At 35.2% G+C, this 230686-nt stretch carries 261 protein-coding genes, 3 tRNA genes, 1 other RNA gene, 8 pseudogenes, 1 riboswitch and 1 other annotated feature (2 of these 275 cut by a window edge); of the genes and pseudogenes, 92 read left to right on the top strand and 181 right to left on the bottom strand.

Annotated features, from left to right (window positions below; translation table 11 throughout):
* The 32 genes and pseudogenes from truB to NQ499_RS07505 form a co-directional block, all read left to right on the top strand.
* On the top strand, positions 1-675 hold the 3' portion of the coding sequence (truB, locus tag NQ499_RS07655; RefSeq protein WP_006504359.1) for a tRNA pseudouridine(55) synthase TruB. Its footprint begins 159 nt before the window's first position; 675 of the gene's 834 nt are visible here — the last part of the coding sequence; its start codon lies beyond the left edge, outside the window; its stop codon occupies positions 673-675.
* Positions 675-1604: a riboflavin biosynthesis protein RibF gene (gene ribF / locus NQ499_RS07650; protein WP_006504358.1), complete on the top strand. Its 930-nt coding sequence runs from the start codon at positions 675-677 to the stop codon at positions 1602-1604. Before truB ends, ribF begins: the two co-directional genes overlap by 1 nt.
* Before the next feature lie 83 nt (positions 1605-1687).
* On the top strand, positions 1688-1954 hold the full coding sequence (gene rpsO / locus NQ499_RS07645; protein ID WP_006504357.1) for a 30S ribosomal protein S15: 267 nt from the start codon (positions 1688-1690) through the stop codon (positions 1952-1954).
* 101 nt (positions 1955-2055) lie between these two features.
* On the top strand, positions 2056-4194 hold the full coding sequence (gene pnp, locus NQ499_RS07640) for a polyribonucleotide nucleotidyltransferase (protein ID WP_006504356.1): 2139 nt from the start codon (positions 2056-2058) through the stop codon (positions 4192-4194).
* The gene (locus tag NQ499_RS07635) at positions 4194-4757 is read left to right on the top strand and encodes a Maf family protein (protein ID WP_006504355.1); all 564 of its coding nucleotides are present in this window, start codon (positions 4194-4196) and stop codon (positions 4755-4757) included. The genes pnp and NQ499_RS07635 overlap by 1 nt, the downstream gene beginning before the upstream one ends.
* Before the next feature lie 103 nt (positions 4758-4860).
* The gene (locus tag NQ499_RS07630; RefSeq protein WP_006504354.1) at positions 4861-5979 is read left to right on the top strand and encodes a 6-phosphofructokinase; all 1119 of its coding nucleotides are present in this window, start codon (positions 4861-4863) and stop codon (positions 5977-5979) included.
* 87 nt (positions 5980-6066) lie between these two features.
* Positions 6067-6990 carry a hypothetical protein gene (locus NQ499_RS07625; RefSeq protein ID WP_040389537.1) on the top strand — a complete coding sequence of 308 codons (924 nt, stop codon included), beginning with the start codon at positions 6067-6069 and terminating at the stop codon, positions 6988-6990.
* 64 nt (positions 6991-7054) lie between these two features.
* Positions 7055-8335 carry a trigger factor gene (gene tig / locus NQ499_RS07620; protein WP_006504352.1) on the top strand — a complete coding sequence of 427 codons (1281 nt, stop codon included), beginning with the start codon at positions 7055-7057 and terminating at the stop codon, positions 8333-8335.
* Between the two features lie 44 nt (positions 8336-8379).
* The gene (gene lon / locus NQ499_RS07615; RefSeq protein WP_006504351.1) at positions 8380-10704 is read left to right on the top strand and encodes an endopeptidase La; all 2325 of its coding nucleotides are present in this window, start codon (positions 8380-8382) and stop codon (positions 10702-10704) included.
* 1 nt (position 10705) lies between these two features.
* Complete coding sequence (gene yihA, locus NQ499_RS07610; protein ID WP_006504350.1) at positions 10706-11299, top strand: ribosome biogenesis GTP-binding protein YihA/YsxC; 594 nt, start codon at positions 10706-10708, stop codon at positions 11297-11299.
* A 75-nt stretch (positions 11300-11374) separates the two neighbouring features.
* On the top strand, positions 11375-11677 hold the full coding sequence (locus NQ499_RS07605) for a PTS sugar transporter subunit IIB (protein ID WP_040389536.1): 303 nt from the start codon (positions 11375-11377) through the stop codon (positions 11675-11677).
* A 36-nt stretch (positions 11678-11713) separates the two neighbouring features.
* Positions 11714-11915: a binding site (T-box leader), on the top strand.
* A gap of 32 nt (positions 11916-11947) precedes the next feature.
* Positions 11948-12583: a hypothetical protein gene (locus NQ499_RS07600; protein ID WP_006504348.1), complete on the top strand. Its 636-nt coding sequence runs from the start codon at positions 11948-11950 to the stop codon at positions 12581-12583.
* The gene (locus NQ499_RS07595) at positions 12561-15185 is read left to right on the top strand and encodes a valine--tRNA ligase (RefSeq protein ID WP_006504347.1); all 2625 of its coding nucleotides are present in this window, start codon (positions 12561-12563) and stop codon (positions 15183-15185) included. The genes NQ499_RS07600 and NQ499_RS07595 overlap by 23 nt, the downstream gene beginning before the upstream one ends.
* A gap of 88 nt (positions 15186-15273) precedes the next feature.
* Positions 15274-15426 carry a hypothetical protein gene (locus NQ499_RS07590; protein WP_006504346.1) on the top strand — a complete coding sequence of 51 codons (153 nt, stop codon included), beginning with the start codon at positions 15274-15276 and terminating at the stop codon, positions 15424-15426.
* Between the two features lie 66 nt (positions 15427-15492).
* Positions 15493-15654 (top strand): hypothetical protein, encoded by a 162-nt coding sequence (locus NQ499_RS07585; protein WP_202898352.1) that lies wholly within the window; start codon positions 15493-15495, stop codon positions 15652-15654.
* A 47-nt stretch (positions 15655-15701) separates the two neighbouring features.
* Complete coding sequence (locus tag NQ499_RS07580; RefSeq protein WP_006504344.1) at positions 15702-16139, top strand: transposase; 438 nt, start codon at positions 15702-15704, stop codon at positions 16137-16139.
* 183 nt (positions 16140-16322) lie between these two features.
* Positions 16323-16866 (top strand): annotated as a pseudogene (locus tag NQ499_RS07575) (recombinase family protein).
* On the top strand, positions 16805-17425 hold the full coding sequence (locus NQ499_RS07570) for an RNA-guided endonuclease InsQ/TnpB family protein (RefSeq protein WP_202898355.1): 621 nt from the start codon (positions 16805-16807) through the stop codon (positions 17423-17425). The pseudogene NQ499_RS07575 and the gene NQ499_RS07570 overlap by 62 nt, the downstream one beginning before the upstream one ends.
* A 76-nt stretch (positions 17426-17501) precedes the next feature.
* Positions 17502-17771: pseudogene (locus NQ499_RS13690) on the top strand (transposase); the annotation flags it as partial.
* Between the two features lie 237 nt (positions 17772-18008).
* On the top strand, positions 18009-18689 hold the full coding sequence (gene radC, locus NQ499_RS07565; protein WP_006504341.1) for a RadC family protein: 681 nt from the start codon (positions 18009-18011) through the stop codon (positions 18687-18689).
* 60 nt (positions 18690-18749) lie between these two features.
* A complete protein-coding gene (mreC, locus tag NQ499_RS07560; protein WP_259848811.1) occupies positions 18750-19601 on the top strand; it encodes a rod shape-determining protein MreC in 852 nt (283 codons plus the stop codon).
* A 1-nt stretch (position 19602) separates the two neighbouring features.
* Positions 19603-20142 carry a rod shape-determining protein MreD gene (locus tag NQ499_RS07555; RefSeq protein WP_006504339.1) on the top strand — a complete coding sequence of 180 codons (540 nt, stop codon included), beginning with the start codon at positions 19603-19605 and terminating at the stop codon, positions 20140-20142.
* A gap of 165 nt (positions 20143-20307) precedes the next feature.
* The gene (rpsB, locus tag NQ499_RS07550; protein WP_006504338.1) at positions 20308-21147 is read left to right on the top strand and encodes a 30S ribosomal protein S2; all 840 of its coding nucleotides are present in this window, start codon (positions 20308-20310) and stop codon (positions 21145-21147) included.
* A 58-nt stretch (positions 21148-21205) separates the two neighbouring features.
* Positions 21206-22102 carry a translation elongation factor Ts gene (gene tsf / locus NQ499_RS07545; protein WP_040389534.1) on the top strand — a complete coding sequence of 299 codons (897 nt, stop codon included), beginning with the start codon at positions 21206-21208 and terminating at the stop codon, positions 22100-22102.
* A 134-nt stretch (positions 22103-22236) separates the two neighbouring features.
* The gene (locus NQ499_RS07540; RefSeq protein ID WP_006504336.1) at positions 22237-23568 is read left to right on the top strand and encodes a uracil-xanthine permease family protein; all 1332 of its coding nucleotides are present in this window, start codon (positions 22237-22239) and stop codon (positions 23566-23568) included.
* 135 nt (positions 23569-23703) lie between these two features.
* Entirely contained in the window at positions 23704-24420 is a 717-nt protein-coding gene (gene pyrH, locus NQ499_RS07535; protein ID WP_006504335.1) for a UMP kinase, read from the top strand.
* Positions 24421-24422: 2 nt separating this feature from the next.
* Positions 24423-24968, top strand: a complete 546-nt coding sequence (gene frr, locus NQ499_RS07530; RefSeq protein ID WP_006504334.1) for a ribosome recycling factor — start codon at positions 24423-24425, stop codon at positions 24966-24968.
* Between the two features lie 93 nt (positions 24969-25061).
* Positions 25062-25805 carry an isoprenyl transferase gene (locus NQ499_RS07525; RefSeq protein ID WP_006504333.1) on the top strand — a complete coding sequence of 248 codons (744 nt, stop codon included), beginning with the start codon at positions 25062-25064 and terminating at the stop codon, positions 25803-25805.
* Complete coding sequence (locus tag NQ499_RS07520) at positions 25802-26575, top strand: phosphatidate cytidylyltransferase (protein WP_006504332.1); 774 nt, start codon at positions 25802-25804, stop codon at positions 26573-26575. Before NQ499_RS07525 ends, NQ499_RS07520 begins: the two co-directional genes overlap by 4 nt.
* Positions 26576-26590: 15 nt before the next feature.
* The gene (locus tag NQ499_RS07515) at positions 26591-27739 is read left to right on the top strand and encodes a 1-deoxy-D-xylulose-5-phosphate reductoisomerase (protein ID WP_006504331.1); all 1149 of its coding nucleotides are present in this window, start codon (positions 26591-26593) and stop codon (positions 27737-27739) included.
* A 1-nt stretch (position 27740) separates the two neighbouring features.
* Entirely contained in the window at positions 27741-28832 is a 1092-nt protein-coding gene (locus NQ499_RS07510; protein ID WP_259848470.1) for a M50 family metallopeptidase, read from the top strand.
* A gap of 33 nt (positions 28833-28865) precedes the next feature.
* Complete coding sequence (locus NQ499_RS07505) at positions 28866-33200, top strand: PolC-type DNA polymerase III (RefSeq protein WP_006504328.1); 4335 nt, start codon at positions 28866-28868, stop codon at positions 33198-33200.
* Between the two features lie 318 nt (positions 33201-33518).
* Here the strand turns inward: NQ499_RS07505 and NQ499_RS13755 are convergent.
* Positions 33519-34790, bottom strand: a pseudogene (locus NQ499_RS13755) (transposase).
* Positions 34791-35086: 296 nt separating this feature from the next.
* Here NQ499_RS13755 and NQ499_RS07490 point away from each other — a divergent pair.
* The 40 genes from NQ499_RS07490 to NQ499_RS07295 all read left to right on the top strand — a co-directional run bounded on the left by NQ499_RS07490 (position 35087) and on the right by NQ499_RS07295 (position 66995).
* Positions 35087-35548 carry a ribosome maturation factor RimP gene (locus NQ499_RS07490; protein ID WP_006506695.1) on the top strand — a complete coding sequence of 154 codons (462 nt, stop codon included), beginning with the start codon at positions 35087-35089 and terminating at the stop codon, positions 35546-35548.
* A gap of 12 nt (positions 35549-35560) precedes the next feature.
* Entirely contained in the window at positions 35561-36868 is a 1308-nt protein-coding gene (gene nusA / locus NQ499_RS07485; protein ID WP_006506694.1) for a transcription termination factor NusA, read from the top strand.
* 12 nt (positions 36869-36880) lie between these two features.
* Positions 36881-37135: an RNase P modulator RnpM gene (rnpM, locus tag NQ499_RS07480; RefSeq protein ID WP_006506693.1), complete on the top strand. Its 255-nt coding sequence runs from the start codon at positions 36881-36883 to the stop codon at positions 37133-37135.
* Positions 37125-37427 carry a L7Ae/L30e/S12e/Gadd45 family ribosomal protein gene (locus NQ499_RS07475; protein WP_006506692.1) on the top strand — a complete coding sequence of 101 codons (303 nt, stop codon included), beginning with the start codon at positions 37125-37127 and terminating at the stop codon, positions 37425-37427. Before rnpM ends, NQ499_RS07475 begins: the two co-directional genes overlap by 11 nt.
* Before the next feature lie 3 nt (positions 37428-37430).
* Positions 37431-39275, top strand: coding sequence for a translation initiation factor IF-2 (gene infB / locus NQ499_RS07470; RefSeq protein WP_006506691.1), 1845 nt, complete (start codon positions 37431-37433; stop codon positions 39273-39275).
* A 3-nt stretch (positions 39276-39278) separates the two neighbouring features.
* A complete protein-coding gene (rbfA, locus tag NQ499_RS07465) occupies positions 39279-39608 on the top strand; it encodes a 30S ribosome-binding factor RbfA (RefSeq protein ID WP_006506690.1) in 330 nt (109 codons plus the stop codon).
* 122 nt (positions 39609-39730) lie between these two features.
* The gene (gene nagA, locus NQ499_RS07460; RefSeq protein WP_040390141.1) at positions 39731-40870 is read left to right on the top strand and encodes an N-acetylglucosamine-6-phosphate deacetylase; all 1140 of its coding nucleotides are present in this window, start codon (positions 39731-39733) and stop codon (positions 40868-40870) included.
* Positions 40871-40872: 2 nt separating this feature from the next.
* Positions 40873-41751, top strand: a complete 879-nt coding sequence (locus NQ499_RS07455) for an aldose 1-epimerase family protein (RefSeq protein ID WP_006506688.1) — start codon at positions 40873-40875, stop codon at positions 41749-41751.
* Positions 41752-41841: 90 nt separating this feature from the next.
* Positions 41842-42333, top strand: coding sequence for a hypothetical protein (locus tag NQ499_RS07450; RefSeq protein ID WP_006506687.1), 492 nt, complete (start codon positions 41842-41844; stop codon positions 42331-42333).
* Positions 42323-43018 carry a pseudouridine synthase gene (locus NQ499_RS07445; protein WP_006506686.1) on the top strand — a complete coding sequence of 232 codons (696 nt, stop codon included), beginning with the start codon at positions 42323-42325 and terminating at the stop codon, positions 43016-43018. Before NQ499_RS07450 ends, NQ499_RS07445 begins: the two co-directional genes overlap by 11 nt.
* Positions 43019-43054: 36 nt before the next feature.
* A complete protein-coding gene (gene trmB, locus NQ499_RS07440; RefSeq protein WP_006506685.1) occupies positions 43055-43708 on the top strand; it encodes a tRNA (guanosine(46)-N7)-methyltransferase TrmB in 654 nt (217 codons plus the stop codon).
* Entirely contained in the window at positions 43701-44018 is a 318-nt protein-coding gene (locus NQ499_RS07435; protein ID WP_006506684.1) for a thioredoxin family protein, read from the top strand. Before trmB ends, NQ499_RS07435 begins: the two co-directional genes overlap by 8 nt.
* 21 nt (positions 44019-44039) lie before the next feature.
* Positions 44040-44687, top strand: coding sequence for a hypothetical protein (locus NQ499_RS07430; protein ID WP_006506683.1), 648 nt, complete (start codon positions 44040-44042; stop codon positions 44685-44687).
* Positions 44687-45010 carry a holo-ACP synthase gene (acpS, locus tag NQ499_RS07425; RefSeq protein ID WP_006506682.1) on the top strand — a complete coding sequence of 108 codons (324 nt, stop codon included), beginning with the start codon at positions 44687-44689 and terminating at the stop codon, positions 45008-45010. The genes NQ499_RS07430 and acpS overlap by 1 nt, the downstream gene beginning before the upstream one ends.
* Positions 45011-45072: 62 nt before the next feature.
* The gene (locus NQ499_RS07420; RefSeq protein WP_006506681.1) at positions 45073-45426 is read left to right on the top strand and encodes a single-stranded DNA-binding protein; all 354 of its coding nucleotides are present in this window, start codon (positions 45073-45075) and stop codon (positions 45424-45426) included.
* Positions 45427-45438: 12 nt separating this feature from the next.
* The gene (gene lepA, locus NQ499_RS07415; protein ID WP_006506680.1) at positions 45439-47244 is read left to right on the top strand and encodes a translation elongation factor 4; all 1806 of its coding nucleotides are present in this window, start codon (positions 45439-45441) and stop codon (positions 47242-47244) included.
* Positions 47245-47354: 110 nt separating this feature from the next.
* On the top strand, positions 47355-49427 hold the full coding sequence (locus NQ499_RS07410; RefSeq protein WP_006506679.1) for a peptidoglycan D,D-transpeptidase FtsI family protein: 2073 nt from the start codon (positions 47355-47357) through the stop codon (positions 49425-49427).
* 68 nt (positions 49428-49495) lie between these two features.
* Entirely contained in the window at positions 49496-49645 is a 150-nt protein-coding gene (gene rpmG / locus NQ499_RS07405) for a 50S ribosomal protein L33 (RefSeq protein WP_006506678.1), read from the top strand.
* A gap of 35 nt (positions 49646-49680) precedes the next feature.
* Positions 49681-50292: an MBL fold metallo-hydrolase gene (locus NQ499_RS07400; protein WP_006506677.1), complete on the top strand. Its 612-nt coding sequence runs from the start codon at positions 49681-49683 to the stop codon at positions 50290-50292.
* Between the two features lie 233 nt (positions 50293-50525).
* Positions 50526-51392, top strand: a complete 867-nt coding sequence (locus NQ499_RS13685) for a peptidylprolyl isomerase (protein WP_040390140.1) — start codon at positions 50526-50528, stop codon at positions 51390-51392.
* Positions 51393-51467: 75 nt separating this feature from the next.
* On the top strand, positions 51468-52457 hold the full coding sequence (locus NQ499_RS07390; protein WP_006506675.1) for an ATPase, T2SS/T4P/T4SS family: 990 nt from the start codon (positions 51468-51470) through the stop codon (positions 52455-52457).
* Positions 52447-53445, top strand: a complete 999-nt coding sequence (locus NQ499_RS07385) for a type II secretion system F family protein (RefSeq protein WP_006506674.1) — start codon at positions 52447-52449, stop codon at positions 53443-53445. Before NQ499_RS07390 ends, NQ499_RS07385 begins: the two co-directional genes overlap by 11 nt.
* 8 nt (positions 53446-53453) lie before the next feature.
* The gene (gene comGC, locus NQ499_RS07380; protein ID WP_006506673.1) at positions 53454-53759 is read left to right on the top strand and encodes a competence type IV pilus major pilin ComGC; all 306 of its coding nucleotides are present in this window, start codon (positions 53454-53456) and stop codon (positions 53757-53759) included.
* Positions 53752-54144: a competence type IV pilus minor pilin ComGD gene (comGD, locus tag NQ499_RS07375; RefSeq protein WP_006506672.1), complete on the top strand. Its 393-nt coding sequence runs from the start codon at positions 53752-53754 to the stop codon at positions 54142-54144. The genes comGC and comGD overlap by 8 nt, the downstream gene beginning before the upstream one ends.
* On the top strand, positions 54134-54349 hold the full coding sequence (locus NQ499_RS07370; protein ID WP_006506671.1) for a hypothetical protein: 216 nt from the start codon (positions 54134-54136) through the stop codon (positions 54347-54349). Before comGD ends, NQ499_RS07370 begins: the two co-directional genes overlap by 11 nt.
* 80 nt (positions 54350-54429) lie before the next feature.
* Positions 54430-54741, top strand: a complete 312-nt coding sequence (locus NQ499_RS07365; protein WP_040390139.1) for a competence type IV pilus minor pilin ComGF — start codon at positions 54430-54432, stop codon at positions 54739-54741.
* Positions 54728-55096, top strand: coding sequence for a hypothetical protein (locus tag NQ499_RS07360; RefSeq protein WP_006506669.1), 369 nt, complete (start codon positions 54728-54730; stop codon positions 55094-55096). The genes NQ499_RS07365 and NQ499_RS07360 overlap by 14 nt, the downstream gene beginning before the upstream one ends.
* 71 nt (positions 55097-55167) lie before the next feature.
* The gene (efp, locus tag NQ499_RS07355) at positions 55168-55725 is read left to right on the top strand and encodes an elongation factor P (protein ID WP_006506668.1); all 558 of its coding nucleotides are present in this window, start codon (positions 55168-55170) and stop codon (positions 55723-55725) included.
* A 94-nt stretch (positions 55726-55819) separates the two neighbouring features.
* Positions 55820-56164, top strand: coding sequence for an Asp23/Gls24 family envelope stress response protein (locus NQ499_RS07350; protein WP_006506667.1), 345 nt, complete (start codon positions 55820-55822; stop codon positions 56162-56164).
* 111 nt (positions 56165-56275) lie between these two features.
* Positions 56276-56680, top strand: a complete 405-nt coding sequence (nusB, locus tag NQ499_RS07345) for a transcription antitermination factor NusB (RefSeq protein WP_055234356.1) — start codon at positions 56276-56278, stop codon at positions 56678-56680.
* On the top strand, positions 56680-58002 hold the full coding sequence (gene xseA / locus NQ499_RS07340; RefSeq protein WP_006506664.1) for an exodeoxyribonuclease VII large subunit: 1323 nt from the start codon (positions 56680-56682) through the stop codon (positions 58000-58002). Before nusB ends, xseA begins: the two co-directional genes overlap by 1 nt.
* 9 nt (positions 58003-58011) lie before the next feature.
* A complete protein-coding gene (gene xseB, locus NQ499_RS07335; protein WP_040390138.1) occupies positions 58012-58233 on the top strand; it encodes an exodeoxyribonuclease VII small subunit in 222 nt (73 codons plus the stop codon).
* Positions 58226-59074: a polyprenyl synthetase family protein gene (locus NQ499_RS07330; RefSeq protein ID WP_040390137.1), complete on the top strand. Its 849-nt coding sequence runs from the start codon at positions 58226-58228 to the stop codon at positions 59072-59074. Before xseB ends, NQ499_RS07330 begins: the two co-directional genes overlap by 8 nt.
* Positions 59075-60946: a 1-deoxy-D-xylulose-5-phosphate synthase gene (gene dxs, locus NQ499_RS07325; RefSeq protein WP_006506661.1), complete on the top strand. Its 1872-nt coding sequence runs from the start codon at positions 59075-59077 to the stop codon at positions 60944-60946.
* Positions 60927-61736 (top strand): TlyA family RNA methyltransferase, encoded by an 810-nt coding sequence (locus NQ499_RS07320; RefSeq protein ID WP_006506660.1) that lies wholly within the window; start codon positions 60927-60929, stop codon positions 61734-61736. Before dxs ends, NQ499_RS07320 begins: the two co-directional genes overlap by 20 nt.
* Positions 61737-61742: 6 nt before the next feature.
* The gene (recN, locus tag NQ499_RS07315) at positions 61743-63386 is read left to right on the top strand and encodes a DNA repair protein RecN (RefSeq protein WP_006506659.1); all 1644 of its coding nucleotides are present in this window, start codon (positions 61743-61745) and stop codon (positions 63384-63386) included.
* A gap of 38 nt (positions 63387-63424) precedes the next feature.
* The gene (locus tag NQ499_RS07310; RefSeq protein WP_040390136.1) at positions 63425-64615 is read left to right on the top strand and encodes a DNA polymerase IV; all 1191 of its coding nucleotides are present in this window, start codon (positions 63425-63427) and stop codon (positions 64613-64615) included.
* A gap of 34 nt (positions 64616-64649) precedes the next feature.
* A complete protein-coding gene (locus NQ499_RS07305) occupies positions 64650-65543 on the top strand; it encodes a tyrosine-type recombinase/integrase (protein ID WP_006506657.1) in 894 nt (297 codons plus the stop codon).
* Positions 65536-66735, top strand: coding sequence for a phosphopentomutase (locus NQ499_RS07300; RefSeq protein WP_040390135.1), 1200 nt, complete (start codon positions 65536-65538; stop codon positions 66733-66735). The genes NQ499_RS07305 and NQ499_RS07300 overlap by 8 nt, the downstream gene beginning before the upstream one ends.
* Positions 66735-66995 carry a hypothetical protein gene (locus NQ499_RS07295; protein WP_006506655.1) on the top strand — a complete coding sequence of 87 codons (261 nt, stop codon included), beginning with the start codon at positions 66735-66737 and terminating at the stop codon, positions 66993-66995. The genes NQ499_RS07300 and NQ499_RS07295 overlap by 1 nt, the downstream gene beginning before the upstream one ends.
* An 84-nt stretch (positions 66996-67079) precedes the next feature.
* Here the strand turns inward: NQ499_RS07295 and NQ499_RS07290 are convergent, their stop codons facing one another.
* The 8 genes from NQ499_RS07290 to NQ499_RS07255 all read right to left on the bottom strand — a co-directional run bounded on the left by NQ499_RS07290 (position 67080) and on the right by NQ499_RS07255 (position 75140).
* Positions 67080-67538 carry a DUF6465 family protein gene (locus tag NQ499_RS07290; protein ID WP_006506654.1) on the bottom strand — a complete coding sequence of 153 codons (459 nt, stop codon included), beginning with the start codon at positions 67536-67538 and terminating at the stop codon, positions 67080-67082.
* A gap of 164 nt (positions 67539-67702) precedes the next feature.
* On the bottom strand, positions 67703-68458 hold the full coding sequence (locus NQ499_RS07285; RefSeq protein WP_259848467.1) for an FxLYD domain-containing protein: 756 nt from the start codon (positions 68456-68458) through the stop codon (positions 67703-67705).
* Positions 68459-68603: 145 nt separating this feature from the next.
* Positions 68604-70025: an amidophosphoribosyltransferase gene (gene purF, locus NQ499_RS07280; protein WP_040390142.1), complete on the bottom strand. Its 1422-nt coding sequence runs from the start codon at positions 70023-70025 to the stop codon at positions 68604-68606.
* Positions 70026-70038: 13 nt separating this feature from the next.
* Positions 70039-71748 carry a GNAT family N-acetyltransferase gene (locus NQ499_RS07275; RefSeq protein ID WP_040390134.1) on the bottom strand — a complete coding sequence of 570 codons (1710 nt, stop codon included), beginning with the start codon at positions 71746-71748 and terminating at the stop codon, positions 70039-70041.
* Between the two features lies 1 nt (position 71749).
* Entirely contained in the window at positions 71750-72973 is a 1224-nt protein-coding gene (locus NQ499_RS07270) for an ATP-binding protein (RefSeq protein ID WP_006506649.1), read from the bottom strand.
* A gap of 18 nt (positions 72974-72991) precedes the next feature.
* A complete protein-coding gene (locus NQ499_RS07265; protein ID WP_006506648.1) occupies positions 72992-74356 on the bottom strand; it encodes a PFL family protein in 1365 nt (454 codons plus the stop codon).
* Between the two features lie 12 nt (positions 74357-74368).
* Entirely contained in the window at positions 74369-74641 is a 273-nt protein-coding gene (locus NQ499_RS07260; RefSeq protein WP_040390133.1) for an ACT domain-containing protein, read from the bottom strand.
* A gap of 181 nt (positions 74642-74822) precedes the next feature.
* Positions 74823-75140, bottom strand: coding sequence for a PTS sugar transporter subunit IIB (locus NQ499_RS07255; protein WP_006506646.1), 318 nt, complete (start codon positions 75138-75140; stop codon positions 74823-74825).
* 151 nt (positions 75141-75291) lie between these two features.
* Here NQ499_RS07255 and NQ499_RS07250 point away from each other — a divergent pair, with 151 nt between their 5' ends.
* A complete protein-coding gene (locus tag NQ499_RS07250; protein WP_006506645.1) occupies positions 75292-75831 on the top strand; it encodes a YfcE family phosphodiesterase in 540 nt (179 codons plus the stop codon).
* A 30-nt stretch (positions 75832-75861) separates the two neighbouring features.
* On the opposite strand, the gene NQ499_RS07245 is transcribed toward NQ499_RS07250, so the two are convergent.
* The 10 genes from NQ499_RS07245 to parE form a co-directional block, all read right to left on the bottom strand.
* Positions 75862-76188: a helix-turn-helix domain-containing protein gene (locus NQ499_RS07245; RefSeq protein WP_006506644.1), complete on the bottom strand. Its 327-nt coding sequence runs from the start codon at positions 76186-76188 to the stop codon at positions 75862-75864.
* 99 nt (positions 76189-76287) lie between these two features.
* The gene (locus NQ499_RS07240) at positions 76288-78597 is read right to left on the bottom strand and encodes a U32 family peptidase (protein ID WP_006506643.1); all 2310 of its coding nucleotides are present in this window, start codon (positions 78595-78597) and stop codon (positions 76288-76290) included.
* 1 nt (position 78598) lies between these two features.
* Positions 78599-79291: a 5'-methylthioadenosine/adenosylhomocysteine nucleosidase gene (locus tag NQ499_RS07235; RefSeq protein WP_006506642.1), complete on the bottom strand. Its 693-nt coding sequence runs from the start codon at positions 79289-79291 to the stop codon at positions 78599-78601.
* A 1-nt stretch (position 79292) separates the two neighbouring features.
* Positions 79293-80006, bottom strand: a complete 714-nt coding sequence (locus tag NQ499_RS07230) for a class I SAM-dependent DNA methyltransferase (protein ID WP_006506641.1) — start codon at positions 80004-80006, stop codon at positions 79293-79295.
* Positions 80006-80350, bottom strand: a complete 345-nt coding sequence (gene rsfS, locus NQ499_RS07225) for a ribosome silencing factor (protein ID WP_006506640.1) — start codon at positions 80348-80350, stop codon at positions 80006-80008. Before rsfS ends, NQ499_RS07230 begins: the two co-directional genes overlap by 1 nt.
* Positions 80343-81443, bottom strand: a complete 1101-nt coding sequence (locus tag NQ499_RS07220) for a nicotinate-nucleotide adenylyltransferase (RefSeq protein ID WP_006506639.1) — start codon at positions 81441-81443, stop codon at positions 80343-80345. Before NQ499_RS07220 ends, rsfS begins: the two co-directional genes overlap by 8 nt.
* A complete protein-coding gene (gene yhbY, locus NQ499_RS07215; RefSeq protein ID WP_006506638.1) occupies positions 81443-81727 on the bottom strand; it encodes a ribosome assembly RNA-binding protein YhbY in 285 nt (94 codons plus the stop codon). The genes NQ499_RS07220 and yhbY overlap by 1 nt, the downstream gene beginning before the upstream one ends.
* An 11-nt stretch (positions 81728-81738) precedes the next feature.
* On the bottom strand, positions 81739-82827 hold the full coding sequence (gene yqeH / locus NQ499_RS07210) for a ribosome biogenesis GTPase YqeH (protein ID WP_006506637.1): 1089 nt from the start codon (positions 82825-82827) through the stop codon (positions 81739-81741).
* Positions 82828-82898: 71 nt separating this feature from the next.
* Positions 82899-85448 carry a DNA topoisomerase IV subunit A gene (gene parC / locus NQ499_RS07205; protein WP_006506636.1) on the bottom strand — a complete coding sequence of 850 codons (2550 nt, stop codon included), beginning with the start codon at positions 85446-85448 and terminating at the stop codon, positions 82899-82901.
* 10 nt (positions 85449-85458) lie between these two features.
* Positions 85459-87390, bottom strand: a complete 1932-nt coding sequence (gene parE / locus NQ499_RS07200) for a DNA topoisomerase IV subunit B (protein ID WP_081455851.1) — start codon at positions 87388-87390, stop codon at positions 85459-85461.
* Between the two features lie 104 nt (positions 87391-87494).
* On the opposite strand from parE, the gene plsY reads away from it, so the two are divergent.
* The gene (plsY, locus tag NQ499_RS07195) at positions 87495-88103 is read left to right on the top strand and encodes a glycerol-3-phosphate 1-O-acyltransferase PlsY (protein ID WP_006506634.1); all 609 of its coding nucleotides are present in this window, start codon (positions 87495-87497) and stop codon (positions 88101-88103) included.
* A gap of 13 nt (positions 88104-88116) precedes the next feature.
* Here the strand turns inward: plsY and NQ499_RS07190 are convergent, their stop codons facing one another.
* The 10 genes from NQ499_RS07190 to NQ499_RS07145 form a co-directional block, all read right to left on the bottom strand.
* Positions 88117-88749: a histidine phosphatase family protein gene (locus tag NQ499_RS07190; protein WP_006506633.1), complete on the bottom strand. Its 633-nt coding sequence runs from the start codon at positions 88747-88749 to the stop codon at positions 88117-88119.
* Between the two features lie 27 nt (positions 88750-88776).
* Positions 88777-88980 (bottom strand): YneF family protein, encoded by a 204-nt coding sequence (locus NQ499_RS07185; protein WP_006506632.1) that lies wholly within the window; start codon positions 88978-88980, stop codon positions 88777-88779.
* Positions 88981-89104: 124 nt separating this feature from the next.
* Positions 89105-91075, bottom strand: coding sequence for a transketolase (tkt, locus tag NQ499_RS07180; protein WP_040390131.1), 1971 nt, complete (start codon positions 91073-91075; stop codon positions 89105-89107).
* A gap of 108 nt (positions 91076-91183) precedes the next feature.
* Entirely contained in the window at positions 91184-91411 is a 228-nt protein-coding gene (locus NQ499_RS07175) for a DUF896 domain-containing protein (protein WP_006506630.1), read from the bottom strand.
* 30 nt (positions 91412-91441) lie between these two features.
* A non-coding RNA gene (gene ssrS / locus NQ499_RS07170) (6S RNA) lies at positions 91442-91599 on the bottom strand.
* Positions 91600-91633: 34 nt separating this feature from the next.
* Positions 91634-92926 (bottom strand): EF-P 5-aminopentanol modification-associated protein YfmH, encoded by a 1293-nt coding sequence (gene yfmH, locus NQ499_RS07165; RefSeq protein WP_006506629.1) that lies wholly within the window; start codon positions 92924-92926, stop codon positions 91634-91636.
* Positions 92898-94190 carry an EF-P 5-aminopentanol modification-associated protein YfmF gene (gene yfmF / locus NQ499_RS07160; RefSeq protein WP_006506628.1) on the bottom strand — a complete coding sequence of 431 codons (1293 nt, stop codon included), beginning with the start codon at positions 94188-94190 and terminating at the stop codon, positions 92898-92900. The genes yfmH and yfmF overlap by 29 nt, the downstream gene beginning before the upstream one ends.
* Before the next feature lie 86 nt (positions 94191-94276).
* On the bottom strand, positions 94277-95239 hold the full coding sequence (locus NQ499_RS07155) for an ABC transporter permease (RefSeq protein ID WP_006506627.1): 963 nt from the start codon (positions 95237-95239) through the stop codon (positions 94277-94279).
* On the bottom strand, positions 95236-96354 hold the full coding sequence (locus NQ499_RS07150) for an ABC transporter permease (protein ID WP_006506626.1): 1119 nt from the start codon (positions 96352-96354) through the stop codon (positions 95236-95238). The genes NQ499_RS07155 and NQ499_RS07150 overlap by 4 nt, the downstream gene beginning before the upstream one ends.
* Positions 96344-97879: an ABC transporter ATP-binding protein gene (locus tag NQ499_RS07145; RefSeq protein ID WP_040390130.1), complete on the bottom strand. Its 1536-nt coding sequence runs from the start codon at positions 97877-97879 to the stop codon at positions 96344-96346. The genes NQ499_RS07150 and NQ499_RS07145 overlap by 11 nt, the downstream gene beginning before the upstream one ends.
* A gap of 273 nt (positions 97880-98152) precedes the next feature.
* Between NQ499_RS07145 and NQ499_RS07140 the strand changes: the two genes are divergently transcribed.
* Positions 98153-98356, top strand: coding sequence for a hypothetical protein (locus NQ499_RS07140; RefSeq protein ID WP_006506624.1), 204 nt, complete (start codon positions 98153-98155; stop codon positions 98354-98356).
* A gap of 18 nt (positions 98357-98374) precedes the next feature.
* Here the strand turns inward: NQ499_RS07140 and NQ499_RS07135 are convergent, their stop codons facing one another.
* The 9 genes from NQ499_RS07135 to NQ499_RS07095 all read right to left on the bottom strand — a co-directional run bounded on the left by NQ499_RS07135 (position 98375) and on the right by NQ499_RS07095 (position 107192).
* Positions 98375-98608 (bottom strand): hypothetical protein, encoded by a 234-nt coding sequence (locus NQ499_RS07135; protein WP_006506623.1) that lies wholly within the window; start codon positions 98606-98608, stop codon positions 98375-98377.
* A 228-nt stretch (positions 98609-98836) separates the two neighbouring features.
* Positions 98837-99094, bottom strand: a complete 258-nt coding sequence (locus tag NQ499_RS07130; protein ID WP_006506621.1) for a hypothetical protein — start codon at positions 99092-99094, stop codon at positions 98837-98839.
* Positions 99095-99709: 615 nt separating this feature from the next.
* The gene (locus tag NQ499_RS07125) at positions 99710-99865 is read right to left on the bottom strand and encodes a hypothetical protein (RefSeq protein WP_259848466.1); all 156 of its coding nucleotides are present in this window, start codon (positions 99863-99865) and stop codon (positions 99710-99712) included.
* A gap of 70 nt (positions 99866-99935) precedes the next feature.
* Positions 99936-100910, bottom strand: a complete 975-nt coding sequence (locus tag NQ499_RS07120; RefSeq protein ID WP_259848465.1) for an IS1595 family transposase — start codon at positions 100908-100910, stop codon at positions 99936-99938.
* A gap of 358 nt (positions 100911-101268) precedes the next feature.
* Positions 101269-101484, bottom strand: a complete 216-nt coding sequence (locus tag NQ499_RS07115; RefSeq protein ID WP_006505275.1) for a hypothetical protein — start codon at positions 101482-101484, stop codon at positions 101269-101271.
* A 105-nt stretch (positions 101485-101589) separates the two neighbouring features.
* A complete protein-coding gene (locus NQ499_RS07110; RefSeq protein WP_006505274.1) occupies positions 101590-101889 on the bottom strand; it encodes a hypothetical protein in 300 nt (99 codons plus the stop codon).
* Positions 101890-102031: 142 nt separating this feature from the next.
* Positions 102032-103123 carry a BMP family lipoprotein gene (locus NQ499_RS07105; protein WP_006505273.1) on the bottom strand — a complete coding sequence of 364 codons (1092 nt, stop codon included), beginning with the start codon at positions 103121-103123 and terminating at the stop codon, positions 102032-102034.
* A 96-nt stretch (positions 103124-103219) separates the two neighbouring features.
* Entirely contained in the window at positions 103220-105448 is a 2229-nt protein-coding gene (locus NQ499_RS07100; protein WP_040389768.1) for an FtsK/SpoIIIE family DNA translocase, read from the bottom strand.
* Positions 105449-105494: 46 nt separating this feature from the next.
* Positions 105495-107192, bottom strand: coding sequence for a ribonuclease J (locus NQ499_RS07095; RefSeq protein ID WP_006505271.1), 1698 nt, complete (start codon positions 107190-107192; stop codon positions 105495-105497).
* A gap of 102 nt (positions 107193-107294) precedes the next feature.
* On the opposite strand from NQ499_RS07095, the gene NQ499_RS07090 reads away from it, so the two are divergent.
* Complete coding sequence (locus NQ499_RS07090; protein WP_040389767.1) at positions 107295-107795, top strand: hypothetical protein; 501 nt, start codon at positions 107295-107297, stop codon at positions 107793-107795.
* On the opposite strand, the gene NQ499_RS07085 is transcribed toward NQ499_RS07090, so the two are convergent.
* From NQ499_RS07085 to NQ499_RS07075, 3 genes are all read right to left on the bottom strand, one after another.
* Complete coding sequence (locus tag NQ499_RS07085) at positions 107788-108045, bottom strand: hypothetical protein (RefSeq protein ID WP_006505269.1); 258 nt, start codon at positions 108043-108045, stop codon at positions 107788-107790. The genes NQ499_RS07090 and NQ499_RS07085 overlap by 8 nt on opposite strands.
* A gap of 5 nt (positions 108046-108050) precedes the next feature.
* A complete protein-coding gene (locus NQ499_RS07080) occupies positions 108051-108545 on the bottom strand; it encodes a hypothetical protein (RefSeq protein WP_040389766.1) in 495 nt (164 codons plus the stop codon).
* A gap of 159 nt (positions 108546-108704) precedes the next feature.
* A tRNA-Arg gene (locus NQ499_RS07075) sits at positions 108705-108781 on the bottom strand.
* Between the two features lie 245 nt (positions 108782-109026).
* Here NQ499_RS07075 and NQ499_RS07070 point away from each other — a divergent pair.
* Entirely contained in the window at positions 109027-110163 is a 1137-nt protein-coding gene (locus NQ499_RS07070) for an IS30 family transposase (protein ID WP_215657699.1), read from the top strand.
* A 92-nt stretch (positions 110164-110255) separates the two neighbouring features.
* Here the strand turns inward: NQ499_RS07070 and NQ499_RS07065 are convergent, their stop codons facing one another.
* The 5 genes from NQ499_RS07065 to NQ499_RS07045 are packed head-to-tail and all read right to left on the bottom strand — an operon-like array spanning position 110256 to position 115285.
* Complete coding sequence (locus NQ499_RS07065; RefSeq protein WP_040389635.1) at positions 110256-111089, bottom strand: histidinol-phosphatase HisJ family protein; 834 nt, start codon at positions 111087-111089, stop codon at positions 110256-110258.
* Between the two features lie 54 nt (positions 111090-111143).
* Positions 111144-112847 carry an amino acid ABC transporter ATP-binding/permease protein gene (locus NQ499_RS07060; RefSeq protein ID WP_006504788.1) on the bottom strand — a complete coding sequence of 568 codons (1704 nt, stop codon included), beginning with the start codon at positions 112845-112847 and terminating at the stop codon, positions 111144-111146.
* Entirely contained in the window at positions 112847-114586 is a 1740-nt protein-coding gene (locus NQ499_RS07055; protein ID WP_040389636.1) for an ABC transporter ATP-binding protein/permease, read from the bottom strand. The genes NQ499_RS07060 and NQ499_RS07055 overlap by 1 nt, the downstream gene beginning before the upstream one ends.
* A complete protein-coding gene (locus tag NQ499_RS07050; RefSeq protein WP_006504790.1) occupies positions 114583-114918 on the bottom strand; it encodes a nitrous oxide-stimulated promoter family protein in 336 nt (111 codons plus the stop codon). Before NQ499_RS07050 ends, NQ499_RS07055 begins: the two co-directional genes overlap by 4 nt.
* Positions 114902-115285, bottom strand: coding sequence for a YbaN family protein (locus tag NQ499_RS07045; protein WP_202898366.1), 384 nt, complete (start codon positions 115283-115285; stop codon positions 114902-114904). Before NQ499_RS07045 ends, NQ499_RS07050 begins: the two co-directional genes overlap by 17 nt.
* Before the next feature lie 162 nt (positions 115286-115447).
* Between NQ499_RS07045 and NQ499_RS07040 the strand changes: the two genes are divergently transcribed.
* Positions 115448-115524 (top strand) — tRNA-Arg (locus tag NQ499_RS07040).
* Between the two features lie 147 nt (positions 115525-115671).
* Positions 115672-115748 (top strand) — tRNA-Arg (locus NQ499_RS07035).
* Between the two features lie 126 nt (positions 115749-115874).
* Here the strand turns inward: NQ499_RS07035 and NQ499_RS07030 are convergent.
* The 8 genes from NQ499_RS07030 to NQ499_RS06995 form a co-directional block, all read right to left on the bottom strand.
* The gene (locus tag NQ499_RS07030; RefSeq protein ID WP_006504792.1) at positions 115875-116612 is read right to left on the bottom strand and encodes an amino acid ABC transporter ATP-binding protein; all 738 of its coding nucleotides are present in this window, start codon (positions 116610-116612) and stop codon (positions 115875-115877) included.
* Positions 116613-116623: 11 nt separating this feature from the next.
* Positions 116624-117352: an amino acid ABC transporter permease gene (locus tag NQ499_RS07025; RefSeq protein ID WP_006504793.1), complete on the bottom strand. Its 729-nt coding sequence runs from the start codon at positions 117350-117352 to the stop codon at positions 116624-116626.
* 8 nt (positions 117353-117360) lie between these two features.
* Entirely contained in the window at positions 117361-118176 is an 816-nt protein-coding gene (locus NQ499_RS07020; RefSeq protein ID WP_040389638.1) for a transporter substrate-binding domain-containing protein, read from the bottom strand.
* 60 nt (positions 118177-118236) lie between these two features.
* Positions 118237-118403, bottom strand: a riboswitch (Lysine riboswitch).
* A 68-nt stretch (positions 118404-118471) separates the two neighbouring features.
* Positions 118472-118939: a metallophosphoesterase family protein gene (locus NQ499_RS07015; RefSeq protein ID WP_006504796.1), complete on the bottom strand. Its 468-nt coding sequence runs from the start codon at positions 118937-118939 to the stop codon at positions 118472-118474.
* A complete protein-coding gene (locus NQ499_RS07010) occupies positions 118936-120087 on the bottom strand; it encodes a D-alanyl-D-alanine carboxypeptidase family protein (protein WP_006504797.1) in 1152 nt (383 codons plus the stop codon). The genes NQ499_RS07015 and NQ499_RS07010 overlap by 4 nt, the downstream gene beginning before the upstream one ends.
* A 55-nt stretch (positions 120088-120142) precedes the next feature.
* The gene (uvrC, locus tag NQ499_RS07005; protein ID WP_006504798.1) at positions 120143-121912 is read right to left on the bottom strand and encodes an excinuclease ABC subunit UvrC; all 1770 of its coding nucleotides are present in this window, start codon (positions 121910-121912) and stop codon (positions 120143-120145) included.
* Positions 121905-124205, bottom strand: a complete 2301-nt coding sequence (locus NQ499_RS07000) for an endonuclease MutS2 (RefSeq protein WP_040389639.1) — start codon at positions 124203-124205, stop codon at positions 121905-121907. Before NQ499_RS07000 ends, uvrC begins: the two co-directional genes overlap by 8 nt.
* A 1-nt stretch (position 124206) precedes the next feature.
* On the bottom strand, positions 124207-124995 hold the full coding sequence (locus NQ499_RS06995; RefSeq protein WP_006504800.1) for a CvpA family protein: 789 nt from the start codon (positions 124993-124995) through the stop codon (positions 124207-124209).
* A 102-nt stretch (positions 124996-125097) separates the two neighbouring features.
* On the opposite strand from NQ499_RS06995, the gene NQ499_RS06990 reads away from it, so the two are divergent.
* On the top strand, positions 125098-126018 hold the full coding sequence (locus NQ499_RS06990) for a ribonuclease HIII (protein WP_006504801.1): 921 nt from the start codon (positions 125098-125100) through the stop codon (positions 126016-126018).
* A gap of 26 nt (positions 126019-126044) precedes the next feature.
* On the opposite strand, the gene NQ499_RS06985 is transcribed toward NQ499_RS06990, so the two are convergent.
* From NQ499_RS06985 to NQ499_RS06645, 69 genes are all read right to left on the bottom strand, one after another.
* A complete protein-coding gene (locus tag NQ499_RS06985) occupies positions 126045-126524 on the bottom strand; it encodes a deoxycytidylate deaminase (RefSeq protein WP_006504802.1) in 480 nt (159 codons plus the stop codon).
* Entirely contained in the window at positions 126517-127437 is a 921-nt protein-coding gene (locus tag NQ499_RS06980) for an RluA family pseudouridine synthase (RefSeq protein WP_006504803.1), read from the bottom strand. Before NQ499_RS06980 ends, NQ499_RS06985 begins: the two co-directional genes overlap by 8 nt.
* Entirely contained in the window at positions 127407-127913 is a 507-nt protein-coding gene (gene lspA / locus NQ499_RS06975) for a signal peptidase II (RefSeq protein ID WP_259848464.1), read from the bottom strand. The genes NQ499_RS06980 and lspA overlap by 31 nt, the downstream gene beginning before the upstream one ends.
* 71 nt (positions 127914-127984) lie before the next feature.
* Positions 127985-128659: a PAQR family membrane homeostasis protein TrhA gene (gene trhA, locus NQ499_RS06970; RefSeq protein WP_040389641.1), complete on the bottom strand. Its 675-nt coding sequence runs from the start codon at positions 128657-128659 to the stop codon at positions 127985-127987.
* A 76-nt stretch (positions 128660-128735) separates the two neighbouring features.
* Positions 128736-129467 carry a metallophosphoesterase family protein gene (locus NQ499_RS06965; RefSeq protein WP_040389642.1) on the bottom strand — a complete coding sequence of 244 codons (732 nt, stop codon included), beginning with the start codon at positions 129465-129467 and terminating at the stop codon, positions 128736-128738.
* A 55-nt stretch (positions 129468-129522) separates the two neighbouring features.
* On the bottom strand, positions 129523-130056 hold the full coding sequence (locus tag NQ499_RS06960; RefSeq protein ID WP_006504807.1) for a transcription repressor NadR: 534 nt from the start codon (positions 130054-130056) through the stop codon (positions 129523-129525).
* Positions 130057-132096, bottom strand: coding sequence for an L-aspartate oxidase (locus tag NQ499_RS06955; protein WP_006504808.1), 2040 nt, complete (start codon positions 132094-132096; stop codon positions 130057-130059). It lies immediately after the preceding gene.
* A gap of 13 nt (positions 132097-132109) precedes the next feature.
* Complete coding sequence (gene nadA / locus NQ499_RS06950) at positions 132110-133015, bottom strand: quinolinate synthase NadA (protein ID WP_040389643.1); 906 nt, start codon at positions 133013-133015, stop codon at positions 132110-132112.
* Between the two features lie 246 nt (positions 133016-133261).
* Complete coding sequence (locus NQ499_RS06945) at positions 133262-134533, bottom strand: ADP-ribosylglycohydrolase family protein (RefSeq protein ID WP_006504810.1); 1272 nt, start codon at positions 134531-134533, stop codon at positions 133262-133264.
* 116 nt (positions 134534-134649) lie between these two features.
* Positions 134650-135654 (bottom strand): macro domain-containing protein, encoded by a 1005-nt coding sequence (locus NQ499_RS06940; RefSeq protein ID WP_006504811.1) that lies wholly within the window; start codon positions 135652-135654, stop codon positions 134650-134652.
* A complete protein-coding gene (locus NQ499_RS06935; RefSeq protein ID WP_006504812.1) occupies positions 135644-136354 on the bottom strand; it encodes a transglutaminase-like domain-containing protein in 711 nt (236 codons plus the stop codon). Before NQ499_RS06935 ends, NQ499_RS06940 begins: the two co-directional genes overlap by 11 nt.
* 61 nt (positions 136355-136415) lie before the next feature.
* Positions 136416-139319 carry a TOTE conflict system archaeo-eukaryotic primase domain-containing protein gene (locus NQ499_RS06930; RefSeq protein ID WP_006504813.1) on the bottom strand — a complete coding sequence of 968 codons (2904 nt, stop codon included), beginning with the start codon at positions 139317-139319 and terminating at the stop codon, positions 136416-136418.
* Positions 139320-139376: 57 nt separating this feature from the next.
* Positions 139377-139913, bottom strand: coding sequence for an LOG family protein (locus NQ499_RS06925; protein ID WP_006504814.1), 537 nt, complete (start codon positions 139911-139913; stop codon positions 139377-139379).
* A gap of 87 nt (positions 139914-140000) precedes the next feature.
* Positions 140001-141026 carry a YeiH family protein gene (locus tag NQ499_RS06920; RefSeq protein ID WP_006504815.1) on the bottom strand — a complete coding sequence of 342 codons (1026 nt, stop codon included), beginning with the start codon at positions 141024-141026 and terminating at the stop codon, positions 140001-140003.
* 352 nt (positions 141027-141378) lie between these two features.
* Complete coding sequence (locus tag NQ499_RS06915; protein ID WP_259848463.1) at positions 141379-142173, bottom strand: N-acetylmuramoyl-L-alanine amidase; 795 nt, start codon at positions 142171-142173, stop codon at positions 141379-141381.
* Between the two features lie 4 nt (positions 142174-142177).
* Entirely contained in the window at positions 142178-142471 is a 294-nt protein-coding gene (locus tag NQ499_RS06910) for a hypothetical protein (RefSeq protein ID WP_259848462.1), read from the bottom strand.
* A 2-nt stretch (positions 142472-142473) separates the two neighbouring features.
* Positions 142474-142809 carry a hypothetical protein gene (locus NQ499_RS06905; RefSeq protein WP_006506321.1) on the bottom strand — a complete coding sequence of 112 codons (336 nt, stop codon included), beginning with the start codon at positions 142807-142809 and terminating at the stop codon, positions 142474-142476.
* Complete coding sequence (locus NQ499_RS06900; protein ID WP_006506322.1) at positions 142810-143061, bottom strand: hypothetical protein; 252 nt, start codon at positions 143059-143061, stop codon at positions 142810-142812.
* Entirely contained in the window at positions 143058-143519 is a 462-nt protein-coding gene (locus NQ499_RS06895; RefSeq protein WP_238319884.1) for a hypothetical protein, read from the bottom strand. The genes NQ499_RS06900 and NQ499_RS06895 overlap by 4 nt, the downstream gene beginning before the upstream one ends.
* Before the next feature lie 193 nt (positions 143520-143712).
* The gene (locus NQ499_RS06890; protein WP_006506324.1) at positions 143713-144372 is read right to left on the bottom strand and encodes a hypothetical protein; all 660 of its coding nucleotides are present in this window, start codon (positions 144370-144372) and stop codon (positions 143713-143715) included.
* A 2-nt stretch (positions 144373-144374) separates the two neighbouring features.
* On the bottom strand, positions 144375-144833 hold the full coding sequence (locus NQ499_RS06885) for a phage holin family protein (protein ID WP_006506325.1): 459 nt from the start codon (positions 144831-144833) through the stop codon (positions 144375-144377).
* Positions 144834-144849: 16 nt separating this feature from the next.
* Entirely contained in the window at positions 144850-145998 is a 1149-nt protein-coding gene (locus NQ499_RS06880; protein ID WP_006506326.1) for an SGNH/GDSL hydrolase family protein, read from the bottom strand.
* 10 nt (positions 145999-146008) lie between these two features.
* Positions 146009-146596 (bottom strand): hypothetical protein, encoded by a 588-nt coding sequence (locus tag NQ499_RS06875; protein ID WP_006506327.1) that lies wholly within the window; start codon positions 146594-146596, stop codon positions 146009-146011.
* Between the two features lies 1 nt (position 146597).
* Positions 146598-146903, bottom strand: coding sequence for a hypothetical protein (locus NQ499_RS06870; protein ID WP_006506328.1), 306 nt, complete (start codon positions 146901-146903; stop codon positions 146598-146600).
* Position 146904: 1 nt separating this feature from the next.
* Positions 146905-147204, bottom strand: coding sequence for a hypothetical protein (locus NQ499_RS06865; RefSeq protein WP_006506329.1), 300 nt, complete (start codon positions 147202-147204; stop codon positions 146905-146907).
* Between the two features lie 9 nt (positions 147205-147213).
* Entirely contained in the window at positions 147214-148098 is an 885-nt protein-coding gene (locus NQ499_RS06860) for a hypothetical protein (protein ID WP_040390051.1), read from the bottom strand.
* 1 nt (position 148099) lies between these two features.
* Positions 148100-149146, bottom strand: coding sequence for a siphovirus ReqiPepy6 Gp37-like family protein (locus NQ499_RS06855; protein ID WP_006506331.1), 1047 nt, complete (start codon positions 149144-149146; stop codon positions 148100-148102).
* 3 nt (positions 149147-149149) lie between these two features.
* Positions 149150-150028 (bottom strand): phage tail family protein, encoded by an 879-nt coding sequence (locus NQ499_RS06850; RefSeq protein ID WP_006506332.1) that lies wholly within the window; start codon positions 150026-150028, stop codon positions 149150-149152.
* A 1-nt stretch (position 150029) separates the two neighbouring features.
* Positions 150030-152033 (bottom strand): phage tail protein, encoded by a 2004-nt coding sequence (locus NQ499_RS06845; RefSeq protein ID WP_006506333.1) that lies wholly within the window; start codon positions 152031-152033, stop codon positions 150030-150032.
* Positions 152034-152366 carry a DUF5361 domain-containing protein gene (locus NQ499_RS06840; protein ID WP_202898486.1) on the bottom strand — a complete coding sequence of 111 codons (333 nt, stop codon included), beginning with the start codon at positions 152364-152366 and terminating at the stop codon, positions 152034-152036.
* A 47-nt stretch (positions 152367-152413) separates the two neighbouring features.
* Positions 152414-152698, bottom strand: a complete 285-nt coding sequence (locus NQ499_RS06835) for a hypothetical protein (protein ID WP_006506335.1) — start codon at positions 152696-152698, stop codon at positions 152414-152416.
* A gap of 3 nt (positions 152699-152701) precedes the next feature.
* Complete coding sequence (locus tag NQ499_RS06830) at positions 152702-153268, bottom strand: phage tail tube protein (protein ID WP_006506336.1); 567 nt, start codon at positions 153266-153268, stop codon at positions 152702-152704.
* Between the two features lie 18 nt (positions 153269-153286).
* The gene (locus tag NQ499_RS06825; RefSeq protein WP_006506337.1) at positions 153287-153622 is read right to left on the bottom strand and encodes a hypothetical protein; all 336 of its coding nucleotides are present in this window, start codon (positions 153620-153622) and stop codon (positions 153287-153289) included.
* Positions 153623-153624: 2 nt separating this feature from the next.
* On the bottom strand, positions 153625-153879 hold the full coding sequence (locus tag NQ499_RS06820; protein ID WP_006506338.1) for a hypothetical protein: 255 nt from the start codon (positions 153877-153879) through the stop codon (positions 153625-153627).
* Positions 153872-154207, bottom strand: coding sequence for a hypothetical protein (locus tag NQ499_RS06815; RefSeq protein ID WP_006506339.1), 336 nt, complete (start codon positions 154205-154207; stop codon positions 153872-153874). The genes NQ499_RS06820 and NQ499_RS06815 overlap by 8 nt, the downstream gene beginning before the upstream one ends.
* Entirely contained in the window at positions 154197-154595 is a 399-nt protein-coding gene (locus NQ499_RS06810) for a Gp19/Gp15/Gp42 family protein (protein ID WP_006506340.1), read from the bottom strand. The genes NQ499_RS06815 and NQ499_RS06810 overlap by 11 nt, the downstream gene beginning before the upstream one ends.
* Positions 154596-154607: 12 nt before the next feature.
* Positions 154608-155429 carry a phage major capsid protein gene (locus NQ499_RS06805; RefSeq protein ID WP_006506341.1) on the bottom strand — a complete coding sequence of 274 codons (822 nt, stop codon included), beginning with the start codon at positions 155427-155429 and terminating at the stop codon, positions 154608-154610.
* Between the two features lie 21 nt (positions 155430-155450).
* Entirely contained in the window at positions 155451-155912 is a 462-nt protein-coding gene (locus tag NQ499_RS06800) for a capsid assembly scaffolding protein Gp46 family protein (protein WP_006506342.1), read from the bottom strand.
* Positions 155913-155950: 38 nt separating this feature from the next.
* Positions 155951-157390 (bottom strand): terminase large subunit, encoded by a 1440-nt coding sequence (locus NQ499_RS06795; RefSeq protein ID WP_006506343.1) that lies wholly within the window; start codon positions 157388-157390, stop codon positions 155951-155953.
* Between the two features lie 221 nt (positions 157391-157611).
* Complete coding sequence (locus NQ499_RS06790) at positions 157612-157845, bottom strand: hypothetical protein (RefSeq protein WP_040390052.1); 234 nt, start codon at positions 157843-157845, stop codon at positions 157612-157614.
* A 13-nt stretch (positions 157846-157858) separates the two neighbouring features.
* Positions 157859-158818: a hypothetical protein gene (locus NQ499_RS06785; protein WP_050772177.1), complete on the bottom strand. Its 960-nt coding sequence runs from the start codon at positions 158816-158818 to the stop codon at positions 157859-157861.
* Positions 158808-160112, bottom strand: coding sequence for a phage portal protein (locus NQ499_RS06780; RefSeq protein WP_006506346.1), 1305 nt, complete (start codon positions 160110-160112; stop codon positions 158808-158810). Before NQ499_RS06780 ends, NQ499_RS06785 begins: the two co-directional genes overlap by 11 nt.
* Before the next feature lie 185 nt (positions 160113-160297).
* A complete protein-coding gene (locus NQ499_RS06775) occupies positions 160298-160645 on the bottom strand; it encodes an HNH endonuclease (protein WP_006506347.1) in 348 nt (115 codons plus the stop codon).
* Complete coding sequence (locus NQ499_RS06770; protein WP_006506348.1) at positions 160638-160853, bottom strand: hypothetical protein; 216 nt, start codon at positions 160851-160853, stop codon at positions 160638-160640. The genes NQ499_RS06775 and NQ499_RS06770 overlap by 8 nt, the downstream gene beginning before the upstream one ends.
* A 146-nt stretch (positions 160854-160999) precedes the next feature.
* The gene (locus tag NQ499_RS06765; protein ID WP_006506349.1) at positions 161000-161362 is read right to left on the bottom strand and encodes a DUF1492 domain-containing protein; all 363 of its coding nucleotides are present in this window, start codon (positions 161360-161362) and stop codon (positions 161000-161002) included.
* An 18-nt stretch (positions 161363-161380) separates the two neighbouring features.
* Positions 161381-161854 (bottom strand): hypothetical protein, encoded by a 474-nt coding sequence (locus NQ499_RS06760; RefSeq protein ID WP_040390053.1) that lies wholly within the window; start codon positions 161852-161854, stop codon positions 161381-161383.
* A gap of 193 nt (positions 161855-162047) precedes the next feature.
* A complete protein-coding gene (locus NQ499_RS06755) occupies positions 162048-162314 on the bottom strand; it encodes a hypothetical protein (protein ID WP_006506352.1) in 267 nt (88 codons plus the stop codon).
* The gene (locus tag NQ499_RS06750) at positions 162314-162745 is read right to left on the bottom strand and encodes a hypothetical protein (protein WP_006506353.1); all 432 of its coding nucleotides are present in this window, start codon (positions 162743-162745) and stop codon (positions 162314-162316) included. The genes NQ499_RS06755 and NQ499_RS06750 overlap by 1 nt, the downstream gene beginning before the upstream one ends.
* Positions 162724-163074, bottom strand: a complete 351-nt coding sequence (locus NQ499_RS06745) for a hypothetical protein (RefSeq protein ID WP_006506354.1) — start codon at positions 163072-163074, stop codon at positions 162724-162726. The genes NQ499_RS06750 and NQ499_RS06745 overlap by 22 nt, the downstream gene beginning before the upstream one ends.
* On the bottom strand, positions 163071-163328 hold the full coding sequence (locus tag NQ499_RS06740) for a hypothetical protein (protein WP_006506355.1): 258 nt from the start codon (positions 163326-163328) through the stop codon (positions 163071-163073). The genes NQ499_RS06745 and NQ499_RS06740 overlap by 4 nt, the downstream gene beginning before the upstream one ends.
* A complete protein-coding gene (locus NQ499_RS06735; RefSeq protein WP_006506356.1) occupies positions 163321-163476 on the bottom strand; it encodes a hypothetical protein in 156 nt (51 codons plus the stop codon). Before NQ499_RS06735 ends, NQ499_RS06740 begins: the two co-directional genes overlap by 8 nt.
* A 6-nt stretch (positions 163477-163482) precedes the next feature.
* Positions 163483-163833 (bottom strand): hypothetical protein, encoded by a 351-nt coding sequence (locus NQ499_RS06730; RefSeq protein ID WP_040390062.1) that lies wholly within the window; start codon positions 163831-163833, stop codon positions 163483-163485.
* Between the two features lie 14 nt (positions 163834-163847).
* Entirely contained in the window at positions 163848-164912 is a 1065-nt protein-coding gene (locus NQ499_RS06725; RefSeq protein ID WP_006506358.1) for a tyrosine-type recombinase/integrase, read from the bottom strand.
* On the bottom strand, positions 164887-165525 hold the full coding sequence (locus NQ499_RS06720) for an N-6 DNA methylase (RefSeq protein WP_006506359.1): 639 nt from the start codon (positions 165523-165525) through the stop codon (positions 164887-164889). The genes NQ499_RS06725 and NQ499_RS06720 overlap by 26 nt, the downstream gene beginning before the upstream one ends.
* A gap of 16 nt (positions 165526-165541) precedes the next feature.
* The gene (locus NQ499_RS06715) at positions 165542-166216 is read right to left on the bottom strand and encodes an HNH endonuclease (RefSeq protein ID WP_006506360.1); all 675 of its coding nucleotides are present in this window, start codon (positions 166214-166216) and stop codon (positions 165542-165544) included.
* Positions 166213-166455 carry a hypothetical protein gene (locus NQ499_RS06710; RefSeq protein ID WP_006506361.1) on the bottom strand — a complete coding sequence of 81 codons (243 nt, stop codon included), beginning with the start codon at positions 166453-166455 and terminating at the stop codon, positions 166213-166215. The genes NQ499_RS06715 and NQ499_RS06710 overlap by 4 nt, the downstream gene beginning before the upstream one ends.
* 13 nt (positions 166456-166468) lie before the next feature.
* Positions 166469-166744, bottom strand: coding sequence for a hypothetical protein (locus NQ499_RS06705; protein WP_006506362.1), 276 nt, complete (start codon positions 166742-166744; stop codon positions 166469-166471).
* A 341-nt stretch (positions 166745-167085) separates the two neighbouring features.
* Positions 167086-167208: a hypothetical protein gene (locus NQ499_RS06700; RefSeq protein ID WP_259848460.1), complete on the bottom strand. Its 123-nt coding sequence runs from the start codon at positions 167206-167208 to the stop codon at positions 167086-167088.
* A gap of 108 nt (positions 167209-167316) precedes the next feature.
* A complete protein-coding gene (locus NQ499_RS06695; protein ID WP_006506364.1) occupies positions 167317-167616 on the bottom strand; it encodes a MarR family transcriptional regulator in 300 nt (99 codons plus the stop codon).
* Positions 167613-167852, bottom strand: coding sequence for a hypothetical protein (locus tag NQ499_RS06690; RefSeq protein WP_006506365.1), 240 nt, complete (start codon positions 167850-167852; stop codon positions 167613-167615). The genes NQ499_RS06695 and NQ499_RS06690 overlap by 4 nt, the downstream gene beginning before the upstream one ends.
* Positions 167849-168631, bottom strand: a complete 783-nt coding sequence (locus NQ499_RS06685; RefSeq protein WP_040390054.1) for a hypothetical protein — start codon at positions 168629-168631, stop codon at positions 167849-167851. Before NQ499_RS06685 ends, NQ499_RS06690 begins: the two co-directional genes overlap by 4 nt.
* 277 nt (positions 168632-168908) lie before the next feature.
* Positions 168909-169754: a tyrosine-type recombinase/integrase gene (locus tag NQ499_RS06680; protein ID WP_006506367.1), complete on the bottom strand. Its 846-nt coding sequence runs from the start codon at positions 169752-169754 to the stop codon at positions 168909-168911.
* A gap of 27 nt (positions 169755-169781) precedes the next feature.
* Entirely contained in the window at positions 169782-169949 is a 168-nt protein-coding gene (locus NQ499_RS06675; RefSeq protein WP_006506368.1) for a hypothetical protein, read from the bottom strand.
* Between the two features lie 3 nt (positions 169950-169952).
* Positions 169953-170105, bottom strand: coding sequence for a hypothetical protein (locus NQ499_RS06670; protein WP_006506369.1), 153 nt, complete (start codon positions 170103-170105; stop codon positions 169953-169955).
* On the bottom strand, positions 170102-170377 hold the full coding sequence (locus tag NQ499_RS06665; RefSeq protein ID WP_006506370.1) for a hypothetical protein: 276 nt from the start codon (positions 170375-170377) through the stop codon (positions 170102-170104). The genes NQ499_RS06670 and NQ499_RS06665 overlap by 4 nt, the downstream gene beginning before the upstream one ends.
* Positions 170377-170979 (bottom strand): hypothetical protein, encoded by a 603-nt coding sequence (locus NQ499_RS06660; protein ID WP_006506371.1) that lies wholly within the window; start codon positions 170977-170979, stop codon positions 170377-170379. The genes NQ499_RS06665 and NQ499_RS06660 overlap by 1 nt, the downstream gene beginning before the upstream one ends.
* Before the next feature lie 304 nt (positions 170980-171283).
* Positions 171284-171514, bottom strand: a complete 231-nt coding sequence (locus NQ499_RS06655; RefSeq protein ID WP_006506373.1) for a hypothetical protein — start codon at positions 171512-171514, stop codon at positions 171284-171286.
* Positions 171515-171698: 184 nt separating this feature from the next.
* A complete protein-coding gene (locus NQ499_RS06650; RefSeq protein ID WP_006506374.1) occupies positions 171699-171902 on the bottom strand; it encodes a MerR family transcriptional regulator in 204 nt (67 codons plus the stop codon).
* Between the two features lie 195 nt (positions 171903-172097).
* Positions 172098-172313: a hypothetical protein gene (locus NQ499_RS06645; protein ID WP_040390055.1), complete on the bottom strand. Its 216-nt coding sequence runs from the start codon at positions 172311-172313 to the stop codon at positions 172098-172100.
* Positions 172314-172457: 144 nt separating this feature from the next.
* Between NQ499_RS06645 and NQ499_RS06640 the strand changes: the two genes are divergently transcribed.
* From NQ499_RS06640 to NQ499_RS06625, 5 genes and pseudogenes are all read left to right on the top strand, one after another.
* Entirely contained in the window at positions 172458-172721 is a 264-nt protein-coding gene (locus tag NQ499_RS06640) for a helix-turn-helix domain-containing protein (protein WP_040390056.1), read from the top strand.
* Positions 172722-172762: 41 nt separating this feature from the next.
* On the top strand, positions 172763-173230 hold the full coding sequence (locus tag NQ499_RS06635; RefSeq protein WP_006506377.1) for a hypothetical protein: 468 nt from the start codon (positions 172763-172765) through the stop codon (positions 173228-173230).
* Positions 173231-173354: 124 nt separating this feature from the next.
* Positions 173355-174482 (top strand): tyrosine-type recombinase/integrase, encoded by a 1128-nt coding sequence (locus NQ499_RS06630; protein WP_040390057.1) that lies wholly within the window; start codon positions 173355-173357, stop codon positions 174480-174482.
* Positions 174483-174745: 263 nt separating this feature from the next.
* Positions 174746-174901 (top strand): annotated as a pseudogene (locus NQ499_RS13680) (LysR family transcriptional regulator); the annotation flags it as partial.
* A gap of 33 nt (positions 174902-174934) precedes the next feature.
* Entirely contained in the window at positions 174935-175618 is a 684-nt protein-coding gene (locus tag NQ499_RS06625) for a LysR substrate-binding domain-containing protein (protein WP_006506379.1), read from the top strand.
* A gap of 63 nt (positions 175619-175681) precedes the next feature.
* Here the strand turns inward: NQ499_RS06625 and NQ499_RS06620 are convergent, their stop codons facing one another.
* The 22 genes and pseudogenes from NQ499_RS06620 to iadA all read right to left on the bottom strand — a co-directional run bounded on the left by NQ499_RS06620 (position 175682) and on the right by iadA (position 190517).
* Positions 175682-176401 (bottom strand): macro domain-containing protein, encoded by a 720-nt coding sequence (locus NQ499_RS06620; protein ID WP_006506380.1) that lies wholly within the window; start codon positions 176399-176401, stop codon positions 175682-175684.
* A 39-nt stretch (positions 176402-176440) separates the two neighbouring features.
* The gene (locus NQ499_RS06615) at positions 176441-176647 is read right to left on the bottom strand and encodes a hypothetical protein (protein ID WP_006506381.1); all 207 of its coding nucleotides are present in this window, start codon (positions 176645-176647) and stop codon (positions 176441-176443) included.
* Between the two features lie 36 nt (positions 176648-176683).
* Positions 176684-177334 (bottom strand): annotated as a pseudogene (locus NQ499_RS06610) (SIMPL domain-containing protein).
* A 59-nt stretch (positions 177335-177393) separates the two neighbouring features.
* Positions 177394-177861 carry a flavodoxin gene (locus NQ499_RS06605; RefSeq protein WP_006506383.1) on the bottom strand — a complete coding sequence of 156 codons (468 nt, stop codon included), beginning with the start codon at positions 177859-177861 and terminating at the stop codon, positions 177394-177396.
* Between the two features lie 60 nt (positions 177862-177921).
* On the bottom strand, positions 177922-178089 hold the full coding sequence (locus NQ499_RS06600) for a nitrilase-related carbon-nitrogen hydrolase (RefSeq protein WP_259848794.1): 168 nt from the start codon (positions 178087-178089) through the stop codon (positions 177922-177924).
* A 19-nt stretch (positions 178090-178108) separates the two neighbouring features.
* A complete protein-coding gene (locus NQ499_RS06595; RefSeq protein ID WP_006506385.1) occupies positions 178109-178471 on the bottom strand; it encodes an alpha/beta hydrolase family protein in 363 nt (120 codons plus the stop codon).
* Positions 178472-178478: 7 nt separating this feature from the next.
* Positions 178479-179273, bottom strand: a complete 795-nt coding sequence (locus tag NQ499_RS06590) for a class I SAM-dependent methyltransferase (RefSeq protein ID WP_006506386.1) — start codon at positions 179271-179273, stop codon at positions 178479-178481.
* Positions 179270-180808, bottom strand: a complete 1539-nt coding sequence (locus NQ499_RS06585) for a methyltransferase domain-containing protein (protein WP_006506387.1) — start codon at positions 180806-180808, stop codon at positions 179270-179272. The genes NQ499_RS06590 and NQ499_RS06585 overlap by 4 nt, the downstream gene beginning before the upstream one ends.
* A gap of 250 nt (positions 180809-181058) precedes the next feature.
* The gene (locus NQ499_RS06580) at positions 181059-181202 is read right to left on the bottom strand and encodes a hypothetical protein (RefSeq protein WP_155812848.1); all 144 of its coding nucleotides are present in this window, start codon (positions 181200-181202) and stop codon (positions 181059-181061) included.
* A gap of 10 nt (positions 181203-181212) precedes the next feature.
* Positions 181213-181470: a hypothetical protein gene (locus tag NQ499_RS06575; protein WP_202898487.1), complete on the bottom strand. Its 258-nt coding sequence runs from the start codon at positions 181468-181470 to the stop codon at positions 181213-181215.
* Between the two features lie 61 nt (positions 181471-181531).
* A complete protein-coding gene (locus NQ499_RS06570; protein WP_040389582.1) occupies positions 181532-182578 on the bottom strand; it encodes an IS1/IS1595 family N-terminal zinc-binding domain-containing protein in 1047 nt (348 codons plus the stop codon).
* Between the two features lie 131 nt (positions 182579-182709).
* Complete coding sequence (locus NQ499_RS06565; RefSeq protein ID WP_259848790.1) at positions 182710-182979, bottom strand: flavodoxin family protein; 270 nt, start codon at positions 182977-182979, stop codon at positions 182710-182712.
* 57 nt (positions 182980-183036) lie between these two features.
* Positions 183037-183351: a hypothetical protein gene (locus NQ499_RS06560; RefSeq protein ID WP_006506281.1), complete on the bottom strand. Its 315-nt coding sequence runs from the start codon at positions 183349-183351 to the stop codon at positions 183037-183039.
* A 21-nt stretch (positions 183352-183372) separates the two neighbouring features.
* Positions 183373-183591, bottom strand: a complete 219-nt coding sequence (locus tag NQ499_RS06555) for a hypothetical protein (protein ID WP_040390038.1) — start codon at positions 183589-183591, stop codon at positions 183373-183375.
* A gap of 10 nt (positions 183592-183601) precedes the next feature.
* Positions 183602-184000 carry an arsenate reductase/protein-tyrosine-phosphatase family protein gene (locus NQ499_RS06550; protein WP_006506279.1) on the bottom strand — a complete coding sequence of 133 codons (399 nt, stop codon included), beginning with the start codon at positions 183998-184000 and terminating at the stop codon, positions 183602-183604.
* Positions 183993-184547: a DUF5714 domain-containing protein gene (locus tag NQ499_RS06545; RefSeq protein ID WP_006506278.1), complete on the bottom strand. Its 555-nt coding sequence runs from the start codon at positions 184545-184547 to the stop codon at positions 183993-183995. The genes NQ499_RS06550 and NQ499_RS06545 overlap by 8 nt, the downstream gene beginning before the upstream one ends.
* A 67-nt stretch (positions 184548-184614) precedes the next feature.
* Positions 184615-185937, bottom strand: coding sequence for an MATE family efflux transporter (locus NQ499_RS06540; protein ID WP_040390037.1), 1323 nt, complete (start codon positions 185935-185937; stop codon positions 184615-184617).
* 121 nt (positions 185938-186058) lie between these two features.
* On the bottom strand, positions 186059-186703 hold the full coding sequence (locus NQ499_RS06535; RefSeq protein ID WP_006506276.1) for a cupin domain-containing protein: 645 nt from the start codon (positions 186701-186703) through the stop codon (positions 186059-186061).
* Complete coding sequence (locus NQ499_RS06530; RefSeq protein WP_006506275.1) at positions 186696-187340, bottom strand: GyrI-like domain-containing protein; 645 nt, start codon at positions 187338-187340, stop codon at positions 186696-186698. The genes NQ499_RS06535 and NQ499_RS06530 overlap by 8 nt, the downstream gene beginning before the upstream one ends.
* Positions 187341-187355: 15 nt before the next feature.
* A complete protein-coding gene (locus NQ499_RS06525; RefSeq protein ID WP_006506274.1) occupies positions 187356-188258 on the bottom strand; it encodes an alpha/beta fold hydrolase in 903 nt (300 codons plus the stop codon).
* A gap of 77 nt (positions 188259-188335) precedes the next feature.
* Positions 188336-189040, bottom strand: a complete 705-nt coding sequence (locus NQ499_RS06520; RefSeq protein WP_155812840.1) for a TraX family protein — start codon at positions 189038-189040, stop codon at positions 188336-188338.
* Positions 189041-189452: 412 nt separating this feature from the next.
* The gene (gene iadA, locus NQ499_RS06515; protein WP_259848785.1) at positions 189453-190517 is read right to left on the bottom strand and encodes a beta-aspartyl-peptidase; all 1065 of its coding nucleotides are present in this window, start codon (positions 190515-190517) and stop codon (positions 189453-189455) included.
* 318 nt (positions 190518-190835) lie between these two features.
* Between iadA and NQ499_RS06510 the strand changes: the two genes are divergently transcribed.
* Positions 190836-192086 (top strand): IS110 family RNA-guided transposase, encoded by a 1251-nt coding sequence (locus NQ499_RS06510; protein ID WP_259848552.1) that lies wholly within the window; start codon positions 190836-190838, stop codon positions 192084-192086.
* A 334-nt stretch (positions 192087-192420) separates the two neighbouring features.
* Here the strand turns inward: NQ499_RS06510 and NQ499_RS06505 are convergent, their stop codons facing one another.
* Together NQ499_RS06505 and NQ499_RS06500 are read right to left on the bottom strand one after the other, a co-directional pair.
* The gene (locus NQ499_RS06505) at positions 192421-192927 is read right to left on the bottom strand and encodes a GNAT family N-acetyltransferase (protein WP_259848784.1); all 507 of its coding nucleotides are present in this window, start codon (positions 192925-192927) and stop codon (positions 192421-192423) included.
* Positions 192928-193500: 573 nt separating this feature from the next.
* The gene (locus NQ499_RS06500; protein WP_006507190.1) at positions 193501-193827 is read right to left on the bottom strand and encodes a winged helix-turn-helix transcriptional regulator; all 327 of its coding nucleotides are present in this window, start codon (positions 193825-193827) and stop codon (positions 193501-193503) included.
* Between the two features lie 145 nt (positions 193828-193972).
* On the opposite strand from NQ499_RS06500, the gene NQ499_RS06495 reads away from it, so the two are divergent.
* Positions 193973-194326 carry a cupin domain-containing protein gene (locus tag NQ499_RS06495; RefSeq protein ID WP_040390282.1) on the top strand — a complete coding sequence of 118 codons (354 nt, stop codon included), beginning with the start codon at positions 193973-193975 and terminating at the stop codon, positions 194324-194326.
* Between the two features lie 721 nt (positions 194327-195047).
* On the opposite strand, the gene NQ499_RS06490 is transcribed toward NQ499_RS06495, so the two are convergent.
* The 8 genes and pseudogenes from NQ499_RS06490 to NQ499_RS13750 form a co-directional block, all read right to left on the bottom strand.
* Complete coding sequence (locus NQ499_RS06490; protein WP_006507194.1) at positions 195048-195323, bottom strand: hypothetical protein; 276 nt, start codon at positions 195321-195323, stop codon at positions 195048-195050.
* A 10-nt stretch (positions 195324-195333) separates the two neighbouring features.
* Positions 195334-196212, bottom strand: a complete 879-nt coding sequence (locus tag NQ499_RS06485; RefSeq protein ID WP_006507195.1) for a hypothetical protein — start codon at positions 196210-196212, stop codon at positions 195334-195336.
* Positions 196213-196620: 408 nt separating this feature from the next.
* Entirely contained in the window at positions 196621-196818 is a 198-nt protein-coding gene (locus NQ499_RS06480; protein ID WP_050772231.1) for a hypothetical protein, read from the bottom strand.
* A pseudogene (locus tag NQ499_RS13675) lies at positions 196819-196863 on the bottom strand (hypothetical protein); the annotation flags it as partial. It lies immediately after the preceding gene.
* Positions 196864-197359: 496 nt separating this feature from the next.
* On the bottom strand, positions 197360-197527 hold the full coding sequence (locus NQ499_RS06475) for a hypothetical protein (protein WP_006507198.1): 168 nt from the start codon (positions 197525-197527) through the stop codon (positions 197360-197362).
* A 465-nt stretch (positions 197528-197992) separates the two neighbouring features.
* Positions 197993-198232 carry a hypothetical protein gene (locus NQ499_RS06470; RefSeq protein ID WP_050772232.1) on the bottom strand — a complete coding sequence of 80 codons (240 nt, stop codon included), beginning with the start codon at positions 198230-198232 and terminating at the stop codon, positions 197993-197995.
* A gap of 290 nt (positions 198233-198522) precedes the next feature.
* On the bottom strand, positions 198523-199206 hold the full coding sequence (locus NQ499_RS06465; RefSeq protein WP_006507200.1) for a hypothetical protein: 684 nt from the start codon (positions 199204-199206) through the stop codon (positions 198523-198525).
* Positions 199207-199941: 735 nt separating this feature from the next.
* Positions 199942-201212: pseudogene (locus tag NQ499_RS13750) on the bottom strand (transposase).
* A gap of 316 nt (positions 201213-201528) precedes the next feature.
* Between NQ499_RS13750 and NQ499_RS06445 the strand changes: the two are divergent.
* Positions 201529-203025: a DUF1846 domain-containing protein gene (locus NQ499_RS06445; RefSeq protein ID WP_006506475.1), complete on the top strand. Its 1497-nt coding sequence runs from the start codon at positions 201529-201531 to the stop codon at positions 203023-203025.
* A 332-nt stretch (positions 203026-203357) separates the two neighbouring features.
* On the opposite strand, the gene NQ499_RS06440 is transcribed toward NQ499_RS06445, so the two are convergent.
* Positions 203358-203609 carry a winged helix-turn-helix transcriptional regulator gene (locus tag NQ499_RS06440; RefSeq protein WP_006506477.1) on the bottom strand — a complete coding sequence of 84 codons (252 nt, stop codon included), beginning with the start codon at positions 203607-203609 and terminating at the stop codon, positions 203358-203360.
* Positions 203610-203829: 220 nt separating this feature from the next.
* On the opposite strand from NQ499_RS06440, the gene NQ499_RS06435 reads away from it, so the two are divergent.
* The gene (locus NQ499_RS06435) at positions 203830-204105 is read left to right on the top strand and encodes a cupin domain-containing protein (RefSeq protein WP_238319889.1); all 276 of its coding nucleotides are present in this window, start codon (positions 203830-203832) and stop codon (positions 204103-204105) included.
* 440 nt (positions 204106-204545) lie between these two features.
* Here NQ499_RS06435 and NQ499_RS06430 read toward each other — a convergent pair whose 3' ends face one another.
* Genes NQ499_RS06430 through NQ499_RS06420 form a run of 3 tightly spaced genes read right to left on the bottom strand, consistent with a single transcriptional unit; the run spans position 204546 to position 206419 of the window.
* A complete protein-coding gene (locus NQ499_RS06430) occupies positions 204546-205169 on the bottom strand; it encodes a hypothetical protein (RefSeq protein ID WP_006506479.1) in 624 nt (207 codons plus the stop codon).
* A gap of 18 nt (positions 205170-205187) precedes the next feature.
* On the bottom strand, positions 205188-205400 hold the full coding sequence (locus tag NQ499_RS06425; RefSeq protein ID WP_006506480.1) for a hypothetical protein: 213 nt from the start codon (positions 205398-205400) through the stop codon (positions 205188-205190).
* Positions 205397-206419, bottom strand: coding sequence for a hypothetical protein (locus NQ499_RS06420; RefSeq protein ID WP_050772181.1), 1023 nt, complete (start codon positions 206417-206419; stop codon positions 205397-205399). The genes NQ499_RS06425 and NQ499_RS06420 overlap by 4 nt, the downstream gene beginning before the upstream one ends.
* Before the next feature lie 479 nt (positions 206420-206898).
* Between NQ499_RS06420 and NQ499_RS13745 the strand changes: the two are divergent.
* Together NQ499_RS13745 and NQ499_RS13740 are read left to right on the top strand one after the other, a co-directional pair.
* Positions 206899-207792: pseudogene (locus NQ499_RS13745) on the top strand (recombinase family protein); the annotation flags it as partial.
* Between the two features lie 33 nt (positions 207793-207825).
* A complete protein-coding gene (locus NQ499_RS13740) occupies positions 207826-208413 on the top strand; it encodes a recombinase zinc beta ribbon domain-containing protein (protein ID WP_259848770.1) in 588 nt (195 codons plus the stop codon).
* 145 nt (positions 208414-208558) lie between these two features.
* Here NQ499_RS13740 and NQ499_RS06405 read toward each other — a convergent pair whose 3' ends face one another.
* The 11 genes from NQ499_RS06405 to NQ499_RS06355 form a co-directional block, all read right to left on the bottom strand.
* A complete protein-coding gene (locus tag NQ499_RS06405) occupies positions 208559-210160 on the bottom strand; it encodes a hypothetical protein (protein ID WP_006506484.1) in 1602 nt (533 codons plus the stop codon).
* A gap of 272 nt (positions 210161-210432) precedes the next feature.
* Positions 210433-212109 (bottom strand): recombinase family protein, encoded by a 1677-nt coding sequence (locus NQ499_RS06400; RefSeq protein WP_006506485.1) that lies wholly within the window; start codon positions 212107-212109, stop codon positions 210433-210435.
* 51 nt (positions 212110-212160) lie between these two features.
* A complete protein-coding gene (locus tag NQ499_RS06395; protein ID WP_006506486.1) occupies positions 212161-212313 on the bottom strand; it encodes a hypothetical protein in 153 nt (50 codons plus the stop codon).
* A gap of 97 nt (positions 212314-212410) precedes the next feature.
* On the bottom strand, positions 212411-212782 hold the full coding sequence (locus tag NQ499_RS06390) for a type II toxin-antitoxin system PemK/MazF family toxin (RefSeq protein WP_006506488.1): 372 nt from the start codon (positions 212780-212782) through the stop codon (positions 212411-212413).
* Positions 212783-213344: 562 nt separating this feature from the next.
* Positions 213345-213773 carry an RNA polymerase sigma factor gene (locus NQ499_RS06385; RefSeq protein ID WP_006506489.1) on the bottom strand — a complete coding sequence of 143 codons (429 nt, stop codon included), beginning with the start codon at positions 213771-213773 and terminating at the stop codon, positions 213345-213347.
* Positions 213774-214204: 431 nt separating this feature from the next.
* Entirely contained in the window at positions 214205-214579 is a 375-nt protein-coding gene (locus tag NQ499_RS06380) for a hypothetical protein (RefSeq protein ID WP_006506490.1), read from the bottom strand.
* 8 nt (positions 214580-214587) lie between these two features.
* Positions 214588-215814, bottom strand: a complete 1227-nt coding sequence (locus tag NQ499_RS06375; RefSeq protein ID WP_006506491.1) for an ABC transporter permease — start codon at positions 215812-215814, stop codon at positions 214588-214590.
* A 2-nt stretch (positions 215815-215816) separates the two neighbouring features.
* Positions 215817-216701 (bottom strand): ABC transporter ATP-binding protein, encoded by an 885-nt coding sequence (locus tag NQ499_RS06370; RefSeq protein WP_006506492.1) that lies wholly within the window; start codon positions 216699-216701, stop codon positions 215817-215819.
* 109 nt (positions 216702-216810) lie between these two features.
* Positions 216811-218226, bottom strand: coding sequence for a sensor histidine kinase (locus tag NQ499_RS06365; RefSeq protein ID WP_006506493.1), 1416 nt, complete (start codon positions 218224-218226; stop codon positions 216811-216813).
* Positions 218216-218920 (bottom strand): response regulator transcription factor, encoded by a 705-nt coding sequence (locus NQ499_RS06360; RefSeq protein ID WP_006506494.1) that lies wholly within the window; start codon positions 218918-218920, stop codon positions 218216-218218. The genes NQ499_RS06365 and NQ499_RS06360 overlap by 11 nt, the downstream gene beginning before the upstream one ends.
* Entirely contained in the window at positions 218913-219125 is a 213-nt protein-coding gene (locus NQ499_RS06355) for a helix-turn-helix domain-containing protein (protein WP_006506495.1), read from the bottom strand. The genes NQ499_RS06360 and NQ499_RS06355 overlap by 8 nt, the downstream gene beginning before the upstream one ends.
* A 189-nt stretch (positions 219126-219314) precedes the next feature.
* Between NQ499_RS06355 and NQ499_RS06350 the strand changes: the two genes are divergently transcribed.
* Positions 219315-219674: a helix-turn-helix transcriptional regulator gene (locus NQ499_RS06350; RefSeq protein ID WP_006506496.1), complete on the top strand. Its 360-nt coding sequence runs from the start codon at positions 219315-219317 to the stop codon at positions 219672-219674.
* A 29-nt stretch (positions 219675-219703) separates the two neighbouring features.
* Here NQ499_RS06350 and NQ499_RS06345 read toward each other — a convergent pair whose 3' ends face one another.
* From NQ499_RS06345 to NQ499_RS06295, 11 genes are all read right to left on the bottom strand, one after another.
* The gene (locus NQ499_RS06345; protein ID WP_006506497.1) at positions 219704-221467 is read right to left on the bottom strand and encodes a lysozyme family protein; all 1764 of its coding nucleotides are present in this window, start codon (positions 221465-221467) and stop codon (positions 219704-219706) included.
* A 35-nt stretch (positions 221468-221502) separates the two neighbouring features.
* Positions 221503-222273 (bottom strand): class B sortase, encoded by a 771-nt coding sequence (gene srtB, locus NQ499_RS06340; RefSeq protein ID WP_040390110.1) that lies wholly within the window; start codon positions 222271-222273, stop codon positions 221503-221505.
* A gap of 14 nt (positions 222274-222287) precedes the next feature.
* On the bottom strand, positions 222288-222692 hold the full coding sequence (locus NQ499_RS06335) for a DUF6075 family protein (RefSeq protein ID WP_006506499.1): 405 nt from the start codon (positions 222690-222692) through the stop codon (positions 222288-222290).
* Positions 222693-222708: 16 nt separating this feature from the next.
* A complete protein-coding gene (locus tag NQ499_RS06330; protein WP_006506500.1) occupies positions 222709-225042 on the bottom strand; it encodes a VirB4-like conjugal transfer ATPase, CD1110 family in 2334 nt (777 codons plus the stop codon).
* Positions 225026-225478, bottom strand: coding sequence for a PrgI family protein (locus NQ499_RS06325; protein WP_040390092.1), 453 nt, complete (start codon positions 225476-225478; stop codon positions 225026-225028). Before NQ499_RS06325 ends, NQ499_RS06330 begins: the two co-directional genes overlap by 17 nt.
* Before the next feature lie 15 nt (positions 225479-225493).
* Complete coding sequence (locus tag NQ499_RS06320; protein WP_006506502.1) at positions 225494-226330, bottom strand: hypothetical protein; 837 nt, start codon at positions 226328-226330, stop codon at positions 225494-225496.
* Positions 226331-226425: 95 nt separating this feature from the next.
* Entirely contained in the window at positions 226426-226788 is a 363-nt protein-coding gene (locus NQ499_RS06315; protein ID WP_006506503.1) for a hypothetical protein, read from the bottom strand.
* A gap of 13 nt (positions 226789-226801) precedes the next feature.
* Complete coding sequence (locus NQ499_RS06310) at positions 226802-228595, bottom strand: VirD4-like conjugal transfer protein, CD1115 family (RefSeq protein WP_006506504.1); 1794 nt, start codon at positions 228593-228595, stop codon at positions 226802-226804.
* Positions 228596-228794: 199 nt separating this feature from the next.
* Positions 228795-229658 (bottom strand): hypothetical protein, encoded by an 864-nt coding sequence (locus NQ499_RS06305; RefSeq protein ID WP_006506505.1) that lies wholly within the window; start codon positions 229656-229658, stop codon positions 228795-228797.
* Positions 229659-229663: 5 nt separating this feature from the next.
* Positions 229664-230476, bottom strand: coding sequence for a PcfB family protein (locus NQ499_RS06300; protein ID WP_040390093.1), 813 nt, complete (start codon positions 230474-230476; stop codon positions 229664-229666).
* On the bottom strand, positions 230418-230686 hold the 3' portion of the coding sequence (locus NQ499_RS06295; protein WP_006506507.1) for a relaxase/mobilization nuclease domain-containing protein. 1144 nt of this gene lie beyond the right edge of the window; 269 of the gene's 1413 nt are visible here — the last part of the coding sequence; its start codon lies beyond the right edge, outside the window; the stop codon is at positions 230418-230420. The genes NQ499_RS06300 and NQ499_RS06295 overlap by 59 nt, the downstream gene beginning before the upstream one ends.

Here is a 230686-nt window from a genome sequence, read left to right as displayed (position 1 = left end):
AAAGCAATGCAGTTTTTAATGAGTGAAGAAAAAGAATATCGTGCGACCCTTAAACTTGGCAGTGCGACAGATACATATGACTCTGAGGGTAAGGTTCTAGAAACTAAGCCTTTTACTGGTTATGATCATCTAGATGAAGTACTATCTTCTTTTAAAGGAGATTCTATGCAGAAGCCTCCGATGTATTCAGCTATTAAAATTAATGGTAAGAAGCTCTATGAATATGCCAGAGAAGGTATAGAAGTAGAAGTTCCAGAAAGACCAATAGCTATTTATAAACTTGATTTAGTCAATGCACATGATGATGAAATAACTATAGATGTTAAGTGCTCTAAAGGAACATATATCCGTTCTTTATGTGTAGATATTGGGAAGGCCTTAGGCTATCCTGCCCATATGACGGCATTAGTAAGAAATCAGTCAGGGCATTTCACTATTGATCAGGCAGTGACATTAGAAGAACTTGAAGAAAACAATGGACCAGTGATTCCGTTAGAAGAAGTATTCTCTTATTATGATTCTATTGTCGCAGATGAAAGAATTGTCATGACTGGTCAGAAAATCAAGAGTGACATAGATCATAATGTAGCTGTTTATTCAAAGGAAGGTAAGTTACTTGCAATATATGGCCCAGATGGTAAAGGCGCTTTAAAGAGCTTGAGGGGGCTTTTCTAATGAAGGTCATAAAAATGGAAGAGGCGAATTTAAAAGAACCTCTTTCTCTTGCAATTGGCTTTTTTGATGGTTTACATCTTGGTCATATGTCTTTGATTAATGAAGTATTGAAATATAAAGGAGAAACAAAAACAGCTGTCATGAGCTTTGATGTGCATCCTTTATGTGTCTTAAAGGGTGAAAAGAGACAATCAATTATCACTCTAGAAGAGAAAAAAGAACTTCTAGAAAAAATGGGGATTGATTATCTCCTTGTTATTCATTTTACTAAGGAAGTAGCAGCATTAAGTCCACAGGCATTTATTGATGAATATTTAAATAAGCTTCCTTTGAAAAGACTTGTATGTGGTTATGATTTCCATTTTGGTGATCATAACAGCGGTAATATAGAAGATCTGAAAAAACAGTCATTTGATCTTATTGTGAAAGATGCTGTTATGTATAATGAAACGGAAAAAGTATCCTCAACTCTTATTAAGAAACTGATGGATCAGGGAATGATTGCAGAAGTCAATACTTTGCTTGATAGACCTTATCAAGTAAAGGGAACAGTCATTCATGGTAAACAAAGAGGACGCTTGATTGGGTTTCCTACATTGAATATTGATTATGGTATGAAATACTTACCTAAAAGAGGGGTATATGGCACAATTGTAGAAATCAATCATCGTTATTATATAGGCATGGCGAATATTGGTATGAATCCTACATTCAATGATATTAGTCGTCTTTCCTTAGAAGTCAACGTCTTTGATTTTAATGAAGATGTGTATGGTAAAGAAGTAGAGGTTACTTTTTATTTATATAAGCGTGAAGAAACTGTTTTTAATGGATTAGAAGGACTAAAAACACAATTAACAGAAGATAAGAAATACTTAAGTCAAGTCATGAAAAAGTATTTGACTTTATATCAAAATAGTGTAAAATAAGCCTTGCAACAATGTCTAGGATATTTGTACCTCTTACATCTAGCTTGGATATTGCGAAGAATATAATTTAGGAGGAAAACATAATGTTAACTAAAGAAGAAAAAGCTAAGATCATGGCTGAATATGGTCGCGTAGAAAAGGATACTGGTTCTCCAGAAGTTCAGATCGCATTATTAACTGCTGATATCAACAAGTTAAACGGTCACTTCAAACAGCATCCAAAGGATAATCATTCTAACAGAGGTCTTTTAAAGAAGATCGGTAAGAGAAGAGACTTATTAAAGTATCTTAAGAGTGAAGATCTTGACAGATATACAGCTTTAACTGATAAGTTAGGATTAAGAAGATAAGAAACAAAAGCCCTATGGGGCTTTTTTTCATGTCTCTATCAAATAATTGTTTGTGTAATAGTTGATTTATGATATAATTTTTAGGAATATGAGGTGAATTTATGGCAAAACAAATTTTTAGTATGGATTTCTATGGTAAGAAAATCCAGGTTGAAGTCGGTGAAATGGCTAAACAGGCAAACGGCTCTTGTTTAGTAAGATATGATGATACAGTCGTTCTTTCTACAGCATGTGCTGGGAAAGAACCAAAAGATGTAGATTTCTTCCCATTAACAGTAACTTATGAAGAAAAACTATATTCTGTAGGTAAGATTCCAGGTGGATTCTTAAAACGTGAAGGCCGTCCAAGTGAACATGGTACATTAACTGCAAGAATGATTGACAGACCTATTCGTCCATTATTCGCAGATGGTTTCAGAAATGAAGTACAGGTTGTTAATACTGTACTATCAGTTGATCAGGAAGCAACTCCAGAAATGGCAGCAATGCTTGGTGCATCAATTGCATTATGTATTTCTGATATTCCATTCAATGGTCCAATTGCAGGTGTTAACGTAGGTTTAATTGATGGTGAATTTACTGTCAACGCAGGACCTGAAGATATGGCTAGAAGTGAAATCAATCTTGAAGTAGCAGGTACAAAGGATGCTATTAACATGGTTGAAGCTGATGCAAAAGAAGTTGACGAAGAAACAATGTTAAATGCATTGATGTTCGGTCATGAAAAGATTAAGGAATTAATCGCTTTCCAGGAACAGATTGTAGAAGCTGTTGGTAAGGAAAAGATTGATGTTCCACTATTCGCATTAGATGAAAACATTGTGTCTAGCGTAGAAGCAATGGCTAAGGAAGAAATGATCAAAGCCATTTCTATTCCTGGTAAGCTTGAAAGATATGCTGCTATTGATGAATTAGATGCTAAGGTTGTAGAATCTTTTGAAGAAAAAGAATATGCAACTGTTGAAGAACACGATAAGACTATTAAACAGGTTAAGATGGTTCTTGGTGATCTTGAAAAAGAAGAAGTAAGACGTCTTATTACTGAAGAAAAAGTAAGACCTGATGGTCGTAAAGTAGATGAAGTACGTCCACTAGACGCACAGGTAGATTTATTACCACGTGTACATGGTTCTGCTATGTTCACTCGTGGTGAAACTCAGGTATTATCTGCCTGCACACTTGGTGCATTAGGTGAAGTACAGAAGATTGATGGTCTTGGAATGGAAGATCAGAAACGTTTCATGCATCACTATAACTTCCCACCATATTGTGTAGGTGAAACAGGAAGAATGGGTTCTCCAGGTAGAAGAGAAATTGGTCATGGTGCTTTAGGTGAAAGAGCCTTAAGACAGGTTATTCCTTCTGAAACAGAATTCCCATATACAATCAGAGTTGTTGCTGAAGTATTAGAATCTAACGGTTCTTCTTCACAGGCTTCTATTTGTGCATCAACTATGGCTTTAATGGCTGCTGGTGTTCCAATTAGTAATCCAGTGGCTGGTGTCGCTATGGGTCTTGTTAAAAAAGGCGAAAACTATACAATCTTAACTGATATCCAGGGTATGGAAGACCATCTTGGTGATATGGACTTCAAGGTTGCAGGTACAAAGAACGGTATCTGTGCATTACAGATGGATATCAAGATTGATGGTATTACTAAAGAAATCCTACAGGAAGCATTAGCTCAGGCAAAGGTTGCAAGAGGACAGATCATGGACTGCATGATGTCAGCAATTAGTGAACCTAGAGATCACTTAAGCCCATATGCTCCTAAGGTTGCTATGATGAAGATTGAACCTGAACAGATTAAAGATGTAATCGGTAAGGGTGGAGATATGATCAATAAGATTATTGCAGAAAGTGATAATGTTAAGATTGATATTGATGATGAAGGTAACGTTACTATCTATCATTACTCTCAGGAAGCTATTGACCATGCAATGGGTATGATCAAGGATTTAACTAGAAAAGTTGAAGTAGGCGAAATCTTCGATGGTAAGGCTGTAAGAGTTGAAGAAAAGTATGCATTTATTGAATTATTCCCTGGTACAAATGGATTCTTACATGTAAAAGATGTTGCTTGGGATAGAACAAATAAAGTCAGCGATGTAATCAAGCTTGGCGATACAGTAAAGGTTAAAGTAACTCAGATTACTGATAAGGGTGTAAATGTTTCTAGAAAAGCATTATTACCAAAACCAATCGTTAAACATGATGCACCTGCTGAGGAAAAGAAATAATGAAAGTTATTCTTGCAAGTACTTCTCCTAGACGAAAAGAACTGCTTGAAAGAGAAGGCATTGATTTTATTATCGATGCCTCTTCTATTACTGAATATCTTGATTCTTCTCTAGAAATAGAAGAAAGACTTAAGAAACTCGCATATGATAAAGGTATTTCTATTCATGAGAAATATCCTGATGATGTTGTAATCAGTGCGGATACAACAATCTATCATAATGGAAAGATTATTGGTAAAGCTCACAGTGCTCATGAAGCAAGAGAAATTCTTAAATCATTAAGTAATGATACACATAGTGTGTTTACATCAGTGGCTGTGTTCTATAAAGATCAGGTTTGTACATTTGTAGATGAAACAAAAGTTACATTTAAGAATATCAGTGATATGATTGATGATTATCTTTCTATTGATGAATGGAAGGGTAAAGCTGGCGCTTATGCGATTCAGGGTGTTGCAGGAAAATTCATTGAAGAAGTGCAGGGAGATATTGATAATGTCATTGGGCTCCCAGTAAAGCATGTAATAGAAGTCATTGAAACAATGAACGAGAAGCCATTATAGGCTTCTTTTTTTATACTTGCATGTAAGCGCTTCATATTTATATTGAAAACGCTAACAGTTTAATTTATAATAGAGAGTGGGATTTACATAAGGAGGAAATATCATGAATTCAAAAGTTAAAAAAATTGCGCTATTATCTGGCGGAGGAGATTGTCCAGGCTTAAATGCGGTAATCAGAACAATCACTAAGATTGCGATTGAAAAATATAATTGGGAAGTTATTGGCTTTGTATATGGTTATCGTGGATTATATAATAATAATTATGTAGAATTAACAGTAGACAAGGTAGAGGATATATATAAGGAAGGCGGAACTATTCTTTATAGTTCTAATAAGGATAACCTATTCGATTATCTTGTAGATGATGGAAATGGTGGAAAAGTAAGAAAAGACGTCAGTGATGTAGGTGTAGAAAATCTTAAGAAAGATGGTGTTGATGTATTAGTTGTATTAGGTGGCGATGGTACATTGACAAGTGCTAGAGATTTCAGTAGAAAAGGTGTCAATGTCATTGGTGTACCAAAGACTATGGATAATGATTTAACTTCTACAGATTTAACATATGGTTTCATCAGTGCGATGAGTGTTGGTACTGAATTCATAGATCGTCTTCAGACAACTGCAAAATCACATCATCGTGTTATCTGCTGTGAATTAATGGGAAGAGAAGCAGGATGGATTTCATTATATGCAGGTCTTGCGGGTAACGCAGGTGTTGTATTGATTCCTGAAATTCCATTTACTATTGAAAACATTGCGAAAGCAGTTAAGAAACGTGATGAAGCAGGTCTTCCATATACTGTTATTGCGGTGGCTGAAGGAGCTAAGTATGCAGATGGTACAAAATCAATTGGTAAGATTGTAGAAGATTCACCAGATCCAATTCGCTATTCTGGACTTGCTGCAAAGGTGGCTGATGATCTAGAAAAGGTCATTCCTAATCATGAAGTACGTTCTGTCAATCCGGGTCATATCATCCGTGGTGGTGATATTGATGCATATGATAGAATTCTATCTATCAGATTTGGTAATAAGGCATGTGCTATGATTGATGAGGGTTTATTTGGAAATGTTGTATCATTAAAGGGTGGCAACATGGAATATACTTCACTTGAAGAAGTAATCGGTGATGCGAAATTTGGTAAGCAGAAGCTTGTTGATCCTAATGGAGATCTTGTTCAGGCTGCTAAGGCTATGGGCGTATCATTTGGTGACGAATAATAAGACAAGAACCTTACATTTTGTAAGGTTTTTTAGTTGTTGACAGATAGTCTAATTTTGATAAAATGGAAACTCAAGGAGGCAAAAATGATAGAAGAACTTATTGAAGAAGGCCAGTATCAAGTCGCATTAAGTCGTTTGACAGATATGGATGACGAGATGACTAGATATTATCGTCTTGTATGCTTGAATGCATTAGAAGATTATCAAAGATGTATGCAGGAAGGGGCCGTTGCAAAAATGCAGGCCAATAACACTTATTATGAAGTGACTGCTTTATATTTAAATGCTTTAAAAGAACTTGAAGAATATGAACAGGCAATTAATATTCTTATTGAAGAATTATCAATGCCTTATATCCCTCAGCAGTATGAAAACTTATTCAATGCAGTTTATGATGAAATTATTCTTATGAAGCAGGAAAAGAATTACCAGCTAGAAAACAAGAGTACCATTATGTCTGCACAGGAAATTGGTCGTCTGCTTGATAGAGATGAAGTGAATGATGATTTAATTTATATGGCACTTGATCAATTACAGCAGTTAAATATCCGTATGATCATGCCCGAAGTAGGAAGATTCTTAGAAAATCCTCATAAGTCATCTTTTGCGAAGACACTTATTATGGAAATTCTGATTGATCAGCGGGTTGATGAAGAATTCACTGTTGTAAAAGGTGATGAAACATATTATTTTAATGGCTCTTATAGTCCTTTGGTATTAGAAAGAGAATGTTACACATTGATTGGTAAATCTCTTTCAAGAGTATTAGAAGATGATAATCCTACGCTTCTCTCACAATGTCTCGATTATTTGGAATATTATCTTTATACTCTCTATCCTAAAGATATTATGCCAGAAGACTGTGACCTAGTTGCAGCAACTATACATTATTATGTTGCGACTTTACAGAATATGCCAGTCGATCCATCTGATATAGAAATTGATTACAATTGCGATTTATCAGATGTGGAAAAAGAAATATTAGCACTCGAACAATTAGAGTGTTAAATTGTTGCATTGCATGAATCTTTCATGTATAATAGCAATTGCAAATAGTAAAGGAGATTAAGAAATGAATACAGAAGTTAAAAAACTTGAGAAATCAATGGTTGAAATCAAAGCCGTTTTCGATACAGAAGAATGGGCAGCAGCTCAGGAAAAGGCTTTAAATAAGTTAGCTGGTTCAGTTAAGTTAGATGGTTTCAGAAAGGGACATGCTCCAAAGAATTTAATCAAAGCTAAGATTGGTGCTAAGGCATTAAGAGAACAGGCTGTTGAAGAAATCTTAAGCGAAAACTATGCTAAGATCTTCGTTGACAACAATGTAACTCCAGTTGCTCAGCCAACTGCAAACGTTGTTAAGTCTACTGAAACTGAATTAGAAGTAACTTTCACTTGTCCAGTTAAACCTGAATTCGAATTAGGTGAATACAAAGGATTAGAAGTTAAGAAGACTCAGGTAAGAGTAACTAAGAAAGATGTTGAAGAAAGATTAAATGACTACCAGAAGCAGTTCGCTGAATTAGTAGTTAAAGAAGAAGGAACAGTTGAAGAAGGCGATACAGCTGTTATCGATTATGAAGGTTTCAAAGATGGTGTTGCTTTTGAAGGCGGAAAAGCAGAAAACTATTCACTTGAAATCGGTTCTCACTCATTCATCCCTGGATTTGAAGAAGGTCTAGTTGGTATGACTGCTGGTGAAGAAAAAGAAATCAACTTAACTTTCCCTAAAGAATATCATGCAGCTGATTTAGCAGGTGCTGAAGTAGTATTCAAGGTTAAAGTTCATGAAATCAAAGCAAAGGTTTTACCTGAAATTGATGATGAATTAGCAAAAGATGTTAACATCGAAGGTGTTGAAACATTAGAACAGTTACAGGAAAAGATCAAAGATCAGATCAGAACTATGAAGAAGGCTGAAGCTGAAAACAAGTTCAATGAAGAAGTAATTAAGGCTGTTGTTGCTAACAATACAATCGATGTACCAGATGCAATGGTTGATAGCGAAGTTATGAACATCATTAACGAAATCAACCAGAACTTATCTCAGCAGGGATTAAACATTGAATTATACACTAAGATGACTGGTAAGACAATGGATGATATCAAGGCTGATGTTAAGGATCAGGCTGAAGAAAGAGTTAAGTTAAACTTAATCCTTGATAAGATCGTTAAGGCTGAAAACATTGAAGTGACTGATGCAGAAATGGAAGATGAAATGAAAGAAATCGCTACATACTACAACATGCCACTTGAAGAAGTTAAGAAGGTTCTTGGTGGTCAGGAACATGTATTAAAGGGTGATTTAACTCACAGAAAGGCTCTTCAGTTAATTAAAGATAATGTGAAATAAGACGCCTACGCGTCTTATTTTTTCTAAGAAAGGAGAAATAGGTTATGGAAAATTTAAATGTGACAGTTGATCTTCCTGTTATTTGTACGCGCGGTATGCTTGTATTTCCAGGACATGAATTGTCTTTAGATGTAGGACGTACATTTTCCTTAAATGCAATGGATCTATCTGTTAGTCAGCATGATTCTAATATTGTATTAGTGTCACAGATCCATCCTTTAGAAGAAGAAATCAATTTTGACATGGTTTACCACCATGCCACACTTTGTAAAATTACAAAACGTATTAAAAAAGATAATCATGGTACTATCAAGCTTACTGTAGTAGGTGAAAAGCGTGTTGAATTAGAATCACTTTATACTGAAGGTGAATGCTATTATGCAAAGGTACGCTATTTAGAAGATATCCATGGTGATCAAAATGAAGAAATTGCTTTAGTACGTAGAATTACTGAACAAATGCAATCGATGAATGGGGCAAGTCAGCTATTACCTAGAGAATTGATTTCAAATATTACTAACGGCTTATCAGCAAGTGAACTTGCTGATACTATCGGTCATTATATTAACTCTGAACTTGTTGAAAGAGAAAAGATTCTTGCCGAGCCTGATGTAAATAAGCGTCTTTTATTAGTTCTTGCATGTATGCAGAAAGAAAAGGCAATAAATGAAATTGAAAATTCTATCAATAATCGTGTAAAGAAGAGTATTGATGAAAACCAGAAAGAATTCTATTTAAGAGAAAAGCTTAAAGCGATTAAAGAAGAATTAGGTGATACACCTAATGGTATGGATGAAGTTGAGAGATTCCGTTCTATGATCAAAGATAATCCTTATCCACAGAATGTTAAAGATAAGTTGACTGAAGAGTTAGCACGTTATGAAATGATGCCTTCTACTTCACCTGAAGCCAATGTTGTTCGTACATATCTTGATTGGATGACTAAACTTCCTTGGTTTGAAATGACTGAAGATAATCAGGATATAACTAAGGTAGAACAGATCCTTGATGAAGACCATTTTGGTTTAAAGAAACCTAAAGAAAGAATTGTAGAACAACTTGCTGTAAAACAGATGACCCAGTCTTTAAAGGCACCTATTATCTGTTTAGTAGGCCCACCAGGTGTTGGTAAGACTTCTATTTCTAAATCTATTGCACGTGCATTAGATCGTAAATTTGTGAAGATTTCTTTAGGTGGTGTTACTGATGAATCAGAAATCAGAGGACATCGTAGAACTTATTTAGGTTCAATGCCAGGTAGAATTATTCAGGGTATGAAAAAAGCTGGTGTCATGAATCCTGTCTTCTTACTTGATGAAATTGATAAGATGGCAAGTGATTATAAGGGTGATCCTACAAGTGCGATGCTTGAAGTATTAGACCCTGAACAGAATTCTATGTTCTCAGATAACTATATTGAAGAACCATATGATTTATCACAGGTTTTATTTATTGCGACTGCAAATGATTTAGGAGGTATTCCTGAACCGTTACGTGATAGATTAGAAATCATTGAATTATCTTCATATACTGAACAAGAAAAACAGATGATTGCGAAAGATCATTTGATTAAGAAAGAACTCAAGAATCATGGCTTAACTGATGAACAGTTAACTATTACTGATGAAGCTATCATGTATATAATTAGACACTATACACGTGAAGCGGGTGTCCGTCAGTTAGAAAGATTGATTGCGGCTATCTGTAGAAAATCAGTATTAAAGATTCTTAAAAAGACAACGGATCATGTTGTTGTAGAAGTTGAAGATTTAGAAGAATTATTAGGTAAAGCACCATTTGATCATACAAAGAAACAGCCAAAGCCTCAGGTAGGTGTTGTGACTGGTTTAGCATGGACTCAGTTTGGTGGCGATATTCTTCCAATTGAAGTAAATCACTTTAAAGGTAGCGGTAAATTTATCGTGACTGGTCAGCTGGGTGATGTTATGAAGGAATCTGCATCAATTGCATTAGACTATCTTAAGGCCCATGCTGATAAGTATAGCTTGAAGGATATTGATTTTGATAAGCAGGATATTCATATTCATGTACCTGAAGGTGCAGTGAAGAAGGATGGACCAAGTGCTGGTGTCACTTTAACAACGGCTATTTATTCAGCCTTTACACAAAAACCTGTACGCGATGATGTCGCAATGACAGGTGAAGTGACATTAACTGGTAATGTATTACCAATTGGTGGCTTAAAAGAAAAATCAATTTCCGCTCATCGTTCTGGTATTCATACAATCATTATTCCTAAGGATAATGCTAAGGATATTGACGATATTCCAGAATCAGTAAGAAAAGATTTAACTATTATCACAGCAGATCATATTGATACTGTTTTAGAAAATGCATTGGTAAAGTAGTATGTATACGATTAAAAAAGCCGAATTCATGTTATGTGCAGCCTGGACAAGTCAGTGGCCGGATGAATCATTACCTGAAGTAGTCATGGCTGGACGTTCAAATGTAGGAAAGTCAAGTTTTATTAATACAGTAACCAATGTACAGGGGCTTGCGAAAGTGAGTTCAACTCCTGGTAAGACGCGTACTCTTAATTTCTTCAATATTAATGATGAATTAAGACTTGTCGATGTGCCAGGATATGGCTATGCGAAAGTGCCAAAGAAGATGTTAGAGCAGTTCTCAGAAATGATTGACAATTACTTACGTAATAGAAAGAATCTTAAAGCGATGATTCTTATTGTGGATTATCGTCATAAACCAAAAGATGATGATGTGACAATGTATGACTATGCGAAGCATTTTGCTATTCCAGTTATTGTTGTCGCAACGAAAGAAGATAAGCTTAAACGTAATGAACTTGTCAAGAATGAGAAGCTTATTAAAGAAACATTGGATTTTGATCCGAATGACCACTTTGTACGTTTTTCTAGTTTAAAGAAAAAAGGCGTCAGAGAAGTCTGGGATTGTATCTTAGAACTATGCGAAGAGAGATGATAAATCTCTCTTTTTTTCTTTCTTCACAAATGCCTTATTTTAGTATATAATGTGTCGCAAGAAGGGAGTTTTTTGATGATTAAGATTTTATTATGCTGTGCATCAGGGATGAGTACAAGCTTGCTTGTAGAAAAGATGAAAAGAGCAGCAGCTAAAAAGAGCGTAGAAGCTGAAATCTGGGCAGTGAATGCTGAAAATACAGATTTAAAGGATGTAGAGGCTGATATTATATTTCTAGGCCCACAGGTTCGCTATGCAAAGGATGAAATTCAGGAAACTGTTGGTTCTATTCCAGTTTATATGATTGGTATGAAGGACTACGGTATGATGAATGGTGAATCAGTACTTGAACAGGCTTTAGAATATCTAGGTAAATAAGTTCATTGACTTTGGACTATGCCTTTGGTAGAATAATAGCAAGCGTTGAAGAGGAGGAGTACAGTTATTCTTCTTAAAGAGACCTCTTGGTTGGTGTGAAAGAGGAGAGTGAAGACTGGAAGGTAGCCTTGGAGCATATTTGGTGAATGAAGTAGCCAGATACGTAATACTGCGTTAAAGTAAAGAGACATACAGAGTATGTGAAATAAGGTGGTACCACGATACAGTCGTCCTTATGCACATGCTCTTTTTTATTTTTAAGGAGGAACTATGGAATACAGAACACCGATATTAGTGGTTTTTACTCTATTTATATTAACACTAGGTTATTTCTATTATAAAAAGAGAAGATCCATTAAAGAGAAACAGATGGAGGAAGCGTTACGTTTTGCAGACTTTAAAGAAGAAAACAAGCATTTTACATCGGAAAAGTTTGATGCCTGCAGTGATCAAGATTTAGTGAATCTCATTGTTGCACGCATTGGAGATTTAGAAGACGAAGACGAAAACTTCCTAGATAAGTTAAATATGGAAGAAAGAACTGTCTATGGTATCAGTCAGTTAAATGAGTGTGTAAGTACTACTAAAACAATTCGTTCTTTTTTTGAAACACCTGCTTATTCAGTATATGCGGATGAATTAGAAACTTATTTCAATAATTTACGTGAACCACAGATTGCTGAATTAGTAAAGAGTGCAAAGAGATTAAATGAAATCATGGAAAATGGTGAAGAAGACGAAGATATGGGTGATTATTCTTCTTATAATTTCTCAGATTTCACGCATGAATATATCACTATGATTGCAGGTACAGATTTCATGCCTAAACTAACTAAATATATTAGAGAACATAAAGAATCATTTATCGAGGGGGATGAACAGAATGAAGAAAGAGTTACCGACTAAATATGACCATTTAGCTGTAGAAAAAGGTAAATATCAGCAGTGGTTAGACAAGGAATATTTTAAAGCTGGAGATTTAACAAAGAAGCCTTATAGTATTGTTATTCCTCCACCAAATGTAACTGGTAAATTACATTTAGGTCATGCTTGGGATACAACTATGCAGGATATGATTATCCGTTATAAGAGAATGCAGGGTTATGACGCATTATGGTTACCAGGTATGGACCATGCTGGACTTGCAACTCAGGCTAAGGTAGAAGCAAGACTTAGAGAACAGGGTATTTCTCGTTATGATCTAGGAAGAGAAAAGCTTGTTGATAAGATCTGGGAATGGAAAGAAGAATATGCAGATATCATTCGTGCACAGTGGGCTAAATTAGGATTATCACTTGATTATTCAAAGGAAAGATTTACTTTTGATGAAGGTTTATCAGATGCTGTTAGAGAAGTATTTGTTAGATTATATGAAAAGGGATTAATCTACCAGGGTGAAAAGATCATCAACTGGGACCCAGTACAAAGAACTGCATTATCAAATATCGAAGTATATCACGAAGATATTGAAGGTCATATGTATTACTTTAATTATCATATCGTTGGCTCAGATGATATTTTAGTGATTGCCACTACACGTCCAGAAACAATGTTTGCTGACCAGGCAATTTTTGTTCATCCTGATGACGAAAGATATAAGAAATATGTTGGAATGAAGGCTATTAACCCTGCCAACGGTGATGAGTTACCAATCATGGCTGATAGTTATATTGATCTTGATTTTGGTACGGCTGTTATGAAATGTACACCAGCACATGACCCAAATGACTTCCAGCTTGCTAAGAAGTATAATCTTCCAATGCCTAAGTGTATGAATGAAGATGGTACTATGAATGATTTAGCTGGCAAATATAAAGGGATGGACCGTTTTGAATGCCGTGAAGCTTTATTAAAGGATTTTGAAGAAGCTGGTGTTGTTGATCATATTGAAACTATTGTCCATTCAGTCGGTCATTCAGAACGTTCTCATGCGATTGTAGAACCTTACTTATCTAAGCAGTGGTTTGTAAAGATGAAGCCATTAGCTGAAAATGCACTAAAGAATCAGGAAACAGATGATAGAGTGGATTTCGTACCAGAAAGATTTGAAAAGACATTCTCTAACTGGATGAATAACATTGAAGACTGGTGTATTTCACGTCAGGTATGGTGGGGACATCGTATTCCTGCATGGTACAATAATGAAACAGGTGAGTTATATGTAGGAAGAGAAGCACCTGAAGATATTGAAAATTGGACTCAGGATGAAGATGTTCTTGATACATGGTTCTCAAGTGCTTTATGGCCATTCTCAACTATGGGCTGGCCTAATACAGAAGATCCAATGTTTAAGAGATACTTCCCAACTGATACATTAGTAACAGGTTATGACATTATCTTCTTCTGGGTAAGTCGTATGATGTTCCAGTCTATTGAATTTACTGGTAGAAGACCTTTCAAGAATGTTTTAATTCATGGCTTAATTAGAGATGAACAGGGTCGTAAGATGTCTAAGTCTTTAGGCAATGGTGTTGACCCAATGGATGTTATTGATGAATATGGAGCTGATTCATTAAGATGGTTCTTATTAAATAACTCTTCACCAGGAGCTGATATGCGTTATGTACCAGCTAAATTAAAATCTACTTGGAACTTCATTAATAAGATCTGGAACAGTGCACGTTATGTATTGATGAACATTGATGAAGATCAGCAGTTAGAAGAATTAGATTATGCAACACTTAACTTAGCCGATAAGTGGATCTTAAATAGATTAAATGAAGTAATTAGAAATGTTGATGAAAACATGGATAAATTTGAATTTATTAATGTTGGAACTGAATTATATCGATTTATCTGGGATGATTTCTGCTCATGGTATATCGAATTATCTAAACTTCATTTAACTGGTGATGATGAAGTTGCTAAGAAATCTGCATTAAATACATTAGTATATGTGTTAAATACTATTGTTAGATTATTACATCCAATCATGCCATTCGTAACTGAAGAAATCTATCAGGCTATTCCACATAACGAAGAATCTATCGTTATTTCTAAGTGGCCAGAAGTAAATCCAGAATACGATAATGATACAATTAATGATCAGTTTGCTTACTTAATTGATATTATCAAGGGTGTAAGAGAAATCAGACATACTTATGTAATCAAGAACAGCATTGAAGTAGATTATACAATTACTACTAAGCAGGATGATCTTGAAGCATTATTAAAGGAAATTGCACCTTATGTCAGCAAATTAGTCAATGCAACTTGTGTTGGATATAATGTACCAACTAGCAAGAATAATGCAACTGAAGTTATCAAGGGTGGTAATACACTTAATATTGACTTAGGTCAGTATATTGATATGGAAGCAGAAAAAGCAAAGGTTGAAAAGGAAATCAAGAAGCTTGAAGGTGAAATCAAGCGTGGTGAAGGTATGTTATCTAATCCTAATTTCACATCTAAAGCACCTGCTGCAAAAGTTGAAGCAGAAAAAGCAAAACTTGAAGATTATCGTTCTAAATATGCTGCAGCAAAAGAAAAACTTGCAAAGATGAATTAATTAAAATCCCCATTTATTTGGGGATTTTTTTAGTAATTGTTGATTTTATCAAGTATAGATAAAGTAGAGGGAGCAGAGAGGAGTAAATATGTACGAGTTATCTAGAGAAAAACAAGAGCAAATCAATGGTGGAAGTGCATTGACTTATATAGTATATGCACTTTTAGGTATTGCAGGAGTTAAGCTATTAAGAGCATCACGTGGGTATCTTAGATTTGGTCGTATAATTATGATGAAATAAAAAAATTTTGAGTAAATTGGTGATATATAGCGTATAGATATAATGAGGGAGCAGAAAGGAGTAAATATGTACGAGTTATCCGTAGAAAGACAGGAGCAGATCAGTGGTGGAAGTGCGTTAACTTATATAGTATATGCACTTCTAGGTATTGCAGGATTAAAATTGCTTAGATCAGCTAAAGGTCGTCTCAGATTAGGTCGTCTTATTACATTAGAATGGGGAAATTAGGAAGAGAAGGGTGCGAATTGCACCCTTATTTGTAAGGAAGGTGAAATATGTTGAATACATTTATGAGAGAAGATAGTTCAATACAGTATCATTGTAATGAATTAAGGGTTAGACTAGATTTAAATAAATTTGCATTTACAATTAATGGGGCAATCGCGCAAAGAACGGATAAAATAGAAAAAATTAAGTATTTAGAAAGACGCTTGATTAAAGAAAAAATTAGTCTTTCAAGAAAGGAAGAAAATTCAAATAACAGTAAAAAGAATCAAGCAAAGATACAAAAGATCCTCAATAAGATTGATAATATCTACTCTGATTATATTAATAAGTGTATATGGGAAATAGTGAAAAGATGCCCAAGATGTGTTGTAGTAGAGGAATTGAAGACAGCTAATAATACAACTATATCTAGAAAGAATGTTGAATTCAAAAAGAAACTAAAGGTAAAATGTAGAGTCTATGGAATTATGCTGAGATTGCAGTAAAGAAGTTCATATTTATAGCTTATATGATATATTAATCAGTTGAGTGCAACGTGTTTAGTAATCCAGAAGAAATTGTTAATCACTTAGGGAGGAGAAAAATATAAGTGTTCGAATATATTGACCATTGTGATTGAATGTGTTCAAATTCTTCTCAAAGAAGAGCGTTAAAAAAACACATCAAATATCACAAATTATAAACCAAAAGATTTTGCTGAACTTTTAGGCGTATCTGATAAGATATTATAACGTTGAGATAGAGAAGGAACTTTAAAGGCAAACTGAACTCCAGCTAATAGGCGTTATTCCACATATGATCAGTATTTACTAAATTAAGTTGTATTTTTTAAGACATTTTTGTAATGCAAGAGGAATTATTGTAGACCAGTGTATTGAAGATTATGGAAAGGGTATTAATTAAAACCGTAAAAAGTGGAACGAATTATTAGATGAAGTCATGGAACAAAAAATCAAAAAACATAATAGAAATCCAAAAAGATAGATTTATCAGGTTTGGTTATGTCTGTTTTAAAAAAAATCTGTAAGAAGTTTAATACAACCATAGTGGTAGTAAACAATGAAGAACTTGTGCAGGATATTGTGTCAATACTTCATATGTTCTCCTGCAGACTGTATGGGCTTCTTAATTATAGAAAGGGATGAGAAAATTGCTGAAGAGCTTCAAGACGGAAATAAATCCGACAGAAGAGCAGAAAGTCAAAATTCGTAAAACAATAGGTACTTGCAGATTTATCTATAACTTCTACCTTGCTCATAATAAGGAGCTTCATGAAAGTGGCAAAAAGTATATGAGCAGCAGCCAGTTTAGAGTATGGCTTAACAATGAGTATCTTCCGAGCCATCCAGAATATTCCTGGATCAAGGAATCTTATTCTAAATCGGTAACACAAGCAGTAAATAACGCACAGATCGCACTTAAAAGATTCTTGAATCATGAAAGCGGCTTTCCAAATTTTAAAAAGAAAGGCAGATCTGATGTGAAAATGTATTTTGTAAGGAATAACGCAAAAGATTGCCTTTGCGAAAGACACAGAATCAAGATTCCGTCACTTGGTTGGGTCCGTATCAAAGAGAAAGGATATATTCCCACAACAAAGGATGGATACGTAATTAAAAGCGGTCATGTCTCAATAAAAGCTGACAGATACTATGTATCAGTTCTTATAGAAATCCCAGATAGAAGGACAGCCAATAATTCCAGTAAAGGAATTGGCATTGACCTTGGAATAAAGGATTTTGTGAGTGCCTCTAATGGAAAAAACTTATAAGAACATCCATAATTCTGCAGAATTAAAGAAACTTGAAAAAAAGCTTATTTGAGAACAGAGAAGTCTTTCTCGAAAGTATGAAAATCTAAAGAAAGGAGAGTCCACCCAAAAAAAGAAATATACAAAATCAAGGCTTAAGATACAGAAGCTTCATCATAAAATCGACAATATCCGTACTGATTACATCAATAAGATAATTGCAGAGATAGTGAAAACCAAGCCATCTTATATAACGATTGAAGATTTAAACGTATCAGGAATGATGAAGAACAAACATCTTTCAATAGCAGTTGCTTCGCAGAATTTTCAAATGTTACTATGGTTATATCGAAAACAGAGATTTTAATGCTGCTACTCATCCGAGAGATGCTAAAACTTACGAAGTTGCATAAACAAACGCAAACGTAGGTATGTACCGAAGGCTATTTTGGAAATTTACAACTATGGAGTATACAAGAACCTGTGAGTCGATATGATTTCGGTCAATCCAAAGTATACGTGATGACATAGTAAGTAATGTTCATGAGAAATTACATTATCTCGATGTGAGTATATTTAATCATATTTTGAGTGGCAGGTATTTATGATCAAGGGACTTGAACAGTCTTCTCAGCCTAGAGAAAAAGCACTCTTGAATGGTATAGAATCATTGACCGATGAAGAACTTCTTGCATTATTATTAAGAACTGGCAACAAAGAGCAGTCGGTTTTAGATTTATCTTCTACAATACTAAGAGAAATACATGGTATGAATGGGTTTCATACTATTACGTTTGCGAAATTATTATCTTTTAAAGGAATTAATAAAGCCAAGGCCATAGGAATTATGGCAGCATTAGAATTCTCTAAGAGAATTAATATTCATACAAATATAAATGAAGTGTATGATAATCCTACAAAAGTCTTTTATCACTTAGAAACGAAGATGTCTCATTTATCACAGGAACATTTTTTGATTATGATTTTAGATAATCATAATCGTTTAATTGCTGAAAAAACATTATTTATCGGTAGTGTCAATATGTCCATAGTATCGGCAAGAGAAATTTTTAGAGAAGCTCTCGCTTTTAATGGTGTCAGTATCATCTGTGTTCATAATCATCCATCAGGTGATGCGCATCCGTCAAGTGAGGATATTAGTATGACACAGAAGCTAGTAGATTTAGGAAAGATGATGAATGTGGATATTGTAGACCATATCATAATAGGTAGAAATCAATATTATAGCTTTAAGGCAGAGAAGGTCTATTCTTCAATCTTATAACTGTTTTTCCTTATGATTGCATTTTTCAAAAAGAGATATTATAATGTATTCACCGAGGTGATGTCATTGTATAAAAAGAAGAAAAACAAGCATACAAGAAGAATGATTATCATTACTATAGTATTGATTATTACATCTGTTTATGCTCTTGTTTCAGGTATTACTGAACTACCATTTTCAAGTGTATTTCAGGATACAGTTGCGAATGCTGAATATTATATTATTAAGGCACCAGTAAAATATGTAAAGAATGTCTTTGCTGAGTATCATGATCTAAAACTTGTTTATCGTGAAAATAAGAAATTAAAGCGTTCACTTGACAATTATGCAAGTGAGCTTGCGATGAATGAAGTATTATCAAATGAATTGTCAGAAATAAAGAAAATTACAAATATTGAATCTTTACCTACTGACTATAAAGTAAAATATACAACAATTATTGAAAGAGATGCTGAATCATGGAGTAACCAAGTGAAGATTGATATGGGAACTAATTCTAAGATCAAGAAAGGCATGGCTGTTATTACGTCTAAAGGAATGATTGGAACAGTTACTAAAGTAGGCACTATTTCTTCTACTGTGACATTGCTTTGTTCAGAAAATAACAGTGTTCAGCTTCCAGTGATGATTGTGGATGGCAATAATACCTATTATGGTTTATTAAATGGCTATAATGTAAAATCTGGAACTTATAAAATCTCTTTATTATCTACAGTGGATAAGATTCAAAAGGGATTAAATGTAACTACTAGTGGGTTGGGAGGAAAAGGAAAGTCTCCTAGAGGTATCTTAGTAGGCAAAGTGGTAGGATTTAATGCTGGCAATGATGCGAGTGGTAAATATGTTACTGTTAAGCCATCTGTTAACTATGATACATTAAACTATGTAGCAGTTGTGCAGAGGGTTAATTAATATGAAGAATAATCAGATCATCAAGAATTTCCTGATTATGTTTGTATGTTATTTGATTGATAGTGTGATTAATTTCTTTATTCCAACTAATATCAATCGTTCTGGTTTTACATTTGTTCCCTGTATTGGGCTGTTGATGTTTTCATTATTAACTGTTACGATTCATGATAAATCTGAAAGATTTTTCTTTGGAGCAGCATGCGGTCTTTATTATAGTGTATGTTACTCAAATTCATTAATGGTCTATATTCTTATTTATTGTGCTATTACTTTTGTAAGAACATATATTTATAGAAATGACAACATTACATGCTTTGAATCAGTAGTATATGCAGGTCTTATCATTACGTTTAAGGAATTTGTAATATATTGGTTGATGCTTATTTCGCGTTCAACTTATATTGGTATCATTCAGTTTACAACAATGAGATTTATTCCTACATTAGTTATGAATCTCATATTTGCGCCAATAGTATATCTTGTATATAAACAATTTGATATCCATATTGAACCAAATGATTTTGACTTGAAAGATATTTAAGAGAAGAATTCAATTTCTTCTCTTTTTTTATTGTATTTCATTAAATTTTATGGTAATATGTCATGGTGTTTGAAATACACACACTATGGATTCATGGTTCGAGTGCCTAATAGGTGAGCTATGTTAGAAATAGTGGAGGAAAAAACAAAAAGGAGGAAATTACACATGCCAGTAATTTCAATGAAAAAATTATTAGAAGTTGGTGTTCATTTTGGACATCAGACAAAGAGATGGAACCCAAAAATGGCTCCATACATCTTTACATCAAGAAATGGAATCTATATCATTGACTTAAAGAAGTCTTCAGACAAATTAGATGAAGCTTATCAGGCAATGAAAGAAATCGCTGAAAAGGGCGGTAAGGTTTTATTTGTTGGTACTAAGAAGCAGGCTCAGGAAGCTGTTCAGACTGAAGCTGAAAGATCAGGTTCTTATTTCGTAAATTCTAGATGGTTAGGTGGAACTTTAACAAACTTCAAGACTATCCAGAAGAGAATCAAGAGACTTATTGAACTTGAAAAGATGGAAGAAGACGGAAGCTTAGAACAGTATACTAAGAAAGAAGCAGTTCTTCTTATGAAAGAAAAGGCTAAGTTAGAAAGAAACCTTGGCGGTATCAAAGAAATGAAGAAGTTACCAAACGCTTTATTCGTTGTTGATCCAAAGGTTGAACACAATGCTGTAGCTGAAGCTAAGATTTTAGGTATCCCAGTATTTGGTATCGTTGATACTAACTGTGATCCTGATGAAGTAGATCATGTTATCCCTGCAAACGATGATGCAATCAGAGCTGTTAAGTTAATCGTTGCTGCTATGGCTGATGCTATCTGCGAAGCTAAGGGTGAACCTACTACTGTAGCATTCGTTAAAGACGAAGAAGAAAAAGAAGTAACAATGAACGATGCTGTTGCAAGCGTTGAAGAAAATAAAAACAACAGAGGACCAAGATATAAGAACGGTCCTAGAAGAAATAAAGCTCCAAGAACTGACAAGACTGAAGCATAATCAAAAGGAGAAAGCATTATGCTTTCTCCTTTTTAATAAAAATACGGAGGAAAAACAAATGGCAATTAGTGCAAAATTAGTAAAAGAATTACGTGAAAAAACTGGTGCAGGTATGATGGACTGTAAAAAGGCTTTAGATGCAACTAACGGTAACATCGAAGAAGCTTTTGACTGGTTAAGAGAAAAAGGTATCGCAAAGGCAGCTAAGAAGGCTGATAGAATTGCAGCTGAAGGTTTATCTGCATTTGTAATTGATGGTAATAAGGCAGCTTTAGTAGAAGTTAACTCAGAAACTGACTTCGTAGCTAAGAATGCTGAATTCCAGGAATTAGTAAACAATGTTGCAAAGACTATCGTTACAAATGAACCAGCTGATTTAGATGCAGCTTTAAAGATTGAATTAGATGGTAAAGACCTTGCTACTGCAATTGCTGAAAAATCAGGTAAGATTGGTGAAAAATTATCTTTAAGAAGATTTGTTGTTATGACTAAGGCTGATAACGAAGTATTCGGTGCTTACTCTCATATGGGTGGTAAGATTACTGCTTTAGTTAAAATTGCTGATAGCGATGAAGAAAAGGCTAGAGATGTTGCTATGCATGTAGCTGCAAGTGCTCCTCAGTTCATTGATAGATCAGCTATCCCAGCAGAACATATTGCTAAGGAAACTGAAGTATTAAAGAAACAGGCTTTAGAAGAAAATGCTAAGTCAGCTAAACCTAAACCAGAAAACATCGTAGAAAAGATGATCGCTGGACGTTTAAATAAAGAATTAAAAGCTATCTGCTTAGTTGACCAGGAATTCGTTAAGAACCCTGATTTAACAGTTGCTCAGTTCTTAGGAAACGGTAAGATTGTTGAAATGGCTAGATTCATGGTTGGTGAAGGTATGGAACACAAAGAAGAAGACTTCGCCGCTGAAGTAGCTGCTCAGATGGCTGCTGCTAAAAAATAATTATGAGTTTTAGAAGAAGTACAATATGTACTTCTTTTTTTTACTATTTTATTATAATGATAAATCCATTGCATATTAGAGATTTACGTGTTATTATCTGAATTGTATTTTTTGTATACAAACGAGGAGGAAATATGAGTAAAGATCAAACTAGTATGTCTGAAGAACTTTTCAAAATTGATGGAAAGCCTTCTACATCACAAGCTTTACCTTTAGCACTTCAGCACGTTGTGGCAATGGTTGTCGGATGTGTTGCACCTGCTATTATTATTTCAGGAGTTGCTGGACTTTCAGCAAGTGATTCAGTTATTCTGATTCAGGCTGCATTAACTATGTCTGCAATCTCTACATTATTTCAGGTTTTTCCACTATTAAGAGGAAAGAAGTTTTCTATTGGATCAGGTTTACCTGTTATTATGGGAATTAGTTTTGCTTATTTGCCTACTATGCAGGCTATTGCTGGTGAATTTGATATTGCCACTATCTTAGGTGCACAGATTGCTGGTGGTATTGTTGCGGTTATTGTAGGTATATTTGTAAAAAAGATTAGAAAGTTCTTCCCACCACTTATTACTGGTACAGTTGTATTCTCAATCGGGTTATCATTGTATCCTACAGCTATTAATTATATGGCTGGTGGTGCGGCTTCTAAGTCTTATGGTTCTTGGCAGAACTGGCTTATTGCGTTTATAACATTAGCTGTTGTTACTTTCTTGAACCATTATGGTAAGGGAATTTTCAAACTTGCATCTATCTTAATTGGTATTATTGTTGGCTATATTATTGCTTTATGCTTTCATATGGTGGATTTCTCAGCTGTTGCAAATGCATCTTGGTTTGCTTTACCACAATTTATGCATTTTGGTGTTAAATTTAATCCAGCAGCCTGTATTGCTATAGGAGTATTATTCGCTATTAACTCTATTCAGGCTATTGGTGATTTCTCTGCGACTACTACAGGTGGTATGGACCGTATGCCTACAGATGAAGAATTAAATGGTGGTATTGTTGCTTATGGTTTAACTAATATCTTCTGTGCTTTATTTGGTGGGTTACCAACTGCTACTTATAGTCAGAACGTTGGTATCGTTGGTTCTACAAAAGTTGTTTCTAAGAAGGTATTTGGACTTGCTGCAGGTATTATTTTAATTGCTGGCCTTATTCCTAAGTTCTCATCACTTCTAACTACAATCCCTTATTGTGTACTTGGTGGTGCGACTGTATCTGTATTCGCTTCTATTGCAATGACAGGTATTAAACTTATTGCATCTCATCCTATGGATTTCAGAAACACAACAGTTGTTGGGTTAGCTGTTGCTTTAGGTATGGGTGTTACTCAAGCGAATGCAGCACTTGCTACATTCCCATCTTGGGTTACAACTATCTTTGGTAAATCTCCAGTTGTACTTGCGACTATTACTGCAATTATATTAAATTTAATCTTACCAAAGAATAGTAATTCATAGATATAAATGACTTCCTGAACATTTGAACAGGAAGTTTTTTTCTTAAAGAGTATTTTTTGTCTCATTAGTTCACTGTTGACTATAAACTTAATTCTATTTATAATTAATTTGTAGATTTTACAGAAGGAGATCCATATGAATTATAAAAGAGTTTTATTAAAAATAAGTGGTGAAGCTTTGGCTGGTGATCAGGGCTTTGGCATTAATCCTATTGTAGTTAAAGATATCGCAGAACAGATCAAGGATGCAAAAGATCTTGGTGTTGAAATTGCGATTGTTTGTGGTGGCGGTAATATCTGGAGAGGTAAGACTGGTGCTGATATGGGTATGGAAAGAGCAAGCGCTGATTACATGGGTATGCTTGCAACTGTTATGAATGGTCTTGCATTACAGAATGCTTTAGAATCAATTGGTCTTGAAACACGTGTTATGACTGCAATTGATATGAAGGAAGTTGCTGAACCATATATCAGAAGAAGAGCTGTACGTCATCTTGAAAAAGGTCGTATTGTTATTTTCTCAGCTGGAACTGGTAGCCCATATTTCACAACTGATACTACAGCTGCATTAAGAGCTGCTGAAATTCATGCAGATGTTATCTTGATGGCTAAGAATGGTGTAGATGGTGTTTATTCAGCTGACCCTAAGTTAGATCCAAATGCTGTTAAGTTTGACAAGTTAACTTATTTAGATGTTCTTAATAAAGATTTAAAGATCATGGATCAGACAGCTATTACTTTATGTAAAGACAATAACATTGATTTAAGTGTATTTAATATGCAGAAAGAAGGAAATATTGCGCTTGCATGTAAACAGGAAGTAGCTGGCACAATTATTTCAAAGGGAGAATAATAATGGTAGAATTAGTACTTGAAGAAGCAAAAGAAAAGATGGAGAAATCTGTAGAAGCTTTCTCTAATGAATTAGTTAATATTAGAACTGGACGTGCTAACCCAAGCATGCTTGATAGAGTTATGGTTGAATATTATGGTTCACCAACTCCTTTAAATCAGGTAGCAGGTATCTCAGTTGTAGAAGGTCGTCAGTTAGTAATCAAGCCTTATGATAAGAATTCTATGAAGGATATTGAACATGGTATTTATCAGGCTGATTTAGGTTTAACTCCACAGAACGATGGAACTGTAATTCGTATCGTTATTCCACCTCTAACTGAAGAAAGAAGAAAAGAAATGGTTAAGCAGGTGAATAAACTTGCTGAAGAAGCTAAGGTTGCTTTAAGAAATATCAGAAGAAATGCAAATACTGATGTTGAAAAAACTGGCGAAACTGAAGATGAAGTAAAAGCAGGTAAGGAAGATGTTCAGGATTTAACAAATGAATTTGTTAAGAAGATTGACCAGATTGCTAAAGAAAAGGAAAAGGATTTAATGACAGTTTAATGCCATTTAAAGGAGGATTCATAAAGTCCTCCTTTTTTGATTGTTTGAAAATGTAGTGCACTATGCTATAATACGGTTTATGAGGTGATTATAATGCTTTTTAAAAGAAAAGAAAAATATACATTAGATATGGATCGCATCCCGGCACATATCGCATTTATTATGGATGGAAATGGAAGATGGGCTAAAAAGAGAAAAATGCCTAGAACATATGGCCATCATGAAGGAACTAAAACAATAAGAAATCTTGCTTTAGAAGCGAATAACTTAGGTGTAAAAGCCATGACTGTTTATGCTTTTTCGACTGAAAACTTCAAGAGAGAACAGAGTGAAGTAGATTATATCTTTAAGTTGCCTAAAGAATTCTTCTCTCTTTATTTTCAGGAATTAATGGATAATAATGTTCGTATTATGACAATAGGTCATTTAGAACTAGCTCCAAAGGAAACGCAGGATATTATTAATGATGCAATCACAAAGACTAAAGATAATACAGGATTAAAACTTGTCTTTGCATTCATCTATGGTGGTCGTGATGAAATTGTTGAAGCTACGAAAGCAATTTGCGAAGAATATAAAGAAGGAAAAGTGAGCCTGGATAATATTACAGAAGATTATTTTGAGTCACATCTAATGACTAAAGAATTACCACCTGTTGATTTAATGATTCGTTCAAGTGGTGAGTGTCGTTTATCTAACTTCTTATTATGGCAGCTTAGTTATGCTGAATTTATTTTTGATGAAGCATACTGGCCTGATTTTAATGCGGAAAAATTACATGAATGCATCTGGAAGTATCAGAACAGAGATCGTCGTTATGGAGGCGTAAAAAAATGAAACAAAGAATCATAACAGCGATTGTTTTAGTTGCACTTTTTTTACCATGCGTTATTGTAAGTGGTATACCTTTTAAAATTCTCATGGCTTTTATTGGAGTAATGGCCACATATGAATTACTATCTATTACAAAAGAACCTAAACCTCATTTTTATTTATATATTGTATTAGGTGCTTATATTTTAGGATCATTATTCTTTTCAAAAGGATTACTTGTTTCTAATATGTTTATTGTAATCTATATGGTTGTATTATTAACTTGTGGAATTTTTGATGCAGGTATGCCTTTTTTAAGAATTTCCTATTATTTCACAAGTGCTACTTTAGTTGCCCTTGGTCTTCATGCTATTTATTATTTTAGAACAGCTCTTGATCTAAGATATGTCATCTTCTTAGCACTTGCAACTCTTGGAGCTGATACATTTGCTTATTTTGTTGGTCGTGCGATTGGTAAACATAAATTAAATCCACGTCTTTCACCTAAGAAAACTATTGAGGGTTCTATTGGTGGTATTGTATGTGGTGGATTATTAGCTCTTGCTTATGCTTATTTTGTACATATTCCTTACCCATTGACTCATCTTGCTTTAATGAGCTTTGTGCTTGCAACAACTGGACAGATTGGCGATTTAACATTCAGCTCTATCAAGAGAACTTTCGAAGTAAAAGACTATTCTCAGATTTTCCCTGGTCATGGTGGGGTATTGGATCGTTTTGATTCAATTATCTTTAACTCCATGATTCTAGGATTTCTACTTACATTACTCTAATTTAGGAGGCAGTTTATGAAAAATATTACAGTACTTGGTGTTACAGGTTCTATTGGAACACAGACAATAGATGTTGTATTGGGACATCCAGATGAATTCAAGATTGTGGCCATGTCAGCGGGTCATAATATCAAGAAATTAGAAGAAATCATGAGTCAGCTTCCTGTCGCACATATCTGCGTACTAGAACAGGCAGATTATGATTATCTAACTGAAAAATATCCAGATCGTCATTTCTATCTAGGACAGGAAGGATTAATTCAAATCAGCACATTAGAAGAAACTGAAATCGTTCTTAATGCGATTGTTGGATTTGCTGGACTATTACCAACTATTGAGGCAATTAAGGCGAGTAAAGATATAGCACTTGCTAACAAAGAAACTTTAGTTGTTGCAGGTCATATTATTATTCCTCTTGCAAAAGAATACAATATTCAATTATTACCAGTAGATAGTGAACATAGTGCTATTTTCCAGTCAATGCATGGAGAATACCCAAGAGAGATTTCTAAAATTCTTTTAACATGCAGTGGTGGAAGTTTTAGAGATAAGTCTTTAAATGAACTGAAAGATGCGACTGTTGAACAAGCTTTAAATCATCCTAACTGGAGCATGGGTGCTAAAATTACCATTGATAGTGCGACTTTAGTTAATAAAGGATTAGAAGTCATGGAAGCGAAATGGCTTTTTGATGTAGATTATGATGATATTGAAGTTTTAATTCATCCTGAAAGTGTGGTTCATTCTATGATTGAATGTACAGATACAGCTGTGATTGGTCAGTTAGGTACGCCAGATATGCGTCTACCTATTCAATATGCACTGACATATCCTCATAGAATACCTTTAATGAATAGTAAAAGACTTTCTTTGTCAGATATAGGAACACTTCATTTTTATAAACCTGATACTGAAAGATTTAAAGCATTACCTCTTGCCTATCGTGCAGGAAGAGCGGGTGGAAGTATGCCTTGTGTATTCAATGGTGCCAATGAAGAAGCCAATCAGTTATTCCGCGATGGAAAGATTAAGTTCTTAGAAATTGTAGATTTGATTGAAGATGCAATGAATGCACATAATGTTGTAGAAAATCCAACTCTTGATGAATTAATTAAGATAGATGCAGATGCAAGAGCTTTTGTAAGAAAGAGGGTAGGTTTATAAGATGCAGACTTTAATTGATATACTCGTATTCCTGCTTATTCTTACAGGAATTATTGTAATACATGAATTAGGACACTTTATTACAGCTAAATTCTTTAAGGTTTATTGTGGTGCATTTAGTATTGGGATGGGTCCAAAAATTTTTGGTAAAAAAGGAAAAGAAACAGAATTTCAGATTCGTGCTTTGCCAGTAGGTGGATTTGTATCCATGGCAGGAGAAGCAGATCAAGAAGATAATGAAGAATTTAAGGATTTTCCATTAGATCGTACATTAAAGGGCAAGAAGACTTATCAGAAGATTATTATTATGCTTGCAGGTGTCTTCATGAACTTTATGCTTGCGCTTGTTATCATGTTATCTGCAAACCTTACAGGCGGACAGATCAACGTAAATCACTGTGAAGTAGGTTCACTTGTAGAAAATGGTTCTGCAACGAAGTATGGCTTTAAAAAAGGTGATGTCATCACTAATATAGAATGTAAACAGACAGGTGTTTCTTATGCAGTGGCAAGTTATGAAGACCTTCATAATGATATGACTAAGAAGGCATTAAAGATAGAATCTAAAAATGCGACATTGGATATTACTGTTAGACGAGGTAGAGATAGTATCGTTATTAAAACTGTAACACCTTATAATGAAGAACAAGGACGCTATGTGCTTGGCTTCATGCAGGTAACTCGAAGAATGAGTGTGACTGAAGCATTAAGTTATACATCTAAACAATTATGTGAGATGTCTACTGCAATTTTCAGTGCGCTTGGACAGCTTGTAGTTAACTTTGCAGCTACTATTAAGCAGCTATCTGGTCCAGTTGGTATTTATAAAGTGACTTCACAAGTGAGAGAATCTGGTTCAATTACGACACTTCTTTATCTAGTGGCTATGTTATCTGTGAATATTGGTATCTTAAATCTATTGCCTATTCCAGGTTTAGATGGATATCAGGCCATTCTTTCACTTATTGAAGGTATTATTCATAGGGAAGTTCCTGGGAAAGTGAAATATGCATTGCAGGTGCTTGGTTTTGCACTTGTATTCGGTCTCATGATTGCAGTAACTTATCAGGATCTGCTGCGATTATTCCAGTAAAGGAACTTCGGTTCCTTTTTTAAAGGTGATTTTATGAACAAATTAAGTATTTTATTACAACAATTACATATAGAAATGAATCAGGCTTTTTCTCATGCTGATATTACAAGAGTTGTAGTCCATAATGATAGCCGTTATACCTTTTATATTAGTTCACCTGAATTAATGCCCCTTAGTAATGTGAAGGCTTTAAAAGAAGCCCAGCACTTATTTCCTTATCCATGTGAATTTCTATTTGAAACAACATTAAATCATTTTAAAAAGGAAGATGTAATTGAATATAGTGAGTATATTATGCATTCACTACTAGGAAATGTACCAGAAATGCAGGGGATGACTAAAGAAGATTTAGATTTAAAGGGTGATGTTTTAACTTTGCATACTGTTAATCATATTCAATGTGATTCAATTAAGACACAGCTTCCTGAAATGCGTTCTTTACTATCAGGATTTGGTATTGATATTGATCTAAGAGCTGAGGTAGATAAAGACAATCATGACTATCAGCAGACGATTGCAAAGATGGAAGAAAACAAAGGGGTGCATATTGATTCAAGTGCTTTAGAAAAATACAATGAAGCAATGAATGAAGCACCTGCACCTTCATATTCTAAGCCAGCAGGTAACTATAAACGTTATAAGAAAGAATATGTAATGACTCAGATCAGTCAGTTAGATAACACCATGCGTGAAGTGACTGTACAGGGGTATTGTTTCCAGGAAGAGACAACACAGGTGAAAAGCGGTAAACACATCCAGACACTTCTTGTGACTGACTATTCTGATAGTATTATGATTAAGAGATTTGAAAATAAGAATCGTAATACACTAGAAGAAATGCAGCAATTGAAAAAAGGTGATAAATGGATTCGTGCTAAAGGTACTTTTGAATATGATAGCTTTGCACGAGAACAGGTTATTATTGCGACTGAGATAGAAATTATTCCAGCTCCTAAAGCACGCATGGATAAAGCAGAGAAGAAGCGTGTAGAACTTCATTGTCATTCTAATATGTCTACCATGGATGGTATCGCAAGTGTTGGCTCTTATATAAAAAGAGCCAGTGAATGGGGTATGAAAGCTATTGCTGTTACTGATCATGGTAATGTACAATCATTCCCTGATGCCCAGGCGGCTGCAGGAGATAAATTAAAGATGATCTATGGCATTGAAATGAATATGATTGATACACATTTTGATTGTGTATTCAACGCAAATGGTTTAAAGCTCAATGATTTGACTTATGTTTCTTTCGACTTAGAAACTACAGGTTTATCTCAGATTGATGACTATATTACTGAAATAGGTGCTGTTAAGATAAAGAATGGTTTAGAGGTAGGAAGATTACAGACATTTATTAAATCTCCTAAACCTATTTCTAAGAAGATTACAGAACTAACATCTATTACTAATGAAGATATTAGAAATGCTCCTACAATTGAAGAGTTCATGCCTCGTTTGATGGAGTTCTTTGGAGATGATCTATTAATTGCACATAATGGACGTTTTGATATTGGTATGCTTGATAAAGCTTTGGAACGTATGGGAAAAAGTCCTATTAGTAATCCTTGGATTGATACATTACCTCTTTCTAGACGTTTGATTCCATTACAGCGTTCTTATCGACTAGGTGCTGTCTGTCGTTTTTATCATATTCCTTATGATACAGAAGCAGCCCATCGTGCGGACTATGATGCTGAAGTATTAAGCCATTCTTTTAATGTCATGCTTCAGGATTTGATTAAAAAGGGATTTAAAACAATAGATGAAGTCAATGATATAGAAATTGAAGAAAGCTATAAACATGCTTTCCCTTATCATATGTGTGTTCTTGCGAAGACACCAGAGGGATTAAAAAACATGTTTAGACTTGTTTCTATTGCGAATACAAAGTATTTCCATCAATGTGATCGTATTCCAAGAAGTGAACTTGAATTTTATCGTGAGGGACTTCTTTTTGGTAGTGGCTGTGTCAATTCAAAAGTATTTGAAATAGCTTCTACAAGAGATGAAGAAGAATTAAGAGAAGAAATTAAATTCTATGATTATATTGAAATACAGCCTTTAGAAGATGCTATGTATCTTGTCGATCGTGGTAAATATGAATCCATTGATGATATAGAAAGAATATATAAGCGTATTATCAAAATTGCGAAGGAAGAAAAGAAACTTATCTGTGCAACAGGTGATGTTCACTTTCTAGATAAGAGAGATAAGGTCTACCGTGAAGTCTTCATTACTAACTCCAAGATTCAGATTAATGGTAAGCCTCATCCGCTTCTTGTGAGAAATAATCCACGTGCTTTAACACCAGATGTTTACTTAAGAACGACAGATGAAATGTTGGAATGCTTCCCTTATTTAAGTGATGAAGAAACATATGAATATGTTGTCACGAATACTAATAAGGTTGCTGATATGATTGGTGACGATATTATTGTCACTAAAGAAGGACTATATCCTCCTTCTATTGAGAATGTAGATGTGAAGTTAAGAGAATTATGTCATAAGAATGCACATGCAACTTATGGTGAAGTCTTACCTGAAATTGTGTCAGCAAGACTTGAAAAAGAGTTGTCCAATATCATCAAGCACGGATTCGCCGTTATTTATTTTATCGCTTCAGAACTTGTAAGAGTATCTAATGAAGCAGGTTACCTTGTAGGGTCTCGAGGTTCTGTAGGGTCATCATTCGTTGCCACTATGGCGGGAATTTCAGAAGTTAATCCATTGGCGCCTCATTATATCTGTCCACATTGTAAACATAATGAATTCTTAGATGAAGGTGTTATTTCAGATGGTTATGATTTACCTGATAAGAACTGCCCAGTATGTGGACATAAGATGAAGGGTGAAGGACATAACATTCCATTCGAAACATTCTTAGGATTCAATGCCGATAAGGTTCCAGATATTGACTTAAACTTCTCTGGTGAGTATCAGCCTAAGGCGCATGCCTATACAAAGACAATTTTTGGTGAAGACCATGTCTTTAGAGCAGGTACTATCTCTACTGTTGCAGAAAAGACAGCCTATGGATATGCCAAGGCATATGCGGAGAATTTAGGTTTAGAAGATAATATTCGTAGTGCTGAGTTACAAAGATTAGCCAATGGATGTACAGGTGTTAAACGTACAACTGGTCAGCATCCGGGTGGTATTATCGTTATTCCAAATGATATGGAAGTATTTGACTTTACACCTTATCAGTATCCAGCAGATGATGTGAATGCGGAATGGCGTACAACTCACTTCGATTTCCATAAGATTCATGATAACGTATTAAAATTTGATATCTTGGGACATGTCGATCCAACTGTTATTCGTATGCTTCAGGATATGACAGGTGTAGATCCAAAGTCTATTCCTACAAATGATCAAAAGGTTATGAGCTTATTTAATAGTTCCAAAGCATTGGGCTGTGATTTATCATTCCTTAACTGTAAGACAGGTGCCTTAGGATTACCAGAGTTTGGTACGAAGTTTGTTCGTGGCATGCTTGAACAGACGCACCCAACTTGCTTTAATGAACTTGTCATCATTTCAGGCTTGTCTCATGGAACCGATGTTTATCTAGGTAATGCAGAAACATTAATCAAGTCTGGAACTTGTACATTACAAGAAGTTATTGGATGTCGTGATGATATTATGGTGTATTTAATAGAAAAAGGACTTCCTAACAAGGATGCCTTTGATATCATGGAATGTGTACGTAAAGGAAAATCACCAAAAGTATTCCCTCAAAAGGGTTATGTTGAATTAATGAAGAAGCATAATGTGCCACAGTGGTATATTGATTCATGCTTGAAAATCAAGTACATGTTCCCTAAAGCCCATGCCGTTGCTTATGTATTAAGTGCCATACGTGTGGCATGGTGGAAATTGTATTATCCAAGAGAATATTATGCTGTTTATTTTACAACACGATGTGATTTCTATGATATCGAAACATTGATTGCAGGAAAAGAAGCTGTTTTTGATAAATATCAGGAATGTTTGAAATTAAAGGCAGAACATAAAGCATCTAACAAAGAAGAAGGCTTGATTACTGTCTTTGAAGTTGCACTAGAAATGTTTGAAAGAGGATTGAAGTTCAGCAAGATTTCTCTTGAACAATCTGATTCAAGAAAGTTTATTTGTAATCCTGATGATCCGACTGCTATTATTCCTCCATTTACATCTATTGATGGACTAGGGGATGCAGTAGGAGATTCAGTTGTAGAAGCAAGAAAAGAGAGACCTTTCACTTCTATTGAAGATATTAAAAAGAGAACACGTCTTTCAGGAACGCATATTGAGACATTACAGAAGATGGGTGTTTTAAATGGTTTTTCTGAAAGTGATCAGTTAACAATCTTTGATCTATAATTTTTTTACGTGTTGCTAAAGTGAAAAGTTAAATTCCACTTTAAAACAGAACGAAACAAATGTGGAATTTACTCGTTCAGGATAATGTTTTCATAAGAATATCGGATATTAAGTCTGATATTCTTTTTGTTTTAGAAATGGAAATTAGTCATACGTATATAAGAAGTGTGACTTTAATCACAGAAATCATTGTATTTTAAGGCACAATAAAGCTATGGAATTTCGTTCATTTTTTTCGGGTGTAAGACTAAATTCCACTTTAACTGCATGTGCTATTGTCAGTCTGCATCTCATGTTTCATACATTCTCCGAATGATTTTAGTTATCTTCTTTTAATAAATATGGTTTTAAAATTATTTCATCATTTTCTATTTTCTTGATTCCAAATTCTATGAATTTCTTATATAAATCTGGACTTAGGAACTCCATCATCTCCAGCGGTGACTTTCCTTTTAGGTTCTCCTTTGGCTGGGAATTGATGTGGGATGCCATGAGGTTAGCCTTCTCCTGTGAATCAAAACCGAGATCCTTGAGATCTGCTTCTTTAGGGCATATGTAACGTATCTCTTTGTGGTTGTTCTCAAGACTTCCTTTCTGGCATGATTGCATAGGATCACAGTAAAAGACATGAGTCCTCATGCTGCCATCATTGTCCTTTTCTAGTCCATCTGCATCTGAGAATTCAGTACCTCTATCTGTCTTGATGACCTCCACTTCCTTTACAAAAAGGTTTTTTCCTAATATTGATTCAAGAAGGGCTACGCCTTCAACCATAGCCTTTGCAGTCTTCTCTTCATGGTATATAATGAACATGAAAGAGTAAGACAGGAACTTAAAAGTCTGCATGAAGGACCGCTTTGCCCATTGTAGACGGTATCCATCTCGACAATACTAACGTTGTCATGATCGTCAGTATATGAGATGAAATCCTTATAGGTGCGGCCTATCAGGAACTTTCTGTCTTCTCTTTTTTATATTTGACAGAATCCTTCTTTGATATTCTTCTTGTCTTGACTCTTAAGTCAATATCAAGCAGGCCGAACTGTCTAAATACGCCAGATTCTATGTAATTGTATAATGTCTTTTCAGAAATATTCAGTTCAGGATGAGAAGTGATGATCGATATGGTGAATGACCCTTCTTAACAAGAGGGACAATGACATCAGCTAAAGCCTTAAGTTCGCTGTATGTCATGTTTATTCCTTCTCTTGATTCAATGAGATCAGCCATATATTCCTTATTGGCGAGATCTGCAGAATATGTGAACTTGTCAAATCTACAGTGCTGGAATTTAGGACACCCGTTGCAGGCATAGGGAGATCTGTCTCTTCGCTTGCATTTAAAAACTACCAAATCAGCACAATCCTTACATACATGATGATGCTTGCATCTGTCCTTGTTGGCACATGCAGGATCAAAACTGCAGTAATGTGAATGTTTTCTATGTGCCTTTATTTCTTTGCCTATAGTTGATTTATCCTTCCCAAGAGTTGCAGCGATAGAAGCCTTGGTAGCACCATTTTCTATCCCTCTCTCAATGATTTGTCTTTCTGAAAGAGTAAGATGTAAATTCTTATTTGATTTAGCCATGATAATCAGCCTTTCATGAAATAGAGAAACAGACATCACGGTAATTATATACCTGAAGGAGAAAATTCAACTATTGAAGGTGTAAAAGTAAATTCAACTGTAAGAGTAAAATCAACTGGAAAGATGTGAAAGACTAAACGCAACTTTGACCCGCCTAAAGTGGAATTTAACTTTTCACTTTAGATTTTTTACGTGTTTTTCAACATTATTTGACTTATACATTTAACTGTGCTATACTCGATTTAGCAAAAGACGAGAGGGGAGACCCTCTCGTTATTTATTGAATAGGAGGTTCTATGCTAGAGAAAATTAAAGAAGGCTTATTGCCTATTATTGCTTCATTTGAATGTCATCTTGATTCAATGGAATATGTAAAGGAAAAAGGAGAATGGTATTTACGTGTTTTCATTGAAAAGAATGATGGAAATCTGGACATGGATACTTGTGTTGCAGTCAGTGAAGCTGTAAGTGAAAAGTTAGACGAACTTGATTTGATCAAGGACGAGTATTATCTTGAAGTATCTTCTCCAGGAATTGAAAAGCCATTAAAAACTTTTGAGCAGGTTGAAGCTCATGTTGGCTCATATGTTCACATTGATTTGAAGAATCCACAGAATGGAATTGATTCTCTAGAAGGAACATTGGCCTCTATTGATGGCAAAGAATTATTGATCCAGTATATGGTAAAAGCTGTAAGAAAGAAAATGACTATAAATTATGATGATATTAAATTCATCAGACTCGCTGTAAAGTTCTAGGAGGTAAAAAACGTGGCGAAAAAGGAAAAAGGTTACAAATCAGCTCTTGAAAATCTTATCGAAGATAAAGGGCTTGATAGCGCTATTGTAATTGAAGCATTGACTGAAGCACTTGCTAAGTCATATAAGAAAAACTATTGTGGTACAGAATCAATCGTTGATTGTAGAATCGATGGTGATGGACAGATTAGAATTTTTATCACTCATCATGTTGTAGATGATGTAAATGATGAAGATTATGAATATTCTATTGAAGAAGCACAGGAAATTGATCCTAAGTATCAGGTTGGAGATGAAGTTGTTGAAGAAGCGGATATTTCTGAATTTGGTCGTTTAGCTGCTATTCAGACAAAACAGTTGTTAAGACAGAAAATCAGAGAAGCCGAAAAAGAAGCGTTATACAACGAATATATCAATAAGCTTGATGAAATCATCAATGGTACTGTTGATCGTGTAGAAGAAAGATTTGCGATTATCAACATTGGTAAGACAGGTGCACTCCTTTCATCTAAAGATCAGATTCCTGGTGAAACTTTAGTTGAAGGTGAACATGTCAAGGTTTATGTGAGTGAAGTAGAACGAACTACAAAGGGTACTCATATTAGTGTATCTCGTACTCATGAAGGATTAGTTAAACGTTTATTTGAAATGGAAGTACCTGAAATTTTCGAAGGAACTGTAGAAATCAAATCAGTTTCGAGAGAAGCAGGTGAACGTTCTAAGATTGCGGTTTATACAGCAAATCCTGATATTGATCCTATTGGTGCATGCGTTGGTCCTAAGGGAAATCGTGTCAGAAATGTTGTTGAAGAATTAAATGGTGAAATGATTGATATTATTGAATGGTCTGATGATCCAGTTACATTTATTTCACATGCTCTTTCTCCAGCTAAGGTTGAAAGAGTAAAGTTAAATCATGCGAAGAACTCTGCTTTAGTTGTTGTACCTGATGATCAGTTATCTTTAGCAATCGGTAAGCGTGGTCAGAACGCAAGACTTGCAGTTAAGTTAACTAACTGGAAGATTGATATCAAGTCAGTATCTGAAATCTTAGAAGAGGGTATTGATTTAGATGCGCCTGAAGTAGATATGGAACTTCTTGAAAAGATGAAGAAATCTATGGAAGAACATGAAGCGGATGAAGAAAAAGAAACTATTACTTTAACTCTTGATGAGGATAAAGTAGAGGATAAGGTAGAAGAAGACTTAGGTGATGATGAATCATTTGATGATGACGATGATTTTGATGAACCAGATCATGATCCTAAATATGATGAAGATATTGATTATGATCAGTATGATGAATATTATAAAGACTAGAGGTGAACTTTTATGAAGAAAGTGCCTTTAAGAAAATGTGTGGCAACTGGTGAGCAGCTGCCTAAGAAAGAACTTATTCGTATTGTTAGAAATAAAGAAGGAGAAGTTTCTGTAGATCCAACAGGTAAGAAAAACGGCCGTGGCGCTTATTTAAAGCGTTCTTTAGATGCTATTGAACTAGCAAAAAAGAAAAAGATTTTAAATAGAGTGCTTGAGGCTGAGATCCCTGAAGAAATCTATGAGGAACTAAAGACTTATGCTCAATAAGCAGGTTGCCTCTTTATTAGGTCTTGCAATGCGTGCAAGAAAACTTGCAACTGGCGAGAGTGCTTTAAAGTCTATTCAGTCAGATAAAGCACATCTTGTCCTCATTGCGAGTGATGCAAGTGACAATACGAAGAAGAAATATATTGATAAGTGTACATATTATCAAGTAGATTATTATATTGCTGGCACAAGTGAAGAGTTATCTAATTCTGTTGGTAAAGTCAATAGAATGGCGATTGCGGTCCTTGATGCTGGTTTTGCGAAAAGTATGAAATCGAAGTTAGGAGGGTAATTTATGGCAAAAAAGAAGAAAAACATAAAAAACAAGGGGAATAACAAAAAGAAGATGATCTCAAACTTTCCTAGCAAGAAAGAAGAAAAGGCCATTGTTGATGGTGTAGTTGAATATGAAGAAGGCATCACTGTTGATGAACTTTCTCAGAAAATCGGACAGACACCAGCAAATGTTATCAAGGTTTTATTCATGTTAGGTACAATGGTAACAATCAATTCATCATTAGATGATGAACAGGTTGCACTTATTTGTATGGAATATGGTCTTGAATGTAAAAAGGTTGTTCCTGTAAGTGAAGTTAATTTTGAAGATTTAGAAGTTGTTGATGATCCTAAGGATCTTGAGCCAAGACCTCCAGTTATCACTATTATGGGTCACGTTGACCATGGTAAAACAACACTACTTGACCACATTAGAAAGTCAAGAGTTGCTGAAGGTGAATTTGGTGGTATTACACAGCATATCGGTGCTTACCAGGTGTCAGTTAAGGGTAAGAAGATTACTTTCCTTGATACTCCAGGCCATGAAGCGTTTACTGCTATGCGTGCACGTGGTGCAATGATTACTGATATTGTTATTATTGTAGTTGCTGCAGATGATGGTGTGATGCCTCAGACTAGAGAAGCAGTGGACCATGCTCTTGCAGCTGGTGTTCCTATTATTGTTGCTGTTAACAAGATTGATAAACCAGGTGCTGACCCTCAGCGTATTATGACAGAAGTTTCTGAACTTGGATTAATGCCTGAAGAATGGGGTGGAGATGTTCCTTACGTTAATATTTCAGCTAAACAGGGTACTGGTATTGATGAATTATTAGAAACTGTTACAGTTGTAGCTGAACTTGCTGAATTAAAAGCAAATCCAAAGCGTATGGCTTATGGTAGTGTTATTGAAGGTCGTCTAGATAAAGGTAGAGGTCCAGTTGCGACTTTATTAATTCAGAATGGTACTTTAAGAAGTGGTAACCCAATTGTAGTTGGTGCAACTTATGGTCGTGTTAGACAGTTAGTTGATGATCGTGGACGTGAAATCAAAGCGGCAGGTCCTGCTACTCCAGTAGAAATTACTGGTTTAAATGATGTGCCTGAAGCAGGTGACAAGTTCATGGTATTTGAAACTGAAAGAGAAGCAAGACATGTTGGTGAAGAACGTGCTCAGAAGAAGATTGAAGAAGAAAGAAATTCTACTTCAGCTATGAGTCTTGATGATTTATTCTCTCAGATGAAATCTGGTGAAGTTGTTGACTTAAATATTATTGTTAAGGCTGACGTAAATGGTACTGCAGAAGCAGTTAAGAGTTCATTAGAAAAGATTGATGTAGAAGGTGCTAGAGTAAATGTTATCCGTTCTACTGTTGGTGCTATTTCTGAATCAGATATCCTTCTAGCTAGTGCATCAAAGGCTATTATTTATGGTTTCAATGTTAGACCAGATGCTAATGTTCGTCGTAAAGCAGATGAAGAAGGTGTAGAAATTCGTTTACATCAGGTTATCTATAAGATGGTTGAAGAAATTGAAGCAGCTATGAAAGGTATGCTTGCTCCTGAGATGGAAGAAGTTGTTACTGGCCAGGCAGAAATTAGACATATTTATAAGGTTTCTAAGGTTGGTAATATTGCTGGATGTTATGTAACAGATGGTTCTATTAAGAGAGATTGTGGTATCAGATTGATTCGTGAAGGTATTATTGTATATGAAGGTAAACTTGCTTCATTAAAGCGTTTCAAGGATGATGCGAAGGAAGTTAATCAGGGCTATGAATGTGGTCTTACAATTGAAAACTATAACGATATCAAAGAAGGCGATATTGTCGAAGGATACGTTATGCAGGAAGTTGAAGGTTAATTTATGGCTTCATTAAAAATTGATAAAATGAATCATTATATCATGAAGGAATTATCATTAATTCTTCGTGATGAAGTAAAAGATCCAGCTTTACGTATGTGTACTGTCACTTCAGTAAGCTGCTCTAATGATATGTCAGTGGCTAAGGTTTATGTGACATTCATGAAGAACCAGGGTAAAGGTTTACAGGCATTAGATAGATGTAAAGGTTTTATTCGTTCACAGCTTGCAAGAAGATTAAAAATCAGAAAATGTCCTGAACTTATTTTCAAGGTAGATGAATCTCTTGAATATGGTAATCGTATTGAAGAATTGATCAAGAATTTACACTAAGATTGAGCCTCTTTAAGAGGTTCTTTTTTTATACTGAAATATAATAATATATACTCATAAAAATCTGTATAATTTCAATATATGATAAAACTGTGCTATAATATGTGAAGGAGGATTTCTATATGAAAAACGTAATTATAAATGGTAAAGTGATTTTAGAAAATTCTATAAAAGAATTAAATGTATTTTTTGAAGACGGAAAGATTACGGAGGTAAGTGATCGTACACCTACTGATGAAAATGTGATTGATGCAGAAGGTTTATACGTAGCACCGGGTATGATTGATGTTCATACTCATGGACGTAATGGTAGTGATACAATGTATGCTACTTTCAAGGATTTAAACAATATTTCTGTTTCAGAACTTAAGACAGGTGTTACAAGCTTCCTGCCTACAACTATGACTATGCCAGCAGAGGATATCAAAAAGGCTATTGCGGCAGGATATGATAATAAGGATAAGGTAGAAGGTGCTAAAATTTTAGGTATGCACCTAGAAGGTCCTTTCTTTAGTGTGAAATATAAAGGCGCACAGCCAGAAGAGTGTATGATTGCTCCTACAGTAGAAAATTATTTATCTTTTGCAGGTGAACATCCTGATTTTATTAAAAAGATTTCTTTAGCACCTGAAATTGATGGCGCTCTTGATTTGATTAAATATTTAAGAGAGCAGAATGTTGTTGTTTCTATGGGACATACTGATGCGACTTATGAAGAAGCAGTAAAAGCTATTGAAGCTGGGGCCACTTCAGGAACACATACATATAATGCGATGACTCCATTAAAACATAGAGAGCCAGGGGTTGTCGGTGCTGTTATGCTTCATGATGAAGTATATGCTGAATTAATTCTTGATGGTATTCATGTTTCATTCCCAGCTGCTAAAATTCTTTCAAAAATGAAGGGTGCAGATAAATTGATTCTTGTTACTGATTCATTAGAAGCTGCAATGCTTCCAGATGGAACTTATGAATTAGGTAATCAGAAAGTATATGTAAAAGATGGTCAAGCACGCTTAAAGTCAGGAAATCTTGCTGGTTCTACAGCAAATTTAAATCAGTGTGTAAGAAATGCATATAAACATCTTGATTTACCATTATATGAAGCTGTAGGATATGCAACAAAGAATGCAGCAGATCATTTAGGACTTAATGATTATGGACGTATTAAAGAAGGATGCGTTGCTGATATGATCTTTATTGATGATGATATCAATATTCATAGAGTTATCTTAAATGGTGAAACTAAAATTGGAGGATAGTTATGGTTACAATTAAAAATGAATATTTAGAAGCACAGTTTGACCCTAAAGGAGCTGAAATTTCAAAAATTATAGGCATGCAAGATGGCATCAACTATATGTGGAAGCAGGATCCTTGTTTATGGGGACATAGTGCACCTGTTCTATTTCCAATTGTTGGAGCGTTAAAGAATGGAACTTGTCGTATTGATGGTAAAGAATATCATATGAATCAGCATGGCTTCTCTAGAAACACAGAATATGAAGTTTATGAACATGATGAAACACATGTTGTTTTCCATTTATCTTCTAGTGATGAAATTAAGAAGATGTATCCTTATGAGTTTGATTTATATGTGACTTATACTTTAGTAGATAATAAGCTTAAAGCGGAATTTAGAGTAGAGAACCATAATGAAGAAGTTATCTATTTCCAGATTGGTGGACATCCAGCTTTTGCATGTCCGTTTATTGAAGGTGAGGATGCAAATGATTATTACATTGAATTTGAACAGCCAGAAACAGTGGAACAGAAAGTAATTGATGTAGCAAGAAAAGGTATGTCTCATGAAACAAGACCATTATTTGATCATGAACGTCATTTCTTTGTACGTCAAGCAATGTTTAATAATGATGCTGTTGTTGTCCCTCATTTTAAATCTCATTATGTATCTCTAAAATCTCTTACAAATAATAAGAGCTTGAATTTCTATATGAAGGGATTTGACCATTTAGGATTATGGACAAGTTCTCATGTAGGTGGCTTACTTGCAATTGAACCATGGGTTGGACATACAGATTATGTTGATTTTGATGGAGAATTCAAGGATAAAGAAAGTGCTGTAGAATTAAAGAAGGATGAAAAATTCACTTGCGAATTTGCAGTTGAAATATTCCAGTAAGAAGGCAAAAAATTGCCTTCTTTTTTTTATTTATTGTTTACGGAATATAGATGAGAATGTTATAATTTTTTAACGATAGGAGGTATTGCAATGAAAAAGTTGTTATTGGTTATACTATGTTTGTTTATGACAGCATGTGGAACAAAGACAAAAGATTCTGATATTTCAGATGATGTATTAAAAAAATACAAAGAAGATTTGTTGTATACCAAAAAAACTAAGAAAATTGATAATTGTTCTGATAAAATGAATATAAAATTGTATTATACAGAAATTGATGAAGGCTATCGCTATGAAATGCTTATAGATGAGCCAAAACAGAAAATGTATAATATTAAAGCTATTTCATATAGTCCATCATGTTTAGATGATTATCAGCCGACTATTGGCTATTTTGATAAGGAAACATATTCTATGATTCCTGGAATTGTTGATAAAAAGAAGAATATTTATAAAGGTATTACTTTATCAGGAAGAGTGAGGAAAAAAGAAACGCTAAAAGTTTTAGTCGAATTTGATACAAAAAAATCTCAGTCTGGTGAGTCATATAGTTATTGTTTTGAGGTGAAAAATGAGAATTGATAAATTACTAGCTCATTGTGGATATGGGTCAAGAAAAGATGTTAAGCAGCTTTTAAAAGATGGTTTGGTTACTTCAAATGGTAAAAAAATAAGATCATCAGGTGCACATGTAGATCCTGAAAAGGATGAAATCTATGTGGGTGATGAAAAAATCAATTATTCTAAGTATGTTTATTATATGCTTAATAAGCCGGATGGCTATGTAAGTGCGACAGAAGATAATGTTTATCCTACAGTTATTGATTTGATTAAAGAATATCATCCGGGATTGTTTCCAGTAGGAAGATTAGATGTAGACACTGAAGGTCTGTTATTAATTACTAATGATGGACAGCTGGCACATCGTCTTCTTTCTCCTAGAACACATGTCCCTAAGACTTATTATGTCAAGGTCAAAGGCAGACTTGGAATAGGAGATATTAATGCATTTACTAAAGGTATTCCTTTAGAAGATTTTACATGTATGCCATCCTATTTAAAAATCATCAAGAGTGATGAAATAAGTGAGTGTGAAGTTACTATTTATGAAGGTAAGTTTCATCAGGTTAAAAGAATGTTTCAGGCATGCGGTAAAGAAGTTGTCTATTTGAAACGTATTAGCATGGGTGAATTGAAATTAGATGAGAACTTAAAACTAGGTCATTACAGACCACTTACAGATGAGGAAATTAATAGCATACTATAACGTTTTATGATATAATAACATTGATGTGGAGGTTTTATGAGATTAAGAAATAATCCTGATGCCATGCCTTTTTTAGAAGAGCAGGCAGATTTAGTTTTTATTAATCCACGTGATCACTTAGGTAAGTGGCACGAGGTGTTTGGAAATAACAATCCTATTGCAATTGAAATTGGAATGGGGAAAGGTGATTTCATTATCGAAAATGCGAGACGAAATCCAGATATCAACTATATTGGTATTGAAAAATATTCTACAGTTTTAACTATTGCAGTTAAGAAATATCTTGAAATGGAGGCTTTGCCAAATCTCCGTTTTATGAAGGAAGATGCTGCCGTACTTGGTGAAGTGTTTGCGGAAAATGAAATTGATACAGTTTATTTGAATTTCAGTGATCCTTGGCCTAAAAAGAGACATTCAAAGAGAAGATTAACTTATGCTTCATTCCTTGATGTCTATAAGAATATTCTTAAGGAAAAAGGACATTTAATCTTTAAGACAGATAATCGTCCGTTCTTTGAATATTCACTTGTTTCTATGAATAATTATGGTGTTTGTTTTCATGATGTATGTTTAGATCTTCATCATAGTGAAGGATATGAAGACAACGTGATGACTGAGTATGAAAAGAAATTCTCACCATTTGGGCCAATCTATAGAATTGATATTGATTTTGGAGAAATGAATGGATAAACTCATCAAACTGCATTCTTTAAAGGAATTTGAAGAAGCTATCCAAAATAGAAGTATTATCGTATTTTCTACAGATTGGTGTCCTGATTGTCTTTATATGAAAACCTATATAGAACATATTGTTGAAAACAATTCAGCATTTCGATTCTATTATATAAATCGTGATGATATGCTTGATTTATGTATTGAATTAAAAATCTTAGGCATTCCTTCTTTTGTTGCATATGACAAGGGTGAGGAATTAGGACGATTTGTATCGAAATTAAGAAAGACAGAGGAGGAAGTTCAGTCTTTTATTGATTCAATTTAAAAAAGAAAGTGTGGGTTGAATATGAAAATTACAGATTGGTTTATGGGCAAGGATATGGATCTTGATGATACTGTAAAGAAAGAGGAACCACCTCATGTGGATCCTGTGATTGAACAGCGTCGTAAAGAAAAATTCAGTGAGCCTATGATTTATAGCGAAGAAAAGAAAGTCGAAGAAAAGAAAGTAGAAGAAAAGGCGCCCGTTGTTAAGAAAACAGCAGAACCTAAGAAGCCAAAAAAGCAAGAATATGTCATGAGTCAGATCATCTCTCCAATGAACGGAGTGCAGGAATCTAACAATCCTGCACCACAAAAAAAGCCATTAATTAAGAAAAAAATAAAAAGACGTGAGGATGATGTGGTACCTGTACTAAGTCCTTTTTATGGTGCTCAGGGAATTGAAGAAGAAAAACCTGTAGTGAAAAAGGCAAAGAAAGTAGAAAAGACAGTCAAGAAGGAAAGCGGTGAAGTCATTGATTCTGTGGAAAACCGCTTGAAGAATTTATCTACTTTGACACTTGAATCACAAGAAAACCTCAAAATTGTTGAAGAGAGAACAGGTAAGTTCAAACATGACATGGAGAATGAAGACTCTTTGATTGATGAAATCAATGATGATATGAGCTATGATGAACTCATGAATCTTTATGAAAAGAAGTTTGAAGATTAATGGGAATTGGTGTTGATATTGTTGAGCTTTCTCGTTTAGATGTTGATAATGAACGTTTTGTACGTCATATTTTAGCAGATGCAGAATATGAAATATTTCAATCATTTCCAACTGAAAAACGTAAGAGAGAATATCTCGGTGGTCGCTTTGCGGCAAAGGAAGCTTATTTAAAAGCCAACCATCTAGGCATCGGTGGTATTTCATTTCATGATATTGTCATTTTGAATCATGAAGACGGAAGTCCTTATCTGAATGATGAGGATGCAGACATTTCTATTGCACATGATGGTGGCATTGCTATCGCTTTTGTATATAAGAAATAATTTTATTTAACCCGTATTCACCTTCTTCTTAAAACAAGTCTTTTGGAGGAGGTGATTTTTATATGTATAATCATGTATTTCTAGTGGGCAGAATTGCTCAGATGCCTGATTATGAAATTATCAATAATTATCGAAAGGATGCTTTGATCCACCTTCAGGTGTATCGTCCTTTTGATGAAATAAAAGGATGTAGGGATTATGATCTGATTCCTATTATCTTATGGAAAGGTTTAGCGGAAATGATTAATGATACTTGTCATGCTGGCAGTGTCATTGCAATAAGAGGAAGACTGAGTAATCTTGAAGATAAGCCCAAATATAAAGGGTATCGTGTCATGACTGTACGTGCAGAGTCTTTCGAACTTCTTGATGAGAAGCTCAAAGAACTTCAAAAACCGCTGACTATTGAGAAATAAGGAGGTTTATTTATGGTTGATCAGTCACTTATTAGAAACTTTTCAATTATTGCACATATTGACCATGGTAAGAGTACTCTTGCCGATAGAATTTTACAATTAACTGGTACTGTAGCAGATCGTGATATGAAAGATCAGCTGCTTGACGATATGGAACTTGAAAGAGAGCGTGGTATTACAATTAAGTTAAATGCCGTCTCTTTAACATATAAAGCAAAAGATGGAAAAACTTATCTTTTACATCTTATAGATACACCGGGCCATGTTGACTTTTCTTATGAAGTCTCACGTTCACTTGCGGCTTGTGAAGGCGCTATTTTAGTAGTAGATGCCGCTCAGGGTGTTGAAGCGCAGACTCTTGCAAATGTTTATCTTGCATTAGATAACAATTTGGAAATTCTTCCTGTTATTAATAAAATAGATCTACCTAGCGCTGATCCAGATAGAGTTGCTGCAGAAGTGGAAGAATTAATTGGTCTTCCGGCAGATGATGCACCTCGTATTTCAGCTAAGACAGGTTTAAATGTTGAAGCGGTATTAGAGGAAATTGTTAATAAAGTACCAGCACCTAGTGGTGATATTAATGCACCGACTCAAGCTTTAATCTTTGATTCTTTCTATGATGCTTATAGAGGCGTTATTATTCTTGTTTGTGTCAAGGAAGGTAAGATCAGAGTAGGTGATCATATTCATTTTATGGCGAGCAACGCAGATTATGAAGTTGTGGAATGTGGTGTTCATACACCTCGTGAAGTGAAGAAAGATGAGTTAGTAACAGGTGAAGTAGGATGGATTGCTGCAAGCATTAAGTCTATTTCGGATGTTCATGTTGGTGATACAGTTACAACTCTTGAAAATAAAGCAACCGAGCCATTACCAGGTTATCGTCGTATGAATCCGATGGTTTATTGTGGTCTTTATCCAATTGACAATGCGAAATATAAAGATTTGCGTGAAGCACTTGAAAAGATTGCATTAAGTGACTCTTCACTTGTTTATGAACCTGAAACATCTCAGGCTTTAGGATTTGGTTTCCGTTGTGGATTCCTTGGCTTATTACATATGGATGTTATAGAAGAAAGACTAGAAAGAGAATTTGGCCTTGATCTGATTGCAACAGCACCATCTGTAATCTATAACGTTTATTTAAGTGATGGTTCTATGATTGAAATAGATAACCCAGCTTTACTGCCAGATCCAACAACAATTACACGTATAGAAGAACCTTATGTACGTGCTGCAATTATGACACCTGATGAATTTATTGGGCCTATTATGGAATTATGTCAGAATAAGCGTGGAGAATATGTAGATATTGAATATCTTGATGATACAAGAAGAAATGTTATTTACTATATTCCTCTATCAGAAATTGTTTATGATTTCTTTGATAAATTAAAATCATGTACACGTGGTTATGCATCATTTGACTATGAGTTACATGGTTATCGTACAAGTAACTTAACTAAGATGGATATTCTCTTAAATGGAGAAGTAGTTGATGCGTTATCTTCTATTGTTCATAAGGATTTTGCATATGATCGTGGAAGAATCATCTGTGAGAAGTTAAAGACTATCATTCCAAGACAACAGTTCGAAATTCCTGTTCAGGCCGCTATTCAGGGACGTGTTATCGCACGTACTAATATTAAGGCAATTAGAAAGAATGTCCTTGCAAAGTGTTATGGTGGGGATATTTCACGTAAGAAGAAGCTTCTTGAAAAACAGAAAGAAGGTAAAAAGCGTATGAAGGCTGTGGGAAGTGTTGAAATTCCACAGGAGGCATTCATGGCTATTTTATCTGTGGATGATGAATAGGCAGAATGATTTCTGCCTTTCTTTATTTTTTCACACATTTGATTTTCTCTAATTAATTGAAATGATAGGAATATACATATATAATATGAGAGAAAAAAGGTGGGATTTGATTGTTTAGTAATAGACCGATAAAGTTTATAGGGCGAAAAGAAGCCCAGGAACAGCAGCGTAATCAGCTAGATAATGTAGTGGCACGTCGTTTTTATATTATTATTGGCGTTGTTATTGTGATAGCAACAATATTTGCATTGAGATTGTTCTATATGCAGATTAATAAGTCTGATTTCTATTCAGCTAAGCTGGAACAATACAGCACAAATACATTTGAAGTGGATGCATTACGTGGTGAAATAGTTGATAGAAATTATAATAAGCTTGTTTATAACGAAAATGTTGTATGTGCAACTTATTATGCGGTTAGAGGAATTAAGGATGATGAAATTAAATCTATGGTTAATTTTATCACTAAGAATTGTAATGTTGATATTTCAAGTGTAACTGAAAGAGAGAAAAAAGATTACCTTCTTATGAAGGATAAGAAATTTGCAAAATCTCTCGTTACAGAATCTGAAAAGAAGGCTCTTGCTGCAAATGATGATGGAGATACGGAGTATTATAATTTACAGTTAAAAAGAATTACAAAGAAAATATTGGAAAAACATTTAACTGATGATGATGTCCGTTATTATAAACTCTATTATACAATCAAGAATTGTAAGAGTGGTTCTGCAGTACTTCTTGAGAATATCAGTTATCAGGAAGCAAGTATCATTGGTGAAAATAATGATTTATTAAGAGGTATTCAGGTAACAAGTGACTGGAAGCGTGCTTATACAGATGAGTCTATGCTAAAGAGTACACTTGGTAAAGTTACTACAAAGAAACAGGGGCTTCCTGCAACTTTAAAAGATGAACTTCTTGCGTTAGATTATAGTAATGACTCACGTGTTGGTACGTCTGGATTAGAAAGACAATATGAAGATATTCTTAGTGGGAATAAGTCAGTTATGACTTTGAACTATATGAGTGATGGTACACCTATTGTCAAAACAAAGAAACAAGGTAGCAGTGGTGAAAACATTCAGTTAACCCTTGACTGGGATATTCAGACACAATTGACTCAGATGGTTGAGCAATGTCTTTATAGTCATACATCTGAAAGATATCAGCAGCATATTTATTGTGTTATGATGGAGCCTAAGACAGGTGATGTGATTGCCTTGGTTGGTAAGGAATTTAATAAAGAGAAGACACCTTATGAAATGAAAGATGCGACTTATCTAGCTTATACGGGTGCATATCGTATTGGTTCTACTATGAAGGGGGCTGTTATTTATGCCTGCTTCAAGAATAACATTATTAAAGCGAACCATTATGAAACTGATACTTCTGAAGGTTTGAAGATTGCTGGTACAAAAGCAAAGCATTCTTGGAACAAGAGTGGTTTCGGTAATATTAATGAAGTACAGGCGCTGGCTTATTCTTCAAACATTTATATGATGAAGATTATTATCAAACTTGCTGGTGGTCATTATCAGTACGATCGACCAATTCATATCAATAAGAATGCATTTACTAAATTAAGAAATGCCGCGGGTGAATTAGGATTAGGTGTCAAGACGGGTATTGATTTACCTTATGAGGCGGCAACTGGACCTCGTGAGGAAGAAGATACAGCAGGTAAGCTTCTTGACTTCTCAATTGGTCAGTATGATACGTATACACCATTACAACTTGCTGTATATGCTTCTACATTGGCTAATAAAGGTGTTAAAGTACAGCCTCATCTTTATAAGAGTTCGTATAAGACAGATACGTCCGGTGAAATTGTAACTCTTAATACGCATAAGAAGAAGGTTGTGGATGATGTATCTGAAGGTAATGAAGATGCGTTTAATCAGATTCAGGCTGGTATGAAAGCCGTAGTTACTTATGGTACTGCTGCAGGTTCATTTTCTGGATTCCCATATGATATTTCTGGTAAATCAGGTACTGCCGAAGACTATACACATACAGGTAATATCGACCATCCTAACCATTTGTTTATTGCTTATGGTCCAAGTAAAGATCCACAGGTTGTTGTAGCTGTTCTAGAAGAGAGATTAAAGGGTTCTAATGATGCGCCTACTATCGCAAAAAAAGCGTTTAGTCTCTATTTTGAAAAATATGGCTATAATAATTAAAAAATTACTAGTAATTTATAAATTTATATGATAATATATTGAAGCAAACTTATTTGGAGGTGTAATTCATGAGAGATAATATTATCTTAAAGTGTACAGAATGTGGTGAAGAAAACTATATCAACACAAAGAATAAAAAGAGTCATCCTGAAAGGGTTGAATTTAAAAAGTATTGTCCAAGATGTAACAAGAAAACTGTTCATAAGGAAAAGAAATAAGCCTCAAGGCTTATTTTTTTTATAGGAGGATTTATATGATTAAAAGATTAGTAGTAGGTCCTTTACAGGAGAATTGTTATATAGTGAGTTGTGGTCATACCTGTGTGATTATTGATCCAGGAGATGAAGCAAATCATATTATGCAGGAAATAGAGAATGATCATTTAGAGGTAAAAGGCATTCTTGTGACACATGGTCATTTTGATCATATTGGTGCTGTGAATGAACTAAAAGCATATTATCATACAGATGTATATGCCACGAAAGATACTAAAGATATGATGCTTAACTGGGATGAAAATCTCTCAGTTATGATTGGTGGGGAAAAGTATATTGTAGAAGATGTACAAATCATTGATGATACAATTATACTTGAAGGCATGAACTTCAAAGTTTATGAGACGCCAGGTCATGCAAAAGGAAGCTGTCTTTATTATTATGAACAGGAAAATGCATTATTTACTGGTGATACATTATTTAGAGGCGGCTGTGGAAGAATTGATTTTCCTACAGGAAGTCAGTCGGCTATGATTCAGTCTTTAAGTAAAATAAAACAATTTACATTTGATGCTGATGTCTATCCAGGACATGGTCCACAATCCAAAATTTCTTTAGAAAAGAAAAATAACCCGTATTTATCCTTTTGAGTAAAAAAAGTTGCTGTTTAGTGCAAAAATCTAAAGATATATAATTTTAGGTATATAATGGCAATGAAGTGGATTTTAACACTTATATTTGGTTTTTCCCTTATGTATGGGAGTTATACATTCTCATTATCCATTTCAATCCGTCCTCTAACCCCTGAATAGAGGACTTTTTTTATTTTTTATGTATGAAAATAATGCGCTTTCAATTATAATGAGAAATGGAGGTTTATGAAATGAAAAAGATAATACGTTTAATACTTGCCTTAGCTATAGGTTCTACACTTATAGGATGTTCTTCTAAGCCTGGAGGAACGATTGACTTGACAAGTAATATCAAAGTAACAATCAAAGGCTATAATGGTAAGGGAGAGGTTTATGTCGATAATAATACAAAGTATGGTAAAACCAATTCTAATATTAGAGATTTTGTAAGCAATGTAGAATATACATTAGAAAACGGTGAAAATGGTGCACTCTCTAATGGTGATGAAATTACTATTAATGCTAGATATTCTAAATCACAGGCTAAAGATCTAGGGCTTACTATTAAGAATCCTACTAAGAAGGTCAAGGTATCTGGGTTAAAAGATTTATTAACAGGTTATTATGATTGTGAAATCAAGATTAAAAATTATGGTTCAATTAAATTAAAGCTTGATGCGAATACAGCACCTATTACCGTAAGCAATTTTGTCGGACTTGCCAATGATGGTTTCTATAATGGCTTAACATTCCATCGTATTATTAAAGGATTTATGATTCAGGGTGGAGATCCTAATGGAGATGGAACTGGAGGTTCTAAAGATACTATTAAGGGTGAATTTTCTAGTAATGGTGTAGATAATCCTTTGAAGCATACAAGAGGCGTTATTTCAATGGCAAGAAGTCAGTCCAATGATAGTGCCAGCAGTCAATTCTTCATTATGCATGAAGATGCACCTTCATTAGATGGTGAATATGCAGCATTTGGATGTGCTTATTCAGGAATGGAGATTGTTGATAAGATCTGTAATGATGTAAAGACAGAAGACAGCAATGGAACAGTACTAAAAAAGAATCAGCCAGTTATCGAAAGTATTATATGTACAAAGGTTCAGTAAATTTTACTGAATCTTTTTTTAGTTCTATGAGAAAAATGGTTTTGTATCTTGTATGTAATAGTAGGAGGTTATTTTATGGATGAACTATTTGAAACTATTTTTTTCAAAGCACTTAAAGCAGATTCTACAGACATCCATTTCAAATTGACGGACCATTTGAGTATTCAATTTAGAGTGTTTGGAGAGTTACAACATTATCAGGATTATGAAAGTGCAGTAGGTGCTAAGATCATGAACTATCTGAAATATAAGTCTTTCATTAATGTGAATTATAAAATGGTTCCTCAGACAGGTGCTTTTCACTACTACATCAATGAACATATTTATTTCCTTCGTGTTTCTTATTTACCTGGAATGGATTTTGAAAGTATAGTCATAAGAATATTAAATAATCATGAGAATATCACTATTAATGAGATATCAGAGATTGATGACTTTACTTTCTTTCTTAATGAAATCTGTTATCAAAAGGCAGGTCTCTTTTTGGTGGCAGGTGCTACAGGTTCAGGTAAATCAACCACTTTATATGCCATACTTGATAAGATTATTGAAATGGGAGGAAGAAATGTTGTTACGTTAGAGGATCCAATAGAAATAGTGAAGGAACATTGTTTGCAAATAGAAATGAATGAAAGCTTAGGTATTGATTATTATAATTCATTGAAACAGATTTTAAGACATGATCCAGATGTAATCATGATCGGTGAAATTAGAGACGAAAAGACCGCAAAACTTGCGATTACATGTGCTTTAACAGGGCATCTGGTATTATCTACTATTCATGCCAGTAACTCATTGCTGGTAATAAAGAGAATGTTGAATTTAGGGATTAATGAAACGGATTTAGAGGACGTATTGATTGGTGTAGTTACACAACGCATTAAATATGATAGAAGGAATAGAAGAGTTATCATACTTCCTGAAATAATGAATAAGATACAGATCAAACAATATTTTGTAGATCATACAGTTAATTATCCATCATTTAAAGACAATGCTTTAATGCTTATTAAAGAAAAGCACTGTGATCAGTATTTGTTTAAGGATGAGTTGAATGGACAATGATCTTTTATTTCTTGAAAACTTATCTAATCTTCTCGAACAAGGTTATGGGATAGAAGAAACATTACTTATCTGTAAAGATATTAATGATCATCCAAGCATTGATACAATATTGCAGAAAATATATGATGGAGAGAATTTGACTGATGCATTGCTGGATCCTCATCTTCCACCTTTATTCATTGAGTTTTTTACTTTCTTTTCTATGCGTTCCACCATTTCCGATGCGATTAAGAATAGCTTAAAAATATATAATGAAATATATTCAATGAAAAAGAAATTAGTTGCCCAGATGACATATCCTCTTATTTTGATTGTATTTTTACTCTTTTTCTCTTTGTTTGCAACTTTTATTCTCTTTCCTAAAGTTACTACTTTGTTCAGTTCATTTGGGATGAATCCATCTTTAAGCTTCACTCTTTTATTCTTTATTATTCGCCTAATTCCTATTTTGATTATTGGTTTATTATCTGCATTAATTATATCCGGTGTTTATTTTCTTATCTCTTTAAAGAAAAAGAAGTTCTGGATAATTGAACGTTATCTGAAAGTACCTTTCTTAAAGAAGTATATTCAGAAATATTTCACATTTAAGTTCTGCCTCTATTTCAACGAGTTGCTAGAAGATCATATTGATTCTAATACTATTATTACAATGTTGAATGAGAGTATGAGTCAAAGTGATATTAAGATTGTACTTTATGAAATCTATATTCGTTTAAAAGAAGGTGAGCAGCTAGAAAATATTATAGATGGTTTTCCTTATTTCGATCATCTCTTTGTCTCTATGTATAAGATGTTTTTAAAGAATCCTGATCAAATAGGATCAATGAGAGGGTATTTAGATATTTCTCAAGAACAGATTACATATGCTGTTAATAAGTTTACAAAGTTTTTTGTCCCAATTGTTTATGGTTTTGTCGCATTTTTCGTCATCACAATATATATCGCAGTTATTATTCCGATGATGAATGTTATTGGAGATATTTAGGAGGTTCTATGAAAAATAATAAAGCAGGCTTTACTCTTATAGAGATGATATTTTGTATTTCTGTTATTCTAGTTATCTTATTACTCGTTATTCCTAATGTAACAAGTAAGAACGATGTTGTGAAAGGAAAGGGATGTGAAGCACAGGTAGAAGTTGTTAATTCACAAATTATCTTGTATCAGATTGAACATGATGAACTGCCTACCAGCATTTCTCAATTAACATCTGGTTCAAATCCTTATCTCACTAAAAAACAAGCAACATGTCCTAATGGAAAATCAATTTATATATCAAATGGACAGGCATATGTATAGAAAGGGATTTACAGTTATAGAAATGTTGTTTGTTTTATCTATTACTATCTTTTTGTCCTTGTTATGTATGACACCTCATACACGTACGATTAAAGAAGAGGAAGAAATAGCGCTTATTAAAGCGATGTTTGATGAAGCAAGGGCGATGGCTATAGTGGAAAAAGATACAGTAAAGGTGTCTGTATCTAATCATAGAGTAGACTTGATTGGTAAGGAAAATAAGACATTAAATTTAGAGCAAGGGTATACTTTTCTTACGAATCATACATTTACTTTTAATGATCATGGTCATATTAAGATTGCAAAAACTCTTGTATTAAAAACACCACATCATACCAAGAAATTTGTTTTTCAGTTAGGAAGTGGAGCATATCATGTTGCATAATCAAAAGGGAAATACACTTATTGAATCACTGTTTGCCTTATCCATTTATTTGATGGTTGTTGTTTATTTTGTAGGATCTTGGGCTGTTTTAAATAAAGCACAGCTGCAATTTAAACATAATCAGGATTATTGTAATCAACAAGAACTTAAGATTGCAGAAGAAGGAGATGATATCCAATCAAAACTCAAAAGGGCTTTACGCTAATTGAAATGCTGTTTTCTTTATCTATTTGTCTGCTGATTGTGATGAATGTCCCTTCTCTTGTGCGCTTGTTAAGAGTGCCTGTGGTCAATAACAATCAGGATATTGCAGTAGGTGCGAAACAACTTGCAGATTATCTTCTTGTATCTAAAATCAAGACATATAGTGAAGATATTGGCTATTATGATGATAAGGGTGAAGAAAATACAATCATTTTTGAAAAAAGAAGACTGGTGAAGACACCTGGCTATGAAATCCTTATTACCGATATAGATGATGTACTATTTTTTGAGAAGGATGCCTATATGTATATGACAGTTACAAGAAAAAACCAGAAATATACATATATGATTTGTGATTTGTATAGAAAGCAGGAAACTTATGTCGAAGAATAGAGGAAGTGTATTGCAGGTAGTATTAGTCATTTTTCTCATAGTATTTACTAGTCTCTTTAGCTATTGCACGCTGATGACAAGACAATATGAATTAACACGTTATCAAAAAATGATGAATCAGCAGAGGCGTATAGAAATATTGTTAAGGCGTTATTGGCGTTCTACTATTGATCAGGATATTTTATTAGGGGATACTTTTGAAATGGAAGATAGTGTAATTAGTTATAATGTAGATGATGATGGAACTGACTATATTATTGATTGTGAGATCACAACGAAGTCATATCATTATACAATGCAGGCAAAAATAAATATGGATAGTTTAGATATGCATGCGTGTACATATGGGCATTAATGCAAGGATACTTTACTTTATAGAGGAATTTTGCTATAATGATGTCCGATTAGAAAGGATGAAGTAAAGTTATGATTAATGCAACTGAATTAAGACCAGGAGTAACATTTGAATATGATGGTAATCTATATGTTTGTTTAGATTATAGCCACAACAAGACAGCACGTGCTGCAGCTAACATTCGTGTTAAAATGAAGAACATGAGAACAGGAACTACTACTGAAATGACATTTGGTAGTAATGCAAAGGTAAAGAAGGCTCAGGTAGAAAAGAGCAAGATGCAGTATTTATATGACAATGGTGGTATGTTAGTATTTATGGATAATGAAACATATGACCAGGTTGAAATTCCTGCAGATCGTTTGGAATGGGAAATCAATTTCATGAAACCTTCTGATAATGTAGAAGTAACAAGCTATGAAGGTGAAATCCTTGGTGTTGCTTTACCAGTCAATGTACCATTTAAGGTTATTGAAACTGAAGCAGCAGTTAAAGGTGATACTGCAACAGGTGCAACTAAGTTTGCTACTATTGAAACAGGTTATCAGATTAAAGTGCCTCTATTTATTGAAGAAGGCGAAGTTGTTGTTGTTAATACAGTTGAAGGAAAATATACAGGAAGAGCATAATCTCTTCCTTTTTTAATTGGTGTTATTATATCAACACTTGTAATTATCCCTGTTTTCTTATAGAATATAAGGTAAAGAAAGAAGAGGTAATTTTATGGCACGTAATGAATATTATACATATAAGGGAAGCCCAATTAATGGCGATATTATGATGAGTGTTCAGGTTTTTGATATTATTACTAAGCAGGTTGCTGCTGAAGATAAGGATATTAAGCTTGATACTTCAAAAGGTTTTTCTGTTACAGGTACAAAGAATCTTGTGAACTGCACTATTAAAGATAATGAAGTTTATATCACAGTTCATGTTCGTATTAAATATGGTACAAACATTACAGCCAAGACAAAAGAATTACAGAAGAAGATTGCTTCTGGAATTAAAGAAATGGCTGCTGTAACAGTTAAGAGTGTTGATGTTGTAGTAGAAGCTATTGATTTCTAAAAGCAAGTCTGACTTGCTTTTATTTTTTTTGAATAGGCAAAGAGATGTAAAATCTTTTATAAAAAGAGTCGATGTGTTAAAATAAGTGAGTATTATGGAGGTCCTTTAAAAATGGAAAAAACAATTAGACAAATCGCTAGAGAAAAAGCAGTAATTGCAGTATACCAATGGTTAACAGTTGATGCATCTAAAGAAGAACTTAAAGAATATGTTCATGCTGATGAAGCATTAATTGAAGGTAGATCAGCAGAACAGTTCTGTTACTGGTTGATTGATACAGTTATGGAAAACAAAGGTTCTTATGAAGCTTTATTAAATACTAAATTAAAAAAAGGATGGTCTTTTGAACGTTTAAATAAGATGGAACAGGCTATTCTTCTTGTGGCAACATGTGAGTTACTAGAATCAGAATTAGACAAGAGCATTGTTATTAATGAAGCTGTTATCAATGCAAAACAGTATTGTGATGAAGATTCTTATAAATTCATTAATGGTGTTTTAACTGCAATTGAATAATGGAACGACAATACGTAAGCGTACATGCTTTAAATCGCTATATTAAAGCAAAACTAGATAATGACATGCAGCTTCAGACTGTATATATTCGTGGCGAGATATCTAATTATCGTCCACATCCTTCAGGTCATATGTACTTTACTCTAAAGGATGATCAAACGGAATCATCAATTAGTGCAATTATGTTTGCGTCACAGGCACGTTATTTAAAGTTTAGATTAAAAGATGGAATGAAGGTATTTATTACAGCGCAAGTTTCTGTATTTGAAAGAGCAGGAAGATATCAGCTTTATGTCAGAAGTATGCAGGAAGATGGCTTAGGTAATCTCTATCTTCGTTTTAATGAGTTAAAGCAGGCCTTGGAAAGAGAAGGCCTCTTTAATGCTATACATAAGAAAGAAATTCCATCTATGCCTGAACGTCTGGCTATTCTTTCAGCTAAACAAGGAGCTGCTTTGCAGGATGTGTTACGTACACTTCATCAGCGTTATCCTTTAGTGGCAAGAGATATTTATCCAGTTCCTGTTCAAGGAAGAGATGCTTATCAGGTGATTGTTGATACATTAAAAAAAGTGGATGAGATGGGCTACTCTACAATTCTTCTTGTAAGAGGTGGCGGTTCTATTGAAGATTTATGGAACTTTAATGAAGAGGCTTTGGCACGTTGCATTTATGATTTGAAGACACCTATTATTACTGGTGTAGGACATGAAACAGATTATACGCTGGTAGATTATGTCAGTGATTTACGTGCACCTACTCCTACAGCCGCGGCAGTAGCTGCAGTTCCTTCACAAAAAGATCTGTTGAATCATCTTGAGAATAAAATAGTTAGATTATCAAGTGTGATGAGAAAAACTATTTATCTAGAAAGACAGAAATTAGAAAAGTATCAGCATTCTTATGTTTTTACTGATCCTTCTAGAATATTCGAAACGAAGTTCATGAAATTAGATAATATTCAATTAAAACTAAACAACTTTAAAATCAGAATTAAACAGCAATCTCGTTACGAAATGCACAAAAAACTAATTCAACTCAATACGTTGATAAAACAGAAACAATTGATTGAGAGAAAAAGTATTAGTAATAACCAAGAGTTACTGGAATCTCAGTTTATAAATTATTTAAAAAATAAAAAGACTTCTTTTATTTATTCAGTTGAAAAACTTGATTTACTTAGTCCTCTAAAAACAATGCAGAGAGGTTATATTATCTCTAAAAAAGATGATCATATCATTAAAAGTGTAAAAGAATTATCACATAATGAAACAGTCACACTTGTTTATGTGGATGGTGAAAAAGAAGCAATAGTGAAGTAGGTGATATTGATGGCAGAAAAGACATATGAAGAAGCAATGACACGTCTTGATGAGATCATTGATTTATTAGAAAACAATGAAGCATCTTTAGATGAAAGCCTTGACCTTTACAAGGAAGGTGTGTCACTTGCTGCTTTTTGTGATCAGAAGTTAAAAGATGTTGATCAGGAAGTAACTAAAATATTTGAGGAAAATCAATTAAAAGATTATCTAGGTGATGATGATGAATAATATTATTGAAGAAGTAAATGCGAGATTAAAAGAAATCTTATCTTCATATCGTCCAGGATTAGTAAAGGAAGCCATGACATATTCTGTGATGGCAGGTGGTAAAAGATTAAGACCTCTTTTATTTATTCAGACATTACGTGCATATAGTGTCGATTATCATAAATATCTTGATATTGCATGTGCTATTGAAATGATTCATACATATTCTTTGATTCATGATGATCTTCCTGGAATGGACAACGATGATTTAAGACGTGGGAAACCAACATGTCACAAACAATTTGATGAAGCAACTGCGATTTTAGCAGGTGATGCCTTATTAAATGAATCAATGAATGTGATTATAAGAATGGATCTTGATGATGCACTTAAAGTGGAAGTACTACGTTATTTATATAATGCTTCTGGACTAGGTGGTATGATTTACGGTCAGCAGCAGGATATGTATTTTGAAACACATACAGCAACACTTGATGAATTACAGGCTATCCATCACGATAAGACAGGTGCACTTATTTCAGTCCCTATGAAGATTGCAGGATTAATTGCAAAAAAAGAAGATGCTGATAAGTTAGAAAACATCGGCTTTAAACTAGGTCTTGCATTTCAGATTCAGGATGATATTTTAGATGTAACAAGTACAACTGAAACATTAGGTAAGAAAGTAGGCAGTGATATTGCAAATCATAAGTCTACATATGTATCATTGATTGGTTTAGAAACATCTCAAAAACGTGTAGAAGAATTATTTGAAGAATGTTTGGCTGATGTTTATGGTTTACAACTTAATCATGGATTGATGATTGAATTATTCCAGATTATTATGAAAAGAGTGAATTAAATGGAAATTAAAAAGATTGAGAATCCTCGATTCTTGAAACAATTGAATATTGACGAACTAAATCAGTTATCACAGGATATAAGGGATTTTCTAATCGAAAATATTTCTAAAACGGGAGGTCACTTTTCCAGTAATTTAGGTATAGTAGAACTTACTGTTGCCCTTCATTATGTATTTGATTCGCCAAAGGATAAATTCCTTTTTGATGTGGGACATCAGGCTTATGTTCATAAAATCTTGACTGGTCGTGCACCTATGTTTAATAAACTAAAGAAATATGGTGGAATGTGTGGCTTCCAGAATCGTCATGAAAGCATTTATGATCCTTGGGAAGCAGGACATTCTTCTACTTCTATATCTGGTGCGACAGGTTTAGCTATTGCGCGTGATCTTAAAAAAGAAAACTTTGAAGTAATTAGTATTATTGGAGATGCTGCATTAATGAGTGGTGAATCTCTAGAAGCCTTGAATTTTCTTGGTGGAATTGATACTAAGGTCATTGTTATATTGAACGATAACAATATGTCTATTTCTCGCAATGTAGGAGGTTTATCAAACTTCTTATCCGATGTAAGAATGTCATATAAGTATAATCAGGCAAAAAGTAATTATACTGAAATACTTTCACAAACTGCTTTTGGGCAGAAAATATTTGATGTGACAAAGCGAGTAAAAGATAAAGTAAAAAGAAAAATCTTACTGGATACACCATTTTCTCAGTTTGATTTAGATTATATAGGTCCTGTTGATGGGCATAATATAGAAGAGTTGATACGTGCTTTAGAAACAGTAAAGAACTTAGATCATAGTGTTGTCCTCCATGTTCTAACAAAGAAGGGAAAAGGCTATGAGCCTGCAGAAAAGGATCGCTCAGGTGTTTATCACAGTGTTGGAGCTTTTGATATAGTTAAAGGTATTCAGCCTGTATTAGATAAAGAAAAACATTCATGGAGTCAAGCGGTGAGTGATCATGTAGAATACTTGATGAATAAGCATGATGATATATGTGTAATTACTCCAGCCATGATTACAGGCAGCTGTTTACAGAAAATCTTTAAAAATTATCCAGATCGTTCATTCGATGTTGGTATTGCGGAAGAACATGCAATGACTCTTGCAGCAGGTCTTTCTCAGGGAAAAGAATTCCCATTCTTAAGTGTTTATTCTTCTTTTTTTCAGCGTGCATATGATCAGCTTAATCATGATATTGCTAGAATGAATCTTCCATGTCTTATTGGTATTGATCGTGCAGGCTTAGTAGGTGGAGATGGTGCAACACATCATGGTGTTTTTGATATTGGTCTTATTGCACCTATTCCAGGTGTTATTATTATGTCACCTAAAGATGAAGAAGAAGCACAAAAAATGATTAATACAGCATATCAGAATAAAGATCATCCATATGTGATACGTTATTCAAAAAACAAAGTTATCGATACACATCAACATACTGATGAGACTATAAAAGTAGGTCAATGGGAAATTATTAAAGAAATGGAAGATGCGGCTATAAATGTTGTTACTTATGGTGATAATGTACTAGCTGTTTTAAAGATGGCTGAGACGGATCATCTTCCTATTAATATTATTAATGCAAGATTCATCAAACCAATAGATAAAGATATGTTGGAAAGAATGAGTGATAAACCAATTATTGTTTATGAAACTGATCTTATGAATGGTTCTTTAGGCAGTATTATGAGTTTATATTATGAAAAAAATCATGTTAATGTTGATATGTCATTTATTGGTATTGATGATCATTATGTCACTTTTGGAGATAACGAGTCCTTATATAAACAGGAACATATTTCGTTGAATGATTTGAAAAATAAAATTGAGGAAATAGAACATGAAAAAAGAAAGAATTGATATTTTATGTGTCCAGCAGGGCTTATTTGAGTCTAGAAATCAGGCACAAAGAGCTATTATGGCAGGCATTGTAAGAGATGAAAATGATTATATTGATAAACCAGGAACAAAGATTCCGGTTGATACAAAACTTTTTGTTAAGGGTGAAAAGTTAAGATATGTATCTCGTGGTGGTTTAAAGCTTGAAAAAGCCATTGATCTTTATCATTTAGATCTTACAGATGTCATTATGATTGATATTGGATCTTCTACGGGCGGTTTTACAGATTGTGCCTTACAGCATGGTGCTCAAAAGGTTTATGCAGTTGATGTAGGAACGAATCAGTTAGTATGGAAACTTCGTAATGATGAACGTGTAGAAGTAATGGAGCAGTATAATTTCCGTTATGCACAGTTAGAAGATTTCAAATATGGTATGCCTACATTTGCCTCTATTGATGTTTCTTTTATTTCTTTAAGACATATGTTCAATGCATTAAAGAACGTCATTGCACCCGATGGTGTGATTGTTTCTTTAATCAAGCCTCAGTTTGAAGCGGGAAAAGATGATGTTGGAAAACATGGTATTGTAAAGGATTCCAAGGTCCATAAAAGAGTCATTAAAGAAGTTATCGGCTATGCAAATGATAATGGTTTTTCTTTAAAAGGATTGACATTCTCTCCAATAACTGGAGGGGAAGGTAATATTGAATTCCTTGGCTATTTTGTGAACGACCATCAAGAAAATAGCGATTATTGTATTGATGATGTTGTCACAGAAGCACATAAACACTTTAATGAAAGCAGGTGATTTTAAATGTTGAAAAGTCTTTTTATCTCTTCTTTTGTCATTATTGATCAAACACAAGTAGACTTTGAAGAAGGCATGACAGCCTTGACTGGGGAAACAGGTGCAGGTAAATCTATTATTATCAATGCACTTGAACAGCTATGTGGTGCAAGAGCATCTTCTTCACTTGTAAGAAAAGGTGCTAAGAAAGCAGTTATTGAAGGTGTGTTTGATATGAATGATCATATTGGTCTCATCTTGGATAAACTCAATATAGAAGCTGATGATGATTTAATTATTACAAAAGAAATAATGGATAATGGACGTTCAACAATTAAAATCAATTATCGTACTGTTACAAACAGTGCTTTAAAGCAGATTGCGCCCTGCTTATTAGATATTCATTCTCAATATCAGACGCAGGAAATCTTTAATGTAAAAAATCATTTAAAGATATTGCAGTCATTTATGAATCATCAGGATGATGCACTTTTGTCTGAATATCAAAAACATTACTTTGAATATAAGAAAATATCACAGAAAATCAAGAAACTTGAACAGGAAGATTTAAGTGATGAAAGAATAGAATATTATCAGAAGCAATATGATGAATTAAAAGATTTTGAGTACACAGATGAAATCATTGATAGTCTTGAAGATGAACTCACGATGATGAAGAATTATGAATCTATGCATGGCTATATGACTGCTTTTAATGAAGCCATGTCAGAGCGTCAGGGTGCATTAAGTCGAATTAATGATGCATTAAGTGCTCTTGGTCATATGAGTGATAATGAAACATTTTCTTCATTATACGATGAATTCTATAATGAATATTATAGTATGCAGGATATTGTAGATCGTATTGAAACAGCATTTGATTCAATTGATTTTGATGAGTATCGCTTTAATGAATTACAGGAAGAACTATTCACAATTCATCGTCTACAAAGAAAATATGGCTATTCATGTGATGATATCTATCAGGCTCAGACAGATTTAAAAGAAAAGCTAGATGCCTCACTTAATCGTGAAGATGTTCTTGCAGATTTGAATAATCAGAAAGAGCATGCTTATCAGGACGCTTATATGATTGCGGAAAAGCTGACTGCATTAAGAAATGAACAGGGAATTATATTTGTTGATGCATTAGAAAAAGAATTACAGGATCTGTATTTACCAAATGCAAAGTTAAAGGTGGATATTCAAGAATGCGACCTTAATGATGTGGGAAAAGACGATATTACATTTGTGGTTTCTATGAATAAAGGACAGGTATTTACGCCATTAAATGAAACTGCAAGTGGTGGTGAAATATCTCGTTTAATGCTTGCAATTAAGACAATTACAATGTCTAAGACAGATATCAATACTCTTGTATTTGATGAAATTGATACTGGAGTAAGCGGTAAAGTTGCGGATGCGATTGGTCAGAAAATGCATTCTATAGCCTTAAACAATCAGGTATTATGTATCACTCATTTACCACAGGTGGCTATTCATGCTGATTATCATTATGCAATCAAGAAACAAACACAGGATGAAGAGACTTATTCATCACTTGCAGTATTAAATGAAGATGAAAGAATAGAAGAAATTGCAAAGATGCTTTCAGGAGATGTGATTACTCCAGAAGCAATTGAAAATGCTAAAAGGCTATTACAAGGATGAGCATATAACTTATATGCTCTTTTTTCAGGAGGATGAGTATGCGTATTATATTTCATATTGATATGAATGCTTTTTATGCCAATTGTGAAATTTCACAGCATCCAGAATTAAGAGGAAAGCCTATTGTCATATGTCATAATTCTAAAAGAAGTGTTGTATCTACTGCTTCTTATGAAGCAAGACAATTTGGTATTAGTTCTGCGATGCCTTTATTTATGGCTAAAGAGAAATGTTCTGATTTAATTGTGGTAGAACCGCATTTTAATCTTTATCATGAACTATCTCAGAAATTTTTTGATATTGTTTATACTTACAGTAAAAAAGTCGAGATAGCGAGTATTGATGAATGCTATGTAGATATGAGTGATTATTTTACAGTGACGCATGCACAGCCTTATGTTGTCGCCAAGGAAATTCAGGATAGGATTTTATCTACCTTATCTCTTCCTTGCTCTATTGGTATTTCTCCTAATAAGTTTCTTTCTAAAATGGCTTCTGATATGAAGAAACCTTTAGGAATTACTATTATCACCCAAAAGAATCTTAAAGAAGTTCTTTGGCCTGTTAAAGTAGGGGATATGTATGGCATTGGAAAAAAGACAGCACCCAAACTAGAAGAAGCAGGAATCAAGACAATTGGAGATATTGCCAATTACGATAATTATCAGACTATAAGACAATTTTTAGGAAAGAATACATTAATTTATTACAATCGTGCAAATGGCAGGGATCTTTCACCTGTTATTTATGAAGATACTGATATGAAATCAATTGGGCACTCTACAACTTTTGAGAGTGATATAAGTGATGAAGACAGTTTAAAAGAAGAATTTAAAAAAGTATGTTTAACGGTTTCTGAGCGTGTTTCAAAGCATGATATGTATTCTAATTGTATTGTAATCACATTAAAATACACGCGTTTTCACAGTGTGACAAGACAGATGCTGGTACAGGATTATATTAATGATTATGAAAAGATATATAGTTATGTCATGATGCTTTTTACTAAGCATTACACTCATGAACCATTAAGACTCATCGGTGTAACATTGAATAATGTGAAAAGAAAAGATTCTATTATTCAGCAGATGAATATATTTGATACAAAGAATAATAAGACAGATCCTATTGATAGTCTTATTGAAAATATTAATAAAATGACAAGTGCACATCTAATCAAGGCCAAAGACTATCGTCCAGATAGTAAGCGTCATGATGGAAACAGTTAAGAAAAGTTGTTATAATAGACGAGAGGTGTAGCACGTGCAAGAATATGATTTAAAAGATTTTAAAAGCTATTTATTATTTGAGAGAGGCTTGAGTGAGAATACTGTACAGGGCTATATAAGGGATATAAAAGCTTTTTATGAATATATTGATTATGATATAAAAAAGTTTGATTTGTCTCATATAGACGCTTATTTCTGTGAATTAAAGGATGATGGATATAAGGTTACTTCTATAAGAAGAAAAATCGTTTCTTTAAGGCAGTACAATGAGTTTTTATCTAGGACAAGAGGTATGCAGGATATCATGACGCAATATGATCTGCCAAAAACAGATAAAAAACTTCCTAAGGTATTAAGTCTAGAAGAAATCATCAAAGTTATTAAGAGTATCGATGATAGTAATCCAGCAGGCAAAAGAAATAAGGCAATGATGCTTCTTCTTATTAATACAGGTATGAGAATAAGCGAACTAGTGCATCTGGAAATTAATGATATCAATCACTCTGTTTCTAATGTTAGTGTCGTAGGAAAAGGGAACAAAGAACGATTAATTCCATTAGATGAAGAAACATGTTCTTATGTCTATAGCTATATGCAAAATGACCGTTCTTTCTTTAATAAAAAGAATAATCAGTGGCTTTTTATGATGAATGATGGTCGTCGTATGACAAGAGAAAATTTCTATAACATTCTCCAAAAACTTGTAATAGGAGCAGGGGTGAGAGATCATTTTACACCACATATGTTGAGACATACATTTGCGACTACTTTGTTGGAAAATCATTGTGATTTAAGATCTATCCAGGTAATGCTTGGACATCAGGATATTTCTACAACAACAATATATACACATGTTACACATAGGCAGATACTGGATGACTATAATAAATATCATCCAGGCAATGCAAGGAGGAAAAAAGATGAGTAAGGAATTGTACAAAAGAATATTTGTGATTGTATGTGATTCAATGGGTATTGGAAATGCTGAAGATGCTGCTTTATTCGGTGATGAAGGCGCTAATACAATTGGTCATATTTGTGAAGCAAAAAACGGTCTGAATATTATTAATATGGAAGGATTAGGTTTAGGTAACTTAGGTGATTTTAAAGGTATTCATCCAATTTCTCATCCTCTAGGTACAACTGCTACACTAAAGGAAGTATCTAACGGTAAGGATACGATGACAGGACATTGGGAAATGATGGGTCTTAAAGTCACTCAGCCTTTTAAAACATTTACAGATACTGGCTTCCCAGAAGAGTTTATCAAAATTTTTGAAGAAAAGACAGGCAGAAAATGCTTAGGAAACTATGCTGAAAGTGGTACTAAAATTTTAGATGATCTTGGAGAAAAGCAGTTAGAAACAGGAGACTGGATTGTTTATACATCAGCTGATTCTGTATTCCAGATTGCAGCCAATGAAGAAATTATTCCATTAGAAGAATTATACGATGCTTGTCATATTGCAAGAGAACTACTCATGGATGAAAGATGGAAAGTTGGACGTGTTATAGCAAGACCTTTTGTTGGACGTAAAAAAGGTGAATTTAAACGTACACCTAATAGACATGACTATGCATTAAAGCCATTTGGAAAAACAGTACTTAATAGTTTAAAGGATGCAGGACTTGATGTTGTAGGTGTTGGTAAGATTCCTGATATCTTCGTAAATGAAGGTATTACTGAAGGCATTCATACAGTATCTAATAAAGACGGTATGGAAAAAACAATTGAACTTGCAGAAAAAGAACATCATGGACTTATCTTTGTGAATCTTGTAGACTTTGATGCCGTTTATGGACATCGTAGAAATGCGATTGGCTATGGAGATGCTATTGAAGAATTCGATGCGCAATTATCTGATTTAATGGCTGCAGTCAATGATGATGATTTAATCATGATTACAGCAGATCATGGTAATGATCCTACATGGAAAGGAACTGATCATACAAGAGAACATGTTCCACTACTTATTTACAGCAAGTCACTTCATAACCCAAAAAATCTTGGATTATTAGAAAGCTATGCTGTGATTGGTGCTACTATTGCTGATAACTTTAATGTAGAAAATCCTGGTATTGGAAAATCTTTACTAAAAGAACTTGAAAGGGATGCTTAATGGAAAACCAGAAGAAAGTAATCATTGTATCTCTTGCAGCAAGCCTGATGGCTGTCATACTTTATGTATTTGGTATGACACTAGCGAAAGGGAACATAATTATTGAAACTATATATTTGGTAATGGCATCTTTGCTAGTCATTTGTGCAGCTGTATCATTATTCAATAATTACAAAAAATATAAGAGGGTAGTATTTATTTATCTGATAATTGTAAATATATTATTAGAAGCACTATTTATAGGTAAACTGCTCATATAGAAAAGAAGCTTTATTGCTTCTTTTTTTAATAGAGGAGGGGAGTCATTAAAAAACTCCCCTTCCAATAAAAAGGGGAGCCATTTATTAAATATATAAAGGTTCTTCGTTTTTGATAGTTTCCTTATCTTTGGTCTTTGCGATATAGAACACTTCACTTGTTTCAGCTTTATAATAGATATCCAAAGTTAAAATAGAAGTCTTTTTATAACCAGCGTCTACAAGATGGTTTACAACCATATCCTCAATCTCAGTTAAAGATACATCGTGGTAGTTATATTGCACCTGAATATTCATTTTGACAGGCTTATAAGTAGTTTTAGCCTTAGTAGTTTTCTTTGGCGCTGTCTCTTTTTTTACTGCAGTTGTTTTCTTAACTGTGGCTTTTTTAGGCCCAGATGCCTTTGCTGTAGTCTTTTTAACTGTAGTTTTTTTAGGTTCAGCAGCTTTCACTGTAGTAGTCTTTTTAGCTGTAGTTTCTTTCTTCGCTTCAGCAGCAGTCTGAGTAGTTGTTTTCTTAGTTGCTGCAGTTGTAGTTTTTTTCATAATGGAGATCCTCCTTTGATACTCTAATTATTTAATATTATTATAGCACACTCAATTTACAATTCAAATGTAACAGATATAACTAAAAAATTACATAATATATATTATGCGAAGTAATATACATAAGAAAAAAACTCCCAATGAAGGGAGTTTTAATTATGGTTTTAGTAATCATATGATACATCATGAACTGTGATTTTCGCAAAGTTACAATCTGTAGAAAATTCAAACTTATGCTTAGTGCCTGTATCCCAATTATCTGTATATGCACTTTGTGTTTCTAGAACCACGCCATTTTCATCTTCTAAATTAAGGTTAAAATAAAAATAATCAAATGATAAATCTGTGGTATTTTCCATGATCATAGAATATGTATGATAAGTTTCACCTTCATACTCATCTGGTTCTTTCTTAAAATCAGCTTTATCCATAAAGTCTCTTATGGCTAAAGAGTCATTTCCATCATCTAACAGTTCATTAAAATTCTTATTTTGAGATTTTTTATCAAACTCTATTTTTTTTATTTCATTTAGATGAACTAATGCTTCACATCTATCATCATAAATAACATTAATATATTCTGATTCCCACTTATCGTAGTTAGAATCTATATATTTTGTATTGTTTTTTGTGTCATACAAAGTTTCTATATATTCTTTAGCATACTTTTCAATATTTTTATTTTTAAATTTCTTATTTTTGTATTTACTAATACAATCTAATTCAGCTTTTACATAACCATTGAAATCTTCGGTAGTGTAGTCATCATCATTTAAGTCTGATAATTTCCATCGATTGATTAATCCTTGTTTTAAGTCTTCATAAAATGCATCATCTACTGATAGATTGCTTTTACTTGTACAAGCGCACATAGATAAAACTAATAATAGCGATAAAACCCCTCTTAATATTTTTTTCATACTTTTATTTCCTCCCTCAAAAGTACTAAATCATTATAACATAGATATTAAATATTCACAAAATGTTTACGAAAATTGCATTGCTTTATGTAACAAAAGGAGTTCAGAATTAACCTGAACCCCTTTTGTTAAACAGTTAAATGATTTATTTTTCGTCTTTATTAGCACGATCAATAGAATCATAAAGCTTAGTGATATAATTACCACTAAAGCAAGACATGCATAAATCACAGTTTCCATCCATATCATGCTTAACAGATTTCTTTAATCCTTCCATTGAAATAAATGCTAAAGAATCAGCTTCAATGAATTGACATAGTTCTTCTACATTCATACGATGTGAGATTAATTCTTCCAAAGTAGAAATATCTACACCGTAGAAACATGGGAACTTAATAGCTGGAGAAGCAATTCTTACATGCACTTCTGTAGCTCCTGCTTCTTTTAATAATTTTACAATACGCTTAGAAGTTGTACCTCTTACGATTGAGTCATCAATCATGATAACTCTCTTACCTTTAACGATTGAAGAAACAGCTGAAAGCTTCATTCTTACACCACGTTCACGCATTTCCTGTGTTGGCTGAATAAATGTTCTACCTACATATTTATTCTTGATGAGCCCCATTTCATAAGGAATACCAGATGCTTCAGAGTAACCAATAGCAGCTGAAATAGAACTATCAGGTACACCAATTACTAAATCTGCTTCAACGGGTGCTTCTTCAAATAAAGTCTTACCACAAGTCTTACGTGCTGTATGAACATTAATACCATCTAGATTACTATCAGGTCTAGAGAAGTAAATATATTCCATTGCACATAGCTTATTGCAGATAGGTAAAGTTTCAGTATACTTCTTAGATTTAATAATACCATCTTTAACACGGATAATTTCACCTGGTTCTACATCTCTTACAAACTCTGCTCCAGCAATATCTAAAGCACATGTTTCAGATGAGAACATATAACCTCCACTTGGAAGTCTACCCATAGATAATGGTCTTAAACCATATCTATCTCTTGCAACATATAGAGCATCCTCTACAAGAATAACAAATGCGAATGCTCCATCAATTTTTTCTAATGATTTACAGATACGATCTACAAAACGTCCTGTTTCTCTCTTAATTAAATGACCAAGAACCTCTGTATCACTTGTTGAATTAAAGATTGATCCGTTTTCTTCAAGTTCCTTCTTTAATGAGTTAGCATTTACAATATTACCATTATGGGCAATACCCATCATACCATCGAGAGTACGGAATAAGAATGGCTGAACATTCATGATTCCTCCCCCACCTGCAGTTGAATAGCGGACATGTCCAATAGCTGCATTACCAGATAATTTTTTTATCTTTTCTTTATCGAATACTTCACTTACTAAGCCTTCACCCTTATGGATGTTTAGCTTTTTTTTGTTATTGCGGACAACAATACCTGCAGCCTCCTGTCCACGATGTTGTAAAGAATGTAGACCATAATATGTTAATTGAGCAGCATTGTCATCTCCCCATATAGCAACCACTCCACACTCTTCATGTAATTCATCATGATTCTTGATCATAATAGCCTCCTGTTTAATAGATTTCATTGATATAGCGCTTCTCAAGAGGTATATCATCCTCCTGATTACACATCATTGTGATCATATCTGTTTTTTCACCATGAATAGACGCCATGCAATCTGTTTCGATGCGAATGTCTTTATAGAAATAAACAGAAATCGTTTTGAGGATGTCATCTAAATATTCTTTATTGTATATAAATTCTGAAATATAGACAAACTTCCCCCTATCATTATAAATCATATATCCCTGTTGTCCATACTCATTTTTAAATGTTAGGATTGAATCGTTAAATGCAGCACATCTTTTTCTTAAATAGTTGTTGAAATAGTCTTCATCACGTATTAAATAATGGCTAAAATCTCTCACATAGAGATTATATGCATCATAGAGATGATTTATATCCTGTGATAGGCATATTCTACTAGGAAGCGCATATTTTGCTTTGTCAAGTTTATAAAGAATATGTCTATGTGATTCTTTAAAGCCAAAAGGCACATAGATTTCAGGATGATAAGCTTGAAGATAAATACGCTTGCCTTTATAAACTTCTAAAACATGATTCATTAATAATTTCATGAATCCCTGTCCTTCATAATCTCTTCTAGTAGACACACCTAGAATAAAATAGCTGTCTTCGTAATCTTTCACCTTAAAAGGAACAATTTGTAAGGCGGAAACGATTTGATTCTTGAAGCGGACTACATAAGTGTTTTCTATCTTAAATCGATATTTGAAATAAAATTCAGTAGAGATTTCATCTTCATCTTCAAAGCGGTCCATCCAGATTTCTTTAATGTCTTCTATGTCTTCATCATTCGCCTGATCAACAATGGCATCATTGATGTAGATACGGCTTTTTTCAACCATTTTACAAGGATGCATGCGTTCCTTAGAGATACGAAGATTTTCTATCCCCATATCTTCTTCTCTATTCACATATTTAAAATCAGCACATTCATGTTCTAAAAATTCTTTTCTTAAAGTGACATAAAGTCCTCTGATTGTTTTATCTGCCTTTTCAATATGAATTTGTATTGTTTCATGTTTTAAAGGAGAGCCGATCATAAATGCTTTTAATTCATCATTGATGAATATGCCACCAATCTTAATTGGCAGCTGATCCTGCGTAGAGAGAAGATACATAATACCATACACTTCAGAGGTTAAAGATTCACTTTGTTCATTTTCTCCCCTTTCCCATTTGAGAAGATCAGTAAAAATCATTGGCATATCCTCATCTGCATTAAGCGTACGGTATTCATAATCAGGATATTGTGAGATGAAGTTATGATAGTTATTTCTCATTTTCTGCATCTTTTTACCCGATAAAGTAATTAATTTCTCTTTATCATAGACATAATCATCTAAATCTCTTGTATGCTCATAAACAAACTTTCCAGGGCATACCTTTTTTAATTTCTCTACAAAAGAAGGAACTGCACAATCAATCATAAAAGGAAATTGATGTTCTTTTGCATAGTCAATCATATATTCAATAGCTTCTTTGTAGTATTCATGAGACGCAAAAGGCATCGCAAAAAAGCGATGACCTTTATAGTTATGAAGCATGATGCAGAAGTGGTCATGAATTTCATATTCAATATGATATTCATGATTCCACATCATCATTGTAACAAAATTTGAGTTATAACCTTCGTAATCTGCTTTATCTAGAAAAGGTAATATAATATTTAAATCAGATAATTTTAAGGGTTTCATCTTATTTTCCAAGCATCATATGTATAAATTGTTTAGCTACACGCCCAGAATAGCCTCCGTTTCTTAATTCCCATTCCATAGCTAAACGATGGAGTTCGTCATGATCAATATTTAGGTGATACTGATCTGCAAGTCCATCCACTATATCAAGATAGTGCTGCTTATCTGGATGAACATAAAGAATCTGAACACCAAAACGGGCAACAAGTGATAACTTTTCCTGTTTTGCATCGTTCACATTGATTTCAGAATCATCTCTTTCACTCCAAGTTTCCTTGATCAGATGTCTACGGTTACTTGTAGCGTAAATAAGTACATTATCAGGCTTTTTCTCTAATCCACCTTCAATCACTGCTTTTAGGTACTTATATTCTGTTTCATATTCTTCAAAAGAGAGATCATCCATAAAGATAATGAACTTATAGTTACGATTCTGTAATTCTCCAATGATTTCTGGAAGATGAATGAATTGATGCTTATACACTTCAACCATTCTTAAACCATCTTTATAATAACGATTTAAAATAGCTTTAATACTTGATGATTTGCCAGTTCCATTATCACCATATAATAAGACATTGTTTGCTTTCTTACCTTTGATGAATGCTTCTGTATTTGCAATTAAACGATCTTTTTGACGTTCATAACCAATGAGCTGTTCAAGTGTGTTATCTTCTATATGATTAATAGAAACGATATTTCCATCTACATATCTAAAAGCCTTATTTAAACCGTATTTACCAACACCATACTTGTGATAATGATTATAGAGGATGTTATAAAAATCTTCAACTGATGTGCTTTTTGCAAGATTAATTTGTAATTTGCTAAAGACTTCATAAATCTCTTTGTTGATAATTGGTTTAGAGTGAGAGAAGTGGAAAAAGATTTCTCTGTTTAATCCTTCTAAATCATCAAATGATGAATGAAAAAGATCATAGAAATAAGTAAGATCTCTCATAACAAGTGCCTTTAATGTATCATTCACGTCTGCTTCGCGTTCTAATGAGAGTGAAAATGCATTTTCATGCATAGCAAGCAAATGTGTAAGAAGACTCTGCATGAGGTTATCATGAAGATCATATTTTTCAGCCACCTGTAGGAATTTTGCAATAAAATCATGTTCAATAACTTTGTTATCGAGCTGGTCAACATTCTTTAAAAGGAAAAGTGCATCTTCATCATCAGTAAGCTGATAATATACTGTTAAATCACTTAAATACACGGATAAAACCTTCTTTCATTAGTTTTTGAAACTATGGATAGGTGCTGGAATACGTCCACCACGATTCACGAATTCATCACATGAGAATGAATTAACTGGCATGATTGGAGCATAACCTAATAATCCACCGAATTCAACTGTATCTCCTACATCCTTACCAATAACTGGAATAAGTCTAACAGCAGTTGTTTTCTGGTTGATCATACCGATAGCCATTTCATCTGCAATAATACCAGAGATTGTTTCAGCTTTTGTTTCACCAGGAATTGCAATCATATCAAGACCTACAGAACATACACAAGTCATTGCTTCTAGCTTTTCTAAAGTTAAAGATCCTGCATTGACTGCATCAATCATCCCCTGGTCTTCACTCACTGGAATAAAGGCACCTGAAAGGCCACCTACATAAGAAGATGCCATAACGCCACCCTTCTTAACCTGGTCATTTAAGATTGCAAGTGCAGCAGTTGTACCTGGAGCCCCTACTCTTTCAAGACCCATGCTCTGTAAGCAGTCTGCGATTGAGTCACCAATAGCTGGTGTAGGTGCTAAAGATAAGTCAATAATACCAAATGGAATACCTAATGCTTCAGAAGCTTCTAAAGCAACTAACTGACCAACACGAGTGATCTTAAATGCTGTTTTCTTGATGATTTCGCAAAGTTCACCAAAGTCTTTACCCTTCGCATTTTTAATCGCTTTATGCATAACACCAGGTCCACTAACACCAACATTAATAATAGCATCAGTTTCACTTATACCATGGAAGGCACCAGCCATAAATGGGTTATCATCTGGGGCATTACAGAAAATAACAAGCTTAGCACAACCTATAGATTCAATATCTTTAGTTGCATATGCTGTTTTTTTCACAATCTGTCCAAGTAATGCGACAGCATCCATATTAATACCTGTCTTAGTAGAACCAACATTAACACTTGAACATACAAATTCAGTTTCCTTCATAGCTTGTGGAATAGACTCAATAAGCATACGTTCTGCCTTGGTCATACCCTTAGAAACAATAGCAGTGTAACCACCAATGAAGTTGATACCAAGTTCTTTGGCACATTTATCCAATGTCTTGGCAATTTGTACATAGTCTTCTGGCTTCTTGCAGGCTGAAGATCCGATTGTTGCAATAGGCGTAACAGAGATACGCTTATTCACAATAGGAATACCATATTTCTTTTCAATAGACTGTCCTACTGGTACAAGATTTCTTGCAGTAGACATGATTTTGTTGTAAATATTGTCACAAAGAACATCTAATGAAGAATCAATACATTCAAATAAGCTAATACCGATTGTAATTGTTCTTACATCAAGATTTTCCTGTTCAATCATTTTGTTTGTTTCAATAACTTCGAATTGATTAATCATCTCCACATCTCCTTATAATCTATGCATCATATTAAAAATTTCTTCATGCTGAATTTTAATATCAACCCCAATTTCCTGACCTAAAGCAGCAAGTTCATCTGATAAGTCATTAAAAGCTTTAGTAGAAGCATCATGATTAACAATCATCATCATATTGAAATAGCCTTGTACAATAGTCTGAGAGATGTCTAAAATATTCACATCATTTTCAGCAAGATAAGTACATACCTTTGCAATAATACCTACCTGGTCCTTTCCCACTACAGTAATAATCCCTTTTTTCACAGTCGAATCCTCCGATTTCATAAATTTTTAAACATTATAGCAAAACTAAGTAAAAAGATAAATAAAAAGTGTAAAAAATATGCTTAGACTAAATAATAGCCTATAAAAGTAATTTTAACTGTACATAATATTTTGAAATAAAAAAAGAGAAGGAATATCTCCCTCTCTTTGTGTGTTTATGTTATTCACCTAATAATTTAAGAGCACTAGCAAGAACAGCCTTACCGTTCATTGTTCCGTAATCTCTCATATCGATAACGTCAACAGGGATAGCACCAGCTTTTCTTGAAGCAGCTAACTTTTCGATTGCGGCTTTCTGGAATCTAACCTGTGGGCCAAGTAAGATGCAGTCAACTTCTTCTAATACTCTAGGTGCATCAGAGAATGGTAAAGCAAAGATCTTTGCTTCTACTCCCTGTTCCTTAGCTGCAGCTTCCATTTTAGTTACTAATAAGCTAGTAGACATACCTGCAGAACATACTAATAAAATTGTTTTCATTGTCATTACTCCTTTTCTAATTTCTATATACTAATTATACTAATTTTTAGACCTGATGTAAACACTTACCCAAAAGTTTTTTCGGCATAATAGAAAAAAGGATATTCAAAAGGCTATAAATTTAATTTATAATATTTTTGAGGTGGTTAAAATGAGAATATTAGTTGTAAGTGATTCGCATATGTATAATGATATATTGGAAGATATTACAAAAAAATGGAAAAATAAAGTGGATTTATTGGTACATTGTGGGGATTCATCATTACCTCCTAATGATCCATTACTTAAGGATTATAATATAGTTGTACATGGAAATCATGATGAAGAGGTTTTTCCTCACTATGTAGTCTATGAAGATATATTTGTGACACATGGTAATGATTATCACGTTTATAGTGGCTATGATGAACTAATAGAAGCATGTAAAGAAAATAAATGTCATATATGCTTTCATGGACATACACATGTCCCTACTATTCAGGTTCATGAAGGTATTACTTTTGTGAATCCAGGCAGTGCTATGATCAATCGTGGAAGTTATGGTTATGGGACTTATGCAATTGTTGATACTGAACCTTTTAATGTTATTTTTTATGATAATCTAGATCATCATATTTGTAATCAGGAAGTACTTGATGAAGGTATGCAGTTACTAAAAGAATTTAAGAAGCTTGTAAAGAATATGAAATAAAGGGAGATAGTACGCTATCTCCCTTTAAAACTATTTTTCTTCTAATCTTTTTCTCTTATATTCAATGATGAACATGACTTCTTTAAGATCTTCATCTGGTAACTCAGATAATAATCGTGCAATATTCGCAATATTATAGTAGTCATATTTCTTACCACTCATGATTTCTTCAACACTACGTCCATATAAGCGTGAAAGAACTTTTAATTCTCCAACTGTCACATCTCTTTTACCATTTTCAATATCTGAAATTGCAGAATGAGGTACATTAAGATGTGCGGCTACCTCTTTTTGTGTAAGGTTTTTAAAAGTTCTATAAGTTTTTAGACGTTTAGCGAGATCCATATCTAATGCCATAAAGTTTACCTCCCCATTTCTATCTGTGGTTTATTATAACACAAAAAAATTGTGGTGGCAATTTAGGAATTATGAAAAATATAGATTTTATCTAAAATGTTATTTGAAATATCCTACTACATAAGACTGTTTTAAATCACTTTTTTTCCCTTTAGAAGTACGTTTTTTAATGTCTTCTAAAACGGTTACAGTCTCATTTTCTGTTTCTGTAGTCATCATAATAAAATATGAAATGTTCATAGATTGATGATTTTCAACATAGATTGGCTCATTATGAAGAATATGATTACGACATGATGAGTCTGTAAAAATTTCAAAAGATACTCCTTTTCTATCTACAATCTTATAGCTATGCTTTTTACACATACCACAATGAGGTACTTTTTTATGAAAATAAGATTGTGAAATAACACAATGTTCACTAATCATATTCTCTGTTTTACCATAAATAGGTAAAATTAGATCGGCATTGTAATCCTTCATCTGTCTGATCTGTTTTCTTGTACATTCAAATGATGCAATAACAGGTTCTTTAAATGCATAAGCATCATAATGGTTATAAATATTAAATCCTTGACCAATAATAAGAGGATGATCTTTTAATAATCTATAACTACCAAAGTCATTGACAATTAGAGTATTGAATTCTTTCAATAATGGATTGTGAATGACTTCAGCTATATCTTTATCATGCATAATACGAGGCAGATAAAGATTAGGTACTTTATCATATTCATTAAAGCAAGCTAATGCTTCTTTTAAATGGTCGTCATAGTAATAATATACATGATCATAATATTTAAGAGCAATTTCTAACTGTTTTACATTAGAAACTACTACATGATATTCTGATGCAACCTGTGGAATAACTTTAAGAGGCTGAATTTCCTTTATAGGAGCTTTATGTAACTTCTTAAAGGTAAATAATTCATCAAGCTTAGAAAGTGCCTCACGACGCATATTATTGACAATAGTGATAGGTATAAATAATGAATCATCTAAAGAAACATCAATAGAATTTGCTTCATATACAGTATGACCCAGCTTATTTAAATGGTCAGTAATATTCTCTTTAGTTGCTGCACGTTTAGAGGCGGCTTCAATAATCTGTTCACTAACTACAGTAATCTCTTCTCCATCACACTTTACGATAAGAGAACATGGCTTATTAAGAGATGCTTTAAAATACATATCAATCATGCGATATTTCTTCTCTTGCTGATATGTTTTCTGCATGCGGTTAATAGTATCTACACTAATTGTCTTATTGACAGTACCACTCTTTACTACATCATCAAATTCAATCTGGACATTCATTCCTGCTTCTGCTTTATTAATCAGTTTATTCTGATAATAGATCTTATTGACAGGTCTTCCTTTATCTATTTCAGTAAAGACAATAGAATCCCCTTGGGTTAAATCATTTTTCAGGGCAATAGAGACGCGTTTACTACGATAGTCATATCCTTTGACGTAACCTAGAAAAACACCTTGATTGCCTGAAAAAGTCTCATCTACAATCTTGTTGTCTTTAAATGGATAACCAGATGTATAATGACGATTAAACATCTGGTTCATATCATTGAAGTTCTCTTTTGTATAATTAGGTGTACCATCATAATAATGCTTAATGGCTTTAGAATACACTTGAGTGACTGCAGCGACATATTCAGGACGCTTCATACGCCCTTCTATTTTTAAAGAAGCGACACCTGCTTCAATATACTCATTAATATGATTAGAGGTACACAGATCCATAGTAGACATTAAATAGCTTGTATTAATGATTTTTCCATCTTCTTCCAAACTATAAGGTAAACGACATGGTTGTGCACAGGCTCCTCTATTACCGCTTCTTCTACCAATCATACTAGACATCAAACATTGTCCAGAATAGCCTACACATAAGGCACCATGCGCAAAAACTTCAATCTCTAAATCTGTATGAGAACAGATGTATTTGATTTCATCAATTGTATTTTCTCTTGCAAGAACAACTCTCTTGACGCCTAATTCTTCAAAATAGCGTAATGCTTCGAGTGACATGACACTCATCTGAGTAGAAGTATGAAGTTCCATATCTGGATATCTTTCATGTACAAGCTTTAATAAGCCGATATCCTGGATAAGTAATGCATCAATCTGTAAATCATATAAACTATCAATTAATGATAAAACATCCTTCATTTCATCATCTTGATATAATGTATTAACAGTCACAAATATTCTAACATTTCTTAAATGAGCATATTGTACAGCTTGATTGAGTTCTTCTAAGCTGAAATTCTTTGCAAAGGCACGTGCTGAAAAGGCAGTTGTTCCAAGATAAATCGCATTAGCGCCATTCGCAATAGCGCACTGCAGAGACTCAAAATCACCTGCAGGGGCCAATAATTCAATTCTATTCATTTTATATGAGCTTCTGAGCTAGATCATAACACATATGTGCTGATGACTTTGCAGCTTCCTTAAGATACTGATCAAACTGGATAGAACTGCTGCCTTTATCAAAAATATCACTTAATCCACGTGCAATAATGAATGGTTTATTAAAGACTGTACATACCTGAGCTACTGTTGCAGCTTCCATTTCTGAGCACAATGCATCAGGGAAGTGTTCTTTAATTGCATCTACCTGGTCTTTTCTTGCAACAAACTGATCACCAGATACAATAAGACCACTGTATACAGTTAAGCCATTATGTTCAAATATTTCTTTTGCATAAGATATAAGAGTAGGATCTGCTTCATAGTAAAGAGGCATATCAGGAATCTGTCCGTAAGGACGTCCAAAAGCAGTGACATCTACATCATGATGAACAACCTTTTCACTAATGATGACGTCACCAACATTTTCTTTTAAATCAAGTCCACCGGCAGAACCAACATTGATTACATGATCAATATCAAAGTTCTTTAATAAAAGAGTGGCTGAAATAGCGGCATTGACTTTACCGATACCACCCTGTACGACAACAACTTCTTTTTTTCCTAAGAAGCCTTCATAAAAATGATAATTACATTCTTGGTATTCGTTTTCAACTTTCATCAACGCAAGAATTTCATTCACTTCTTCTTCCATTGCTCCAATAATACCTAACATGTTAATCCCTCACTTTCTTTACTACAAATATAATGCGTTCACACTCTTCCTGGTATTCATCAAAATCGCTATAATAAGCAATAGACTTAAAGCCTGCTTTTTTAAGCATTTTGACATATTCTTCAACAGGAAGAGTTTTTTGATGATGTGTTTCATCAACATGATGACCGTCTTCATCAATAATAATATGATGCGTAATCCCACCTTTGTTGTCACTTTCCACATCCCATGAGAAGAAGAAATCTTCATCCTCATTTTTTTCATGATAATCATCTAAGATCACATTGCATTTATAAAGGCTGTTGACATCAAAGATGAAAGTACCATTGTATTTCAATCCTTCATAAACGTTATTGAAGACATCCTGTACCTTTTTCTTACTTAAAACATAGTTGATAGCATCGGTTAAACAAAGGATAGTATCGACAGGCTGAGAGAGTGCAAAATCACACATATCGATTGTTTCAGTTAAAAGTTCAACACCTTCATCTTTTGCTTTTAAGGCTGTGATGTTTACCATATCTTCAGATAAATCAGTGGCTAGAACCTGATGCCCTTCTTTTGCGAGTTCAATAGCAGTCAAGCCTGTTCCACATCCAAGTTCTAATACTGTTTTAAGATCAGCATGTTCATGAATGAATTTTAAATAATCTGAATAGAAGTCTGGGTCCATTAAAGAATCATAATAATAAGAAAACTCTTTATAGGCAGCCATTATGCAAGATACTCCTTGATATCAATAGTAGGCATATCGCTCCATAATTTTTCTAAATTATATTCTTTACGTGCTTCTTCAGAGAAGATATGACAAATCACATCACCTGCATCGATAAGGATCCATTCCGCATTGCCACGGCCTTCTATGCTTTTAATTTCAAAACCATTCATTTCACATTGATCAACAACATTATCCTGAATTGCATTTAATAAACGTTTATTAGATGCAGTACATAAAATAAATGTGTCATATAAAGGAGAGGCGTTCTCCATATTGATTGCCACAATATCCTGGGCTAATTTATCGTCCATTGCTTTCACAATACATTCTACTTTAGTCATTATTAACTCCTTTTACATATTTATCATAAACCTCAAAGAAACATGGGTCGATTGGTCGATGCTTCTTTGTTGAAAATTCATAAAAATCAGTCAGACAGTTTCTAAATCCTGCTTCAATATCATGCTTACATAAAGTAATCTGTTCTGATGAATCATATCCTCTTAAAGGATCCAACTTATCAGCACAATATAAGCACATACCAAGAAGACTCATGGATGTAGAAGCCGTTGTATGATCTTCAATTGCTTTTAAGATTTCTTCATCACTTATAAGAAATTCATTCTCACATACATAACGTGAGAGCCATTGATGCCAGATAGGTTCAGGCTGATCTAAATGAGAAGCATAATACTTCTTCATCAGTTTTTTAGCCTGATCATGAGGCATTTCTTTTGCAACATCATGCATCATGCCGGCAATATAGCCCTTGAGAGGATCGATGCCATTACTTTCACAAAAATCTCTCGTTAGAGAAGCGACACTTAGAGTATGTTTATAGCGTTTTTCTTTCATTCTATTTCTAATCATAGTTTCAAGATAAAGGCCATTTTGAGAGATATATCTAAGTACATCTTTATCGAGCATATCTAATGCCCCTTCTTTAATTTCTGTGCTAGATGCTGTGATTTCTACATTATCCATCTTAATAAAGTGATATGTCTCTAAATTAGGATGAGTTGTAGGATAACCACCTCTATTAAATGCAACAAGCTGGACTAATTTTGAAATATCTTCCGCATTTTTCCATTTTTCAAAAGCCATTGCCTGATCCATACCCATTAAATAATACAATGTATCATCAGGGTACATCTTCTTTAATGCATGAATTGTATCAATTGTATAATTCTTCTCATTACTTAAAGAATCAAGTTCAATAGTACATACTTTCATTTTTGGATCCTGGTGAATCGCAATCTCTATCATTTCTTTACGACTTGCGCCAGGGGCATTCTGATTATCCTTCCAAGGGTTGTTTTTAGTAGGAATGAAGTAAAATGAATCAAGAGAAAGCGAAGTAATTGCTTCGCTTGCAATCTCTATATGCCCTTTATGGATAGGATCAAAACTACCACCAAGTAAACCAATCTTCATTATATTTTATAAATTCCTTTTTCACTTGATTTAAAGAAGATGATTGTATGTCCAATAATATGAACAACATCTGCTTTAGTACCCATTGAGATTTCTAAAGCCACTTCATTCACTGTTTCAGGGCATGTATCTAATAATTTAACTTTAATAAGTTCTTTTGCTTTTAAGGCATCATTGATGCTGTTGATCTGTTTTTCACCGACACCATCTTTACCAACCTGGAAAATTGGCTTTAAGCTATGTGCTTCACTTCTTAAAAATTTCTTCTGTTTACTATTTAACATTCATTTATCCTCTAAATTAAACTTTCTCTCATAAATACATCAATACCGTCAGGTACATAAACCTTAATCTTACCTTTAGGTGCATGAATACAAACAAATCCTAAACCTGAAATCACAATATCACGCTTTTCTTCTGGTAAAGTGAATTCATAAGCTTTCATTTCCTTCATTGATGAAGCAGGTCCATAAACCTGTAACTGTTTATGTCTATTAAACAATTCATCTGCTTTTTCAGTCTTTGTACGATGAATCTGCATATTTCTCGAGAAGTAGCAGATAAAGTTTCCTTTATTTCCTTTTGTATAATCAATTCTCGCAAAACCGCTGAAGAAGATTGACTGATCAGAATTCAACTGAAAAGACATAGGTCTTACTTCTCCCTGAGGCATGATATAAGCTAAATCTTTCTCATCCACAATGGATGTGTACTGATGTTCATTCAAGATACCTGGAGTATCATATAAAGATGAATGATCATCAAGAGGAATCTTGATTAAGTCAAGTGTCGTACCAGGGAATTCACTTGTAGTAATAAGATTAGTCGTATCTGAATAGTTCTTCAGCATACGGTTGATAAATGTAGACTTACCAACATTTGTGATACCTACGACATAAACATCACGGCCATGACGATATTCATCAATCTTGTCGAAGATTTCATCAAAGTTCATATTCTTCTTGCCGCTTGTTACAACAACATCAAGAGGCTTGATTCCATATTCCTTGAATTGTCTTCTTACCCATGTATTAAGGCGATGTTCCTTTAAAGACTTAGGTAAGATATCTCTTTTATTTGCCAGCACAAGTACATCATTATATCCAATATGACGCATAAGACCAGGTACAAGTGAACCATTAAAGTCAAATAAGTCAACGATATAAACAACTAAACAATCTTTTTCTCCCACAGTCTGTAAAACACGTAAGAAATCATCTTTAGTTAAATGAGATTCCATTTTCTGATGATAATGCATTAATTTATAACATCTTTGACAAAGAATCTTTTCTTTGCTTAAAGCAGACTCTGGCACATAGCCAGGCTTTTTAGTATCAGCGCTTTGAATGATGGCGCCACATCCATAACATCTTATTTCTGTCATATATACCTTCCTTTTCTTAGGTCATTTTACACTATTTTTATTCAATTACATAGAGGTAGAAAGGATATTTCCTACTTTTCATCAAGATAATCATCCATTGAAATAAATTCAAACTCTGTATCAGGATCCCCTTCCATCTCATCAAATAGATTTGGATCTTTAATTGTGAGATCTACTTTATTTTCCTCTATTTTCTTTTTTGCATGTTCTTTAATCACCATAGAGCGTGTGAGATGTACATCATCAATAAAATCAAATGGGCATTGTTTTAAAGTGTTGGCCTTAGCGCTTAGTGCACCAAAGCTGATATCTTTAGATACAAGCTTCATTGTTTCTGTACCACTCTTAATAGTAAATTCATCCTGTGGATTACAGATAAATCCAGTAAAAATCTTAGTTGGTTTTGTCTTTAATGATTTAAATAACAATGTTCCTTTAGTTGCACGATGACATGCTGGAATATCACTTATATGAATACGTTTAAAATGGGCAGGATTCAAAACAAGTAATAAAGACGAAGCGATTGAAGGATCAAAGACACTCATAAAGGCAACCTCATCATCACGCATATTGATGCCTTTTACGCCACCTGCTTTTACACCTAATATAGATATTTCATCTTCACTATATAAAGTACCATATCCTGCTTTAGTGACAGTAATAATACCCTTTGTTCCATCACTTATATCAACACTGATAAGTTCATCATTATCCTTTAAATTCATACACTTTAATGGCTTAGAGAAACGGCTGACATTAAAGTCCTTAATACTTACACGTTTAATTTGTCCATTCTTGCTTGATAAGACAACATATTGGTCTAAATCGAATGATTTAACAAGAATATTACCAATAATCTTCTCATCATTACCTAATTTAATTAAATAACTTAGATGTTTACCTAGATCCTTCCACTTGAAGTCTTCTAACTTATAAACAGGCACGAAACAATAGTTTCCTTTATTTGTGAATGAAAGAATGACATCCAATGTATTGGCTTCAAATAAGTCAACAAGCATATCAGTATCTTTTTTCCCAAATGTATTCTCATCAGAGGCTTTATAAGAACGTGTAGAAATCTTCTTGAAGTAGCCATCACGTGTAATAGATACATAAACATCTTCAGAAATGATCATTGCCTGCTGGTTCACAGACGTATCCATGATTTCATCTTTAATTTCAGTCAAACGAGGTGTTGGATATTTCTTCTTAACCCCTTTTAACTCATCTATAATTACTTTTCTTAATACTTTTTCACTAGTTAAAATCGCATTTAAACTTTCAATGAGAGCCTGTAATTCTTTCTGTTCATTTTCTAAGGATACAATATCAGTATTTGTCAAACGATAAAGCTGTAAAGTAACAATCGCTTCTGCCTGTCTTTCAGTGAAGCCAAAAGCGTTCATTAAATTCACTTTTGCATCCGCCTTATCCTTAGACGCTCTAATTGTCTTGACTACTTCGTCAAGAATAGAAATAGCCTTGATAAGCCCTTCTACAATATGCTCACGTTCCTGTGCTTTATTGAGATCAAAAATAGAACGCTTAGTAACGACTTCACATTCATGTTTGATATAGCCATCAAGAATATCTTCAATACCCATTAATACTGGACGCTTATCCTTGATTGCAGTCATATTATAGTTATAGTTCTTCTGTAAATCTGTATTTTTAAAGAAGTAGTTCAATGTATTTCTTGCATCAACATCCTTCTTTAAATCAACTGCAATACATAATCCATTACGGTCAGATTCATCTCTGACTTCAATAATTCCATCAATATCACGATTAAACTGAATCTCAGCCATCTTTCTTACAAGTTCAGCCTTATTGACTTCATAAGGGATTTCTGTAATAAGAATCTGATTGATATTCTTCTGTTCTACAATTTTATAACGTGAACGAACAACAACCTTACCACGACCAGTTCTTAAGGCAGTCGCAATATCACTGGCTCCTTCAACAATCGCTCCAGTAGGGAAATCAGGCCCTTTAATGAATTGATGAAGTTCATCAAATGAACAATGAGGATGCTTAATACGGTAAATAGTAGCATCAATCACTTCCTCTAAATTATGAGGAGGAATATCAGTGGCATAACCAGCTGAGATTCCTGTAGCTCCATTAACTAATAAGTTCGGATATTTTGCAGGAAATACAGTTGGTTCATATTCAGTATCATCGAAGTTGAGTGCCATCGGCACTGTTTCTTTATCAATATCCTTAATGAGATCAAGTGCAATAGGTGCGAGACGTGCTTCAGTATAACGCATGGCAGCAGCTGGGTCATTATCAATAGATCCGTTATTACCTTGCATATCTACTAAAGGCATACGCATCTTCCAATCCTGTGATAAACGAACCATTGCTTCATAAACAGAAGAATCTCCATGAGGATGATAATTACCAATAACAGTACCGACCGTCTTAGCTGACTTACGATATGGCTTGTTAGGAAGATTTCCTTCTTTCCACATAGCATATAGAATTCTTCTTTGTACTGGCTTTAATCCATCTCTTACATCAGGTAATGCACGATCCTGGATAATATATTTAGAATAACGTCCAAAGCGGTCACCCATGATATCCTCTAAGGACATAATAATATTTTTTTCTGTCATGTTTGATCACCTATCCTTCCATAAAGAAGCTATCTTCTAATGAGAATTGTACATTGTTTTCAATCCATTCACGTCTAGGCTGTACTTTATCACCCATTAATACAGAAACACTTCTTTCTACAATTGCTGCATCATCAATAGTAACCTGAATGAGTGTACGTGTTTCAGGATTCATAGTTGTTTCCCATAACTGTTCAGCATTCATTTCACCAAGACCTTTGTAACGCTGTACATCGTAGCCTCTTCCCATCTTCTTACGTGCGGCTTCTAAATCCTTTTCATCCCAGCAATAGATGACGTTGTCTTTTTTGCCGGATTTCTTAGAAACTTTATAAAGAGGTGGCATAGCGATATAAACTTTACCAGCTTTGATCAAATCACGCATATAACGATAGAAGAATGTAAGCAACAAAATCTGGATATGTGCTCCATCAGTATCCGCATCGGTCATGATGATAATCTTATCATAAGCACTATCATCCGCATTAAAATCAGCACCTACACCCGCATTAATTGTATTAATCATTGTGCTGATTTCTTCGTTCTTTAAAATATCTGCCTGCGTGGCTTTTTCTGTATTGATAACTTTACCACGAAGTGGAAGAATAGCCTGGAATTTACGGTCTCTTCCCTGTTTTGCACTACCACCGGCAGAATCACCCTCGACAAGATATAATTCATTCTTACGCTTGTTCTTAGACTGTGCAGGGGCCAATTTACCACTAAGGAATTTCGCCTCACGGTTATTTTTACCTTTTCTTGCCTGTTCCTTAGCCTTACGTGCTGCCTGTCTTGCATTTGCTGCTTTGATCATCTTTTCAATCAGCTTTTCTGCAATATCTTTATTTTCTTCCAAGAAATAAGTAATACGTTCAAAAGTAACATTCTCTAGAATATTACGGGCAATAGGTGAACCAAGCTTAGATTTGGTCTGTCCTTCAAACTGAAGATATTTTTCTGGAATTTTGACAGAAATAATAGCATTCAATCCTTCACGTACATCGCTGCCTTCAAGATTCTTATCCTTTGCCTTTAATAAGGCATATTTTCTCGCATATTCATTAAATACCTTAGTCAAACCAGAACGGAATCCTACTTCATGTGTACCTCCATCTCCAGTACGTACTAAATTAACAAAAGAAATAATATTCTCTTGATAGCTTTGTGTAAACTGCATCGCAATCTCTACTTCTATTTCGTTATTTGTATCATCAAAAGAGATAATAGGTGATACAGCTTCCTTATCATTATTGATCCAGTCAATAAATTCTTCCAAGCCTTTCTCATACTGATATGTTTCATCTTTATCAGTACGTTCATCAATAAGTTCTATTGTCATTCCCTTCAATAAGAATGCATCTTCACGTAGTCTTTCACTAATTGTTTGGAAACTAAATGTTGTGGTAGAGAAAATAGAAGCATCAGGTTTGAAATGAATAATTGTACCTGTCTTATTTGTTTTCCCTACTTTCTTTAACTTTCCAATTTTTGTAGCACCCTTTTCAAAGCGCTGTGTATGAATGACACCATCACGATGGACAGTGACCTCTAAAAATTCACTGAGGGCATTTACTACAGAAGAACCTACACCATGTAGTCCTCCTGAAGTCTTATAACCACCATCTTCTGAGAACTTACCACCAGCATGTAATACTGTTAAGATAACTTCTGTTGTTGGCTTTCCTGTTTCTTTATTAATACCTGTTGGCATACCACGGCCTTCATCTTCGACCGTTACGCTGTTGTCTTTATGTAATGTAACTGTAATTTTCTTACCATAACCAGCAATAGCTTCATCAATAGAGTTATCAACGATTTCCCATACAAGGTGATGTAAACCACGAGAATCAGTTGAACCGATGTACATTCCTGGTCTTTTTCTAACGGCTTCTAGACCTTTTAAGATTTGAATATCAGATTCATCATAATGTGCATTTGACATGAGCATACCTCCTCAACTTGACTAGTATAACACAAAAAGGAATTTATAGGAAAGTTTGATTTTTTGTAGTATTTATGTATAATGATTTTTTGTGAGGTGAGTCGATGAAATATTTAATTATAATCATCTGTTTATTAATAAGTTATCTATATGGTTCAATACCTTTTGCCTTAGTCATTGGTAAAGTGTTTTATAATACTGATGTTCGTCAATATGGATCACATAATCTAGGTGGTACCAATGCAGGAAGAGTACTAGGCAAAAAAGCCGGAATGGCAGTTATTTTACTTGATGCAACAAAATGTATCATTACCATCTTACTAACAGGATGGATTGCGAAAGTATCTGGTATTTCAGCAAATATTATCTATCCATGTGCACTATTCTGTATGATTGGTCATTGTTATCCTATCTTTGCGAATTTCCAGGGTGGTAAGGCTGTATCAAGTGCAATCGCCTATACATTAATGACTAATATATATGGTTTTATTATCGCAGTTGCGGTATTCTTAATTACATTAAAGACAACTAAGTATGTATCTTTATCGAGTATCCTTGGTGCGACAGCTGTTCTTATTGCTTCACCATTTATTGGATATTCTACAACTGGAATCATTACTAATATATGTGTTGTTGCACTTATTGTCTATAGACATCGTGCAAATATTATAAGAATAAAAAACGGAACAGAAAATAAAGTCAAATGGTTTTAGCCATTTGACTTTTTTATTTGGAAAATGATTCATTTGACTGGTGTGGAAGGAAATTATTATTTCCATAAACTTCCACAGTAAATGCGCCATTACTATAATCCACAATTGTTTCAGAGCAGCCATCCACAACAGGACTATTGACTTTAATATAGTCTTTTCTATCGAGGTTCATGATAGTGGCCATAATAATAGTAAAACAGAATCCATGAGTGACAATAAATACGTTGTCATAAGGCTTTTTCACAAGATCATTTAAGAAGTCTTTAACTCTTTCTTCAATTTCATCATAGGTTTCCCCTTCTGGAATACCATTGGATATTTCAGGGTGACACCATAAATCATGATAAGCTTTTTTATATTCCTCAGGAATTTCATCAATTTTCTGTCCTTCTAATAGACCAAAATTCATTTCTCGAATGCGTTCATCAGTAATGATGGGCTGATTATCAAATAATAGCTTTGCAGTATCATATGCACGCTTAATAGGACTGGAACAAATAGCATCATAATGATTATTCTTGATATGTTCTTTTAAAGCAAGAATATTATCCATGCCTTCAGGACTTAAAGGAGAATCTTTACATCCTTGAAGTCTTTTTTCTTTATTCCAAAGCGTTTTAGAATGTCTTGTAATTGTAATTTTCATGGTAAATAAAAATAAGGGTTTTATCCCTTATTTATATTGATCATTAACACTTTTCATGATTCTCTTGATCTGAGTTTCGCTAGGTTTACGTCCCATTTCCATAAACATAGCACGAATCATTTTTTCTGAGATTGGTGGGTTTTTCTTTAATTCTCTCTTGAACATCCATCTTGCAAAGAAGAATCCAACAAGAGCACCAATAATTGTAGTAATAATATATCCTGCTACCATTGTAAATACCTCCGTTAACGTTAAATAATTATATCAAACTAGATTATGTTTGTAAATTGTTTTAGTGTTTTAGTACTAATTTAAAGAGAGAATATCCTAAGATATCCTCCCTTTTTGATGGTTTTTATAATGAGTTGTATTCTTTTACAACGTTTTCAACAGTAAAACCATATTCCTTGATGACTCTACTTGCTGGAGCACTTGCCCCAAAAGTATCAACACACATAGTTTTACCATCTAAACCAACATATTTATGCCATCCAAAATCAGATAACATTTCTACAGAAAGACGCTTTCTGCAGCTATTTGGTAAAACGGATTCCTTATATTCATCAGTCTGTGCATCAAATAAATTCATTGAAGGCATAGAAACAACACGTACTGAATGTCCCTGTTTTTCTAATTCTTCCTGTGCATGAATTGCAAGACCTACTTCAGAACCAGAAGCGATAATGATACCTTCTAGATCACCAGATTCTTTTCTAGCAATATAGGCACCATGTAATACATCTTCATAAGTAGAATTTGTAAGGTTTTCTACTGGCTGTCTAGTAAGAATTAATGCAACTGGCATATTCTTTGTTTCAACAGCAATCTTCCAAGATGCAAGCATTTCATTTGCATCAGCTGGACGTAATACTTCAACATCAATACTGCTTCTCAGCATTGCAAGCTGTTCAACAGGCTGATGTGTAGGACCATCTTCACCAACTGCGATAGAGTCATGTGATAATGGAAGAATGATTGGACATTCCTGTAAAGAACCCATTCTTAAGGCTGCTTTAAAGTAATCACTGAATACCAAGAAGCCCCCTGCTGAGATCTTAACACCCTTATGTAATGTCATACCATTCATGATAGACACCATTGCGAATTCTCTGATACCAAAATATACATTTCTTCCAGTATAGTTTTCACAGCTAAATCTTCCTTCACCCTTGATTGATGTCTTAGTAGAAGAAGATAAATCTGCAGTACCAGATAAGAATGTAGGGTTCTGTGCAGCAACTTCCTGAATAATTCTATGAGAAATATTACGAGTTGCTTCTGTATAGCCAGGTTTGAATTCTTTTTGAAGTTCTGTAATATCTAAATGATAATTACCTTCAATAGCATTTTTATATTCTTTATATTCTTCTGGATATTTTTCAGCATATTCTTCAACAGTCTTTAACCATTTCTTATATGCTCTTGTACCACGGTCTTTAACATTCTTCTTGAAATCAGCATAAACTTCTTCAGGAACATAGAAAGGATCATGGTCAAATCCATAAGATAACTTAGCATTCTTACCGTCTTCTTCACCTAAAGGTGCACCATGAACTTTATTAGTTCCCTGGTTGCAAGAACCATAACCAATTACGGTCTTCATGATGATAATAGATGGTTTGAATAACTCTTTCTTAGCACGCTTTAATGCACGGTTGATGGCCTGAATGTCATTACCATCAGCCACTTCGATAACCTGCCAATTCATTGCTTCATATCTCTTCTTTACATTTTCACTGAATGAATATGAAAGAGGACCATCAAGTGTTACTTCATTGGCATCATAGATAACAATAAGCTTTCCTAAAGAGAGATGACCAGCAAGAGAGGATGCTTCATAAGTCACACCTTCCTGCATATCACCATCACCACATAATGCATATGTGTAATGGTCAACAATTGAGCAATCTTCCTTGTTGTATTTTTCGGCAAGGAACTTTTCAGCAATTGCCATACCTGTTGCTGTAGGAACACCCTGACCTAAAGGTCCTGAAGATGCATCTACACCATCTGTGATAGTGATTTCTGGATGTCCAGGTGTTTTTGACTGCCACTGTCTGAACTGTTTTAAATCATCAAGACTTAAATCATAACCAGAAAGATGTAATAAAGCATAAAGTAAAGAACTAGCATGACCACTTGCAAGAACAAAGCGATCCCTATTTTGCCAACTAGACAAAGAGGGATTTATGTTCATCACCTTAGTAAACAATGTATATAAAGCTGGTGCGCCATCAAGAACCATACCTGGATGACCAGAATTTGCCTTATTAATCATGTCAATACAAAGCGATCTTATTGTAGCGATCGATAAATTCGAATCCATTTCGAGTACCTCCTAATCACACTCATTATACATAATTTTAATGATGTGTAAACCATTTTTTACAAAAGTGAAAGGCAATAAAAAAGACAATCTTTTCACAAAGACTGTCTAGTTTATTTTTTTGTGCATTCTTGCTTTTGCAGGAGTGACATCATTACCATTTGCATCTACAACTTTGATGCTCTGAAGCTGCTGTTCAAAGCCTCTTCTAAATTCTTTTAGGTATTTCTGTCTAAGCTTCTGCTGACGAACCTGTTCTTCAGGCGTAAGACCTACTGTCTTCTTTTTATGAGCAAGTGCATTAATTTCATCGATGAGTTTCTGATCAATAGCCATAATGAGCCCCCTGTAAAATTTAAACAAATGAAAAGACCTAAGAGGAGTTGATTATCCCTGTTAAATACAGGTGGGTACCTTGTGAAAAACTTTAGGATCCCTACTCGTAGCAGGTCTTCAACACCGTCTTTCAAACAATCAGGTTCCCTTATCAAAAATGTAGGAAATCCATATACTCTCAGGTCACCACCATTATAGCATAAGCGCTTTTTTAGTCAACATCTAGGCGTTAGCCTTAAGTGGTCTGATAATAAAATTAGATGTTAAATCCATACAAAATAAAGGCAAAATATTTTTGATATCAGCGATTGTAAGAGCCTGATATGCTTCAAATAAGTCAAATAAATTGATTCCCTCTAAATAGTATTGACTAAATAGTGAAGCGATTGTTTCGATAGAGTTGAAGAAACCAATAAGAGTTCCAATATTGTTTCTTTTCATTCTATTGAATGCTTCTTCATCTAATGTCATATGTGGAATATCTGCAATTAATTGATGAATATGAGCCATTAATTCATCCGGTTTTGGACTATCTCCCGCAAAGATAATATGAGAGAAATCACGTTCCTGTGAGAAATTAGTAAAGAATGAATCATTGATCAATCCCTCCTTAGTCCATTCATCTCTTAAATCACTACTCTTAGAGAATAACATATCCATGAAGATATAGAAAGAAAGCTGTCTTTTAAGCTTTTCTTCAGGTGATTGAGGGACATGATTCACCTTGATTGCCACGTTGACTTTAGGCATAGTGACATCCATTACGTTTTCTTCATAGTCCTTAAAGATGGTTTCAGGTTCATTATGATCCCCTCTTACAATCGGTGGCATATCTTTGAAACTTTTCTTTGCCTGATTATCTCGAATAATAGACATTAAGTGTTCAGGGTCAAAGTTTCCTGATACAAATAACATCATATTAGAAGGATGATAGAATGTGTGGTAACACTTCTGTAAGATGTCATAATCAATTTCTGCCACTGTTTCAACAGTACCTGCAATATCAATTCTAACAGGATGATTATGATAAAGGTTGCTGATAGCACCAAAATAACCACGCCAGTCAGGATCATCATTATACATGCCTATTTCCTGATTAATGATGCCCTTCTCTTTTTCAATACTTTCAGGAGTGACATTTAATTCCTGAACAAAGTCTAATAACAATTCAGTACATTCATCAACATTTGTAGCCGTATTGAATAAATAAGCAGTACGGCTATGAGAAGTGAAGGCGTTACTGCTTGCACCAAGTGCGGCAAATTTTTCTGAGGCATCCCCATCTTCCATATCGAACATCTTATGTTCTAGAAAATGAGCGACACCATCAGGTACTGTGATTAAATCTGTTTCTCCTAGAGGAATGAAACTACGGTCAATAGAACCAAAACGTGTTGAAAATAAACCATATGTCTTTGTAAAACCATCCTTAGGCATGAGATAGACATTAAGTCCATTGCTCATCTTTTCATGATATAGAGTTTCTTTAATTGTTGGATAATAAGTTTTCTTCATAGAACTCCTTTCCAGTCAAGAAATAGATTGTATCTAATTCTATACTTTGAGCACATTTAATAACATCTTCTTTAGTGACATTTTTAATTGCATTCTGTTTATCTTCAATAGTATCCTGACTATTAATGATATCTCTTCTCCAATTGAATGAGATAATGGAATCTGGATCATCATCTACTTTAGATAATGCATTGATTAACATAGTTTTTACCATTGATAATTCTTCATCGGTGATATGACCAACCTGCAAGTCTTTGATCTGTTTTCCAATTAACTCTTTAGTCTTATCATAATTATCCATATCAATGCCTGCTGCAATGGTCATAATACCATTCATTGGATCATAACTTGAATGAATGAAGTAACATAAGCTGTTTTTTTCTCTGACTACCTGGAATAGTCTAGATTGAGAATAACCTCCTAATAAATTAGAAAATACGCTCATTGCAGCTGTATTTTTGCTTAAGGTACAGCAGTTTGCCTTATACCCCATAACGAGCTTAGACTGGACGATATCCTGTTTTTCAATGATATCTAAAAGATGAATACGCTCATTCTGATAAATATAAGCAGTAGGATAAGGCTCATGAACTGCACGTGGGAACTGTAATCTTTCTTCGAAAATAGAAACGATACTTTCATCTATATCCCCTACTACATAAACATGCTTATCATCATTTTGGATCATATCGTTATATGTTTCTACAAGAGTATAAGCATTGATGTTATCCATATCTTCTATATAGCCTGTAGAACGTAATCCTAGAACACTTCCTCTTCCCATATAATCTACCATACGATCAAAGGCATAGCCCATCTTATCGTCCATATCAGCCATAATACGATATGTAATTTCTTGTTTCTTAAGTTCAGTCATTTCTTCATCGAAATGGTTATCCACTATATAAGGATGATTCACTAATTCATTTAATAAATCTACCTGTTTAATGAGTAGATTTTCATTGATAGGAAGGAATTCCTGATTAACACATGTATTCTTAAAAGTAATAATATGACCTTTACCTGCTGAAGAAATATTAGCAGAAAGATTTGCACCATATAAATCTTCTAGTGTTCTAGATAAGTCCTTCTGTGTTGGATGTTTCATAGTTCCAGTGATCATTAAGAATCCTAGAACACTTCTACTTGTGACTGTTTCTCTTGTAAAACGTCCTTTAAAACGAACAGAGATTGTAATATCTTTAAATTTCTTAGATGAAATCAAGTGAAGTTGATATCCATTCATTTGATAGATCTTGTTCATTGTATACCTCTTTTCTTTCTCTATTCATTATAACTTTTTTGTATAGTAGTGCAAGAAAAAAGGACTCCCTGAGGAGTCCGGCTCTATTAACGTTTAGACTTATCGTAAGGCACACCATCTGCACGAGGCGCAGCAGAGTTCTTAGATGTAAATGCTAATAGAATTAAAGTAGCAACATATGGAATTAATTTATATGTTGTATCAGGTAAAGACATTTTAGCAAGTAATGGAACTGAGTTATATGTATAAGATAATGTCTTCATGAAACCGAAGAAGAATGCTGCACCAGCAATTCTTAATGGTGTCCAGTTACCAAAGATTAATACAGCTAAAGCTAAGAAACCATAACCAGCAACAGTGCAGGTGAATTCTGTAGAGATTGGTAGGATATAAATAAGTCCACCCATACCAGCTAAGAAACCAGAAATACCTACACCTAGATATCTGATTTTATAAACACTGATCCCTGCAGCATCTGCTGCCTGAGGGTTTTCACCACAAGAACGGATTCTTAAACCAGTCTTGGTTTTCATAAGGAAATACCAAGAAATGATAAGAATCGCAATGCCTAGGAATGTAGTAAAGTAACAGTTTTTGAAGAATAAATCACCAAGTACTGGAATACTGCTAAGTCCAGGAACTTCAGAAATTCTGAATTCATTAGTGAATGAAACGTTCTGCATACCATCCTGTACAGTTTTTGCGATAAAGATACCAAGTGCTGGAGCAAGCATATTTAATGCAGTACCAGAAATAGTCTGGTCAGCACTTAAATGAATGGCTGCAAAGGCATGAAGCATACTAAATAGTACACCGACAATTCCTGAAATAAGTAAACCTGTTAAAAGAAGTGGCATACCATGAAGAATATCATTAGACTGCATATAATTTAAATAGAATACACCAGCAAAACCGCCGATGATCATAATACCTTCAAGGGCTAAGTTAACAACACCACTTCGTTCAGAGAACATACCACCCAAAGCAACAATCATTAATGGAATGGCAAATAGTAAAGTCTGAGCAAAAAGGAAATAAACTATACTCATTCTGTTTTACCTCCTTCATTCTGTATTTCTGCTTTTCTCTTTTTATTTCTTTGATAACGTTCTAATAAGGCTTTGATGAATAATGTGAATGAAGCAAAGTAGATAATAACAGCAACGATAATATCAATAACTTCAATCGCAATATTAAGTGCCTGCATATAGTTACCACCAACATTAATATAACCAATGAATAATGCAGCGAAGATACATCCAATTGGATTAGAAAAGCCAAGTAAGGCTACTGGGATACCGTTCCAGCCTTCGTTTGGTAATGTTTCAGTGATTGGTAAAGTTTTACCAGTACCACATAAGTAAGTTAAGGCACCACCTACACCTGCAAAGAATCCAGAAATCACAAGTGCTAAAACGATACATTTCTTTTCGTTCATACCTGCATATCTTGCTGCATCTTTATTGAAACCACATGCTTTTAGTTCATAACCAAAAGTAGTTTTATTCATAATAAACCAAGCAAGTATACAAAGTAAGATAGCAATAATGATACCTAAATTAACACGATCACCAAAAATCTGATTGAGCCCAAAGCCAGGAATACTACGTGTACTAGGTACTGCATAGCTTTCTGCACCTGTAGAGTTGTAGATAGTTGCTTTAATGCCCTGGATAACAAGTAACATACCGATATAGTTACACATGATACCAGAAATAACAACGTTTACGTTACGAGCTGCTTTTAAGATACCAGGAATAAGTGCCCATAAAGCACCAGCAATTCCAGCTCCTAAAATAGCAAAAATCCATACTAAATTATCTGGAATAAAAGTAGCTCTTAATGCGATAAATACAGCAGTGAAGCTTCCTACTAAATACTGTCCAGGTACACCGATATTGAATTCACCACATTTATAAGCAAATGAAACAGATAGACCAGTCATCATGATTGGTACTGCTAAATAAATAACCTGTCCAATACTAGATAGCCCTTCTCTAAAGCCACCTGTTAATAAAATAGATAATCCCTGAAGTGCATCACTAGGATTAGCAATTAAGATAATGATAAAACCAACGACTAGCCCCATTAAAATTGCGAGTAAAGAAGACACAATTGATTTGAAGCTGGCACGTTCCATTAAAGCGGGTTTATTACTTTTCATAACCTTCTCCTCTCTTAGAACCTGCCATATAAAGTCCTAATTCCTGAATAGTAGTCTCTTTTGGATTAAGATCCGCAACGATTTCCCCTTCATACATAACTAAAATACGATCTGATAAGTTCATAACTTCATCAAGTTCAAGTGATACAAGTAATACTGCTTTATTGTTGTCTCTTGTCTTAACAATCTGCTTATGAATAAATTCAATAGCCCCAACATCTAGACCACGTGTAGGCTGTACTGCAATAAGTAGGTCATCATTCTGTTCTACTTCTCTCGCAATAATGGCTTTCTGCTGGTTACCACCAGACATACCACGCACAATAGAATTTCTACCTTCACCTGAACGTACATCATATTCTTCAATAAGACGATCAGCATAAGTATTCATTGCGTCAAAATTAATAATGCCATGATTCTGGAAGTCTTTCTTATAATATGATTTTAAAATCAAGTTTTCACCAAGAGTATAATCAAGAACTAACCCATGTTTATGACGATCTTCTGGGATATGAGATAACCCATGGTCATTACGATAACGAATACTCTTATGTGTAATTTCATCATCATTTAAGTAAACATGACCCATATTAGGCTGTTCAAGTCCAGTTAAGTTATAGATCAATTCACTCTGACCATTGCCATCAATACCAGCAATACAAACAATTTCACCTTTTCTTACTTCAAATGAAACATCATTTAAAAGAAGTTTATCTGAAGTCTTAGGCTGATAGCTTAAATGGTCAACCTTTAATACAACATCAGATGGCTCATGATCATCTTTAGTGACTGTCAAGTTTACCTTATGACCAACCATCATTTCTGATAACTGTTCTTTAGTCACATCAGCTACATTGACTGTACCAACATAACGTCCCTTACGAATGATTGTACAGCGATCCGCTACTGCTTTAATTTCATTTAACTTATGAGTAATGAAAATGATGGATTTACCTTCCTTAATAAGTTCCTTCATGATTTTCATTAACTCATCAATTTCCTGTGGAGTGAGTACTGCTGTAGGTTCATCAAAAATCAAGATATCATTATTTCTATATAACATCTTTAAGATTTCTACACGCTGCTGCATACCAACAGTAATATCTTCGATCTTTGCATCTGGATCAATGTTTAAATGATATTTCTCAGATAAGCTCATCACCTTCTTGCGTGCATTATCTGTCTTGAGCTTACCAAATAACCCTTTCTCTTCAACACCTAAAATAATGTTTTCCAATACAGTGAAATTATGAACAAGCTTAAAATGTTGATGCACCATACCAATGTTATATTTATTGGCATCATTTGGGTCATTGATTTTAACGCTTTGTCCATTAATCTTTATTTCACCCATATCAGGCTGATAAAGACCAAATAAAATACTCATCAAAGTAGATTTACCAGCACCATTCTCACCTAATAAAGCATGAATTTCGCCTTTTTTTACTTGAAGAGTAATATCGTCGTTTGCTTTAATACCAGGGAATTCTTTTGTGATATTAAGCATTTCAATAGCATATTCCAATATTCTCACCTCTGATCCTATTATACTATAAATTACTTACTTTAAAAATAACTAAATGGTTTTTTGAATATAAAGAAACATGTACAAAATAAGAAATTTGATAAGAGATTGATTTGTAAAAATAATTAATATGATATAATCAAGAAAGGGAAGGAATGATTTGAATGAAAAAATTAAGCAAGTTTTTAAAAGATACCACTGACATCGTTCAAATTATGACATTAATTCTTTTGATTATAATTGTTTTGAAATTAGTATTTTAGGTAATTCAATATGGAAAAAGAAAAGTTTGATCAAAAAGAGTATGTTAAGCAGTGGACGAAAAGCAATATGAAAACAGTAAGTGTAAGTTACAAGACTGAGTTTGTTACTGAATTCAGAGAAGCATGTGAGAAACTTGGAATTAAGCAGTCAGCTGTTTTTAGAGAAGCTATGGAAGCAGTTATTGAGAAAGCAAAGAAGGACCAGAGCATATAAGCTTTGGTCCTTCTTGCGTTAACGAATTATTCTTTCTGGTTCAGTTCTTGGAATGTTTAATTCTAATGCTTTACATATTATTTCTGATTCTGTAGCATTGGGATATTTATCAATCCAATCACACATGTCTTTTAAGTCATCCTCATGTGCTACTAAGCTGAGAATGCCATCTACAAACCCTCTTTTGTCGGAGATTGTATTCTTAGGAAGTAGATATTGTTTTAATTTCATTTGCATTTCTTGATAATTCATAGTTCACCTCTGTTATCTTAAATATTTTATAAAACAAATTTTACATATTGACCGATGAAAGTATCTTTAAGCTCGCCTTCTATCGCAATACAGTTTGGCATATTATGTACATAAACTGATTTATATTTTCGTCCATTTATCCAAAAATAATTGTATGGATGCATGCCCCAAATATCTTTATCTAGAACTAACACAATATATTGATGGATTTGTCATTCATCAATTATTTTACGCATAGTTAATCATTTTCTTTCTTTTACTTTGTAAGTATGACTCAATCATCGTCTCCATAATCAATTTCTTCTTCAATTTTTCTGAAAAATTCAGCATGTTTTTCTTCCATTTCTTTTGAATAGTATCTTTGATACTCTTTATAGTTTTTTTGGCAATTTCAGGAGCATCATCCTTTAAATGGAAAACTAAATTTTCATCAACAGTAGAGTACTCTGGCTCCTGCCAAAGGAATCTAAAACAAGGTCCGGTCATATTTTCAACCCCTTTCTTTTATTGTAAGCATTTCTATACGCTTGCGCTTTATGGACATACTTTTATCACTTCTTTGTAAATGTTTATATATGATCATCTCCTCCAGTTACTAATATAATTATAAAACCAAATGAAATACTATGCATTGAATTTGCTTTTCAGAGCGCCGAATATGGGGCACTTTATAAAATATTTTCATTTATAAATACCAATGATATAATATATTCATTGAGTAATGAGAAAGGAAGTAATCTAGATAAAGAGTTACTTACTATTTATCACCTATGATTAAATAATCTCTGCTTACATAGATGTAACTTTAATTTTTTCTAGATGACATAGAAAATGTATGAAACAACAAATGACAATATTATTAATGTTTGCAGGAATTGCATTAACTGTATATAAAAAATATTGGTTAATAGGAATATTAATAATGCTTAGTGGTATGTATCTTTTAGCTAAACAAAATCAAAACTAGTAAAAAGAAAAATTATATTGAAACAAGGACCAGTGTGTTTTTAAACCTGGTCCTTGTTTAGTTTTTGTTGTATATGTAGAAAATAGTCATAGCACTTTTATAAGTTATACTTCGTTAATTAATTATATTATTCTTTAACTATCGTATAGATACTTCTTTGCATTCTTGCCTTCTACAACTGTAAAACTTCCATCTTCATTATGATATACAGTCAAAAGAACTTCTGCTGGTTCATCATTTAATAATACTTTTGATTTATCTTCGCCATAATCCACTCTTAATATAAGCAATCTGTCTTTATTGCCTGATTTAGGACTTTTTATAATTTTATTTGAATACCCATAATCAACAGGTGACGATTTAAGAGAAATGTGGAGCAGAAATATTCAGGATATATACTATCAGTCTATGACTGATAGGAAATGATTTCTGTAGGTATTTCTTGATTTTATCCATAACAGTCTTTCCCATATTTCTGTGGTTAAATCTATACTCCTGTTCATTCAGGAATAAAGGCATCTCTCTTTTAGTTATTCCATGATATATCCCAGTAATATTATTTTTAATATTACCAATTATTATATTTAACCAGAGTAGTCTATGATTCTTTTCTTCATAGCTGATTTTCTCGTTCTTTACCTGTATTTCTGTGCCTAATGTATTAAAGCCTTTCTCGCCATCAGTATTAAGCAATGCAGCATGTGATAATACACAGCACTGTTCTATGTTTTTCTTAAGTGATAGACCAGTATAATCATTGATGAGTCTTAACTTAATAAACCGGGGATAGTTATTCTCTTTATCTGTAGATAGAATGCCCAAAACAGGTTGCTGTTCACTTGCACGACCCGCTTTATTCTTGGATTTTGCGCCAATATTAAAGACATCTGCCTCATAGAAAAGGCTGTTGAGCAGCTTGTCTGAATTGCTTAGTGACATAAGAATTCTACACTTGCTTTCAAGAAGAAGTGCAGTCTTATAGTTGACGTCTAGTATTGAACATAACTCTACTGCACTGATTCCTTTATTTTTATTGAAGAAAAGGAAGATACCTAACAGAAGCTTGTATAGATCAAGCTTGCAACTCTGAAAAATAGTGCCTGAAAGCAGTGAATGCTGCTTATGGCATGAGCTGCATTCAAGAACATATGAAGTCTTGGTCTTTCCTACACGCTTGACTAGGTAATACTTATGACAGCCACAACGGTCACATGAAAAGCCGTCAGGCCATTTCATGGATTTGAAGAATTCAATGCAGTTATCAATATTGTTGGAATATTTCTGAGTGAACTGATAAAGAGAAGCTTTCTTAGGCTTTAATACTTTGTTTGACATATGATTATACCTCCATCTGATTTCTAAACTAATTATAGAACAGGTGGGAAATTCATGTGTCTGGTTCAACTTCATGAACGCCGTTTAATCGGTGCTTATGAAATTTAATTTTCACTAACCTGTGGTTTGTGGGTATTCAAATAATTTTATCATAATTTAATGAACAGTTTTTACAATGGCCTTTTAAAATGCATAGAAATTCCCAAATAATTCCATCTATTTATCCCCCTTTATTTAAAGTTAGTCCTAAAAATAAGTGGGTCTGCCTATCTTCTTAGACATGTGCCTTTAACCTCCTACTTTTGTGTAATTAAAAAGGTGTCACAATCAATTGACACCACCTCCTGGATATTTATTTTTAAAAACTACAATTTTCCATATTTTGATCTAATTGCTTTTTCTTTTTTTTGAACTTCTTTTTTAGAGATTTAAAAAAATGTTCATTTGCATCTAATCCAAACGTTTCCCAAAGACCTTTATCTTTTATTTCATTTTCAATTCTTTTTCTTTCTTTTTCATAATTCATAAACAATTCTGTCAATTCTTCATTCATTTTTTCTTCATTTGTTTTCATTTTTCCATCTCCTATAACTCACTTTCATTTCCTGAGATTTATAAATATTGGAACACTGCAAATAATTGTCATATATTATCCAATTTTCTAGCACTTCATCACTAGTTAAATTTTTTTAGATAGTTTATATACATAAGTTTCATCGCATCCCCTTAATGAAATTAGATTAAAGTGAGAAAACATATATCTATCTGCACTACTAAAGGAAGAAGCCGTTTCATCAATAGGATGATTATGTGACGCTATAACACCATAAAGTCTTTCTCCTAAATCAATATCAGGGAATACTCTATTATTTGTTCCAAAACATTTATAAACATCTCCATTACTTGCAATTATACACGCAGTTTCTATTTTTTTATAGACTGCTTCTTTTTCGTTCTTAAAGTCTATTGTTTTTAACAATATAGGAAGCTTATGCTTTTGAGCAATACTGTCACTTTCATCTGCTGATAAACCAAGAAGATCATAGGAATTTTTATTCCACCTCTAAATCAGTGTAAACGCACATAAAAAAAGTGGCCGAAGCCACTTTTATAGGTTTTATTTAATTTTCGTAAGATACTGTTACGTTAGTTAAAGTATCCTTTAATACTTTTGTATTTGGATCACCTTTTGCATTTGGATCTACATCCGCATTAGTTAGGATTTTTATCTTTTCATCTTTTACTTCTTTGAATACTTTATCGTAATCAGCTTTCTTGAATTTCTTTAATCTTGAGAAATCAGATGAAAGTCCAATATAGTTATCTTCTGCACCTAATAAATGAGCGCCACCTTCAAACTTATTGTTGTAAGCATTAGTGATTTCATCAAATACAGTCTGTTTAACACCCTTCATAGCTGAAGTGATAACAGTCTTAGAATCATCTTTCTGGTCACTATCTACACCAATAGACTTCTTGTTAGTATCTTCTGCAGCTGCGAAGACAGAGTTACAAATCTGACCACCACAAGAGAAGATAACTTCAGTTCCGCTATTATACCATCCAGTAGCTTTAGTTTTGATTTCTGGAGATTCATTGAAGTTATTAACGTAAGTATACTTTGCACTAACGTTTACCTTCATTTCCTTTGCAGCAGCGTTAGCACCCTGTAAGAAACCATAACCATAGTTAATTACTGCAGGAAGTGCCATACCACCCATGAAACCAATCTTTGTGTAGCCATCTTTTACAGCAGCATAGCCAGCTAAATAACCTGGCTGCTGTTCCTTATAAGTTGCACAGTAAACATTTTTCGCAATGTCAACAGGATTGTCTTTTTCATCAGTAGGTGTGAAGTCAATCGCAATGAACTTAACGTTCTTATATTTTGCTTCATTCTGAATAGTTCCTAATGCAGCAGCGAATTTGAATCCTGGTAAAACAACGACTTTTGCACCATTGTCAACAGCGTTCTTGATCTGATCCTTATAACCAGCAGTATCGAATGAAGCAGGTTTATAATATTTATAACCTTTATCATTCTTAGTTCCATACTCTTTTACCGCTTCCCAAGCTGACTGGTTGAACGACTTATCGTTAATTCCTCCAGAGTCAGTGACTAAAGCGATTTCTGGTTTTTTAGAATCTTTACCTGAACCGCAGCCAACGAGTACCATTGAAAGTACTACAGCAGATGCCATAAGCTTTTTCATATTATTCAATTCCTCCTTTTGATATATAATTATTTTAACACTTTAATGCTACTTTATAAAGTGTTACCGCTTAATTAATCAAAAAAAGAAGATATCCTAAATATCTTCTTCGCTATAACCTCGAATATAAACTTCCCTTGGTTTAGAACCTATCTGTGGACCAATAACACCATTTTGTTCTAACTGATCCATGATACGAGCTGCTTTATTATAGCCAATTCTGAACCTTCTTTGTAATAAAGAAGTACTTGCACGTTGTTCTTTAATGACAAATTCACGGCATTCTTCATATTCTTCTTCTGTATCATTTAAAGAATCATTGACTGAAGAGCTGCCATTTGATACTTCTTTCGCATTGACATAATTATCATCATAGTTTGCATCCATCTGTTTAGAAACAAACTCTACAACACGACTCACTTCTTCATCTGCCACAAAAGCACCCTGTACACGTACTGGTGAGCTAGAACCCATTGGACTAAAGAGCATATCCCCTTTTCCAAGCAGTTTTTCAGCTCCTGTGGCATCTAATATTGTACGTGAGTCAACACTTGAAGACACTGCAAAAGCAATACGTGATGGAATATTCGCTTTGATAACACCAGTAATAATATCAGTAGATGGTCTTTGTGTTGCGACAATAAGATGAATACCTGCCGCACGTGCCATCTGTGAAATACGCATAATACAGTCTTCTACTGTTTTAGAAGCGACCATCATTAAATCAGCTACTTCATCTAGGATGACAACATGATAAGGCATGATTTCTTTTTTATCTTCTTCTTTGGCTTTTTCATTAAACTTCTTTGCATAGACATTATAAGATTCCATATTACGCTGTCCATTATCTGCGAACACTTCATAACGTCTTTCCATTTCTGCAACAACCTGCTGTAATACTCCAGCTGCTTTTTTAGGATCAGTGACAACAGGAGATAATAAATGAGGTACGCCATTATAGTTAGATAATTCAACCTTTTTAGGGTCAACAAGAATGAGTCTTACTTCATCTGGTGTTGCTTTCATAAGAATAGAAGTAATAATAGAATTCACACAGACTGATTTACCTGAACCAGTCGCTCCTGCAATAAGTAAATGAGGCATCTTATTGAGCTCTGCAACAATCAAGTTACCAGATACATCTTTACCAAGTGGAACAGCTAACTTATTACCCCATGTATGATCACGCATAGAAAGCTGATAGACTTCATTAAATGGAACCATAGCTGCTGTTTTATTAGGTACTTCGATACCTACATAAGGCTTGCCTGGAATAGGTGCTTCAATTCTAATTTCTTTTGCAGCTAAAGCAAGCTGAATGTCATCTTGTAACTGTAATATTCGATTAACTCGTGTTCCTGCTTCTAACTTGATTTCAAATTTAGTAACAGTGGGTCCAATATAGAGATGTACTACATTCGCATTGACACCGAATTCTTCAAACATGTTTTCAAGAATCTTGCCTGTACTTTTTGCATGTTTGGCTTCTTCTGATAAATTGCCGGTATTACGAATAGGATTCAGTAAATCAAATGAAGGAAGCTGATAAACACCGTCTTTGTATTCCATCTTTTTAGGTCTCTTCTTTTCAATATCAAGACGCATGCTCTTTTGATTGAAAGTGAGGTCAATATCCGGTTCCTTTAAAGGTTCTTTCTCTTCAAATACTTTATCTGGGAAGAATCCTTTTTCTTTCTGTTTAGGGGCAAAGAAATCTTTGACTTTAGTTTTCTCTTTCTTATTTTCAAACACTTCTACTGCATTTTGTGCTTCCTGTTCATTCTGCTTTATTTTGTATTGATGAATATACTTACTAGAGAATAATACAAGACCAGCTAGCAGCAAAATAATACCAAAAATAAGAGTTCCAATAGGAGAAAATAAAGCACTTAAAGGAGCATATAATAATGATCCGATAAGACCTCCGCTTGTCACACCATCATGCTTTATATAATTATTCATACTACCTGTTGAATGCATATTACCCACATATGTACAAATAAGCAGTATACCAATAATCATCATAATCAGTCCTACTGTCTGAGGTCCCTTCCATTTAGGAGACTCACCCTTAACAACAAAATAAGCAGATATAATAGAAAGTATGATAAGAATTGGATAAATCATCATACTACCAAAAATATAAACCATAAGTGTATGGAAAAATCTACCTACGATTCCTAATTGACATATGCTTATAAAGAATATAAATAATAAAAACAAAGCAATTAATCTTGTTTTTATCTTGTTAGATTTATTTTCTTCTTTTTTCGGCTGTTTTGATACAGGTGCTTTTTTAGGCTTTTTTGTTTTCTTTTCAGCCATATTTTCACTCCCTTCCATAGTTGTAAAAAGCAGGAATAAATCCTGCTTAGATTTCTACTACAACACCAATAAATACAGGTTTTTTCCCTGTTTCTTTCATAATATAACGCATAGATAGTTCTTTCATCTCATTACGTATATCCTGAACATCCACCTGGGGATCATCTTTTAACTTAGAGACAACGCCTTCACAGATGTTAATGATTTCTTTGATGACATAACCAGAATCTTTTAAATAAACAAATCCTCGAGTCTGACAGTCTGTCTGGGCAATAATTTCTTTTGTGCGTGCATCAATAGTGACACCTACAACAACAATACCATCATTAGATAACTGAATACGGTCATCAATAACCTTTTCACCCACATCTCCAACGCCGATACCATCAATCATGACATCTTCGATTTCAATAACTTCTCTGCCTTCTTCAAGTTGTCCATTTTTGAAAGTACACTTTTCACCATTATCTAAAATCACAATATGATCATTATCAATACCCATTTCATTTGCGATATGTGCATTGGCTACAAAACGACGGTATTCACCTTTAATTGGTACATAGTATTTAGGGTTAAATAGCTGAATAAATACTTTAATGTCTTCAATAGATGCATGCATTGAAGGTAATTGTTTATTCTTAAGAATATGAACATCTGCTGGTGTTCTGAATAAATCATTCTGAGCTTTATTCGCAATCTTTTCAGTACCAGGTAGTACTGGAGAAGCAACAATAAACGTATCGCCTTCTCTGATCTTTAATAATTCATCGCCACCATCAAGAATATCACAAATATCACTATAAATAGTATTAGGTGCACCACTCAAAAGGATAACATAACTTGAATCCTTAGCGGGAATACCAACATTTTCTTTCTTGCCAAGATATTTACTTGGAACAGTAATAACAGGCTTATGTGTCGTTCTTTCTAGACGAATAATACTATTTGTCTGGTCATATTTATCACGTCCATAGAAGACAATCTGACGATGATACTTTTTAGTGAGTTCGACAATTTCTTTTGTTCTAAAGACATTCTGGGCATAAGAAGAAATAATAATTCTACCAGATGCATCTTCAAACATAGATTCAATCTTATTTGTAAGTTTATGATTTGGTGAAGTATAACCAGGATTGCTTGCTCCTGAAGATTCAACCATTAAGGCAAGAACGCCTTTCTTACCAATTTCCATCATCTTTTGGATATTACATCTAAATCCTTCAGGAGAACCAAAATCAATAATAAATTCTCCACCATAAACAACATATCCATCAGGTGTCCAGATAGCAACACCAACACTTCCTGGAATAGAATGTGTTTCAGGGAAGAATTCTACTGGAATACCTGCAATCTTAATAGAATCATCACGTCTTACACGAATCAATTCCATATGAAGATTCTTTTTCTGATGTCTCTGATAATGATCAATCATCATTTCAATTAAATCGGCTGTTAAACTAGGTGCATAGACAGGAACACCCTGAACTGCATTCAATAAGTAAGGAAGTGCAGCCATTACATCATTATGTGCATGTGTAATAATAATAGCAACAATATCCTTCTTTCTTTCAATTAAATAATCAAAACTTGGAATGATAATATCAACACCAAGTTTATCCAAATCTGGGAAACGATAACCAGCATCAATGATGAAGATCTTTCCATTAACTTCTATACTGTACATACTCTTGCCTACTTCGGCCTGACCACCTAGAGGCATGATTTTAACATTATTGTGTTTCATAATACTCCTTTCAATATGTTCAACCTATCACATTTAATATATTTTAGCATATCTTTCTACTCTTCTCAAATAGAAGCCGTTATAATGAAGCAGGAGGTTTTTATGGTACACATCATTTTTCTTACAATACTTGCCTATTTTGCGACAAGACTCAGTCCAATACGCAATAATCTATCGGGTGTCATGAGCATGGCACAATATCATTATCCAATGCAGTGCATCTTTTTTATGTTTTTGATATATTACTGGTATCAGCTCTATAAGATAACCAAACGCAAAGCACTTGTCCATATATCAGGGATATGTCTCATAATCAGCTTATTTATGCCCTTTAAAAGGTCAAGTCATGATTTCTTTTCAGAATGTCACACTTATGCTGGTTTTGTTGGAATCATATTTATAGTCATCACTCTCGCAATGATTCTCTATGACTTACATCAAACCAATACATACTTAGCTTATAAATTATTACAGCTGTTGATGTCATTATGTATCATGTTAACGTCTGTACTATGCTTTCTTGCAGATATTACAGGTCTTTTTGAATGGCTTGCCTTTTTGTCCTTTATCATCTTTTTAGAGGCTTATAAACGCTCTATTTGATGTTATCTTTTAGATAAGCAGCACTTGGATGTTTTTCATCATAATAGACAGCGACTTCCTGCCCTACTCTTAAAGTACCTAATACAGGTACTTTTCTTTTTGACTTAAACAAAAGTAATTGTTTTGCTGGTTTTAAAACAGCTTCTTCTTTAAGGGCATATACATGATGATTGACCACATATCTTACTGTTAATGTAATTGTTTGACCTGTATTTACTATATTAATGATTGAACCAGTTGTTTCTGTCATACTAATCACCCTGCTTTCGTAGGTATTATAGCACGATTTGACTGATTGTTTTTAGTATAAGATACATTTTTTAATAAGGGACTTTCATTATTCTCAAACATCTTTTTAATAATATCTTCTCTGATATTACATTCATCTAGCATTTCAGTGTTTTTAATCAAAATGGCAGCACTCTTAACCGGAATAGATACCAACTGAGCGAGTTCCTTTTGACTTACTCTGCGTTTACTTGTCAAACATAAATATAATCCTAATATAAGTGAATTTGGATTATCGAGACATTCAGAAAAAACAGTATGTGCGAGTAGATCTTCTTTATGACCACATTTTGCACATATGAAGCATCTGTTTTCCTGATCATATATATAATGAGAACTGCCACATTCCTCACAATGATAGCCTTCTGGCCACTTAATATTATAAAAGAAACGAATTCCAGCAAGGGAATCATTCATATAAATATTCATCAAACGATATAAAGAGTGTTCATTTTTTAACATATTCATCACCAATTCCTTTCTACATCTATGATTATAAAGGATTTTGATAAATATTTCTCGTAAGATAGCACTCATAATGCCTATAATAAGGCGATATAAATAAATTCTTTTTAAATAAATATACAAAAAAACCTCGGATAAACCGAGGTAGTTGTTAGATGGCGTCCACGAGGGGATTCGAACCCATGACCGCACGCTTAGAAGGCGTGTGCTCTATCCAGCTGAGCTACGTAGACATTTCTCTTGACTGCTCATGTATAATAACATGCCAAGAGATGCAATGCAAGCCTTTTTTTACATAAAAATACTTGTATTTTCTTCCCTCAATTGTAAAATGAAACTGGAATTAAGGAATTGGGATAAAGGGGCATGCCCCTTTATCCCAATTCGCGCGGCCGCAGGCCCCTATTTTCAATTTTTGTATAAAAAAAGTCCATAGAAATCGTATTATATAGTTACCACACTTTATAAGGAGATTTCTATGAACAGCATTAATATATCACAAAAAGCAAAAAATAAACACCTTAATTTTTCTCATTATGAATTCATCATCAATTCGTTGATTCAGTTCAATGCTTCCCATCCTGGTAAGCGTAACATTGGTAAGACTCAATTCATTAAAGAGTTAGCTTCTACTGTAGGTACTACTGTCTCTAATATATATTCTATCATCAAGGATGCCACTATCTCTGTTAGAGATTACAATCTCAAGGTTCATTATGAACTTTCTGCCATGGCTGCATTTGAAAAGAGATCCAAGAATCATAAGATTCCAAATAACTCTAAATTTGAAAAATCAAAAGAGTTCATCTCTCTTGTCGAACAGGAAGTAAAATCAAATAGATTATCCTCTATTGATGAGACCATAAACTATTTAAAGCTTCATCAGCCAGATATTATAAAGAATATGGTGACTGTGTCTACTAAAACATTTTACAGCTATGTCCACCAGGGAAGAACATCCATCAAACCTATTGATCTTCCACGCATGGTCAGAAGAAAGACAAAGAAGAACTGGAAGTCATACATTCCAAAAAGACAGAAAGGCACTTCCATTACCGAAAGGCCTGAATATATCAAGGACAGAGAAGAATTCGGACACTGGGAAGGTGATCTAGTTACTGGACCTAGAGATGGACAGAATGGTGCATATCTTACTCTGATTGAAAGAAAGACACGCTTCTATTATATGATTCCTATCTCTGCCAAATCTTCAAAGCAGGTCTATATGCAGATAAACAAGCTTCATAAGTTCTATGGTGATAGCTTTAAGGATATCTTTAAATCAATCACCTTTGATAACGGTAGTGAGTTTTCTAGGTGGAAGGATATAGAACAGAAGCCAAAATCAAAAGAGAAAAGAACCACTGTCTATTTTGGTAGACCCTATCATTCATGTGACAGAGCCTCAAATGAGAACTGCAATGGACTTATAAGATATTTCATTAAGAAAGGAACTGATATTAATACAATTGATAAGGAGACAACTATTGATATAAACAATAAAATAAACCAGAAGAAAAGAAAGATACTTGGATATCTTTCTTCTGAAGAACTATTTCTTAACGAACTAGCTAAACTTAATGTAACTGGTAATACTATTTTCTATAAAAACTAACTTATCTTCTTATTTCCAGTTTCTGCTTGCAATTCGGGTTGTATTTTCTTCAAAATTAAGAAACACATGGTTTATTCAATCTTTTTTGAATATTATAAATCATGAAATTCTGGAACCATTTGATTATAAGTACAATATTGTTTAAAGCCGAGTTCTTTTAGTTCTTTTTTTGTATCCTCTATATAAGCACCTAAATGATCTTCTTGATGACTATCACTGCCGATTGTAATAATTGTACCACCTAGTTTTAAATATAACTTTAAGATATCTCTAGAAGGTGTCAGATCACCTATCTCATAACGTACAGAAGAAGTGTTGATTTCAATTCCTTTGCCATCTTTTATGACTGTCTCAAGAATTTGCGTAATCATTTCTTTATGGTTATTAAAGCTGTCATAACCATCATGATCATCATAACGTTTAATAAGATCCATGTGACCTAGAACACTATAATCATGATAGAGATTCACGACATCATATAACTCCTGATAATATCTTTCATAATATTCTTTTTCTGTTCTTCCCTTTTGGTAATCTCCTGTCCAGAATTCCAGATCATCTACTTGATGAATGGAAAGAATAATAAAATCAAAAGGATATTGTTTAAACAAAGCTTCATATTTTGGAATGGTATGTACTTGAATACCAAATTCCAATCCAAACTTTAAAGTCATCTGGTCTTTATATTTCTCTTTTAAGTATAGATATTCCTTATAATATTCAGGATAATCAACATTAGAAATTGGCTGACCATTAAGATATACGGGACCAAGAGGATCATCTACATCTCTTTTGATTCCATAATCAACATGATCAGTAAAACATAATTCATTTATTCCTTTTTTGATGCCATCCTTAATAACATCTTCCATTTTGTACACTGAGTCATCACTATAGATAGTATGTACATGATAATCGCATAACATATTTCTCACCTCATATGTATCATATCAAAAAAAGGATGCCTAAGCACCCTCTTGTTAAGAAATTCTTCCATCTTTCATTTCATAAACAGTATCTGCAATATTCATAGTAGATACTCTATGAGAAACGAGTACGATTGTTTTTTGTGTTGAAGATTCTTTTAATGATTTTAAAATAATACCTTCATTGAGTGAATCTAAGTTAGATGTTGGTTCATCCATAAGAATCATCGGTGCATCATGTAAGAAAGCACGAGCAATTCCGATTCTCTGTTTTTCTCCACCTGATAATGTATCACCTAATTCCCCTACTTCTGTATCATATCCTTTTGGTAAGGTCATAATAAAATCATGAATAGAAGCTTTCTTGGCTGCTTCCATAATCTCAGCGCGTGAGGCATCAGGTTTTGCGATTGCGATATTATTCGCAATTGAATCATGGAATAGATGCGTTTCCTGAGTGACATAACTTTCCATGTCACGAAGATGTTTGGTAGGAATCTGCTTGATGTCTTCTTCATCTACTGTAATGGCTCCTTGATTGACATCCCAGAAGCGCATGAGTAATTTAAGTAAAGTAGATTTACCAGAACCACTGACACCATGGATACCTGTAATCTTTCCTGATTCAAGTTTTAAAGAATAATCATCAAGAATTGTCTCATCTTCATAAGAGAAAGTGACATGATCCATTAATGCCCCTTTAAATACATTGCTGCTTTCCATGTCCCCTTCTATTTCCTCAACTAAAGGCTTTTCTTCAAGTAATGAAAGAACACGTTCACCACTTGCGAGAGTTTGATTCAGGTTATTAGAAAGACTAGATAAAGCAACAACTGGTCCAAAAGATCCCATCATTGATAGAGTACATGTAATAATACCCTCAAAACCTAATTGATGGTTTAGATAAAGCGACAATGTTAAGAAAAGCATTCCAAATGAAGCAAGTAAGATAACCATATTTGTGATAGAGCGCTGTGCACCTTCTCTAAAGCTTAAATACTCCTGCTGATCAACAAGCTCCTGAGAACGTCTAACAAGTTCTTTTTTTCTTTCTTCTCCTTGCCCATACTGGATGGTTTCATCTAATCCACGTAATGAATCTAATACAAAGCTATTTAATTCACCGAACTGTGTACGAAAAGCCATTCCTTCTTCGCTTCCTAATTTACCATTAATAATAGGAATAACAACGCCCACAACAATATAAGCCACCAAAGCAAGTAATCCTGCAAGAATATGATAATGACCAATAAAGACTACCATGATTAAAGAAGTCAACAAAGCAATCGCAATTGGTGAAATAGTATGTGCATAAAATACTTCAAGTAATTCTATATCTGTTGTAATGATGGAAATAAGATTTCCTTTATCACGGGATTCCAATTTTGCAGGGCAGAGCTTCTGTAATGCTGCAAAGACCTTATGACGAATGATAGCCAATAATCTAAAGGCAATATAATGGTTGCAATACTGTTCAAGGTAATGAAGAATACCACGTAATAAAGCGATGACAATCATAATAGTCATGATTGTTTGAATAGGCATATAGACAAGTCTAGTATTTTTCATTCGAAAGAATAACTGTGGAATGAGTCCATGAGCAAGCACCTGTCCAGCAAGAATAGTTAGGAAGATGGCACATAGATAACCGATTGTACCTAGAAGAATCGCAGATATCATAAAAATAAGAAGTGGTTTAACTAAGCCAATCAGCTGACCCATGATTTGAATAGCACTCCTACGTTTTGCTTGATTCATTATAGAGTTCCTTCCTTTCCATAGTTTTCTAAAGCCATCTGGCTTTCATAAAGATGCTGATAGGCACCATTTTGTTTCATCAATTCTTCATGTGTACCACTTTCTTTGATTGATCCATCCTGCAAGAAATAGATCATATCACTCTTTACTACATTGGCCAGTCTATGAGAAATAAGTAGTACTGTTTTTGTTTTTGCTAATTCATGAATGACATTCATGATCAGTTCTTCACTTTCAATATCGATATTAGAAGCGGCTTCATCAAAAATATAAATAGAGGTATCCTTCTTAAGTAAAGCACGCGCAATAGCGAGTCTTTGACACTGACCACCAGATAAGTTAGATGCTTTTTCTAATAGTTTTGTGTTTATACCATCCTGAGTGTTGAGAAAACCTAAAAGATTGACTTTTTCAAGTGCATCTTCTAATTCCTGTTTGGTAGCATCAGGACAAGCCATACGAAGATTATCTTCAACTGTGCCTTTAAATAAATAACTATTATGTCTTACTAAAGCAACATGATTCATTAAATCTTTTTCATTAATATTATTGAGATGAACGCCACCGATTGTAATATCTCCTCTATAGCCTTTATTCTTCCCTGCAAGAATACCTGCAATTGTACTCTTACCACATCCAGATTCTCCCACAAGAGAAATAAATGTGCCTTGAGGTAATGTCATATCAATCCCTTTTAAAATATCTCTATCTTCGTCATATGAGAAATGCACATCATTGAATACGATATTTAATTCACTTTCAGGTAATACTTCTGTTCCTGCACTTGTTTCTGGTAAATCAAGAATCTTGAAGATCTTATCACTGGCTGCCATCCCATTCATGGCGATATGGAAGAATGAACCGAGTAATCTTAACGGGAGGAAGAACTCACTGGCTAGAAGGATGATGCAGAGAGTTCCTTGCATATTGATTTCTCCATGAAGATATTCTGATAAGGCAATGATCATACCGACTGCTGCTCCACCATACGCAACAATATCCATGACACTTATAGAATTAAGCTGCATTGTGAGAACCTTCATCGTGATCTTACGGAACTTCTCAGATTCTTTATCCATTTCTTCAGCTTTCATTTTATCGGCCTGATAGATTTTAAGAGTTGTTAAACCCTGTAGGTTTTCTAGGAATGAATCACCGAGTCCGGTATAGGTAGACCAGTAATTGCTTAATAGTTTTTTCGCAAACTTCTGTACAGCGACAATGGACATAGGAATAAGAGGAACACAGATTAATAGAATAATACTTGCTTTGAAGTTCACACGACATAGAATAATAAATAATGTAATAGGTGCAAGTAAGCTATAAAATAACTGTGGGAGATACTTTCCAAAATAAGTTTCTAACTGTTCTACCCCTTCTGTAGAAACTTGCACGATTTCAGATGAAGAGACGTGTTCACTATAAGAAGCACCAAGTTTAAGCATCTTATCATAAATCTTTTCTCTTAATATACGTTTTACATCAACACTTGCTAGATAAGACGTACGGGCACTCATACGTTCACATGTATAGCGAATGACGATGACTCCAAGTAATAATATAAATGTAGTTTTAAGGTGACTCATAGTAAGAGTGTTTTCTAATACATATCCTAATAAATCCGCAATAGTAAAGACTGCAGTGACTTGTGCAAGTAAAGCAATCCATTGCCAGAAGACTGTATAGGCTATATATTTCTTAGAGTGAGACAATAGTTTTATAAGTCTGGTTTTAATCATTTTAATACCCTTTCTTTTATTGTGCATAGCATATGCCATAAGGCTGTTTTGGGATCATAGATCAGCATTCTAGGACCACTATAACGCATCACCTGTCTGATTCTTTCTCTCATTTCAGGCTTATAACAATGCACCTTACAGTGTGCACAGAATGTCTTTTCTTCCATAAATGGACATCTTCGACTACGTGCTTTCGCATAATCGAGTAATTCCTGACATTCAGGACATAGCTTACTCGTATGATGGTTCTTTTTACAATAAAGATGAATCATCTTTTCTATAGTCTGTTGTTCTTTAAGCCTTTTCTTTTCTACTTTATTCATTAACTGCATCTTCCTTGTTTATAGTCTTAATGCGAATAAAGAAATATAAAATATGAAAAATCCATACAATAACTATACATAGTCTACCTATAGGAACATTTTTCATACATATAAATCCAATTAACATGACAACTGTTACCATACCCATAATCTTGCATTTTGTCATTAGTGTCATGGATCTGTTTTTAACAAAGCTATTAAGATGCTTTTTATAGAGTTTTGTATGCATAAACCAGTTATGAAGCGTTTCCGAACTTTTTGCAAAACAGTATACTGTCGCCATATAAAAAGGCACAGTAGGAAGTATAGGAAGAACAATTCCTATAGTACCAAGAAATAAGCTAATAAAGCCTAATAGTATCCAAATGTATTTCATAGTCATCTCCTTATTTAGTCTTAACTAACATATGTTAGTTATGTCAAACTGACGATATTATATGTGAAAATAATTAATTATGTCAACACTTATAATTATGTAAAAAAATACTTGCATTACATGAAAAGTCATGATATTATACTTGAGCAGTCAAAAAAAAATGTCTACGTAGCTCAGCTGGATAGAGCACACGCCTTCTAAGCGTGCGGTCATGGGTTCGAATCCCCTCGTGGACGCCATCTGAAAACAACCCCGGATTACCGGGGTTTTTATTTTGACAAAACCTTTATATAGGTTTTAAATCATATTTCTTTCATTTTTTAAGCTTTAAGTATTGCATAATGTTGTATTGTATGGTAATATGAATGAGCAGTCGGAAATCAAATGTCTACGTAGCTCAGCTGGATAGAGCACACGCCTTCTAAGCGTGCGGTCATGGGTTCGAATCCCCTCGTGGACGCCATCTAAAAACAACCTCGGGTCATCCGAGGTTTTTATTTTATCTTGGACTAGAGTTGCTCTCTAGTCTTTTTCTTTATTACGTTAAATTAAAAGAGACGGTGTTTTAACCGTCTCTCAAGTAAATATTTTATCTATTAGAATAACGTGATAAGAACTGCTGAGCACGTTCTGTCTTTGGATGTTCAAATACTTCTTCAGGTGTACCCATTTCTGCAATAACACCCTGATCCATGAAACATACTACATCGCTGACTTCTCTTGCAAACTGCATTTCGTGAGTAACAACAGCCATTGTTAAACCTTCTTTTGCAAGTTGCTTCATTACATCTAATACATCCCCTACCATTTCAGGGTCTAAAGCACTTGTAGGTTCATCAAATAGAAGAACTTCAGGCTTCATGCATAATGCTCTTGCAATGGCTACGCGCTGTTTCTGACCACCAGAAAGCTTTGTGCTTGATGCATCTGCAAATTTATCCATACCAACAGCCTTAAGCTGTTTCATAGCTTCCTCACGTGCTTCTTCTTTAGATTTCTTTAATACTTTGATCTGTCCAATCATACAGTTTTCTAATACTGTCTTATTACTAAATAAATTGAAGTTCTGGAATACCATACCTACTTTACTACGATAAGTAGAAGCATCCATATCTCCCTTTAAAATATTCTGACCATTAAATAAGATTTCTCCTGCATCAGGAACTTCTAATAAGTTAATACATCTTAATAATGTACTCTTACCAGAACCACTTGAACCAATAATAGTCACAACCTTACCACGTTCAATAGTAAAATCAATATCATTAAGAACACGGAGGTTTCCAAAATGTTTTTCTAAATGTTTAATTTCAATGACTGTATCCATTTTTTTCCTCCTTATGCGCAGTTATCCTTGATACTTACTGTGTTTGTCTTATTGATTTTCTTTTCAATGTAGTTAAGCACAAATGTTGCAACAGTTGTAAGAATTAAATAAAGAATAGCAACAACAAGATATACTTCAATATATCTCATATTAGTACCAGCCACTGATTGTGCCTGGAAGAATAATTCAACAACTGAAATTGCATTTAACATACAGCTGTCTTTAATATTAACGATAAACTGATTACCAAGTGATGGGAATGTATTCTTGATAGCCTGTGGGAAGATGATATTGATCATAGTCTGAGTATTTGTCATACCTAAAGACTTAGCTGCTTCCATCTGTCCAGCATCAATAGACTGGATTCCACTACGAATGATTTCAGCCATATAAGCTGCTGTATTGATTGAAATAATAACCATACCTGCAGTGAAGTTATTCCAATTTAATACTGGCTTAAATAAATAATAAAGGAATACGGCCTGTACCATCATAGGTGTTCCACGAAATACCCATACATAAAAGCCTGTAATAAAACGTCCTAACTGTTTAAAAAATCTTGTGACTGGCTTATCTAGAGGATCGAGTGGCACACAACGAATAGCACCAATAACAAGACCTAAAACAAGACCAGCTAATGTACCAACAACCGCAAAAGCGATTGTCATCTTAATACCATACCAGAACAGAGGCCAATTATTAATTAACTGGCTCCATGCATATTGAAAATCTATTTTCATTTTATCTCCTATTTATCAGTAGGTGCTCTTTTAACAGCATCTTCCATGATTTTTAATCTTTCTTCCTGTGAAATAGAGTCTAAAGCCTTCTGAATATTTTTAAATTCAGCTGTTTTACGAGTATTATTCTTTAATCCAATTGATACTGCAGTATCTACATTGAAGTTATGACCATCTGCAAACTTAACAATTGTAAGATCTGGGTTGGCCTGTACGATACCATTCGCAACGGGTAATTCTGCAGTAATACCATCTGTATCACCCTGCTGTAAAGCTACAACTAATTCTGGGTAAGTTGATTTAGGTGTCTGATGTTTAACGCCCTTGATCTGGTCAATGATTGTATCATAGTTTGTATTCTTCTGACCTGTTACCTTGTAACCTGAGAACTGCTGGATATCATTGAATGAAGTCATAGTGCTGTTCTTTCTTACAATCATAACCATTTCACTCTGATAATAAGGTGTAGTGAAATCTAATCCCTTTTCACGTTTCTTGTCTGCAGTCATACCTGCGATAATTGCATCAATTTCACCAGATTCTACAGCTGGCTGTAAACCATCCCATGCAATCTTCTTTACAACAAGTTTTTTACCTAACTTTTTTGCGATTTTGCTGGCAACGACAACATCATAACCATCTGCATAACCTGCACCACCATCTAATTTAACAGCAGTATCTGTCTTTTTAGAAGTCTGCCAGTTAAATGGCTGGTAAGCGGCTTCCATGCCTACTGTAAAAGTATTGTCATCTTCTTTTGGAGATGATCCACATCCTGATAATACAAGTGCTGCTGCTGCAAGCGTAATTAAAGTCTTTTTCATAATTAACCCCTTTCTATATAAAAATAGAAAAAAAACCATACGTTATCGTATAGCTTTTAACGATAAGATAACGCCTCTTCATCATGAAGGAGTGAGACAGGTATTTCCTGAATCACCAAGACAACAAGCTGCCGCTTATCTTCTTTCGGCGATGATTACCTTTCATATGATTCTTAGTCTGCCGACTCCTCATATTACTCTGATGCATCGCTTCCTCTATCTTTATATTTGACTTTACATGCTCATTATAATAGGAAGATATAAAATGTCAATTCCTATTTATTTAAATGTATCACTATTCTAGAGTTTTAATCATTACATCTACATTTTTATCATCAATCGTTACAACTGCATAAGAACGTTTTGATCCACCACGTGGCCAGGATGTTGAGCCTGGATTAATAAGCCATAAGCCGTTTTCTTTTTTCGCAAGAGGCATATGTGTGTGACCTGAGATCAAAACATCTCCATTATACTTTTTTAAGAACTGAATCATTTTCTTTTCGCGGTCAAAATAACCAAAGAACTGACCATGAGTGATGAGAAGATGCCTTCCTTCAATATCTAGTCTTGCTGTTTGAGGAAGATCAAGACTCCAGTCATTATTGCCTTTAACAGCTACAAAGCCATCTAAATCCTGAAGCGAATAGGATTCACTATCACCACAATGGATATAGTAATCTGCATCATCTTCTAGGACTTTAATATCTGTTAACATATTCATATCACCATGGTTATCTGACATGATTACAATTTTCTTCATTTTACTGCCTCCTTTTGAATATATTCTTCAATACAGCTATTTTCTTTATAAATTTTATTGGCTGTCTTCTTACCTGCATAGCGATAATAATGAGAATCATAGACATGATTTGTAGAAGAAGCCATACGCTTTGGATAACGCAATATGAAGCCATATTCATAAGAATGTGCTTCAAGCCATTGTGACAGGGCAGATGTTTCAAATGTCTGATAGGCAATGGATTTAGAAGCAATAGACACTGTTCTACCCAGCTGTCTTTCATCTTTGCCGGCAAGAGCCGGATTTGAATATTGAAAATCATTGAAGCTTTCATAGGCTTCTTTGACATAAAAATCTTCAGCAATATCATCAGGCATTGCTTCCACCATCTTCTTTAAGGCTTCATAAGCATCATTCTCTAAATACATAGCGTATTTCAAACGATGAATATCTGACATCAGAACAAGATTATGTGGCACATAAGCCCCTATATAACTTGTATCATTAAGTGTTGTCATTAAAGATGAAGGATCCGCAATTAAGAATATCTCATGATTATTAGCCTGAGTCATGAGAGTTGTCAATCCATAACGTGAGTAGTTATTACAAGCATCCGCAAAAAAAGAACGAATTAATTTATCTGATAATCCACGATTTTTTAATAATTCAATATAATATTCTGTATCATCCACATAACTATAATCATCATATAGCGGCCTCATTTGATAATATATTTCTAATTTATCAAAATCAAAATTCTGATTATATAAATATCCTGATTCCAAATCATGCTCTACTAACTTTTTAGCTTGATCATAGGCATTGTTCTTAAAACTATCAAGAAGTTTTCCGGCTAATTCATTACCAGTAGAAAGAATGATCTTAATGTTGTCATAGCGACCAGTCTTTTCTAGTAGTTCATAATATTGATAATTTGGAAGATAAAAGCCATCATACTTGATAAATTTCATAAAATGGTAAAGTGGGATTCTGTTTTCTACAAGATATTTCTGCTCCTCTTTACTTAGATATTTCTCGATAATCATTCTGTTGTCATTGTTGATTCCATTGACACGATAGAATGGATCAAAACGGAGATTAATTGTATAGAATGAAACGATAAATAATGCAATGACTGTAACAAACAGATACTTGCGCTTATTTTCCATTAAATCACCTGCTCTCTAGTGTCAATTATATAGTATATCATGATGAGTGTATAGTTTATTCTTTGTGCAGTACTTCATAGAGTTTCAAAGCTGTATTTTTAGGAATCACTGCTTCTAATTCTTCTAACGACGCTTCTTTCATCTTTTTGACACTTTTAAAATGATTAAGAAGTTTCTTCTTACGTGCTTCGCCGATTCCATCTACTTCATCAAGAATAGAACTAAATAATGATTTAGAACGGACCTGGCGATGGAATGAAATAGCATAACGATGCACTTCATCCTGCATACGTGTAAGAAGGAAGAATAACGGACTCTTTGTATCAATAGGTACCTGATTGCCATTTTCATCTAGAAGCATGGCAGTAGAATGTTTATCATCCTTAGATAACCCACAGATATGTACAGGAAGATTCAAACCGTCGATAACTTCTTTAGCTACTTTAATTTGTCCAAGTCCACCATCGACAATAATAAGATCTGCCATTTCCTTTTGTTCCATTAAAAGACGATAATAACGTCTATAGATGACCTCCTTCATACTAGCATAATCATCAGGGCCTTCTACTGTCTTGATCTTATATTTACGATAATCTTTTTTAGAAGGCACACCATCCTTATAAACAACCATACCTGCAACAGCATAAGCCCCCTGGATGTTAGAGTTATCATATAACTCAATAGTATGAGGTGTCTCAATACCAAGTTTTTTACCTAATTCAATAATAGGCAGGATTGTCTTTTCATCCGTTTTCTCTTTTAATAAGAACTTCTTTTCTAGTGCTTCCTTCGCATTCTTATTAGCCATTTCTACTAAGGATTTCTTATCACCTCTTTGAGGCTGAAGTACATGACAGGATAATATTTCAGATAAAAGTTCTAAATCAACATCTTGAGGAATAAGTAGTTCATAGGGTTCAGGATGTGTTTGATAGTAAGTAACTAAGAAACGAATCAGATCTTCTTCAAAATCTTCTCCTACAGGCTCAAGATTAAAATCATGATAGAGAAGTTTACCTTCACGCATAAAGAAGAGCTGAATACTGATATAACCTTTATCAATATAATAGCCTAAAATATCTCTATCTTTATAGTCACCAAATTGAACATTCTGTTTGGCAGTAACATATTCTATAGAACGAATGAGATCACGATATTCTTTTGCAAGCTCGAATTGTAGATTATCACTGGCTGTCATCATCTTTTCATTGAGTTCATCAATCTTTGATTTGGTATTACCATGAATAAATGAAATCAGTTCTTTTCGGATTTCATCATACTGGCTCTTATCAATATCGTTGATACATGGCCCTAAGCATTGATGTAATGAATAATAGAGGCATGGCTTATCTGGAACATGATTACATTTTCTTAAAGGGTAAAGCTTATTTAATAATTTAAAGGTATTTCTTGCTGCAGTAGCATCAGGATAAGGACCAAAGTACTTATTCTTTTTGTTTTTTGTTTTTCTTACTATTTTAAGTCTTGGATGAGTTTCATCCGTTAATTCAATATAAGGATAATAGGTATTATCCATAAACATGATGTTGTATTCAGGTGTATAGTCCTTAATTAGGTTGATTTCAAGTAATAATGCTTCCTTTTCACTGCCTGTTACAATATAGTCAAAGTCCCATATATGATCTACAAGCTTTGTTGTTTTATAGTTATGTGCACCTGTAAAATAAGAAGAGACGCGATTTTTCAGTTTTCGCGCCTTTCCTACATAAATGACTTTTCCTTCTGTATTCTTCATTAAATAACAGCCAGGAGACATAGGAAGTAATGAGAGCTTCTTTTTAATATAATCTAGATTCTTATTCAAAGCTAACCACCGTTACACCTAAACCACCCTCATTGGGGCCACCATCACGATATTCTTTGACATAAGAGAGATGATCTAACTTCTTTCTTATACCATTACGTAAAATCCCTTTACCCATACCATGCACAATACGTACTGAAGGATAACCAAGTAATAGAGCATCATCTAAGAACTTTTCAACAATATTCATCGCTTCTTCATAACGCATACCAATAACATTTACTTCATAATGTCCTGTTTTCTTCATATGCTGTCTAGTACCGGCTTTTTTTACTTTCTGAGGCTTAGAGGCGCCATGCATAAAAGTAACTTCTGTATCTTTTACACGTGCCTGGAGACCACCTAAATCAATCAACAGTTCATGTTTCTTAACTTCAAGTACATCCCCTTCTCTATTCATCTTATCAAGTTTGACATGATCCCCCTTCTTGAAGACATGGTCCTGGACCTTTACAATTTCTTTCTTTTCATATTTCTGCTGGTCTAATGCGTGTTTGGCTGCAGTCACTTGATGGGGTTTTAAAGAACCTTGATCCATGATATCTTTAGTCAATTCATCAATTGTTTTCTTAGCTTCTTCAAGCATCTTATTGGCTTCCTGCTGTGCTTCTTCTACAATACGATCTTTCTGCTTTGTGGCAATAGAAAGCTGATGTTCATAACGATTATGAAGTTTTTCATTATCTGCAAGTAACTGATCGATTCTTTCTTCTTTCTCATCTAATTCTGCACTCTGCTTAGTCAGCTTTTCAGTTAACTTTTCTGCTTCGCTCATACGTTCTTCTTTATTATGTAAAGCATGATCAATAATCTCATGATCTAATCCTAAAGATGCAGCAATTTCAAAGGCATAAGAAGAACCGATTGAATGAAGCTTCAAGCGATATGTAGGACGCATTGTTTCTACATCAAATCCGACTGATGCGAGCGTAATATCATCTCTAGTCTGACCATAGCTTTTTAGTTCGCCATAATGCGTTGATGCGATAATACGACAGTCACGATTTAATAAGGTATCTAAGATAGCTTCTCCTAGACAAGCCCCTTCTTGTGGATCTGTGCCAGAACCAATTTCATCAATCAGGATAAGAGAACGACATGTGGCATGTTCTAGTATATAGATAAGCTTCTTCATATGTGATGAATATGTTGACAGTGATTGTTCAATTGACTGTTCATCACCAATATCTGTATAAACAGCATCAAAGAATGGAATAGAAGCGTCAATAGCTGGAACAGCTAACCCACTAATAGCCATTAATGATAATAAACCGGCTGTTTTTAAAGCCACTGTTTTACCACCGGTATTAGAACCAGTAATCATAAGCATCTTGCCATCAATAATAATATCGTTAGGAACTATCTTTTCCTGATCAATCAAGGGATGTCTTGCCTGCTTTAAAGAGAGAACACCCGTTTCATTGATATCAGGCTTTACACAATCATAATCACAGCCAAAACGTGCTTTTGCAAAGATAAAATCAAGTTCAGACATGAGTTCCTGATCAAAATAGAATCTTGTATAGTTGTATTTGACACGTCTAGTTAGACTTTGAAGTATTTTATTGATTTCTGTCTGTTCCTGACTTTTCAACTCATTGAGTTCATTATTCATAACAACAACACTTTCAGGCTCTATAAAGAATGTTTGACCAGAAGCACTTGTTGCATGAACTAAGCCTTTAATCTCATTTTTATGAGGCGCCTTGACTGCAAGTACTAAACGGTCATTTTTACTTGAAAGAGTATCCATACTTAAAGAATTTTTTTCACTTTTTAAATAGCCTTCCATTGAATGGCGAATACGTCCTTCTAATGCATGCATGCTTTTTCTAATACGATAAAGTGTTTCACTTGCGTGATCACTGATAGATCCATCAGGCATAATGCATCTATTGATTTCAATATGAAGACCATTATCTCCTTCTAATCCTTCTACGAGATCTCTTAATAGAATAATATCTCCTTCATAAGCATTAAAATAAGATGAGACCTGAAAGATGTTTTCTAACATATGGTCAATCGCCATTAATTCTTCAGGAGCGAGAATACCATCCATCTTAGCCTTTGCAAGATAAGCACTGATATCATTGAGTGGTGCAAGAGGCAAAGTACCCATAATACGATGAATTGTCATAGCTTCTTCTAAACGATTCTGTTCTTCGTTCAAATCAGCTAAATTATCATACATCTCTAGATGTAAGATCTTCTTTTTCGCAATTTCTGTACGACATGTACCTGCGATATGATTTAAAATTCTTGGAAATTCTAAGACTTTATAACTATCTAACATTTTATTCACTTCCTATATTATTTAAAATTATATTCTTTTCTGTTTCTGTATAAGGCGTCTTATTTAACAATAAGATAAACTGTATTTTTTCTTCTTTAGGTAAAGTTACCTGCTGTTTTATTAAGGCAGGGCCTAGTTGAGTATAAATAAACTGTATTGCATCATGTTCGTCAAGTAGACCATGATCATAGGCATGATTGTTAGCTATAATCATTTTTCTTAATATATCTTTATCTTCTAATTGCAGGTTATGTTGTCCTTTTAATAAACTTCCATAAGCACTTGCTTCATTTAATACTGTTTCTGAAATAATTGGCACATCTTCAATGATTAAATGTCCTATTTTAGAATCAGCAAGAATATCAGGACCAAAAAATGGCACAATAAACATAACCATCGCCAGAAAGGCTATAAAAGTACCTTTTAAGCCGTGAAGCAGTGCCCCTAATACGTGATTTACAATTGATGTCAAGGCAAAGTGATCTGTTAATTTTGTGATTAATGGTTTAATAAGAAGTCCTATCAGTCTTCTTATGATTTCTAGAATAATGAACATGATGATAAAAACAATCAACATATTCACTACAGAGCCCCCTAACTGAGATAATGGATCATCTACTGGTTTATAAATCTGGATTATTGAAGAAATTGTCTCAACATTTAAATAGATAAAAAGCATCATAATGATGAAGCTGAGCAGATCATAAAGTGTTGAGAAAAAACCTTTGGAATATCCACTAAAAAACATATACAACAAAAAAGCGATAAGAATCAAATCGAGAAAACTCATAGCACTTACCTCCTTAACACTGTCGGTTCTTAATTATAACAAATGAAATTTATACTGTCAAAAAAATGAAATTTATGATAAAATAATACATGTGAGGTGAATATGGTGGAGCCAATTAAATTTTTGATTAATGAAAACATTTTAAACAAGATGAAGAAGTTTTATGACAGTCAGATGGTTCCATTCGAAAGCGAGAACCTTCTTTTAAAAGCTCATGCTATTGGCTGTGACATTGAAGTGACATCGGATTATGAAGCAAGCTTTTTAGGACAGAATGCGGTGCATGAAGCAAAGCATTGGTCTAGAAGTTTAGCAAAGAAGATTGAGCAGGAAAAAAACTCAGATCATTTATGTATGCATCCTCATATCGGGGCTGCAGAAACAGGATCTGCTGATTTTCTTGGGCCGCTTTGTGTTGTTGCATGCTATGCCGATGATGAAGCACTTGAGATTATTAAAAACCTAAAAATTGATAATGTCGATGATTTATCCAATCAGGAAATTATCAATTGCGCTAAACTATTAAAAGGACATCTCATTTCATCACTACTAGTATTAGATAACTCACATTATAATAAGATGATTGATAATGGAATCAACCAGGCGAACATTCGTGCCCGTTTATTTAACCAGGCTGTTGTGAATGTTCTTCAGAAAGTGAAGAAGAGTGTTGAATTCAAAGTTATTGATCAGTTCGTTTCACCTAAGACTTATTATAACTATCTAAAGAGCGAAGTTATTGTTGTAAAAGATATGATTTTTGAAACCAATGCTGATGAGCAATACCTAGCAGTATTAGCTGCAGAAATCATTTCTCGTTACGCATATCTACAATATTTTGCTAGTATGACAAAGAGCTTAAAGATGAACCTTGCTAGAGGGGCTGGCACTAATGCCGAAATCGTGGCTGTTAAACTTGCAAACAAGTATGGGGAAAAGATTCTTACAAAAGTATGTAAGTTGAATTTCACTAATACAAAGCGTGTTAAGGGAGCATTAAAGAAATTAAAAGAAGGTCTATAGGCCTTCTTCTTCATCTAGAGAGTCACTTAGTGATTCTCTTTTTTTATTTCTATTTCAAATGCTGGAACTTTACGATAAGAGACGCCGGCAATATCTAACATACGTTTAGCCGCTCTATCGCTTTCTGATCCTTTATATTTTTCATCTTCATAGACAATTTCTTTGATTCCACTTTGAATGATTGCTTTTGTACATTCATGACATGGGAATAAAGAAACATAAATGCGACAATCCTGCAATTTCTGAGTAGAATTAAGAATCGCATTGAGTTCCGCATGAACTACATAAGGATACTTTGTATCATATAAAGCCCCTTCTCTTACTGACCAAGGGAATTTATCGTCTTCACATCCGCGAGGAAGACCATTATATCCTACACCTACAATACGGTTGTCATTGTTAACGATGCAGGCACCTACCTGCGTATTAGGATCTTTTGAACGATAAGCAGAAAGTTTTGCAACGCCCATGAAATATTGATCCCATGTAATAATCTGTTTATCCATTATATTCTCCTCCTAATTCCTTGATCTTTTCTTCAAAGAAATCTGGTAGAGGTGCTTCAAAATACATATGTTCATTGGTTCTAGGATGAACAAAACCTAATACTCTGGCATGAAGATACTGACCATTAGTATTGTCATCATTTCTAAAACCATATTGAGGATCACCATAAACTGGATGACCAATATATTGCATATGAACACGAATCTGATGTGTTCTACCTGTTTCAAGACGACATTCAATAAGTGTCATATCATCATAACGTTCTAATACTTTAAAGTTTGTAATCGCATCTTTTGCATTCTTGCTTGTAACAGCCATCTTCTTACGATCCTTGCTGTCACGTCCAATAGGTGCTTCAATACGACCCACATTATGATTAATAACACCATGTACAAGTGCCACATAACGACGTACAACTGAATGTTCTTCTAGCTGTTTAGATAATGAACGATGGGCATTGTCATTTTTTGCGACCATGAGTAGTCCACTTGTTTCTTTATCGATACGATGAACAATACCTGGTCTTGTAATGCCATTAATAGCTGATAAATCATGACAATGATAGAGTAACGCATTGACAAGTGTTCCTGAATAGATACCTGCAGATGGATGAACAATCATGCCTGTTGGCTTATTGACGACAATTACATCTTCATCTTCATAAATAATATCTAAAGGAATATCTTCAGGTCTGATTTCTGTACTCTGAGGATCAGGTAAAGTGACCTGAATCACATCCTCTTCTTCTACCTTATAGTTTGCTTTTTCAACATTATCATTAACAATAACCTGTCCTGCTTTAATCCATTTCTGAATCTCAGTACGTGAACGATCAGGCATGTGATTTAAGATGACTTTATCTAAACGTAAGCCTTTTTCTTCTAATTCTGGTGTAATTGATTGTATTTCCATTGTTTATATTCTCCAATTCCTAAATCTAAGATGATTAATAAAACACCTATTACAACACCCATATCGGCAATATTGAAAATAGGAAAATCATAACCAAATACAAAGAAATCTAAAAAGTCTCTTACATAATGAAAAACAACACGATCATATAGATTTCCTAGCATACCACTAAATATAAGTACAATTCCAAATCTTAATAGGATCTGGGATTTATCACTCTTGATAAAATAATAAATAAGCATAATACCAGCAATAATAGAAATTGCATAGAAAAGAAAGAAACGACCTGAAAGCATTCCCCATGCTGCACCCGTATTATGAATATAAGTGAAATAGAAAAAGTTTTTAATGACCTGATAACTCTGGCCTAACTGCATTGATTCATTGACTACAAGTTTAGTTACTAGATCGCCACCTAATACAATAATAAATGTGATCAAGTATAAAAAACCGTATTTAAAATTTATTTTTTTCATTTAATCATCCTTTCCTCAACGATTATAGCATGACTTTAAAAGATATAAAAGAAAAACAGGCTTTACGCCTGTTACATACAGTATAAGATAATGCATAAAAAGTGAAGGACACTACCTAGTAAGATCCATAAGTGCCAGATACAATGCATATAATGTATTTTTTCCTGTAATCCATAGAAGATTGTACCAATTGTATAAGCGACACCACCAGCGACTAATAGGTATATACCATTCATGCCTACAGTTTCAGGTAACAAGTTAAACTTAAAGACGATACACCAGCCTAGAATAAGATAACAGGCCATAGAAAATTTTGCGAATTTATTAATGTCATAAGCATTTAATGCAATACCTAGAATTGTGACAGCCCATACAATACCAAATAGAATCCATGCCCAGAATGGATCAGCCAGTCTAACAGAACATAATAGTACTGGTGTATATGTACCAGCAATTAAGACAAAAATACTACAGTGGTCCATAATCTGGAATACCTTCTTTGCCTTAAGTTTGGGAGATAAGCCATGATAAATTGAACTCATTGTATAAAGAACAATCATAGAAACACCATATACAATACCAGAAGCTAAACCATAACCATTATGATGTAAACATGAGAATATAATACATAATACAAGTGCTGCAACACCAAAAGCAGCCCCTACAATATGCGTTACCATATTAAATATTTCTTCACCGCGAGTATATTCAGGTAATTCACGGTCATCTAACTTTGTACGTTTCATTTTAATCACCTCTTGTACATCAAGAATATCATATCTATTATTTGATGTCAATACATCTAGTATTATAGTCTAGATGTTATTCTTCATATGTGTTCCATTGTCTTATGATTTGATGTGATTCTAACTCATAGAGTGTATTAAAGACAGCTGTCTGGTTTCTCCACAATTCCTTATCTACATGAAAATGACCAAAATACCAATGGGTGTAGTTTGTATTTTTCTGAATATCATTCAAATAAGTAGTCAAAGGCATTTCTTGATAAACATCACCTTTTATATGAAATTGTTTAATAGTTGATAGAAAATAAACCGTTTCATCCGGTGCTGTATGTGTAATAATATAATCCACATAATCTATATTACTTAAATGTTGTAATCCATTCTCATACTCTTTTGTATTGGGCATTTCAGCAGGCCACCATGAAACATTTTCTTTACGAAATGGCTGATCAATAGAATAACCACCACCAAAAGTGAAGAATGTTTTTCCTTCTATTATATAGATTTCTCCACGCATCAAATGAATGAGATTATGACGTAGTTTATGAACATATCCCCCCTTCCATACTTCCACGGGATAACTATTAAGCATATTAAAGTTCTCATGATTGCCATCAACAAATAAAACAGTATAGGGCTGAACACTTATAAAATCATAAAATGATTCTTCTGAAGAATATTTCTGCTGAAAAAAACCTATTCCAAAATCTCCACATACAATAATAATATCCCCTTCCTTTAATACAGGATCTATCTGTTCAAGCCATTTAAATTGATTGCCATGTATATCGCCCGTTACATAAATCATAATTTCATCCCCCTTTTTTATTATACATAAAAAAATGCCATCAATGAAGATGACATTAGAATTCAACAGGTTCATATTCCTGAAGTTTTGCAAGATATCCAAGTTTTGACAATGCATCTTGAATTTCATCAAGTCTTTCATCTGTTTCAGCACAGATTGTATGATAATGATATCCACTTGTCACTGCCATTAAAGAGATAGATTTCCCACATTTTAAATTATCAAGATATTTCTTTACATCTAAACGTGATGCGATATTAAGAGGTGCACGTACAATATGATAGGCCTTATGATAAACAAAGATATCTTTGACATAACCACCTAGATCCACGATTGTATTGAGCTCATTTTCTATATCTGCATCAGTATGCTGCATTTTGAGGACTCTTTCCACCATAGCAGAATGACGTATGATATATCCTTTATTGGTTGCTTCTATAACATGATTATTAGCACGAAGAAGTGCGACATCATTCACAATAACCTGACGTGAAACCTGAAGACGTTTTGCAAAATTAGAAGCAGAAATCGGTGTATCATTTTCCATCAGTTCTGTAAGGATGTAGTCCCTTCTTTCTTTACCAGTCATTTAGTCTCTCCCATTAATTGCATGAAGGTTCTTTAATGATAGATCTAAAATCTTTGCAGAGTGTGTTAATGCACCACTTGAAATGAAATCTACACCCATATCTTTTACTCTATTGATGTTTTCTGCAGTAACATTACCAGAAATTTCGATTTCAGCACGTTTATCAATGTAATCAATAGACTGTTTTAATAATTCAGTACTCATATTATCAAGCATGATAATATCAGCACCCGCTGCAACAGCTTCTTTCACCATATCAAAAGTTTCTACTTCAACTTCAATCTTTCTTACTGATGGCGCATAATCTCTTGCCATCTGTACAGCCTTAGTCACGCTTCCTGCTGCACCAATGTGGTTATCTTTTAATAAAACACCGTCTGTTAAGTTATATCTGTGGTTGCTTCCTCCACCTACTTTAACAGCATATTTTTCAAAGATTCTGTTATTTGGAGTTGTCTTTCTTGTATCAAGTAGCTTAATACCTGTACCCTTAAGAAAATCTGCAACCTTACGTGTATAAGTTGCAATACCTGACATTCTCTGTAAGTAGTTTAATGCAGTTCTTTCACCTTCAAGAAGAGTTCTCATATCACCAGTTACTTTTGCGAGTAATTCTCCTTTATGGACTTCATCACCATCATGAGCAAAGAAGTGTACATCCACATCTTCATCTAATAATTTGAATGTTCTTTCAAAAATCTGAAGCCCAGCAATAATACCATTTTCTTTACAAATTAATTCTACTTCACCTAGCTGTGCAGTTCTTATAACACTGCATGTAGATACATCTTCACTTGTAATATCTTCACGAAGAGCTGAAAGGATTAGTGGGTCTACATTTAATTTTAACGTTGTCTTATCAAACATACTTGGGGCCTCATACTTTCTTGTCATATCTTTTGCGGCTCTTTTAGCAAATACTAAACTTTCTAATAATGAGTTACTAGCAAGTCTATTCTTTCCATGAACACCATTACATGCTGTTTCACCAACAGCATAGAGATTTTCCATAGATGTTTTACTGTTTTCATTGACTTTTACACCACCCATGAAATAGTGCTGGGCTGGTACAACAGGAATACATTCTTTAGTTACATCATAGCCTTTATCTAAGCAGTACTGAACAATATTAGGGAAATGTTCCTTTAGTTCCTTTTCACCAATAGGTCTTAAATCTTCTAAAACATAATCAGTACCATCTTTTTCCATCTGTTTCTTAATTGCATCAGAAACTACATCTCTAGGTAATAATTCATTAACGAAACGATTACCATTCTTATCATATAATAATGCACCTTCACCTCTGACACTTTCGGAAATAAGGAAACGTCTTTCATTATCTTCACTATAGAAAGTTGTTGGATGAATCTGTACATAATCCAAATGTTCTGTTTCAATATTGTATTTCTTAGCAAGATCAATGGCATCACCTGTTAAATGACGGTAGTTAGTGGAATTCTTATACTTGCCACCAATACCACCGGTTGCAAGTACAACAAAGTTCGCATAGATATCATGTTCTTCATCGCCTTTGCGTACTCTACCACCAACGCACTTACCATTCTTTACAAGAAGGTCTGTTAAAGTTACATATTCTTCAATAGTGATATTCTTTCTTGTTTTTACTTCTGCATAAAGCTTACTCGTGATTTCTTTACCCGTAATATCTTCATGATAAAGAATTCTGTTAGTAGAATGAGCACCTTCTTTTGTATATTTAAGGTTTCCTTCTTCATCTCTTGCAAAATCAGTACCATATGATAATAAATCATCAAGTACAGCACGAGAACTTCTGATCATTAATTCTACAGAAAGAGGATTATTTTCATAATGTCCAGCTCTTAGTGTATCTTTAAAGAAAGCATGATAATCACTTTCATCCTTAAACATACAAATACCACCCTGTGCAAGAAAGCTATCACTTTCTTCTACACATGACTTAGTAATCATATGAATATTAAGGTTCCCAGGTAATTTAAGGGCACAATATAATCCTGAACATCCAGTACCTACAATAAGAACATCTGTTTTTTTAGTCATTTTTAGTCATCTCCTATTTAGCAAGTTCAAGCATTCTTTCTAATGGTGCTTTTGCTTTATTCATAAATTCTTCTTCTAAGAATACTTCATTCTCTCCAGTTTCTAATACATGTACAATCTTTTCTAGTGAATTGAGTTTCATATTAGGACATACCTGAGTTCTTACTACATTATAAAGCTTCTTATCAGGTGCTTGTTTTAAGATAGTGGCATAAACACCATCTACAGTACCAACGATAAATTCCTTTGCATCATTACCTACAATATAATCAATAATACCTGATGTACTACCAATATAATCAGCTTCTCCTAATACTTCAGGTTTACATTCTGGGTGAACAGCTACTAAAGCGTTAGGATGTTCTTTCTTGGCATTTAATACATCTTTTTTAGTCATAATATGGTGTCTTGGACAGAAACCACTATTTAAGATAATATTCTTATCTTTAACCTGAGTTGCTACATAGCTTCCTAAGTTCTGATCAGGTATAAAGAAAATATTCTTGTTAGATAACTTATTAACAATCTTTACTGCATTTGAACTAGTAACACATACATCACTATAAGTTTTTATTTCTGCAGTAGAGTTGATATAGCAAACAACAGCTAAATCATCATACTTTTCTCTCATTTTTTTAATATTTTCTATAGTCACCATATGAGCCATAGGACAATCAGCATGTGCATCTGGCATATATACATGCTTATTAGGGTTAAGTATCTTCGCACTTTCACCCATGAATTCTACACCTGCAAAGACAATCTTATCAGCGTCTGTTTCTGCTGCTTTTTTTGCAAGATAGAATGAATCCCCAATGAAATCAGCCGCTTCCTGTACATCTGCATCCACATAGTAGTGAGCTAATATAACAGCATTCTTCTCTTCTTTAAGCTGCTTGATTCTATTCATCATATCCATAGTTTTATCCTCTTTTTCCAACTTTTCCTAAATTAAGCGCCTCTCTCGCTACGCTGATGCATATGCTATCATTGTTGTTGACAGATGTCAAGACACATATGTTGACATTGTAAAAGAAATATGTTCATCAAATATTACAGTATGGTTATATGTAATAGATTACATAGTTTTTTCAGCATGGAAATATGCTCTTAATGCAAAAAAGAGATTATAACAAGTTAGTTACAATCTCTTGAGGATTTTTAATTATTTTTCATGTTCTTCATATATGCCAATCAATAGTAGTATCATAGCTTTACTTATTTGCATATATTTTCCAAATGGATTGATGACAATTCCATTTATCTCTTCTAAGTCAAGTGCTAATCTTAGAATTGATAGGATGGATTGATTGATCTGAACATTGCCACTAGACCCTTTATGCATCTCTTCTGTTGAAGTAAATACACCTAGCCACTCTATACCACTTGCATCTTTGACTGTTTCCATTTTAAGTTTGACATCATGATCAAGAGCAAATGTGTCACCAATGCTTATACTATTGATTTGTTCTTTTGATAAGAATGGATTCTTAGTAATATAAGGAACAATAAATTCTCCACCCTGATTCATTGCATTTATCATCATATTCATAAATAGTATCATACCTTCTTTATCATTATGAACATAATATTGATTGATAGCTTTTTCAATCATCTGATTTGTATTAGGTGAATCATCTTTTCTAACAAGACTATAAAATGTATCAACAACATCTCTCATATCTTTATTGATACGATTTCTACATTCAGATATTAATGTTTCAGATATTCCAAAATAAGCTTCCGCAATACTTCCTGTAATAGCACCAAGTGTATCCGTATCTCCACCTAGAGATACTGCATTTCTTATTGCATCTTCAAAGTCTCTTGCTTCAAGAAAAGCAATGATTGCTTCTGGGACGGTTTTTTGACAAGTTTCATCCATATGAAAGCTAGGACGGATTTCATCAAGTGTTCTATTTAAATCATAATGAAATTTATTCTCAATATACTTTTTGATTTCTTCTTTTGATGAACCATTTCTTGCCATAAATATCGCACTCGCAGTCGCCTCTGCACCCTTAATACCTTCTGGATGATTATGAGTTACATTTGCAGTTGCTTTTGCGACAACTCTTGTTTTTTCAAGAGAATCATAAAGCCATCCTGCAGCTGATACTCTCATTGCAGAACCATTTCCAAAACTATTATAGGGCTCGGGATGACAGGCTGTTAGCCAGCGTCTAAAATAACCTCCGTATCCTGCATGAGGATATCTTCTTCCCCATGATTGCATACTTGTTATAACAGCATCCTCAATTTCTTTGACTGTTGCATCCTGGCCTACTTTAAGTAACGCCTCACATACAGCAAGAGTCATGACTGAATCATCTGTAAAATGAGATCTTCTACTAAATAATTTGAAATCCTTTGTTTTATCTCCTCTATCAAATTCAAATGGACTACCAATAATATCTCCTAAAATTGCACCATACATAATATATTCCTCCAATCTTTTCTTATTACACTATCAGTATAAATGAGGAGGAAAGATATATGGTCGCTTTGAAAGCGACATTTAAAAAACGTCGATACATGAAGTGCCGACGTCAGTTATGTTCCAAGAGTTTCATTGGTATATTTGAATAATGTGATGTTGAGTTCCATAATATCATAGTGTTTGTCTATGATTGCTTTTTGTACAATTAGATCTACTTTACTACTTGGACTAAATGCCCAGTCTGCTCTTGCAAGTAGATCTTTTGATTCTTCTAGATTAAGCTGTAATGCGATACATAATGCAAATACAGTTTTCTTTTTAGGATGATAATTCTTATTGCATTGAATTTTAGAAAAAAGTTTTCTATCTAGATTGGCTCTTTTCCATACGTCTTTATTATCTAGATGCGCTTTGTCTATTAATTCAAATAATTTATCATGAAATGAAGGACCAATATTTGCGAGCTGATCTTCTAAAGAAGTATTCGGCAAATGAAGAGATGGTTCTTCATGAAACGTAGAATTAAATAAAGAACGAAGACGAGCACTTCGTCTATAGCTCAAAGGATACTCATTGATATGACTTTCTTTGACATAGTTTGCATCAATATAAGAATCAATCTCTCCGACAATTTGGCTGGATAATTGAAAAGAGGTTTTATCAAATACAACTAAAATGATTTCTATTTCATGTTCTGTCAAAAACTGGCTGAATACAGATACTGCAATATGCAAAGCCTTATTTTTTGGAAATTCATAAACGCCTGTAGAAATAAGAGGAAATGCGATACTTTGACATCCGAGTTCTATTGCTTTTTGTAGAGGTAGACGATAACATCTTTCTAGTATTTCAAGTTCATGATGATTTCCATCAATCCATACAGGTCCTACTGTATGAATAATATATTTTGCGTTGAGATTATAAGCTCCAGTAACTGCAATCTCTCCTCTTTCAATAGGACCAATAGTCTTTCTTTCTGCAAGAAGCGCTTCTTTTCCTGCTGCTTCATATATTGCCAGATCTGTGCCACTGACACATTTTGGTTGTGGATTTGCTGTATTAACTATGATATCAGCTTCTACTTTTGTGATATCGTTTCTTACTATCTTAAATGCCATAGAGGTGTCTCCTCATTTTCTTTACATTATAATTCATAAGATGTCTACCAATATACTTATAAGCGAATGTTTTAATGGTTGACATCTCTTGATGATGTTCTTTTAGTAACGTATCTGGACAATCATAGATACCAAAGTCTTGAGTAATTCCTTCACTTTGAATATAGGTATTATTTCTATTGAAGTCAATTATAGGGTGTTTGAAGTTTTTCACTGCAATACCATAACCACAAAATGGACCAGTACATTTAGTAAATCTTTTCTGAAGTTGTTTAAGATATGATTTGTCTAAAATAAATCCTTCTAGTTCATACCATCGATTTTCAAGGCAAACTTCCACCCAGCTGTGAAATATATTCTTAGGTGCACTATGATATACAATACCTGTCATAGCTCCTCTTTGTAGTTTCTTATCAATAGTAAAGCCATGTATTCTACATGGAATATCACAGGCACGTAGCAATGCCATAAATAGAGTTCCTTTAGTATTACATTGACCATAGCCATCGGCTAGTACTTTTGAAGCAGGTATATAATCATCACTATTATAGCCAAATAAGATTTCATCTCTTACATAATTATAGATTGCTTGTATTCTGTTAAATTCATTCATTTGTTTCCATTGTTTATCGTAAATGAGTTTTTGAATGTTAGGATGAGAATAATCTAGCATCTGTGTTTCTTTGAGATATTCCATCATTTTAACGCACCTCCATTATTAATTATATCATTGTACTATGAGATTTAAAAAAGATTGTAACCTAGGAGTCACAATCTTTAGTTTCTGTAGGACTTAATATAAGTTCTTCCGCAATCGTAGTTGATTTCACTCTCATTAAGCTATCATAGATATTTGATTTACCAAGCAAGTTTATTCCACCGTGCCATACGATTTCTTGATCAATGACTGCAAAATAAGAATCTAAATCAGGATACACTTCTACAAATACACCATTACCATATAATAAATCTATGAGATTATTTGTATAAGGTTCATCTGTCTGTTTGGTGAATACATTGACTGAAACACCCTTTTCTTGTCTATCTTTAATTAAATCAATAAAAGATAATACTTTCTTTTCATTTAATTGAGGACTAGAGATAATGATGCTTTTATTTGATTCATGGATATCTTGTCTAAATACTTCTAAATAATCATTATAATTGTAAATGTGATTCACGTTTTGTTTATTGTCTACAAGATCAGTAATCACATCAAAACCAATCTTTCTATAAGCAGATAAGCGTTTCTTATACATATTATTAAAATAATGAATATGAGAATCTACATAATCATAGACAATCGCACTTTTTTTATACTTATAATCTCTATTGATTCTTCCTAAGAACTGATCAACTAAAGGTTCACCAGATACAGGAGAAGTTAAAAATAGTGTATCGAGTCTAGGTACATTAAATCCTTCACCAACTGATTGAGATGTCGCAACAAGTATAAAAGGTTCATCATGAGAAAGTGCTAATATTGTTTTTCTTACTTCTTCATTTTCTTTTAATGTATGATCACCATAAATAAGATATGTATGATCTAGGACATTCTTCTTAAGTGATTCATACAATGATTTAGCATGATCTTTATAGCGTGTTAATACGATAGGTGTTCTATTTTCTTCAATACACTTCTTGATATCAGAAATAATCATATTATTTCTATTTTCATTTTTAGAGATAAACGCATACGCACTATTAAGATCATTTTTACTATCACCTAACGCCATTATTCTTGTGAATCGTGGATAGACATGATGATCAATAGATTGTTTTTCTATTCTTTCTTTGCTTGTATATTGATGTCTAATTGGACCTAACTGCATATAGACTTTCTTTTCAAGTCTGTCTATTCTTTTATCGTTCGCAGAAACACCATAGATATATTTAGAATTAATTTGACGTAATACATTTTCAAATACATGAGAGGCACCATGATGACATTCATCTACTATCACCATGCCGTATTCATGATTTAAACGACAGTTGCCTTCATTGTCATAAATAGAGTTGACTGATACAACATCTATGATACCAGTTAAAGTATTTTTACTTCCATGTAATACACCTATGAGATCTTTTCTTTGTTTCTCTTTACCTGTTTTTGTTTTATACACAGGTAGATCTTCGTTTATTTCTAAAAAGCGATGTAATTCATCTACCCATTGGTCTATTAGTGAAACACTTTGCATAATAATGAGTGTATTGACTTTTCTTTGAGATATTAAATAACTAGATACAACAGTCTTACCGAATGCAGTCGCTGCATTTAAAACACCATTGTCATAATTTAATAAATCAGACGCGGCAGTCAGCTGTTCATCTCTTAATTTTCCAGTAAATGATACATTAATAGGTTTTCCCTTTTCTCTCTTATCAACAATTTCATACTCAATATTTGATGAATGGCACTTATTAAGTAGCGTTTCTAATAATCCTCTTGGGATTTTTATATAGTCGTTTATGTCTTCCCCTAAATAGATAACTCTTGGCTGATTCCAATTAGAAAATCCTAAGTTATGATTCTTATAGAATATAGGATTATCAAATGCAGATAAGCGTCTGATCTGGTTTTGGATTCGTGGCTGAAGATTAAGTGTATCCACGTAGATACCATCTGCAAGGACAATAGAGAGTCTTTCTATCACATCTTCACTATGGAAGTTTTCATCCTTTTTCCATGGCTTAATTCTTTTTCCTAGATCCATTGTAAGAAGAGTTTGAGGGATTGAAAGTTCTTCTTTCCATTTATAGATATGTTCTTCTATCTCATTTTTAGATAATTGATGAACTGTTGTTAGTAATTTCCATTGATCATAGTAAGGATTCCAGTTTTCATCTACAAAAGCACTATTACCTTGTCTTAATGCCTGTCCTTGAAGTGGTAATGCAACAAGATTACCTAAACCTTCACTATGATCTTGAGTAGGAAACATACGATCATAATATCTAAATGATTTGAGATTAATAGATTGAGATCCTTTCTCAATGAGTAGTAATCCAAATTCTCTAGCAAGAGAGGCAGGTACAAATTCCTTAAAGAGAATCCATGCATGTGCCCCATTTCCTGAACGTGAGCGTTCTATTAATACATCAATACCATTTTCATGACATATTTTTCTAATTGCATCAATTTCATCTTTCCAATCATTATTTTCACTATTCTTATTATCATGATTATCAAAATCAAAAACTATGAGTTTACATGTATCATCTTCTAGTAAAGGATATAATCCAATGACATCTGTACAATTGTCTTTGTAGCCTAATAAGTGATCTTTGCCTACTTCTCTATCTAATGCTTTCCACTCTTTATAAGGACACTTTTGACAGGACACACCTTTTTGACTATTTTGTTTAGGACAATATTCTTTCCATCTATTATAACATTGTGGAAAGTATCCTCCCTTAGAACCTCTTAATGCATATACATCTCTTCTTCCTTGAAATAAAGTAAGAAAGTAAGCTACAAGTTTATCATAAATATAAGTATCCTTGATACATACACCCTCATTTATAGATTGGGTTGTCATTTCTTCTTTTGATTCATTAAATGTAATATGAGATTTTTTTAGAAGTTCTTTTAATTCTTGATTTTCTTCTTGGAGATGTCTAACCATCCTTCTTAACGATTCTAAGTTTTGTCCTTCTAGATTCATTGTATGTCTCCTTAACTGTTATTTATTCCATTATAAAAGGAATAATGATAAAAATCACTATTCCTTCTCAATAATATTTCTTATATCGTCTAGATGATCCGCAAAATAGATACCCTTCTGTTTCTCATGAGTTGATAATCCCATTTCTATCATATGGGACATAAGTTCTTTCATACCCTTATAATAATTATTCAAATTATAGAATATGCAAGGCGCATGAAGTTGTTTTAATGAAATTTTAGACATCACTTCTGATATTTCTTCTAGTGTTCCTGTACCACCTGGAAAGGCGATAAAAGCATCTCCTAATTCTATCATTTTTGTCTTTCTTTCTGTCATATCTTTAGTAATGATTAATTCTGTTAAGCCATCATATTGTAGTTCTTCATCAATAAAGAATTGTGGTTCTATTCCAATCGCAGTTCCACCAGCATTCAATACACTTTCCGCAATATATCCCATTAATCCTGATTTTGATCCCCCATAAATGAGTGTATGATTATTTTCTCCAATCCATGTACCAAGCTCTTTTACTGCATCCTTAAGTACTGGATCATTTCCTTGTAAGGCACCTAAATATACTGTAATGTTCATATGATTCTCCTATAAAAAAACAGTCAGAACTAAGTCTCACTGTTAGTCTATTTCTATCTTAAGAAATATAGTATATAAAGTCAATGCTTACCAGATGCCCATCACATGCTGCATGAGTAATGAAACAATAGTAATACCACACCAGCATGATGCACCTACTAATAATGGTTTACCACCTATTTTAATTAAGTGAATAACATTACTATTAAGTCCAATTGCAGCCATAGCCATAATAATAAGGAATTTAGATAATTCTTTAATAGGTAAGAAAACGTTGCTGTTAACTCCCATATGAAGGCTGACTGTAGTAATAATGGCAGCTAATACAAAGTAAAGAATAAACATAGGGAATGCTTTCTTTAAGTTGAAGTTTGAAGATTTCTGGTTTTTCTTACTTCTAATCATTGATAATCCTAAAGTGATAGGAATAATGGCAAGTGTACGTGTTAATTTGACAGTTACAGCTTTATTAAGTGTAGCGCTCCCTAGATGCCACATACTATCCCAAGTAGATGCGGCTGCAGTAACTGAAGATGTATCATTGATGGCAGTCCCTGCCAATATTCCAAATGCATCACCATGTAATGTATCAAAGCCGATGGCTTTACCTAGAATAGGGAAGAATAATGCAGCTAAGACATTAAAGAAGAAAATAACGGCAATAGCCTGGGCGACTTCATCATCATCGGCATCAATGACTGGTGCAGTAGCTGCAATGGCAGAACCACCACAAATAGATGAACCTACACCTACGAGAATAGATGTATTGGAAGGTACATGTAATATCTTTCTTAAAAGCCATGCAATAAGAAGTGAAGTAGAGATTGTACAAATAATTATAGGTAATGACTGCTTTCCTGTTTCAAAGATGACACCTAAGTTCATACCAAAACCTAATAATACGACAGCTGTTTGTAGGATGATCTTAGAAGTCCATTTGATTCCTGGTGCTGCTTTACCTTTTTCTTTCCAAAACATAGTAATAATCATACCTGCAAGAATTGAAATCACTGCCCCACCGATAACTGGAAATTGTTTTCCTAATAACCATGATGGAATCGCAATAACTAAACATACAAGTATGCCATATATATTCTTTTTAATAGTTTCCATGATTTACCTGCTTTCTTTTAAATGTGTGCTCATTATATCACTTGACTATAATAATATTAAATTATATATTTCTATTGAACTATAAGTAAATATTATTGATGAGGTGATGAGATGTTAGATTATCGAATTCGGATTTTAGAATGGCTTAAATACAGGGAATAATAGAGATTGTTGCCTATTTGTTATCTATTTGATGATTTAAAGGTATCGAAATATTTCATAAAAGCAAAAAAGGCCAGAGCAAATTAAGCCCTGGTCTTTTCTTATGAATATAATGTGTAGTTGAGATTTAATCGAAATTAAGTCGAGTTTAGTCGATATCTTTAAGAATAAACTCATAATAAAAATAGAATTAGACTTTTTTCAAGCATCTTTTAGCAACCCAACCACTTGGAATCTTTGCCCAATCTCCATCGAATTTAGAAACTGTAACACGAGTGCCATAATTTAGACAGCCGTCCTTGTCGTAATCGTGAGCCTTAGCGTTCTTAGTTAATTCCTCATATGTCTTTCTTCTATAGTTAACCCCTGGTCCTGTTCTGACACTTAAATCGCTAGCAGTAATCATATAAGTACCTAAAGCACTAGATGCATTGCTCTGTGGCTTAGGTGTAGGAGTTTCAACGTGTTCATTGACGCTCTTATTTAAAATGCCTTCTATAATTGCCTTTGCGCACTTATCAGCGTTCCATTTCACTTTATCAATTGCATTATCAACGAAACAGCACTCAACAAGCAGCGCTGGAGAATTAGTCTTTCTCAACACATATAACTTTGTAGATGTTTTAACACCTCTATTTCTAATTCCTAAAGCATTAGAAATATTATCAGCAATTCTAGTTGCTTCATCTTTCGCTTTTGAGTTATCGCCATAGATGTATACTTCTGTTCCTGTGCCTCCTCCAGCGTTTAAGTGGATTGATACATCTAAGTCAACCTTATGATCATTACACTTGTTGACGATTGCCTTAAGATTTGAATTTTGGTCTTTTCCATTATCGTCGGTACAATCATATACTGTATGTCCTTCATTTCTTAATAATTCGATAACTCTGTTCTTAACTTTTCTATCTTCATTGACTTCGTCGAGTAATCCACTAGCACCACGGCATTTCAATGAATGTCCACCATGTACATTGAAATTCATACTCTTATTCCTCCTCTAAGTATGCACCTATTCCATAATCTGATGCACACATATATTCGATTCTGCAGCCTCTTGCCTTATTCCACCCAGAAGCAAAATAAGCCACATCAGCAGTTGATAATAATTCAATAGATTTACCAAGGCACCATAAAGGAGTGCCTTCTACTTTAATATAACTATCAATAATTTCAGCATCATCACCATAGAGACTTTTGATTTTTTTGATAGCCTTTTCTCTATTGTGTCTGATTTCTTCTTCAGACAGGCCTTTCATGGGCTGTGAAATAAATATCTTCATTTTTATATCTCCTCATATTTGGTAATAGGCGCTTTTGCCTTGATGACGTTGATATCTCCTAAAGATATATGAAACACATCTCCTGCGTTTGAGAAAGCACGGCATTCATAAGAAAGCTCGTTTCTGCTTCTGCCTAGTGTATCAGTAGGATCTATCTTCGCAGTTATTACATTATCCTTGATTGTTGTTTCTTTTCTTCTTGTCTCATCGCCATCAATGATTACAAGAAGCGCTTTATAATCATTGAAATTAAAAGGCTCGCCATCAGACGAGCACGAAAATCTGATAAGATGTGTAGTTCCTTCAATCACATCTATATCACGCTTATTACAATTCATTTATTCATCTCCTTCATAATGCGAAACCTTTCCGATATCTATATGCATTGTATTGCTTACTTCAATTTCAGCATCTAATGCAGTTTGTGCAGCTATATTGATATTCCTATGATCAGCATCTATTGAAGCGTTAACGTGTGTACACTTGTCAATGTTCACAACTGCAGTATGAGAGACTTCTATATCTACTTCAGTAGACTGTGCCTCACCTGAACCTGAATAAAGAAAAAGAGTGAACCATCCTCTACTCATCCTGACCACACTCCATCGGATGACTTAGCATAAATCCTTATAAGATATTCTCCGTCGCCTTTAGATAGTTCTGTGTCAATTACACTTACTACTCCTGTACTGCCCGTTCTTAAATCAGTACCACTTTCTACAAGTAGTCCTATTCCTCTGCCAGATGCCTCGCCATCACGTGTCGCACGTGCTTCCCACTCAGATATATCCATATCACAATGAAATCTGCAGATACACTCATTAATGCCAAGCACTCTAGATATTCGATATTTATCAATACTATCAATTGTTACGATAGGTGCTTCAGCTAGTCTATAAGTAATAGTAATAAGACCATCCGTGAGCCATACCTCTCCTATAGCGACACCAGAAGAACCCCAAGCATTACATTCTACCAATCCATCAAGAGATGTGCCGAGGTTAATTGTAACACTTGTAGTCTTCTTATATTGATTGCCGTTATTCACTGTAAATCTGACTGCATTTACATATGAATAAGAGCAGTGAAAGTTACCCGTGAATTTAACATTGGTGACTATAGCGTTTGACGGCAGAGAAGGAATAGTCCACGTAATTTTTTCTATGTTATGTCCACTTCCCGAGACATGAATACTAGGCATTGTGGCGTTAGATGTTACCGTATATTCCTGCGCCATAATCTTATGCCACTGACCAAGTACCTAGCGAATTTTTAACAAACACTTTGATGATCTTCTGTCCATCACCACTCGATGCAGCTTCTAGATCCTTGCCATAAATCTTGCAAGATATTGCTGTGCTAGCCTTAAATGTTCCCGTCGCGCTCATGTTAGTAGAGCCGTTTGCAGTTCTGATTAATGTTCCAGCATCATGTAATGATGACTTTGATGGCACAACCTTAATCTTATATTCTGTAAATGCAACATCACTTGTAAAACTGAATGTAGCCACGTCTTTTGGCGATGTCTTTGAAATTCTTGAAACGTCCGGTCCAATGATAGTAACGGCTGGAACTGAAGTATCTAATGTGATAGTAGCAGATGCTGCAACTGTCTCATTGTAAACATCATCACGTACTTTTACGTAAACTGTCTTGAGTCCATCATTATCAAGAAGTGCGATGCTCTTTGAAGATGCATAAGTCTCCCAGGATGCATCTGCTTCTGTTTCAGCGCCATTGATGCCCCATACTTTCATCTGATAACCGGTAGTAGAAGTATCGGATAAAGCAATACTTAATGTAACTGATTTAGATGTAGTATACTGAGATCCATTATTTAACTTGATGGTCAACCCTTGCGGAGCAAGAGTATCAAGTGTTAGATTAAAATAACTTGCCATGATTATTCTCCTTTGTTGATTGCATTTTCAGCGGCTTCTAAGCCTTTTGTTAATACAGATGGCACATTATCGCCAGCTTCTACAAAGTTTTCAATAATACTTCTTAATTCATTAATAATAAGTGACGCTAAAGTAAACCAACCTACATATGTAGTGATAGTCAAGTCAACATTGATAGTCTGTCCAATTTCAATAAAGATAGCGGACGCAAGAAATGCTACTAGCACCATAAGCCAGTAGCCTAATTTTTTCCAAACTCCGCGTACTCCTTTTGCACTGTTTTCCTTGCCTGTTAATCTTGATTTTCTAACTCCTGTGATGTAATCAATAATGTTAAGTGTTAAAAAGCCTACGAATAAAAACCAATGTGTGCCTAATGCAGCAGTCAATACTGCTACAATAGTTCCTCCAACTGCGTTGATAGTGTCCATATACTTTAATGATGTGTCGTATAATTTCATTTTATTACCTCTTTATTTACATATTTTCTGCAATGATCCATGCATCTAGCTGTATCTGTGTGATGTTTGAATAACTCTGATAGTTATTGTGGGCTGAGTTACACTGCTTGATCTGCATATATAGTTCGTTTTTATTTGTCACATTAAATTTGACAGGAACGTCATAGAAGCCACCGTTTGCATAAATAATTGCATTTGCATCCGTATATCCCATGTTTGGAGCTCTCCAAGGAAATGCGTTCGTACGAGTAGGAGTATATAGTTTGAAGCCGTTAGGCCCATTTGAATTAAGATTTTTGACTGTTGTATCAAACATAATTCTGTAGATATTAATATCACCTAAGCACTGTCCGTACATCGTCCCTGTAAATGTTCCACCATTTAAACCAACACCTAATTGTCTTTTTTCCATTGCACTGCTTCCAGTTCCTAGCATGTAGCCTTTTAAAAATTCAGATAGGTATTCTAATCCCCATCCATTCGGATGGATTCCATCGCTCGACATCATATTTTCAATTGAAAGAACATTTTCAGCATCAGGCACTACTACGAATGGCAAATCGGCATAACATGCTACAGTTCTATACATCGGCATCAATTTATATTTTAATGCAAACTGATTATCCCTATTTTTAAATGCAACCCCAAACGGCGCAAAATGAATGATTGCATTTGGATAAGTGCTCTGCACATAACCAATCAATGTCTTAATGCAATTCTGCACCGTTTCTTTTTGATCTCCATAAGCCAGTTCGTTATATCCTCCGCCAATCAATACATCAGTTACCATTTTCTTGTTACTAACTTGAGATTCAACTTTTTTCAGTAGTGTCAGATAATTATTGGATGGATTAGAAAAAGATGCACCACCCTTGTGATTGATATAGATGTTGTTTGCAGTAAAGTGACAATTAACTAACTTGCTTTTAAGTCTGTCACACCATCCTGTTGTATTTCCATCAGGAGTATAACCATCTCCATAACTGTCACCAATGAAAATCAGTTTTCTTTTGCTTCTGTCTTCTAGATTCATCTTAGTTCCTACCACCCTTTTTCCGTCGCCAGAATAAGCCACAAGCCCTTCTTCAATATTATCAGCAGTAACTGTACTGTCTGATATGTCTATCAATGTCTTGCCATTGTATATGACCTTATTAATGCTCATACAGTCACTCCTACGCGATTGTTACTGTAGTTCCTCCGGCTGAATTTTCAGATTCAGCGTAAGGAATCGGATTAACAGTAACCTGTGACAAATAGTTATATCCTGTATCAGGCATGATTGTCTGTGTAGTGGTGCTTGGTGTCACTGTCTTCTGCTGAGGTTTAGCACCTTCAGTCCCTGACATAGTACCTTTGATACCTAAAATGGTCACTCCATCACGGATATTGGTAGGAATGATCTTAGCCTGTTCAGCTGTAGAAATCTGAACATTGCCTGAACCATCGTGGAAGCCCTGTGGAATCGTGTATACCTGTGCCTTTGTTGTAATACTTCCTTTAACAGACCCATTGTTCTTCATCGTACCAGTTAACTTAGTACCTCTTGCATATGCAGTCTTTCCAGCTAGCATTTCAGCAACTGCAACAGTTGCGTCACTAGAATCCACATCAAATGTACAAGTACCTGTGACTGTTGCACCTGTCTTATCGTGAAAAGTTAAATCCTTCAATACTTTGTCTGCTGTCGCAGTATCACCTGTCAAGTCGATTAATGTCTTGCCGCCATAGACGACCTTATTTATATACTTAGTTTCTGCCATTTTATAATTCCTTTCCTATGTATACTGTGTTTCCGCCTTCTTCATTGCTAGTCTCGAAGAAAGGTATCCTCTTTACCATTACATCCTTGTTCATTAGCTTGTTTTTGGTCTTTAGCTGCTGTGATATATCCTTTGGCGTTACTGTATAGGCACCATCATATACATCAGCATTCTTTATCCCCTGATAATTCTTGAATTCAAGCCTGAACTCTTCGTTTTTAATATCCATATCAGCATGAAAAGACATATCCCTGATGATGAATCTTAGAGATATGTCTTTTGGTCTGAATTCTAATTTAAGATGCACATCATATCACTCCGTCTTTAAGTATTCTTTCCACATATGTAGTGACTATATTTGATGCGACCGCTTCTCCTTCAACCGTTACACCTCTTAGCTGTATCTCAGCCTGAAGCTTCTCCACTAGCCTTAGCGTATCCTCCTGTGAGAGATGCACCTCTATCTTATTACCAGTAAGAGCAGTACAGTCAATCTGTCTATCAATGACAATCTTCTTATCCTGTGTGATTGTAAGATAAGCATACTGAAGCTTGTTTACTTCAAAAGGAAGCGTGCATACTAATGTGGCTGTAGTACCTCTTATCATAATTGCCTCCTATCTGAGCATCATGTGAGTTCCTGAAAGCCATGTACCTTTTGGCACTGTACATGTCTTCATAGAAAATATACAGAACCCATTCTTGACTCTGTCATATTTGAACATCAATGGATAATCCGGATTCACAAAAATATTGAACATAAAAGCTGTATGTGATGAAAGCACATTGCTCATAGTAGAATCATTACCGAATTTTTCACCATCAGCACCACCTGTCATGCTCCAGTTACTTGATAAATTCCCATACCAGCAGAATTCTACAATAGTATCATTCCATCTTGCTTCTAGTGTAATTCCATTTTTGATATCAATAGTATCTTTATGAGTAAAAGCTTTATTTTGATACTTGCTTTTCAGATCTGCAAGCTCATTTTCAAATCTTTCCTGAGAACCAGTTGATGTAACGTATCCACAGTACCAGGTATCAGCTCTTGTGTCTTTTACATTATCCTGGGTAAGCAGTGTGGCGCCCTTCTGAATATTGACCACTGCAATAAAAAGCTGATAAACAGAATCTGTTCTTGACGGATCAGGCCACTTTGAGTCTGATCCTCCTTTAACTACCTTTAGAGATACTTTTCTTTCTGATGCATTAAATTCGATAGCAACTGCATCATATCTATCATAAGTCCCACTTGCACTTTCTATCGCAAGTGTTGTCTGTGATTCTGATGGAAAGAATGCGCCTCTCACAAATGCATTGCCTGCAGCAACTGTAAGCTGCATGCTGTTGTTCGCCTGGACATGAAAGTCATCAGTAGCACATATACCATCAGTAAATAATTCTCCTAGCATCTTGCGCCATGATGATGCTGACATCTTTCTGTCTCCGCTTATTGAATCGAACGGAAACCCTAGTTCATCTGTAGCTGTATCTGCCATATTAGTTATCACTCCAATCTATCGTTGACGGAAGAGGTGTTCCAAACGTAGGCACAGCCTTCATTACTCCGTGCTCGTATACCTCATTAACCTCCGTCACTCTATCATTTGAGGTCATTCCCCAGTATTCAAATCTATTTGTGACTATATCACCAAGATCATAATCAAAAGGATAGTTATAATTCCCTTTGATCTTATCTTCTTTTTCTAATGATTCAGCAAGTATATTGCTGTTAAGTGTTGTATTTCCTCTCTCAATGAGTGCATTCTTATATGCAAGGTCGCTGATGTTTTCTTTTGAAATATCAGACCCATTGATAAAAATCTCTCTTCTATCAAGTCCGGATATAGATGTACTGCCTGTTATCTCTATCTGTCTATCTGAACCTTCACCTTGTCCTCCAACATAGCACACATTTGCATATGTCTTTGAGTTAGCACTATATGTTGCTTTTTCAATATCTCCGTTCTTCTGCGAGAAGATGACACGTGATATATCATACTGGCCATCAGACCTATCAACACCCTTGTATGTTTCGAATATCCATTTCTTTTCATCGAAGTCAGGCCTTAAACGAAAACCTATGTCTGAAGCCTGTGAAAGCTTTTCAATGTATGTAAGTATATTTTTGTATGTTGCCTGATAACTGATTTTTTCAGTGTATCCATTATCGGGGCCTAGCATAACTCCTGGAATAGCTGCTTTTGACACCAGTTCTCGCATAGAGCTTTCTACACGACCACTAAAGTTATATGTCCCTTTGATGATTCTTCTATAGAAATACGATGATGCGAATCTTCCTTTGACTGTAATCTCTTTTTTTGATTTCTCATAAGATATTGAAATACTCTCAATGATTCCGCATTCCTTCTTGCCCTTCAGGTAGAAAAGATTTTCAAGTTTCAGCAGCTGCACATTATATGCAGTTACTGGTACATGTGCTTCAAACTCACCACATGAAGTGTATTTACGCGTCCACTGTAAAGAGAAAATATTTTCAATCTGACCTAGAAAATTCATATCTCTATCATAGATTCTTATGATCATAAATTAGGCCTCCACATAGTTTCTTTTAAATGAGATTGATACAGTCATATTCTCAGCACCTGAATCTGCTGTATATCCTATATGATTAATCCCTGGCTGCAGTCGTATGAAATCTGCAGATGTAGGAAGATACATATTTACTTCTTCCTTTTTTCTATCCTTTAAAAGATAGACATGACAGTCATCTACAAGCGTTGTGATAATAAGTTTTTGCCCACTTTCTAATGTAAAATCCTTCTTGCCAGAAATGCCTATAGTCATGTGCTCCCCTGATTCCTGGATTGAAATTGAAGGATTTAAAACACTTCCTATAGCCTCAATAGTAATAGTCATGCCTGTTTCAGAGCCGTTTTGATTATCTATCTCTAGATTCTGTACTATTTCTATTCTTGATATTTCCTCTGTTGTAAATTCATGAGGGAATTCAAAAAGTGGCACGATTCTTGACATGCTTATGTCGTTATCCTCTATGTCCTTGAAATAAGGATCAGCGCAGATAAGGGATATCTGATGTGTTCTTTTATAATGCGTGCCATCTGTACCGGTTACTTTCTCTACTGTATAGTCTATCTTTCTTTTATGTGTGCCATCATCGTATTCAAGCGTGCCATCAAGAGAGAAAAGCCTATCAAGCATCTCTCTATGATTAGCATAGCGCTCATTATCAACAACTTCTAATACAATGTTTCTGTATTTCATTGTGTGCCCAAGAATGGTAGCTCCATCTGAATTGCCGTTTTCCTGGATGTTCACATTGTACTGTGACTCATACAATCCATCACAGTCAGTGATTACAAAAGGAGAGAGTGATGTTTCTGTAAAAATAATTGAATAACCGGACATATTTGTACACTTTATCGTTCTGTATTCTTTATCACTCATATCATGCTCCTTTCAGTCTCTGAATCAATTCTCTATTTGCATTTCTTGTTTGTCTTGATACCTCAGATGGATCTACAGCGTCAGGCGCTGTAATGTTGATTGTCTGATAGATATCTCCATTTCTATCTTCATTATGCGGTTTATCAAATCCTTCATTGATTAGCTGCATCTTGACTTCTCTTACAGCATTGAAAGTCATTGAAGCGCCAAGACTGTCAGATTTATTGAATTCATCAATAAGTGAATCATTGAATGCTGCTATATCCTTTCTGACGGTATCAAATGAACCTAGAATTCCGACACCAATACCTTCACCGATGAATCTGCCGACCATATCCCTCATGATTCTAGAAGGAGAGTGGATGCCAAGGAATCCTTTAAAGCTTTTGACGATACCGCCCGCAAAGTCTCCAATCTTCTTAGCAATCCATCCTCCCATGTTCCAAATACCCTTCCAGATACCTTCGACAATATTCTTTCCGATGGATAGCATCTTTGATGGAAGAGAAGCAAGTGCTTTCACAATGATTTCAAAAATCTTTCCTGCTGCACTGCCTAAAGCGCCGAATAATGATTTAATACCATTAATCAATCCATGTATACCTTTGCCACCTAAAGAGCCAAGTTTTTCAGGCAATATCATAATATTAATCAATACAGTATCTAATGCCTCTTTTCCTGTACCCTTCAGGAATCCGAATAATGCTTTGATTCCATTTCCTAGACCAGTGATGGCCATTTTTCCAAGTTGAAGCCAATTAAATGCACTCCAAACGTTTACAATAGCCATAATGATTTTTGGAATATTCGCAATCAATGTCGGTATTGCTTGTATCAATCCAAGTGCTAATTTGCCAATTAGTTTAATACCACAAATCAAAATGGTTGGTGCATTATCATTGATGATATTGGCAAAAGTGCTTATGATCGTCGGAATTTTTGCAATCATCACAGGAAGAGCTGAAACGATGCCATCAGCCAATTTATTGAGAAGTTCAAAACCGCTTTTTATGAACTGAGGTGCCTGTGCTGCAATATTACTTGCAAACTTTTGAACAGCATCCAATATTCCCGGCATATTGCTGAAAGATTCAGTCAGTACGCTGACAATTGAACTGCCAATATTTCCAAGCATTGGAAGCAGATTACCGCCTATAAATGTGCCTAATGATGAAACAGTATTTTCGAATGTACGCCATACACCATCACCAGTAGAAAGTGCACCAAGAAGGTCCTTAACTGATGCCTTGACCATTCCAAAAGAACCGGTAAGAGTAGTACTTGCTTCTTCTGCGGTCGTTCCACTGATTTTCATGTGGTCCTGTACTACAGAAATTGCATTCGCAATATTACTAAACGACATATCACCATCTTTAACTGATACATTTAGTTTTTCCTGGGAATCCTTATATGTAGATGCATCTTTTATAAGTCTTTCCATTTCCGTCTTGGTTCCGCCATACCCGAGTTTCAGGTTATCAAGCATCGTATAGTTCTGCTTTGCAAAGCCCTGATAGGCATTCTGTATATCCTGTAGATCAGTCCCCATTTTATTTGCGTTGTCGGACATGTCAACCATTGCCCTTTTCGCAATTTCCGCTGCCTTTGCAGTATTTCCACCGCATGAAGATACCAATGAAGCCGCAAATGATGTGGTCTGTTCCATATAAGTATTTGCTGAAACACCTGCATCCTTAAATGCTGTCTGTGCTGCTTTTTTAATCACATTTGCACTATTGCCAAAGAGCGTCTCAATGCCTCCTATGGACTGCTGGAGTGCGCCTCCTTCAGTCAGTGAGGCACTGAGAAACTTGCCTATTCCAGCTATAGTTATAGCACCCTTGATTTTAGAGACCAGCATACTTCCGAAAGTTGCGCCACTCTTGTCTGCCTGTTCCTCAAGAGGTTTCCCCATGACCTCCTGGATGGATGCCTTAATGCCCTGAGCAGACGGAACAATCTGCACATAGGCCTTGCCTAAATCAGTTCCATTCTGTTTTGCCATTTAAGCGCCTCCTTTCCTTATGATCTGCATTCTTGCTCTTTCAAACTCTTCCGCGCTGTTAAAGCCTTCGGTCTGCTTTTTCTTTACAGGATTCATCAGCTTTTCATATATTGATTCAGGACGATTTCTATTTTTCTGAGCGTCTTTTGTCTTAGACCAGGCAAGAAGTGCCAGATAATCAACAGCGAGTGCACTTAGTATAGTTTGAGTATCTATATTCTGTTCTTCCATTGCCATTTTTAGTCTTGAATCATTTCGTAATCCGCTGACAAGAACGTAGATATAAGAAGGCTTGTAAGACATGAAGTCATATATATGATATGTTTCAGCCAAATCACATATAATCTGATGCTTATAACCTCGCAAAAGGTTTGCGAGGATTACGAGTTTTTTAAGTCAGTACCATCATAAATTTTGACCGACATCATGTCATTCATTTCATGCTGCATTCTCTTGAGAGAAAGAAAGCCGTCCTTTCTTCTGCAGTGTTCTTTCAGTGCTCTATAACCTTCATCACCAATCATATATTTAATTAAATCCGGCATTCCGAGCCCTGTTTCAGCCATATTGTTTACCTTTTCAATGAAGTCATAATCATCCATAAGGCGCTTATTGATTTCAAACTTAAATCCTGAAGCTGTTTCACCTTTGATTTTCTCTTCCATCTGCTATGCTCCTTTTTTTATGATGTATTCCTTATGATATGATCCGCTTCCATCAGGTCTTGCCTTGAATGTACAGTCATACCCTACAGCATCATCATCCTTATATGTAATTTCGCCAACTTCTGTAAGCTTGCATGCCGGAATAACAATTCGTTTCAATACTGTTCCTTCTGCAAGAATCATATCAATCACAAGTACTCTATATCCCCTTGTGTTGGCTTTTACATCTACAGTAACTCCTGTTTCAATATCACCGGTTACTTGTTTCTGTCCAAAGACTTCCTTCAATACATCAATATTTAATGATTCAATCAATGTGAGACTGAATTCGTCTGAAAAATCTTTATCAACATCAAGTACAGTGTCTCCACCCCATGCAGTGATTGAATCGCTTGAAGAAGATGCCTTATTCTTGACACCATCATCAGAGCAGTATCCAAGTGATTTGAATGCTTTATCAAGTTCTACAGCTGCACTCGTTGGTAAAGTAGTACCGTCAGGCGCCGACCAGACAGCACCTCCAATCTTAGGCTTGCCTGTTGTTATATTTGATGCATCTACATTTGCCATATAATTTCCTCCTTATAATTAAAAAACCAGGTCATATACTGCCTGATATCTGTAATGCTTTGTACTTGTATCGGTATAGTTATAATCGCTGTTGTGTCTGCTTGCAGAGATTCTTGGGCATTCTGCAGCATTATCCATCGCTTCTTTTACCTTCTCATTAAGAAGTGCAGCTTCATAAAGCGATGAGCCGTATGACTGTATCGCAAGAGTGGCATGTCTGATGAAATTATCAGTATATCCTCCTGTTTTTTCGACAACAATAAAAGTATCCTGAGATGCATCATCATACTGTGCATAGCAGGATACTCCTGTCTTCCTCTGAAGATAATCAATGATATATGTTTCTATGATCATGTCTATTTACCTCTTGCAGAGCCAAGAGCCTTGAGAAGAGTATTGTGTTTCCTTTCAGAATAGTATGCATGTGGTGTAGAAGGACTTACCTTCACAAAGCAGCGGTCCTTATTGGCTTTCACTTCCATCGCATACTCTTCTCCAGCCGCTTTCTGTACTCTTTCTCCATATGCAGAAACGATGTTCTGCATTTTAGAGCCACTTAGCAACTGCCTTACGCCCTCTTTATTCAGTTCGAATTTATAATGATTACTCATATCTTTCCACCACTACTTTCTTATTCCATCGAAGAGGTATGTTCTCTTCGATTCCCTCTACTGGTTCACCTACCGTCTTCCATGTCTTGCCATAGAATTCTACTTTAGTATCTGTCCAGTCATGCATATCGCCTTTTGGGATGGCAAGATTATACTGAGTCTTGGCAATAGATACGTTTTGATTAGATGATAATTCAGAACTGCTGACTGGTGCTACAAGAACATCATCTACCTGTTCTGGAATATATTTATACTGCATATGCCCAAATGCATCACTGCCAGTAGGCTTCTTCTGATATACAGTTATCGTGATTCCTTTAAGTCTCATATATGTCCATTGCTCCATATCTCTGCTTCATGATACCCATTCGTTTCAGTTCATTCCTTAAGTAATAAAGATCATCACCCGGATTCACATATGTACCACTGAAAGTGTATCCAAGCGCTGACTGTGAGAACTGTTCAAGCGGCATATCCTGACCATCATCTTTAGACATTACACGATGGACACATGCAAGAACAACCATTTTTGCGACATTAGCTTTGTCATCAGATGAACTGATAACAGCGCTTAGATTCATATTCCTTTTATTTGCCTCCTCTCTCAAAAGAGAGGAAGCAAGTTCAATGAGCATCAATAAGCGTTTCTGCTGCTCGTTATTTAGAGCAATGTTGTAGACTTTTTCATAATCTTCTACTGATGCATAGATATCCATCTATATCACCTACTAAGATGCGTGCTTTCTAACCAGTACTGTATCTGGTCTAGAGATCATATAGCCGTAGACATCTCTTCCTTGTACAGCACATGCACCGATATGGGAACCATCAGCAAGATCATTGACTGTTACAGGCACCATCCAATCATCCACATAATGGCAATAAACATTATTACCTAAAATGAAGTCAACTGTTGCATCTGTTAAATTATCAGCTTCATAAACTAAGATGCCACCGATTTTTCCGATTGCTCCTGTTTGTACTACTGAATCACCTAGATCAGAAGCTCTTACAAATTGATCGCTCTTTAATAATAATCCATACATTTCTGTAGAAACTGCTAGCCACATCTCGCTAGGGGCGATATGTGCCTTTCTTGCCTGTGTTCTAGCATCGATGATTGCATCATATACAGTTGTCTTAGTGAGTGCCTTCGTATCTGTAATTGCTGTTCCTTTAGCAACTAATTCATCACCTAGATCAGTATCGATCTTCATAGCCATTGAATAGCCTGCTGAATCTAGTCTTTCTGCTACTAATCCATCTGGAACAGATGCAGCTGTATGGTTATCAATCAATTCATTGACTGCGTTGTCATTGTCGATAACTAGTACTTTGTATGATGTGGCTGATGAAGTTAATGAAACACCATTTGTTTTATCGTATGCATTCACTGCTACCTCTGTATCTCTTACTGGAATTTTCACGGCGCCTGCTGTTGGTGTACCATCATAATTTTTATTAAATAATTTGATAAATAATGATGTCTTTCTCTGCTTAGCTAATACAAGACTTGAATATCTTTCCTGTAATTCTGGATTCTGTGCCATATGTATGTTCTCCTTTAAATTTTAAAATTTTAAGTCTGGATTCATTTCTCTGAACTTCTTTTCGACACCGGACATCTCACCACCTAACTGATTATTTGCGGTAGGTGATGTTGGTTCAGGTGCTTTTGCATGAGGCTCATTGCTAGGCTTTGGAAATAGTTCAGCAAGTGCCTTTGCAGATTCATTGAGTTCTTCTTCAGTCTCTCCCTTTAGGAACTGGGTGGCTGAAGAAGGAAGCTTGTTATCTGCCGCTACCTTGTTGAGAAGTTCTTTTCTATTGAATCCTGCCACCTGCTGCTTTAATGACGTATTTTCATTTTTTAGATTCTCTAATTCTTCTGAATTAGAAGTTGAATAAGTATCCTTAAGCGCCTGTACATCCTCAGGTGACATATATCCTTCATATTTTTTCTTTTCTCTAGCTAATCTTTCTTTGATTGCATTGTCAAATTCTTCCTGTGTATTGATTGGTGTAAAACTCATATATATTTCTCCTATTTCTCCGTATAGTTACGTAATTTCTAAATAAGTACTTTCTGCTTCTTTCTTGCCTTCTTGAGAGAGCATTGCCAATGTGCCAGCACTACTGAGTCAAGAAGAGAAATGTCAACCCCTTCAATGATTGACTTGTATCCGAATCCCCCATTTGTTCCGATAGCTCGCTTTTCACAGTTGGATACGCACTGTGACAGCGATGGCTGACCAAAATGGCATATGTTTGAAGCATACAGAGCCTTTTCAAATGAAGCGCCTGCAGCAATGATATCTGCAGTCTTTGGTATGATCATCTTTAATTTGATGCCTGCCTCTTTAAGCTCGTTGATAAGCATCTGCTGACCGTTTGCACCATCTACTGTAACTGCAGCAATATCAGCCTTTCTAAGAAAGTCAACAATCCATCCGTTTCCTTTTCGAATAGGTCTGCATCCAATGACATCAACTAGTATATTGTCATTTTTTGTTTTGACTGCGATAGACATTGAAACATTACTGCCATCATGACCATACTTTATGCCAACAAAGAGAGGACCTTTAAACTCTGGAATAGTCTCTACTTTCAGAGCGTTCCACTCATTTTCTGATATTGCTGATTTCTGGTTATACTGAAGCCATAGACCGAATCTCTGTATATTGAAGTCAATTTCATCACTTGAATCTTCAGCAGCAACAGAACGCTCCTTCAGTGTCTGGCCTAACGATGGATTCGTCTCATACCATATATCCCTGTCTTTAACATCTGACATATGTTCTACAGACCATTCAGCCCATCCACTCGTATCAGAACCTCCTGATAGACATTCCTTTCTCAGATTAACAAATACAGTACCTGAAGATACTGCAGTTGGTGGAGTACCACACATAAGTGTCTGAGGGTTCTCTGATGAAGTAACTACATACTGAAGTGCTGACTGCTGATCTTCGGTGTATTCCTGAGCCTCATCCACAATGAGAAGGTCAAAGCCTTCACCAAGCCCTCCCTTTGATGATCTAGTTCTGAAGGAAGCACTTCCCCCACCATCATCAAGTATTTTTATTGTCTCCAGTCCAAACTGGGCTGTAGCTGTATAGGACTTTTCATAGGTCTTTTCCTTATCTGCTCTTTTAACCTCAGTGTAATCATTTTCATCAAGCATCTGCTTAAGCTTCTCCCACGAAGCATGTGATGTGGTTGTACGATGTGCTGTATGTAGAATCTTTTCCCCATGCAGCAGTCCCCACAGTTCTCTCATGACAAGGATTTCAGACTTCCCGTTACGTCTCGGTATTGAATATCCGTATTTTATATGGACCCACTGACCGTCATCATCAACAGCCATTATGTCCATCATCTGTATCTCCTGCCATTCCATAGCATTACGTGTGGTATTGTTGTATAGTTCTATAGCTTCATTCCCTAATGTGCTCTTATAAGGGATAATGTAACTATTCGTAGGAGTCTGTCTGCCTATCTTATTAGACATGTGCCTTTAACCTCCTACTTTTGTGTAATTAAAAAGGTGTCACAATCAATTGACACCACCTCCTGGATATTAAATTTATATAATTATTCACTATATTTAGTAGCAAATAATGTGACTACTAAACTGATTACAAGTACAATAATACCTAAAAGTCTTTTTAACATTGTGTTATTTCCTAGATTTTGGTAAAAGAAAAACCGACTATGTCGGCAGAAGATTCTTTATTTAATTACTCTTTCAGGTTCTGTCCTTGGAATGTTTAAATCAAGCGCTTTTTCTAATATTTGAGATTCATTTGCATCAGGATGTTTTTTGATCCAATCATACATAACTTTCAAATCATCCTCATGCGCTACTAGGCTAAGCACCCCTTCAACAAAACATTTGGTATCAGAAATTGTTTTTACTGTTAAAAGAAATTGTTTCAATTCCATTTGCATCTCTGTATATTCCATATTTATACCTCTTCTATTCAATCTTTTCTTTCTTAAGTATAACATATTTATCGAATTCATAATAAATAAAATAATATTTATAATCATCAATTTCTGTAGATAAATAGGTATATGGTTCTATTTCTTTATGCTTCAGCCAAGTATTTAATTCACTTCTTACTCTATTTGAAAGAGGGATATTCTTATATTTAGCAAATAATTGAAGATCTAATTTTTTAAGGTTCTTTTTACTAACTGTTTGTTCAATTTTATTGTTTCTTTCATTGTTCCAATTCTTGCTCCAAACATCCTGAACCTTCCCGTCGCTGTCTCTTGGATCATATATAACTGTACATCTGCAGTTCTGATGCCTTTTGAAGATATCTCTATTCATAGTGGGATAATACTCTTGGGTTCCCGCAAGACCTCTGCACCACTTGCAGCATCCAAAGGATGCTCTTCTCACAATAACAGGCTTGTATCCCATGCGATAGTGAAGGTCTGCATTTGTTCTAGCACCCTCGTCCACAATCGATAATGCATTAGTTATGACTGGCTCATTTAGATAATTTTTTACATCATCGAAGTGTTCTGCTTCAGATACCTTTTTAATGAGTCCCAATGTCTTGTCTACATTGTATGAGGGTTTTCTTGCCTTAACATTTATGCCTGCCTTTTTATTCATTACATCCATTGCACCACATACATAAGAAGAAATAAGTCCATAATTATTCTCTAATGTAGGGTTAAGTATTGCACTCGCAATATCGTAGTACATCTTGCCATCTGGCAGTTCATCTGAAGAGAGATTCTTCATATATGCTTCAGCTAGAATCTTTCCGACTTCTTCTGCATATTCCATTGCCTTGAGATAATCACAGTCCTTCTTTTTAATGGCTGATAATAGTTTTCTTATCTTCTCAGATTTCTGGTAACTTAGAGTAAAGCTCTTATTTATTTTCCTGAGCAGTTCTTTGGATAAATCACTGTTCATCTTCTTCACCATCATCTATGTCTAGGTCTAAAGGTTGTAAATAAGCAGGAGTATTGTCATTAGAAGATCTGATGCCTGTTAGATCTTCAAGCGTACCCTTATCAAAGTAGTTAGAAATTGCTCCATTGATTTTTGATACACCATCACCAATACCTGAAAGCATAGTTGCATCAACATCAAACGCTGGCTTCCATCGTACGGTGATATTCGCAAATTCAGTACGCTTATATGATTTGTTGTCTTCAACACATTTAGCCAGATATCCTGTATTAATGATGCCTACACTGAATGTATCCTGTGCACTCTTTGCCATCAGTCTAAGGCTTTCGTGTGATGCTTTAATTCCTTCAGCACTGGATGGATTTTCTGTAGTAAATCCAAGGTCATCTAATGTGAGCCCTGTCTCTCCAGCAAACATAGAAGCAAGAGTCTTGAGCACATCATTATATGGAGACATTGACTGCTGATTAAACTGCCCTACTGTCGGAACACCGCCATCGGAATCTTTAGTAAATGCAAGCATTGAGGACATTGTAGCGCCCCACTTATCGAACTGTTCTACTTCATCATCTAGCCCGACCACATATTTCTGTGGGAATGAATAGAACATAGAACTTACGCTCATGAGTCTCAATGCTTCCTTAGCATCATCTACATACTTAATGAGTGATTTTGATATGAGGCTTCTGCCAAACGGCCTTGTAGCGTCAGGATTATAGATAACAGGCACTAGAAGTGGATAAGGTGCTACATTGACCATATCCATTGAGGGGTTATGCTGACCTTCAGTATAGAAATAAGTTGCATCTGAGGTGAAATACGCTTCTACTAGCGGATTGCCTAGTTCAGCATCTCTTTCAAGTACTGCATACCCTTCAGTAAGCATCATTGTAGATGTGTCTAATATACCTGTAGCGTTGGATCCATCTATCACCTGAAGTCTAGCACTGCCATCATCATTTTTGGATATATACACAAAGTCACATGAAGAGATGATTGCCCCCTTGAACATCTGGTCAAAGAGCACATCTCTATTATTCATTCTGAAGATATTATCAAGATTCATGATATCGTCTTCACTGAATCCATTGAACTGTAGACGGTTTGATAATGTATCAACAGCCTTTGGAATCCATCCTACCTTCTTGCTTATGCTTCTCAGCTTTTCAGGAAGGGTGTTGGTCTGATAAGGGTCCATCTGATCCTTCATGTCATAATACTTATAACATTCCAATACCTTTGTTCTCTTGTGCGAAAGCTTCGCTCTCAAGTATTCAATTCCTTTATAATTCATATCTTTTTACCTGTTTTTTTCCTTTCTGAGAGGCTTTTAAAGTGATTTAGAATTAGTGCCCGAGATTATCAAAACTCTTGTCAGCGAGAAATTCTCGTAGTACAAGGGCTTCTATGTCTCCAGGACTTAGGGGGTCATATAGCCCCTATTTTTGGCAACAAAAAAGACCATCAATAAAAATGGTCTTAAGATGCCTTATATGTAGTCCAATCTACCTTATGAGGAAGATCGTCGTTCATTATCTGACTGTCTCTCTTTACTTCTATTCGTCTGAAAAGCTTGTCACTCTTTTCACGGTTACAAATCCAATGCGCAAGCTGAAGATTGTCCATGTCACTAGGGTGACCGCCTTTAGCTACTGGAATGATATGGTCTATACATGGAGACATTGGATGAGGATACTTCTTAGTGAAGTCAACAGGCTTGCCACATATACCACAGACAGTTTGTGTAGCAAGTATCTTTTTCTTATTAATAAGAAACTGTCTTCTATGTCCAGCGTTATCCTGGTCAGGTCTGTATCCTCTAGCCATGATGTTTCCTTTTGTTCTTTTCTAATGCTTTAGTAGACTTATGTTTAGCATCTATATGCTTACTGAAGTATACGTCAACGTGCTCACGTCCACAGATCATACATCTGTAGAACACAATCTTCTTATCACAATGACGTTCATCATCATACTTAATCTCGTAATGATCCTCATAAAACTGATGCCAGTGACCTCTCATTCCTTGTGCCATAATTAATCCTCACAAAATAAAAAGCGCTACTATGAGCGCTTTGGAATTATAGTTCTCTCTCAAACTATTTCTACATTTTAACTATATAATGTTGATAACATGACATTCAACTACATAAACTATCATTTCCACTCATTTTCACGCATTTATGTGCATTTATGTGCATTTTCTAACTCACTTAATGCATCTCTTAACATTTTCCAGACGTGGTGAGCTGAATAATTCATTTCATCTGCTACCTGTTCAATAGTCATGCCATCAAGATAGCGATAGCACAATATACATCTAAGCTTTGTATCTTTAATTGAATAGACAAGTCTTCTAGTCTCATCCATCTCTTTAATGAGTTCATCCTTTTCAAGAATCAAATCCTGTTTAGTCTTAGGAATGCCAGTAGAGCCATAAGAAGAATAACTAATAGCTTTAACATTTACTAATCTATTTTCTAAGTATTCAACTCGCTCTTTTAGAAATCTATAATTTTCTAGTTGCTCTTTGACTCTACTCATTTGATTCCTCCTTGATGATCATCTAATGTATTTTCTTTGAATGCTGCTTATAAAATTAAATCCATCTGTTAATCCTTCATTAACTATAGTTATAAATGTCTCTTTTGTTTGCAACTTTAACCTGTAGAAGTTTTTTGTCTTACCTGCATAAATCTTATAAGGACCGGTATGCTTAATCATTACTATATCTTTAGTATCATACTTTTTGTTTTCGAATTCAATTACTCCATCAAAATCCTTATCAATATTGAATTCATTTATATAGTTAAGTCTTTTGAATGCAAGAGTATCATCAAGATATCTTTCTTCAAATATCTTGTCATCATTAAAATAGAAAGATATGCATTTGCTATACTTGTATCCTCTTCTAGTTTCAAGTCTATATGTTACGTTATCTAAATTGATAAGAGAAAAGTATCTTCTCATCTTAAAATAATCGCTTCTTTTTTCTGGACATTTAAATAATGACCACACTTCAATGAACCTTGACACTGATCACTACTCCTCCTACAACCACACATCTGCAACGATTCCTGTAACCCAATAAGTGACGACTGCATGCGAAATATAAAGATACTTATCTTTGCATTCATAGAATCCTTCTTTGAGTACTTCTAATTCGGTTTTATTCTGTGCATGCAGTTTGAAGATGTATCCACTTTTATAAAAGTATGTAATTGCATATTTAAAAAGTAAGTTCAATTTTATCACCGTCTTTCTTCCATTCATCTAATGTTTTGGCTTCTAATTCTCTTGGAGTTTCTTCAGAAACATCATAATGCGGCTCATATTTTACTTTGAAATTTTGAAAAGTTGAGCAGCCTAAAGCTACACTGCATATTTCTTTGAGTTTGCAATTCTGACAACAAGTATCACTCTCATATGTATATGAGCAATGATTAATTAAACCTTTAAGAGCTACATATTCATCTAGATCATCTGTTACAATCATTATTTTGACTCCTCCTGTGCTAGCAAGTTGTAGAACAGTACCATTGTTTTTGTTTCTCTATTTGAGGTATTAATGTCAGTATAGTAAAGTTTACATATTTCATATAACTCACGTGCATTACGCTTATCTACATATTTCTTCCAATCCACTAAACCATCTGTAGCATCTTCAATTGCCATAAATAAAGCATGTCTAGTATCAATAATATCATTATCGTATGCTTTGACACATCTACTCAGTTCTTCAATTTCTTCTTCTCTAGCTCTTAACAAAACCTGAGCACCACCAATAGATTCAAGAAAATCGCAGTATTTTTCAAGTGCCTCTAAGTATTCTTCCTCTTCATCCTGGCAAAATACAACAGTACATCCGTCAGAGCCGTTTCTATCAGGATCATCGATAAAATCTTCTATTTTTGGTCTTTTATACATTTTATTAGATCCTCCATACAATTTCGTTCACATGCTTCACAATTTGATGAACATTCTTTTACAGAATCGTTATAAAAAGTAATCGGACTAGAAAAAACATAAGCATCATCTAGCTTTAATTTAAAAGGTAAACTAGTGTCTCCTCTTATTTCACTTTTTAAGACTTCATTTTCTTCTTTTACTTTATCAAGTTCATCAGCCAATTCATTGTATGCCTTTATCAGCCCACTTCTTTCATATTCAAGAGAATGTACTAATGCTTCTAATTCCATAGAATATTTTTGTAAGCTGCCTATTGTGATAGGTTTCTGAAGTGTTGGTTTAATCATTTTTTTGAACTCTCCTTTTGATTTATTTCCTCAATCATAAGATTCAATTTGCCTAGGTTCTTTTTTATTGCTCCTTCTTTTCCTAAAGTAAGGAAATCAATAAGTCTCTGGCGTTCCAAACGTTCATTTATTTCTAAGTATTCTTTATACAACTCACGCTTTTCATGTTCTTCTAATGTCTTACCTAATCCTAATTTTTGAATGGCATGAAGTCTTCCTACAGATGGTGACTCTATATTTGAAAACTTAATCATCTTTAGGTGTTCCTGCTTTCATTTGTTCAATATATATATCAGTTGCACACCTAAGAATAACCTTTTTTAAATTTTCATAATCATTTCCACGGTACCATTCATTATCCACTGCATTCTTAACCATTCTTAAAATTTCATTATATGTCATTCACAATCACTCCCATTTCATATACATGCAATCAACTGGAATATCTTCAGCCTGTTCTAGAATACATTCTCTGATGGAATCCAACGTATTTAGAGCACTGGACATTGTTCCCCAGCCATTGCTGGGCAGCAATTCTGTATATTCATCAGAATTATATGCTATTTCTTTAATTCCTTTATCTATACGTTCCATTACATAATCACATCTATAATATTCACTACTTTTAAAATTCCAATCCATACAGGCTCTAAATAGCTTTCCTAGATTGTAAGTAGGAGAAGAATAATCAGGGTATGCAATCTCTGCATATTTATTGCATCCTTCAACCTTTACATAAATACCAATGCTGTAACTCATATAATCACCTTCCATTACATATATTTATCATGTGAGTATTTAACACTCTTAGTGTCAGTCTTAGCGTAGATCATTGTTGTATCAATCTGTTCATGACCTAACATCAACTGTACCTGTTCTATTGGCATGCCTTTTCTTAAGGCGGTAGTTGCTGCAGTTCTTCTGAACCTATGAGGATGTATATTTTCGAAGCCACATTCTCTTCCGAGTTTTCTGATATTTATTTCTACGCCGCTTATTTGCAGTCTTGCATGGTTTCCTTTTTTTCCATTAGCACTATCACAAGAAACGAATATATATTCATTCTCTATGTCTTTTCTAGCTTCAAGCCACTGCTGCATCCTGAGTACACTTAAAGTATTTAGATAGCACACTCTTTCTTTTGCACCTTTACCAAATACCTTAATTTCTTTACGTTCTAAATCTAAATCCTTTATTTTAGCAGTAGTCAATTCTCCGATTCTACATCCTGTTGTAAGTAATAATTCAAAAATTGCCTGGTCTCTCACTGCTTTCAGCCACAATCTTGTGCCTATTTTATTGGCGCTCTTCTTTTCTGCAAGCTTGTCACGCATCACTTCAATTTGATCATCAGGAATTGGCTCCTTAATAACTTTATCTACTTTTATTTTCTTCATGGCTTTCATTGGATTGCCGTTCCTCAAATAGCCTTCATCCATGAGCCATGTGAAGAAAGACGAGAAGTTTCTCCTGTCATTATTTATAGTCACTTTAGAAACATCAGGATAATCAATCATTCTTCTTGCAAAGTGCATTCTCACATCATCTCTAGTCCACTCAAGAACGCTTTTTTTGATGTAGAAATGAAGCCATTTTTCAAGTGTTACTCTATAGTAATCAATGGTTCTTTTTGATAAACCGTCAATTTTTTTCTGAATAAGAAATCTCTGGATAAGCTCATTGTCATCTAATACTTCTGTCGAAATTTGATTTTTTGTTCTGATTACTTCGACACCATCAAGTGCTACAAGCAATACCCCTCGCAGCATTGTCAGTTCCTCTCCATTCAGCATTTTCATAGAGTTTAATACTCTATTGATTATTTCGTCCTTTAACACTTAAACCACCTCTCATTAAATACATAGGTGTATGCAGCACTACATTATGCTTCCCTTCAAGACTGTTTCCTTGAACGACCTCTGCATTCACTCCTGCTAGTGAAAGCTGCACATATGTCATGTATACGCACTTATAGTCCAAGTCCTGTGCTTTTACTTCCAATAGTCGCTGATAGTTATACCCTTTTGCTTTCATTACCTTTGCGTATGCAAGTATGTTTGCTCCACCACCAGAAGAAGGCTCATTAAGATATTCAGTTTCTCCATCATAGTCAGCTAACGCAACGCCTGCCATCATCTCACATACATGAAATGGAGTGAAGAACTGACCTGTATGACTGTTTCCGGTGCTTAATTCCATGTAGATCTTCCCTAGATAATCATCTAGGCCGTTCTCCAGAAGAAAAGAAAGACGTCCTAGCATGCATCCAAGTGTAAAGAAATCATCTTCACTGTATTTTCTTGCGATACTGAAGAAAGCTTCTTCACGTTCTTCAACTGGTTCGATACTCTGTGCAATTGATAATGCTGACATCTCCACCCAGTCAGCAAAGACCTGGTGAGGAGTATACTTTCCAGCCATTCTGTTGATATTGTCAATTATATACTTCATCTAGATCCATCCTCCTTCAGTAATATCTTTTTACCTTTTCATCCCAACACAGTAATTCAATATTTTTCATTAGTCTTTCATACTGTTCAGGAGTAAGAGCATTCGCAATTACTTCGAATTTGTTCTTTTTGTTGAAACTTCCTCTATTTCTGACTTTTTTATATGCAGCAGCAACTTTTCTCATATCCTCTTCGAACATCATTGGAACTAACGGACTGAACACTTTGCCATTCACATATTCAAGCGCCGTCATACGTGATATATATGTTTTAAGTGCAGCATCTCTTGAACTTCTGTATATATCACCTGTCTCAGCATTATAGATAGGCTTGCCTTTTCTCTGCCTTAAAGCGCCTATCCTTCCTGCTTCTTCATTTGTTACCATCAGAAGATTTGCCTGATGATTATTCTTGTAGTTGCCGTCCTTATGGATGATTCTGCAGTCTTTATAGATTGGCCCATGCCATACCTCATATACGATTCTAGCTAGATTCATATCTTTGTTATCGACTTTTACATAAAGTATTGGAGAATGGCCCATTCTTATCTGTGGCTTTCTTAAGAATGGGCTGCACATATTAGTCGTTCCATTTTTATAATGCTTTAAGACATGGCCTGTGTTGGAGACTTCAAAAAAAGTCCCTTCTCTTCTGCCGTTTTTCCAGAACTTCCATATCTGTTCCTGTTTCATTTCTTTGGCTCCGGAAAAAAATAATTTCTAAATTCATTATCAGTAAAAACAATTGCTGTAGGATCTACTCTGAAGATATTGCCTTTTTCATCTTCGATTAGAGCGAATAGTCTACTTACCTGTTCTCCTGGATGTCCACCAACTGCAATTGATGGCTGAACTATGCTTGAACGATATTCAAAACAATGAAAAAGATAGTTTTCATCATTATATCTGCATGTTCTTAAATGATTCCCCATAGTTTTATTTCTCCTATCTTAAATCTTTTGTTATTCTTAGAAGCTTTAGCACTTCATTATTGCTCATACCACCAAGTACTTCACCTTCACAAAATCCCTGTTTTTTATACTGCATGGTTTCAAACAGGTCATCCTTGCCTCCGTATGAGTATCTGTGCTTGATTACACTGACTACCCATCCGTTCTCAAATTCAAACTGCCAGTGCCATCCATCAAAAAGTCTTTCTTCTATCTTCAGATAGCTTTGAAAGCCATCGTATTTCAATTTTGTATATTTTTTTTTGCTCATAATGATGCATATACCGCAATGAATAATATGAATATCAATACCAGATAATTCATTGCTCCTCCTTTCTAGAAGAGTAGAAAGAATTCCTTTACTCTGTCGAATTGATTTTCAATTCCTTCTTTCTACCTTCCCAGTGCACATGATTTCTTTAGCAAAATTAGAGAGAGATGTGGTGTGTTCTCACGAAGTCGTGAAATCATGAAGCACTGTTTGGTTTGTTTTCAAATTGCATGTAATAGAAATCGCTACGGCACCATGATCATGCGAGGATCATTCTGAAGTATAAAGAAAGTACTCTTTCTAAATGTTATAAGCTTAAAAAGACCATGATGCCGTAGTATTTATTCCTTAGAATTGATGTAATCCTTTAAATATCCGATTGCGCCGATAAGATATCCGAACTGATCATCACTCAGTCTGTCGATTATCCTATCAAGACACTCTATTGCTGTTTCCTTTTCCATGTTTTCCTCCTGATTAATATTTATCCAAAGCAGCTGCACGCATGAGATGTGCATGTAAAATATCGAACAAAGTCACTTTGCTTGAGACTATTGTTATTTTTTAATCAATTATAAGCGTGTGCTGCCTGAATACTTTTCAACTTCATTTGTATAGATAGCGATTGATTCGCCATCCAGGTAGTATCTGTACCCACCCATCGGAACTCTAGAAATATTGATATATCCAAGGTCCTCAAGCTGCTTGAGACTCATCTGAATCCTTTGTTTTGAGAATTTAGTTTTATCTCTTAGTGCCGTCATTGAGAAAGTACAGTGAGGCACTCTTCTGTCTACGCACTGGTCAATGATCAGTCCAAGAACTGTATTTGTATTTGCGCTTAGATTGTCAAAATTGAGATTGCTGATCATGCGCTGGCGCCCCTTTTCTTGTCTTCTGCGACATTCAAGATGCACATCTTGTCTAGATCATCAAGCCTCTGAAGATACTGCAGGCATTCTGCAGATTGAATCATATCAATCCCTTTTTTTAGCAGCATTACTTTCAACTTGCCCGATACGTCTGATGCTGATAATGCATCAATGAAATTTTCAAACATTTCTGGTCTATCCATTTTCTTATCCCGACTGTTTATGAGTGATTTCATAAATTTCCTCCTAGGTCTTCCATCAACTTTTTTAACTCTGCCTTGTCTTCCTCAGTCACCTGTCTGTGCTCTTTCTTTCTCTTCGGTTTGGTAGGCAAAGGTTTGATGTCTGCCTGCTTTGTTCTAGCAACCTTCAGGCAGAAAGCTTTCCAGTTACCGATTTTTTCAAAACCAAATGCATCACAGGAAAGAAATGCTGCTTTTGCTACTTCTTCACCAAAACCCTTAGATTTCAGAAAATCACACATTTCACTCTCACAAGGATGCTCCGCATCCTGAGAGTGTTTTTGTTTTTTTGTATTATTCTTGTATTTTGTTATATTGTGTTCAATTTTTGAACCGCAACGGTTCATTTTTTGAACCGCAGTGGTGCAATTTTTGAACATCAACGGTTCATTTTTTGAACCGCAATCATTTCCTTGTGGTTCATTTTTTGAACCGCTATTTTTGTTATTTTCCGAATCTGATACAAACATGTGTGTCCAGTAGTCGTAGTTGACTACTCTTATGAGTGTATATTTGTTCGTGGTTTTTTTGGCTATCTCCCCTGAAAACTCAAGGGCTGATAATGATTTAAGAAGAGTATTTTTGGACATTCCAAGCTCTTCAGAAAGTCTTTTAAGTGATGTGACTGTCTCACCTCTGTCAATTGTGATTGACTGCCATTCGACGGCTGAGTAGTTGACAGTGAGTAATAGATGAAGCAGGACTCTCATTGCTCCATGATCCTTGTATATGTTGGAGTTGATGATATCCCTGTTTATTCCAATCCAACCCATAACAGTCATCCTTTCATTCAGAATCTGACAGAATTGACTAGAACTGTAGATAATCTAGAATGTGCTTTTAATCTAGAATGTAGGTAATCTAGTATGTAGTTCTGAGGGCTTCTGTCGGACCTTCAGAACGTATAAAATGCGTGTAAGATAACCCTATGTTATCTCTCACTCCGATTTCTTGAAAATATGTAGTATACATCAATGTTTTTTACGATATTTTTGAAACAATACTTTTGGAGTGTTTTTGGAGTATTTTAAAGCGTTTTGAGCAGTATTTTTAGTACTTCAGTCTGCTCATTTTCTCCTTTTTCATCTTCGCAGTAGTGCGCAGATAAATACGTGTAGTTTCCAGTGATGAGTGTCCATAGATATCAGCAAGCTCGTCTATATTACCGCCCTGCTGCATGAACACTATGCCAAACAGATGTCTGAAGGAATGAGGATGAACCTTCCTCTTATTGACCTTCGCGGCTCCAGCAACCTTCTGAAGCTTTCTGTATATAGTCTGATAAGGAATCAATCCATCATTATCATCATTCCTGAATACATAACCACCAGTAATTCCATGTCTCTTCATGTACTGGTTAATCTCTTTCTTCAGATCATCTCTTAAAATGATTTCTCGAACCTTTCCTTTCGAATTGGTTCTGATAATAGTGTGCTTCATATTCTCTGCAGTGAAATCCTTCAGCTCCTGACATCTTATTCCTGTATATGCAAAAATCTTGATAATAAGATATATGTCATCATATCCAAGCCTTCTTGAATACTTTAAAAGTCTTTTAAGTTCACCCGGTTCCAGTACATCCTCAAGAGATGATACACGCTGTTCTCTGATGGTTTTTACTTCCATCCTTGAGCGTTGTCCCCTCTCCAATGATTCCGTCTCACAGTAGCGTAAAAACTTGTTTATGCAGATAATAGAAACATTAATAGTGGATGGCTTATATTCATCAAGCATCTTGCTCTTATAAGCCATCACATCATCCTTTTTAACTTCCTTGTTCTTATCTTCAATAGAGGACAAGAAATTAGTACATGCCCTTCTGTACTGCTTTACAGTATTGGGGGCCTTTTCTTCATACTTCATCTCATTCAGAAATTCACTTAAGACCGCTTCCATCTGTTCAGCAGTCAGAGTTCATCACCCCTATTTTCTATATTTTTCCAAGATAGACAGGATATCCTCGCATTCGTGAAGAATATCTAATGATTCTTGATATTTTCTGATTGCGTTGAAACTTGCTAATATACCAATAATGTTGATACTGGTAATGAGTGCAAGGAATATCGATATTAATAATCCAAATACATCCATTGTCTATTCCTCCTCCAGTGCAGCGCTCACTACTGCTCTGACAGTGCCTTCTTTTAGATATTTTATTCTTGCATCAATGATATCCTTTAAATACTCCAACTCGCTTATATCACTGATGCTGCCTATCAATATTGCTGTATCAATTTCTGCCATCATAGTGACTCCTCCCTTAGAAATCTTAAAAACTGATGCATGATCCACTCAAGCATCTCATACTCAGGAAGATTTTTTTCCTGAGCCTTAAAGTGTGAACCATTAGCACCATTTATATGAATAGTAGAAATGATATCCATATCATCAATAATCTCTTCTGAGTAAGAGACATCTTCTATTGATGCACCATAATATGTATGATCAATCGCCTTGGTGATATCTCTTACCACCTTCTTATGCATCATCTCCATTGGAGCATGAGATACTTTATGCATCACTTCACCACTCCCTTCTCCTGCAGCTGTCTATATGCCAATTTGAAAGCCATAAGATAGACATCAAAAACATCAGGGCCTTCTTCTAATCCGATTTCATCAATAGGGTCAAAGGCTGAATAATCTATATTCAAAAGTGTTCTTTCTCCTATCTCACAGATGCCTTCTGTATCACTGAAACCATCCAAAACCTTTTCTATAAAAGGCTTGACTGCATCTTCAGGTTCACATACATCGAAGTAATCAGCAATTCTATCGAGCGTATAGTTATCCTTTGTCTTTTGAAGAAGCTGTTTTTCAGCAAGTTCTCTATCATATGTGTAGAGAGGATGACTACTGCATTTCACCTTAAGCTTGAAAAAGATAGAATCTCGACGGCACCAATCTATGAAGTTTCTAAAATTTAGGCCGGCATAGCTATAGGCAATCAGCTCGCCAAGATCACCAGAGATATGCACTCTGTCATGGTCATCTTCAAATATGAATCTGATTCTGTAGTAGTTGCTTTCAGGCTTCTGGAAATCAAGAACCTTGATATCACCATAATCCTTGAGAGTTGCGATATGATCAGCAAACATCTCTTTCTGTAACTCTAGATCCATGTTATCTACCTCCCATAATCAAGAAATACTGCACGAACAGCATATTCATGAACAAAGAACTGCAGCAGAAGACTTTCACTTCTGTTGAGTTCCAGTTGTTCCCTGTAAGAACCATGGAAATTAGAATCACTAATATGCATACATCTGATAAAAGGCATAACGCCCTATTCTTATTTAATTTTTTCATTCAAAATCGCTCCTTTTTTCTTCAATATCTGTTATAATGAAGTTGCCTCGAAAAGAGGCTCATTCAGAATTCGCTTAAAGACACACCGGAATGCTATCGCTTAGCATTCCATTTTTTTTAGCTATTTAGAGGTCTCCACCATTGCCCTGAGGCATATGAGTAGAGCATCATTCTACCTGTCATCTTATTTCCCGATACTTCATGAATGATTACATCACTCTTAAAACTGGTAGAATATCCTCTTGCGGTTACAACGGCTTTACAATAATCAGGAATAGTATCTATCTTTCTACGTGCTCCATCAGGATCACAGAAAAATAGTTCATAAGTCTTCTTCTCCTTAAGCATGTTTAATCCTCCTTTCTTTGGATTCTAATTATTCATAGGCATCTAGCGCCGGAGGACCAGTAAAAGCTACATGCATCCATCCTACAAAGGTTCTATATCGAAAGTGAAAATTAATGAAAATAACTAATGTCTTAGAAAAAATATCAATCCTCCGGCCTTAGATGCCTATAAATTTGTTTAATATTTAATTGTTATCTTCAGATATGCCTAGATAATGCATAAATGCAATTCTTGGAATATGAACCGATCTACGACCCTTTACTGTAATAACAGTACCTGGCCATTTACCCTGTTCTACTGCATTAAGAATGAAGTTCCTGGACATTCCTGTCATATCCATTGCCTCCTGAATACTCATTGAGTATTCATTTTTATTTGCTGTTCGCATTTTCCATCACCTCCTTGTAATCACACCCACATAGATCCATACCACTTATTGATAGTCATTTAACTTAATGAAAAGATACTCGATACAAAACTTTTACTTTTATTCTATGGGATAGTTTAAAAAAATGGTTAGTGATATGGCTGTATGTGGGCATGATATAAAATACATTTATGATGTACAAATAGATTAAAAAAATTAATCTAATTTAATGATTCTGATATCTGATATATTTGCGACTTTTGCAAAAGCAATGATCTCTAGACCGGTCCATTTAGAAATTTTGTTTTCTCTTTCTTTGTACTTTCGCTCATCCATTGGCACGTACTTATTAATTTCTGATGCCATTTGAGATTGTGAGTACCCCATATTGATACGGATTGCTTTTGGGGTTAATCTGATTTGTTCGTTCATTTGCATTCATCTCCTTGTACATTTATAGTGTACTATCGACTAAATACATTGTCAATGTACTTTAAGAACTTTTTTACAGAATTAATGTATTTTTATACATTATTTATGTTCTTTTTGTTATATTATATACAGGAGGTGTATTTGATGAAGAAGAAAAAAATAGAAGATGAGCACACATCTGAGCTATTAAAATATCAAGGTATGCTATTGAGACAGCTTAGAAAAAATACTTCTTATACAATGGAAGATGTTGCTAATCGTTTTTGTAAAACAAAATCATGGATATCTGAAATCGAGAATGGCAGAAATAATATTTCATCAATTGATTTAGTAAAACTAATATCTATGTATGAAGCTGACATTAATGATTTCACACAAAAAATCCAAAAAAAGATGGATGAAAAGTAAAAAAAGCCCATTTATAAAATGGGCGAAAGGAGGAAAACAACATGGGATTTTTCAGTGAACTATTTAAAGAACCACAACAGCCAACTAAAGACAATACTACTTACTATGAAATGGAGTTAACTTCTGCTGCATATTCTCAGGATGAAATAAAGAGATATATGCAGAAAGTAGCACCAATTTCAATGGATTACTTTGCTGATAACTTTGGTGACCGCAAGGTACTTTTTAAATATGATGTATATAGAACATGTGACTTTAATATTCTTACAGATAATAAGAATGAGCATGATCCTAATGCTATGTATATATTTGCTAAGTTATGTAGATTAAGTTATGTGCCTCAAAGATACAGCAAGAGAATAAGGGAATGGACAAAGGCTAATAAGATATATAATCCAACTCTTATCATACACGGTGGCCCTTGCAAGATATTGCATAATAATGGATTAGTAAGTGAAGAAGACTACCAGTTCAAGCTTACTTTAAAATTTTTGGTAAAAAACTACTAAAAAAGACCAATACTGCGGGAACAGTATTGGTCGAGCAAAAGTTTGTATCGAGTAAATAGTCCTTTTGCGTACTCAATTATACCATAATTAGTACGCTTGAGGCAATCAAGAAAGGAATATGATTATGGTAAAGTATAAAAGACGTCCTAATGGATCAGGGACGGTAGTAAAGCTTAGCGGCAGAAGAAGAAAGCCGTTTTGCGCAAAAGTTACATTGGATGAAAGAAATCTGACAAATGGAGAAAAGAAAAGATTAGTAATTGGAACGTTTGAAACGTATCAAGAAGCGCTTAATGCATTGTCTTTGTATTCTCTTACTGTGAATAATACGATAAGCAAGAAGGAAGCAATGGAGATTGATCCTGAGGTATATCAAAAGGTTCAGGATAAGATGAGTAAGAAAGTGCCTACATTCTTGGATATATATTATATTCTTGATAAGGACGAGTTTTCTTTGTTGTCATCTCAAACACAGAATAGTATGCATGGTGCAATTAAACATCTGAAGAAGCTGCATTATTTAAAGATAGATCAGATAACTCTGAGAATGATTCAGGATGTATTTGATGAAGATGGATCTAACCACAGTACACAGGTACATATGAAGACGATATGCACAAAGGTATTTAGATATGCTGTTGTTAATCAGTATATTGAGCGTAATGATGATTATACTTCTTATATAAGAATTGCTAAGTATGAAGAGTCTGATATGCATAGACCTTATACTATTAATGAAATACTAACATTAAAGAAAGCTGATACTCCAGAAGCGCATATAATGCTGATATTTATCTATACTGGTGTAAGAATTAATGAACTGCTGAATATCAATAGAGATAATATTCATATTGATGAAAAATGCGATGATGACGGCACTGAAAGACTCATAAGCTATATGATCACCGGGTCTAAGACAAAGGCTGGAAAAAATAGAATCGTGCCTATCCATGATGATATCAAGCAATTTGTTATCGATGAATTATTAAAGCCCGAGAAGAGACTGGTAGATGTAACTTATGCTAATTTTACTACTAGAACTGTATTGATTAAAGTAAACAAGCTATTGAATACACATCATACAATGCATGATACGCGTAAAACATTCGCTACGCTATGCCAAATGAATAACCTTAATGTCTATATCCGAAAGAAGGTATTAGGCCACAGAATGAACGATATTACATTTGATGTGTACACCAATGAGTCAAAGAATAGATTATGGACTGAAGTAAACAAAATAAAAGTCTAGTGATCATTCACTCAGACTTGTTCTTGATATAATTTAATTCTGATTTTATAATAGAGAACGTAATAAAAAGACTTGCCCAAGTATTTTATTATGAAACTAGCGACAGTCGTACTCTAAGTGAGCCTGTCTGCGGAGCTATCGAAAGATAGCTCTTTTTTTATTAATTCTTCGTTACCTATTTGTTATCTTTCTCAACTAAATCAGTTTAAACACGCATAAAAAAGTGGCTTAAATAGCCACTTTTCGATATTCTTTAGTATCGTATTCATACTTTTTTAAAAGTATGTGAGACATTAAACTATACGCTTGCTGCAAAACAACTACATATTACTCAGCCAGCTGTATCACAGCATATTCATTATTTAGAAGAAGAATATGAAACAACACTCTTTGTATATTCAAATAAACAGTTATCATTAACACATTCCGGAAAGATATTAAGAAAATATTTGATGACTATGCAGAATGATGAGAAGAATATTAAAAAAGAGATAAAAAGTCATGAAGGAATGATAGAAACATTGTCGATTGGTGTAACTATGACAATTGGTGAGTACGCGATAGTGGATAGATTAGCTGATTTTATCAAGCATCATCCTGAAATGAATCTGCATCTTCATTATGGAAATACAGCAGAATTATTAAAGTTATTAGATCAAGGTAAGATTCATATGGCTATTGTGGAAGGAAATTATCCAAAAGAGAAATATAGTCATAAAAAATACAGCACAGAGGACTATATTGCCGTCTGTGCTGCATCACATGAGTTTAAGAATATACCCAATACTTTACATGACCTTCTTGATGAAAGACTTCTTGTACGAGAACAAGGTTCTGGTACTAGACATATTCTTGAAGAAAGTCTAAAAGTACGTGGTTTGTCTATTTCTGATTTTATACATTATACACAGATAGAAAATATGCATACTATCATCAGTTTGACTAAGAAAGATTGTGGTATTTCTTTTATTTACAAGATTGCAGTTAAAGAAGAACTACAAAAAGGTGTATTAAAAGAAATTGTATTAAATGACTTTAAGCTCCAGCATAATTTTGAATTCATCTGGGAAAAGGATAGTCTGTTTACTGAGAAGTATATTTCTATAAGTGAAGAATTTTTACATAATACGTTTTAGTAGTTTAAACTTCTTATCACCAAATGGTGCATAACGTAATGGCACATCAATCATTACTAAAGTTTATTTCTTAATCTTCTTAAATGCTAACTTGAATACTGCTATGCCAGCTTCAAATAGTATCTTTTGGTTTTCTGGTTTCTTTATCCATTCAATAGCTTTTTCTAATTGAGCTTCAAGTATATCCTGTGCAACATCTTTTCCATCAGCAATCAGTTTTTTCTGTTTATCTTGATGATGGATCTTTTTATCATTCATTTTGACATGAGCGGGGATAACGAGTACATTATAACCTAAGCTTTTCATATAAGTTTCCATAGTATCACCATAAACCACTAGGAATACTTTCTTTAGATTGACACCTTCGAATGATTTAATGCTTTCCTCAGCAATGCGAACTGCGAGCTGCTTATCAAAGCCATTATTACCTGATGCTAGAAGTGGAAATGCGACTGACTCACATCCCATCACTTCTGCAATATTAAGTGATGCTAAGTATGCAGAACTTAATAAGTCATACTCGCTATGTTCTCCGTCAATCCACTTAGGCACAACCGCATGAATAATATATTTTGAACTCAAATTATAGGCTAATGTTGGTATAGCACTTCCTGTACTGCAATGCCCCAGTTCTTTACATGCTTTAGTTAACTCTTTTCTACCAGCAGCAGTGAAAATAGCCTTAGATGTTCCACTGCCTTCCTTAAGTGCTTCATTTGCAGGTAAAACAATTGCATCTGAAGCAACATCAACAATATTCGCTTTTATAATTTTAAACTTCATTATTTTACATCTCCTTTGTCATAAATCATTTGATAATACCTAGTATTTTTTTACATCTTCTAATGTTAGCCAACCTTTTTCTTTACCCGATTTTCGACCTTTAACGAGTTCATTCGTCAGCTGTAAGGTTGCCTGTATCTTTTCAGAGTCCTCTATATCAAGAATTGTATTATTACTGCCTCCATCTGTTATAGCATATAGTACTTCGCTATCACACAGATCTGAAATAAGTTCAATTATTGTCAAACATCTCAACGCCTTTCAATCCTAGCTATTCGTACATTACTTAATATTCCAAATCACAGTTACTGTATCTGTAACATCAATATCGTCTGCTTCAATATCTATATCATAACCAGGACTACCTGTTGTTTTTTCTGCACTTGCGAATGCAAAATTCTGTATAGGTTCTGAGACAAAGTTGATTTCACCCCACGAATAATCAATAGATACGATATCACCTAATTTAACATCTGCAGCATTTGCTAAGACTTCAGCTTTGTGCTTTGAATCTTATATCGCATTCTTTAATAATTTATCTTTATGCTTTTCTGGATTACTGACTGTATATTCAATAGAGATTTCTGGTGTAATCACACTATGTGCCAAAGCATAGAGTATTTCACCTAGTTTCTTATTATCTGCATCAAATTCTATCAACATATGATGTGTATATGTATATCCTATTAATCTCTTTTTCCAGCTTTGATCTTTGGCTTTATAACTTTCATATTTGGTATTAATATCAAAGCTTCTAGTTTTTAAATCATCATTTTTAAATCCTAGAGAAACAAATAACTCCTTCAATATTTTTGTTGTTTCACTAGATTGTCTTAATGTGACTTCATATTCCTTATATGATTCTTCCATTGTCATATTAAGACGTATTATATCAGGCTTGACTGATACTTTTCCTTTACCTGTTATTTTCATTGTTTTATCCATAATGATGTCTCCTTTCCATTATTATATCAAAAAAGCCCTATGAATAATCATAAGGCCAATAATTCTTTGACTTTTTGAGTTGTGAGATTATTTAGTAATAACCCTTCTTTAATGAGTGCATTGGGTGCTGATACTTTTAATTCATTTACAGTATTTCCTAAACCACTGCTTCCTGATGTGGCGAATAGAGTAATTGTCTTGTTAGAGAAATCATACGCTTCTAGGAATGTATTGATAATTGTAGGTGCAACATACCACCAGATAGGAAAACCTAAGTAAATATGATCATATTTTGATACATCTAAATTATCTTTAATAATTGCAGGGCGTGTTGATTTATCTTCCATTTCAATGCTGCTTCTAGATTTCTTATTCATCCAATCAAGATCTGCTTTTGTATATGGGACTTCTGGTTTGATTTCATAGAGATCAGCTCCTGCCACCTTTGCAACTTCTTCAGCCGCATGCTTTGTAACACCACTTGCACTAAAATAAGCAACTAATATTTTACCCATAGTAATAAACCTCCTTACTACAAGTATAAAGGCTAAACCTTACTTTATGGCAAGATAATTTTATTGATAAAATTTAGTTCTTCTTAGCTGTGTATAGGGTCTACTTTCTCTTATTTTCTTGGAGTCAGACAAATCAATATCAACATATATGATTTCTTCCTGATCACTTGCTTTTTTAATAACTTTCCCATTTGGACCTACTACAATGGATTCTCCAGAGAAGTTCATTTCACTCTCTTGTCCTACTCTATTGCACATTGCAATTTGTAAGTGTGATATCTTCAAAATAAGAAGCGGCTGTTAAAGCGAGAGTTCCTGTGGTCGAGGCACCGACAATTCCTATCTTTTGATTACCGGATGTTTTTAACCATCTTATAGCTTTCTCTATACGTTCTAATGGATAATTATGATGTCCATAATCCTTTTTTGCAGGAGACATAGTCATCACATTTAAACCAAGCTTATGGAGCCATTTTACAGAAGTACGGGCTAAATAGTTTTCTGAATCATCGCCAATCATTGCACAGTCTGATTCTTTCTTACACTGCCAATAAACACCATAGCCCCCATCCATTTCTGTATAAAAATGTCTTTTATTTATTATGATCATCTCTTTATCAAATGTGTTTTTCTAACACGATTATTTTATTAGATACATGAGAAATAAAAGGAATCTTACCTAAAACATGATATATAGGCATCAATTGCTTCATTCCCTCTACAAGACTTACTTCCTTTAGAAAAGAAAATGAAGGGATAAGTTTTTCTAGTTCTTTCCCATTTTTTATACCCCATGTAAATTTTGCGCAACTGTCTTCTATAGATTTTTCTTTAATGTGATTCACCATAAAAGGTGACATCACTTCAACCATTATTGTGACATTTGAAAATGCATGTTCGATAATAGAAAAGATCTTCTTAATATCAATTTCAGTTAAATACATAGTCAAACCTTCTATGATTACTAGAACGTCTTCTCCTTCATTGTGAATAGTATTTGTATAGGTTTCATCCATAGCTGACTTCGCGATTTGATAGATAGGTCCTGTTTCTATTAAAAACTGTTTTCTTATATTCATCGTTTCAGGTAAATCTAGATTATACCAGCGTATATATTTTCCTTTCATACGATAACATCTTGTATCAAGACCACATGCAATATTAATCACAATAGTGTTCTTATGTTTATCTAAATATTCCTCTACCATCTTATCTAATACAATTGTTCTTGCAATCACACCAGAACGCATTGTTTTATCTTGATCTGCTTGAGAAAAGTCATAATCTAATTGTTTGACTATTGATACAGCCATTTCATCTTTGATTTTAGGATTCTTTTGACTTGTTTCTTTAGCACGTGCATAAAGAGTCTGGATCATTGTTTCTGGTACACCTTTTACATTTATTTTCATTTTGAATCGCCTTCTTTTCTTACAACACAATGCAGGCGCATCCCTTTACGTATTTCAAACTTCTCTACTTTTAATCCTGCTTCTTTACAACATTTATATACAATATCTCTTGTAGGAACCTGAACATCTCCATGACCAAATAGGTTTGCGAGAGGCATTTCAAATGTATTCATTACCCATACAAGAAACTTATTATCACTAGTAACATCTCTAAGTATTAATCTACCCTTTGGACGTAAGCATCTTTTTACACTATTAAAAAATGCCTGTGGATTAGGGTAATGATGAAAGCTCATAGAACAGATAATGGCATCAAATGAGTTTTCCTCAAAAGGGAAATTCTCACAATCCCCTACTATAAATACTGCATTTGGAATATTCTTCTTTTTAGCTTCTTCAATCATAGCTGGTGTAAGATCAAGACCTATATAATGTCTATCTGGATATTTTCCTGATAATAAAGAAATCATAGGTGCTGGCCCACATCCTGCATCAAGTAAATCTATAAATGGTTCTTTCTCTAATTCTTCTAAGATATCTGGATAATCCTTCTTACACATTTCATAGAGACCTGCATGATTTCCCTCATATCTTCCAGCTGCTTTAGTAAATTCTTTGATTGATAGTTGTTTATATTCTTCATTTGTCATATTCATAATCTCCATTTTCTTAATATAAGAATAAAATTGGTTATGTAGTTCTTTCATTTCATCTGGTGCTTTTATTGCATGTTGATACATGAATGTATATCCAAAGTGACTTTTATAAGTCTGCGATAAAATATATGTAATTATTGGTATTGGTAAAATTCTAAAGATATGCATTTTATAAGGTGATAATGTATGAAGTTTTTCATATAAAATCTTGAAATTATATTTAAGCTCTTTCGCTGTATTTTTCATCACAAGTTTATCTTGACCTACGGATTCAGGATATTCTGTTTGATAATAAGCATTCGCAAGAGGTACAACCATCCCAATATGACATAACTGCCATATATGCATATCATTGACCTGCTGAAAAGGTATGCGTGAATGTTTAAATATTTTTGAGAGCCGCTGTGTCCTATTTGTCTTTTTTCCAGTTATTTCAGAAAAAGTAGTCGGCTGTATAAATCTTGGAGTAAGTGATGCATCAAGTATATCATTTGTGATACTGCCTCCAGCTTCCGGAAAAGCTGGCAATATTCTTCCTTTTCCTACAATGCTTTCCCATTTTTCATAATTATCTATTGAGTTAACCATTGTGATAATGTTTTTACTTTTGTTGGATTTCAATTCTTTCAGTGCCTGATATAATTGATTTTCTCTAACAGTTAAAAAAATAAAATCATATATATCATTATCTTGTAAGTAATCAATGACCTTGATATCTACTTTTTTGATTATATTATTTTTCTTATAAAGGAGTCCTTGATTTTGAAGGGCTTCAAGTCTATGTCCTCTTGCATAAATAGTTGTATCATACCCTGCTTCTTTCAACAAAACTGCATATAATGAACCAATAACCCCTGCACCATATATAAGTATTCTCATGATATTACCTCTTTGTTAGTTTGAACTAACTTACAGATTTAGTATATCACTATGAAATAGATACCACAATTAATATATTAGTTATAACTAACAAAAAAACATGAACATCATGTGTTCATGCTTATGATTCTTCATCTAATTGTCTTATACCTTTACCATTCTTACGCACTTCTGCCTGCCCAATATAGACAATACCTTTATTGGTCGCTTCATCTCTCCCAAATAAGAAATAGATGCCTGTTTATTTTAGTTAATCTTTACTCTTACATTCTTCTAATGAGGTACACGGAATTTTAAAGGCAAGACCTGTCCATTTTGCAAGTGTGCATTTAATAATTGTATCAGTTCCTGCAGGTAAGATAAATGGTGCAGCAATTGTATAATCAAATATCACAATGTCTGCCTTATACATGAGAACCTAGATTATAGGCTTCTTTAAGCTTATCATTACTAGATATATCTCCACCACTAGATACACCACCACAAAGGACAGTGCCTTTAATAGATGTCTTTTCAAAACAGTCAATCCAGCCATTTAGTCCAGTAATGACTTTTTCAAAGACTTCATCTCCTTCTTCTGCAGCTGTCGCAAGAAGATATACATCTCTAAACCTATAATCTTTAGAATACATTGGATTGAGACGATCAATAAGAGTTTTCATCTGACCACTCATTTCATAATAATAAACGCTCAATTTAAGAAAATTGTTGCTTTGAGTAATCTTATTCAGCGAATATACCATAACGATATTCGTAATATGCTTCCTTAAGTGAAATAGGCATAGGTGTAGCTCTTACCATTTCATTACTGAAAGCCTCAGTATCCATCATCATTCTTAGAATCTCAGATGCCATTTCCTTTCTCTTGAATGTATACTTAGCCTGCTTCTTAAGAAGCAGGAAATCTAGATAACCTTGTATGTATCTGGTGCCAACGCCTCTTGTTGTCTGTATCATTGAGCTTACTTCTGTCATCATCTCATTGACAGCTCCTAATGATTTACCATCATCAGTAAGATATCTCTTCTCTAAAGGAGATGTCTTTATCTTATTGTTTACTGCTTCAAGATAGTTGGCAAACTGCTGTATGCTTGCCTTTGAATCTGATATGAACTCTTCCACATCCTTAAAGTAGTCTTTATTCGCTTTATATTTATCGAATGACTCACTTCCAAGACCTGATACCTGCATCATCATATGATCATTTTCATCTGTAGCACAGACAATGGCAACCTTGTGATGAGATATTCCTCTATATGCAGCCTGTTTACCTCTTTTCTTTGAGTATCTAGGCATATTTTGAGGACGTGTTCCCTTTAGGTTTATACTTTTATACTGTGTATCTATTTCAACTTCACCAGATAATTTCTGATGACCCATGATTTCAGATGCTGCATGATAAAGTTTATGACGCATATAGAAGCAGGTCGTCTTGCTTGTCTCTAAGACTTGAGCCTCACCCTCTAGAGGCATTTTATATAGTTCCAGTTCAATGAAGTGAAGCCACTGGTCCAAAGTAAAATGAGACCAGTAGAATAAGGTGTTGGTTCTATCACTAAAAGACTTGTGACAGTCAAGACAGATATATCTCTGATGTCTGTTCTTATCTTTTCCATTCTTCTTGAAATGGACTGAACCACATATAGGGCATGCCTTATGAGATGGATCAATGTCTTCATCATCCTGTTCATATAATGATTCGATAAGTTTATTTACATAATCCTTATCCTTAGATCTTAAATAGTTTTTTACCTGGTTTTCAGTTATCATAGCACTCACCTGACCTTTTAAGATCATTTTACAACTGTTCGAGAAATGATGATTTGAGTTAGGTGGCTATAAAGTAGAAAAATAGGCGTTAAGTTAAATTTAATGATCTAGTAGCAACATTTTTCATAAACTTAGCGATAATAAATAGGTGAAGCCCATACAACAACATCAGCATTGATTACACTATCCATAATACCCGCAACATCATCTTTAATAACACAATGTCCAGTTTTTTGACATGTAAGACATCCAATACAGAAACGAATATCTTTATTTTTAAGTGAGATATATTCTACCTCATTTCCAGATTCTTTTGCCCCTTCTACAAAACTTTTCGCAAGTAATTCTGAATTACTACTACTTCTTAGACTTGTTGATAATACAATGACTTTTTTACTCATAATATCCTTCCTTTTCTATAAGAAAAGGCTAAAGTGAACTTCAAGGCAAGAGAATTATTATTTTCTTTGAAGTGTTTTACCTAATAGTTCTCCTATGAATGCAATGAGAGAATATGCGATAATGTACACCCAGGCAGAAATATTATAATAGATGAATAATGTAGGAATGAACAGAATTGCGACAATTAGAGGATAGATGAAATCAACTGTATTTCTTAATCCATATATAAGCGAAGTGATCAATGTTATAAGGGGAATGACAATGAGTAGAATAAACATGCCACTTCCTGTATCTTTTATCAGCATTGGAACGATATAAAAAGCAATGAGAATAATGAAATAATTGATCCAGTTCTTTTTGATTTTATCCATGATTTCCTCCTTATAATTATATTAACATGATTTTTTCTTGAAATAGAATGCGCCAATCAGACATAAGACAATTCCTATCACAAAAGGAATCGCATAGAGATAAGCCATTTCAACTGGTGCACTTGTTCCTCCAACCTTAATCTCCCATTCCATATTACAATAGTTATAAGCAACAACAGCACACATGATATGGGAGAGTATAATTGCAATTAATAAGCAAAAACGATATAAGAGTTTCATATGAATTCTCCTAGTTCTTTAAATTATCCTTTAAATCTAATATTTTAGTTTCAATTTGTTTAATAATTTTTACGAATTCTTTATCACTTTTACCTGTAGGATCTTCTAATTCCCAGTTATCATCAAATGGTCTACCTATGAAAGGACATCCTACATTACATCCCATAGAAATCGCAATGTCCGGTTTTGGAATATCATTTATAAGTTTAGAATATTGCGCCTCTTCCATATCTATGCCATACATTTGTTTCATTATACGAACAGCATCTTGATTGATGATTGGTTTTGTTTCTGTTCCTGCAGAATAGCTTTCAAAAACATCAGATGCGAGATAATGACCTAATGCTTCAGCTATCTGACTTCTACATGAATTATGAACACATATAAATGCAACTTTCTTTTTATCCATAATAAGGACATCTCTCTTTTATACATTGCTTATTCAGTTTTGAATAGTGACAAGATGAATGTTCATATTCCAAAGTGACATTATAATGTGTATTTACATAATCAATCGCATTCTTAAATGAGATTATAGCATCTCTTTTACAACATCTAGGCCCGTTGATTTCACCTAAGTTTTTTAATGCATTTGAAGTAAATTCCATATGGTCTCCCCATGTACCATCCACTGATAATGGTCCTGTATGATCAATAATAGATAATGCAGCACCAAGAGATGTGACTGCACCACATACACCCCAAAAACCACACATGGCACCTGGCATTCTTAATCCTTCTATCATGATTTTATTTAATGCATCATCTAAATCAATTTCACCACCCGCATTTTTAAATGCGATGAGTAAACATGCTCCATCTAAAATATGATGTTCAGGTCCATGCATATTAATGTAATCATTCTTCGCAATATTTTTAAATATCTGTATAGGATTGTTTCCTTTTTCTTTCTTAATGCCCTTAAGTATTCGTTCAGCTTTTTCTTGTATAGTCATTAGATGATCCTCCTTTATTTCATTATATAGTAAAAGCGACAGGATTACCCTATCGCCCTAATTATTTCTATTTTTTCTTATATATACGAATCATGAGAGGTGCTTCCACTAATAACATCGCAATCCATCCTATCAAGTAAGAATAAGGTAATGCTTCTATTCCAAAGTTCCATAATAAAATCATAGGTATTGCGGCAATAACTCTTCCTCCCATATTAGTAAAGCTAGAAAGTAGTGTAACCTTTAAATCCCCTATCCCTCTAAAGAATCCTTGAATAGCGTTAGTAAATGCGGGAAGAATATACATGACTGCAATGAGATGAAGATAAGTGACACCATGACCTATAACTTCTGTATCTTTTACAAATAAACTCATAAGTTCTTTTGCGAATAATAGACATATTAACATAACTATCAAAGCATAGGTTATTTCAAGTATAAGACCACAACGAAAGCCTTCCTTCATACGATTGTCTTTACCTGCTCCTTTGTTTTGAGCCATGAGTGCAGTCATTGCATGGGCTATATTTTGTTCTGGTGATATCGCAAAGTCATCTATTCTATTGACAACCGCAAAAGCAGCAGCGACAGAAACACCCATCGTATTGACTAATGCCTGTATCGCAATCTTACCCATCTGTACTGTAGCCTGCTGCATGGCAGATGCCCATCCATAAGCTACTGTTTTCTTTAAATAACTTGAATCAAAGACAAGCCATTTTTTCCCAAGTCTTAATATAGGTACTTTCTTTTGAATATAGATCACACAGAATAAACAACATAATGCTTCACTAAGTACTGTAGAAATAGCACAGCCATTACATCCTGCCTTTAATACAATTACAAAGAATAAATCTCCAAATATATTTAATATAGCACTGATAATTAAGAAATAAAGTGGTGATGCACTATCACCTAGAGCTCTTAGTGTACTAGAGAAAAAGTTATAAAGAAATGTAAACATAAGACCTAAGAATATAATACGCATATATTCTGTAGTCATCGTAAATATTGATTGATCAACCTGTAACAACATTAATATTGGTTTGGCGAATAATAAACATATGATAGTAAGTACAAAAGAGAATACAACACCTGATATCATAGTTGTACTGATCTGTCTTTCTAATGCTTTATAATTCTTAGCACCATATTGAATCCCCATAAGAATACTGGCACCCATACATAATCCATTTAAGAATAGAATCATTAGTGTACTGATTGGGTTACATATTCCTACTGCGGCAAGTGCTTCTTTCCCTACGAACTGTCCTACTATAATACTATCTACTGCATTATAGGTCATCTGAAATAAATTACCTAAAACGAGTGGGACGGTAAAAGAAAAAAGAAGAGGCATAATCTTGCCTTGAGTTAAGTCTTTCGTCATATCATTAAATCCCCCCATTAATGAACAGTATTATTATTACTCTTAATTTGAGCTATTTCAAGAAGTATGAAGACGTAAAAAAACGAGACTACATTGAATCTCGTTCTAGGTAATATATTCATTATTCTAATGTAAGAAGTAATGCCATCTTGAAACGTTTAGATGCTTTGACTGCATGCATGCCACCCTTCGCAAAACAGAAGTTCTCTCCTGCTTTAATGACATGGTCTTTACCCTCATAACTGATGATACCTTCACCATCTAATGCGAAGATGATAGCTTCTCCTGGTGCTGCATGTTCAGTAAGTCCAGTTCCTTCATCAAATGCCATTACTATAAATTTCATCTTCTCATTATGTACAATATCCATATTGATAATCTTACCTTCTGAATAAGGTAATAGTTCTGCAAGTTTAAATACTTCTCCTGGTTTAATTATTTCGTTCATAATATCTGTCCTCCTAATCATTGCTTCTGTATATATGACACCCTCTTTAGTTCTTATACCTATTGGGGTATCAGTGAATGTAATAAAACTTTCCTTTTCTTTAACTACTTTAGTATAGCCATTATTTCCATAGACTTCCAACTGACCTTTCAAGACATAAATCATCTTATAATAAGGATAGATTTCTGCACTTATATCTGTATTTCTTGCGAGTGAGAAACAAGTGAGTGTATCATTTACTGCTTTAGAAGTCGTACAGCCTGGTATTGGCTGATTATCCTTTGTGATAGAGAAGACTTCTCCTATTTTTTCATTCATGTCTAACTCCTTTCTTGATGGGATGTCTAATAACTGTTTTCCATTTTTCTGGTGCGACTCTTCTTGCATCAGAAAGATATATTTCATGATGTAATCTTTCTTTTGAAAGATCATTGATATATCCATTTTCTTCTAGATATTTATCCATAAGTGCAACAGAAACTGGTTCATCATCAAAAGGACCAATATGCATCATCTGTACACATAATCCCTCCTCTATAGTAAGAAATTCTGCACAAGAACAATCCATCTTTTTCTTAATAGAAGCAGTTTCTACTGCCCATTCAAAATCTTTTTTAGTAATAAAGTCTGGTAAACGAATGACAGAAATCCAGTTAAAAGTAGATTTATTGTCATAATCTATACCTTCAATACCATCCTGCCACCAGAAACCTTCTAGTGGAGGAACCACATATTCAAAGAATCCTTTTATCTTATAATTTGTTTTATAGCTCATCTTAAGTGTATAAGCGACTGCATATAGTACACTAATAGCCTTCTGATAAGCCCCACCTTCCTCATTTGGATCTCCTTGTCCTCTTACCGCAATATAGTTAGCACGGGGAACAGTGACTATCATGGGTTTATTTTTAGGCATGTAGAATTCTTTATATTCTTTCTTAAAATCAAAAACCATATAGAACCTCCTGTATTAATTAGCATAGAAAAAGTCTAGAACATCTTTATATACTACTTCTTTATTTGTTTCATTGAGTAGTTCATGTCTTTTATTTTTGTACAGTTTACTCTTGATATTTTCATAACCTACTTCTTTCAAAAACTCTTCTAATTCATTAAATTTCTGTTTTCCTTGAATGACTGGATCATCAACACCCGCAATTAAGAATATAGGTAATGAACTGTTTTGTGGATTCCAATCATCTTTGATGAAAGCTGATTTTAATAGTTGAAATAGATTTATAAAGCCGCTTGTAGTAAAAGTAAACCCACATAGAGGATCGTTGTTATATGAAGACACAGTCTGTAAGTTAGAACAGATCCATTCATTTTCAGTTTTATAGCCTTTGTTGTAGTATCCTACAGATAATTTATTCAGAATCTTATTAGGTTTATGTTCTTTATAAAATGATCCGGTAAGTTTTCCTGCAAATAATGCTAAATCAACAAGCTTATTTTCTGTAGGTGGACCACACAATACAATCTTTTCAATATGCTTTTCATATTTTTTTAGATAGTTTCTAGAAACCAATGTACCCATACTATGACTAAATATAGAGATATATAATGTAGGATATCTGTTTTTCAAATATTCTGTAACTAGATAAGCATCATCTACAATATATGTTATATCGTTTGTATAGAAATATCCTAAATGTGATGTGTCTTTTACACTTGCACCATGTCCTCTATGATCATGAATGGCACAAATATAGCTTTGTTGTGATAAATAGTACATAAACTCATAATAGCGTTCTTTATGTTCAGACATTCCATGTATTAACTGAATAATACCGATAGCCTCTCCTTCTGGTTCAATAATAGCGAGTTCTAGGGGTAATTGATCTCTTTTTGATAAGAGTGTTTCAATAATCATATGTATTTACCTCGTTTCAAGTATATTTTTTGTATAATTTAATACTACACAATTATTATGAACTTTAAATGATGTATCTAAATATGAAAAGTCATTCTTATTATTCCTAAAATAAGCAAATGTACTGGATAGAAGAAATAGTTGAATAACTTATTTTGTCTACCTCTTTCTCCGTTATAAGTCAGATTCAAGCCAAATCCAAGTAATGCCCAGGGTTCCTTAAACATTGACGCATAACAAAATGGTATAGAATAGATATATTTATCATGAAATATATACATGAAATAGCCAATAAGTACGGCATGATGTTCATAATCTAATCCTAGATTCATAGCTACAAAACACATAACTGCGACAATGAGGATGGATACAACATACCATAATGGTTTATTCAGTTTCTCTTTTAATACATCTATAATCCATATAATGGCAAGTACAAATGACAGTGTAAACATAATATTGTTCCAGTTGGGTTCAAAGAACACAGCTGATGTACACATATCAAATGGGACTTCAGAGATGATACCAAATAGAAGAAGAGTTCCTAAGTATTTATATTTGTTTCTCGTATGGAAGTACCCTTCTATTAAAAGAAAGATAAATATAGGGAAAGCAATTCTTCCTAAAATATCAAATAAATCACTTATTCTATTTAACATACCACCATCCAGATTAGGATAGATAATAGCTTTATTGAAATGATCAATCAACATTGAGGCAAATGCGATATATTTTAACTTCGCACCTGAGAATATCTTGATTCTCTCTTTTATATTATTCATATGTCTCATCCTTTCAAATCCATTATAACATAAAAGGCTGATTTACAAAGGAATCAGCCTTGGTAATTACTGTGATATGTTTTTTTAGAATAAAATCTCCCATTTCATTTATAAGATCCTCTGCTTTTATATTATAGCATATCAGAAAAAGCCATACATTCAGCATCTTATATTGAACTCTTATTATACTATAAGAAAGTGAAATTCATCTTACTTCACTACATAAAAGGATGATTCACAATTGTGTGAGGTACCATCTGTATTTATAAGAATAGTCAGATTAAATATAACCATCTTGATAAGTGACTGAATATAACATATTTCTTTATATTAGTATGGTATCCCCTTAGTATTTCTTAGAAATGAAAAGGTTCTGAATGACATTTATCAAAATCAGAACCTTTATTTAGCATTAATCTTTCTTTGTGATGATATGCTTAATTTCATCATCTTTCCATACAACTAAATCACAATCAAAGCCTTCTTTAATACTACCTGTATTTTTTAAGCCTAGTACATGCGCTACGTTTTGAGTAAAGAATGGTAAAGCTTTTTCATATCCCAATGCATTCTTTAGAGAAATAAATTCTTTCTTTAAGTTAGAGACTGGTGTAATACCAATTTCTTTGATAGATCCATCTTCATTATATGTAGACCATGAGCCTTGTGCATCACTAGAAATAGTGACTTTAGAAGTATCCTTAAACTGTTTAATGAATTCTAGAGTCTTGCCATCACCTTCACATGTTAAGTCAACTGTACCACCCATTTCAGCAAACTTAAGTGCATCTTTAAATAAGTGTGGATTACGACTACAGTGGGTAGGCTGGAATAAAGAAACAGGAATATCAGCTCTTTCTAATGCATGAAATACAGGAGTTAATCCTTGTTTTTCATCACCCATATGAAGTGTTAAATTAGCCTGTTTTCCAGCAATAAGACTTGCTGTACGGATTTGAGAAGCTAAACGAACAAGTTCATCATCAGTAATATGACTTGATCTATGATCACTTAAAGCAAGCTTAACACCTAGAATACTATCAATAAATACAATATCATCTTCTACTGAATCAGTGAGAGTATACGTAGGATATGTATAACTTCCTGTTAGAATATAGGTATGGACACCTTTTTGAGTCAATTCTTTTGCTTTGGCGAATAATTCTTTTGTGTTTCTTGTATAGCCATCTGTACCTAATAATCCAATCACAGTAGTAATACCTGCATCTAGTATTTCATTGACTTCAATAGGTCTAGCACGAGAAATAAAGCCTGCTTCTCCCCCACCACCAGTAATATGAACATGACGATCAATAAGACCTGGTGTAAGGACACAACCTGTACCATCAATTGTTTCAATAGAATAAGGATATGTGATATGATCATCTATCTTTTCTATTTTAGAATCTGAAATCAATACATCTTTAACACCTAAATCTTCTGGTGCATAGACTTGAATGTTTTTAATTAGTTTCATATTTTCCTCCATTTCCCCGCACCTTCGTTGCGCGGACACAAATATATAACCAAACTCAAATCCACCAAAACTCTAGTGTGCCTCTCGATATAATAGTATAATCAAAGAGAGGTGGTATACTACAGAGCACGTAGGGGTGAGTAGGCAATTCTACTTAAATAGAATATCCTGAATATTTATAAGTCGCCGCTATCTTTTCAAGCACAAATAAGTTGGACTTAGAGCCAGGACACTTATGATTGTACAATCAACTGAGTGATTAGCTTAGATAGCAGTCAATGCCACTTCTCTTCTTTCAATGAAAGGAGAGATTTTTTTATGAAGATTGTTAGACCAATCTGCTGTGGCATGGATGTTCACAAGAATATCATTGTGGCTACAATCGGTATTACTAATAAGAAAACTCGTATTACTGAATACATCCAAGAAACGTTTTCAACTTTAAACCATGATTTACTGAATCTTAAACAGTGGCTCATTAATCACAAATGCTTTGATGCATGCATGGAATCTACTGGTAAATATTGGATTCCAATTTTCAACATCTTAGAAGATGAAATCAATATTTACTTAACTCATCCAAAATATGTCAAAGCAATTAAAGGAAAGAAAACTGACAAGAAAGATTCAAAATGGATCTGTGATTTATTTAAACATGATCTAATCAAATTTTCTTTTATACCACCCAAAGAAATAAGAGCTTTACGAGAAATATCTCGCTATCGCTATAAATTGGTTGGGATGCGTTCCTCTGAACGTAATCGATATCAGAACTGTATGACAGTTTCCAATATCGGTATTGGTTCTGTATTTTCAGATCCGTTTGGAAAGTCTGCACAAGCAATCATGAAAGAAGTACTTGAGTCAGATATCATTGAAGATGAGAAAATTTTGAAATGTATCCATAGATCGTGTAAAAATAAAGATAAGATTCTAGATTCCATTAAACACTGCAATATTGAAACTGATCAAAGGTTTAAAATGAATGAGTCAATGACTCATATGGAAGAATTACAAGTCCATATTGATAACTGTGAAATCGAAATGATGAAACGTGCAGCACCAATGTTCGATCAATTCATGCACATCACCCAACTACCAGGCATCAGCACTTTATCTGCAATCCTTATTATTTCAGAAATCGGAGTAGATATGAAACAATTCGAATCAGATAAACAACTAACCTGTTGGGCTGGATTAGCACCTGCAAATAACGAAAGTGCTAATAAGAAAAAATCAGTTCGTATTTCTAAAGCAGGTCAATATTTAAAACCTTTATTAGTTCAGTGTGCTCTTGGAGCAATCAAAGATAAGGAGGGCTATTTTGGAATTAAGTATTCTCGTATCAAAAAGAGACGAGGTCACAAGAAAGCCATTATCGCAATTGCAAGAATGATGCTTGTCAGTATATACCATATGATTCTTACTGGAGAGACATTTAATCCTTCAGATTATGAATCATTTAGAAATCCTAATCCACCTATAAAGCAACAAGATTTAACAGAAGAATCAGCAATTGAGTTTCTTAAGAAATCAGGTTTTGACGTTTCTAAATTAACTAAACCATAATATTCAATTATTCTATTTTTTCTAAATTATTCAAACTTGTTTTTAAGTTTGTCTTTTTTTATACGTTTAGATTGATTTTTGTTTCACACTTTTTCACCTCAATGAGTATTATATAGAGAAACCAAAGTGATGTCATGTTAATCTGAAAAGAAAACATGAATTACATCAATTCTTTATAATGTAAATACATGCTTCATAACAAAAGCACCTTAATGGTGCTTTTGTAGTTATATTATAAACTACCCCGAATTACGGGAATTTGCACTTTTTAACGATTAGTCAAATCTATTGATAAAAAGTATACTGTCTTACAAACAGAAATCTATAATTCTTATTAAAGTTTTATTTCATAACCATGCTCATGCAATACAAAGCCATCATCAAATATCTCATTGTAAACACCATTAACCTTTACAAACTCTTTTTTAGTATACAGTTGAATTGCTGGTATATTGATATCTACCACAAAAAGTCTAAGATACTCAGCATTAAGTGTTTTTGCAATTTCTTTTGCTTTATCAAGCATTAGGCTACCTAAACCTTTTTTTAAATATTTAATATTTACACCTAGTCTATCAATATATACAGCTTTTGCATGATTATCATTCCATTCAACTGCAGTTTCTCCTGAGTTTGTATCAGACAAAACAAATGCAGATACTATTTCTCCATTGTTCAGCAAAATATAGAGTTTATTATTTTTTATATCGTCCTCAAAAAATTCACAAGGATAAATGTCATCCCAAATTTGAATATTCTGTTCATTCATGTTTTTAATAATTCGTTTATACATATCTTTTAATTGTGGCAAATCTTGCATGACAGCTTGTCTAAAATCCATCTTATCACCTCTTCAAATTACGATTTCTCCGTTTCAAAAACTAGAATGTGTCAATCCACTCAAAATACTCGATTATATTTTCTTTTTACAGCCTTAGGAATATCGCCGCCAGGCAAAGTGACCTATTATTTCCCACTCTCAATCTTCTTCAAGTTCTTTTAATAATTCTTGATATTCCAAAAATTCAAACTCTTCCTTAGTTCTATGAATCCAGATACTTAGTAGATTAAGAGAATGTACTACAAGCATCAAAATTCACATAACCATACTTCCGTAGATTTCTTGCCACGATTATTCCATATAACTCGCCTGTAAATAGTCCCGAATTACATACAGACAAAAATGTTGGAATTGGCATATCTACTGGAGTATATACGGTGTTTATAACCATCTTTTCCACTTGTACTTGAGTAATGAGACTCTTATAAAGTGCTAGCTTAAGCAAATAACAATTTGGCCAACCTACTGAACCATTGCATTGGAATCCTGACTTAAGGTAGGTGTTGAAAGATGCACATAAAAACAAAAACTTCTCACCACCAAAACTAATCCGGTGATGTGGAGTCTTTTCTTTTAATCAACAATCGTTTTATAATAATCACCAAAATCCGCTAATGCATCAATAATAGGTAGCATTTCTCTTCCAAGATCTGTTAAACCATAATCCACTCTTGGAGGATTCTCATGATAATCATTTCTATACACAAGGCCGTCATCAATCATTTGTCTTAAACTATCAGTAAGTACCTTTTGAGAAATACCTTCTAAATCTCTCTGAAGTTCATTGAATCTCCATGGACGATTTTTTAGATTTCGTATTATTAAAAGCTTCCATTTTCCACCTATAAGAGATACAGCAGTTGCAACCGGACATTCTGGAAGTTCTTCTCGTGTCTTCATATGTTGTCACCTCATTCCATTTATATAATAACGCATTCATTTTGTTGTGTACAGTTACAAAAATGTGCGTACTTGTTTAAGCAAGTGTAACTGATTAAACTATTATCAAGCAACAAAGTTGCAAATAAAAATGGAGGTAATTCAAATGTCAAACTACACAAAAACAAATATTGGTAATGAAGGACGCATGGAACTTCATGAAGCACTTTCTTTAACTGGTGCTGAAGTAAGTATTAATTCTCTTCCTGCCGGTGCAGGTGTTCCTTTCGTTCATTCCCATAAGAACAACGAGGAAATCTATGGTGTAATTTCTGGAAAAGGAACTGCTACCATCGATAATAAAACAATCGAGATTGTTGCTGGTGACTGGTTAAAAATCAGTCCTGCTGCAAAGCGTCAATTCTTTGCGGCTAGCGATTCAGGCATCACTTATATTTGTATTCAGGTAAAAGAAAACTCACTTGGCGGTTTCACAGCTGATGACGCTGTCATCCATTAAAAGTATCGCAAACCTGCATAACCACCTCCCTGCCTGGAGGGGTATTTTTATTATTTAGGAGGAATCCATACTATTCTCTATTTCAGTGAATCCAAGCCAAAACATTGCATAACTTCTAAGGAAAAAAATCTTGCAATATAGTTTGAACACAAATAGTAACTAGCCCCATTCCAACAAAAAGCATTAATACCTATTCTTATCGTAGAGTTGCTGTAAATAAAAAACACAATGCAATAAATACCTAGATTGCAAAGCGTCCAATAAAACTATGGACATCCAATGCAGTATCTATTGTCATAAGCATATTTGGAAGTTCAACTTGGCAAAAATCTAAATATTTTGAAAAAGTCACTACTGCTATTCTAAAAAACAATACAGCTATAGTATTTATAATATTTCTCTTATTATATATCAGGTTTTCACTATTCCTGATATCATCCAAGAATCCTATCATAACTACCCTATTCGTTTCTGTTCTTTTGCCAAGGATGTTTGAAGAAAGTGAAGTGATAGATTATCCTTGCACATTGAAACATATAACTTGTTTCCGTAATCAAAATCACCAAGACAAATGTACTTCTTCTTATCGACATTGTACTAATTATAATATTCGACCATGTTTCACCATATTTCATTCTTCCAGTGATGGTATTCCGAATTCGATATATTCGGCAGCAACACTGACAAAACCCGAATTAAGGTTAAATGCTATTTCATTTGGCTAATTTCCATGTGTCACTTCCCAAATCCAAAATCCCATAACAATATCTACTGATATTTTGAAAAAAGTAACTCCCTTAAAATGAAAATCCCATACAAATCCTGTGCTATCCTGAATCTTCGCTCCAGGAATTACTTCCTCAATTGTCAATTCCACCTCGTTCTCTAAATAATGAATGGTTCCGATTCGATAGTCGTGAAAAGAGTCTTCCTTTTCTATGTAATTCATAATACTTTTAAATGATGTAAGTATCTCTTTACGTTCTGTCCATCCCATATAAACTCTCTTATCGCCATATATTTACAAGAGCAGCAATTTCTTCATCTGTTTTGTTAGTAAAGAAAACTGTCTCTCCTGATTGTATATTTAAACGGGTTATCATTTTATTTTGCCCGAAATATACATAATCACCCTTTATAACCATACTGTTTGCAGAGGAAATTGAAAAGTCCCACTCACAACTCTTTATGCACTTTCCACTTCCAGAAATTTGAAACAGGATTGTAATGTCCTGATATTTTCGCCTATCTCCATCGTTCTCTAATTCTCGAGAACCACTGGCTATGACAACATACCCTTCTGTATTTTGAAAACGTCCTTCATATTCAAGTCTGGTATGCTTGTTATTGTGATAATTTTCATAAATAGCGACAGCTTCGAGTTTTTTATTGATCCTTATGATTTTGAAGGTTCCAAGTCCCAGATGCATCAAGTTGGAAATAGCATACGAGTATTCTCCACAATCAAACATATCACAATAATTTCCTTCAACAAAAAAATCAGCACGCCCAAATAAACTGTTTATTTCTTCTTTCTCAAGCAGACCATGGTAATTATCTTTTCCAAGCCAGCTTGTAAATTCACCATGATTATGATTGTAAAAAGTCCCAAATTGCGTTTCAAACTTTTCGGGTGCCTTCATATGAACTAGATTCTCGTTATATCTCCAAAAAACCTCATTATCAACTATCTGAACTTCAAGTGGCTCAAAATAACACATAACACCCGTTACCATGTTTGTACAATGGAATATCTTTGTATCATTAAGACCATGTTCTTCAATATAGTCCTTGTTGTATCCAAGACCAGAAATATTGCGCTGTACTAGGTTTAAGTCTGAAAACGGTCTCCACTCGGACGTTTCCCTTATTACTTCTTTACTCATATCACATTGCCTCCTTTATAATTTCAATAGAGCATTGTATATACCTAAAAACAGAATTATTCTTCGTTTTCGTTTCGCCTCACATAGAGCAATTCAATATAATAACCAAGTACAAACAGTTTAAATTGGATGCAGTTCAATATAGAAAGAATCACTCTGAACTTACTTTTCAACAGGTTGCTGATAATCAAGGAGTTTCCAATAGGTCAATCCATAGATGGTTCACTCAATTTGATGATGCTAAGATTAAAAATGTGGCAGACTTGATGATCCAGTCAGCCTCAGGATGCTTATAGATAACTGCCTTCACTCTTCCTACCTTAGGAAGTTTTATACTGTTTCCAATGATAGCTATAGTACCCTTCTGATTATTTGTAGTATATGACTTTCTATTGTGCTTTGCAGACTTCAATCTTGGAAAGACGTCTGCTTCTTACATAAATTATTGAAATGATTTCTAAATGCAGCCTGCTGATTCAATTGAACATTGGCAAGTGCAAGACTATCCCCTTCCTTAAGGAAGGGATAATCCTTCTTATACTTGGAAGGTGTCACACAAACAAACTTGCCAGTCTCCTTGTAGCTTTCAATCTTATCGTTAAGCATGAAATTATAGACCTTTCGATAGCGGTCGAAGGTCTTCGCAAACATAATTCTCTAATCAGCATTTGGATACAGTCTGTACCTTTTTGTCTTGTTTGTCATCCTTGCTTTCCTGAGATTGTATGTATTGCTGGATGATTTCTACCATCACAAGACCTGTGGTCAGTAGATAGAAACTCGGTGACTAGAACATCTCCTTTCAAAGGAATTTACAGATCTCTGGAAACTTCTTCTTGATGAGTCTGCTACTTGCAGATTAATTAGCGTTAATGGGCTTGCATATCTGAAAATATAATACCAATAATCAGTGTTATATTAGATGCTTTTTATAGAAATGATTCAACATATTCTAGTTCTGATTCGAACAGTGAAGCCCCCCGTGAAATGACAGTAATCTTGAATATTGCATCAGATATGTTTTTAACAGAAATAAGAATTGCTGATATCAGACAAAAACTAATATAGGCATTAATAATTCAAATTCTTTACTATTGCAACTTAATCCGATAATAAGGATCAATTTGCTTATTAGAAATTATTTCTTTTATTTATCCTTTGGCCAAGAAGATATTGCATGAATTTTCCCTGTATTTACATCCATAGCCATATGTTCAGACAAACGCATATATTTGTTTCCATCAGAATCAATAGCCATGCTTTTAAAAATAGGGTACAACAACTTATTGGCATCATAGTCTATAATTGGTTTCATTATTTTTTCTCCTTTAATAACTTAAAATACTTTACACTATAGTTTTTCTTAAAAGTTTCGATTTTATTAATGCAATTTCCATAGCACTCAAATTTACAATCAAAATAATTTAGTAAAAAATCTAACAATTACACTGCAAATTCTTAACAAGCTCTAGGCTACCAAAGTGGTTAATCCCATATGTAGCTTTTTAGCATCAGTTCAATACTGTCTTGCCGATCATTTACAGAAGCAACAGTTGTTGAGTATTCTGCTGCACTAGAATAAGTAGAAATTTATTCATTTTTCTTTTTTAAACGACTACTTCTCCCCACAAAAAAATATACAGGTAACGATTTAAGAGAAGTGCGGAGCAGAAATATTCATGATATAACTATTCGTCTATGACTGATAAAAAATGATCTCTGTAGGTATTTCTTGACTCTATCCATAACAGTTCAACAACTTCCAATTTATATGAACAATTCACATTCTTTTCTGACTGATTAAGCCTTTTTTTGCCATTGCCGCAACTGCCGATATAGTCGCAATCACTTGAAAACTTGCTATAACAGCATAATCTTCCATCAGTACAAGCGTATTCTCATAAGCTCTGTTTCCGTATATAGCAACAATTACACAGTTATACTGATTACCTTTAATCTTAGCAAGCCATTCTAATGCAAGCTGTGGTGCTACTCCACCAAAAGAAGACATGGCAATCACGGCATGTCCTCTATTCTTAATGAAATGAAACTAAAATCCAAATCAGTTTTTGAAAGGTCTATGTCTTTCACTTTGTTCCAGAATTTTGTTATTGTATTTGCTACTTTTTCAGTTCAACCTGTTGGGCTAAAATTAATTCTATGTTCGTTCATTTTATATTTTTCTAACCTCCTATTTAATCGATTATTTTCTTCAGATCTAATTCACTGTTTGCAACCTCTTTAAATGGTCAAGTTGCCGAATTGGTTGTCATCCGTTTTCATTTTTCAAAAATCAAGTCAATATCATAATCATTTATATACCTTGATATTCTTACAAATGATTTTTAAAAACTCTATATCAAATACAATAGTTTCCAAATCAGGTGCAGCTTGATATATAGCAAAATCATTTACATATGCTGTAAGTGGATCACAATTCATCTCTATATCATAAATATTACTGAACTCAAAATGATAAATATCGCCATCTTGTAGCTTCAATACGGCTGATTGATCATTACATTCTAAACTGATGAACTTGCTATCATGAAATGAAAATTCATCTAAACATTCATGACCTTCTAGTAATTTAATCGCGTTATAATAATCTGCATCAGTTCTTATTTTACTTTTTTCAACAGTGTATTTATAGTATTCATAACTTTTTCTAACATTCTCTATTTCTTTAGGATAAGCACAGTGTGGATTTTCCTTCAATGCAAGATCATATTGTTCCATCGCTGGCTTATAATACTTATTCAACAATTCATAGTTAGAACTTTTAGGATACATTTCCCATCCCATCAATGATAAAACTCTTGCATAATATAAATGATTCTTTTCCTCTGCATTTATAGCTGCATAATATGCTGACCATAAATGATACATTCCTTTGTCTTCTTGACGTGTCCAGCAATCTTTTTTCTTTGAATACACTAGACATTCTCTTGCTATTTTATAATCTTCTATAATCCTATCCCATAGTTCATTCATTAAATCACCTCTAATTTAGATTTTTTTGCTTTCTATCTACTACAGAAACATATTGCTTAAAACCATTGCCCTGTTGAATTAATAGATGCTGTATCTGTAGAGAAAAATGATGCCATTGGTTACTCTATAAACTGACGTAGTATACAACACGTAATTCCAAATGCTAACGTCATCAAAATACCATATTTTACTGCTGATACAACTCTATTATTTTTCTGCACTGATATTCTGTTATGTGAATGCATAAATCATAACAGTCAGGAATACCTCCATCTGATTTCTAATCCAATTATAGAACAGATTGAAAATCCATGTGGCCGGTTCATCTTCAAGAACGCCGTTTAATCGGTGTTTATGAAATTTAATTTTCACTCACCTGTGTTTTTGGAGATTCAAATACAATTTTAGTATTAAACAAGTAGTTTAAAAAAGCTAAAGTGAAAAGTTAAATTCCACTTTAAAACAGAACGAAACAAATGTGGAATTTACTCGTTCAGGATAATGTTTTCATAAGAATATCGGATATTAAGTCTGATATTCTTTTTGTTTTAGAAATGGAAATTAGTCATACGTATATAAGAAGTGTGACTTTAATCACAGAAATCATTGTATTTTAAGGCACAATAAAGCTATGGAATTTCGTTCATTTTTTTCGGGTGTAAGACTAAATTCCACTTTAACTGCATGTGCTATTGTCAGTCTGCATCTCATGTTTCATACATTCTCCGAATGATTTTAGTTATCTTCTTTTAATAAATATGGTTTTAAAATTATTTCATCATTTTCTATTTTCTTGATTCCAAATTCTATGAATTTCTTATATAAATCTGGACTTAGGAACTCCATCATCTCCAGCGGTGACTTTCCTTTTAGGTTCTCCTTTGGCTGGGAATTGATGTGGGATGCCATGAGGTTAGCCTTCTCCTGTGAATCAAAACCGAGATCCTTGAGATCTGCTTCTTTAGGGCATATGTAACGTATCTCTTTGTGGTTGTTCTCAAGACTTCCTTTCTGGCATGATTGCATAGGATCACAGTAAAAGACATGAGTCCTCATGCTGCCATCATTGTCCTTTTCTAGTCCATCTGCATCTGAGAATTCAGTACCTCTATCTGTCTTGATGACCTCCACTTCCTTTACAAAAAGGTTTTTTCCTAATATTGATTCAAGAAGGGCTGCGCCTTCAACCATAGCCTTTGCAGTCTTCTCTTCATGGTATATAATGAACATGAAAGAGTAAGACAGGAACTTAAAAGTCTGCATGAAGGACCGCTTTGCCCATTGTAGACGGTATCCATCTCGACAATACTAACGTTGTCATGATCGTCAGTATATGAGATGAAATCCTTATAGGTGCGGCCTATCAGGAACTTTCTGTCTTCTCTTTTTTTATATTTGACAGAATCCTTCTTTGATATTCTTCTTGTCTTGACTCTTAAGTCAATATCAAGCAGGCCGAACTGTCTAAATACGCCAGATTCTATGTAATTGTATAATGTCTTTTCAGAAATATTCAGTTCAGGATGAGAAGTGATGATCGATATGGTGAATGACCCTTCTTAACAAGAGGGACAATGACATCAGCTAAAGCCTTAAGTTCGCTGTATGTCATGTTTATTCCTTCTCTTGATTCAATGAGATCAGCCATATATTCCTTATTGGCGAGATCGCAGAATATGTGAACTTGTCAAATCTACAGTGCTGGAATTTAGGACACCCGTTGCAGGCATAGGAGATCTGTCTCTTCGCTTGCATTTAAAAACTACCAAATCAGCACAATCCTTACATACATGATGATGCTTGCATCTGTCCTTGTTGGCACATGCAGGATCAAAACTGCAGTAATGTGAATGTTTTCTATGTGCCTTTATTTCTTTGCCTATAGTTGATTTATCCTTCCCAAGAGTTGCAGCGATAGAAGCCTTGGTAGCACCATTTTCTATCCCTCTCTCAATGATTTGTCTTTCTGAAAGAGTAAGATGTAAATTCTTATTTGATTTAGCCATGATAATCAGCCTTTCATGAAATAGAGAAACAGACATCACGGTAATTATATACCTGAAGGAGAAAATTCAACTATTGAAGGTGTAAAAGTAAATTCAACTGTAAGAGTAAAATCAACTGGAAAGATGTGAAAGACTAAACGCAACTTTGACCCGCCTAAAGTGGAATTTAACTTTTCACTTTAGAGTAGTTTAAAAAAGATTATAAAAAGATTGTAAACTTCCCATATTCCGTAGTATATTGTTAGACGGTAGTTTTAAATGTTGGTTCAATATAGAATGAACTGTTTAAAAATAAAATTATAGGAAAGAGGATAGAATGATGAACATAGGATTTGATAATGAAAAATATTTGCAGATGCAGTCTGCTCATATTCGCGAACGCATTGCTCAATTTGACAACAAGCTCTACCTAGAGTTTGGTGGAAAACTGTTTGATGACTTCCATGCATCTCGTGTACTCCCAGGATTCCAGCCAGATTCTAAGATGCGTATGTTAATGCAGCTTAGCGACCAGGCTGAGATTGTGATTGTTATCAGCGCAGAGGATATCGAAAAGAATAAAGTACGCGGAGATCTTGGCATCACTTATGATGTAGATGTCCTTCGATTGATGTCTATTTTTGAAGAACATGGTCTGTTTGTAGGAAGTGTCGTTATTACAAAGTACAGTGGACAGCAGAGTGCTTCCTTATTTAAAAACAAATTAGAGAAGCTTGGCATTAAGGTATATCTTCATTATCCGATTGAAGGGTACCCTTCTAATATTCCACATATTGTTAGTGATGAAGGTTATGGAAAGAATGAGTTTATCGAAACATCTCGTCCACTCATTGTTGTTACTGCACCTGGACCTGGAAGTGGAAAAATGGCAGTCTGTCTTTCCCAGCTCTACCATGAGCATAAAAGAGGCATCTGTGCTGGCTATGCTAAATTCGAAACATTCCCTATTTGGAATATCCCATTGAAGCACCCAGTTAACCTTGCATATGAAGCTGCAACTGCAGACCTTAACGATGTAAATATGATTGATCCTTTCCACTTAGAAGCTTATGGAAAAACAACAGTCAACTATAACCGTGATGTAGAGATCTTCCCAGTACTTAAAGCAATGTTCCAGCGTATTTATGGACAGAGTCCTTATAACTCTCCTACAGATATGGGGGTTAACATGGCCGGAAACTGTATTTGTGACGATGATGCATGTAAGGATGCTTCATGCCAGGAAATCATCCGTCGCTACTATGATGCAAGAAGACGTGCTCTTGCAGGTAAATGTTCTGAGGAAGAAGTATATAAAATTGAGATGCTTATGAACCAGGCGGGTATTACTGTCCACGATCGCCCTGTTGTTGACGTTGCTCTTTCTCGTGCAGAAGAAACAGAAGCTCCTGCTGCTGCATTAGAGCTTGCAGATGGCCGCATGATCACAGGTAAGACTACAGACCTCCTTGGTCCTTGCGCAGCACTCCTTTTAAATGCACTCAAAGAGCTTGCTGGTATTCCACACAGTCAGCCAGTCATCTCACCTGCAGCAATTGAACCAATCCAGACTTTAAAAACACAGTATCTTGGAAGCAAAAACCCACGTTTACATATGGACGAAGTGTTGATTGCATTATCTGTCAGCGCAGCTTCTGATCCAAATGCTCAGAAAGCATTGGAACAGCTTCCTAATCTAAAAGGATGTCAGGCTCATACATCTGTTATGGTCAGCGATGTAGACAGAAAACTATTTATGAAGCTTTCTATCCAGGCAACTTTTGAAGCAAAATATGAAAATAATTCTGTGATTTTTCCTAAAAAAGGTATATAGCCCTAAGTGATTTTCATCTTTTGAAGAAAGAATCAAAAAGAGACTTATCGCAATGATAGTCTCTTTTTTGATTTTCTACTCATACCCAGTCAATCCGACTACCATTCCCAGTCTTTTTCACAATAAGCTTTGTGTTGAGCTGTTCTTTTTAGTTCATTGACTTGAAAACAATTCATATTATTTGTAACGCCTTTTTTTGCTGTTATATGGTAAAAAATGAAAGAGAAAAACTCTTGCGAAGGATAAAATAAAAATGTAGGTAAATATTTAAAGATAAGTGTAAAAAAACTCCTCATCACTCGAACTAAATTCAGTGATAAGGAGTCTTAGGCTTAATCAACAATTGTTTTATAATAATTTCCGAAATCTGCCAATGCATCAATAATCGACATCATCTCTTTTCCAAGATCAGTCAGTCCATAATCAACTCTTGGTGGATTCTCATGATAATCATTTCTATAAACAAGGCCATCATCTATCATCTGCCTCAGACTATCAGTTAGTACTTTTTGAGAAATTCCATCTAAATCTCTTTGAAGTTCATTGAATCTCCATGGACGACTTTTTAAATTTCTTATGATCAATAGCTTTCATTTACCACCAATTAAAGACACTGATGTTGCAACAGGACATTCTGGAAGTTCCTTTTTTGTCTTCATATGCAATCACCTCATTTCAAAAATATTATAGTATATTCATTTTGTTATGTACAGTTACAAAAAGGTGCGTACTTTTTTTAGAGTGTATAAATGATTATACTATACTCAAGCAACAAGGTTGCTAATAAAAATGGAGGTAATTCAAATGTCAAACTATACAAAAACCAATGTTGGTAATGAAGGTCGTACAAAACTTCATGAAGCATTTTCTTTAACTGGTGCTGAAGTAAGTATTAATTCTCTTCCTGCTGGTGCAGGTGTTCCTTTCGTTCATTCTCATAGAAATAATGAAGAAATCTATGGAATTATTGCTGGAAAAGGAACTACTATCATTGATGGAGATACTGTCGAAATTACTGCAAGTGACAGGTTAAAAATCGTCCCTGCAGCACAACGTCAATTCTTTGCTGCAAGTGATTAACGTATCACTTATATTTGCATTTGGGTGAAAGAAAACTCACTTGACGAATCCACTGTTGATAATGCTGTCGTTTATTAAGAATGTTGCATAACTGTATGAAACCCTCCCAACCCTGATGATGCTTGAAAGGTTGTTTTGTTATTCTTCTTTATTTTTTGTAAGATAGTAAAGCTTCCATTCTTAGAAAGCAAATGGACATCCTCTACACATAGTTCTGATGTATCTCTGCCTCCCCTAACATTTAATCCTCTCCGTGCTATAAAGCGAACAGTCAAGTTACCGGATTAGACAATATCTAAATCATCACCCAAATTGAATTTGCACACTAGATAACATCTATCCTAGTGCCACAACCTATGACACCTAATCCAGAGCCTAAAACCCTATATATCCCTTACCATAAAGACAAATCGTTTGAGATGTACTCATTTCTTAGCAGTTCATTTCTGCTCCTTCTTCATTTTTTTCTTTCTATAGTTTTTAGGGAAGTACGCCTTCCCAAGTTGCCACATATATTTATCTATTTCTTTCAAGTTATACTGATCTAAACCATAAAATGATCTGAAGTCAATTAGCGTACTCTTGAATTTTTCATAATCTTTAAGATCTGTAGTTTTAAACTTTGTGAAGCCATCTCTATCCCTGAAGTAACACAAAACCTTTTCTACATAACTATCATAAATCGGATATTCAAAAGGTTTATGGTGACTACAATACTTCGTAGAGAATGAATAGAAGTTCTTCTCCACTCCGTTAATTGTTACTTTCTGCAAATCTGAAACAAGGGTAACATCTCCCGACTCCAGACGAGCATCTATATCCAATGACAAGATATGCTTTGCAACAGGGTACACAGAGAAGATATTCGTGCTGTAGAAATCATTAAGTGCCGCAACCTTTAATAGAATATCCGACATCTCTACATTCTCAGGACAAAGCTGGAAAAAGAGTTTATCCAGTGCATCTTCCTGCAGATGATAGTTTTCAAGTTCATCCCAAGCTCGCAGATAAAACTCTACCTGTTCAGAGGACGGATTCGGCACATTTTTTTTTATAGATCGCATATCTCTATTCCTCCTTCACTATTTCTTTTGATTAATCTTTCCACCTGTAAATACTATAACAGCAGCACTAGCAACAGTTGCAGTTCCAGCTCCTATTGCCTTTAGGACATTCTTAACCGTTTCAGCATGCTTATTTCTACACGCCTCGCAATACTTATGCTTGTAACCAGCCGGCAGTACCTTCTGGCACTTCTTGTTTTTACAAATTCGAATTTCTGCTTCATTACTCATTTTCTTTTCCTCCGACCAATTTTACTTTCAATCTGCTTTGGTTCTGGTACATACGGAAGTGCCTGAACCTTTTTACTAATATCCGGTAATGTCTTTGACCAATAATTTTCAGGTGATGGATCAATCAGATCAAGACGCTCTACCAATTCCGGAACAGATAAATAGGTATCTTCGATAAAGTTTGAATAATATGTCAAGCTCTTTCTTGCAGCCTCATGCTCGCCAAGCTCCTGGTATGCCAACGCTTCCGCAAAAGACACCATATTAACCGCACACAGACTTTCACGGATCTCACTCATTCTGCCATTAATCTTATCGGTCGAAGCTCCTGATAAAATCTTCTGGAAGAAATTTTCCGGTTGACTTGTGATAAACTCAACATTAGTCTTCTGGCTCAGCATGAGAAGATTCCTACTATCTTCTGCTGCAGATGCAAGCCGCATAAGCGCCATAGCCTTTAGTTCCGGATTCTTTATTTCCATTGCCTGAAGTAGCTTCTGCTGACAACTATAAGCCGTTGCCAAGCGATCATACTCCTGACCTATTCTTACTTCTTCAATCGCTAGCTGAACCGCCTGTATCTGTTCAGCAATCTGGGCCATTTGCATTTGAGCAGAAAAACTTGTCATTGCCTGAGTCATTTCCGGAGCCATCTGTACTGATTTCAATGGAATAGTCGCCACAATCTTTTTAGTCTCAGGATTGATCAGATTCGCCATAAGGGATCCGTCTTTCTTAGTCATCAGCTTCAGTGCACCTTTAGCAATCTGCTGCTTCTGCTCATCCGTCAGTACAGCTTGTAATGTAACATCCGGTATCGCGGCCTTAACTGCGTTAATGAATGCCGGTGCAGTATAAAGAGCCTTTTCAATTTTTAAGAAGGCAGTCTTCGCTTCCTTAAGCAGCGGTTTTGCTACTTCGGGCACCTGTTTAAAATGTTCACTTAGTTCCTCTTTATATTCAGAGGCATCAATTACTTCCACGTATTCAGGTGGAATAACAATCGTATCTTCATTCATGTCAAATAATCCTTTCACGATATTTCTATTATGGAGAATGTAATTCTTGCGAATTCACCTCTTTACGTAAGAAATCTCTTTATCATAGCCGAGCTGTTCCATCATCTGAACAAACGTCTTATTTACGATCTTTTTGAGACTCTTGATAAGACGATTCACTTATGACGGAGATGTGCCAACCTTCTCAGTGAGTACTGCCTGAGTGGTCTGTTCTTCTACGCACTTAACTTTTACATCTATCTCAACATTATTTCTAAGCACCTAACTCACCGTAGAACTTTCTGTACGACTAGATTTCACTGTCAGTTCAATTTATTATACCACACGAATGTAAACATTTCATCATAGCACAACAAAAAGACATCCGGATCAATTTCCGACCGCCTCGTTTGTTTTGATTATGCTTCCACTTCAATCTGAAAATCTGATTTAAACTCGACCACCAGTTTCTCGTAGTAAACCGTTATCTTCTCGATGAAATGCTTATACAGCCGTATAGAAAGCAAGGTTATTTGATGGGAAATGTATTGGTCATTCTTGTCAAACGACAAATTGGTAATACCGGTCGTAAGCAATATGCAAAGCCTAAACTCCGAGTCGCGGCGTACTGTAGAGTTAGTACTGACAGCGATGAGCAGGCTACAAGTTATGAAGCTCAGGTTGAGCACTATACAGAATATATTAAGAAGAATCCTGAATGGGAATTTGTCGGAATATACGCTGATGATGGCATTTCCGGTACCAACACAAAGAACAGAGAAGAATTCAACCGTATGATTGAAGATTGCGAGGCTGGCACCATCGACATGATTATCACAAAATCAATCAGCCGATTTGCCAGAAACACCTTAGACTGCTTGAAGTACATCAGGCAGCTAAAGGAAAAGAACATCCCGGTATTTTTTGAAAAAGAAGCAATCAATACAATGGATGCTAAGGGTGAAGTTCTTTTTACGATTATAGCTTCACTGGCTCAGCAGGAATCACAGTCCTTAAGCCAGAACGTAAAGCTTGGACTTCAGTTCCGCTACCAGAATGGTCAGGTGCAGGTTAACCATAACCGCTTCCTTGGCTACACAAAAGATGAAGAAGGAAACCTTGTCATTGACCCAGAGCAGGCTGAAATCGTAAAGAGAATCTATCGTGAGTACCTTGAAGGTTCCAGCATGGATAAGATTGCAGCAGGCCTTAAAGCAGACGGTATTCTCACCGGCGCAGGTAAACCACGATGGCATACAAGCACCATCAACAAGATTCTCCGCAACTAGAAATACATCGGTGATGCCCTTCTCCAAAAGACTTACACTACTGAATTTCTTAACAAGACCAGAGTTAAGAACACCGGAATCGTTCCGCAGTATTATGTTGAGGGCAACCACGAGGCGATTATTTCAAAAGAAATCTACATGCGAGTACAAGAAGAGTTGGTACGCAGGCGAGTGGTTAAGACCAGTGCCAATGGAAAGAAACGAAGTTACAGTTGCAACCACTGCTTCTCACAGATTATCATTTGTAGCGACTGCGGTGAGATGTTCAGAAGAATTCATTGGAACAATCGCGGCTGCAAATCCATCGTATGGCGCTGCATTAGCAAGTTAGAACCTACTGACCTTGAATGCCACGCTAGAACAATCAATGAGCTTGACCTGCAGGAAATCGTCCTTACTGCCTTGAATGAGCTTCTTGGTGATAAATCCAAATACCAGAAGCAGTTACAGCAAAATATCGCGCAGGTCATCAGAGCTTCTGCAGCCATCACCACTGATGGTATTGATGAGAAGCTTATGGAACTTCAGCAGGAGCTTGTTAAAAAGGCCAATAACAAAGAAGCCTACGATGAGATTGCCGACCAGATTTTTGCACTCAGAGAAAAGCGCCAGCAGGCCTCAATGGATACGGTACAGCGCGATGAACAGCTACAGCGAATAACGGAATTGCAGGATTTCATAAAAACCAGTCTTCCGACCTTACATTATTTGATGAAGCACTTGTAAAACGCTGGCTTAAGCAAATCACAATCTGGCCACCCCACTGCACAGTAGAATTGAAATCCGGACTTAAGGTCGACGTAGAAAAATAAGCATAAAATAGAAAGGCTCCTCACCACTGGAACTATCCAGTGATGGGGAGCTTTATTCATTAATAACTTATAGTACCATTCAAGCTACCATCAGATTTTTTCGATTTAATAGAATACTTAATTTCAAACGATTCAGCTAATGGCTTGAGTAGAAGCGCTGGGCCTATCCATTTTTTCTCTTTTGCTCTCAGAGAACTAACAGAAAATGTGAACTCACCATCAGAAGTAGGTGTTGCAATATATTTTGATAACTCCCTTTCATAATCTTCTGAATTATAAGTAGGAATCCCGTTCCCTCCAAAATGAGCTCTTACTGATGCCTGACTTACAGCTAAACTATCTGCTAAATTATATGATATATCGGTGTCATAAGAAATATCTGATGATTCAGGCATCATCAAAAGATTCTTGATAATTCCATTGTCATACAGAAGACCTTCTAGGCCTTGCATTTCAGGATTAATTAGTTTCTTTGTTGGCAAAACAACCTTCGCTTTTGATGCATCTATAGAAATAAAAATATCTATGTCCTCATCTGGAATTGTTGATACATTACCAATTGCTAATGGTATCAATAAATAACCATCAAAAGTTGTAATATACCAGTCATGCATCTTAATCTGATGCAATCTATATTTAAGACTCATCAGTTTCTGATATTTCTCTTTTTCTTCAGGTTCTCCGAACAATTTATATGATGAGGATATACCAATAGAAAATTTTTGCTTCAGATTTCCCATCTCAAATATATCATCGTCTTTTTCTATATCTATTGATAAGTATTGTTTTGCAAAATCACATACTCGAATTCTATCATCGTCTTTAATTGATACTTGTTGTACTTTGAATAGATTCACATTTAATGGACTTTTTATAGGAGTTAAAATTGAACCATCTTTTGTCGTGATAATCTCTGATGATGTGCTCTCTGAATCCTCTAGCGTATCCTCTGGTTCCGGAGTGCATGCAGAAAGTTTTATGGATTTTAATTCTTCAAACAACTTAATACATTCATCTATTGCTTGTTTTTTAATAGCAAGGTATTTCGCAGATGACGCAATACTATAAGGCATCACCTTATTACAAATCGTCCCGTCAATATAAGCTCCAATACGCAGGTCTGAGAAACCAGATTTTACACGCTTCCCGTTTTCTAAAATATGTTCTACTGTTTCTTGAATTACACTTTTAATAAAACGTTTTGCGTCACCCTTACTAGAACCATCCTTTAACGAAAACGGAGTAAGTCTTCGGCTTGCAATATCAAAAGGCATGTCTTCAGGTGTTCCATAATCCGCATTTAAGACGCATATAACATTATCCCATCCAACAACATGAGTTGCGTATCCAAGTTCTAACATAACGTTAGGATTAGGCATATATTTGGTTTTTACATTTCCATCTTTATCCGTTACCTCATATTTGCAAACCGCACTTACATCAGCAACGAAAATATCACACTCATCAATCTTAGTGAAAATCGTATTTGCAATATCAGGAGAACCATACTCACCCTTTGTATCACGGTCTGCCTCGATATCGACAGTATCTCTTAACAAACGAACAGCATCTTTGATACCATCTTGTATAATATTTCTTGTTTCGTTTCCCGGCAAATCTGATTGCCATGAGTAAAAAATCGTAATCTGCGAATCACTCATTACTATCAACACCTTTCCATAACATCTAATCCACTGCCTGCTATATTGCCAACAGTCGAGTTGCCGGATTAGACAACATCTAAATCACTCACTCAAATTGAGTTTGCACCCTAGATAACATCTATCCTAGTGCCACAACCCACGACATCTAAACCACAGCCTAAACCCTCTGACCGTTTTTACAGTAGATATGTTTCAATATAAGAAATACGGACTTTCATGAGCTACCTACTAATCTCAAAAAAGCCCATAAATACGCTACTTTTCGCTATTTATTTCTCTTTCCTAGACATCAAGCAGACCGTCTCAACGGTATTACCTCTTTCCCACAAAACTTTCCTTACTTCCTTACCGTCACGATATATCGGAAAATTGAACTCTATTGATTTCAACGGCATTTCCGACTCTCCGTTTGGGTATATTTGAATTTCTTTTATGAGATAAGAAATAACGCTTTTCTTTTCTTCATCACTCATTATAGCATAGAGCTTTCCAAAATTCTTCATTATTTTGTAAACATTCTCCAGAGTAATGGCTTCCATCTCAATAGAACTTCTTCGTAATTTTGCATCTTCAATTCGTTCCTCCAACTCAACAATCGTATCGTACAGCCCATCAAGTCTTAATGTCATATCGTGGATTTTTCTCTCACGATAACGGGCATCAGCAGGAAGATTATCAATCTCCCGTTCCAGACGAGCTTTATTCAAATCAACCTCCTTCAGCTTACTTTCATAATTTGCAATTTCCTTATCAACATTACTTGTATCTGTCTGTATTCCAATTCTGCTTTTTATCTCTCTGGCAAAGTACTTGTCACTTACCAACTCTTTGACTGCTTCAATAACAAGCGGCTCAATATCTGTTTTTCTCAAAGAAGCCTTATAATCACAATGATGTCCTCGCTCCTGCTTATTTCTCCCACATATATAATAATAGACTTCCTTATATGTACCGTCCTTATTTGTCCAAGCGTGTTTGTTAGTATACATTGAGCTTCCACACATAGGACATTTCAATACACCTGTCAAAAGATGCGACCTATCTTTGCCAACCTTTGACGGTTGCTTAATTCCCGTGGCGATACGCTTTGCACGAACCTTTTCCCATAATTCCTCGCTGACAATACCCTCGTGCTGTCCTTCCTCTAAAATATAATCATCGGTGTGAACCTGTTTATACTCGTTTTTAGTTCCTTTTACTTTCTCCCTTGTTCTTCTTCCGTAAGCAATTTTACCACAATAAACAGGATTATCTAATATCTGCCGTATAAGATGGCTGCTCCAAGTTTCCAATTTCCCATTCTGGCGTGGTATCTTTTTAATTCCTTGAAGATTAAGATATTTCGCCACTCCGCCAAGTCCAATATCAGAATTACCAAACTTCTCAAAGATAATGCGAATAGCTTTCGCTTCCGTTTCTTCTATTAAAAGCTGATTATTTTCAAGATAATATCCGTAAGGAGCAAAGCCACCATTCCAACCGCCCTGTCTGGCTTTTTCCCTGCGTCCATTCATTGTCTGCTCTATAATATTTTCTCTCTCAATTTCTGCAACAGCAGAAAGAACAGATATTAAAAGCTTTCCGCTTGTCTGTGATGAATCAATTCCTTCTTCAATACAAATAAGGTTTATGCCATAAGACTGAACGAACTCCAATGAATTTAAGATGTCTGCTGCATTTCTTCCGAAGCGTGACAACTTATATACTAAAATATAATCTATCTCTAATCCGTTTTTTATATCAGACAGCATTTTCTTAAATGCAGGTCGCCCCTCAATAGATTTTCCTGACTTTCCTGCGTCCTCATATACACCTACAATCTCCATTTCCTCTCTGTCTGCAAATCGTTTCAAACTATTTTTCTGACCTTCAAGGCTATATCCATCAACCTGCATTTCTGTACTTACTCTTGGATATAAAACACATTTCTTTCCCTCTCTGTTCATTCTGTTACCTCCGATAGTTTAGAAAAATGTGATATGTAAGGTTGCGTAAGATTACGCAACACAATCTAAATCTTGCAGAACTGATTTTCCGTATTTTTCAACTATCTGCACCATAGCACTGATAAAAGCGTCAAAGTTTTCCTTTTCATCAGCTACAATGTCAGGCTGCTGTTCTGCATTCTCTATTATTTTTACATTTTCCATCTGAATACCTCCGCAAGAGCAAAGCGGCTGTTCACTCTAAATTATAGAGATACAGTCGCCCTTTGGCGAATGTGCAAATCCACCCACACATTCACATTTACACATTTTTATCAATTCTTTTTTCAAGCGAAACGCTGATAGCCAGAGCTTTATCAACAGCAACAAGAAAACGCCCATCAAGGGTTCCTAAATACTCTTGCAGGCGTTGTTTATCAATGGTACGAATTTGCTCCAATAAGATAATGGAATCTTTATCAAGTCCATTGACATTGTGTACGATAGTGTGTGTCGGTAGTTTTTTCTTTGTTCCAATCTGTCCTGTAATCGCCGCTACAATGACCGTAGGGCTGTGCTTATTCCCTGTATCATTAGAAATGATAAGTACAGGTCGTGTACCGCCCTGCTCCGAGCCGATGACGGGGTTTAAATTTGCGTAGTAGATGTCGCCACGCTTAATGATTCTATCCATAGTGTTTGACCTCCCATTTGGATTTAGGCAGGAGCATCCTGCCTATGTAACAGCCAAACACAAGGAAGTATTTAAGGTCGGAGCATATAAACAAAGCTCTGTTCTTATGACCGCCCTGTATCTGGCATTATGATAGGAAGCATTTCAATTTGTCCTCGACACCCCGAAATGCTATGGGAAGTCGCCAAACGGTCAGCAGCGAACTGACACCACGGGAGTTTCACCCCAACTGTCGGTCTGACAGAGCCGCCCTCATTGCCTGCGACAGTTTAATCACGCTCGGACTGTGACTGGACGGGAGTACCATTGTTCTCTTTGTGGGTTATGGCGGAATCGGGAGCTGCCCGATATTTTGAGTCGGCATTTATCGCTCTCTGCCTTTCGGCAGGTCATGGCGTACCGCTGCACACGCTTATGCTCATCACAATCACAAAGAGGAAGTATTTGGCGAATAGGTATTCGGTTGTCAAGGAACTGCCCAATCTTCGCCACACAAAGGAAAACTGGGTAAGAGTTTTTGTCCTCTCACCCAGTAGCCCGTGGGAAACCTCAAATTTCCCCTCTATTCAAAAAACTTTTTTATTTTTTCTTTGAGCCTGTCCATTCGCCTGTAAACAGCTTTTTCCGTGATACCGAGCTTCGATGCAATTTCTTGGGTAGAATAGCCCTGCATTTTGAGCAACAACGCCTGTAAAGTCTGCTTGTCCACTTTAATCAAAACGGCATAGAGCTTTTCGTTTTCAATGTCGGCAAGTAAATCCTCAACCGTTTTTGCTTCTATCGGTTGGTCTTGTTCTGCAATCTCCTCAAGGTATGTACCTGCGTCTTGCAAACGCTGATAATACCTCCTGTCGGAATTGAAAACCGCCCAGTCATGGATATGGAGCTGTTCAATAGCATCCTCGCTGACACCTAAACTTCGCAGTTTCTTTTCTTCGGCTTCTTTCCAGAGCCGCCATTTCCGTTCTTCTTTGGCTTTGTTGTAAGCCATAATCTGTTACCTCCAATCTGAATTTTTTTGTAAATCCAGATTGAAAGGCGGAGAACGGCATCCCACGGCAGAAATAGCCCTGCGGCGTATTTCTGCAAAAAACGACAAAAGAAAATCCGCAAAGGTCGTCAAACCAATGCGGATATAGGTGTTATTGTTTCTATTATATAGATATTTAGCTTCTACCTGTGAAGCAGAATACTCCTTCGCTGAAGCAAGGATTTTTTTAACAGACTATCCTCGCTAATCCGTGTTGCTATGTAGAAAGCTACTGCTTCTGATAAGCAGTGAATTGTCGGTACTTGACCAACACATAAGAAATCCCTCCAAACTCAAACGGGTCTGGAGGGATTTCTGTTTATCTGAGCGTGAAGAAACAGCCCACCAAAAACACCGTTTTTTTTATTCAGTGGGTTTCTTTCTTTTTTTAACTATTTTTCCGAGCTTATAAGCCTTACTTGATAAACGGTAGGATAATAAAAGATAAGTTCTTCATCAAATGAGTCTTTCAATACCACCATTACGGTATCACCTCGACTAAAATCTGTAATTGATATTATATTATCTTCTTCGTCTACTAACTTAGTGCTATCACTAATTAAAAGTGAATTAAATGGACTTCCATAAATCTCTGTTGTCCGTTCAACTATCAAACGGATTTCGCCATCTGATTGAGTAACAGTTTCTTGAACAATCGCCTCAAATGACATTTCAGACCATTTAGAAACTTGATTAATTGTGATTACAGCAACAATTATCGTAACAAATAGAACAACTCCGATGATAATCAATTTTTTCTTTTTCATATCTCTCCTTATGCAACTTGATGTTTCTTAAATCCTAATCTGGCAAGTGGAAGCGTTATTACTGTTAATGCAGCATATACTATTACCCTCATAGAAAATGTATCCAATACCAACCCTCCAAACTGATAAGAAATATATTTACCTAATTCGGGGATAGTTGCACGATAAGGTAATAAAAACAGAGTAAGGTTATATATTCCTGTCGTTCCATTTGGCGCCAAGAACAACGGAATGAAAAGTATTGGTACAAGTACAATCAAAACAAGATAAGGACTTTTCATTTTTGCAGATAAAAGGAGCGTCAGCCCAATCATTGCCAACTGTACCAAGTAAATAACGCCTACATTGATTAGAGTCGCCTGCAGAAATGTAAACGGATATGGGATTGATAAACCAGCTGCCTGCAACGGTAAATTCCACCCATCTATACCAAATGCAATTAGCGGCAATCCACACGCCACAATAATGTGAAGTACAAATGCAATAGTTCCGAACAAAAGAGAAGCTAAAATTTTTGCCGTTATCAATTTTGTTTTTCCGTATTTCCCAGACAAAATTACAGCATCAGTACCTGCTTGATATTCGCCAGAAAAAACGGGAGCTATCACAATGCAGATTGCTAATATAGCAAACATTAAAAGTTCAAAAGAAGTTGTAATAATCTCCCAACCTTCAAAATAGCCATATTTTAACGGCATATTTATATTGCTTGCCATATTTCTCCAATAATCTTTTTGCTCGTTGGATAAATTAGAAGATGGAGCATTGAGTATGTTTTCCCTCTTGCTTTCCATTGCTTGATAGAAATCTGCTCCGTTTGATACATCTAAATCTGGCATACTATTATAGCCAACATATTCATTGGGCTTACTATAAGCTTTTGCAATCAAAGTAAGCATTTTTTCTCTCGGTGCAATGTTGTTCCAATAGGCATCGCCTATTAAAAACTGTTCATTTCCATCTGTTCCTATATTATCTGGATTTTCAAAAAGTTTCTGCACATCCTGGATTGTTTCGGTTACATAGTCCTCAGTCAAAGGAACAGCATATTTCTCGGCTTGTGCCTTTTCGTATGCAATACCCTCTGTGCCTTTTATAACACCGTATTGATTATAGGTCTGATATCGCATAATAGGTAATCCAAAAAGAAACGCTGTTAAAAGTAAACTGACCACCATAACAATTAAAGTTGACTTTTTACGCAAAATTTTTAAAAACTCATATTTAATCAACATACTTATTTTTCCTCCTGTTCCTGTGTTTCTTCGCCAAAATGATACAAAAATAAATCCTCCAAACTTGGCTCTACCGTATAGGCATCTGCTGATGGTGCGGTTTCATTTACAATGCGTAATCGTACCATATTATTTTCGTGATGAAGATTGACAACAGAAAAATGCCTGCTATATTCATCAGCCTTTCTTTCAGGGACAAATAGTTCCCAAACCTTTCCTTGAATGTGGTCTGTAACCGTGGTCATCGGCTCTTGCAAAATGAATTGTCCCTGCTTCATCATCAAAATTGTATCAGCGATATACGAAACATCTGATACAATATGTGTAGATAATACAACAATTTTTTCTTTTGCTAAATCAGATATAATATTACGAAAACGCACCCTCTCTTTTGGGTCAAGTCCTGCTGTCGGCTCGTCTAAAATAAGGATAGATGGATTATTTAGCTCTGCTTGTGCAATGCCCAAACGCTGTTTCATACCTCCCGAATAAGATTTAATTTTCTTGTCCGCTACATCTTTCAGATTTACCATATTGAGTAAATCTTCCGTTCTGGATACTGCTTGTCGTTTATCAAGACCTTTTACAGCAGCCATATACATCATAAACTCACGTGCAGTAAAATCGGGATAAAAGCCGAAATCCTGCGGCATATAACCTAAATGGGTATAATATCGTTCTCCTAATTCACCAATCGACTTTCCGTTTAATCTGATACTGCCAGAGGTTGGTTTTAGCACGCCGCATATCATTCGCATAAGGGTTGTCTTACCCGCACCATTCGCTCCAAGAAGTCCATAGACCCCAGATGTTAATGTCGCACTCACATTGTTTACAGCACACTTTGTCCCGTACTGTTTATTTAATTCTTGTAACTGTAATTCCATACAAAAACCTCCTGTCCATTTTAATAGGCATAAAGAAAAGGCAGCCTATGCTTATAGCATAAACTACCCATCTTAGGTGTGGCTTTTGCGTATCTTAATTTAACCTTAACTATTTTCTTTGTTCTGGAATGGAAATCTCAAACTTTGTCCCTTTCCCACGCTTACTGCTCACTGTAATATTCCCACCGTGAAGCTCTATAATCTGTTTTGCAATAGCAAGTCCAAGTCCGCTGCCCTCAGATTTTTCTTTCGTACTTGTTCCCCTATAATATCTGCTAAAGAGTTCTGGTAATTCATCTTCACTTATCCCTACTCCGTTATCACAAATTGATATATGGACATTGCTTTGAACATCTATACGAGTAGAAATCAATACTTTTGTTTCGGGCGGATTGTGTGTCAATGCGTTTATGATAATATTCTGAATGGCACGGCGGAATAAATCTGGGTCAATCAAAACAATACATTCATCAGTATTGCTTTCAAATTCAATATTGCGGTTTGAGAAAGCAGGGTCATTCACTATATCAATAACCAACTCTCTTATGAAGCGTGTGAGTTGTGTTTCTTTTGGACTATACGCAAATGCACCAGAATCCAACTGATAAGTCATTTTCAAATCGTTAATCAGCTTCTCTGTATGATTGACATTCCTTAAAATGATTTCTCCATATTCTTTTGAAGTTTCACCTGTGAGATTGGAACTGTCCGTAAGCAGCTCTGCATATCCCTTAATCGGAGAAAGTGGCGTTTTTAAGTCGTGTGTAATATTGGTTATCCATTCTCTACGTACCCGTTCTGTATCTTCATTTACTTTATCGGCGTGTCGAATATCAAAATACATTTTATTTAATTCTTGATAGACTTCGCTGAATATGCCATTTTCTTTTAACGGCGTATAAGTACGATGTGATATTCCGCTTATACCTTTTGTAACCTTTGACAGCTTACGTGAAAGCCAAACACTGTAAGCAAAAATAAAAATCATTAAAATCCCGAATCCGACCATAGTAAGCAGCTTTGCCGCTGGAGAAAGCCGTGAAATTCTTGAGCCGTTATAATAGAGCATATATTTCCCAATATCATACGGAAATCCAACAATGTAACTACATTCTTTGTCTGTATCATCAAGGATGTTTACAAACAGCGTATAACCATTTTCATAATCGCTTGTAGTAAGTGCAAGCAACTCGGCGGCGGTATATTTTGTAGGAAAGTTTTCTGGCTTATTATGAGAGAATATTTCTTCGCCGTTTTCATCAATAAACTGAATCCATAAACCATATTCGTCCAGTCGCTTCAGACCTTTTTCTTCTATCGTTAGCTTTCCATTTTCATAGGTTGTCCACACCGTATAGCTATTTGTAAAATTCTTCGGAAAATCTGTGATACTGATTCCATATGGCTCAGGAATTGAGAATATGTAATAAAACAAGCCGATTGCCATTATGCAAATCATTAAAATCAATGTGATAATAAAAGCTACTGTTCTGCCAAGCAACTTATATTTTCTTTTACTTTTCATTTGGATTTACCAACTTATATCCTAAGCCTTTCATTGTAATAATGTATTGTGGAGCAGTAGGATTATCTTCTAATTTTTCACGCAAATGGCGGATATGCACCATAATAGTGTTGTCGCAACCAAAGCTGTCCTCTCCCCATACAGTTTCATACAGGCGTTCTCGGCTGATAACCCGCCCTACATTTTGAGCTAAATATTGTAATATTTCAAATTCTCTTGCAGTCAATTCGATTTCTTTATTGTTTTTCATTACTCGGCAGCCGTCAGCGTCAATCATCAGTTCGCCTATTCTGACAGAGAAATCTTGTTTAGGATTGTACTTGTATTCTGCACGGCGTAATTGTGCTTTCACCCTATATGCAATTTCTTTCGGACTAAATGGCTTTGTTACATAATCATCACCGCCGACAGCCAATCCAAGTATTTTATCCAACTCGTCATTTTTAGAAGAAAGAAAAAGAATTGGACAATGCGAAATTTCACGGATTTTCTTACACACCTCATAACCGTCAATATCGGGAAGCATAACATCTAAAACAATAATGTCTGGATTTATTTCTTTACAAGTATTTATAGCAGACAGCCCATTATCAATTTTCGTAATATTACAATATCCCTCTATGGTAAGAGCCTTATCAAGCAAATCTAAAATATCTGGTTCATCATCGACAAGCATTATTTTATATTTATTCATCTAACAAATCTCCTTTTGTTCCAAGTTGTTTCTCTTTATTCATTTTATATCGACCATCAGCAGGCTTATTAGCGTCTTTAGGTATCAGCCAAGTATTGCCCATTTTAACTGCCCCATCAATTCGCTTATCATTACAATACTGTAAAATCCGTCTATCTGATATGCCCCATTTTGCGGCTGCTTCTTTTGTGGTAATGTAATCCATATCGCACCTCCTACATAATGATATACATTATACTTCGTTTGTCCGAAGAATACAAGTGTGCAAATATGAATTTTCTTCTCTTGAAACAGGAGATAATATCTCTTGTTATAGGAAATGTCACTTTCTTTAATAAGAAGTGAGATTTCTGTACAATATAGAGTAGAAAATTCAAGGACAGGTGGTGATTAAATGGATGGCAGAGATAACAACTTCGGTATCGACTTTGCACCGATTGGGCAGGCGATTAAAAAAGCCCGTATTGCACAAAATATGACAAGAGAGCAATTAGCAGGCATCATAGAATATTCCATCCGTCACGTTCAGTCCATTGAAAATGAGGGTCAGTTTCCGAGCATACAGCTTTTTATTTATCTTGTCCGTATGTTTCATATTTCGCTTGATGAGTTTATTTTCGCTGACGAAAAAGTAGAAAAGACTTCTCAACGCAGACAGCTCGATACGTTACTTGATAAACTTGATGATAAAGAGCTTGCAATTATTGAAGCAACCGCAAATGGTCTATGTAAGGCAAAAGAGCCAGAGGAATAAAAAACCTCTGGTTTTTCTTTTGCCCTTTTTTAATAGGCAGGTACGCCGTAACCGTAAATCACGCTGCTGCCGATAGCATAGCTGTTCTGACGACAAGCATCGCCAGAATTACCCTCAACAGTATAAACTGTTCCGTTCTCAACACGCTCCACAAGTCCAACGTGGTCTGTTTCTCCATCGCCCTCCCAATCAAAGAAGATGATGTCGCCTGCCTGCGGCTCATAGCTTCGGTCTTGCCATTGCCCGTTGCCCTTAAACCAATTCGAGCCGTCCACACAGCCTGCAAATTTCGGGATAAGCCCGCTTTCGATATAGCCACATTGGTCGGCACACCAAGATACAAAGCAGGCACACCATTCCACACGGCTGTCAAAACCGTACCACGACCAATAAGGCTGACCGCCCTCATTGCCGAGCTGCGTTAAGGCAACCTCCACAATGGCTTGATTGCCGCCGCCCGTAAATGCCCGTCCGTATGGATAGTACCGCAGGACGTGGGAAACATACTGCGTATCGCCGTAGCTGTCCCACCCTAAGCGTTCTGCCTGTGTAGTAGAAAACTCTACCGCATTGGCATAGGAATATCCTCCATAGTTGGTTTTCGCCCACGAGATATAGCCGTTTCCGAAGTTGTAGCCCTGCAAAGCAAGTTTGATACGCTCCATATCAATCGGGTTTTCCACTTCCGCATCACTCAGGCAGGCGGCTAAATTCTGGATACCTACATTGATGGAATACTCTGGGTCAGTAATGCCGTTTGGCGTATTCGGGTAACGGGTATTATATCCGCACTCGGAAGCCTGCATCGGGTCATTCCCACGCCCTCCAGATTCCTGCATCATCACCGCCTTAATCAGCTCCATATATTCAGAAATGCCGTGCTGCCTTGCATACTGCTGTATCAAAGGCTCATAGGCTTCCACCTCGGCACTGACTGGCGTATAGGAGTTGCTGTTGCCGCCACCGCCGAATAAGGATATTGCACATCCAAGCAGCACAATGATAAGGATAATCAAAACCGCAACCCAACCGCCTGCGATAATGGCAGAAATTAGAGCCTTTGTGCCTGCAATGATTGCCTTGACAGCGGCGATAGTCGCTCTGACCGCCGCCTTTGTCGCTTGGGCGGTAGCCTTTGCCGTTGCCTTCGCTGCCTGTGCTGCCTTTTGTGTCGCCTTAACAGAAGCCTGTGCGGTTTTCTGTGCCGCTTTTGCCGAAGCCTGTGTGGTCTTAATCGCCGCCTTTGAGGTGGAATGAGCCGTTTTAACACCTTTTTCGGCTGACTTTACCGTACCTTTGGCGGCAGTCTTGACCGTTTTTCCTGTACTTTTGGCAGACTGTTTTATCGTCTTTTCCACCTGCCGCTTTGTCTTTATGGTCGGGGCAGGGGTGTCGGGAACAGCCGCACGGTTAGCGGCACTTTGACGGACAGCAGAGCCGCTTCGTACAGAAGCCGCCTGTGCCTGTTTCTGCTCGGCAGCTTTCATTGCCCGTTTGGTCTTAAAGTCCGCAATCTTATCCTTTGCCTTGACGACATTTTCCTTTGTGGTCTGCACACTTTTCTGACCCTGCTTATTGAATTGATGGATGCCCTCGTCCTTGATACAGTCAGCCGCATAGGACACCTTATCGGAAGCATACTCGGTGGCAGAGCTTTCCTCAGAATAATAGCCCTGTTCCGCCTTATCCTTTGTCTTGGCATAGGCAGATTTCATACGCTCACCTGCGATAGCCGCCTTGTCAATGGTCTTAATCGTACCCTTGACCGCATCTCTGGTCTTTATATTCGCCATACAAAACCTCCTTTCCCAGAAGTTTTGCGGTCATATCAAGATACCTTTTTCGCCACCACCACAAGCCTGCCGTTCTGGGCAGAATATTCACAGGTGGAAAGGGTAATCAGCCTGTCGCCATATGCGGCACTCACGCCCGTATCATACAGGGAAAGCTCCTTACACTTGGCAACATACGCATCAAAGGCTTCTTCATTTTCTGCATCCACAAAATCGTAATAGCGGAAGCCCTCCGAGCTGTACGCAACAGTCTTGAACACAGCCACGATTTCATATTCGCCCTGCTCGGTCAGCGTATCAAACTGAATGGTCTTGTGCTTTTCATAAAAGCTCTTTGCCTTGTAGTCCTCCAACGCTCCAAACATCTTGCCACCCTTGATGTGATGACCGTAAATCACAAGATTGTCGCTCTCTGAAAGGTTGCAGTTCTCTTGGATATAGGGCGTTCCCAAATCACTGTACGCCTTTTCAAAGTTGTGCTTCAGATAGAAATTCGGATTGTTCGGGGTCTGCATCACAGGATAATTGAGCTTCGTGCCGGCAATGGAAATCCAACCGACCATATCCTCATTTTGCAGATACAGCTCGTTGTATTTCGCAAGCACATCTTCGCCCTCACTGACAGGCGTATCCTCTGGGATTGCTTCTTCGGGAGCCTGCTCCACAAGCTCCGCCATCTGTTCAAAGGCTTCCGTCTGTTCCTCCACCTGTGCATAATGGTGATAAATCTGAAAGCCGCAAAAAACCGCCGTACCCAACAGGGCAACAGCGGCAGCGATACAAATCTGCATTTTATATTTTTTCATAAGCTTATCCTTTCTCATCTTGAATGTTCCGTCTGCTGTTTCGGTGCAGGAAGCTCCCTGCAATACTCTGGATACCTTACCTTGATTCCCTCCATAAAGTAGGGGGCAAACTCACAGCAGAATAAGTCCTCTGGCGTGAAGTCCTGCGGACGCTCCTTATCGGTGTATCCGTTCCAGAGGTTAAAGGCAAGGTGGCAGACCTTGACCGTGCCGCTTGTCTGCCAGCCGCCGTGCATACCCTCTGGTTCAATACAGTCCATCTTAAAGTCAAACATCTGGTTAATGTTTGCCCTCGTTTCTGCGGCAATGCCCATTACATAGAAAAAGGCTCTGTGATAACAGTCGTTTACTTTGCTCTTGTTCATCATTTCCAGAAAGAAATCCCGATGAGCTGCAGAGCGAAATCGGATATTAGACATTGAAAATTCTCCTTTCCTAAACCTCACCAAATTTAGTTGTCATCAATTTATAAAGCTCGGTGTTTCGTGGGAACTTGTTGACAAACGGCACAAGAGAGCTGCCGACTTTGAGCAAGCCCTGTCCTGCACCGACATTCGTGATATAGCTCATCTGAAGGTCAGAGATATTAAGGAGCTTGGCAAGCTCAATCCTGTCGGTAGACGCTTGGTTGAGCATAATAATAAACTCGGAGTTTGCAAGCATTGTCCTCGCCGTATGGCTCTGTAAGAGGTCGTCAACATTCTGCGTAATACCCGTACAGTACGCACCGTATTTACGCACACGCTTCCAGAGGGTAAAGAGAAAATTCGCAGAGTATTCGTGTTGGAAAAGCAGATAAATCTCATCAATGAAAATGAATGTGTTCCTGCCTTTGGCTCTGTTCTGTGTGATACGGTTTAAGATGCTGTCAAGGACAACAAGCATACCAATAGGCTGTAACTGCTTGCCTAAATCTAAAATGTCATAGCAGATAAGTCGGCTCTTGGTATCCACATTGGTGTGCTTGGCAAAGGTGTTGAGAGAACCGTCCGTAAACAGCTCAATGGCAAGGGCGATTTCCTGTGCTTCTGGCTCGTTCTGCTTTAACAGCTCCTCACGGAAGTCCTGCAAGGTGGGCGGCGTTCCCTGATAATTGCCCTGCTGATAGTAGCGGTACACGCTCGCCGTACAGCGGTCAATGATAGACTTTTGCTTTGCCCCCAGAGTGCTACCGCCGATGAGCTGCTCGCAGAGGGATAAAATAAACTCCGATTTGAGGATAACGGGGTTTGCACCGTCGCCGTAATCGGAGTTCATATCCATAGCGTTGATATGGTTTTCACTTGTGGCAGAGATGTGAATGACCTCGCCCTGCATCGCTTTCACAAGGGGCGAATATTCTCGCTCTGGGTCTATAATAATCACATCAGCGTTAGGGTCTGTGAGAATGATATTCGTCATTTCCTCTTTCGCCGTAAAGGACTTGCCTGCACCAGACACGCCGAGGATAAAGGAATTGCCGTTCAACAGGTGGCGGCGGTTGGCGATAATCATATTTTTGCTGATTACATTCTGTCCGTAATACACGCCGTTTTCGTGATAGATTTCCTGCACACGGAACGGGATAAACACCGCAAGGCTTTCCGTAGTAAGGGTACGCAGAGCATCTATCTTTCGCACACCAAATGGCAGGGCTGTATTGAGTGCGTCCATCTGCTGATATTTCAGCACCGCAAACTGACAGAGGTGCTTTCTTGCCGTAGTAAGCAGGGCTTCGGTGTCATTGTCAAGCTGTTCCTTAGTTTCCGCCGTATGCACCATTGTCAGCACCGCAAACATCATTCTCTGGTCACGGGTGGTCAGGTCATCTAAAAACTCCTTGCTTTCTTTCCGCTGCTGTTCAAGGTCATAAGGGATGACCGCCGAAAAGTTATTGTTCTGGTTTTGCTTTCTCTGCCAGTTCGTGATGTTAGTTTCCACACCTAAAAGACGGTTTTCCACCTCACGCACCGCTTCATCTGTGGGAACGGGAACGACATCCACGGACAACATCATATTTCTGTTCAGCTCGCAAAGCTCGGCTACCATACTGTCCTTGATATAGGCAGCATATTCTCTGAGGAAAATCACACGCCCGTATCGGTTGCCGATTCTGAAATAGTCCTTTTCAAACTCAAAGGTATCGGGGCAGATATAGTCCTTGAAATCGTGACCTTTTTTCATACTCTGCACCATATCAAAGCAGAATGCCGTTTCCTCGCCTGTGCGGTAGAAATCGTGGAAGATACGGAGCTTTTCTTCTGCGTCAAGCTCGGTGGATTTTGAGCCGAGCCTTGAGAAATGCCCGATAAGGTCAGCTCCCACACGGGCAAAGTAGTGTCGTGCTTCTTCGATATTCTTCTTGCAGACGGATATGGTCACATACTTATCCTGCACGATAGAATTAGCTCCTGTCGCTTTATCAAGGAGCATTTTGTTGTATTCTGTGCGGTACTTATCCAAACCGTCCTCCGCCATAGGGATTAAAATGGTCTGCTCAAAGTCCGCCTTATTCAAGCGGCGGTTGTTGATAGTGATTTTCGTGGTCGCACCGCTGTCGAGGGCATTGAGAAGCTCCGAATACTCAAGGAACATCGCTTCCTTGTCCTCACGGCTTGCCACGGCATAGTTTATATCCTCAAACTTAAAGGTCTTTGCATACTTGTTCTTGCCCACAAGGAAAATGCCGTCCTCCCAGATTGTCTTAATGGGGATAACCGCCTGCACCGACTTCGGCACAACAAATTTCTCCTTGTCCTGCTTGAACAGGTTTCTAAGCGTTTTTATCATAGTCTGCCTCCTTACGCTTTTTTGATTTTCTTGGTTTCTTTTTCTCTGCCTTCACCGTCTGCCGTTTCTGCTTCTTTTGAGCAACAGGCAAACCTTTCTCACGGGCTTCGATATTAGGCTTCAATGCTTCATAGTAGAGATTGTCTGGCAGGAACATCAGCTTTTTCGGCATCAAAAACTCTGACTTAATCCACGCCCAGACAAACTGCTCGGCGGTCATACCGTTGTATTTCACAAAGCCCATCATCGCAAAGGGCGAAGCACCTAAGATACATACCCAACTGAGGGTTTCTGTTCCGAAATGCGGACGGAGCAGGAAAAACAGACCTACAGCCACGCCGCAGGCAAGGGCAGAAAAAATGAACTGCCTTAGTGACAGTCCAAAAAACATACTTTCCGTGTAGTTACGGATTTCCTTATTTATCTTGACTTCCAATAGGTTGCACCTCCTTTACAAGCCCATCATTTCACGGACAACACGGTCTGCCATTTTGACCGCACCAACCAAAACAAGCATATTAAATACAAGCTCTCCTATATAGCTCCACACCATTGATACTGCCGCAGCGTTGGGGTCAACCGCAGGGGGCGTGGCTGCGAACAGAGAAAAGATAATGCAGGCAAGGACGATGATTGCTCCCTCCAGACAAACGGCGGCATAGCTTTTTATAAAACTCTTGCCGACACTCTGGCTCGGCTCTCCTGCAAAAGTAGATAACGGCACGGGAGCGATTGCGGTATAAAGGTAAAGCTTGAAAAATCGTCCGTAAACCGACATTATCATAATGAATGACAGAACCGTAATGAACAGACCCCCTATAAGCGTAACCGCCCATAGAGGAATACTCTCAAAAAATCCGCACTCCTCAACGGCAGTTACAATCTCCTGCGGTAGTACTGTCTGTGCTGCTGTACCGAAACCTACGGTATTCATTATGGTGGAAATCACGCCCTGTACGATATTAAACAGAGCCATCATCAGCTCCAAGCCATAGGTTACAACACCTTTGGCAAGGGCAAATCGAATAAAGAGTTTGAGTGCGTGCTCGGGCTTCTTGACTTCTGCAAAACTACCGCAGGTACGCATTACGCCTACGACAAAAAACAATACGAGCAGGGCAAGCCCGATAGCCTGCAACGCACCGTGGATATTGACGATAACTGACCATATCGTACCGCCCTTAAACTGCTCTGGAGATTGGGTAACGAGCTGCCATATTTCCGCTAATTTCTCATTCCAAGTATTCAGAGCGTTTTCTAAATTCTGTACGACCCAATTATCAGACACTTAAACCACCTCCGTTCTTAAAATAGCCTTACGGAGCAAACCGCAAAGCGGATCTGCCCCGTAAGCTCTGTCTTGTGTCTTTTTATTGTCTGATATTAGCCTGTGATAAGAGTCAAAATCTCTTTTGCAAAGGTAATGATGACGCCGCCTGCAAGGGTCAAAAAGCCGTTTGCTCTCTGGGACGGGTCGTGAGATTTGAGCGAAAGACCAATCTGTACGATACCGAAGCCGAGCAAAATCATACCGACAGCACGGATTAAACCGAAGATAAAATCGGAAAGGTTGTTGACTACGGTAATCGGGTCGTTGGCAGCAAAGGCTGTCACGGAAGTTCCGAGTACCATTGTGACAGCGAGTACCGCCACGCAGTAATGACGAAATCCCTTTTTTAACTTGCCCGTCATCGGCAGTTTGGTGGTTTCCTTGTTCTGGGTGTTCTTCTTGTTAAAATACTTCATAGATAAATCCTCCTTAAATTTTGAATTGTTCCTCCAAGTCCTCCTCGGACAGAAGTTCATAAGATGTTTTAACAGGCTTTACGCTTACAGCGTTCTTCATCAAAGCGTTGTCAAATACAAGGGTTGCGACAGCCTGCGTCGGTTCACCGTGGATATACGGCGGCTGACCTCCGTCAGTTGTCAGTTTCACATTCGGGTGCTTTAAGATGTCATACTTAAAGTCCATAACAGGGCGTTCTCCACGAATAAAAAGAAGTGCGTAGCGGTTATCAAGCATACGCACTTCGTCTGGTGTCATCAGTTCACGCCCTGATATTTGATAGTTGGTAGAATAGTTACCGCTTCGCCCCGTACTCTTTCCGTAGGTGTTGGTATCAATGGTTTCCTTGCCCAAAAGTTCCGACACATACTTGTGTGTGCTTTGTTCGTTACCGCCCAGATACAAAAACTCGTCGCAGTTGCCCACAATGCTTTCCCATTGCTTCTCAAACAATGCTTTGAGCTGTGCCAAGTTTTGCAGAATGATACTGACCGACACACCTCTGGAACGCATAACCGAGACTATCTTATCAAAGTCATCGGGCAGCGAAACATTGGCAAACTCGTCCATTATAAAGTGGCAATGCACGGGCAGGCTTCCGCCGTACTTGTGGTCGGCAAGATAGAAAAGCTGTTGGAATAGCTGCGTGTATAAAATCGACACAAGGAAATTGAAGCTCGTGTCGTTGTCGGGTATCAGAGCAAACAAAGCGACTTTCTTCTCGCCCAAACTCGGCAGGTCAAGCTCGTCGGTTGCGGTTAAACTTGCAAGGCTCTCCAAGTTGAATTTTTCAAGCCTTGCCGCAAGGGTTATCTGGATACTCTTTAAGGTCTTTGCAGAGCCAGAATGGTAATCCCTGTAATACTTTAAGGCGATATGCTCTGGGTTTACCATCTCCAGACGGTCAAACAATTCGTCCAGAGGGCTTACATAGCTGTCGTCGTCCTCACGGACTTCGCCTGCACGCAGAAGCTCCATTACCATCGGGAAATTCTGTTCCTCTGGCGGTGCTTCGTATTTCAGATAGAACACCAGAGATAGCAGGAGCATACTTGCCGCCGTATCCCAGAAAGGGTCTTGCGACTGGCTTCCTTTCGGCGTGGTCGCCTTAAAGAGATTGGTCACAAGCCGCTGCACATCGTTGTCGTTCCTTAGATACACAAAGGGATTGTAACAATAGCTCTTTTGCATATTGATTAAATCAAGCACACGCACCTCATATCCTTTCTTCTCCAAAAGACCGCCTACATCTCGGACGATTTCGCCTTTCGGGTCTAAAATTACCATTGAGGTATTGCACTGCATAGCGTTCGGCTTGCAAAAGAACCTTGTCTTGCCTGCACCAGAGCCGCCGCACACAAGGATATTCAGATTTCTTCTGTGCTTTTTCCCGTCCAGACCGATACGAACATTCTGGGTCAGCAGCTTATTTGCTGACAGGTCTTTATCCCGATATTTTTTGTTGACTGCCCCTGCGTCGCCCCATTTTGCAGAGCCGTGTTCCTCACGCCTGCGGTAGTTCCTGCGTGTGGAGAGATAGATACCGATACCCATACCGTAAGCAAGCAGAAAAATAAGGACAGTTTTTAGGCTGTCCTCACACACCGTTACGGAAAACGGATTATTCATTGCTTGGGGCAGGCTTCGCACTATCTCTACCAGACCGCCGCTGACAAAAGGTGCTGTCAGCAGGGCAAACCACACGACAGGAACGATACCGCAGAGTGCAAGGATTAAGCTCGCTTTCTTATCGCTATCGTTCCTCACGGCACTTACAGGGCATAACCCTTACCTTTCGTGTAGGAGCGTGAGCCACCGTGCTTATCAAATCGTCAACAGGGTCGGTGGGGCGTTCCTCCTTGACTTGCTGATTACGCAGGGTGTTTAAGGCATTCAAAACGATATTCTTATCGTACCTGTCAAGGGCGATGTGGTATCGTTCTTCTTTCATAGGCTGCACCTCCGATTATCTTTCCTGTTCTTTGTTTCTGGCAGGCTTGTTCTTTTCCATACTCTTATACATTTCCGACTGCACCTCGCCCAGAACATCACGCATAGAACCAAGCTCGCTCTTGAAATCCTGCGTTTCCATTTCGGCATACTCTTTCGGGAGTCTGTCAAAGTTAAAACCTCTGGTATCCACGCCGTAACGGGAGCTGACCATATAGGCAACGCAGTAGGCTTTGAACTCGGAAGCATTACGGCTCTCGTTGTACTTAAAATCATAAACCGCCGCAGCGACCTCCTTTGACATACTGACGAAAAGCTGTTCTTCATTCAAGCCTGTGCGGATAAAGATAGTCTGCTGTTCGCTGTCATAATAGGCAGGAAGCTCAAGGTCATCAACAGGCTGAAACGGAACGGGGCTTGCGTCAATCATTGCGGACACAAGCTCACGCATTGATTTCGGCTCTGCGGCTTCCTGCCTGTCCTTTGCCGAGGTTTCGGAAATGTCATAGACCGCTTTGGCGTTATACGATACCGCCTTTGTGCCGTCATCACGGAGATATTCTTTACTCGGCTCAAGGATAGTGATTTTCTGTGCGTCCTTGTTCACATAGACACGGCTCTGTTTCCACTTGCCGTAATCTTTAAGCTGTGTCGCTTCGGGCATTTGTGCCGATACCAGAACGGCATTGGCAACGGAGTAGCGGTCAAAACGCCCCTGCACATCAAGATACTGACGGAAGCTGTCGCCGTTTACCGCCATTTCCGAACAGGTGTTGTCAATCAGCTCATAGGCTTCCTTACGCTCCGCCTGTTTCTGTGCCGCCCACTGTTCTTTGTCATACGGCTTATTACCGCCGCTGAAAACATCATAAATACTCATACTGTTTATCTTTCTCCTTTCGATTTTTTAGGGGATTTTCTTTTCGGTGGCTGCTTATGCTCAGTCTTGCCGACTTTACCTTTTGCCCTGTCGGAAGCCCTGCTTTTGTCCTGGGCAACAGGGGCGTCGGCTTCCTGCTCTTTGCGGCTCTCCTTGATTTTCCGCAATTCCTCTTTGACGGACGGTTTCCTGTCAGTCATAGTAGCCCCCTCTGCGGACTTGCTTGGCTTCTCGGATAAAGGCTCGGACGGAGGGGATTTTTCTGTCTTTGCCACCGAGGGGTTTTCTGTAGAGTTTTCCTCCTTTTGCGTTGGCTTGCCCATAAGAGCGTCGAGCAGCTTATCTTTCTCTGCCTTTTCCTGCACGCCGATGTCTGGCTCTGGCATATCGATTTTTTCATCCTTACTTTTCTCAACCTCCGTCACAATGGAAGCGGTATCCACCGAAGCAAGGTTGAAGCGTTCCACAATACGGCTGATTTTCGATGCGTCCTCGGCACGGGCAATCACATCCACCTCCGCATTGGGGTCTTTGTTCTTACGGTCAGCCAAAACGCAATAGAGAACGCCGTATTTTTTCGCCTCCTGCGTAAAGCGTTTCAAGTCCTCATTCTTCACGGTAAAGACTTTCAGCTCCTTGCCAGAACGGAGCATACTTGTCAGCCTTGCTTTACCTTTGGTTTTCTGTTCCTCTTTGAGAATGGAATACAGAAGTACAGCGATATTCTTCGCACCTGCACCTGTCAGTTTTGCGGCAACCTCAAATCCCTCTAAGCTCATCCTCACGATTTGTTCCGCCGCATCGCCGCCTGTGTTCATTCTTCATCAGCTCCTTTCGTTTAATTTCCTGTTCATCTGCCCGCACTGTCTGCAATTTTTCTTTGAGCGTACCGCTACGGGCGGCGATACCCTCGCAGAGCCTGACCTCCTTTCTGATTTCGCCAAGCCTTTTTGAAATGTCGGAGATTTGAGCCTTGACCGCTTCTTTTTCTTCGCCGCTTAATTTGCGGCTCTGGGAATAAAGTTCCT

The organism is Catenibacterium mitsuokai (genome assembly GCF_025148785.1).
In the GTDB taxonomy this organism is placed as follows: Bacteria; Bacillota_I; Bacilli_A; order Erysipelotrichales; family Coprobacillaceae; genus Catenibacterium; species Catenibacterium mitsuoka.
This window is presented reverse-complemented; position numbering and strand designations above follow the sequence as displayed.

Bases quoted from the DNA above. Each gene is read 5' to 3' on its own strand.
- NQ499_RS07010 (WP_006504797.1), bottom strand. From the start codon at position 120,087: ATGGAAAATAAGCGCAAGTATCTGTTTGTTACAGTCATTGCATTATTT.
- NQ499_RS06875 (WP_006506327.1), bottom strand. From the start codon at position 146,596: ATGGCAGAAACTAAGTATATAAATAAGGTCGTCTATGGCGGCAAGACA.
- NQ499_RS07030 (WP_006504792.1), bottom strand. From the start codon at position 116,612: ATGGATACAGTCATTGAAATTAAACATTTAGAAAAACATTTTGGAAAC.
- NQ499_RS06505 (WP_259848784.1), bottom strand. From the start codon at position 192,927: ATGGATTTTAGACAAGCTGTCATGCAAGATTTGCCACAATTAAAAGAT.
- tkt (WP_040390131.1), bottom strand. From the start codon at position 91,075: ATGGATTCGAATTTATCGATCGCTACAATAAGATCGCTTTGTATTGAC.
- NQ499_RS07140 (WP_006506624.1), top strand. From the start codon at position 98,153: ATGGAAAAAGAAAAGTTTGATCAAAAAGAGTATGTTAAGCAGTGGACG.
- NQ499_RS06715 (WP_006506360.1), bottom strand. From the start codon at position 166,216: ATGAAACAGGAACAGATATGGAAGTTCTGGAAAAACGGCAGAAGAGAA.
- NQ499_RS06305 (WP_006506505.1), bottom strand. From the start codon at position 229,658: ATGAGTATTTATGATGTTTTCAGCGGCGGTAATAAGCCGTATGACAAA.
- NQ499_RS07080 (WP_040389766.1), bottom strand. From the start codon at position 108,545: ATGTTAAAAAATGAACACTCTTTATATCGTTTGATGAATATTTATATG.
- yfmH (WP_006506629.1), bottom strand. From the start codon at position 92,926: ATGAAGAAAACTTATTATCCAACAATTAAAGAAACTCTATATCATGAA.
- NQ499_RS07450 (WP_006506687.1), top strand. From the start codon at position 41,842: ATGAAAAAGTTGTTATTGGTTATACTATGTTTGTTTATGACAGCATGT.
- yfmF (WP_006506628.1), bottom strand. From the start codon at position 94,190: ATGAACAAGATCTATCAAATGAATGGATATCAACTTCACTTGATTTCA.
- trmB (WP_006506685.1), top strand. From the start codon at position 43,055: ATGAGATTAAGAAATAATCCTGATGCCATGCCTTTTTTAGAAGAGCAG.
- NQ499_RS07095 (WP_006505271.1), bottom strand. From the start codon at position 107,192: ATGAAACACAATAATGTTAAAATCATGCCTCTAGGTGGTCAGGCCGAA.
- NQ499_RS06995 (WP_006504800.1), bottom strand. From the start codon at position 124,995: ATGAGTTTTCTCGATTTGATTCTTATCGCTTTTTTGTTGTATATGTTT.
- nagA (WP_040390141.1), top strand. From the start codon at position 39,731: ATGAAAAACGTAATTATAAATGGTAAAGTGATTTTAGAAAATTCTATA.
- NQ499_RS06690 (WP_006506365.1), bottom strand. From the start codon at position 167,852: ATGAAATCACTCATAAACAGTCGGGATAAGAAAATGGATAGACCAGAA.
- dxs (WP_006506661.1), top strand. From the start codon at position 59,075: ATGGAAATTAAAAAGATTGAGAATCCTCGATTCTTGAAACAATTGAAT.
- NQ499_RS06680 (WP_006506367.1), bottom strand. From the start codon at position 169,754: ATGGAAGCGGTCTTAAGTGAATTTCTGAATGAGATGAAGTATGAAGAA.
- NQ499_RS06940 (WP_006504811.1), bottom strand. From the start codon at position 135,654: ATGGCATTTAAGATAGTAAGAAACGATATCACAAAAGTAGAAGCTGAT.
- NQ499_RS06880 (WP_006506326.1), bottom strand. From the start codon at position 145,998: ATGAGCATTAATAAGGTCATATACAATGGCAAGACATTGATAGACATA.
- frr (WP_006504334.1), top strand. From the start codon at position 24,423: ATGGTAGAATTAGTACTTGAAGAAGCAAAAGAAAAGATGGAGAAATCT.
- mreC (WP_259848811.1), top strand. From the start codon at position 18,750: ATGTCATTGTATAAAAAGAAGAAAAACAAGCATACAAGAAGAATGATT.
- NQ499_RS06790 (WP_040390052.1), bottom strand. From the start codon at position 157,845: ATGGAATATACAGAGATGCAAATGGAATTGAAACAATTTCTTTTAACA.
- tig (WP_006504352.1), top strand. From the start codon at position 7,055: ATGAATACAGAAGTTAAAAAACTTGAGAAATCAATGGTTGAAATCAAA.
- rpsO (WP_006504357.1), top strand. From the start codon at position 1,688: ATGTTAACTAAAGAAGAAAAAGCTAAGATCATGGCTGAATATGGTCGC.
- NQ499_RS06400 (WP_006506485.1), bottom strand. From the start codon at position 212,109: ATGAACAGAGAGGGAAAGAAATGTGTTTTATATCCAAGAGTAAGTACA.
- NQ499_RS07580 (WP_006504344.1), top strand. From the start codon at position 15,702: ATGTTGAATACATTTATGAGAGAAGATAGTTCAATACAGTATCATTGT.
- NQ499_RS06905 (WP_006506321.1), bottom strand. From the start codon at position 142,809: ATGAATTGTAATAAGCGTGATATAGATGTGATTGAAGGAACTACACAT.
- NQ499_RS06350 (WP_006506496.1), top strand. From the start codon at position 219,315: ATGGATGGCAGAGATAACAACTTCGGTATCGACTTTGCACCGATTGGG.
- NQ499_RS07185 (WP_006506632.1), bottom strand. From the start codon at position 88,980: ATGGTAGCAGGATATATTATTACTACAATTATTGGTGCTCTTGTTGGA.
- nadA (WP_040389643.1), bottom strand. From the start codon at position 133,015: ATGGATATGATGAATAGAATCAAGCAGCTTAAAGAAGAGAAGAATGCT.
- NQ499_RS06730 (WP_040390062.1), bottom strand. From the start codon at position 163,833: ATGAGTTACAGCATTGGTATTTATGTAAAGGTTGAAGGATGCAATAAA.
- NQ499_RS06945 (WP_006504810.1), bottom strand. From the start codon at position 134,533: ATGTATGGTGCAATTTTAGGAGATATTATTGGTAGTCCATTTGAATTT.
- NQ499_RS06860 (WP_040390051.1), bottom strand. From the start codon at position 148,098: ATGGCAGATACAGCTACAGATGAACTAGGGTTTCCGTTCGATTCAATA.
- yqeH (WP_006506637.1), bottom strand. From the start codon at position 82,827: ATGACAGAAATAAGATGTTATGGATGTGGCGCCATCATTCAAAGCGCT.
- NQ499_RS06550 (WP_006506279.1), bottom strand. From the start codon at position 184,000: ATGGATAAAAAGAAAGTTGCATTTATATGTGTTCATAATTCATGTAGA.
- NQ499_RS06425 (WP_006506480.1), bottom strand. From the start codon at position 205,400: ATGAGTAATGAAGCAGAAATTCGAATTTGTAAAAACAAGAAGTGCCAG.
- NQ499_RS06555 (WP_040390038.1), bottom strand. From the start codon at position 183,591: ATGAAACTCTTATATCGTTTTTGCTTATTAATTGCAATTATACTCTCC.
- NQ499_RS06355 (WP_006506495.1), bottom strand. From the start codon at position 219,125: ATGGATTACATTACCACAAAAGAAGCAGCCGCAAAATGGGGCATATCA.
- NQ499_RS07385 (WP_006506674.1), top strand. From the start codon at position 52,447: ATGGACAATGATCTTTTATTTCTTGAAAACTTATCTAATCTTCTCGAA.
- NQ499_RS06435 (WP_238319889.1), top strand. From the start codon at position 203,830: ATGTCAAACTATACAAAAACCAATGTTGGTAATGAAGGTCGTACAAAA.
- NQ499_RS07255 (WP_006506646.1), bottom strand. From the start codon at position 75,140: ATGAAAACAATTTTATTAGTATGTTCTGCAGGTATGTCTACTAGCTTA.
- NQ499_RS07310 (WP_040390136.1), top strand. From the start codon at position 63,425: ATGCGTATTATATTTCATATTGATATGAATGCTTTTTATGCCAATTGT.
- ribF (WP_006504358.1), top strand. From the start codon at position 675: ATGAAGGTCATAAAAATGGAAGAGGCGAATTTAAAAGAACCTCTTTCT.
- NQ499_RS06770 (WP_006506348.1), bottom strand. From the start codon at position 160,853: ATGGCACAAGGAATGAGAGGTCACTGGCATCAGTTTTATGAGGATCAT.
- NQ499_RS06370 (WP_006506492.1), bottom strand. From the start codon at position 216,701: ATGGAATTACAGTTACAAGAATTAAATAAACAGTACGGGACAAAGTGT.
- NQ499_RS06405 (WP_006506484.1), bottom strand. From the start codon at position 210,160: ATGAGTGATTCGCAGATTACGATTTTTTACTCATGGCAATCAGATTTG.
- NQ499_RS06800 (WP_006506342.1), bottom strand. From the start codon at position 155,912: ATGAGTTTTACACCAATCAATACACAGGAAGAATTTGACAATGCAATC.
- comGC (WP_006506673.1), top strand. From the start codon at position 53,454: ATGAAAAATAATAAAGCAGGCTTTACTCTTATAGAGATGATATTTTGT.
- NQ499_RS06315 (WP_006506503.1), bottom strand. From the start codon at position 226,788: ATGAAGTATTTTAACAAGAAGAACACCCAGAACAAGGAAACCACCAAA.
- NQ499_RS13685 (WP_040390140.1), top strand. From the start codon at position 50,526: ATGAAAAAGATAATACGTTTAATACTTGCCTTAGCTATAGGTTCTACA.
- NQ499_RS06985 (WP_006504802.1), bottom strand. From the start codon at position 126,524: ATGGATAAACAGATTATTACATGGGATCAATATTTCATGGGCGTTGCA.
- NQ499_RS06820 (WP_006506338.1), bottom strand. From the start codon at position 153,879: ATGAGTAATCATTATAAATTCGAACTGAATAAAGAGGGCGTAAGGCAG.
- parC (WP_006506636.1), bottom strand. From the start codon at position 85,448: ATGACAGAAAAAAATATTATTATGTCCTTAGAGGATATCATGGGTGAC.
- NQ499_RS06395 (WP_006506486.1), bottom strand. From the start codon at position 212,313: ATGGAAAATGTAAAAATAATAGAGAATGCAGAACAGCAGCCTGACATT.
- NQ499_RS07455 (WP_006506688.1), top strand. From the start codon at position 40,873: ATGGTTACAATTAAAAATGAATATTTAGAAGCACAGTTTGACCCTAAA.
- NQ499_RS07605 (WP_040389536.1), top strand. From the start codon at position 11,375: ATGATTAAGATTTTATTATGCTGTGCATCAGGGATGAGTACAAGCTTG.
- NQ499_RS07290 (WP_006506654.1), bottom strand. From the start codon at position 67,538: ATGAAAAAAACTACAACTGCAGCAACTAAGAAAACAACTACTCAGACT.
- NQ499_RS06865 (WP_006506329.1), bottom strand. From the start codon at position 147,204: ATGATAAGAGGTACTACAGCCACATTAGTATGCACGCTTCCTTTTGAA.
- NQ499_RS06635 (WP_006506377.1), top strand. From the start codon at position 172,763: ATGGGATTTTTCAGTGAACTATTTAAAGAACCACAACAGCCAACTAAA.
- NQ499_RS07370 (WP_006506671.1), top strand. From the start codon at position 54,134: ATGTTGCATAATCAAAAGGGAAATACACTTATTGAATCACTGTTTGCC.
- NQ499_RS07150 (WP_006506626.1), bottom strand. From the start codon at position 96,354: ATGAAAAGTAATAAACCCGCTTTAATGGAACGTGCCAGCTTCAAATCA.
- NQ499_RS06650 (WP_006506374.1), bottom strand. From the start codon at position 171,902: ATGCGAACAGCAAATAAAAATGAATACTCAATGAGTATTCAGGAGGCA.
- NQ499_RS06855 (WP_006506331.1), bottom strand. From the start codon at position 149,146: ATGATCATAAGAATCTATGATAGAGATATGAATTTTCTAGGTCAGATT.
- NQ499_RS06475 (WP_006507198.1), bottom strand. From the start codon at position 197,527: ATGAAACCAATTATAGACTATGATGCCAATAAGTTGTTGTACCCTATT.
- NQ499_RS06495 (WP_040390282.1), top strand. From the start codon at position 193,973: ATGTCAAACTACACAAAAACAAATATTGGTAATGAAGGACGCATGGAA.
- NQ499_RS07540 (WP_006504336.1), top strand. From the start codon at position 22,237: ATGAGTAAAGATCAAACTAGTATGTCTGAAGAACTTTTCAAAATTGAT.
- NQ499_RS07400 (WP_006506677.1), top strand. From the start codon at position 49,681: ATGATTAAAAGATTAGTAGTAGGTCCTTTACAGGAGAATTGTTATATA.
- NQ499_RS07130 (WP_006506621.1), bottom strand. From the start codon at position 99,094: ATGACCGGACCTTGTTTTAGATTCCTTTGGCAGGAGCCAGAGTACTCT.
- NQ499_RS07360 (WP_006506669.1), top strand. From the start codon at position 54,728: ATGTCGAAGAATAGAGGAAGTGTATTGCAGGTAGTATTAGTCATTTTT.
- NQ499_RS06360 (WP_006506494.1), bottom strand. From the start codon at position 218,920: ATGAATAAATATAAAATAATGCTTGTCGATGATGAACCAGATATTTTA.
- NQ499_RS06700 (WP_259848460.1), bottom strand. From the start codon at position 167,208: ATGGAAAAGGAAACAGCAATAGAGTGTCTTGATAGGATAATCGACAGA.
- nusB (WP_055234356.1), top strand. From the start codon at position 56,276: ATGGAAAAAACAATTAGACAAATCGCTAGAGAAAAAGCAGTAATTGCA.
- NQ499_RS06530 (WP_006506275.1), bottom strand. From the start codon at position 187,340: ATGGTTTTTGATTTTAAGAAAGAATATAAAGAATTCTACATGCCTAAA.
- yhbY (WP_006506638.1), bottom strand. From the start codon at position 81,727: ATGTTAAATAGTAAACAGAAGAAATTTTTAAGAAGTGAAGCACATAGC.
- pnp (WP_006504356.1), top strand. From the start codon at position 2,056: ATGGCAAAACAAATTTTTAGTATGGATTTCTATGGTAAGAAAATCCAG.
- srtB (WP_040390110.1), bottom strand. From the start codon at position 222,273: ATGAAAAAATATAAAATGCAGATTTGTATCGCTGCCGCTGTTGCCCTG.
- NQ499_RS06565 (WP_259848790.1), bottom strand. From the start codon at position 182,979: ATGAGTAAAAAAGTCATTGTATTATCAACAAGTCTAAGAAGTAGTAGT.
- NQ499_RS07245 (WP_006506644.1), bottom strand. From the start codon at position 76,188: ATGGCATTAGATATGGATCTCGCTAAACGTCTAAAAACTTATAGAACT.
- NQ499_RS06925 (WP_006504814.1), bottom strand. From the start codon at position 139,913: ATGAACATTACAGTATATTTAGGTGCCTTACAAGGAAATGATCCAGTA.
- NQ499_RS07300 (WP_040390135.1), top strand. From the start codon at position 65,536: ATGAGTAAGGAATTGTACAAAAGAATATTTGTGATTGTATGTGATTCA.
- plsY (WP_006506634.1), top strand. From the start codon at position 87,495: ATGAAATATTTAATTATAATCATCTGTTTATTAATAAGTTATCTATAT.
- NQ499_RS06920 (WP_006504815.1), bottom strand. From the start codon at position 141,026: ATGGAAACTATTAAAAAGAATATATATGGCATACTTGTATGTTTAGTT.
- NQ499_RS07430 (WP_006506683.1), top strand. From the start codon at position 44,040: ATGAAAATTACAGATTGGTTTATGGGCAAGGATATGGATCTTGATGAT.
- NQ499_RS07635 (WP_006504355.1), top strand. From the start codon at position 4,194: ATGAAAGTTATTCTTGCAAGTACTTCTCCTAGACGAAAAGAACTGCTT.
- NQ499_RS07525 (WP_006504333.1), top strand. From the start codon at position 25,062: ATGCTTTTTAAAAGAAAAGAAAAATATACATTAGATATGGATCGCATC.
- NQ499_RS06980 (WP_006504803.1), bottom strand. From the start codon at position 127,437: ATGGAAATACAATCAATTACACCAGAATTAGAAGAAAAAGGCTTACGT.
- NQ499_RS13740 (WP_259848770.1), top strand. From the start codon at position 207,826: ATGCGAGTACAAGAAGAGTTGGTACGCAGGCGAGTGGTTAAGACCAGT.
- NQ499_RS07090 (WP_040389767.1), top strand. From the start codon at position 107,295: ATGGTACACATCATTTTTCTTACAATACTTGCCTATTTTGCGACAAGA.
- NQ499_RS06810 (WP_006506340.1), bottom strand. From the start codon at position 154,595: ATGGATATCTATGCATCAGTAGAAGATTATGAAAAAGTCTACAACATT.
- NQ499_RS07475 (WP_006506692.1), top strand. From the start codon at position 37,125: ATGCTCAATAAGCAGGTTGCCTCTTTATTAGGTCTTGCAATGCGTGCA.
- NQ499_RS07190 (WP_006506633.1), bottom strand. From the start codon at position 88,749: ATGAAAATTACAATTACAAGACATTCTAAAACGCTTTGGAATAAAGAA.
- NQ499_RS07025 (WP_006504793.1), bottom strand. From the start codon at position 117,352: ATGAAAATAGATTTTCAATATGCATGGAGCCAGTTAATTAATAATTGG.
- NQ499_RS07235 (WP_006506642.1), bottom strand. From the start codon at position 79,291: ATGTTAGGTATTATTGGAGCAATGGAAGAAGAAGTGAATGAAATTCTT.
- NQ499_RS07320 (WP_006506660.1), top strand. From the start codon at position 60,927: ATGAAAAAAGAAAGAATTGATATTTTATGTGTCCAGCAGGGCTTATTT.
- NQ499_RS06670 (WP_006506369.1), bottom strand. From the start codon at position 170,105: ATGATGGCAGAAATTGATACAGCAATATTGATAGGCAGCATCAGTGAT.
- NQ499_RS07490 (WP_006506695.1), top strand. From the start codon at position 35,087: ATGCTAGAGAAAATTAAAGAAGGCTTATTGCCTATTATTGCTTCATTT.
- NQ499_RS06900 (WP_006506322.1), bottom strand. From the start codon at position 143,061: ATGAGTAGAGGATGGTTCACTCTTTTTCTTTATTCAGGTTCAGGTGAG.
- NQ499_RS07155 (WP_006506627.1), bottom strand. From the start codon at position 95,239: ATGAGTATAGTTTATTTCCTTTTTGCTCAGACTTTACTATTTGCCATT.
- acpS (WP_006506682.1), top strand. From the start codon at position 44,687: ATGGGAATTGGTGTTGATATTGTTGAGCTTTCTCGTTTAGATGTTGAT.
- NQ499_RS06745 (WP_006506354.1), bottom strand. From the start codon at position 163,074: ATGATTAAACCAACACTTCAGAAACCTATCACAATAGGCAGCTTACAA.
- NQ499_RS06735 (WP_006506356.1), bottom strand. From the start codon at position 163,476: ATGACATATAATGAAATTTTAAGAATGGTTAAGAATGCAGTGGATAAT.
- NQ499_RS06535 (WP_006506276.1), bottom strand. From the start codon at position 186,703: ATGAATGAAAAAATAGGAGAAGTCTTCTCTATCACAAAGGATAATCAG.
- NQ499_RS06335 (WP_006506499.1), bottom strand. From the start codon at position 222,692: ATGTCTAATATCCGATTTCGCTCTGCAGCTCATCGGGATTTCTTTCTG.
- NQ499_RS06420 (WP_050772181.1), bottom strand. From the start codon at position 206,419: ATGAATGAAGATACGATTGTTATTCCACCTGAATACGTGGAAGTAATT.
- NQ499_RS06830 (WP_006506336.1), bottom strand. From the start codon at position 153,268: ATGGCAAATGTAGATGCATCAAATATAACAACAGGCAAGCCTAAGATT.
- NQ499_RS06955 (WP_006504808.1), bottom strand. From the start codon at position 132,096: ATGACTAAAAAAACAGATGTTCTTATTGTAGGTACTGGATGTTCAGGA.
- NQ499_RS07505 (WP_006504328.1), top strand. From the start codon at position 28,866: ATGAACAAATTAAGTATTTTATTACAACAATTACATATAGAAATGAAT.
- NQ499_RS06365 (WP_006506493.1), bottom strand. From the start codon at position 218,226: ATGAAAAGTAAAAGAAAATATAAGTTGCTTGGCAGAACAGTAGCTTTT.
- NQ499_RS06485 (WP_006507195.1), bottom strand. From the start codon at position 196,212: ATGAGTAAAGAAGTAATAAGGGAAACGTCCGAGTGGAGACCGTTTTCA.
- rpsB (WP_006504338.1), top strand. From the start codon at position 20,308: ATGCCAGTAATTTCAATGAAAAAATTATTAGAAGTTGGTGTTCATTTT.
- NQ499_RS07265 (WP_006506648.1), bottom strand. From the start codon at position 74,356: ATGATTAATCAATTCGAAGTTATTGAAACAAACAAAATGATTGAACAG.
- NQ499_RS07020 (WP_040389638.1), bottom strand. From the start codon at position 118,176: ATGAAAAAGACTTTAATTACGCTTGCAGCAGCAGCACTTGTATTATCA.
- NQ499_RS07000 (WP_040389639.1), bottom strand. From the start codon at position 124,205: ATGTTAGATAGTTATAAAGTCTTAGAATTTCCAAGAATTTTAAATCAT.
- NQ499_RS06620 (WP_006506380.1), bottom strand. From the start codon at position 176,401: ATGAAGTTTAAAATTATAAAAGCGAATATTGTTGATGTTGCTTCAGAT.
- NQ499_RS06930 (WP_006504813.1), bottom strand. From the start codon at position 139,319: ATGAATCTAGAAGGACAAAACTTAGAATCGTTAAGAAGGATGGTTAGA.
- infB (WP_006506691.1), top strand. From the start codon at position 37,431: ATGGCAAAAAAGAAGAAAAACATAAAAAACAAGGGGAATAACAAAAAG.
- NQ499_RS06665 (WP_006506370.1), bottom strand. From the start codon at position 170,377: ATGCATAAAGTATCTCATGCTCCAATGGAGATGATGCATAAGAAGGTG.
- NQ499_RS06570 (WP_040389582.1), bottom strand. From the start codon at position 182,578: ATGATAACTGAAAACCAGGTAAAAAACTATTTAAGATCTAAGGATAAG.
- yihA (WP_006504350.1), top strand. From the start codon at position 10,706: ATGTATACGATTAAAAAAGCCGAATTCATGTTATGTGCAGCCTGGACA.
- NQ499_RS07510 (WP_259848470.1), top strand. From the start codon at position 27,741: ATGCAGACTTTAATTGATATACTCGTATTCCTGCTTATTCTTACAGGA.
- NQ499_RS06345 (WP_006506497.1), bottom strand. From the start codon at position 221,467: ATGGCGAATATAAAGACCAGAGATGCGGTCAAGGGTACGATTAAGACC.
- NQ499_RS06795 (WP_006506343.1), bottom strand. From the start codon at position 157,390: ATGTCTAATAAGATAGGCAGACAGACTCCTACGAATAGTTACATTATC.
- NQ499_RS06805 (WP_006506341.1), bottom strand. From the start codon at position 155,429: ATGGCACAGAATCCAGAATTACAGGAAAGATATTCAAGTCTTGTATTA.
- NQ499_RS06500 (WP_006507190.1), bottom strand. From the start codon at position 193,827: ATGAAGACACGAGAAGAACTTCCAGAATGTCCGGTTGCAACTGCTGTA.
- NQ499_RS07330 (WP_040390137.1), top strand. From the start codon at position 58,226: ATGAATAATATTATTGAAGAAGTAAATGCGAGATTAAAAGAAATCTTA.
- NQ499_RS06375 (WP_006506491.1), bottom strand. From the start codon at position 215,814: ATGTTGATTAAATATGAGTTTTTAAAAATTTTGCGTAAAAAGTCAACT.
- NQ499_RS06300 (WP_040390093.1), bottom strand. From the start codon at position 230,476: ATGAACACAGGCGGCGATGCGGCGGAACAAATCGTGAGGATGAGCTTA.
- NQ499_RS06750 (WP_006506353.1), bottom strand. From the start codon at position 162,745: ATGTATAAAAGACCAAAAATAGAAGATTTTATCGATGATCCTGATAGA.
- xseA (WP_006506664.1), top strand. From the start codon at position 56,680: ATGGAACGACAATACGTAAGCGTACATGCTTTAAATCGCTATATTAAA.
- NQ499_RS06960 (WP_006504807.1), bottom strand. From the start codon at position 130,056: ATGACTGGTAAAGAAAGAAGGGACTACATCCTTACAGAACTGATGGAA.
- NQ499_RS06660 (WP_006506371.1), bottom strand. From the start codon at position 170,979: ATGGATCTAGAGTTACAGAAAGAGATGTTTGCTGATCATATCGCAACT.
- NQ499_RS07220 (WP_006506639.1), bottom strand. From the start codon at position 81,443: ATGAAGATTGGTTTACTTGGTGGTAGTTTTGATCCTATCCATAAAGGG.
- NQ499_RS07555 (WP_006504339.1), top strand. From the start codon at position 19,603: ATGAAGAATAATCAGATCATCAAGAATTTCCTGATTATGTTTGTATGT.
- NQ499_RS07390 (WP_006506675.1), top strand. From the start codon at position 51,468: ATGGATGAACTATTTGAAACTATTTTTTTCAAAGCACTTAAAGCAGAT.
- NQ499_RS06990 (WP_006504801.1), top strand. From the start codon at position 125,098: ATGGTGGAGCCAATTAAATTTTTGATTAATGAAAACATTTTAAACAAG.
- NQ499_RS06775 (WP_006506347.1), bottom strand. From the start codon at position 160,645: ATGGCTAGAGGATACAGACCTGACCAGGATAACGCTGGACATAGAAGA.
- NQ499_RS06465 (WP_006507200.1), bottom strand. From the start codon at position 199,206: ATGAATGAACTATGGGATAGGATTATAGAAGATTATAAAATAGCAAGA.
- NQ499_RS07420 (WP_006506681.1), top strand. From the start codon at position 45,073: ATGTATAATCATGTATTTCTAGTGGGCAGAATTGCTCAGATGCCTGAT.
- NQ499_RS06560 (WP_006506281.1), bottom strand. From the start codon at position 183,351: ATGGATAAAATCAAAAAGAACTGGATCAATTATTTCATTATTCTCATT.
- NQ499_RS07240 (WP_006506643.1), bottom strand. From the start codon at position 78,597: ATGAATAGAATTGAATTATTGGCCCCTGCAGGTGATTTTGAGTCTCTG.
- NQ499_RS06825 (WP_006506337.1), bottom strand. From the start codon at position 153,622: ATGATCATAGAAACATATATCATTGATTATCTTCAGAGGAAGACAGGA.
- NQ499_RS06685 (WP_040390054.1), bottom strand. From the start codon at position 168,631: ATGGGTTGGATTGGAATAAACAGGGATATCATCAACTCCAACATATAC.
- NQ499_RS06645 (WP_040390055.1), bottom strand. From the start codon at position 172,313: ATGAACGAACAAATCAGATTAACCCCAAAAGCAATCCGTATCAATATG.
- NQ499_RS06720 (WP_006506359.1), bottom strand. From the start codon at position 165,525: ATGAAGTATATAATTGACAATATCAACAGAATGGCTGGAAAGTATACT.
- NQ499_RS06430 (WP_006506479.1), bottom strand. From the start codon at position 205,169: ATGCGATCTATAAAAAAAAATGTGCCGAATCCGTCCTCTGAACAGGTA.
- NQ499_RS07585 (WP_202898352.1), top strand. From the start codon at position 15,493: ATGTACGAGTTATCCGTAGAAAGACAGGAGCAGATCAGTGGTGGAAGT.
- NQ499_RS06935 (WP_006504812.1), bottom strand. From the start codon at position 136,354: ATGATGGAATATCTCAAAGAAACACAGATGCTAGATTATTCTCATCCT.
- NQ499_RS06520 (WP_155812840.1), bottom strand. From the start codon at position 189,040: ATGAATAATATAAAAGAGAGAATCAAGATATTCTCAGGTGCGAAGTTA.
- NQ499_RS07120 (WP_259848465.1), bottom strand. From the start codon at position 100,910: ATGTCAAACAAAGTATTAAAGCCTAAGAAAGCTTCTCTTTATCAGTTC.
- NQ499_RS07275 (WP_040390134.1), bottom strand. From the start codon at position 71,748: ATGAAACCCTTAAAATTATCTGATTTAAATATTATATTACCTTTTCTA.
- NQ499_RS07250 (WP_006506645.1), top strand. From the start codon at position 75,292: ATGAGAATATTAGTTGTAAGTGATTCGCATATGTATAATGATATATTG.
- NQ499_RS07600 (WP_006504348.1), top strand. From the start codon at position 11,948: ATGGAATACAGAACACCGATATTAGTGGTTTTTACTCTATTTATATTA.
- rnpM (WP_006506693.1), top strand. From the start codon at position 36,881: ATGAAGAAAGTGCCTTTAAGAAAATGTGTGGCAACTGGTGAGCAGCTG.
- NQ499_RS07590 (WP_006504346.1), top strand. From the start codon at position 15,274: ATGTACGAGTTATCTAGAGAAAAACAAGAGCAAATCAATGGTGGAAGT.
- comGD (WP_006506672.1), top strand. From the start codon at position 53,752: ATGTATAGAAAGGGATTTACAGTTATAGAAATGTTGTTTGTTTTATCT.
- rsfS (WP_006506640.1), bottom strand. From the start codon at position 80,350: ATGACTAAAGTAGAATGTATTGTGAAAGCAATGGACGATAAATTAGCC.
- NQ499_RS06740 (WP_006506355.1), bottom strand. From the start codon at position 163,328: ATGATTAAGTTTTCAAATATAGAGTCACCATCTGTAGGAAGACTTCAT.
- NQ499_RS06835 (WP_006506335.1), bottom strand. From the start codon at position 152,698: ATGGAAGAGAAAATCAAAGGTGAAACAGCTTCAGGATTTAAGTTTGAA.
- NQ499_RS06480 (WP_050772231.1), bottom strand. From the start codon at position 196,818: ATGCTTAACGATAAGATTGAAAGCTACAAGGAGACTGGCAAGTTTGTT.
- NQ499_RS06850 (WP_006506332.1), bottom strand. From the start codon at position 150,028: ATGAGTGATAAAGAATACAGAACGATAAAGTGTACAAATATGTCCGGT.
- NQ499_RS07350 (WP_006506667.1), top strand. From the start codon at position 55,820: ATGGCACGTAATGAATATTATACATATAAGGGAAGCCCAATTAATGGC.
- NQ499_RS06890 (WP_006506324.1), bottom strand. From the start codon at position 144,372: ATGGCAAGTTATTTTAATCTAACACTTGATACTCTTGCTCCGCAAGGG.
- NQ499_RS07520 (WP_006504332.1), top strand. From the start codon at position 25,802: ATGAAACAAAGAATCATAACAGCGATTGTTTTAGTTGCACTTTTTTTA.
- NQ499_RS06380 (WP_006506490.1), bottom strand. From the start codon at position 214,579: ATGAAAAAGAAAAAATTGATTATCATCGGAGTTGTTCTATTTGTTACG.
- NQ499_RS06695 (WP_006506364.1), bottom strand. From the start codon at position 167,616: ATGATCAGCAATCTCAATTTTGACAATCTAAGCGCAAATACAAATACA.
- NQ499_RS06390 (WP_006506488.1), bottom strand. From the start codon at position 212,782: ATGGATAGAATCATTAAGCGTGGCGACATCTACTACGCAAATTTAAAC.
- NQ499_RS06575 (WP_202898487.1), bottom strand. From the start codon at position 181,470: ATGAAAACTCTTATTGATCGTCTCAATCCAATGTATTCTAAAGATTAT.
- NQ499_RS06605 (WP_006506383.1), bottom strand. From the start codon at position 177,861: ATGGGTAAAATATTAGTTGCTTATTTTAGTGCAAGTGGTGTTACAAAG.
- lon (WP_006504351.1), top strand. From the start codon at position 8,380: ATGGAAAATTTAAATGTGACAGTTGATCTTCCTGTTATTTGTACGCGC.
- NQ499_RS07050 (WP_006504790.1), bottom strand. From the start codon at position 114,918: ATGCAGTTAATGAATAAAGTAGAAAAGAAAAGGCTTAAAGAACAACAG.
- NQ499_RS06815 (WP_006506339.1), bottom strand. From the start codon at position 154,207: ATGAGACTTAAAGGAATCACGATAACTGTATATCAGAAGAAGCCTACT.
- NQ499_RS07085 (WP_006505269.1), bottom strand. From the start codon at position 108,045: ATGACAGAAACAACTGGTTCAATCATTAATATAGTAAATACAGGTCAA.
- trhA (WP_040389641.1), bottom strand. From the start codon at position 128,659: ATGAAACGTACAAAGTTAGATGACCGTGAATTACCTGAATATACTCGC.
- NQ499_RS06590 (WP_006506386.1), bottom strand. From the start codon at position 179,273: ATGAAAATAAATGTAAAAGGTGTACCAGAAACAATGATCCAGACTCTT.
- NQ499_RS06490 (WP_006507194.1), bottom strand. From the start codon at position 195,323: ATGGGATGGACAGAACGTAAAGAGATACTTACATCATTTAAAAGTATT.
- NQ499_RS07060 (WP_006504788.1), bottom strand. From the start codon at position 112,847: ATGAATCAAGCAAAACGTAGGAGTGCTATTCAAATCATGGGTCAGCTG.
- NQ499_RS06755 (WP_006506352.1), bottom strand. From the start codon at position 162,314: ATGATTGTAACAGATGATCTAGATGAATATGTAGCTCTTAAAGGTTTA.
- rpmG (WP_006506678.1), top strand. From the start codon at position 49,496: ATGAGAGATAATATTATCTTAAAGTGTACAGAATGTGGTGAAGAAAAC.
- NQ499_RS06765 (WP_006506349.1), bottom strand. From the start codon at position 161,362: ATGAGTAGAGTCAAAGAGCAACTAGAAAATTATAGATTTCTAAAAGAG.
- NQ499_RS06330 (WP_006506500.1), bottom strand. From the start codon at position 225,042: ATGATAAAAACGCTTAGAAACCTGTTCAAGCAGGACAAGGAGAAATTT.
- NQ499_RS07435 (WP_006506684.1), top strand. From the start codon at position 43,701: ATGGATAAACTCATCAAACTGCATTCTTTAAAGGAATTTGAAGAAGCT.
- NQ499_RS07105 (WP_006505273.1), bottom strand. From the start codon at position 103,123: ATGAAAAAGCTTATGGCATCTGCTGTAGTACTTTCAATGGTACTCGTT.
- NQ499_RS06600 (WP_259848794.1), bottom strand. From the start codon at position 178,089: ATGAACTTCTCTGGAGAATCCATTGTAGTAGGTCCAAATGGGAAAGTT.
- NQ499_RS06595 (WP_006506385.1), bottom strand. From the start codon at position 178,471: ATGATCATAATAAATAAAAGACATTTTTATACAGAAATGGATGGGGGC.
- NQ499_RS06640 (WP_040390056.1), top strand. From the start codon at position 172,458: ATGAAGAAGAAAAAAATAGAAGATGAGCACACATCTGAGCTATTAAAA.
- NQ499_RS07515 (WP_006504331.1), top strand. From the start codon at position 26,591: ATGAAAAATATTACAGTACTTGGTGTTACAGGTTCTATTGGAACACAG.
- NQ499_RS07295 (WP_006506655.1), top strand. From the start codon at position 66,735: ATGGAAAACCAGAAGAAAGTAATCATTGTATCTCTTGCAGCAAGCCTG.
- NQ499_RS07015 (WP_006504796.1), bottom strand. From the start codon at position 118,939: ATGAAGAAAATTGTAATCATGTCAGATAACCATGGTGATATGAATATG.
- NQ499_RS06625 (WP_006506379.1), top strand. From the start codon at position 174,935: ATGACTATGCAGAATGATGAGAAGAATATTAAAAAAGAGATAAAAAGT.
- NQ499_RS06785 (WP_050772177.1), bottom strand. From the start codon at position 158,818: ATGAACAGTGATTTATCCAAAGAACTGCTCAGGAAAATAAATAAGAGC.
- xseB (WP_040390138.1), top strand. From the start codon at position 58,012: ATGGCAGAAAAGACATATGAAGAAGCAATGACACGTCTTGATGAGATC.
- NQ499_RS06885 (WP_006506325.1), bottom strand. From the start codon at position 144,833: ATGAAATTATACGACACATCATTAAAGTATATGGACACTATCAACGCA.
- NQ499_RS06845 (WP_006506333.1), bottom strand. From the start codon at position 152,033: ATGGCAAAACAGAATGGAACTGATTTAGGCAAGGCCTATGTGCAGATT.
- NQ499_RS07175 (WP_006506630.1), bottom strand. From the start codon at position 91,411: ATGGCTATTGATCAGAAACTCATCGATGAAATTAATGCACTTGCTCAT.
- lepA (WP_006506680.1), top strand. From the start codon at position 45,439: ATGGTTGATCAGTCACTTATTAGAAACTTTTCAATTATTGCACATATT.
- lspA (WP_259848464.1), bottom strand. From the start codon at position 127,913: ATGAAAAAAATAAATTTTAAATACGGTTTTTTATACTTGATCACATTT.
- NQ499_RS07115 (WP_006505275.1), bottom strand. From the start codon at position 101,484: ATGAAAACAAATGAAGAAAAAATGAATGAAGAATTGACAGAATTGTTT.
- recN (WP_006506659.1), top strand. From the start codon at position 61,743: ATGTTGAAAAGTCTTTTTATCTCTTCTTTTGTCATTATTGATCAAACA.
- NQ499_RS07630 (WP_006504354.1), top strand. From the start codon at position 4,861: ATGAATTCAAAAGTTAAAAAAATTGCGCTATTATCTGGCGGAGGAGAT.
- NQ499_RS06510 (WP_259848552.1), top strand. From the start codon at position 190,836: ATGAAGATTGTTAGACCAATCTGCTGTGGCATGGATGTTCACAAGAAT.
- rbfA (WP_006506690.1), top strand. From the start codon at position 39,279: ATGGCTTCATTAAAAATTGATAAAATGAATCATTATATCATGAAGGAA.
- NQ499_RS06655 (WP_006506373.1), bottom strand. From the start codon at position 171,514: ATGCTTAAGGAGAAGAAGACTTATGAACTATTTTTCTGTGATCCTGAT.
- NQ499_RS06545 (WP_006506278.1), bottom strand. From the start codon at position 184,547: ATGACTATACAAGAAAAAGCTGAACGAATACTTAAGGGCATTAAGAAA.
- NQ499_RS07045 (WP_202898366.1), bottom strand. From the start codon at position 115,285: ATGAAATACATTTGGATACTATTAGGCTTTATTAGCTTATTTCTTGGT.
- tsf (WP_040389534.1), top strand. From the start codon at position 21,206: ATGGCAATTAGTGCAAAATTAGTAAAAGAATTACGTGAAAAAACTGGT.
- NQ499_RS07055 (WP_040389636.1), bottom strand. From the start codon at position 114,586: ATGATTAAAACCAGACTTATAAAACTATTGTCTCACTCTAAGAAATAT.
- radC (WP_006504341.1), top strand. From the start codon at position 18,009: ATGATCAAGGGACTTGAACAGTCTTCTCAGCCTAGAGAAAAAGCACTC.
- NQ499_RS06540 (WP_040390037.1), bottom strand. From the start codon at position 185,937: ATGACGAAAGACTTAACTCAAGGCAAGATTATGCCTCTTCTTTTTTCT.
- iadA (WP_259848785.1), bottom strand. From the start codon at position 190,517: ATGAAACTAATTAAAAACATTCAAGTCTATGCACCAGAAGATTTAGGT.
- NQ499_RS07070 (WP_215657699.1), top strand. From the start codon at position 109,027: ATGAACAGCATTAATATATCACAAAAAGCAAAAAATAAACACCTTAAT.
- NQ499_RS07230 (WP_006506641.1), bottom strand. From the start codon at position 80,006: ATGGCTGCCTATAAAGAGTTTTCTTATTATTATGATTCTTTAATGGAC.
- NQ499_RS07625 (WP_040389537.1), top strand. From the start codon at position 6,067: ATGATAGAAGAACTTATTGAAGAAGGCCAGTATCAAGTCGCATTAAGT.
- NQ499_RS06705 (WP_006506362.1), bottom strand. From the start codon at position 166,744: ATGAGCAAAAAAAAATATACAAAATTGAAATACGATGGCTTTCAAAGC.
- NQ499_RS06445 (WP_006506475.1), top strand. From the start codon at position 201,529: ATGATGAACATAGGATTTGATAATGAAAAATATTTGCAGATGCAGTCT.
- NQ499_RS07285 (WP_259848467.1), bottom strand. From the start codon at position 68,458: ATGAAAAAAATATTAAGAGGGGTTTTATCGCTATTATTAGTTTTATCT.
- NQ499_RS06710 (WP_006506361.1), bottom strand. From the start codon at position 166,455: ATGGGGAATCATTTAAGAACATGCAGATATAATGATGAAAACTATCTT.
- efp (WP_006506668.1), top strand. From the start codon at position 55,168: ATGATTAATGCAACTGAATTAAGACCAGGAGTAACATTTGAATATGAT.
- NQ499_RS06780 (WP_006506346.1), bottom strand. From the start codon at position 160,112: ATGAATTATAAAGGAATTGAATACTTGAGAGCGAAGCTTTCGCACAAG.
- NQ499_RS06915 (WP_259848463.1), bottom strand. From the start codon at position 142,173: ATGAATTTCAATGTACATGGTGGACATTCATTGAAATGCCGTGGTGCT.
- NQ499_RS07065 (WP_040389635.1), bottom strand. From the start codon at position 111,089: ATGTTATGCGATTATCATGTACATACTATCTATAGTGATGACTCAGTG.
- NQ499_RS06910 (WP_259848462.1), bottom strand. From the start codon at position 142,471: ATGAAGATATTTATTTCACAGCCCATGAAAGGCCTGTCTGAAGAAGAA.
- NQ499_RS07445 (WP_006506686.1), top strand. From the start codon at position 42,323: ATGAGAATTGATAAATTACTAGCTCATTGTGGATATGGGTCAAGAAAA.
- NQ499_RS07595 (WP_006504347.1), top strand. From the start codon at position 12,561: ATGAAGAAAGAGTTACCGACTAAATATGACCATTTAGCTGTAGAAAAA.
- NQ499_RS06525 (WP_006506274.1), bottom strand. From the start codon at position 188,258: ATGATTATTGAAACACTCTTATCAAAAAGAGATCAATTACCCCTAGAA.
- NQ499_RS07135 (WP_006506623.1), bottom strand. From the start codon at position 98,608: ATGAATTATCAAGAAATGCAAATGAAATTAAAACAATATCTACTTCCT.
- NQ499_RS06675 (WP_006506368.1), bottom strand. From the start codon at position 169,949: ATGGATGTATTTGGATTATTAATATCGATATTCCTTGCACTCATTACC.
- NQ499_RS07100 (WP_040389768.1), bottom strand. From the start codon at position 105,448: ATGGCTGAAAAGAAAACAAAAAAGCCTAAAAAAGCACCTGTATCAAAA.
- NQ499_RS06965 (WP_040389642.1), bottom strand. From the start codon at position 129,467: ATGATTTATGTAACGGGCGATATACATGGCAATCAATTTAAATGGCTT.
- NQ499_RS06385 (WP_006506489.1), bottom strand. From the start codon at position 213,773: ATGGCTTACAACAAAGCCAAAGAAGAACGGAAATGGCGGCTCTGGAAA.
- parE (WP_081455851.1), bottom strand. From the start codon at position 87,390: ATGTCAAATGCACATTATGATGAATCTGATATTCAAATCTTAAAAGGT.
- NQ499_RS06630 (WP_040390057.1), top strand. From the start codon at position 173,355: ATGGTAAAGTATAAAAGACGTCCTAATGGATCAGGGACGGTAGTAAAG.
- purF (WP_040390142.1), bottom strand. From the start codon at position 70,025: ATGATCAAGAATCATGATGAATTACATGAAGAGTGTGGAGTGGTTGCT.
- NQ499_RS06585 (WP_006506387.1), bottom strand. From the start codon at position 180,808: ATGAGAATACTTATATATGGTGCAGGGGTTATTGGTTCATTATATGCA.
- pyrH (WP_006504335.1), top strand. From the start codon at position 23,704: ATGAATTATAAAAGAGTTTTATTAAAAATAAGTGGTGAAGCTTTGGCT.